The 227,078-nt window shown below is 70.3% G+C and carries 211 protein-coding genes, 5 tRNA genes, 3 pseudogenes and 1 riboswitch (1 of these 220 running past the window's edge); of the genes and pseudogenes, 101 read left to right on the top strand and 118 right to left on the bottom strand.

Annotated features, from left to right (window positions below; genetic code table 11):
- Positions 1-28 precede the first annotated feature (28 nt).
- The 3 genes from NIE111_RS16165 to NIE111_RS16175 all read left to right on the top strand — a co-directional run bounded on the left by NIE111_RS16165 (position 29) and on the right by NIE111_RS16175 (position 3,517).
- Positions 29-1,342 carry a hemolysin family protein gene (locus NIE111_RS16165; RefSeq protein WP_238685414.1) on the top strand — a complete coding sequence of 438 codons (1,314 nt, stop codon included), beginning with the start codon at positions 29-31 and terminating at the stop codon, positions 1,340-1,342.
- A complete protein-coding gene (locus NIE111_RS16170; RefSeq protein WP_112601088.1) occupies positions 1,335-2,336 on the top strand; it encodes a hemolysin family protein in 1,002 nt (333 codons plus the stop codon). The genes NIE111_RS16165 and NIE111_RS16170 overlap by 8 nt, the downstream gene beginning before the upstream one ends.
- A gap of 167 nt (positions 2,337-2,503) precedes the next feature.
- Complete coding sequence (locus NIE111_RS16175) at positions 2,504-3,517, top strand: C40 family peptidase (RefSeq protein WP_238685188.1); 1,014 nt, start codon at positions 2,504-2,506, stop codon at positions 3,515-3,517.
- 55 nt (positions 3,518-3,572) lie between these two features.
- Here NIE111_RS16175 and NIE111_RS16180 read toward each other — a convergent pair whose 3' ends face one another.
- Positions 3,573-5,555 (bottom strand): N-acetylmuramoyl-L-alanine amidase, encoded by a 1,983-nt coding sequence (locus tag NIE111_RS16180; protein ID WP_238685189.1) that lies wholly within the window; start codon positions 5,553-5,555, stop codon positions 3,573-3,575.
- Positions 5,556-5,790: 235 nt separating this feature from the next.
- Positions 5,791-5,926, top strand: a riboswitch (cyclic di-AMP (ydaO/yuaA leader).
- A 13-nt stretch (positions 5,927-5,939) separates the two neighbouring features.
- On the opposite strand from NIE111_RS16180, the gene NIE111_RS32270 reads away from it, so the two are divergent.
- Complete coding sequence (locus NIE111_RS32270) at positions 5,940-6,980, top strand: C40 family peptidase (RefSeq protein WP_238685190.1); 1,041 nt, start codon at positions 5,940-5,942, stop codon at positions 6,978-6,980.
- 74 nt (positions 6,981-7,054) lie between these two features.
- Here NIE111_RS32270 and dcd read toward each other — a convergent pair whose 3' ends face one another.
- Positions 7,055-7,633: a dCTP deaminase gene (gene dcd / locus NIE111_RS16190; protein ID WP_030332009.1), complete on the bottom strand. Its 579-nt coding sequence runs from the start codon at positions 7,631-7,633 to the stop codon at positions 7,055-7,057.
- A 99-nt stretch (positions 7,634-7,732) separates the two neighbouring features.
- Between dcd and NIE111_RS16195 the strand changes: the two genes are divergently transcribed.
- The 3 genes from NIE111_RS16195 (at position 7,733) to NIE111_RS16205 (ending at position 8,968) form a co-directional block, all read left to right on the top strand.
- On the top strand, positions 7,733-8,290 hold the full coding sequence (locus tag NIE111_RS16195) for a pyridoxamine 5'-phosphate oxidase family protein (protein WP_238685191.1): 558 nt from the start codon (positions 7,733-7,735) through the stop codon (positions 8,288-8,290).
- Positions 8,291-8,544: 254 nt separating this feature from the next.
- Positions 8,545-8,618, top strand: a tRNA-Gly gene (locus NIE111_RS16200).
- Between the two features lie 113 nt (positions 8,619-8,731).
- A complete protein-coding gene (locus NIE111_RS16205) occupies positions 8,732-8,968 on the top strand; it encodes a bacteriocin immunity protein (RefSeq protein WP_238685192.1) in 237 nt (78 codons plus the stop codon).
- 2 nt (positions 8,969-8,970) lie between these two features.
- Here the strand turns inward: NIE111_RS16205 and NIE111_RS16210 are convergent, their stop codons facing one another.
- From NIE111_RS16210 to NIE111_RS16245, 8 genes are all read right to left on the bottom strand, one after another.
- On the bottom strand, positions 8,971-10,170 hold the full coding sequence (locus tag NIE111_RS16210; protein ID WP_238685193.1) for a tyrosine-type recombinase/integrase: 1,200 nt from the start codon (positions 10,168-10,170) through the stop codon (positions 8,971-8,973).
- Complete coding sequence (locus tag NIE111_RS16215) at positions 10,170-10,340, bottom strand: helix-turn-helix domain-containing protein (RefSeq protein WP_238685194.1); 171 nt, start codon at positions 10,338-10,340, stop codon at positions 10,170-10,172. Before NIE111_RS16215 ends, NIE111_RS16210 begins: the two co-directional genes overlap by 1 nt.
- Positions 10,333-12,150 (bottom strand): replication initiator, encoded by a 1,818-nt coding sequence (locus tag NIE111_RS16220; protein ID WP_238685195.1) that lies wholly within the window; start codon positions 12,148-12,150, stop codon positions 10,333-10,335. Before NIE111_RS16220 ends, NIE111_RS16215 begins: the two co-directional genes overlap by 8 nt.
- The gene (locus NIE111_RS16225) at positions 12,147-12,689 is read right to left on the bottom strand and encodes a DUF2637 domain-containing protein (RefSeq protein WP_238685196.1); all 543 of its coding nucleotides are present in this window, start codon (positions 12,687-12,689) and stop codon (positions 12,147-12,149) included. The genes NIE111_RS16220 and NIE111_RS16225 overlap by 4 nt, the downstream gene beginning before the upstream one ends.
- Entirely contained in the window at positions 12,686-12,874 is a 189-nt protein-coding gene (locus tag NIE111_RS16230; RefSeq protein ID WP_238685197.1) for a hypothetical protein, read from the bottom strand. The genes NIE111_RS16225 and NIE111_RS16230 overlap by 4 nt, the downstream gene beginning before the upstream one ends.
- 5 nt (positions 12,875-12,879) lie before the next feature.
- On the bottom strand, positions 12,880-13,146 hold the full coding sequence (locus NIE111_RS16235; RefSeq protein WP_238685198.1) for a hypothetical protein: 267 nt from the start codon (positions 13,144-13,146) through the stop codon (positions 12,880-12,882).
- The gene (locus NIE111_RS16240) at positions 13,143-14,738 is read right to left on the bottom strand and encodes an FtsK/SpoIIIE domain-containing protein (RefSeq protein WP_238685199.1); all 1,596 of its coding nucleotides are present in this window, start codon (positions 14,736-14,738) and stop codon (positions 13,143-13,145) included. The genes NIE111_RS16235 and NIE111_RS16240 overlap by 4 nt, the downstream gene beginning before the upstream one ends.
- Before the next feature lie 302 nt (positions 14,739-15,040).
- The gene (locus NIE111_RS16245) at positions 15,041-15,436 is read right to left on the bottom strand and encodes a transcriptional regulator (protein ID WP_238685200.1); all 396 of its coding nucleotides are present in this window, start codon (positions 15,434-15,436) and stop codon (positions 15,041-15,043) included.
- A 941-nt stretch (positions 15,437-16,377) separates the two neighbouring features.
- Here NIE111_RS16245 and NIE111_RS16250 point away from each other — a divergent pair.
- Positions 16,378-16,617, top strand: a pseudogene (locus tag NIE111_RS16250) (hypothetical protein); the annotation flags it as partial.
- Here NIE111_RS16250 and NIE111_RS16255 read toward each other — a convergent pair.
- The 4 genes from NIE111_RS16255 to NIE111_RS16270 form a co-directional block, all read right to left on the bottom strand.
- Positions 16,601-17,377, bottom strand: a complete 777-nt coding sequence (locus NIE111_RS16255) for a glycosyltransferase family 2 protein (protein ID WP_238685201.1) — start codon at positions 17,375-17,377, stop codon at positions 16,601-16,603. The pseudogene NIE111_RS16250 and the gene NIE111_RS16255 overlap by 17 nt on opposite strands.
- Complete coding sequence (locus NIE111_RS16260; RefSeq protein ID WP_238685202.1) at positions 17,365-18,186, bottom strand: GntR family transcriptional regulator; 822 nt, start codon at positions 18,184-18,186, stop codon at positions 17,365-17,367. The genes NIE111_RS16255 and NIE111_RS16260 overlap by 13 nt, the downstream gene beginning before the upstream one ends.
- A gap of 149 nt (positions 18,187-18,335) precedes the next feature.
- Positions 18,336-18,581 carry a precorrin-4 C11-methyltransferase gene (locus tag NIE111_RS16265; RefSeq protein WP_238685203.1) on the bottom strand — a complete coding sequence of 82 codons (246 nt, stop codon included), beginning with the start codon at positions 18,579-18,581 and terminating at the stop codon, positions 18,336-18,338.
- 88 nt (positions 18,582-18,669) lie between these two features.
- On the bottom strand, positions 18,670-19,191 hold the full coding sequence (locus NIE111_RS16270) for a hypothetical protein (protein ID WP_238685204.1): 522 nt from the start codon (positions 19,189-19,191) through the stop codon (positions 18,670-18,672).
- A 348-nt stretch (positions 19,192-19,539) separates the two neighbouring features.
- On the opposite strand from NIE111_RS16270, the gene NIE111_RS16275 reads away from it, so the two are divergent.
- The 4 genes from NIE111_RS16275 (at position 19,540) to NIE111_RS16290 (ending at position 24,215) form a co-directional block, all read left to right on the top strand.
- Positions 19,540-19,962: a GntR family transcriptional regulator gene (locus NIE111_RS16275; protein ID WP_238685205.1), complete on the top strand. Its 423-nt coding sequence runs from the start codon at positions 19,540-19,542 to the stop codon at positions 19,960-19,962.
- A 608-nt stretch (positions 19,963-20,570) separates the two neighbouring features.
- Positions 20,571-22,481 carry an ATP-binding protein gene (locus NIE111_RS16280; RefSeq protein WP_238685206.1) on the top strand — a complete coding sequence of 637 codons (1,911 nt, stop codon included), beginning with the start codon at positions 20,571-20,573 and terminating at the stop codon, positions 22,479-22,481.
- A complete protein-coding gene (locus NIE111_RS16285; protein ID WP_238685207.1) occupies positions 22,478-23,782 on the top strand; it encodes a PP_RS20740 family protein in 1,305 nt (434 codons plus the stop codon). The genes NIE111_RS16280 and NIE111_RS16285 overlap by 4 nt, the downstream gene beginning before the upstream one ends.
- Positions 23,775-24,215: a very short patch repair endonuclease gene (locus tag NIE111_RS16290; RefSeq protein ID WP_308193687.1), complete on the top strand. Its 441-nt coding sequence runs from the start codon at positions 23,775-23,777 to the stop codon at positions 24,213-24,215. Before NIE111_RS16285 ends, NIE111_RS16290 begins: the two co-directional genes overlap by 8 nt.
- Here NIE111_RS16290 and NIE111_RS16295 read toward each other — a convergent pair.
- From NIE111_RS16295 to NIE111_RS16305, 3 genes are all read right to left on the bottom strand, one after another.
- Complete coding sequence (locus NIE111_RS16295; RefSeq protein WP_238685208.1) at positions 24,198-25,325, bottom strand: hypothetical protein; 1,128 nt, start codon at positions 25,323-25,325, stop codon at positions 24,198-24,200. The genes NIE111_RS16290 and NIE111_RS16295 overlap by 18 nt on opposite strands.
- Positions 25,288-26,640, bottom strand: a complete 1,353-nt coding sequence (locus NIE111_RS16300) for a DNA cytosine methyltransferase (protein WP_238685209.1) — start codon at positions 26,638-26,640, stop codon at positions 25,288-25,290. Before NIE111_RS16300 ends, NIE111_RS16295 begins: the two co-directional genes overlap by 38 nt.
- A 345-nt stretch (positions 26,641-26,985) precedes the next feature.
- A complete protein-coding gene (locus NIE111_RS16305; RefSeq protein WP_238685210.1) occupies positions 26,986-27,972 on the bottom strand; it encodes a protein NO VEIN domain-containing protein in 987 nt (328 codons plus the stop codon).
- Between the two features lie 538 nt (positions 27,973-28,510).
- Between NIE111_RS16305 and NIE111_RS16310 the strand changes: the two genes are divergently transcribed.
- Positions 28,511-28,894: a hypothetical protein gene (locus NIE111_RS16310; RefSeq protein WP_238685211.1), complete on the top strand. Its 384-nt coding sequence runs from the start codon at positions 28,511-28,513 to the stop codon at positions 28,892-28,894.
- A 239-nt stretch (positions 28,895-29,133) separates the two neighbouring features.
- Here NIE111_RS16310 and NIE111_RS16315 read toward each other — a convergent pair whose 3' ends face one another.
- The 4 genes from NIE111_RS16315 to NIE111_RS16330 all read right to left on the bottom strand — a co-directional run bounded on the left by NIE111_RS16315 (position 29,134) and on the right by NIE111_RS16330 (position 32,276).
- The gene (locus tag NIE111_RS16315; RefSeq protein WP_238685212.1) at positions 29,134-29,559 is read right to left on the bottom strand and encodes a DUF6924 domain-containing protein; all 426 of its coding nucleotides are present in this window, start codon (positions 29,557-29,559) and stop codon (positions 29,134-29,136) included.
- Positions 29,560-29,586: 27 nt separating this feature from the next.
- Positions 29,587-30,525 (bottom strand): LD-carboxypeptidase, encoded by a 939-nt coding sequence (locus tag NIE111_RS16320; protein ID WP_238685416.1) that lies wholly within the window; start codon positions 30,523-30,525, stop codon positions 29,587-29,589.
- Positions 30,526-31,170: 645 nt separating this feature from the next.
- On the bottom strand, positions 31,171-31,524 hold the full coding sequence (locus tag NIE111_RS16325; RefSeq protein WP_238685213.1) for a transcriptional regulator: 354 nt from the start codon (positions 31,522-31,524) through the stop codon (positions 31,171-31,173).
- On the bottom strand, positions 31,521-32,276 hold the full coding sequence (locus NIE111_RS16330) for a hypothetical protein (RefSeq protein WP_238685214.1): 756 nt from the start codon (positions 32,274-32,276) through the stop codon (positions 31,521-31,523). Before NIE111_RS16330 ends, NIE111_RS16325 begins: the two co-directional genes overlap by 4 nt.
- 185 nt (positions 32,277-32,461) lie before the next feature.
- Here NIE111_RS16330 and NIE111_RS16335 point away from each other — a divergent pair, with 185 nt between their 5' ends.
- Positions 32,462-32,803 (top strand): VOC family protein, encoded by a 342-nt coding sequence (locus NIE111_RS16335; RefSeq protein ID WP_238685215.1) that lies wholly within the window; start codon positions 32,462-32,464, stop codon positions 32,801-32,803.
- Between the two features lie 25 nt (positions 32,804-32,828).
- Here the strand turns inward: NIE111_RS16335 and NIE111_RS16340 are convergent, their stop codons facing one another.
- Both NIE111_RS16340 and NIE111_RS16345 read right to left on the bottom strand, forming a co-directional pair.
- Positions 32,829-33,473: a dihydrofolate reductase family protein gene (locus NIE111_RS16340; protein WP_238685216.1), complete on the bottom strand. Its 645-nt coding sequence runs from the start codon at positions 33,471-33,473 to the stop codon at positions 32,829-32,831.
- A 216-nt stretch (positions 33,474-33,689) separates the two neighbouring features.
- Positions 33,690-34,118, bottom strand: a complete 429-nt coding sequence (locus NIE111_RS16345) for a hypothetical protein (RefSeq protein WP_238685217.1) — start codon at positions 34,116-34,118, stop codon at positions 33,690-33,692.
- Positions 34,119-34,183: 65 nt separating this feature from the next.
- Here NIE111_RS16345 and NIE111_RS16350 point away from each other — a divergent pair, with 65 nt between their 5' ends.
- Complete coding sequence (locus tag NIE111_RS16350; RefSeq protein ID WP_238685218.1) at positions 34,184-35,092, top strand: LLM class flavin-dependent oxidoreductase; 909 nt, start codon at positions 34,184-34,186, stop codon at positions 35,090-35,092.
- A gap of 24 nt (positions 35,093-35,116) precedes the next feature.
- On the opposite strand, the gene NIE111_RS16355 is transcribed toward NIE111_RS16350, so the two are convergent.
- Genes NIE111_RS16355 through NIE111_RS16365 form a run of 3 tightly spaced genes read right to left on the bottom strand, consistent with a single transcriptional unit; the run spans position 35,117 to position 37,237 of the window.
- Positions 35,117-35,548, bottom strand: coding sequence for an ASCH domain-containing protein (locus NIE111_RS16355; RefSeq protein WP_112700111.1), 432 nt, complete (start codon positions 35,546-35,548; stop codon positions 35,117-35,119).
- A gap of 57 nt (positions 35,549-35,605) precedes the next feature.
- A complete protein-coding gene (locus NIE111_RS16360) occupies positions 35,606-36,652 on the bottom strand; it encodes a questin oxidase family protein (RefSeq protein ID WP_238685219.1) in 1,047 nt (348 codons plus the stop codon).
- A gap of 33 nt (positions 36,653-36,685) precedes the next feature.
- A complete protein-coding gene (locus tag NIE111_RS16365) occupies positions 36,686-37,237 on the bottom strand; it encodes a phosphoribosyltransferase family protein (protein ID WP_238685220.1) in 552 nt (183 codons plus the stop codon).
- A gap of 187 nt (positions 37,238-37,424) precedes the next feature.
- On the opposite strand from NIE111_RS16365, the gene NIE111_RS16370 reads away from it, so the two are divergent.
- From NIE111_RS16370 to NIE111_RS16385, 4 genes are all read left to right on the top strand, one after another.
- On the top strand, positions 37,425-38,060 hold the full coding sequence (locus NIE111_RS16370) for a septal ring lytic transglycosylase RlpA family protein (protein ID WP_238685221.1): 636 nt from the start codon (positions 37,425-37,427) through the stop codon (positions 38,058-38,060).
- Positions 38,061-38,164: 104 nt separating this feature from the next.
- Positions 38,165-39,289, top strand: a complete 1,125-nt coding sequence (locus NIE111_RS16375) for a PP2C family protein-serine/threonine phosphatase (protein WP_238685417.1) — start codon at positions 38,165-38,167, stop codon at positions 39,287-39,289.
- 129 nt (positions 39,290-39,418) lie between these two features.
- Positions 39,419-41,275, top strand: coding sequence for an acyl-CoA dehydrogenase (locus NIE111_RS16380; protein WP_238685222.1), 1,857 nt, complete (start codon positions 39,419-39,421; stop codon positions 41,273-41,275).
- Positions 41,276-41,470: 195 nt separating this feature from the next.
- A complete protein-coding gene (locus NIE111_RS16385) occupies positions 41,471-41,740 on the top strand; it encodes a DUF6458 family protein (protein WP_030487564.1) in 270 nt (89 codons plus the stop codon).
- A 49-nt stretch (positions 41,741-41,789) separates the two neighbouring features.
- On the opposite strand, the gene NIE111_RS16390 is transcribed toward NIE111_RS16385, so the two are convergent.
- Complete coding sequence (locus tag NIE111_RS16390) at positions 41,790-42,329, bottom strand: SixA phosphatase family protein (RefSeq protein ID WP_238685223.1); 540 nt, start codon at positions 42,327-42,329, stop codon at positions 41,790-41,792.
- Positions 42,330-42,432: 103 nt separating this feature from the next.
- Between NIE111_RS16390 and NIE111_RS16395 the strand changes: the two genes are divergently transcribed.
- On the top strand, positions 42,433-42,720 hold the full coding sequence (locus NIE111_RS16395; protein WP_238685224.1) for a DUF6458 family protein: 288 nt from the start codon (positions 42,433-42,435) through the stop codon (positions 42,718-42,720).
- 600 nt (positions 42,721-43,320) lie between these two features.
- On the opposite strand, the gene trhA is transcribed toward NIE111_RS16395, so the two are convergent.
- On the bottom strand, positions 43,321-43,998 hold the full coding sequence (gene trhA, locus NIE111_RS16400; RefSeq protein WP_112601190.1) for a PAQR family membrane homeostasis protein TrhA: 678 nt from the start codon (positions 43,996-43,998) through the stop codon (positions 43,321-43,323).
- Positions 43,999-44,105: 107 nt separating this feature from the next.
- Here trhA and NIE111_RS16405 point away from each other — a divergent pair, with 107 nt between their 5' ends.
- Genes NIE111_RS16405 through NIE111_RS16415 form a run of 3 tightly spaced genes read left to right on the top strand, consistent with a single transcriptional unit; the run spans position 44,106 to position 46,532 of the window.
- Positions 44,106-44,939, top strand: a complete 834-nt coding sequence (locus NIE111_RS16405; RefSeq protein ID WP_238685225.1) for a 5-oxoprolinase subunit B family protein — start codon at positions 44,106-44,108, stop codon at positions 44,937-44,939.
- The gene (locus NIE111_RS16410; protein WP_372488350.1) at positions 44,837-45,799 is read left to right on the top strand and encodes a 5-oxoprolinase subunit C family protein; all 963 of its coding nucleotides are present in this window, start codon (positions 44,837-44,839) and stop codon (positions 45,797-45,799) included. The genes NIE111_RS16405 and NIE111_RS16410 overlap by 103 nt, the downstream gene beginning before the upstream one ends.
- The gene (locus NIE111_RS16415; protein ID WP_238685227.1) at positions 45,783-46,532 is read left to right on the top strand and encodes a LamB/YcsF family protein; all 750 of its coding nucleotides are present in this window, start codon (positions 45,783-45,785) and stop codon (positions 46,530-46,532) included. Before NIE111_RS16410 ends, NIE111_RS16415 begins: the two co-directional genes overlap by 17 nt.
- Before the next feature lie 33 nt (positions 46,533-46,565).
- Here NIE111_RS16415 and NIE111_RS16420 read toward each other — a convergent pair whose 3' ends face one another.
- From NIE111_RS16420 to pdhA, 18 genes are all read right to left on the bottom strand, one after another.
- Positions 46,566-48,404, bottom strand: a complete 1,839-nt coding sequence (locus NIE111_RS16420) for an NHL domain-containing thioredoxin family protein (protein WP_238685228.1) — start codon at positions 48,402-48,404, stop codon at positions 46,566-46,568.
- Positions 48,405-48,479: 75 nt separating this feature from the next.
- Positions 48,480-48,662 (bottom strand): helix-turn-helix transcriptional regulator, encoded by a 183-nt coding sequence (locus tag NIE111_RS16425; protein ID WP_238685229.1) that lies wholly within the window; start codon positions 48,660-48,662, stop codon positions 48,480-48,482.
- Positions 48,663-50,258: 1,596 nt separating this feature from the next.
- On the bottom strand, positions 50,259-50,567 hold the full coding sequence (locus NIE111_RS16430; RefSeq protein WP_308193688.1) for an HNH endonuclease: 309 nt from the start codon (positions 50,565-50,567) through the stop codon (positions 50,259-50,261).
- A 162-nt stretch (positions 50,568-50,729) separates the two neighbouring features.
- Positions 50,730-51,197, bottom strand: a complete 468-nt coding sequence (locus NIE111_RS16435; RefSeq protein WP_238685231.1) for a hypothetical protein — start codon at positions 51,195-51,197, stop codon at positions 50,730-50,732.
- Positions 51,198-51,512: 315 nt separating this feature from the next.
- Entirely contained in the window at positions 51,513-52,376 is an 864-nt protein-coding gene (locus tag NIE111_RS16440) for a major capsid protein (protein ID WP_238685232.1), read from the bottom strand.
- Between the two features lie 455 nt (positions 52,377-52,831).
- Positions 52,832-53,425 (bottom strand): hypothetical protein, encoded by a 594-nt coding sequence (locus NIE111_RS16445; protein WP_238685233.1) that lies wholly within the window; start codon positions 53,423-53,425, stop codon positions 52,832-52,834.
- 325 nt (positions 53,426-53,750) lie between these two features.
- Positions 53,751-54,470: a hypothetical protein gene (locus NIE111_RS16450; RefSeq protein WP_238685234.1), complete on the bottom strand. Its 720-nt coding sequence runs from the start codon at positions 54,468-54,470 to the stop codon at positions 53,751-53,753.
- A gap of 1,306 nt (positions 54,471-55,776) precedes the next feature.
- Positions 55,777-56,529: a hypothetical protein gene (locus NIE111_RS16455; protein ID WP_238685235.1), complete on the bottom strand. Its 753-nt coding sequence runs from the start codon at positions 56,527-56,529 to the stop codon at positions 55,777-55,779.
- Positions 56,526-57,143 (bottom strand): helix-turn-helix domain-containing protein, encoded by a 618-nt coding sequence (locus NIE111_RS16460; RefSeq protein WP_238685236.1) that lies wholly within the window; start codon positions 57,141-57,143, stop codon positions 56,526-56,528. The genes NIE111_RS16455 and NIE111_RS16460 overlap by 4 nt, the downstream gene beginning before the upstream one ends.
- 2 nt (positions 57,144-57,145) lie before the next feature.
- Positions 57,146-57,442, bottom strand: coding sequence for a hypothetical protein (locus tag NIE111_RS16465; RefSeq protein ID WP_238685237.1), 297 nt, complete (start codon positions 57,440-57,442; stop codon positions 57,146-57,148).
- An 87-nt stretch (positions 57,443-57,529) separates the two neighbouring features.
- Positions 57,530-59,077, bottom strand: coding sequence for a recombinase family protein (locus NIE111_RS16470; RefSeq protein WP_238685238.1), 1,548 nt, complete (start codon positions 59,075-59,077; stop codon positions 57,530-57,532).
- A gap of 43 nt (positions 59,078-59,120) precedes the next feature.
- Positions 59,121-59,249, bottom strand: coding sequence for a thioredoxin domain-containing protein (locus tag NIE111_RS32040; RefSeq protein ID WP_274531213.1), 129 nt, complete (start codon positions 59,247-59,249; stop codon positions 59,121-59,123).
- A 186-nt stretch (positions 59,250-59,435) separates the two neighbouring features.
- A complete protein-coding gene (locus NIE111_RS16475) occupies positions 59,436-59,822 on the bottom strand; it encodes a hypothetical protein (protein WP_238685239.1) in 387 nt (128 codons plus the stop codon).
- 82 nt (positions 59,823-59,904) lie between these two features.
- On the bottom strand, positions 59,905-62,637 hold the full coding sequence (locus NIE111_RS16480) for an LppU/SCO3897 family protein (protein ID WP_238685240.1): 2,733 nt from the start codon (positions 62,635-62,637) through the stop codon (positions 59,905-59,907).
- Between the two features lie 343 nt (positions 62,638-62,980).
- A complete protein-coding gene (locus NIE111_RS16485; RefSeq protein WP_165435866.1) occupies positions 62,981-63,118 on the bottom strand; it encodes a hypothetical protein in 138 nt (45 codons plus the stop codon).
- 218 nt (positions 63,119-63,336) lie between these two features.
- The gene (locus NIE111_RS16490) at positions 63,337-64,791 is read right to left on the bottom strand and encodes a dihydrolipoamide acetyltransferase family protein (RefSeq protein ID WP_238685241.1); all 1,455 of its coding nucleotides are present in this window, start codon (positions 64,789-64,791) and stop codon (positions 63,337-63,339) included.
- Positions 64,788-65,777 (bottom strand): alpha-ketoacid dehydrogenase subunit beta, encoded by a 990-nt coding sequence (locus NIE111_RS16495; RefSeq protein WP_238685242.1) that lies wholly within the window; start codon positions 65,775-65,777, stop codon positions 64,788-64,790. The genes NIE111_RS16490 and NIE111_RS16495 overlap by 4 nt, the downstream gene beginning before the upstream one ends.
- Positions 65,777-66,952: a pyruvate dehydrogenase (acetyl-transferring) E1 component subunit alpha gene (gene pdhA, locus NIE111_RS16500; RefSeq protein ID WP_238685243.1), complete on the bottom strand. Its 1,176-nt coding sequence runs from the start codon at positions 66,950-66,952 to the stop codon at positions 65,777-65,779. The genes NIE111_RS16495 and pdhA overlap by 1 nt, the downstream gene beginning before the upstream one ends.
- 524 nt (positions 66,953-67,476) lie before the next feature.
- Between pdhA and NIE111_RS16505 the strand changes: the two genes are divergently transcribed.
- Together NIE111_RS16505 and NIE111_RS16510 are read left to right on the top strand one after the other, a co-directional pair.
- Complete coding sequence (locus NIE111_RS16505; protein WP_238685244.1) at positions 67,477-68,376, top strand: hypothetical protein; 900 nt, start codon at positions 67,477-67,479, stop codon at positions 68,374-68,376.
- 65 nt (positions 68,377-68,441) lie between these two features.
- The gene (locus NIE111_RS16510) at positions 68,442-69,065 is read left to right on the top strand and encodes a phosphatase PAP2 family protein (RefSeq protein WP_238685245.1); all 624 of its coding nucleotides are present in this window, start codon (positions 68,442-68,444) and stop codon (positions 69,063-69,065) included.
- A 96-nt stretch (positions 69,066-69,161) separates the two neighbouring features.
- Here NIE111_RS16510 and NIE111_RS16515 read toward each other — a convergent pair whose 3' ends face one another.
- Genes NIE111_RS16515 through NIE111_RS16525 form a run of 3 tightly spaced genes read right to left on the bottom strand, consistent with a single transcriptional unit; the run spans position 69,162 to position 73,945 of the window.
- Complete coding sequence (locus NIE111_RS16515) at positions 69,162-70,385, bottom strand: hypothetical protein (protein ID WP_238685246.1); 1,224 nt, start codon at positions 70,383-70,385, stop codon at positions 69,162-69,164.
- Between the two features lie 57 nt (positions 70,386-70,442).
- A complete protein-coding gene (locus tag NIE111_RS16520) occupies positions 70,443-72,128 on the bottom strand; it encodes a GTPase (RefSeq protein WP_238685247.1) in 1,686 nt (561 codons plus the stop codon).
- Positions 72,125-73,945: a GTPase domain-containing protein gene (locus NIE111_RS16525; RefSeq protein ID WP_238685248.1), complete on the bottom strand. Its 1,821-nt coding sequence runs from the start codon at positions 73,943-73,945 to the stop codon at positions 72,125-72,127. The genes NIE111_RS16520 and NIE111_RS16525 overlap by 4 nt, the downstream gene beginning before the upstream one ends.
- A 220-nt stretch (positions 73,946-74,165) precedes the next feature.
- On the opposite strand from NIE111_RS16525, the gene dnaK reads away from it, so the two are divergent.
- From dnaK to NIE111_RS16550, 5 genes are all read left to right on the top strand, one after another.
- The gene (gene dnaK / locus NIE111_RS16530) at positions 74,166-76,034 is read left to right on the top strand and encodes a molecular chaperone DnaK (protein ID WP_238685249.1); all 1,869 of its coding nucleotides are present in this window, start codon (positions 74,166-74,168) and stop codon (positions 76,032-76,034) included.
- Between the two features lie 48 nt (positions 76,035-76,082).
- Entirely contained in the window at positions 76,083-76,838 is a 756-nt protein-coding gene (gene grpE / locus NIE111_RS16535; protein WP_238685250.1) for a nucleotide exchange factor GrpE, read from the top strand.
- Between the two features lie 85 nt (positions 76,839-76,923).
- The gene (gene dnaJ, locus NIE111_RS16540) at positions 76,924-78,111 is read left to right on the top strand and encodes a molecular chaperone DnaJ (protein WP_238685251.1); all 1,188 of its coding nucleotides are present in this window, start codon (positions 76,924-76,926) and stop codon (positions 78,109-78,111) included.
- Between the two features lie 30 nt (positions 78,112-78,141).
- Positions 78,142-78,582, top strand: coding sequence for a heat shock protein transcriptional repressor HspR (locus NIE111_RS16545; RefSeq protein ID WP_030332087.1), 441 nt, complete (start codon positions 78,142-78,144; stop codon positions 78,580-78,582).
- Positions 78,583-78,718: 136 nt separating this feature from the next.
- Positions 78,719-78,913: a hypothetical protein gene (locus NIE111_RS16550; RefSeq protein ID WP_238685252.1), complete on the top strand. Its 195-nt coding sequence runs from the start codon at positions 78,719-78,721 to the stop codon at positions 78,911-78,913.
- A 240-nt stretch (positions 78,914-79,153) separates the two neighbouring features.
- On the opposite strand, the gene NIE111_RS16555 is transcribed toward NIE111_RS16550, so the two are convergent.
- Complete coding sequence (locus NIE111_RS16555) at positions 79,154-79,585, bottom strand: hypothetical protein (protein ID WP_238685253.1); 432 nt, start codon at positions 79,583-79,585, stop codon at positions 79,154-79,156.
- Between the two features lie 219 nt (positions 79,586-79,804).
- Here NIE111_RS16555 and NIE111_RS16560 point away from each other — a divergent pair.
- Positions 79,805-80,035 (top strand): annotated as a pseudogene (locus tag NIE111_RS16560) (GNAT family N-acetyltransferase); the annotation flags it as partial.
- Here NIE111_RS16560 and NIE111_RS16565 read toward each other — a convergent pair.
- From NIE111_RS16565 to NIE111_RS16575, 3 genes are all read right to left on the bottom strand, one after another.
- Positions 80,024-81,238: a cation:proton antiporter gene (locus NIE111_RS16565; RefSeq protein WP_238685255.1), complete on the bottom strand. Its 1,215-nt coding sequence runs from the start codon at positions 81,236-81,238 to the stop codon at positions 80,024-80,026. The pseudogene NIE111_RS16560 and the gene NIE111_RS16565 overlap by 12 nt on opposite strands.
- A gap of 5 nt (positions 81,239-81,243) precedes the next feature.
- Entirely contained in the window at positions 81,244-81,744 is a 501-nt protein-coding gene (locus NIE111_RS16570; protein ID WP_030332098.1) for a cation:proton antiporter regulatory subunit, read from the bottom strand.
- 117 nt (positions 81,745-81,861) lie between these two features.
- A complete protein-coding gene (locus NIE111_RS16575; protein WP_238685256.1) occupies positions 81,862-82,998 on the bottom strand; it encodes an epoxide hydrolase family protein in 1,137 nt (378 codons plus the stop codon).
- 85 nt (positions 82,999-83,083) lie between these two features.
- Between NIE111_RS16575 and NIE111_RS16580 the strand changes: the two genes are divergently transcribed.
- The 10 genes from NIE111_RS16580 to NIE111_RS16625 all read left to right on the top strand — a co-directional run bounded on the left by NIE111_RS16580 (position 83,084) and on the right by NIE111_RS16625 (position 92,336).
- The gene (locus tag NIE111_RS16580; RefSeq protein WP_238685257.1) at positions 83,084-83,728 is read left to right on the top strand and encodes a TetR/AcrR family transcriptional regulator; all 645 of its coding nucleotides are present in this window, start codon (positions 83,084-83,086) and stop codon (positions 83,726-83,728) included.
- 85 nt (positions 83,729-83,813) lie between these two features.
- The gene (gene clpB / locus NIE111_RS16585; protein WP_112621231.1) at positions 83,814-86,405 is read left to right on the top strand and encodes an ATP-dependent chaperone ClpB; all 2,592 of its coding nucleotides are present in this window, start codon (positions 83,814-83,816) and stop codon (positions 86,403-86,405) included.
- A gap of 177 nt (positions 86,406-86,582) precedes the next feature.
- On the top strand, positions 86,583-87,209 hold the full coding sequence (locus NIE111_RS16590) for a DUF4178 domain-containing protein (protein ID WP_238685258.1): 627 nt from the start codon (positions 86,583-86,585) through the stop codon (positions 87,207-87,209).
- A gap of 1 nt (position 87,210) precedes the next feature.
- Positions 87,211-87,723 carry a DUF2617 family protein gene (locus NIE111_RS16595; protein ID WP_238685259.1) on the top strand — a complete coding sequence of 171 codons (513 nt, stop codon included), beginning with the start codon at positions 87,211-87,213 and terminating at the stop codon, positions 87,721-87,723.
- Positions 87,720-88,145: a DUF4247 domain-containing protein gene (locus NIE111_RS16600; protein WP_238685260.1), complete on the top strand. Its 426-nt coding sequence runs from the start codon at positions 87,720-87,722 to the stop codon at positions 88,143-88,145. Before NIE111_RS16595 ends, NIE111_RS16600 begins: the two co-directional genes overlap by 4 nt.
- 33 nt (positions 88,146-88,178) lie before the next feature.
- Positions 88,179-88,601: a DUF350 domain-containing protein gene (locus NIE111_RS16605; protein ID WP_124815985.1), complete on the top strand. Its 423-nt coding sequence runs from the start codon at positions 88,179-88,181 to the stop codon at positions 88,599-88,601.
- Positions 88,602-88,653: 52 nt separating this feature from the next.
- A complete protein-coding gene (locus NIE111_RS16610) occupies positions 88,654-90,246 on the top strand; it encodes a polyamine aminopropyltransferase (RefSeq protein WP_238685261.1) in 1,593 nt (530 codons plus the stop codon).
- A gap of 121 nt (positions 90,247-90,367) precedes the next feature.
- Positions 90,368-90,739, top strand: a complete 372-nt coding sequence (locus NIE111_RS16615) for a hypothetical protein (protein ID WP_238685262.1) — start codon at positions 90,368-90,370, stop codon at positions 90,737-90,739.
- 69 nt (positions 90,740-90,808) lie between these two features.
- On the top strand, positions 90,809-91,663 hold the full coding sequence (locus tag NIE111_RS16620; RefSeq protein WP_238685263.1) for a hypothetical protein: 855 nt from the start codon (positions 90,809-90,811) through the stop codon (positions 91,661-91,663).
- 82 nt (positions 91,664-91,745) lie between these two features.
- Positions 91,746-92,336, top strand: coding sequence for a DUF4178 domain-containing protein (locus tag NIE111_RS16625; protein WP_238685264.1), 591 nt, complete (start codon positions 91,746-91,748; stop codon positions 92,334-92,336).
- A gap of 108 nt (positions 92,337-92,444) precedes the next feature.
- On the opposite strand, the gene NIE111_RS16630 is transcribed toward NIE111_RS16625, so the two are convergent.
- Positions 92,445-92,738: a hypothetical protein gene (locus NIE111_RS16630; protein ID WP_238685265.1), complete on the bottom strand. Its 294-nt coding sequence runs from the start codon at positions 92,736-92,738 to the stop codon at positions 92,445-92,447.
- Positions 92,739-93,186: 448 nt separating this feature from the next.
- Here NIE111_RS16630 and NIE111_RS16635 point away from each other — a divergent pair, with 448 nt between their 5' ends.
- The 5 genes from NIE111_RS16635 to NIE111_RS16655 all read left to right on the top strand — a co-directional run bounded on the left by NIE111_RS16635 (position 93,187) and on the right by NIE111_RS16655 (position 96,644).
- On the top strand, positions 93,187-93,951 hold the full coding sequence (locus NIE111_RS16635; RefSeq protein ID WP_238685266.1) for a hypothetical protein: 765 nt from the start codon (positions 93,187-93,189) through the stop codon (positions 93,949-93,951).
- A gap of 72 nt (positions 93,952-94,023) precedes the next feature.
- The gene (locus NIE111_RS16640) at positions 94,024-94,680 is read left to right on the top strand and encodes a hypothetical protein (protein WP_238685267.1); all 657 of its coding nucleotides are present in this window, start codon (positions 94,024-94,026) and stop codon (positions 94,678-94,680) included.
- 10 nt (positions 94,681-94,690) lie between these two features.
- Positions 94,691-95,500, top strand: coding sequence for an SDR family NAD(P)-dependent oxidoreductase (locus NIE111_RS16645; protein ID WP_091396159.1), 810 nt, complete (start codon positions 94,691-94,693; stop codon positions 95,498-95,500).
- Between the two features lie 169 nt (positions 95,501-95,669).
- Positions 95,670-96,209 carry an orotate phosphoribosyltransferase gene (gene pyrE, locus NIE111_RS16650; protein WP_112586136.1) on the top strand — a complete coding sequence of 180 codons (540 nt, stop codon included), beginning with the start codon at positions 95,670-95,672 and terminating at the stop codon, positions 96,207-96,209.
- 57 nt (positions 96,210-96,266) lie between these two features.
- Entirely contained in the window at positions 96,267-96,644 is a 378-nt protein-coding gene (locus NIE111_RS16655) for an ArsR/SmtB family transcription factor (RefSeq protein WP_030332125.1), read from the top strand.
- A 165-nt stretch (positions 96,645-96,809) separates the two neighbouring features.
- Here NIE111_RS16655 and NIE111_RS16660 read toward each other — a convergent pair whose 3' ends face one another.
- The gene (locus NIE111_RS16660; protein ID WP_238685268.1) at positions 96,810-97,631 is read right to left on the bottom strand and encodes a DedA family protein; all 822 of its coding nucleotides are present in this window, start codon (positions 97,629-97,631) and stop codon (positions 96,810-96,812) included.
- 129 nt (positions 97,632-97,760) lie between these two features.
- Positions 97,761-99,317, bottom strand: a complete 1,557-nt coding sequence (locus NIE111_RS16665) for an LPXTG cell wall anchor domain-containing protein (protein ID WP_238685269.1) — start codon at positions 99,315-99,317, stop codon at positions 97,761-97,763.
- 180 nt (positions 99,318-99,497) lie between these two features.
- Here NIE111_RS16665 and NIE111_RS16670 point away from each other — a divergent pair, with 180 nt between their 5' ends.
- Together NIE111_RS16670 and NIE111_RS16675 are read left to right on the top strand one after the other, a co-directional pair.
- Positions 99,498-99,977 carry a SigE family RNA polymerase sigma factor gene (locus NIE111_RS16670; RefSeq protein ID WP_238685270.1) on the top strand — a complete coding sequence of 160 codons (480 nt, stop codon included), beginning with the start codon at positions 99,498-99,500 and terminating at the stop codon, positions 99,975-99,977.
- Positions 99,978-99,979: 2 nt separating this feature from the next.
- Entirely contained in the window at positions 99,980-101,041 is a 1,062-nt protein-coding gene (locus tag NIE111_RS16675) for an LCP family protein (RefSeq protein ID WP_238685271.1), read from the top strand.
- 73 nt (positions 101,042-101,114) lie between these two features.
- Here the strand turns inward: NIE111_RS16675 and NIE111_RS16680 are convergent, their stop codons facing one another.
- Positions 101,115-102,698 carry an LPXTG cell wall anchor domain-containing protein gene (locus tag NIE111_RS16680; protein ID WP_238685272.1) on the bottom strand — a complete coding sequence of 528 codons (1,584 nt, stop codon included), beginning with the start codon at positions 102,696-102,698 and terminating at the stop codon, positions 101,115-101,117.
- Positions 102,699-102,844: 146 nt separating this feature from the next.
- Positions 102,845-103,057 carry a hypothetical protein gene (locus tag NIE111_RS16685; protein WP_238685273.1) on the bottom strand — a complete coding sequence of 71 codons (213 nt, stop codon included), beginning with the start codon at positions 103,055-103,057 and terminating at the stop codon, positions 102,845-102,847.
- A gap of 124 nt (positions 103,058-103,181) precedes the next feature.
- Between NIE111_RS16685 and NIE111_RS16690 the strand changes: the two genes are divergently transcribed.
- Together NIE111_RS16690 and fbaA are read left to right on the top strand one after the other, a co-directional pair.
- Positions 103,182-103,565, top strand: coding sequence for a phage holin family protein (locus NIE111_RS16690; protein WP_238677616.1), 384 nt, complete (start codon positions 103,182-103,184; stop codon positions 103,563-103,565).
- A gap of 136 nt (positions 103,566-103,701) precedes the next feature.
- Entirely contained in the window at positions 103,702-104,727 is a 1,026-nt protein-coding gene (fbaA, locus tag NIE111_RS16695; protein WP_238685274.1) for a class II fructose-bisphosphate aldolase, read from the top strand.
- Between the two features lie 51 nt (positions 104,728-104,778).
- Here fbaA and NIE111_RS16700 read toward each other — a convergent pair whose 3' ends face one another.
- Positions 104,779-105,972, bottom strand: coding sequence for an LOG family protein (locus tag NIE111_RS16700; RefSeq protein WP_238685275.1), 1,194 nt, complete (start codon positions 105,970-105,972; stop codon positions 104,779-104,781).
- Positions 105,973-106,221: 249 nt separating this feature from the next.
- Here NIE111_RS16700 and NIE111_RS16705 point away from each other — a divergent pair, with 249 nt between their 5' ends.
- The gene (locus tag NIE111_RS16705) at positions 106,222-106,650 is read left to right on the top strand and encodes a DUF3151 domain-containing protein (protein ID WP_238685276.1); all 429 of its coding nucleotides are present in this window, start codon (positions 106,222-106,224) and stop codon (positions 106,648-106,650) included.
- Between the two features lie 44 nt (positions 106,651-106,694).
- Here the strand turns inward: NIE111_RS16705 and NIE111_RS16710 are convergent, their stop codons facing one another.
- Together NIE111_RS16710 and NIE111_RS16715 are read right to left on the bottom strand one after the other, a co-directional pair.
- Positions 106,695-108,413, bottom strand: a complete 1,719-nt coding sequence (locus NIE111_RS16710) for a MinD/ParA family ATP-binding protein (protein WP_308193694.1) — start codon at positions 108,411-108,413, stop codon at positions 106,695-106,697.
- 740 nt (positions 108,414-109,153) lie between these two features.
- On the bottom strand, positions 109,154-110,248 hold the full coding sequence (locus NIE111_RS16715; protein ID WP_238685278.1) for a diacylglycerol kinase family protein: 1,095 nt from the start codon (positions 110,246-110,248) through the stop codon (positions 109,154-109,156).
- Positions 110,249-110,372: 124 nt separating this feature from the next.
- On the opposite strand from NIE111_RS16715, the gene NIE111_RS16720 reads away from it, so the two are divergent.
- The 3 genes from NIE111_RS16720 to purD all read left to right on the top strand — a co-directional run bounded on the left by NIE111_RS16720 (position 110,373) and on the right by purD (position 114,099).
- Positions 110,373-111,662 (top strand): adenylosuccinate synthase, encoded by a 1,290-nt coding sequence (locus NIE111_RS16720; protein WP_238685279.1) that lies wholly within the window; start codon positions 110,373-110,375, stop codon positions 111,660-111,662.
- A gap of 167 nt (positions 111,663-111,829) precedes the next feature.
- Positions 111,830-112,759, top strand: coding sequence for a type IV toxin-antitoxin system AbiEi family antitoxin domain-containing protein (locus NIE111_RS16725; protein WP_238685280.1), 930 nt, complete (start codon positions 111,830-111,832; stop codon positions 112,757-112,759).
- An 89-nt stretch (positions 112,760-112,848) separates the two neighbouring features.
- A complete protein-coding gene (purD, locus tag NIE111_RS16730) occupies positions 112,849-114,099 on the top strand; it encodes a phosphoribosylamine--glycine ligase (RefSeq protein ID WP_238685418.1) in 1,251 nt (416 codons plus the stop codon).
- A gap of 50 nt (positions 114,100-114,149) precedes the next feature.
- Here the strand turns inward: purD and NIE111_RS16735 are convergent, their stop codons facing one another.
- The 3 genes from NIE111_RS16735 to NIE111_RS16745 all read right to left on the bottom strand — a co-directional run bounded on the left by NIE111_RS16735 (position 114,150) and on the right by NIE111_RS16745 (position 117,577).
- Complete coding sequence (locus tag NIE111_RS16735; RefSeq protein WP_238685419.1) at positions 114,150-115,712, bottom strand: AMP-binding protein; 1,563 nt, start codon at positions 115,710-115,712, stop codon at positions 114,150-114,152.
- Positions 115,713-115,908: 196 nt separating this feature from the next.
- Positions 115,909-117,123 carry an acyl-CoA dehydrogenase family protein gene (locus NIE111_RS16740; RefSeq protein ID WP_238685281.1) on the bottom strand — a complete coding sequence of 405 codons (1,215 nt, stop codon included), beginning with the start codon at positions 117,121-117,123 and terminating at the stop codon, positions 115,909-115,911.
- Position 117,124: 1 nt separating this feature from the next.
- Positions 117,125-117,577: an SCP2 sterol-binding domain-containing protein gene (locus NIE111_RS16745; protein WP_196920508.1), complete on the bottom strand. Its 453-nt coding sequence runs from the start codon at positions 117,575-117,577 to the stop codon at positions 117,125-117,127.
- Positions 117,578-117,644: 67 nt separating this feature from the next.
- Here NIE111_RS16745 and NIE111_RS16750 point away from each other — a divergent pair, with 67 nt between their 5' ends.
- Positions 117,645-118,283 (top strand): TetR/AcrR family transcriptional regulator, encoded by a 639-nt coding sequence (locus NIE111_RS16750; RefSeq protein WP_112586169.1) that lies wholly within the window; start codon positions 117,645-117,647, stop codon positions 118,281-118,283.
- Here the strand turns inward: NIE111_RS16750 and NIE111_RS16755 are convergent.
- Positions 118,258-118,923 (bottom strand): DedA family protein, encoded by a 666-nt coding sequence (locus NIE111_RS16755; protein WP_274531214.1) that lies wholly within the window; start codon positions 118,921-118,923, stop codon positions 118,258-118,260. The two genes, NIE111_RS16750 and NIE111_RS16755, sit on opposite strands and share 26 nt — an antisense overlap.
- A gap of 170 nt (positions 118,924-119,093) precedes the next feature.
- Between NIE111_RS16755 and NIE111_RS32275 the strand changes: the two genes are divergently transcribed.
- Positions 119,094-120,245, top strand: a complete 1,152-nt coding sequence (locus tag NIE111_RS32275; protein ID WP_238685282.1) for a sensor histidine kinase — start codon at positions 119,094-119,096, stop codon at positions 120,243-120,245.
- Positions 120,242-120,883: a response regulator gene (locus NIE111_RS16765; RefSeq protein ID WP_238685283.1), complete on the top strand. Its 642-nt coding sequence runs from the start codon at positions 120,242-120,244 to the stop codon at positions 120,881-120,883. The genes NIE111_RS32275 and NIE111_RS16765 overlap by 4 nt, the downstream gene beginning before the upstream one ends.
- Before the next feature lie 6 nt (positions 120,884-120,889).
- Here NIE111_RS16765 and NIE111_RS16770 read toward each other — a convergent pair whose 3' ends face one another.
- The 7 genes from NIE111_RS16770 to NIE111_RS16800 all read right to left on the bottom strand — a co-directional run bounded on the left by NIE111_RS16770 (position 120,890) and on the right by NIE111_RS16800 (position 127,983).
- Entirely contained in the window at positions 120,890-121,525 is a 636-nt protein-coding gene (locus tag NIE111_RS16770) for a DedA family protein (RefSeq protein ID WP_238685284.1), read from the bottom strand.
- 159 nt (positions 121,526-121,684) lie between these two features.
- The gene (locus NIE111_RS16775) at positions 121,685-122,947 is read right to left on the bottom strand and encodes an adenylosuccinate synthetase (protein WP_238685285.1); all 1,263 of its coding nucleotides are present in this window, start codon (positions 122,945-122,947) and stop codon (positions 121,685-121,687) included.
- The gene (locus tag NIE111_RS16780) at positions 122,944-123,903 is read right to left on the bottom strand and encodes a hypothetical protein (protein WP_238685286.1); all 960 of its coding nucleotides are present in this window, start codon (positions 123,901-123,903) and stop codon (positions 122,944-122,946) included. The genes NIE111_RS16775 and NIE111_RS16780 overlap by 4 nt, the downstream gene beginning before the upstream one ends.
- Positions 123,904-123,912: 9 nt before the next feature.
- On the bottom strand, positions 123,913-124,881 hold the full coding sequence (locus NIE111_RS16785; protein ID WP_238685287.1) for a BUD32 family EKC/KEOPS complex subunit: 969 nt from the start codon (positions 124,879-124,881) through the stop codon (positions 123,913-123,915).
- A complete protein-coding gene (locus tag NIE111_RS16790) occupies positions 124,878-125,630 on the bottom strand; it encodes an NUDIX hydrolase (protein WP_238685288.1) in 753 nt (250 codons plus the stop codon). Before NIE111_RS16790 ends, NIE111_RS16785 begins: the two co-directional genes overlap by 4 nt.
- Positions 125,631-125,758: 128 nt before the next feature.
- A complete protein-coding gene (locus tag NIE111_RS16795; protein ID WP_238685421.1) occupies positions 125,759-126,625 on the bottom strand; it encodes a MaoC/PaaZ C-terminal domain-containing protein in 867 nt (288 codons plus the stop codon).
- Entirely contained in the window at positions 126,625-127,983 is a 1,359-nt protein-coding gene (locus tag NIE111_RS16800) for a 3-oxoacyl-ACP reductase (protein ID WP_238685289.1), read from the bottom strand. The genes NIE111_RS16795 and NIE111_RS16800 overlap by 1 nt, the downstream gene beginning before the upstream one ends.
- Before the next feature lie 55 nt (positions 127,984-128,038).
- On the opposite strand from NIE111_RS16800, the gene NIE111_RS16805 reads away from it, so the two are divergent.
- Entirely contained in the window at positions 128,039-129,331 is a 1,293-nt protein-coding gene (locus NIE111_RS16805; protein ID WP_238685290.1) for an acetyl-CoA C-acetyltransferase, read from the top strand.
- 68 nt (positions 129,332-129,399) lie between these two features.
- On the opposite strand, the gene NIE111_RS16810 is transcribed toward NIE111_RS16805, so the two are convergent.
- On the bottom strand, positions 129,400-131,724 hold the full coding sequence (locus tag NIE111_RS16810) for a PKD domain-containing protein (RefSeq protein WP_238685291.1): 2,325 nt from the start codon (positions 131,722-131,724) through the stop codon (positions 129,400-129,402).
- 279 nt (positions 131,725-132,003) lie between these two features.
- On the opposite strand from NIE111_RS16810, the gene NIE111_RS16815 reads away from it, so the two are divergent.
- From NIE111_RS16815 to purB, 3 genes are all read left to right on the top strand, one after another.
- The gene (locus NIE111_RS16815; protein ID WP_308193695.1) at positions 132,004-132,975 is read left to right on the top strand and encodes a glycosyltransferase family 2 protein; all 972 of its coding nucleotides are present in this window, start codon (positions 132,004-132,006) and stop codon (positions 132,973-132,975) included.
- Positions 132,968-135,310, top strand: coding sequence for a hypothetical protein (locus NIE111_RS16820; protein WP_238685293.1), 2,343 nt, complete (start codon positions 132,968-132,970; stop codon positions 135,308-135,310). Before NIE111_RS16815 ends, NIE111_RS16820 begins: the two co-directional genes overlap by 8 nt.
- Before the next feature lie 174 nt (positions 135,311-135,484).
- Positions 135,485-136,909 (top strand): adenylosuccinate lyase, encoded by a 1,425-nt coding sequence (purB, locus tag NIE111_RS16825; protein WP_238685294.1) that lies wholly within the window; start codon positions 135,485-135,487, stop codon positions 136,907-136,909.
- A gap of 141 nt (positions 136,910-137,050) precedes the next feature.
- Here purB and NIE111_RS16830 read toward each other — a convergent pair whose 3' ends face one another.
- Together NIE111_RS16830 and NIE111_RS16835 are read right to left on the bottom strand one after the other, a co-directional pair.
- Positions 137,051-137,614, bottom strand: a complete 564-nt coding sequence (locus NIE111_RS16830) for a YbjQ family protein (RefSeq protein ID WP_238685295.1) — start codon at positions 137,612-137,614, stop codon at positions 137,051-137,053.
- A 24-nt stretch (positions 137,615-137,638) separates the two neighbouring features.
- The gene (locus NIE111_RS16835; protein WP_238685296.1) at positions 137,639-138,322 is read right to left on the bottom strand and encodes a S1 family peptidase; all 684 of its coding nucleotides are present in this window, start codon (positions 138,320-138,322) and stop codon (positions 137,639-137,641) included.
- Between the two features lie 358 nt (positions 138,323-138,680).
- Here NIE111_RS16835 and purS point away from each other — a divergent pair, with 358 nt between their 5' ends.
- The 4 genes from purS to NIE111_RS16855 all read left to right on the top strand — a co-directional run bounded on the left by purS (position 138,681) and on the right by NIE111_RS16855 (position 143,121).
- Positions 138,681-138,944, top strand: a complete 264-nt coding sequence (gene purS, locus NIE111_RS16840; RefSeq protein WP_030491392.1) for a phosphoribosylformylglycinamidine synthase subunit PurS — start codon at positions 138,681-138,683, stop codon at positions 138,942-138,944.
- On the top strand, positions 138,941-139,624 hold the full coding sequence (gene purQ, locus NIE111_RS16845) for a phosphoribosylformylglycinamidine synthase subunit PurQ (protein WP_238685297.1): 684 nt from the start codon (positions 138,941-138,943) through the stop codon (positions 139,622-139,624). The genes purS and purQ overlap by 4 nt, the downstream gene beginning before the upstream one ends.
- A gap of 67 nt (positions 139,625-139,691) precedes the next feature.
- Positions 139,692-142,361 carry a phosphoribosylformylglycinamidine synthase subunit PurL gene (gene purL / locus NIE111_RS16850; RefSeq protein WP_238685298.1) on the top strand — a complete coding sequence of 890 codons (2,670 nt, stop codon included), beginning with the start codon at positions 139,692-139,694 and terminating at the stop codon, positions 142,359-142,361.
- A 4-nt stretch (positions 142,362-142,365) separates the two neighbouring features.
- A complete protein-coding gene (locus NIE111_RS16855) occupies positions 142,366-143,121 on the top strand; it encodes a 2-phosphosulfolactate phosphatase (protein ID WP_238685422.1) in 756 nt (251 codons plus the stop codon).
- A gap of 232 nt (positions 143,122-143,353) precedes the next feature.
- On the opposite strand, the gene NIE111_RS16860 is transcribed toward NIE111_RS16855, so the two are convergent.
- Positions 143,354-145,369 (bottom strand): hypothetical protein, encoded by a 2,016-nt coding sequence (locus tag NIE111_RS16860; protein WP_238685299.1) that lies wholly within the window; start codon positions 145,367-145,369, stop codon positions 143,354-143,356.
- A 161-nt stretch (positions 145,370-145,530) separates the two neighbouring features.
- Between NIE111_RS16860 and NIE111_RS16865 the strand changes: the two genes are divergently transcribed.
- The 5 genes from NIE111_RS16865 to amcA all read left to right on the top strand — a co-directional run bounded on the left by NIE111_RS16865 (position 145,531) and on the right by amcA (position 150,288).
- A complete protein-coding gene (locus NIE111_RS16865; RefSeq protein WP_238685300.1) occupies positions 145,531-145,884 on the top strand; it encodes a sterol carrier family protein in 354 nt (117 codons plus the stop codon).
- Positions 145,885-146,052: 168 nt separating this feature from the next.
- Entirely contained in the window at positions 146,053-147,591 is a 1,539-nt protein-coding gene (gene purF / locus NIE111_RS16870; protein WP_124853505.1) for an amidophosphoribosyltransferase, read from the top strand.
- Positions 147,592-147,648: 57 nt separating this feature from the next.
- The gene (gene purM, locus NIE111_RS16875; RefSeq protein WP_091396042.1) at positions 147,649-148,803 is read left to right on the top strand and encodes a phosphoribosylformylglycinamidine cyclo-ligase; all 1,155 of its coding nucleotides are present in this window, start codon (positions 147,649-147,651) and stop codon (positions 148,801-148,803) included.
- 185 nt (positions 148,804-148,988) lie between these two features.
- Complete coding sequence (amcB, locus tag NIE111_RS16880; RefSeq protein ID WP_308193696.1) at positions 148,989-150,092, top strand: cyclophane-forming radical SAM peptide maturase AmcB; 1,104 nt, start codon at positions 148,989-148,991, stop codon at positions 150,090-150,092.
- Entirely contained in the window at positions 150,061-150,288 is a 228-nt protein-coding gene (gene amcA / locus NIE111_RS16885; protein ID WP_238685302.1) for a multiple cyclophane-containing RiPP AmcA, read from the top strand. Before amcB ends, amcA begins: the two co-directional genes overlap by 32 nt.
- 136 nt (positions 150,289-150,424) lie before the next feature.
- Here amcA and NIE111_RS16890 read toward each other — a convergent pair whose 3' ends face one another.
- Both NIE111_RS16890 and NIE111_RS16895 read right to left on the bottom strand, forming a co-directional pair.
- A complete protein-coding gene (locus tag NIE111_RS16890) occupies positions 150,425-150,640 on the bottom strand; it encodes a DUF3073 domain-containing protein (RefSeq protein ID WP_030332207.1) in 216 nt (71 codons plus the stop codon).
- A gap of 301 nt (positions 150,641-150,941) precedes the next feature.
- On the bottom strand, positions 150,942-152,024 hold the full coding sequence (locus NIE111_RS16895) for a Glu/Leu/Phe/Val family dehydrogenase (RefSeq protein ID WP_238685303.1): 1,083 nt from the start codon (positions 152,022-152,024) through the stop codon (positions 150,942-150,944).
- A 193-nt stretch (positions 152,025-152,217) separates the two neighbouring features.
- Between NIE111_RS16895 and NIE111_RS16900 the strand changes: the two genes are divergently transcribed.
- Both NIE111_RS16900 and NIE111_RS16905 read left to right on the top strand, forming a co-directional pair.
- Entirely contained in the window at positions 152,218-153,057 is an 840-nt protein-coding gene (locus NIE111_RS16900) for a DUF8083 family protein (protein ID WP_238685423.1), read from the top strand.
- Between the two features lie 250 nt (positions 153,058-153,307).
- On the top strand, positions 153,308-153,517 hold the full coding sequence (locus NIE111_RS16905) for a BldC family transcriptional regulator (protein ID WP_007073996.1): 210 nt from the start codon (positions 153,308-153,310) through the stop codon (positions 153,515-153,517).
- A gap of 100 nt (positions 153,518-153,617) precedes the next feature.
- Here the strand turns inward: NIE111_RS16905 and NIE111_RS16910 are convergent, their stop codons facing one another.
- Positions 153,618-154,007, bottom strand: a complete 390-nt coding sequence (locus NIE111_RS16910) for a PPOX class F420-dependent oxidoreductase (RefSeq protein ID WP_238685304.1) — start codon at positions 154,005-154,007, stop codon at positions 153,618-153,620.
- 54 nt (positions 154,008-154,061) lie between these two features.
- On the opposite strand from NIE111_RS16910, the gene NIE111_RS16915 reads away from it, so the two are divergent.
- Positions 154,062-154,841 (top strand): class I SAM-dependent methyltransferase, encoded by a 780-nt coding sequence (locus NIE111_RS16915; protein ID WP_238685305.1) that lies wholly within the window; start codon positions 154,062-154,064, stop codon positions 154,839-154,841.
- 53 nt (positions 154,842-154,894) lie between these two features.
- Here NIE111_RS16915 and NIE111_RS16920 read toward each other — a convergent pair whose 3' ends face one another.
- Complete coding sequence (locus NIE111_RS16920) at positions 154,895-155,182, bottom strand: hypothetical protein (protein WP_091396025.1); 288 nt, start codon at positions 155,180-155,182, stop codon at positions 154,895-154,897.
- A 177-nt stretch (positions 155,183-155,359) separates the two neighbouring features.
- On the opposite strand from NIE111_RS16920, the gene NIE111_RS16925 reads away from it, so the two are divergent.
- Both NIE111_RS16925 and NIE111_RS16930 read left to right on the top strand, forming a co-directional pair.
- On the top strand, positions 155,360-156,217 hold the full coding sequence (locus NIE111_RS16925) for a 3-hydroxyacyl-CoA dehydrogenase family protein (RefSeq protein ID WP_238685306.1): 858 nt from the start codon (positions 155,360-155,362) through the stop codon (positions 156,215-156,217).
- The gene (locus NIE111_RS16930; protein ID WP_238685307.1) at positions 156,214-156,957 is read left to right on the top strand and encodes an enoyl-CoA hydratase/isomerase family protein; all 744 of its coding nucleotides are present in this window, start codon (positions 156,214-156,216) and stop codon (positions 156,955-156,957) included. Before NIE111_RS16925 ends, NIE111_RS16930 begins: the two co-directional genes overlap by 4 nt.
- A 67-nt stretch (positions 156,958-157,024) precedes the next feature.
- Here NIE111_RS16930 and NIE111_RS16935 read toward each other — a convergent pair whose 3' ends face one another.
- Positions 157,025-158,368, bottom strand: a complete 1,344-nt coding sequence (locus NIE111_RS16935) for an ABC transporter substrate-binding protein (RefSeq protein WP_238685308.1) — start codon at positions 158,366-158,368, stop codon at positions 157,025-157,027.
- 155 nt (positions 158,369-158,523) lie between these two features.
- On the opposite strand from NIE111_RS16935, the gene NIE111_RS16940 reads away from it, so the two are divergent.
- Positions 158,524-158,913, top strand: a complete 390-nt coding sequence (locus NIE111_RS16940; RefSeq protein WP_091396011.1) for a hypothetical protein — start codon at positions 158,524-158,526, stop codon at positions 158,911-158,913.
- 57 nt (positions 158,914-158,970) lie between these two features.
- On the opposite strand, the gene NIE111_RS16945 is transcribed toward NIE111_RS16940, so the two are convergent.
- Positions 158,971-159,411: a hypothetical protein gene (locus tag NIE111_RS16945; RefSeq protein WP_238685309.1), complete on the bottom strand. Its 441-nt coding sequence runs from the start codon at positions 159,409-159,411 to the stop codon at positions 158,971-158,973.
- Positions 159,412-159,540: 129 nt separating this feature from the next.
- On the opposite strand from NIE111_RS16945, the gene NIE111_RS16950 reads away from it, so the two are divergent.
- Positions 159,541-160,242: a DUF2786 domain-containing protein gene (locus NIE111_RS16950; RefSeq protein ID WP_238685310.1), complete on the top strand. Its 702-nt coding sequence runs from the start codon at positions 159,541-159,543 to the stop codon at positions 160,240-160,242.
- Between the two features lie 12 nt (positions 160,243-160,254).
- Here the strand turns inward: NIE111_RS16950 and NIE111_RS16955 are convergent, their stop codons facing one another.
- A complete protein-coding gene (locus NIE111_RS16955; RefSeq protein ID WP_238685311.1) occupies positions 160,255-160,782 on the bottom strand; it encodes an SRPBCC family protein in 528 nt (175 codons plus the stop codon).
- A gap of 166 nt (positions 160,783-160,948) precedes the next feature.
- Here NIE111_RS16955 and NIE111_RS16960 point away from each other — a divergent pair, with 166 nt between their 5' ends.
- Entirely contained in the window at positions 160,949-162,028 is a 1,080-nt protein-coding gene (locus NIE111_RS16960; protein ID WP_238685312.1) for a hypothetical protein, read from the top strand.
- A 416-nt stretch (positions 162,029-162,444) separates the two neighbouring features.
- On the opposite strand, the gene NIE111_RS16965 is transcribed toward NIE111_RS16960, so the two are convergent.
- From NIE111_RS16965 to NIE111_RS17000, 8 genes are all read right to left on the bottom strand, one after another.
- Positions 162,445-162,518: transfer RNA gene (locus NIE111_RS16965), tRNA-Phe, on the bottom strand.
- 99 nt (positions 162,519-162,617) lie between these two features.
- Positions 162,618-162,691, bottom strand: a tRNA-Asp gene (locus NIE111_RS16970).
- Positions 162,692-162,748: 57 nt separating this feature from the next.
- Positions 162,749-162,821 (bottom strand) — tRNA-Glu (locus NIE111_RS16975).
- Between the two features lie 154 nt (positions 162,822-162,975).
- On the bottom strand, positions 162,976-163,758 hold the full coding sequence (locus NIE111_RS16980; RefSeq protein ID WP_238685313.1) for a polysaccharide deacetylase family protein: 783 nt from the start codon (positions 163,756-163,758) through the stop codon (positions 162,976-162,978).
- 75 nt (positions 163,759-163,833) lie between these two features.
- Entirely contained in the window at positions 163,834-164,784 is a 951-nt protein-coding gene (locus NIE111_RS16985; RefSeq protein ID WP_238685424.1) for a MerR family transcriptional regulator, read from the bottom strand.
- Positions 164,774-165,394, bottom strand: coding sequence for an isopentenyl-diphosphate Delta-isomerase (gene idi, locus NIE111_RS16990; RefSeq protein WP_238685314.1), 621 nt, complete (start codon positions 165,392-165,394; stop codon positions 164,774-164,776). Before idi ends, NIE111_RS16985 begins: the two co-directional genes overlap by 11 nt.
- On the bottom strand, positions 165,391-166,872 hold the full coding sequence (gene crtI, locus NIE111_RS16995; RefSeq protein ID WP_238685315.1) for a phytoene desaturase family protein: 1,482 nt from the start codon (positions 166,870-166,872) through the stop codon (positions 165,391-165,393). Before crtI ends, idi begins: the two co-directional genes overlap by 4 nt.
- A 28-nt stretch (positions 166,873-166,900) precedes the next feature.
- Positions 166,901-168,043, bottom strand: a complete 1,143-nt coding sequence (locus tag NIE111_RS17000) for a polyprenyl synthetase family protein (protein ID WP_238685316.1) — start codon at positions 168,041-168,043, stop codon at positions 166,901-166,903.
- Between the two features lie 65 nt (positions 168,044-168,108).
- Between NIE111_RS17000 and NIE111_RS17005 the strand changes: the two genes are divergently transcribed.
- Positions 168,109-169,032, top strand: a complete 924-nt coding sequence (locus tag NIE111_RS17005; RefSeq protein ID WP_238685317.1) for a phytoene/squalene synthase family protein — start codon at positions 168,109-168,111, stop codon at positions 169,030-169,032.
- Positions 169,029-170,342 carry a cryptochrome/photolyase family protein gene (locus NIE111_RS17010; protein WP_238685318.1) on the top strand — a complete coding sequence of 438 codons (1,314 nt, stop codon included), beginning with the start codon at positions 169,029-169,031 and terminating at the stop codon, positions 170,340-170,342. The genes NIE111_RS17005 and NIE111_RS17010 overlap by 4 nt, the downstream gene beginning before the upstream one ends.
- On the opposite strand, the gene NIE111_RS17015 is transcribed toward NIE111_RS17010, so the two are convergent.
- Positions 170,343-171,419: a serine hydrolase domain-containing protein gene (locus tag NIE111_RS17015; protein ID WP_238685319.1), complete on the bottom strand. Its 1,077-nt coding sequence runs from the start codon at positions 171,417-171,419 to the stop codon at positions 170,343-170,345.
- 80 nt (positions 171,420-171,499) lie between these two features.
- Between NIE111_RS17015 and NIE111_RS17020 the strand changes: the two genes are divergently transcribed.
- From NIE111_RS17020 to NIE111_RS17055, 8 genes are all read left to right on the top strand, one after another.
- On the top strand, positions 171,500-172,987 hold the full coding sequence (locus NIE111_RS17020; RefSeq protein WP_238685320.1) for a dihydrolipoyl dehydrogenase family protein: 1,488 nt from the start codon (positions 171,500-171,502) through the stop codon (positions 172,985-172,987).
- Positions 172,988-173,079: 92 nt separating this feature from the next.
- Positions 173,080-174,084 (top strand): LacI family DNA-binding transcriptional regulator, encoded by a 1,005-nt coding sequence (locus tag NIE111_RS17025; protein ID WP_238685321.1) that lies wholly within the window; start codon positions 173,080-173,082, stop codon positions 174,082-174,084.
- Positions 174,085-174,417: 333 nt separating this feature from the next.
- Positions 174,418-175,797 (top strand): ABC transporter substrate-binding protein, encoded by a 1,380-nt coding sequence (locus NIE111_RS17030; protein ID WP_238685322.1) that lies wholly within the window; start codon positions 174,418-174,420, stop codon positions 175,795-175,797.
- An 86-nt stretch (positions 175,798-175,883) separates the two neighbouring features.
- A complete protein-coding gene (locus tag NIE111_RS17035) occupies positions 175,884-176,840 on the top strand; it encodes a carbohydrate ABC transporter permease (RefSeq protein WP_238685323.1) in 957 nt (318 codons plus the stop codon).
- Between the two features lie 11 nt (positions 176,841-176,851).
- Positions 176,852-177,739, top strand: a complete 888-nt coding sequence (locus NIE111_RS17040) for a carbohydrate ABC transporter permease (RefSeq protein ID WP_238685324.1) — start codon at positions 176,852-176,854, stop codon at positions 177,737-177,739.
- A 139-nt stretch (positions 177,740-177,878) separates the two neighbouring features.
- On the top strand, positions 177,879-179,498 hold the full coding sequence (locus NIE111_RS17045) for a glycoside hydrolase family 13 protein (RefSeq protein ID WP_238685325.1): 1,620 nt from the start codon (positions 177,879-177,881) through the stop codon (positions 179,496-179,498).
- Between the two features lie 143 nt (positions 179,499-179,641).
- Positions 179,642-182,509 (top strand): galactose-binding domain-containing protein, encoded by a 2,868-nt coding sequence (locus tag NIE111_RS17050; RefSeq protein ID WP_238685326.1) that lies wholly within the window; start codon positions 179,642-179,644, stop codon positions 182,507-182,509.
- 189 nt (positions 182,510-182,698) lie between these two features.
- Complete coding sequence (locus tag NIE111_RS17055; RefSeq protein WP_238685327.1) at positions 182,699-186,394, top strand: galactose-binding domain-containing protein; 3,696 nt, start codon at positions 182,699-182,701, stop codon at positions 186,392-186,394.
- A 70-nt stretch (positions 186,395-186,464) separates the two neighbouring features.
- Here the strand turns inward: NIE111_RS17055 and NIE111_RS17060 are convergent, their stop codons facing one another.
- Positions 186,465-187,265, bottom strand: a complete 801-nt coding sequence (locus NIE111_RS17060; protein ID WP_238685328.1) for a crotonase/enoyl-CoA hydratase family protein — start codon at positions 187,263-187,265, stop codon at positions 186,465-186,467.
- 185 nt (positions 187,266-187,450) lie between these two features.
- Here NIE111_RS17060 and NIE111_RS17065 point away from each other — a divergent pair, with 185 nt between their 5' ends.
- Positions 187,451-188,305: a Rieske (2Fe-2S) protein gene (locus NIE111_RS17065; protein WP_238678720.1), complete on the top strand. Its 855-nt coding sequence runs from the start codon at positions 187,451-187,453 to the stop codon at positions 188,303-188,305.
- Positions 188,306-189,456: 1,151 nt separating this feature from the next.
- Here the strand turns inward: NIE111_RS17065 and NIE111_RS17070 are convergent.
- From NIE111_RS17070 to NIE111_RS17125, 12 genes and pseudogenes are all read right to left on the bottom strand, one after another.
- Positions 189,457-190,557 (bottom strand): annotated as a pseudogene (locus NIE111_RS17070) (LysM peptidoglycan-binding domain-containing protein); the annotation flags it as partial.
- Positions 190,558-190,571: 14 nt separating this feature from the next.
- Complete coding sequence (locus NIE111_RS17075; RefSeq protein ID WP_238685329.1) at positions 190,572-191,021, bottom strand: pilus assembly protein TadG-related protein; 450 nt, start codon at positions 191,019-191,021, stop codon at positions 190,572-190,574.
- A complete protein-coding gene (locus tag NIE111_RS17080; protein ID WP_238685330.1) occupies positions 191,018-191,485 on the bottom strand; it encodes a TadE/TadG family type IV pilus assembly protein in 468 nt (155 codons plus the stop codon). The genes NIE111_RS17075 and NIE111_RS17080 overlap by 4 nt, the downstream gene beginning before the upstream one ends.
- On the bottom strand, positions 191,482-191,925 hold the full coding sequence (locus NIE111_RS17085) for a TadE family protein (protein WP_238685331.1): 444 nt from the start codon (positions 191,923-191,925) through the stop codon (positions 191,482-191,484). The genes NIE111_RS17080 and NIE111_RS17085 overlap by 4 nt, the downstream gene beginning before the upstream one ends.
- Before the next feature lie 5 nt (positions 191,926-191,930).
- A complete protein-coding gene (locus tag NIE111_RS17090) occupies positions 191,931-192,134 on the bottom strand; it encodes a hypothetical protein (RefSeq protein WP_210784183.1) in 204 nt (67 codons plus the stop codon).
- A 25-nt stretch (positions 192,135-192,159) separates the two neighbouring features.
- Positions 192,160-193,032, bottom strand: a complete 873-nt coding sequence (locus tag NIE111_RS17095; RefSeq protein WP_238685332.1) for a type II secretion system F family protein — start codon at positions 193,030-193,032, stop codon at positions 192,160-192,162.
- 232 nt (positions 193,033-193,264) lie between these two features.
- Positions 193,265-194,212, bottom strand: coding sequence for a type II secretion system F family protein (locus NIE111_RS17100; RefSeq protein ID WP_372488352.1), 948 nt, complete (start codon positions 194,210-194,212; stop codon positions 193,265-193,267).
- Complete coding sequence (locus NIE111_RS17105) at positions 194,167-195,714, bottom strand: TadA family conjugal transfer-associated ATPase (RefSeq protein ID WP_238685334.1); 1,548 nt, start codon at positions 195,712-195,714, stop codon at positions 194,167-194,169. The genes NIE111_RS17100 and NIE111_RS17105 overlap by 46 nt, the downstream gene beginning before the upstream one ends.
- Positions 195,704-196,504, bottom strand: coding sequence for a CpaE/TadZ family protein (locus tag NIE111_RS17110; RefSeq protein WP_238685335.1), 801 nt, complete (start codon positions 196,502-196,504; stop codon positions 195,704-195,706). The genes NIE111_RS17105 and NIE111_RS17110 overlap by 11 nt, the downstream gene beginning before the upstream one ends.
- Before the next feature lie 2 nt (positions 196,505-196,506).
- Positions 196,507-197,166: an SAF domain-containing protein gene (locus NIE111_RS17115; protein ID WP_238685336.1), complete on the bottom strand. Its 660-nt coding sequence runs from the start codon at positions 197,164-197,166 to the stop codon at positions 196,507-196,509.
- Positions 197,163-198,089, bottom strand: coding sequence for a hypothetical protein (locus tag NIE111_RS17120; protein WP_372488348.1), 927 nt, complete (start codon positions 198,087-198,089; stop codon positions 197,163-197,165). Before NIE111_RS17120 ends, NIE111_RS17115 begins: the two co-directional genes overlap by 4 nt.
- Entirely contained in the window at positions 198,083-198,592 is a 510-nt protein-coding gene (locus NIE111_RS17125) for a hypothetical protein (protein ID WP_274531218.1), read from the bottom strand. The genes NIE111_RS17120 and NIE111_RS17125 overlap by 7 nt, the downstream gene beginning before the upstream one ends.
- Positions 198,593-199,446: 854 nt before the next feature.
- Here NIE111_RS17125 and NIE111_RS17130 point away from each other — a divergent pair.
- Positions 199,447-200,124 carry a prepilin peptidase gene (locus NIE111_RS17130; RefSeq protein WP_238685426.1) on the top strand — a complete coding sequence of 226 codons (678 nt, stop codon included), beginning with the start codon at positions 199,447-199,449 and terminating at the stop codon, positions 200,122-200,124.
- Positions 200,125-200,270: 146 nt separating this feature from the next.
- Here NIE111_RS17130 and NIE111_RS17135 read toward each other — a convergent pair whose 3' ends face one another.
- Positions 200,271-200,900, bottom strand: coding sequence for a phosphatase PAP2 family protein (locus NIE111_RS17135; RefSeq protein WP_238685338.1), 630 nt, complete (start codon positions 200,898-200,900; stop codon positions 200,271-200,273).
- 170 nt (positions 200,901-201,070) lie between these two features.
- Between NIE111_RS17135 and NIE111_RS17140 the strand changes: the two genes are divergently transcribed.
- Positions 201,071-203,467 carry a glycoside hydrolase family 65 protein gene (locus tag NIE111_RS17140; protein WP_238685339.1) on the top strand — a complete coding sequence of 799 codons (2,397 nt, stop codon included), beginning with the start codon at positions 201,071-201,073 and terminating at the stop codon, positions 203,465-203,467.
- Positions 203,468-203,480: 13 nt separating this feature from the next.
- Here the strand turns inward: NIE111_RS17140 and NIE111_RS17145 are convergent, their stop codons facing one another.
- Positions 203,481-203,945, bottom strand: coding sequence for a DUF8243 domain-containing protein (locus tag NIE111_RS17145; RefSeq protein ID WP_238685340.1), 465 nt, complete (start codon positions 203,943-203,945; stop codon positions 203,481-203,483).
- A gap of 145 nt (positions 203,946-204,090) precedes the next feature.
- On the opposite strand from NIE111_RS17145, the gene NIE111_RS17150 reads away from it, so the two are divergent.
- The 4 genes from NIE111_RS17150 to NIE111_RS17165 all read left to right on the top strand — a co-directional run bounded on the left by NIE111_RS17150 (position 204,091) and on the right by NIE111_RS17165 (position 209,832).
- Positions 204,091-204,879, top strand: coding sequence for an SAM-dependent methyltransferase (locus tag NIE111_RS17150; protein WP_238685341.1), 789 nt, complete (start codon positions 204,091-204,093; stop codon positions 204,877-204,879).
- Between the two features lie 76 nt (positions 204,880-204,955).
- A complete protein-coding gene (locus NIE111_RS17155) occupies positions 204,956-206,116 on the top strand; it encodes a low temperature requirement protein A (RefSeq protein WP_238685342.1) in 1,161 nt (386 codons plus the stop codon).
- 324 nt (positions 206,117-206,440) lie between these two features.
- On the top strand, positions 206,441-208,759 hold the full coding sequence (locus NIE111_RS17160; protein WP_238685343.1) for a hypothetical protein: 2,319 nt from the start codon (positions 206,441-206,443) through the stop codon (positions 208,757-208,759).
- 176 nt (positions 208,760-208,935) lie between these two features.
- The gene (locus tag NIE111_RS17165) at positions 208,936-209,832 is read left to right on the top strand and encodes a helix-turn-helix domain-containing GNAT family N-acetyltransferase (protein WP_238685344.1); all 897 of its coding nucleotides are present in this window, start codon (positions 208,936-208,938) and stop codon (positions 209,830-209,832) included.
- Positions 209,833-209,871: 39 nt separating this feature from the next.
- Here the strand turns inward: NIE111_RS17165 and NIE111_RS17170 are convergent, their stop codons facing one another.
- The 3 genes from NIE111_RS17170 to NIE111_RS17180 are packed head-to-tail and all read right to left on the bottom strand — an operon-like array spanning position 209,872 to position 211,447.
- Positions 209,872-210,255 carry a hypothetical protein gene (locus NIE111_RS17170; RefSeq protein ID WP_238685345.1) on the bottom strand — a complete coding sequence of 128 codons (384 nt, stop codon included), beginning with the start codon at positions 210,253-210,255 and terminating at the stop codon, positions 209,872-209,874.
- Positions 210,252-211,154, bottom strand: coding sequence for a class I SAM-dependent methyltransferase (locus NIE111_RS17175; RefSeq protein ID WP_238685346.1), 903 nt, complete (start codon positions 211,152-211,154; stop codon positions 210,252-210,254). The genes NIE111_RS17170 and NIE111_RS17175 overlap by 4 nt, the downstream gene beginning before the upstream one ends.
- Positions 211,154-211,447, bottom strand: a complete 294-nt coding sequence (locus NIE111_RS17180; RefSeq protein WP_238685347.1) for a hypothetical protein — start codon at positions 211,445-211,447, stop codon at positions 211,154-211,156. The genes NIE111_RS17175 and NIE111_RS17180 overlap by 1 nt, the downstream gene beginning before the upstream one ends.
- Positions 211,448-211,503: 56 nt before the next feature.
- Here NIE111_RS17180 and NIE111_RS17185 point away from each other — a divergent pair, with 56 nt between their 5' ends.
- Positions 211,504-212,148 carry a TetR/AcrR family transcriptional regulator gene (locus NIE111_RS17185; RefSeq protein WP_238685348.1) on the top strand — a complete coding sequence of 215 codons (645 nt, stop codon included), beginning with the start codon at positions 211,504-211,506 and terminating at the stop codon, positions 212,146-212,148.
- A 9-nt stretch (positions 212,149-212,157) separates the two neighbouring features.
- On the opposite strand, the gene NIE111_RS17190 is transcribed toward NIE111_RS17185, so the two are convergent.
- On the bottom strand, positions 212,158-213,039 hold the full coding sequence (locus tag NIE111_RS17190; protein WP_238685349.1) for a LysR family transcriptional regulator: 882 nt from the start codon (positions 213,037-213,039) through the stop codon (positions 212,158-212,160).
- A 137-nt stretch (positions 213,040-213,176) separates the two neighbouring features.
- Here NIE111_RS17190 and NIE111_RS17195 point away from each other — a divergent pair, with 137 nt between their 5' ends.
- Together NIE111_RS17195 and NIE111_RS17200 are read left to right on the top strand one after the other, a co-directional pair.
- The gene (locus tag NIE111_RS17195) at positions 213,177-213,788 is read left to right on the top strand and encodes a dihydrofolate reductase family protein (RefSeq protein ID WP_238685350.1); all 612 of its coding nucleotides are present in this window, start codon (positions 213,177-213,179) and stop codon (positions 213,786-213,788) included.
- Positions 213,785-214,732: a GNAT family N-acetyltransferase gene (locus tag NIE111_RS17200; protein WP_238685351.1), complete on the top strand. Its 948-nt coding sequence runs from the start codon at positions 213,785-213,787 to the stop codon at positions 214,730-214,732. The genes NIE111_RS17195 and NIE111_RS17200 overlap by 4 nt, the downstream gene beginning before the upstream one ends.
- An 86-nt stretch (positions 214,733-214,818) precedes the next feature.
- Here the strand turns inward: NIE111_RS17200 and NIE111_RS17205 are convergent, their stop codons facing one another.
- The 4 genes from NIE111_RS17205 to NIE111_RS17220 form a co-directional block, all read right to left on the bottom strand.
- A complete protein-coding gene (locus tag NIE111_RS17205) occupies positions 214,819-216,726 on the bottom strand; it encodes an ABC transporter permease (RefSeq protein ID WP_238685352.1) in 1,908 nt (635 codons plus the stop codon).
- Between the two features lie 125 nt (positions 216,727-216,851).
- Entirely contained in the window at positions 216,852-218,282 is a 1,431-nt protein-coding gene (locus NIE111_RS17210; protein ID WP_238685353.1) for an extracellular solute-binding protein, read from the bottom strand.
- Between the two features lie 454 nt (positions 218,283-218,736).
- The gene (locus tag NIE111_RS17215) at positions 218,737-219,507 is read right to left on the bottom strand and encodes an IclR family transcriptional regulator (RefSeq protein WP_238685354.1); all 771 of its coding nucleotides are present in this window, start codon (positions 219,505-219,507) and stop codon (positions 218,737-218,739) included.
- 180 nt (positions 219,508-219,687) lie between these two features.
- Positions 219,688-220,590: an SdrD B-like domain-containing protein gene (locus tag NIE111_RS17220; protein ID WP_238685355.1), complete on the bottom strand. Its 903-nt coding sequence runs from the start codon at positions 220,588-220,590 to the stop codon at positions 219,688-219,690.
- Positions 220,591-220,776: 186 nt separating this feature from the next.
- On the opposite strand from NIE111_RS17220, the gene NIE111_RS17225 reads away from it, so the two are divergent.
- On the top strand, positions 220,777-221,502 hold the full coding sequence (locus tag NIE111_RS17225; protein WP_238685356.1) for a DUF4839 domain-containing protein: 726 nt from the start codon (positions 220,777-220,779) through the stop codon (positions 221,500-221,502).
- Between the two features lie 329 nt (positions 221,503-221,831).
- On the opposite strand, the gene NIE111_RS17230 is transcribed toward NIE111_RS17225, so the two are convergent.
- The 3 genes from NIE111_RS17230 to NIE111_RS17235 all read right to left on the bottom strand — a co-directional run bounded on the left by NIE111_RS17230 (position 221,832) and on the right by NIE111_RS17235 (position 224,234).
- Positions 221,832-222,419 carry a nucleoside monophosphate kinase gene (locus NIE111_RS17230; protein ID WP_238685357.1) on the bottom strand — a complete coding sequence of 196 codons (588 nt, stop codon included), beginning with the start codon at positions 222,417-222,419 and terminating at the stop codon, positions 221,832-221,834.
- 362 nt (positions 222,420-222,781) lie between these two features.
- Positions 222,782-223,549, bottom strand: a complete 768-nt coding sequence (locus NIE111_RS32440; protein ID WP_372488349.1) for a DUF4760 domain-containing protein — start codon at positions 223,547-223,549, stop codon at positions 222,782-222,784.
- A 307-nt stretch (positions 223,550-223,856) separates the two neighbouring features.
- Positions 223,857-224,234, bottom strand: coding sequence for a hypothetical protein (locus NIE111_RS17235; RefSeq protein ID WP_238685358.1), 378 nt, complete (start codon positions 224,232-224,234; stop codon positions 223,857-223,859).
- A 231-nt stretch (positions 224,235-224,465) separates the two neighbouring features.
- Here NIE111_RS17235 and NIE111_RS17240 point away from each other — a divergent pair.
- Both NIE111_RS17240 and NIE111_RS17245 read left to right on the top strand, forming a co-directional pair.
- Positions 224,466-224,536: transfer RNA gene (locus NIE111_RS17240), tRNA-Ala, on the top strand.
- Positions 224,537-225,750: 1,214 nt separating this feature from the next.
- Positions 225,751-227,078 carry the 5' portion of a PD-(D/E)XK nuclease family protein gene (locus NIE111_RS17245; RefSeq protein ID WP_238685359.1) on the top strand. 211 nt of this gene lie beyond the right edge of the window, so the window shows 1,328 of its 1,539 coding nt (coding positions 1-1,328); the start codon lies at positions 225,751-225,753; its stop codon lies beyond the right edge, outside the window.

Below are 227,078 nucleotides of genomic sequence, written 5' to 3' on the forward strand. Positions count from 1 at the left end.
CATCGACGGCCTACTCTTGACGACGCTGTTGCCCCTGGTCGGCTTCGTAGCCCTGACCGCGGGCAACGCGTTCTTCGTCGCGGCCGAGTTCGCCCTGGTCACCGTCGACCGGGCGGAGATCGACCGGCGGGCCGCCGCGGGCGACCAGGCCGCCCTGACGGTACGCACAGCGTTGCGCGAACTCTCCTTCCAGCTCTCCGGGGCGCAGCTCGGCATCACCATCACCGCGCTGCTCACCGGCTACCTGGCCGAGCCGGCCCTGGCCCGGCTCTTCACCCCGTTGCTGCGCCCGCTGGCCGGAGACAGCACCGAGCGGCTCACCCCGTTCATCGCGTTGGGCCTGGCCACGCTGATCTCCATGCTCTTCGGCGAGTTGGTGCCGAAGAACGCGGCGCTGGCTCGGCCCATGCCGGCGGCGCTGGCCACGGCCGGCCCGATGCACACCTTCTCCCGGACGTTCGGCTGGGTGATCCGGGGGTTGAACGGCTCGGCGAACCGACTGGTCCGCGCGCTCGGCGTGGAGCCGCAGGAGGAGTTGGCAAGTGCCCGCTCGCCGGAGGAGTTGGGCCTGCTGGCGGGCATCTCGGCGCGGGCCGGCGCGCTGCCCACCGACACCGCGATGTTGCTGCGTCGCACCATCCGCTTCGGTGACAAGCGGGCCGCCGAGGCGATGACCCCCAGGGTGGACGTGGTCGCGCTGCGCGCCACAGCCACCGTGGCGGAGCTGCTGGAGGCGTCGCGGCGGACCGGGCGGACCCGGTTTCCCGTGTACGAGGAGACCCTGGACCTGGTGACCGGCGTGGCCGGTGTGCCCGACGCGCTGGGTGTCCCGCTGGCCGACCGGGCGTCGACCCGGGTCGGCTCGGTGGCCCGCGAGCCGGTGTACGTGCCGGAGAGCCTGAACCTGGACGGTGTCCTGGCCGCGCTGAAGGAGGCCGGGGCCGACCTGGCCATCGTGGTCGACGAGTACGGCGGCACTGACGGCGTGGTGACCGTCGAGGACCTCGTCGAGGAACTGGTCGGAGAGATCGCCGACGAGTTCGACCCGGCGAGCGTGGACGACGACGGGTCGGCCGAGCTGACGGTGCCGGGCGGTGAGCGCACGGTGCTGGTCGACGGTGTGCTCCGCTCCGACGAGTTGGCCGAGCAGACCGGCTTCCGGCTGCCCGAGGGGCCGTACGAGACCCTGGCCGGGTTCCTGATGGCCCAACTCGGGCACATCCCGCTCGCTGGCGAGACGGTCGAGACGGACGGCTGGGAGTTCACAGTGGTCGAGGTGGAGCGGCACCGGATCGAGCAGGTCCGGGTGTTGCGCCCGGCGGATCCGGACGACGATGACTGAGCTGCTCGTGACGGTGCTGTTGCTGCTCGGCAACGGGTTCTTCGTGGGCAGCGAGTTCGCGCTCATCGCGTCCCGCCGGACGGTGATCGAGCCGCTGGCCGCCGGGTCGAAACGCGCCCGTTGGGCGTTGTCGGCGATGAACCAGATCCCCCTGATGATCGCTGGCGCGCAGCTCGGCATCACGGTCTGCTCGTTGGGTCTGGGCGCGATCGCCGAACCGGCGCTGGCTCACCTGCTGGAGCCGCCGTTCCACGCGGCCGGCCTGCCGGAGCGGGCGGTGCACCCGGTGGCGTTCGTGCTGGCGCTGGGCGTGGTGGTCTTTCTGCACACGGTCGTCGGTGAAATGGTGCCGAAGAACATCACGCTTGCCGGTCCGGAGGTCTCTGCGCTCTGGCTCGGCCCGGCGATGCTGGCATTCTGTGTGGCCACCAAACCGTTGTTGCTCGCGATGAAATGGGCGGCCCGGCGGGTGCTCGCGTTCTGGCGAATCGAGGCCTCCGAGGCGGTGAAGACGGTGTTCACCGCCGAGGAGTTGGCCGGGTTGGTTTCCCAGGCGCGGACCGAGGGGCTGCTCGACGCGGAGCAGCACGCGCGGATCACGGGCGCGCTGGCCCTGCACGCCCGGACGGCTGCGGACGCGCTGCAACCGTGGTCGACGGTGGTGACGGTGGCCGAGGACGTCTCGCCGGCGTCACTGGAGGTGCTGGCGACCCGGACCGGCCGGTCCCGGTTCCCCGTGGTGCAGCGGTCGACCCGTCGGGTGCTCGGTTTTGTGCACGTCAAGGACGTGCTCGGGTACGCCGGGCAGGGCCGCCGGTCGCCGGTGCCGGCCGACGTCTACCGGCCGCTGGCGGTGGTGCCGCCGGACCGTACGCTGGCCGACCTGCTGCTGGCGATGCGTCGCGAACGGCGGCACATGGTGCTGGTCAGCGACGGGCGACGGCCACTCGGTGTGGTCACCCTTGACGATGTATTGACCGCAATCGTTGGGTGATGAACCAATACCCTTGGTGTGCAAGCGGTTGCACGACAGTGATGGTGACCGCCCTCGCCTTGATTACCGCCCCGAGCTTCCCTAATGTGGGGCACCGACCGCTGTGGGTCGTCTGCCTCGGCCCTTCCCTCACGCGAGGCGCCCGGCGGTCGGTTGCAAAGGAGTCGGTGCCGGTGGCAACCATGCCCCCTCATCGTCACGACCTGAATGCGTCTGCTCGCTCTGGTGGCCTGCGTCGCGTCGCGCACCGGGTGCTGATCCTGGTCGCTGCCGCAGCGGTCGGCGCCGGTCTGCTGACCGCGCCGGCACATGCCGCGCCCACGGTCGACGAGATCGAGGCGCAGATCGACAAGAAGTGGGAGCAGTTGGAGCCCACCATCGAGCAGTACAACAAGGTCCGGGCGCAGTTGAAGGTCAACCGGCAGAAGTCGGCGAACCTGCAGAAGAAGATCGAGCCGCTGGCGCTGCAGAGCGAGTTGGCGCTCAACCGGGTCGGCGACCTCGCCTCCCGCTACTACATCTCGGGCCCGTCGCACGACATCGGCGCGCTGCTGGTCAGCGCCAAGCCGGACACACTCACCGAGCAGCTCACCATCCTCGACCGGCTCGCTTCGCAGGAGCGCAAGGAGGTCGAGGGTGTGCTGGCCGTGCGGGCCAAGTACGACGGCGAGAAGCAGAAGCTGGACGCGCTGATCGTCACCCAGACCAAGCAGCAGAACGAGCTGGCGGCCAAGAAGAAGCAGATCGACGCCGAAATCAAGCAGCTCGAGGCGTCGATGCCCAAGACCACGGTCAAGACCGCGGCCTGCCCGACCATCAACGGGGTGGTCAGCGAGGCAGCACGCACCGCGATCAAGACCGCCTGCGGCAAGGTCGGCAAGCCGTACGTCTGGGGCGCCACCGGGCCGAACTCGTTCGACTGCTCGGGGCTGACCCAGTACGCCTACAAGGCGGCCGGGATCTACCTCACCCACCACACCGGTGACCAGTGGAACGAGGGCAAGGCCATCTCGCGAGGTGACGCGCGCCCCGGTGACCTGGTCTTCTTCTTCTCCGGCCTGAGTCACGTCGGGCTCTATCTGGGCAACAACACAATGGTGCACGCGCCACGTGCCGGTAAGCCGGTGCAGGTGTCCAGCATCAACACAATGCCGGTCGCCGGGTTCCGCAGACCTGGCTGATCCACCTCACGCGACACGAAGGCCCCCGGTCACCGACCGGGGGCCTTCGTGGTTCTCAGCGGGGCGCGCCGACCGGGGACGGCAGGAGCTGCACGTCGGCGAGGTCGACGTACATGATCCGGTGACCGAACTGGATCTGCGCGTACCGGTTCTTGCCGCGAATCACCGTCCAGTCGCCGGACGAGGAGCCGTCGAACGTGCTGGCCCGGTAGTACTCGCCGGCCAGCACCGCGCCGACGGCGTACCGCTGCCCGGCGGCCAGGGTGTATTGCAGCGGCGAGATCGCCTGGTAGGGCACCCCTTCCGGGTACGCGGACTGCTCCGGGTACGCCCGTCCGTAGACCGGAACTGTGGTCCGTCCGGGCTTCGGCGTGGCCACGATGCCGACGGTCCAGCTGGCGGTCGGCGCGGACGCCGGGTTGTGGAACCAGGCCCGCTGCCCGAGGTACCAGATCGCCGTCCAGTCGCCCTGCCGTCCGGCCAGCGCGTACGTCTGCCCGGCTGACGCCCGGGCCCCGTGGTCCGACACGGCCATCGTGTTCGGGCTGCCGTCAGGGCGGAGCGCGACGTCGTTGACCAGCGGCGCGTCCGCAGACGGTGCGCTGCGCAGCACCACAGCGGAGGAGCCGCGTGGCGCGCAGGGCACGCCCGGGGTGACGCAGTCGGTGAACGCCGGCTGGTTGGTGACGTAGTCCGGATCGATCCGGACCATTCCGGTGGCCGGGGTGCCGGTGTCCAGTCGAGGCGCGTGCAGCAGGTCGAAGTAGTGCGTCCAGTCCCAGTACGGGCCCGGATCCCAGTGCATTCCCCGCACTGTCGAGGGGATGGTGCCGGGCACGTTGTCGTGACCGATGATGTGTTGCCGGTCCAGTGGGATGCCCAGCCGCAGCGCCAGGTGCCGGACCAGCTTCGCCGAGGTCCGGTACATCGCCTCGGTGTACCAGGTGCCCTGCGCCGCGAAGCCCTCGTGTTCCAACCCGATCGACTTCGCGTTGACGTACCAGTTGCCGGCGTGCCAGCCGACGTCCTTGGTCTTCACGTGCTGGGCGATGTGCCCGTCGACCGAGCGCAGCGAGTAGTGCCAGCTCACGTAGGTCGGGTCCTGGACCAGTTGCAGGGTGGTGGCCCAACTCGCCTCGGTGTCGTGGATGACTATGTACTCGATCTTCTGCCGCGTGGGCCGGTCGGAGAGGTCGTGGTTGCCGTAGTCCCCGTCGCCGAACGCCTCGTAGGGCGCCGGGATCCACTCGCAGGAGATGGTGCGCGGGCACTCCACCCCGTCCGGGCGGGCCAGGCGGCGCAGACCCAGCCGGTCCAGCCAGGAACGCTCCGGCCGTACCGCGCGGGCCAGCAGGGTGATCCGCTGGCCGTCGTCGGTCACCCGGGCCTCGCCCGCGCCGATGGTGGTGAAGACCTCGTCGGCGAAGGCCGCGGCGGCGTCGGCGCTGTCCGCGCCCGAGTAGCGGGCCACCGCGCCGTACCAGGCCGCCGGGTCGGTGTCCGCGCCGACCGGCGCGCCCAGATCCCTCTGGTACGCGCTCAGCAGCGCGGCCCCACCCCGGATGTTGAGGCCCGCGTCGGTGCGCAGTGCCTCGGGAGTGGCGCCTGTCAGCGTGGCGGCGGCGTCGACGGTCTGCAACGCGGCGGTGGACGGCGCGGGTGCCTCGACCGGTCGGGGCGCGGGCACTCGGGCGGGACGGGAGTCGTCGCCGCGTGGGTCCTCGACGCCGGCGTCGTGGTGGCCGCGCCCGGGTAGGGCGGCCACGTGCCGCGCGTCGGTCAGGTGCATCGGACCGTAGCCGCCACTGGTGCTCGGCGTGCCGGCGTTGGTGTCCCAACGGGACTGCAGGTAGGAGACGCCGAGCAGCACGACGGCCGGCACGCCGTACTCGGTGGCCGCTGCGGCGTACTGCTGCTGGCGGTCGGTGCTGGGCGCGGCGGCAGCCGGGCCGACGGAGAGTGGCACGGTGGTCGCGGCGGCAACCACTGTGGCGGCGAGCAGCGCGCGCCAGCCGGTCGACAGGGTTGGATGGTGCATCGAACCCCCTAGATTCTCGCGGAGTGAGGTCAGGTCACCATCGCGCCGTCCGGGAGGTCACGTCAATACCTTTCTATCTATCGAAGTGGATGGAAAGAATTCTTCACACACTGTCGGTGACTTCGTCCAATCCGTACGGAGTGTCACCGCCGCACGGGTTGCGGATCGGTAACAGGCGTCTCTACTCTGGTCATTTGTCGGCCCGACAGCAGCTCCGCCCAGCCTGGGCGGTAACGGACCGACACCGCCGAGTCGTTTCCGAGCGAACCGGGGACCCAGGTCCCTCGGGGTGAATCCGCAGCCATTGCGGTAGGGCGCCGACTTCCCGCCCGAACCCGTCAGCTAACCCGGTAGGCGGTCAGGAAGAAGGAGTACGGAACCCCGGTGGCACTCCATGCCCCGCGGCCGTCGTCCGAGCGGTCGGCATCAGCCGGCCCGGCGTCGATAGTGCCGCGCCCACGCTGGTCCCGCTTCACCACCGCAGTCGCCGCGCTGGCCGGCATCGCCGTCGTTCTGACCGGCAGTGCCACTGCGGCCCACGCCGACCCGTCCGTCGCCGAGATCGAGCGCCAGATCGACGCCGACTGGAACAAGCTCGAACCGATCATCGAACGGCACAACGCCACCCGCACCGACCTCGCCGCGAAGCGCAAGCAGGCAGACGCGCTGGCCGCCCGGATCACTCCGCTCGAGCGCCAGGTCGACGCCGCGATGAACAAGGTCAGCGCCCTGGCCGTACGCGCCTACAAGGGTGAGAACGTCTCGACAGTCAACGCCGTGCTGGGCAGCCGGTCGCCCAGCGAGGTGGTCGGCCAGCTCGAAATGCTCGACCGCTTCGCGCACAACCAGCAAAAGGACGTACGCCAGGTGGCCGACCTGCGCGACCAGTTGGCCGCGCAGAAGGCGCCACTGGACGAGATGGTGGCCCAGCTGACCCGCACGGAAGCTCAGCTGGCGGCGAAGAAGAAGCAGATCAACGACGAGATCGACCGCCTGCAGAAGCTGCGCCTCAAGGTGTACGGCAGCGGCGGCGGCGGTCCGCTGCGCCCGGCGCCCTGCCCGGGCAGCTACCCCGGAGGCGGCGCGGGCACCGCTGTCAAGTTCGCCTGCGCGCAGATCGGCAAGCCCTACGTCTGGGGTGCCGAGGGCCCGAACTCGTACGACTGCTCAGGGCTGATGCTGGCCGCCTGGGCGAAGGCCGGCGTGTCGCTGCCGCACAACGCCGCCGCGCAGAGCCGGGTGACCAAGAACGTCAGCAAGGGCGACCTGCGCCCCGGCGACCTGGTCTTCTACTACAGCGACATCCACCACGTCGGCATGTACGTCGGCGGCGGCTGGGTGGTGCACGCCTCGCAGGCCGGTCAGCCGGTCAAGATGAAGAAGGTCGACGACGGCCCGATCCACAGCTACGGCCGTCCAGGCTGACAGTGAGTCATCGAAGGGCCCGTCGCGATTCCGTCGCGGCGGGCCCTCGTCGTCTCGGTCCTGGCTGCTGAACCTCAGCGTGTTGGCCAGGTGCGCCAGTGCTGCCAGGCGCGGCTGGGTGTCGGCCCCCGCTGGCCCTGGTAGCGCGACCCGTAGACCACCGAGCCGTACGGGTGCTCAGCCGGCGAGGAGAGCCGGAAGATGCAGAGCTGCCCAATCTTCATGCCCGGCCAGAGGGTGATCGGCAGGTTCGCCACGTTCGAGAGTTCCAGCGTCACGTGACCGGAGAAGCCCGGGTCGATGAAGCCGGCGGTGGAGTGCGTGAGCAGGCCGAGCCGGCCCAGGGAGCTCTTGCCCTCCAGTCGGCCGGCGAGCTGGTCACCCAGCGAGATGACCTCCAGCGTCGAGGCGAGCACGAACTCCCCCGGGTGCAGCACGAACGGCTCGCCGTCGGGGACCTCGACCGCCGAGGTCAGATCGTCCTGCTGCATCGCGGGATCGATGTGGGTGTAGAGGTGGTTGTTGAAGACCCGGAACAGCCGGTCGAGTCGGACGTCGATGCTGGACGGTTGGACCAGGGTGGGCTCGAACGGCTCCAAGCCCAGCGTGCCGGCCTTGATCTCGGAGACCAGGTCGCGGTCGGAGAGCAGCATCGGACCACCATAGCCGCGTTGCCAAAAGTGGCCGGATTCGGTGCCGGTGACCAGCGCGTCGAGGTCGCTGCTCGTACATTTGTTCGATAGAATGCCCACATGGCTTCCTGGTCCGAATTCGCCGCCGACGAGCCCCGACTCGCCGACGGGATCCGCGTTCTCCTCCAGCAATACGGGCCGGGCTTCGGCTATCTGGCCACGGTCCGTGCCGACGGCGGGCCCCGCGTCCATCCGGTCTCTCCGGTCATCACCGCCGAGGGGCTGTTCTGCTTCATCATCGACTCGCCCAAGCGCCGCGACCTCGAACGTGACGGCCGTTACGCGCTGCACTCGTTCCCTGCCGAGGAGAGCGACGACGAGGCGTACGTGGCGGGGCACGCCCGTCCGGTGACCGATCCGATCCGGGTGGCGCAGTTGGCGCAGAGCGCCCGGGCCGAGCCGCAGGTCGACTGGCGGCTCTTCGAGTTCACAGTCGACGTGGCCATGCTCACCCGCCGCGAGCAGCACATCGCGGGCATTCCGGGCCTCGCACCGAGTCGGCCGGCCGTTCGGGTCTGGCTCGACCCAAACGCCCCGTTGGCGGTGGCAGCGCCCCTCGCCGTCCCGCAGGCGCGCCCGACCCGCCTCAGCCGTGACGTCCAGTGCACTGCCGCCTGACCACCGCCGGCAGATCATCGGTGCCGGCTCCGTCGTAACGGAGCCGGCGCCGGGTCGTACGCACCGGCCCGGCACCCTGCCGCCCGCGGTGATCAACTCGACTTCAAGGAAGTCGCGGTGTCCCAGCGCTCCGGATGCCCCGACTTCCGGAAAGCCGAGTGGATCAACCCGGGCGGAGCGGTACGCGGACACCTGCGGCCGGCGGGGGTACCTGGGTGCACGGGCTCGACGACTCGGGTACAGTGGTGCCGCTTGCGGGTGTAGTTCAATGGCAGAACATCAGCTTCCCAAGCTGACAGTGCGGGTTCGATTCCCGTCACCCGCTCCACCACGAAGGCCCCGACCAGGACGACAGTCCGAGTCGGGGCCTTCGATGTTTCAAGGTCAACGATCATGCGCCGTGCCATTAGCGTGCCATTAGCCCCGGTCGGAGGGGACGCTGTGCCTGCGAAGTTGACCCGAGATGAGGCCATCCATCTCGTTCAGCGGATCATGCACCTCGATTACGCCAACCATGCTGAGTTGAACGATTGGCTGGACCAGCTCGAACGTGACCTCGACTACCCGGACATCTCTGAGCTGATCTTCGCGGTCAATCCGGAGCTGACGGCGGCCGAGGTGGTCGACAAAGCGACCTGCTACCGACCGACCGAGCCAGCGCAGCCGCCGCGCGCGTAGCGTCATCTTTCGCTGTCCTTCTTGTTCTTCTTGCCGGCCTTGTCCTTGCGCTTGTCCTTGCCGTTAGACGCCTTCTTGGCCTTCTTCCGGTCCGCGCGGACAGCCTCGTGCAGCGCCTGGGCGATGGCGCGGTCGGCTTCCGCCGTCGCATGCTGGTAGATCAGCGCGGCCTGCGGCGAGTCGTGACCCATCCGGGCCATCAGGTCGCGGGTGCTGGCCCCGGTCTGGGCGGCGAGAGTGTTCCCGGTGTGCCGCAGATCGTGGAAGTGCAGGTTCGGCTGACCGATCCGGGAGACGCTGGCCTTCCAGGCGATCAACTTGTTGAGGTTGCCCCGCCATATCGGGCGCCCACTCTCCGTGGTGAACACGCAGGCATCCGGGTTGTCGTCGACCTCAGCGGTCAGGTGGTCACGGACGACCTCGACGACCGCCGGGGGCAGGGTGATCGTGCGCCGACTGGCCCGAGACTTCGGCGGACCGAGCACCAAGCCGACCCCGCGTTGCTCGGTGTACGCCTGCCGTACCCGGACCGTGCCGGCCGCGGTGTCGACGTCCTGCCGTTGCAGCGCGGCGACCTCACCCCAGCGCAGGCAGCCGAAGGTGGTGACGAGGACCAGGGCGCGGTACCGGGGCGGCACGATGTCGGCCAGCTTGAAGACCTGGGCGAGCGTCAGCACCGGTCGTTCCGCAGGCTTCTCCTGGTCCGCGCCCGGGATGCGACACGGGTTCCGGGGCAGGATCGCGTCTTCCTTGACCGCCGTCATCAGCACCGCCCGCAGCAGCCGATACGCCTTGGCCGCCATGCTCACCGAGACGCCGTTGCCGAGCAGATTCGCCCGCCAGTCGCGGACCATCGGGGTGTCCAGCCGACCCAGCTCCACCCCGCCGAGGTACGGCACGACGTGCTTGTCGAGAAGCCACCCGTACAGGTGCACGGTGCGGGGTCGTAGGTTCGGCCGTTGGTCAATCCAACGCCGGGCGTAGTCGGCAAGTTTGACCTTGGCCCGTTCCGGGTCGGTCCACTCGTGCCGGGCAATCTGCGCCTCGACCAGCGTGAGATACCGGTCCGCGTCGGACTTCCGGGCGAACGTCTCCGGCGCGTTGCGCATCTGCCCGTCCGGGCCGAGGTACCGGGCCTGATAGCGCCCCGACGGCAGCTTGCGGACGCTGCCGAACCGGCGGTGTCCATCCTTGTTCGCCATCACGCCACCCGCTGGAGGTCGCGCCACACACCCGAGGTGGTCAGGGGCTCCACCCGCCCGGACTCGACGTGCGCGGCCAGGTCGACGGCCTTGATACGGACGCTGCGGCCGAGCTTGTGAAACGGTATGCGCCGTTCGGCGACCAACCGGCGTACGTAGCGCTCACTCATGTTGATCCGGACTGCTGCCTGCTCGATGGTCAAGACCTCGTCCACTGTCGCCTTCCTCCCCGTCGTGCCGTTCGCTGTGCTGAGTTGCCGAAAGATCTGAGGACTCCTGCGCGGCCCGGTCCTTCGCGGCGAGCAGTTCGGATCGCCAGCGGGCGCGTTCACTGATGGACCGCATGAGCCGGTGGGACAGCGGTCCCACGTCGGGGTCGTCGGGTCGGGCGAGTTCCCAGGCGTGCCGGACCCGTTCGGTGGTGGCGCCCTGGTCGTCGACGAGCTGCCCGGTGTCGCCGGCCGTGGCGCTGTCGGTGGTGGTGCCGAGCAGTGCCCGGACCCAAGCCCGGACGTCGTGTTTGTGGTCGGCGAGGGTCTTGCCGGACCAGTCGCGGGAGATGAGGATGCGTCGGCCGCCGATGCCGAGGGTGTCCCGCTGGTGGACCTTGCCCTTGCACCGGCCCGGCTTGAGCTTGGCGTTCGCCTTCTTGGGCTGGACGCCGTAGAGGAGCCAGTTCGCGCAGCGGTCGGTGCACGGGGTGATCCGGAGTTGGTGCCAGAGCCGGTCGAGGTGCTTGCGTTGCCGGTCGGTGGTGGCCTTGTGGCAGTCGCCGGTGTTCTTGGTGATGTATTTCGTGACGTACCGGATGGTCCGTTCGGCGTCGGTGGTGCCGGGCATGACGCCGCGTGCGTCGACCTGGGCGCCGAAGCGGACGACGTGCACCGGCTCGGAGTCTGGGTCCTCGTCGATGGCGTCGAGTGCTTCGGCCCAGGTGTGCAACGGCTGGCCGGTGTCCGGGTCGGCCCACGCCCCCGTCTGCTCGTCCCAGACTGGTAGCCGGTCGAGGGTGTACCGCTGGACGTCGACCGAGGGCCACCACACCTGGTGGTAGGTGGCCGCCGCCACGGTGCGCAGGACGTCGCGAGGGATGGTCCCCCGGATGGCGAAGTGGGCGTGTGGGGCGAGTCGGCGTTGCGGCTCGACGCAGCCGGCGTACTGGACGTTCCAGCCTTCGCAGCGGCGGAGGTTCTGCCAGAACCGGTCGAGGAGCCGAGGGAAGTGGACGGCGTCCCAGGCTGCGCGGCGGTAGTCGTATCGGTCGGGGTTGACCGGGGTGCCGTCGGGGCGGACCGGGCCGTAGGAGTCGAGGGTGAGCGTGAGCCACATCGACGGCCGGAAGGTCGACCCGTCAGGGGCGGTGTAGGTCTTGCCGACGGTGCGCCGTTCGACCTTGCGCCGAGGTAGGTCGGGTGCGTCCTGGCGCCGTTTGGTGGAGCGCTTGCGCCGGCCGCCGGGGTCGTCGTCGGAGTCCTCGGTGACGTGCGGTGGGCCGACGCGCCCGCGCAGGCCCTCAGCGGCGATGGCTTCCTCTACCTCGCGGATGGCTTCGTCGATGTCGGTGACCTGGTCCCACTGTGCGGCGCGGATTGCTTCGTCGCGGGAGAACTCCAGGTGTGCGCGGAACAGGATCAGCGACTTCTGCGCCTCGGTCGCGGGTTCGGGGCCGGGTAGTGGCTCGTCGTCGCGGTGCCAGCCCTCGCGGATCTGTGCCTGCCGCAGCCGGCGGTTCTTCTTGGCGCACGGGCCGCACTTGTCCTCGCGGGTCGCCCCGCAAGGGAGGTCGATGATTTCGGTCAGGCCGGTGTCGAGATCAGTGCGGCGCATGGCAAGGGGACGGACGCAGACGCCGTACTCGGCGGCGATCTCTTTGAGGATGTCCACTGAGCGGGGAAGCGCCATGCGGGCCGCCCGCGACCCCGGCCGAGGAGCAACCGGGGTCGGGGCGGGTTCGAGGCCGGGCAGGGTTGGAGCGGTCATCGGATGATCCCGACGACCTGGGGCCGGTTGGGGTGGACGACGCCGGGCGGAGGCAGCACCGCAGCTGATGCCGGCGGCATCACCGGAGCCGGCGGGACGGGTTCGGCAGGCTGCGGCTCGTCGTACCAGTCGCCCTGGGGCTGATCGGGCTCCGGTGCCGTCGGGACGGCGGGGGCGCTGGAGAGGACGACCTTGACCAGGGCGAGGAACGCCAGCGACGGCACGGCGGCGACGATCCAGCCCCAGACGGAGGGTTCGGCTTCGGCGACCTGGGCGGCGAGGGAGAGCAGCGCGAACGCGACCAGGAGCACGCCGACCAGGCCGACCGGGCGATTGTCGCGGCGGCGGGCGCGGATCTCCAGGCCGAGGTAGATCGCCATCAACTCGACGGCCACGGCGTTGGCCCAGCCGATCCAGTGAGGTTGGCCGTGGGCCACGGTCAGGTCGTGGACGTGGGTGAAGGCAGCCGCGCCGGCCATGGCGCCGATGGCGAGCAGGATCACCAGGCGTACGCCGGACTCGGCCCGTTCGCGGTTCATCGATGACCGCCGGGGTTGCGGACGGTCAGGGTGATGTGGATGCGCTGCCCGTCCAGGTCGCGGCGTCGGTTGACGAAGTGCGCCAGGCCGTGCAGGGCACCGGCGAGCCGGTCCGGGGAGTCGTGAAGTTCGATGTGCAAGGGCTTGATGCGGTGGGTGCCGAGGAAGAAGCGCTTGAGGGACATGGCGGTTACCTCCGGGCCGGGGTGACGCGGGTACGGATGTGGTCGGGTGGTTCGCCGAGGGAGGCGACCGCTTCGGAGAGGCAGCGCCACAGCGCCCACGCCTCGTCGGGGGTGAGGTACATACGGCGCCGGCCGCCGCCGACGGCGAGATACACCGGGTACGGGTCAGGCCGGGCGGCGTCGACGCGCACGGACACCGCCGTGGTGGTCGCGCCGTCGGTGCCGGGGGCGCGGAGCCGGTAGAAGGTCCGGCCGTCGGTCGGGGCGGTCACCGCGGATCACCCCCGTCGGTGTCGCGGTCGAGGATGTGGCGCAGCGAGTCGGGCAGCAGCGGCCCCCGAGACTGCCGGGGCACGAACGGCCGGGCGGGCTCGGTGGCGGTCTCCCGGCCGACCTGGGCGAGGATGTCCGCCGCGTCGGCCGGGGCCGGGTACTCGGCGGCCAACTCCCTGATGTGGTCATCGGAGATGTAGGAGAACCGGACCCGAGCCGGTTCCGGGATGCCGTCCAGGATCACGTACCCGACGCCCTTGGCCCACCGGGGCATCTGGTCAGCCAGCGCTCCCCGGTTGCGGGCACCGTCGCCCAACACCAGGTCAACCTGAGCGGCCTCGGTGAGGCCGAGGGCGATGCGGGTGGGGAACAGGTCCCGGAACGGCAGCACCTCCTTGCGGGGGTCTTGCAACGCGGCCACCACCAGGACACCGACACCAGCACCCTGGGACAGCAGCAGGCCGAGCGACCCGGCGATGCGCTTGCGCAGGTCGACGTCTTGCAGGTACGCCGTCAGCGCGGCCATCTCGTCGATGACCACCACGACCAGGGGGTCAGCCTCGGTCGGGGTGTGCACCCGGACCGTGCCGGCCAGACGGGTCTGGCGCTCCCGCATCACGGCTACGGCCTCGTCGAGAAGGTCCGCCATGGCTTCGAACGACTTGCAGGCGAAACGGGCGAACAGCGGCCGTCCCATGGCGAACTCCATGCCGCCCTTGGGGTCGATCACCCAGAGCCGGACCAGGCCGGAGGTGATGCCGCCGGCCAGCGAACGCACCAGCGACCACAGCACCGAGCCCTTACCGGACCGGGTGGCCCCGCCGATCAGGACGTGCGTGGCGAGCAGGTGCAGCGACCAGATGCCCAGGTCATCACGTCGAGCCAGCGGCAGCGCGGTGAAGTCCGGGACGGCCGGGGCGTCGAACGGGGCCACGACCGGCCGCAGGGCGTCGGTGCGGACGAGGACCAGGTAGACCTGCGTTGGCCGGTCCCGGAACCGCACCCGGTCCACCCAGCCCCGCAGCAGCGCCCAATAGCCGGTACGGGTCGGCGCGTCGTCCGGGCGTTCGGAGTAGACGCGGGCGTGCCGCCGGCCGAAGGCGTACGCGAGATTCGCCGTGACCTTCTGGAAGTCGGCCGGGGTCTGCCCCCGGACCATGCGGATGGTCAGCACGTCGAGGGCTTGATCCGAGCGCACGCGCAGCAGCTCGGGCAGGACGGCCCGATGGTCGTAGGTTGCGGCCAGGCCGCACAGGGTCATGGCCTCATGCCACGCCCGCCGGTACACGAAGACCTGACGGAACCGGCCGAGCAGCGGCCCGGCGCACCACCGCCACCAGGACTCCTCATCGCGCCACCGCCACACCGCCGACACCAACGACGCCAGCACCAGCGGCACGACCACACCCGACCAGCCGTGCTCGGAGTAGAGCACGACGGCGAGCACCGTCAGGCCGACGGTGACTGGGTGGCGTAGGCACCACCAGCAGGCCTGAGCGAGCCATCGCAGCACCAGGCCGAGCACGACTAACCACATCGGCAGTTGGAACCGCTTCGGCCGGACCACCACCAGGTCCCCGGCGGAAGTCATCAACACCTCGCCACGCGGCCGGCGCATCATCGCGCACCCCGCAGCGACACGAACCGGCCCGACGCATCCCGGACCGGAGAAAACGGAAGAACGAGCTGCCCGACGCAGCCAGCACACCGACCGTCGGCACCGGTGGTCGGGTCGAACCGGGACTGACACACACCGCACCGCGGCTGGGCCGGAGCAGCCGAACGCCTACGCTTGGACACGTCACTACCTCTCTCGACAGAGCAGGGGGAAGAGACAGAGGGGCGGGGCTGCCGTCCGCCAAGACCTGACAGCCCCGCCCCCACCTGATGCGGCTACGCCGCCGCCTTCTTGGCCACGCCCGCCGGAGCGCGCATCCCGGTCGCCCGCAGCGAGTACGCCATCCGACCGTTGTTCGCCACGTACGGCGTGACCGTCATGCCGTCGAACTCCACCGCCTCGAACAGACCGCCCGTCGGCGGAACCGGCTGGTAGTCGGCGGAGATCTTCACCGTCGTCTCCCGGGAACGCTTGCCCAGCTCGGGATCGAGGTCCATCACGCGGACCTGCCACACCCGCTGGCCGGTCAGCTTGTCCTTCGCCGGGCTACGCCGCCCCGTCTTCTCGTCGTAGTCCTCGACCTCACCCAGGGACTCGGGCACCAACGCGCACCCCGCCGGGAACACGTCCTCACAACGCACGGCGAACCTCGTACCGCCACGCAGAGCCATCGCTCAACCTCCAGGTTGTTAACTTGTCTGCCAAGTTGAGACTCCAAGGTAGACGGCACTTGGCAGACAAGTCAACAAGCTTGCTCGACGGAGAGTGCGCCTAGGACTGAACGACGCCTGCTTTGGTCATGCTTGAGGGAACTTGATCAAGATCGAGTCAGCCCCGGCGAGGCCACGCCTTCGCTGCCCACCAGATGCTGCTCATTGAGCGGGCAGAGGTCGCGTTGTACGCCATCTCGGTGTGGACGGGGTGGCAGAACGATCCCAGCCGGCTCGCCCCAGACGTCATAGGTGACTGATTAAAACTGCCATAAGCGGCGCGTATGACAGTCATCGACTATGGCGATGTGTAAGTTGGACCAGGAACCGAAGGTAGAGTCAGGAACGTTAGGTGCGTTCAACGTTCAACGCACGGCGAGGCGGAAATGGCCTGCGGTGCGCGTCAGAACTGCCGTCCCAAGCGGTCGGCGAAGAAGAAGCCCCCGCCCACACGTTGCAGCGACAGGCGGAGGCAACCCCGCTGGATGAGCCCGTCTTGTTAGGCGGGCTCATTCTGGTTGAAAACTGCACCCAGTCCGACGACGAGTGTCACCAGCAGCCTGAACGCGAGAGCCATGAGCTCTAGCTGGTCCCTGAGACACACGTTGCCGGACTTCCGGTGCCTGCCGACACTGCGATACCCGCAGACCCGGCATTCCTTCTTTGGCATCACACCGGCCTTCCTTACAGGGGGACGTTTTTCGTCTCCTGAGGGGCGTGAAGACGCTTCTACCCCAAGGCAGGTCGGTGCATTGCCAGTATGATCGTACCGAGAAGTTGGGGATTGCTCGGAAGGCGCGCAGAGGCTGACAACTAGGGAGAGAAGATCAGCCCCGACGGGCGGCGTGAATGGGAGCGCAAGACCGAGGTAGGGGGCTACGCCCGCTGCTCCGCGAGGCTGGCACGACGAGATGGCCGACCGGGTCGAGCACGAGCTGTTGGGGCGCAACCTGCTACCCGGCCGGTGGACGTTCCAGAGCGTGGAGGAGTTCGACGACGGCTACTACGCGGCGTTCCAGGAGATCGAGCGGGACGCGCGGGAGAAGCTAGCCGGCGGACGGCGGCACATCTTCGAGGCGGAGATGAAGGAGCGGCGGCGCACCCACGGGATGCCGGGGCACGAGGCTACGCCGGAGGTGTGAGCGCCAGACCACGAGGCAGCATCGAGGCTAGGGCGTTGGCTCTAGCCTCGATGATCCTCATCCGGGCTCGGTACTCGGCCGGTTCCCGGTGCGCGGCCTGGCTGGTGACTTGGCCGGGCCACTTTCGGTAGAGCAAACCGTACTCGCGGGTGAAGTGGCCGGCGGTGACGGCGTTGGCGGCGAGCAGCAGGCCGGTGTCTTCGGAGGCGGGCAGCGCCATCCAGCCGCCCAGGGCGAAGACGAGATCCCGCCGCAGGCATAGGGTCGCCGGGTGCACCGATGCCCGGTAGTCGTTGGCCTGCCAGAACGACAGGACCGCACCGCGGTCGATTACCCCGCCGGCCGGGTCCTTGTCCCATCCAGCGGTCGACCCGTCGGGCAGCAGATCGAGTACCCGTGAGGTGGTCCAGCCGATCTGCGGGTGCGCGTCGAATGCGGCGATGTCCCGGGCGAGCGCGCCGGGGGTCAACTGGTCGTCGGCGTCCAGCACCTTGATGAGTTGCCCGGAAACCCGGGAAAGAGCGAGGGTACGGGCAACACCAGGCCCACCGGAACGACCGGTGCCGAGACTGATCCGAGGATCATCGGGCAGCGCGTCGACCAGGGCGCCGGTCTGCCCGTCCTCCTGGACTAGCCACTCCCAGTCCCAGCCGGCCGGCATCTCCTGCTTGGCCAACGACTTGTAAGCGCCAGCCAGGTACTCGATGCTGGGCGCGTGGACCGGGGTGATGACCGAGACGAGCTGCGTCAAGCTTTCCACCGCTGGAGTTTGTGGGAGTAGACAAGCTCAGTCCGGTCACCCGGCATCACCACGTCGGCGACCTCGACGACCCGGCCCGTGGTGTCGGTCGAGGTCTTCCGCACGGTCAGCACGGAAACGCCCGGGTCGATGTCGAGCAATTCGGCCTCGTCCGGCGACGGCGGGCGGGCGCGGATCTCGTCGTCGATCCGGTCCAACTCGATGCCGAGCGTGTAGAGCTGATGTTGCGTACCGCCCGGCCAGGGTTCCTTGCCCGCGTCGAGCAGGTCCGGGTTCGCAGCCACCAGGTCGTACGGCAGGTATGAGTACGACACGGTCAGCGGCGCGTTTTCGTGCCGCGACGATGTCCAGTAGACCCGGCGCAGCAGCGGAGTACCCGGCTCGACCTGCAAGGCCGCCGCCATCTCTACATCAGCCTGCACCTGGGAGTACTCGGCGTGGAACTTCAGGTCGTCGACGGTCAGGCCGGTGTCGTGCTCGGTGGCACCAGTCTTCAGCCGCTCGTCCTCGTGGAGGAGGACGCGATCCTTCTCCCACTGGTACCGCTCGGTGTTGCGACGGCGTACCCGCTGGCGGGGTGCCCGCACATAGGTGCCACGCCCCTGCTCCGCGCGGACCAGGCCCCATTCCCGGAGCTGCCGGATGGCGTTGCGGACGCTCGTGCGCGACAGGCCCGACGTGTCGGCTAGCTCGGTCTCGCTGGGCATCAGCGTGCCGGGGGCCATCTCCCCGCTCATGATCTTCGCCCGCAACTCTTCCGCGAGTTGCAGGTAGCGAGGGCGCCAGTCCCGACCTTGCACACCGGTCACCGTACCCCCTAGACGTTCCAACGTCTGCCAGGTGGTCCCGCCCGCCGGCCTTTCGGGAACCGGAGGCACCGCTACCGCAGGTCGCGGTGCCTGCGCCCGACGAGGGCCAGGAGTACGAGGGGCAGCGACGCCCCGACGATCGTTGGCGGTCACCGCGTCTCCCCCATCTGTCCGTGCCGACCAAGCGGTGCCACCATCACCCGTCGAGCGTGCGTCAGTTCCTCGATGAGCCGGTCAACCTGCGCCGCCGACAGGAGCACGGTTTGCGTTGCGCCGTCGCGGGTCGCGTCGAGCTTGACGGCCAGGTCCCGGCGGGCGAACCGGTCGATGAGCAGTTGCAGGCTGATCCAGCCGGTCTGCTCTCGCCCGATGGTGGCGAGAAACCCCTGGTGCATCGGGTCGTTCGGTCCACAGCCCCGACACCAATCCGGGCACACTCCCCGAGCGCCCGACGGCGGACGGCCCTCCGTCGCAGGTATGCCCTCACTCATCGTCGGTCTCCGGGTCGCCGGCCACCTGTGCCAACAGGCCGTGAAGCTGCTCGACCAGTTCGGCCGCCTGCGGCACCGACAATTCGGCCCAGGCGTTCCCGGCCCGGCACGTCAGGTGAACCCCCACCATGGGATCGAGAGCGTCAGCGCTGATGAGGTAGCTGACGATCTGTCCACCTGCTCGGCTGTCGCCGACCCGATGCATTGGGCCACGATGACGGCGAGCCATGTGGGCGAGCACCGGCGGCACCAAGTAGCCGCAGCGGTCAGGGGCGCACCAGTCCGGGTGACTCACCACCGCGGTCGGCTTGCTCGTATGCCTCATCGCGGCGACCGCCCGGCGTTGCCCCGGTACTGCTGGGCGTGCGTCATCAGCGGCGCGTACTGGATCGCGGGCAGCTTCTGCGTCGGGCCCGTCAACCACCACGCCGCGTGCCTGGGCGGACGTGACGGAGCGTTGCTGCCGGCGGCCCGGTTCGCTGGGCGTCTCGAAGACCACCAGGACGACAACCAACCACGACGACGATGAGAGCCGGACATCGCACCTCCACAGGTAGGCGAGACCGGTGGCCGACCACGAGGGAATGCGGCCGGCCACCGGCCCGGATGAAGGCACGGCGCACCGTCCGACGCAGACGGGTCGGGTATCGCCGAGCCAACTTATCCGCGCGGCTACCGCAACCGGTCCGACAGGACGCCGCGCATCAGGTGCGACCAGGGTCGGCGCGAGACCACCCCTGACACGAGCCGTCATCCTGGCCGCACACCGAGAAACGTACCTACAAGTGGACGTGTTGTCCATACGTCGAAACGTGTCGCTTGGTTGGCACTTGGTAAGACAAGTGCCAGGTACGGTGAGCGGGTGCCCACCCCGCACTACGGACAGCCCCGCTACCGCGCGATCGCCGACGAGTTGAGAGAGCGCATCGAAACCGGCGCCATCCCGCCGGGCGCACTCTTGCCGGCCGAGAGCGCCCTCACTGCCGAGTTTCGGGCAGCCCGCGGCACAATCCGCCAGGCCATTGCGGTCCTACGGGAAGAGCGGTTAGTCGCTACCGATCACGGCCGCGGCACTTACGCGAATCCGAGCTGGAACGAGAGCGGGCTGACCGAGGGTTCCGAGCCGAAGAGATCAGAGCGCCAGGTCGCCGCAGACCCGGAGCTCGCAGCCCTCTTCGATGTTGAGGTGGGCGCGGCCCTGATTGAACAACAGAGCCTCATCCGAGCAAATGGAGTCGTTGGAACAGTCATCAGAGCCTATCGAGTGCTCTGGACGAAGCAGTAGAGGACCGTCCGCACCTTCTGATAGGTCCTCAAGACCCCCTGAGCAGACTGCACCGGCACCATGCGGGTACGTGTCTGTTGCTCCGCTGGAGTTCCGACTTCCGCCATGGCACACCCCCGGTGGTTGAAGCAGCAGCGAGGAACCAAGGGAGCACCCCAGAACGACAGGTCGTTCAATAGGGGTGTGTGTTTCGGCAGTCGGTCCCGACGCGCCCAGCACCGCGCGAGGTACGAGAGGACACAGCGGCGAACTGGTGGCGGATCGCGAGTTGCCGTTGCTACGCCTCCTACCAGGCGCTCCGGCTCCGGGACGGCCGAAGATCGTCGGCAGCCACCGGTTCTGTGAGTCGTGGCGCGGCCCCATCTCACCTGGAACCAATCCGGGCAAACCACCGCCCGACCGCCGACGCTGGACACCTACCAGGGCTTGCTTGTCACGGCGACCGAACCGGGGCCCGCTTGCCAGGAGAGCGGATCGACGGCATCGCCGATGGGGTGAAAGCGTAGCGAGCATGGAACCGTAGCGAGCGTGCAAGTGAATCGTCTAGATCGACAATAGGACAGTGTCTAGCGCTCTGAAATCCTCGTTCCTGAGGGTAGTATCCCGCCATGGCCCAGGTCGTATCGGATACCAACTCCGCCCCGGCGGAGCGGTCACTAGCTGAGCGCATTGCCGATAGCCGCAGCGAGAATGAGGTGGTTCAAGCTAGGCTGACTACTGATGAGCGGGTGCTGGCACGCGTGACCGATGGGATCTACCGGGAGCCATCGAGCGCGCTTCGGGAACTCATCTCCAATGCTTACGATGCTGACGCATCTGAGGTTGTAATCCAAACCGATCGACCCCGGTTTTCATCGATAACAATCACGGACAACGGCAATGGGATGAGCCCAGAGGTGCTTGCCCACGTCATCGAGCATATCGGCGGGAGCGCCAAGCGCTCGCCCGACGGTGGCGAACTAGGCGTTACGCGAAGAGACAACAGCTTCCTTAGTCCTGGCGGGCGCCGGCTGATTGGCCGCATTGGCATTGGCCTTTTCTCCGTATCCCAGCTCACCCATTCTTTTCAAATCATTACGAAGGTTGCGGGCGACCCTTGGCGAACCGTCGCTGTAGTCCGCTTACGAACCTTCTCCGACGAAGCCTCCGATGTCGAGAAGGGGCCATATGAGGCAGGCTTAGTCTCGATATGGAGAGTCGCGGCGCGGGACGTTGAGGCAAGCGGCACGACCATAGTCCTGACCGATCTGCAAAGGCATACCGTTCGGACCCTATCGGACGCCGATAGATGGTATCGAGTGCACACCGGCGAGAAGCCGCCTCGGTATCACGTCGGACGCCTTGAGCGCGGTGAATTGGTAAGCGAGCAGGGCAAGCCCGCGGACTCCCTCCCATGGAAGGACAGCGATGATGGCTTAGCCGCCTTCACGTCCCTGGTCGACGCCGTCTGGGAGGAACTAAGTACCGGAAGCTCTCGCAATCCCTCCATTGACTTTCTATTCGACAAGTACCTCCAAACAGTCTGGGAAATAGCCTTAGCTGCCCCCTTAGCCTATGTGGGCGCGCATCCGTTGCTGGTAGGCCCGGAAGAAGCGGACCGATACGTTTTCGAGGCGAACAAACGCGAGCCGGCCAGGCCACTTAGCGAGGGATCCCTTGCATCGGCGCTAGAAGTAGCAGATGACATTGGCACCGGCAAGCAGCCCTTCAGCGTGTTCGTCGACAATTTGGAGCTTCGGCGGCCGATCAGGCTAGAAGGTCTTCCATCAACGAGTCACGCCGTCAAAAAGCCGCTCGTATTTGCGGACCGGGTGCGCGAAGAGTTTGGTGGAGCAGACAGCGCCCGTAGCGGTGGGCCGCTTGAGTTCATCGCCTACATTATGTGGGCACCGAAAATCGCGCCGATCGAGCACAGGGGTGCCCTGATACGAGTTCACGGGGCAAGCGGCACCCTTTTCGATGAGACGTTTCTAGATTATGGTATCGCAGAGACCACTAGACTGCGCCAGTTGACCTGTGAAATATTCGTTACCCAAGGCTTTGAGTCCGCACTCAATATCGATCGCGAGGGCTTCAACCAGGCACATCCGCATGCCCGCCGAATTACAAGCTGGCTGCATGCCTCAATCGGGCGTGCAATCAATACCGAGAAAACCCTAGCCAGCAGAATCCGCAAGGAAAGCCAGGCAGCGGCTGCCGTCGAACGCGAGGCAGAACTTGACCGAATAGCCAAGAGGACCTGGAGGCAACGTCAGGCCGGGTCTGGAGAGCCGCCACCGGTCACCTGGGCTTATCACGGCGGCGGCGGGAGCCAATCCAACATGGTTGACAGCATCCGACTAGAGCCAGAGACGGTTCTAGGCGAGCGCCGCGCATCGCCATCCGCGGAGCGCGAGAGACGAACCTTGGCAGCCATTGCTCAGATTCTTGCGGCCTACAACCTGCTGGAAGACCTATCGCCCGAAGAGACTAACGAGCTGATGAAAGCTCTCGCCGCGGCCTTGAGGGTGGAGCCGTGACGAACGACGACTTGGATGATGAGGACTACGTCGCGCAGGACCTTCCTGTTCCCGATGAGACACCGGACGACCTCGCGCCGGTATATCAGCAACCTGTACCAATCGGCGGTATTCCAAGGCAATTCAAGCCTTGGCATAGGCCGCGCAAGCAGTTCGTCAGACGAAAGCAGTGGGTAAATTCCTTCGGTGACCTGTTAGATCATCTCTGCGGTGTAGACAATAAGAGAACAGAGGTGAACTACATCGGCCTACCGGGTAGCGATTTGCTCGATGTGCGGCTGTTTTCGGAGGAATGCGCAAAGAGGGGACTCTTGTTGCGCTATCTTGGCTTCGATCGAACTGCTATCGGGGACAGCCCGGAGAGTTCACACCTAAACCTCAGCAGGGACGAGCTCTTCAAGAGCGGGCACATCCACCGGGAAAGCATTGTGATGCCGGATGAGTTTCTGGAACTGGCCGACGTCAACTCGATGGCCTATGCGAACGCCAACCGCTTATCGTTCGACGTAGTTAATCTAGACTTCTGCGGTAGCGCAACCAACCAGCCCGGCGGCAAAGGTAACATCTACCAAGCACTGTTAAACCTTATGAGGGTGCAGTGGAAGCGGGACGAGCCGTGGGTCCTGCTTCTGACCTCGGCATTCGACCGCGATGGACAGGGCGGGAACGGCGTCCAAAACGCCGCGAAATTCGTAGGAGCACTGGAAGAGCGCTTGGCGGCGTGCGAAAAGGCTCTAACCGAGGCGCGAAAGGCTTTCGGGGCCGGATCCGATGCCGCCCTGCCGGAACTCGAATCCTGTGGCGACGAGGTTTACTCTAGGTGGCTACTTCTGGCTTTTATCAGCTGGTTGTCAACCATCGGACGTCAGGTGCGCAGCGCTCGCTTTAAGGTAATAAGTGTCTTTAGCTATAGGCTAAGCAAGAACCACCCTGCGCCAAATATGTTCAGCCTGGCAATTCGGGTCACGCCGTATGATCTCGCCGTACACGATCCAGCCAGCCTAATACCGGCACCGGAACTGCCCGACGAGTGTGCAGAACTTGAACAGCAGGCGGCGCGTATGGGTAGCGTGAAGGACGTCGACACCGCCCTGCGCGCCGACGAAACCCTCTTTGAGGGGATGCGTAGCGAGATGGCGGATCTTCTCGCAGACCTGCGATACGATCGTCAAGCCTACTTGAATAGCGACTTCAGCAAGCGGATCGAGGATTCCGAGGTGACGGCGGCGAGGGTTGCGCCTCAGCGGGTTGCCGAAACAGTCGCGGTTCAGCAAGCCGAGACGGAGAGCCTAGGTGCCTGATCACTTGTCACCCGAAGGCAGGTCTCGGGTGATGGCAGCCATTCGGTCAAAAAACACGAAGCCCGAGTTGGCCCTAAGGGCTTCGCTACGACTGGCAGGTGCTACCGGCTATCGCCTGCACACCAAACTTCTACCAGGAAAGCCAGACTTGGCCTTTACTCGGTGGAAGGTAGCCATCTTTGTAGACGGCGCTTTTTGGCACGGCCACGAAGAGCACTTTCGCGCGGAGACCGCCTCTGAGTATTGGAGGAGCAAGGTAGCCAACACCCAGAGGCGGGACCGGATGGCCACGACTGCTCTGGTATCCGCCGGGTGGATGGTCTTCCGCTTTTGGGACTTCGAAGTGAAGGACGACATCGAGCGCGTCACGAACTTAGTGCTGGACGCGCTGACACGCGCCGGTTGGCGCGATGGGTCAATGGCCGGAGGCTAGACTTTGCAGCCAGCGTTCGAGTGAGGAAAGGCGCCCAGTCTCGATGTGACGGAGCATTTCAATGCACTTGTTCTTGGACCTCGGGCTTACATCCGCATAAGCCACTTTCGGCCCACTTGTGTTTACGTGCACGACGTCAGTGAGAAGCAGAGTGTTCTCGGCTCTCCGGTCACAGGCGCGAACTAGCCGCGCAGCATCGAACTCGTTCGTTACGAGTACGTACCGGAAGGCTTCGCCGCCGAAGTTCACCCGCGCATAGTCCCGGAAGTCGCTCATAAATTGCTCTTCGCGATCGGCTCTGACGCTCCACTTGGCGGTGATTAGCGTTCGCTGCTGGTCAGATTTTCGGACGAGCGCTAGGTCCACCTGCCGCGGCTTCTCGTTTACTGGGCCGCGGTGGAAGCCGGGCAGGTGATGAAGCATGGCCCTAGTGTGAATCGTGTACGTGTCGCTGATGCCAGGAACACGCCTCAGGATCGCCGCCAAGGTATCTTCGAAGCCTTCACCAATCAGATTCTTGCGCTTGTTCTCCTGGGTGAGATACGCCATGATGCGTTCCGAAAGCTCACGCTGGGCGGCGGCCGGCGGTGTGGATTGCATCCAAGGCGCAAGGCCGTTGAGGATTATGGACATGAGTTCCGGATCATCGCCGGGCTCCGGGAAGGCTTGTCCCTCGTATGGTCTCCGCTGTTGGCGCACCCTCTCGGAGTGCCCCGCCCGAAGGGCGAGACCCGCTAAGTCCGCGCTTGCCTTCTTGAAGAGCCAGTCGATGTCGCTTCCCAGGTCGCCCGGTTCAACGCCCATGGCGTCAGATAGCCACTTATGGAAAGCCAGAGATCGCGCATACCAGGGCCGCCCTGGCTGGCATTTGTCACTTTCGTAACAATGCGCTAGACCGATGGTCCGATCGATTGATAGGAGGAGCCGGTAGACGTGGATCCACGCCGTTTCCGGTTTTATCTCGCCGGTTCCTGAGAAGTAGTCGGTGAGGAGTCGCGCTCGGTTTTCCTCTCCGAAGGCGCGATTTACAAGTTTCGCGCTCTCCAGTGGGTTGGCTTCTATCAGGCCATGGTCATCCGAGAACAGTCCGGCGCCGTGCGGTTCTGACAAGGGTAGCGACCTCCCGTGCGATGGCTGCCGCAAGAAGAGGCGGCACCGCATTACCCACCTGACGATAACGAGAGTGGGCGGCGCCGCCATCGATGCGTCCCGGTATGTTGCCACGACGCTCGTCCGTTGTGAAGACGAAACGGTCTGGAAAGGACTGAAGGCGGGCAAACTCCCGAACGCTCAGCGCCCGGGCTGCCCGATAGTGGTATGCCGAATCAGCCTTTGTGTTTAGAGTCCAAGCCCAAACGGCGGGGTGTAGCCGGCGGTAGGCGTAGAAGTGAGAGCGCCCCAAGCGTCCACTGTCGTTGCTCGGCCCCCACTTATCTCCGCTGATGTAACGGGCGAGGAGGTCTTCTGACAGGTCTCGGTGATTGCCACCCTCGGGGATGGCCAGTAACCGTGTGACCGTGTCCCGGTTGATGCGAGGTACGCTCACGTTCCTGACCGTGGGGCCACGCCCCTCCCGCATCAACCGTTGATAGGCACCCCGCGCGCGAGGCAACTCTCCGGCGGCGATCTCGTCTTGTCGCCTGCCCGCCTCTAGGCCCTCAAGATCGGAGATGGCTTGGGCTGCTGTCACGATGCCCGCATCCATCGGATCGGCCAAACGCTCAAGGTACTTTTCCGCGTCACCGCCGCGACCATCAACCTGGTATTGGCCTTTCGCGCGCCGCACGAGACCTAGCACCTCGGTAGCGTCGGTGCCGCTCAGCTTTACAGGGGCCGTCTTTAGGTCGCGTCGAACGCCGAGGAACACGAGGCGCTTCCGTGCCTGCGGAACTCCGAAATCGGCGGCGTCAAGGACCTGCGGCTCGACGACATACGTGCCACCGAGACTGAGATCCTCGGTGACCTGTTCCAGTACACCCATTTGCGCCATGCCTGGAACGTTCTCCATCACGAATGTCGCGGGGGCTAAGTCGGCAACGGTCGCCACAAACTCTCGGTAGAGTGAGTTCCGTGGGTCGTCAATAATCCGAGAATGATTACGTACCTGTGAAAACGCCTGGCAGGGGGGCCCACCTACGACGACATCTACGCCACGGCCCACGCTCAACACCTCGCGCTTGACGTCAGCTTCACGGATGTCGCCCGGCAGGGGCGTAGCCTCTGGAAAATTCAGTTTGTAGGTAGCGATAGCGTCAGGATCAACATCCGAACCTGCTACCACCTGGAAGCCCGCTTGTCTGAAGCCCTCGGAGAGGCCGCCGGCGCCAGCAAAGAGATCGATCATCTTGAGCCGATAGCTCTCACGATCGCCCTCTCGTGGCCCAGGGATGGCAGTGGGCAAGCGGAAGAGCGGCTCGGCAGCCATAGCAGTCATCTAGCTTCCATCCCCTCAGCTGGTGCAGCGGACAGCATAGAGCCACTTGATCCGATCATGTTCGAAAGCCTGTTCGAGTGGTGGCAGGCGCGCCGTGCCGCTGCCGTGTTAAGGCAGATCCGGTCCGTACCGGCGGGGGCCGTAGTCCCTCGCGCGTCTGGGAGTGTGACGTTGGGCCCGTGGCGCCCGCGTCCAAGGACGCGGCCGAACCCCACGCGGTCGCGTACGGAGGCTGTGTACAGACTTGCAACCACGGCGTCACCCCTGCGCCAAGAGCGCAACGGGCGATCGTGGGATCAGGCCCTGGGCGCGAGCCATCAGGTGAGCCGAACGGGTTCAAACCGGGATTCCGTCCGGCAGCGGTAACTCGTTGGTGTGGGCCGGCGGGCGGTACCAATAACGGGAGGGCGTCAGGTGCTCCTCCGCGGGAGTCCACGCGGTCCAGCGGCGGGCTCGTCCTCCGCTGGTTTCAATGGTTCCGTCGGGGAGCCTGCGCCAGCGGATTTCGTCCACGACCACGAGATGAGTGTCGGTACCGCGCGCGTGGTTGACCTCGTTGGAGGTCAGTTCGACCTTGTCCGCGAGCCTTGACGAGCCCTTGACCTCAATGTGCAGCTCCTCGGTTCCGCGTGTTGCTCGGACGTCGTAGCTCTCCCTGTGGCCGACATTCTCAACCTCGTATCCCTCGACATCGCGGTAGTGGTCCATGACCGTCCGGACGGCATGCTGCTCAAGCGCGACCTTGAGTATTTGATCGTTCATGTACCCAGATCCGTCGGAGCGAGAGCTTCTATCGGGATTTGTGCCCTTATCACGGGATGTTGGCTGACGCACCGGGACTGGGAGTCGGGCAAGTTCCCCGGCTGCCGCGGGCGATGGCCCTACTGCCAGGTCGGCGGCCAGGCGGTCGGCGTCGGAAGCCCCGTAGCCGGGAACAACGAGACGTAGCCGTATTCGCTTGGTGCTGTTGCCGGGACGGCGGGCGTCAGGGGCCTGACCGATCGTCGTCTGTGCGTTGGTTAGGCGCCGTCGTAACGCGTGAAGGTCCTGAGCGTCAACCAGAGGGATGGGCTCCATGATCAGGCTGCGACTCGACTCGGGAAGCATCTGGGTTCGCCGGGAATCAACTATGGCCGCTTCGATGACAGCTCCGCGTTCCTTGAGACGCTTCAAGATCAGCTCTAGCGCGGGCCGATAGTCGGTGTTCCGTGGCGGCCTGCCGTCGGCCCGACCACTCATGCTTTCGAGGATGACGGCGACTTGGCCGCCATCGGGCTCGACGGAGTATTCGGCGTCGAGCACACGGCCGCGATCGTCAGTCATTCGCACGGCGATCACTTTGGCACAGACGTGTGACAAACGACCTCAGGTTAAGACCACGGGAACTCTGACCAGTAATGGACTTGGCGACGGCATCGCTGACATAACCAGACCGACGAGGGTCGGCAGCGCATGGAGGGGCGACCCGAGATCACGAACACGAAGGGATATCAGCGGGCGATGAGCACCCACCTGCAGACGAGCGTTCTCGCTTCCACGTTCTGCCCCCACAGTTGCCGATTTCTTCTGTTCGGGATCAAGGCGCCGCGCTCCGCGCGGCGCGGGCGCGGTGAACCCGCCCGGCGGCAAGCCGCCCCGGCCGCCTGCGGCACCGGGGCGGAGAGCCACCGACAGCCGGCGGGCCGGCCGCGCCCACACGCAAAGTCGGAACGACGAGCAGCACCAGGCCGTGACGATCGCGTTAGTGGTTGCTCCTCGTGGAGTTTCCGGCGATCGGCTGCCGCGCCGGCTACGCCGTCTTGCCCCCGAGCCAGCGACGCAGCCTGAGCGGAGTGTCGGCCCCGGCCGGCAGACTCCTGCCATGAGTTACGACTTGGCGGTCTGGGAAGGCGAGCAGCCGGCGGATGACGCCGCCGCGGGCGAGGTCTACGACCAGTTCTACGACACCTACATGGACGGCGAGGAGCAGGTACCGACACCGCGCATCCGTGCCTATGTCCTCGCGCTGCTTGCCCGATGGGCGGAGGAGTTGCCGGACGACGACGAGGATGTCAGCCCTTGGTCCGCCAGCCCACTGATGGACGAGGCGTCCGGGCCAATGGTCTACTTCACGATGCGCTACAGCATGTGCGAGGAGGTCTCGGCCGAGGCCGCGCGCATGGCAGCCGCCCACGGCCTGGTCTGTTACGACCCTCAGTGGGAACGTCTTCGGCCAACCGCTGACGAGCGGACGGCGTGCCATTAGCGTGCCATTAGGCCGGGACAACCAAGGTCAACCCAGGCCACCAGGGACCCGCCGCGACCAGGCCGCCGGCCCTACGACCTGTCGCCCATCGGCAATTCCCAAGCTGACAGTGCGGGTTCGATTCCCGTCACCCGCTCCACTGCGAAGGCCCTGCCCAGGACGTGAGTCCCGGTCAGGGCCTTCGACGTTCACGGTCAAACGATCAGGCGCGTGCCATCAGCCGCTGCTTTTCCAGGTCGTCAAGTCCCCTCGAAGCCCCGGTACGTTCCGGACTCGTCGGCGGCGTCGGCGAACTCGGCGAAGTCCATGTTGGCGATGGTGAGGTTGGCCGAGACGTCCGGATACCAGCGGGGCGGCACGTGGAAGGTGCGACCGGGCTCGCGGCTTAGGTCGACGGCGAGCAGCGGGCGTTCGACGTCGATCATCGTGGCCGCGTCGGCCACGAACAGGTAAGGGAGCCAGTCTTCATCACTGATGGGGGCGTTCGCGTCGATCAGCTGCTTGACGGTCGCCTTGCTGTAGGCGGGATCGTCGACGAAGGTCGCGCTGTAGTAGCAGTCCCACCGGCGAAACTCTTCCTTGACGGCCTCCCACGTGCTGTCGTCGGTGAAGTCGGTCCGGAGCACAAGCGATGCGAGGTCGTCGGGTTGCGGCAGAGGGGGCACGACGAAGATCCTCCACCCCGCCAGGCCCTATCGGTAGTCGGCGAAGATGCGACGTTGCACGCCGTCGACGGTGACCGGGCCGCCGTGGGGGAGAACCCACTGTGGTCTGGTGTGGCCGAACGGAACCCCGACGCAGATGACCGCCTCGGGGTTGTAGCGGGTCACCACGTCGACGACAGTGTCGCGCTGCTGCTCGCGAAGTCGCGCACGATCCTCGGCCGGGGGTCGACGGGTGTGGTCGGAGACCGGCGGACGGGCGACCAGGACCGCGTCGACGGCGCTGAGAAGACCGCGTTCACCCAGTGACCGGACGATCCAGCCAACCTCGCGGGCGGGGAGAAGCTCCTCCGACGTCTCGATGATCAACACTCCGCCGTGCAGGACCTCCGGCGGAAACGGGAAGCGTCCCGCCGTCAGGATCCACTGGATGACTTCCAGGCAGCCACCCCAGGTGGGGCCGGTGACCGCGCGGGACGGCCCGTGCCAGCTCCACGGCTCCGTCGGTTCGCGCTCGCCGAACGACTTCAACGCCTGGGGATCTGCCCAGTCGATGCCGACGTCCTCGGACTCACCCGGGTCGGTGATCTCCAGTCGTTCCCCGGTGAGCAACGCCGCTCGCAGTGACCGGACGTGGATGTCGTCGACGGCAGGCCCGGGGCCGAGGTGCACCTGGGAGGACCCGCCGTAGAAGCTGGCGATGCCGAGGCCCCAGAGCCAGTGGTGCAGGTTGGTGTTGTCGCTGGTGCCGAGGAACGGCTTCGGGTCGGCTCGGGCCAGGTCGGCGTCCAAGTGGGGGATGACGGTGATCTGGTCGTCGCCGCCGACGACGGCGAGAATGCCGCGTACCTGGGGGTCCGCGAAGGCGGCGTTGATGTCCGCCGCCCGCGCTGCCGCGCTCGCGCCCACCTGGCGGGTGGTGGGGTATTCGACCGGAACGAGGCCGGTCAGGTCGGCGAGCCGTCGCATGGCCTGCTCGTGGATCCCGGGATAGGCACCGGCCGCGGCGAAGGACGGTGAGAGGACCGCGAGGTGGTCCCCCGGGCGTGCCTTCCGAGGACTAACAAGCTCATGCTCCATGTCGAGATCCAACAGGTGCGTGAGCCCGTACGCATCTCAATTCGAGGGCTGTGGACGCGCACGCCCGAGGCGTTTCAGCACCAGCGTGTGACATGCGTAGATCGTTCTTTCGGCGGCGAAGTAGGGCTCGGCCGCCTCCAGTCGGGGCACCTCCACGCCCAGCCTGCGCCTCCGCCAGGGTGTCGCGACAGACCGCGCGCAGCTCCTCGGGGTTGGCGTGGGCCTCCATGACCAGGCGCATCGGCGGGAAGTGCCTGAACAGCCGGGCCATTGCCGGTGCTGCCAGCCAGACGGGCGCGGTGAACGGAAGTAGCTCGCCGCGGTGCCGCCGCAGATCGACGCCGCGAGCCTCGACGGGCCGCAGGAGTTCGCGGGTGGCAAGGATCGCTTCGCGTACGTTGCCGGGCGTCAGCTTGGACAACGAGCCCAGCTTCAGGCTCTGCGTGTGCGGGCCTGCGTTCTGAACGAAGTGGATCGACAGCCAGCCACGGAAGTCGGAGTTAACGTGGCCCTGTGTCGATCCAACAGCTGCGCTCAGGTGGAAGCCCGGAACTCCTGATGGCGTCGCAGGAGTTCCCGTAGTGCGTTGATCTCGGCAGCCAGTGCGGCCTGCCCCTGCTCGGTGATCCTGATCCAGGTCTTGGGCCGGCGGCCGTGGTAGCCCCGTTCGATCTGGATCAGGTCGGCCTCCTCCAGCACGGCGAGGTGTCGGGAGAGGTTGCCGGCGGTGAGTTCGAGGGCGTCGCGCAGGTAGGCGACCTCCACCCGTTCGGCCTCCGCCGCGATGGTGAGGATGCCGAGCCGGTTGCGTTGGTGGACGGTGTCGCTGAGCCCGTTCGTCGGGTGACCGCCGTTGCCGGTGCCGGCGGCCTCTGCGTTGCTGCTCACGCCGGCCTCTTGATCGTGTTGAGGAGGGCGATGCCGCCGCCGACGAGCAGGATCGGTGCGGGCAGCAGGGCCGCCAGTAGGAAGCTGTGGCGGTTCAGGTCCCCGGGCTGGAAGTTGGCGGTCTGGAAGTAGATGTTCACGAGGACGACCGCCGCGGCGTAGACCACGGCCACGACCGTCAGGCCACGACTGCGTTCCAGTCGAGCCAGGACCAGTAGCCCCACCGCGATGACCAGGTGCGGGATCATTCCGCGATCGGAGATGCCCAGCAGCGGTGTGGTCACCCAGCCGGTCGCGTTCGAGATCACCGTCGCCGTGTTGAGCAACAGGTACCGCAGCACGATCGGCAGCACGAGCCCGACGAGGGTGCCCACGATGCCGGCGATGACGTACGGCCGAGCCGGTGTCTGGACGCCCACCCGCACACCATGCCACCGGTACCACCAGAGGCTGAGCAGGTAGCCGCCGATGAGCGCCGCCAGCCAGTACCAGCCGAGGGTCGCCGAGCGTTCGAGGAAGTCCCCGCCGAGGCCGGTCAGTGCGGGGTTGTCCTGCCCGACACGCATGCCGAGCGGATCGGTCGACTCGACGTACAGGGGTGCGGCTGCCGCCATCAGGAGGCCGAACAGCAGCAGCGGCAGCCAGTAGGCGTTGCGGACGGCCCGGGTACGCCGCTGGAGGGCGGTCACCGCGGCCAGCAGCTCTCCGGGTGTGCTGCCGCTGTTCGGCGCGGTGCTCGATCGGTCCGTCACTGTGACCTCCAGGCTGCTGCGCGGATCTGCACTGCCAATAGGTTTGCATCGCAAATCATTCTGCGCAAGTGTTCCAGCGAAGTGATGACATCCGCGGGGATCGACCGTGGTAGTTCCTGCCGGGCCTCGGCAGCGGCTAGGGTCCGGCTTGGAGGTGGTCCGTGTTCACCGAAGCCTTTCCGATCGTGACGACACCTGACCTGCCACGACTGATCGCGTTCTACCGGGACGTGGTCGGCTTCGAGCTGACCTACCAGTTCCCGGACGAGGGCGCCCCGGAGTTCGTCGCCCTGCGGCTGGGCAGCAGCGAACTCGGCCTGGCCGCCAACCCGGAGGCTGGCGGGCCGGCCGACTCGCACCGCTGGGAGTTGTGCGTCTACGCCGACGACTGCGACGCGGCAGTGGGCGCGCTGCGTACGGGTGGGGCGACAGTCACCGAGGAGCCGGTCGACCAGCCCTGGGGCGAGCGGTCCGCCCGGGTCACCGACCCCGACGGCAACCGGTTGCTGGTGCTGGCCCGGCTCTAGACGACGGTGCCGGGGAGGAGGGCGGTCATCGCCTCCAGAACAGCAGATGGGTGACTCCGCTGGGGCTGGGCACCGACTCAAGGTGGAAGCGGTCGAGCAACTCGTCGGGGCTGTCCCACAGCCGCTCGCCCCGCTGGAGGTCGACGGGCGCCACGGCGATGTGCATCGTGTCGACCAGGTCGGCCTCGATGAACTCGCGAATGGTGGCCACCCCACCGCCGAGGCGTACGTCCCGACCGTCGGCTGCCTGCGTCGCCTCGGCCAGCGCCTCGGCCGGGCTGACATCACGGAAGTGGAACGTGGTGTCGGAAAGGCTGAACGACGGGCGCAGGTGGTGGGTGAGCACGAAGACCGGCGTGTGGAACGGCGGGTTGTCCCCCCACCAGCCCTGCCACTCGTGATCCTTCCAGGGGCCGCGCTGCGGGCCGAACTTGTTGCGACCCATGATCTCCGCGCCGATGTTGCACTCGGCGTCGCGGGTCAGGTAGTCGTCCAGGCCACGAGTCCCGCCCGGCTCGGTGCGATACACGAAGCTGGCGGTGGCGGCACGCCAGGAGAACAGCGGGGTGGGGTCCGCGTGACCAAAGGGCCGTTCCAGGCTCTGCCCCTCTCCGGTCCCGAACCCGTCGCGCGAAACGTTGAAGCACTGCACCCGCAACAGTTGCGGCATGGCGTGTCGTCCTTCCTTCGATGGGCCGTGATTCAGTTCGCGGTCACCGTCGGTCCACCGCCGCGGCCCCGGTCGTCGAGCACGAGCGGGGCGCGACCGCGCACCGCGTACCGGATGTGGGTCACCTGCGGGGTGACAAGGACGCGGGTCGGCGTCAGCTCGACACCCCCCGCCCCGGTGCCGCTCCCCGAGGGGTCGGAGTCGAACGCGATGTCCCTACCGGGAAGAAGTGTGACGCGTGCCACTCTCGGGCTCGGTCAGGTACCACGTCCCGGCGTGTTCCGGGTCGCGTGACCAGCGCATCCGGGCCCGTTCCTCCGGGCGAGGGCTCCAGTCCCGGTAGGGCGCGAGGGCCACCCGCCAGACGATCACCGCGAAGAAGTACAGGCCCGGGCCAACCAGCCAGAGCAGGGCGTCGCGCCGCCGATAGGAGGCGTACGGCGCGAGCCACGCGGTCGCCGCCATGGGCACCGCGACCGCGCTGAGGTCGGCCACCGGCCCGCGACCGAACCGAGACTCGATCAGCTCGCGGAGGATGAGCGACGGAATCATCACCCCGACCAGCAAAGCCCCCGTGCGGACCATGCGGAGCCGGTGGGTCCGGCCACCCGGGGATACGCGGGCAGCAGCTCCTTCGGTGGGCATCCCCGGAGAGTACGGGTTTGTCGCAACGAAGCCCGACCCTCTGCTCAGCGTGATGCCGAGGGCGGATGTTCGGCCCGACTAGGGTGGCGATCATGCGGATTGGCATCGTGATCCTGCCGGACCAGCGGTGGGCGGAGTCGCAGCGTCGCTGGCGGCAGGTCGACGAGTGGGGCTTCGACCACGCCTGGACGTACGACCACCTGGGTTGGCGTGACCTGGTCGACGGCCCGTGGTTCGACTCGATGGCCACGCTGACCGCGGCCGCCACGGTGACCTCGCGGATTCGACTGGGCACCCTCGTGGCGTCACCGAACTTCCGGCACCCGGCCGCGTTCGCCAGGCAGATCACCACTGTGGACGACGTCTCCGCCGGCCGGCTGCTGCTCGGCCTCGGCGCGGGCGGCATCGGCTTCGACTCGGCGGTGCTGGGTGGTGAGACGCTGCCGCCGCGTCAGCGGGTCGACCGGTTCGCCGAGTTCACCGAGTTGTTGGACCTGATCCTGCGGGAGGACGGCACCACCTGGCGTGGCGACTGGTTCGCCGCGGTGGATGCCCGCAACAACCCCGGCTGCGTGCAGCAGCCTCGGGTGCCGTTCGTGGTGGCCGCCAACGGGCCACGGTCGATGCGGTTGGTGGCCCGCTTCGGGCAGGGTTGGGTGACCACCGGCACCGGTGACGACAACGACCTGGCGGGTTGGTGGGCCAGTGTGTCGGCGCTGTCCGCGCGGATGGACCGGACCCTGGACGAGGCCGGCCGCGACCCGGCCAGCCTGGACCGCTACCTCTCGCTGGACGCGGCGCCGGTCTTCTCGCTCAGCAGCGCACAGTTCTTCGCCGATCAGGTCGGCCGGGCCGCCGAGTTGGGCTTCACCGACGTGGTGACGCACTGGCCGCGCGCCAGCAGTTGGTACGCCGGTGACGAGGCCATCCTGGTGGACGTGGCGACGCGGTTGCTGCCACAACTGCGCGGCTGAGGCTGACGCACCGACCCGACCGGGTCAGGTGCCGAGGTCGCCGCTGGCCACACCGCCCTCGCCGCCGGAAACCAGGCGGAAGCGCAGGCAGACGATCGGGGTGTCGCCGTCGACCGGGGTGCCGAGCCGCGCCCAGTAGGTCGAATGCCCGGCCCGCCACTCCTCGATCGAGCGGTCACCCTCGCCCTCGGCGTGGGCGAAGTCCCAGGGCACGTCGGCGAAGCGGACCACCTCGACTCCGGTGATCTCCACGACGCCGGCCAGTGCGTTGTCGTCGTCGACAAGGGCCAGACGTTCGCCGACGTGCTCCAACTCCTCGCCTTCTTCCGCGTACTCGGCGAGCCGGCCGGCCGTCGCGGTCTTCACACCCGCCAGCACCAGAGTGTTGAGGGTCGACCGCAACTCGCCGGGGGTGCCGAGGGCGAGGGCGCGTAGTTCACCGATCCGAGGCCACATCCTGCCGAGGCTAGGCCAGCGCGGGCCGGGCCGCCGCCGCAATACCCGTCGCCCCGCTCAGATCAGTTGGCCGGCGTAGCCGGGTGCGGTGAGGAGCCGCTCGTCAGCGCTCGTCGCGTACGCGTCGAGGATCGCGTCGGCGAGCTTGACCACGTGCTCGTCGCCGTGGCGGGCCGCGCGGGCGAAGACCTCCGACGGCGGCGCGGGGGTCACTGTCGGGGGCGCGATGCCGGTGGCCGGGGCGTACACGGAGGTCATGGCCGCCGTCGCGGCCCAGGCCGCGGCGAAGCTCGGCGCCCACAGACCCCGGTCGAGTGCGGGCAGGGTACGCAGCACGGCGGTCGGCGCGGTGACCGCGTGCACCAGCATGACCGGCGCTGCGTGCCCGAAGCGCAGGTAGTCCAGGCCGGCCCGGTGCACCAGCGTGGTGAGCCCACGCTCCGCCTCGGCCGGGCTCCGCGCGGGGCGCAGCGTCGCGAGTGCCGGCTCCCATCGGGGTACGCCCGGCAGCTGGTCCAGCCGATCCCGGACGCCGCCGGTCTGGTCGTCGATCCGGGGCAGCCCGGCCAGCGCGGCCGCCACGTCGATGTCGTCGGCGCCCGGCTGGTCCGGGTCGCCGGTGAACAGCCGGTCGGTGCCGGGGATCGGCTGCCAACGGGCCGCCCAGTAGCCGAGGGCCTGACCCAACTCGGTGAGCCGCTGTCGGTTCTCGTCGTCCGGGTCGAGCGCGCGTACGGCGTGCCCGACCCGGATCACACCGTGCGTGGCGCCGGCGGCGATGCCCGGCAGTAGCCGGGGCCACCAGGTGCCGAGCACCGCACGCCACTGGTGTTCGCGCAGTTGCCTGTCGAAGTAGGCCAGCCAGTCACCGGCGCGCCTCGGATCGCCCAGCGCTGACCGCCAGTCGTCGATCGGGTTCAGCCCTCGGGGCATCTCGTCGAGGCGGCCGAGGTAGTCGTCGAGCCAACGGTGCACCCGGTGCGGGTGCCCGTGTCGGACCAACGCCTCGACGGCCATCGGCCCGTGGTTGGACAGCCAGCCCTGATATTCGGGGCCGGTGCGGTGCAGCCGCTCGTACGCCTCGTCGAGAATCCCGTCACTCATCCGTCGATCGTCGGTGCTCAACCTCGCTTCAGGTCAAGCGGGCAGATCCGTGGCGTCGATCAGGCCGGTGATCCGTAGGTCGGCCGCGACCTCGGGCGGGCAGTCCACGGCCACCACCGCGGTGCCGAGCACCTCGGCGCCCCGCGCGGCGCAGATGTCGTAGAGGGCGCGTAGCTGCGCGCCGGTACGCACCCAGTCGTCCACCACCAGCACCCGGTCGTCGGGGCCGAGGTGTCGGTCCCGTACGGCGAGGTCGACCCGTCGGCCCCGGTAGTCCGGCGGGCTCTGCGCCCAGGTGAGTGGCCCTGCCGGCAGTCGCCCGTCACCGGGCTTGTGGGCGGCCACGAAGCCGACCCCGAGGGCGGTGGCGGCCAACGGCCCGAGCAGCAGCCCGGTGACGGCCGGCGCGAGCACCACGGTGGGCCGGGCGGCCCGGTACGGCGCCACCAGGGCCGGCCCCAGCTCGGCCAGCACCGTCGGGTCCCGCCACCAACCGGAGATGTCGCTGACCAGGTGACTGGTGTCCGGTCCGGGGTCGATCCACTGGAACAGGGCGGCCAGGCGTTCGGTCAGATCGGCGGGCATCCGCCCATCCTGCGGCACGGGGAGTGGGCGTGGCGGCACCCGGGCCACCCGGCCCATCCCGGGTCGGATGATCGGCTACACGTACCTGTGCAAATACGGGCATAGCACCATGATCACGTTGACTTCGGAAGTGCTTCTCTCGTTACGGTCCGACCCGGTTTGTTCAGACGACGAAAGGACCGGGCCGGTGGCAGGCAAGCACTCCCGTACCCGCATCTTCTCCTCCCCGGCGGGCATCGTGGCCACCGCGGCGGTCGGCGTCGCCCTCGCCGTCGGAGGCACTGTAGGTGCCGTTCAGTTGGTCTCCGGCCCCGACCAGTCGGGGCAGGTGGCCCTCGACCTCACCCCGACCACCGCCGCGAGCAGCCTCACCCCCACCAGCGCCCCGGCCGTCACCCCGAGTGTCAGCGCCTCGCCCAGCGTGACCGCCAGCCCGTCGGCGACCCGGTCGCAGCAGGCCGCCTCTCGGAACAAGGAGCGCACCGCGTCGCCGAAGCCGAAGCCGACGGCCAAGAAGACCACGGCTGCGGCGAAGGTGCTGGACAGCGGCTCGTGCGGCGCCTCGTTCTACTCCGACGGGCAGCTCACCGCCAACGGCGAGTCGTTCAACCCCGACGCGCTGACCGCCGCGCACAAGACACTGCCGTTCAACACCAAGGTCCGGGTGACCAACCCGGCCAACGGCAAGTCGGTGACGGTGCGGATCAACGACCGCGGCCCGTTCATCGACGGCCGCTGCCTGGACCTCTCCCGGGCCGCCTTCGCCAGCATCGCCTCGGTCGACGTGGGCGCGCTCACCGTCCGCTATGAGGTCCTCGGCTGAGTGGGATCGGCGACGCCGATTCGGCCGGCCGACTGGGCCGGCCGGACAGAACCTCCTCGGACGACGGGTCAGGTTCATTCACCGGTTCACGTGGATCAGGCAAACTGTCCCTCGTACCCACGCGACTCCTCCAGTCGGGCCGTCGCCCGCTGAGCCCCGGATCCCGCGCCGGCCTCGGCGCGGCCCTCGTTCTGCTCGCGATCGTCTCGGCGGTGGAGGCGGCGGACGGCCGCAAGGTGCACTACGTCGCGCTCCTGGCGGCCGCGCCGGTTCTCGCCGCCGCCCTGGCGTCCTGGCTGGTGGTCCTGGGAGTGGGCGTCGCGGCGACGCTGATCGGCGCCGGCTTCGCGCTGATCGCGCCGAAGGTCTCGTTGGCCACCTCGGTCAGCGTTGTCGCGGTCGCGCTCGTCACCGGGATGGCCGTGGCGGTGGCCTGGGTTCGCCAGCGGCAGGCCGAGCGGATCGTGGAGCTGACCAAACTCGCCTCGGTGGCCCAGCAGGCGGTGTTGCGCCCGCTCGGGCCGCAGGTCGGCACGCTCTCGGTCGCGGGACGCTACATCTCCTCCACCGCGACGGCCGAGATCGGCGGCGACCTGTACGAGGCGATCGACACGCCCTACGGCGTCCGCATGATCATCGGTGACGTGCGGGGCAAGGGCCTGGACGCGGTCCGGCTGGCCAGCATCGTCCTCGGTTCCTACCGGCACGTGGCGTACGAGCGGGCCGACCTGCGGGCCGTCGTCGCCGACCTGGACCGCGCGGTGGCCCGCAACGTCGGCGACGAGGACTTCGTCACGGCAGCTCTGGTCGAGGAGCGCGGCGGCACCCTCACGATCGTCAACTGCGGGCATCCGCCACCGCTGCTGCTACGCCGGGGTGCGGTGATCCCACTGGAACCACCGGCCCCGGCGCCTCCGCTCGGGTTCATGCCAGTGGTCCGCCCCCGGGTCGAACGCCTGGAGCCCGGGGACCGGCTGCTGCTGTTCACCGACGGTCTCGGCGAGGCGCGGCGGGACGGCGAGTTCTTCCCGACCGCCGACCGGGCCTGGCGACTGCTCGGCCATGGCACTGTCGCCGACGGGCTGGCATCGCTGGAGACCGCCCTGGTCGAGTGGGTGCACGGTCGGCTCGACGACGACATCGCGCTGGTCCTGATCGAGTACGTGGGAGCCCGTACCGGCGCGGCCGTAGCCGTCCCGAGCTGGGAGGTCGGCGCCGCCGAGAGCTGAGCCGGCCGACAGCGCCCGCAGGTGTGTAATCGCCGTCACTTGGGTGATCCGCTTGTCGCTGCCTACCCGCGAGTAATACAGTCGGGGTTACTGATCGGTAACACCTGTCCGGAAGCGGGGCCAGCGAGCATGACCCACTACAAGAGCAACCTCCGGGATCTCGAGTTCAACCTGTTCGAGGTCTTCGGGGCGGACCGGGCGTTCGGCCAGGAGCCGTACTCGGATCTCGACACCGACACCGCCCGCAGCTTCCTCGCTGAGGTCGACCGCCTCGCCCGCGAGGATCTGGCCGCCAGCTACACGGACAGTGACCGCAATCCGCCGGTCTTCGACCCGGCGACGCACACCGCGCCGCTGCCGGAGTCGTTCAAGAAGTCCTACCAGGCATTCATGGACTCCGAGTTCTGGCGCCTGGACCTGCCGCCGGCGCTGGGCGGCACCAACGCGCCGCGCGCCCTCTGGTGGGCGCTCGCCGAGCTGGTGCTCGGCTCGAACGCGCCGGTCTGGATGTACGCCTCCGGCCCGTCCTTCGCGCACGTGCTGCACGTCGAGGGTAACGAGCGGCAGAAGAAGTGGGCCAGGCTCTTCATCGACAAGCAGTGGGGCTCCACGATGGTCCTCACCGAGCCGGATGCCGGCTCGGACGTGGGTGCGGGGCGCACCCGGGCGATCCAGCAGCCCGACGGCACCTGGCACATCGAGGGCGTGAAGCGCTTCATCACCTCGGGTGAGCACGACCTGAGCGACAACATCGTGCACTACGTGCTGGCGCGTCCGGTCGGCGTGGAGGGTGCCGGTGGCCCCGGCACGAAGGGCCTGTCGCTCTTCGTGGTGCCGAAGTTCCACTTCGACGAGACCACCGGCGAGCTTGGCGAGCGCAACGGCGTCTACGCCACGAACGTCGAGCACAAGATGGGCCTGAAGGTTTCCAACACCTGCGAGGTGACCTTCGGCGAGCACGGCGTACCGGCCAAGGGCTGGCTGCTGGGCGACAAGCACGACGGCATCCGGCAGATGTTCATGATCATCGAGTACGCCCGGATGATGGTCGGTACCAAGGCCATCGCCACCCTCTCCACGGGCTACCTCAACGCCCTCGAGTACGCGAAGAACCGCGTGCAGGGTGCCGACCTGATCCAGCAGGCGGACAAGACCGCCCCCCGGGTCACCATCACCCACCACCCGGACGTGCGCCGCTCGCTGCTGCTGCAGAAGTCGTACGCCGAGGGTCTTCGCGCTCTGGTCCTCTACACCGCCACCTGGCAGGACAAGGTCGCGCTGGCCGAGGCTGCCGGGGACGAGAAGGCCACCAAGCTGGCCAAGCGGGTCAACGACCTGCTGCTGCCGCTGGTCAAGGGCGTCGGTTCGGAGCGGGCGTACGAGATGCTCGGGCACGAGGCCCTGCAGACCTTTGGCGGCTCCGGGTTCCTTCAGGACTACCCGCTGGAGCAGTACGTCCGCGACGCCAAGATCGACACGCTGTACGAGGGCACCACCGCCATCCAGAGCCTCGACCTGATCTTCCGCAAGATCGTTCGGGACAACGGCAAGGCGCTGCTCGCGGTCTCCGGCGAGATCCAGGAGTTCATCTCCTCCGAGGCGGGCAACGGCCAGCTCAAGGAGGAGCGGCAGGCGCTGGGCAAGGCGCTGGCCGAGATCCAGAACATCCTCGGCGTGCTGACCGGCTGGCTGGGCGAGGCGCAGGGCGGCGACACCCGCGCGCTCTACAAGGTCGGGCTGAGCAGCCGGCGGTTCCTGCTGGCGATCGGCGACCTGGTGGTCGGCTGGCTGCTCCAGCGGCAGGCCGAGGTGGCACTGAAGGCCCTCGCGGGCGAGGTCTCCGCCAGCGACAAGGCGTTCTACACCGGCAAGGTGGCCGCTGCCCGCTTCTTCGCCCGTGAGGTGCTGCCCCGCATCGGCGCCGACCGGCGGATCATCGAGGGTGCCGACCTCGACATCATGGACCTCCCGGAGGAGGCCTTCTAGGTCTTGTGCTGGGTCGCACCACCCGGCACCTGCCACGGCCGGTGGGGCTTCTGCCCCGCCGGCCGTCGCCGTCTCCGCCCGGCGGCGGCACGTATTGGCCTAGCCCGGTCGGGTATGCCGCTGGCGTGGCGGGTAACCGTCGCGTGACCTCGAAAGGGAACGCCCAGAGCCACCGCACGGGGGAGTGCAGCGCACATGGGTGTAGGAAGCGGCATTTTTCTCATCGCCATCGGCGCGATCCTGACCTTCGCGCTGAGGGCCAACGTCTGGTGGATCGACGTACGCGCGGTCGGCTGGGTGTTCATCCTGGCCGGGCTGGCCGTACTACTGACCACTGTCTGGTTCTGGCAGGACCGGCGCAAGCGGGCTCGAACCCTCATCGTGGAGGAGAACCGGCTGTCTCATCCGACGGCGATGATGCCGCCACCGCCGGACCCGCCGCCACCAACGGCGCCGCCGTCCTGATCCCCGCACAAGGCGTACCCCTGAGCCACCCGTCGGATCGGCGGGTGGCTCAGTCGCGCGCGGTGTGGCGAGCCGTGAGCGGCGCTCCCGCCCTACTCACTTCCGCCCAAGCGGCTGGGACCCGGTGCACAGCCAGCTCGGCGGTGCGCAAACCCCCGTCGTCCACTCCCTCGGGATCCAGGAGCGCCGAAAGCAGCGAGATGCCCGGATTATGGGCAATGATCAGCGCCGTGCGGGCCGCCGGGTCCACAGTGCGGACCAGCGACAACAACTCCTCGGGGTGCGCATCGTACGCACCCGGCTCATAGCGGACGGTTGGCCGAGGACCGGTCGGGCCGCCCTCCGGCGGTGAACCGGTCATCCCCATCGCCACCCCATGCCAGGTCTGCCGGGTGCGTCGGGCCGTCGAGCAGATCACCACGTCGGGCAGCAGCCCCTGATGCGCCAACCAGGCCCCAGCCGCAGCCGCGTCGGCGTTCCCGCGTGCACTCAGCGGCCGCTCCGCGTCGTCCGCCGCGTCGCTGCCCTGCTCGGCCTTCGCGTGCCGCAGCAACACCAGAGTCCGTGTGTCGGGGTCGACGTCCGTCATGCCCCCAGCTTGCCCGATTGGCGATCTCCGTGCCTGGGTAAGTCGATGGATGCCGCACCCCTACCGACGGCCGCGGCGCGACGTTAGAGCCGAGGAGCGAGACATGGGCATTGGTGGCAGCATCTTCTTGATCGCATTAGGCGCGATCTTCGCATTCGCAGTGGAGGCCGACCTGGGCTGGCTGGACCTGGCCGTGGTCGGCTGGGTGCTGATGCTCGCCGGCGTCGCCGGCCTGCTCACCACCCTCTACTTCTGGAACAGCCGCCGCCGCCCGGTGGTGGCCGCTCCGGTTCGCGAGGAGCGCGTGGTGGCCGACCGGGTCGTGCCGGTCCAGGACAACCAGGTCATGCAGGAGTACCGCGAGGTGCGTCGGCCGGGCCGACCGGTCTGATCCTCGCCCACACACTCCGGGGTCCCGCAGCGTCGCGGGGCCCCGGCTCGCGTCTGCGCCCGGTTCGCGTCTGCGCCCGGTTCGCGTCTGCGCTCGGCTCGCGTCTGCGCCGGGACCGCCGGCGTCCCGCCACCCCCTGCCAAGATCCGCACACTTTCAGGGAAGTTGCTGCCTGAGGGTGCGGCGAGGCAGCAGTTTCCCCGATGTTGCGCGGATCTTGAGGGCGGGCCCGATGCCGGGGCCCGCCCGGGAGCGGTGATCGGCCGAAGATCGCGCTCGATCCAGGAAATAGGGCTCTCGGGTGCCAGGGAGGCCACTACATCCTTGATCGAGCACGATCATCGCGGCTGCCGCCGTTGCGTTCGCGCCGAGCGGCGTTGCCGGGACCAGGAGGCCGGGCTGCGTTCGCGCCAGGGTGCGTTCACGCCGGGCTGCGTTCGCTGGGCCGCCTGTGCACCGGCCGTTTGGGCCGCGCCTGCGTCGTGGCCGTTCGGGTCGCGCCTGCGTCGTGGCCGTTCGGGTCGCGCCTGCGTCGTGGCCGTTCGGGTCGCGCCTGCGTCGTGGCCGTTCGGGTCGCGCCCTGCGTCCTGGCCGTTCGGGTCAGGCGAACAGCGCGAAGTAGATCGCGATGTGGTGACAGAGCGCCGCCAGCAGCGTGCAGGCGTGGAAGAACTCATGGTGGCCGAAGACGGTCGGCCACGGGTTGGGTCGGCGCAACGCGTAGAAGACCGCGCCGACGCTGTAGATCGCGCCTCCGACGATCAGCAGCACCAGCGCTGCGACGCCGCCCCCGTGCAGGATCTCCGGCAGCATGGCGACCGCCACCCAGCCCAGCGCCAGGTAGAGCGGCGCGGACACCCAGCGCGGCGCATGCGGCCAGATCACCTTGACCGCCACGCCGGCCAGCGCGCCGCCCCAGACCAGGGCCAGCATCACGGTGGCCGGCCGGGGGGCGAGCAGCATCGCGCAGAGCGGTGTGTACGTGCCGGCGATGAACACGAAGATCATCGAGTGGTCCATCCGGCGCATCACCTGGTAGCCGCGCTCTGACCACACACGACGGTGGTACAGCGCGCTCGTGCCGAAGAGCCCGCAGACCGTCAGGCTGTAGATGAGGCAGCTCACCAGGGGTGCCCACCCCGGCCGGGTCGCGGCGATCGAGCAGAGCACGATGCCGCAGACCACGGCGACGAAGAAGGCGTACGTGTGTAGCCAGCCGCGCATCCGGGGCTTACCGATGTCGACCGGCTTCAGGCGAAGCGGGGCGGAGGTGGTCACCCAGTCAGGTTACGGCACCGTAGGTTACTTGTAAGTAGTGGCGTTGGTGACACCTGGCACCGTCAACGTGAACACCGGATCGACTCGACATCGGCGAGGATGAGCGAATGCGGATCCGGCCCGTCGGGGCGCACGCCCTGCTACTCGACTGCACCACCCCCGCCGACACCCCCGAAGCCGCGGCCGACATCCCGGAAGCCGTGTTTGTCGAAGCGTGGCGGGCCGAGCTGTGGCGGCGTCGGGAGCGGGGCGACCTGATCGCCGTGGAGATCGTGCCGGCGGCCCGGACAGTCCTGCTCGACGGCCTGCCCGACCCGACCACCACGGCCGAGCAGCTGACCCGATGGGCGCCCGCCGTCACCACCGCGACCATCCGCCCCAATCAGGCCGACGCCGACACCGACGGCAACACCGACGCCGACGCCGACGCCGACGCCCACGGCAAAGCCCACGCCAAAGCCCACGCCAAAGCCGAAGACCACGCCAAAGCCGAAGCCCACGCCAGAGCCGACGCCCACGCCCACGCCCACAGCGCCACGACCGGAGACGGAGCCGACGGCGCGGCGGACGTGGACGTACCGGTCATCTTCGACGGGCCGGACCTGCCAGCGGTGGCGGAGCACTGGGGCGTGGACGTGCCGGCAGTGCGGCACCGGTTGACCATCACCCGGTTCCGGGTGGCCTTCTGCGGATTCGCCCCCGGATTCCCCTACCTGACCGGGCTGCCCACCGAGTTGGCGCTGCCCCGGCTGGCCACGCCCCGTCCCCGGGTGCCGGCCGGCTCGGTCGCGTTGGCCGGCCCGTACGCCGGCATCTACCCGGGCGCTTCCCCGGGCGGCTGGCTGCTGGTCGGTCGGACCGACCTGGTGCTGTTCGACGTGGCCGCCGACCCGCCGGCCCGACTCGGTCCGGGCACAACGGTCCGGATGGTGGCGGCGTGACCCACGCGGCCGCCATCGAGGTGCTCCGCGCCGGTGCGCTCACCACGGTGCAGGACCTGGGCCGGCCGGGTTGGGCGCACCTGGGCGTACCGCGGTCCGGTGCCCTCGACCCGGGTGCCCTGCGGTTGGCCAACCGACTGGTAGGCAATCCGGAGCAGGCGGCCGGCCTGGAGATCACCCTGACCGGTTGCACAGTGCGGCTGACCCGGGCGGCGACGGTGGCTGTGACCGGCGCCGAGGTCGCCGTCCAGGCGGGTGTCCGACCCGGTGACACCGGACGCCCGCTCACAGTGCCGGCGGGGACGGTGCTGCGGATCGGTCCCGCCCTGCGGGGTGTACGAAGTTGGCTGGCGGTGGCGGGCGGCATCGACGTGTCGCCAGTGCTCGGTAGCCGGGCCACCGACACCCTCTCCGGGCTGGGCCCGCCCCGGCTACGGGACGGTGACCTGCTGCCGCTCGGTGACCCGGTCGGCACCCCCGCACCGGTGGACCTGACCGTGTGCCCCACGCCGCCTGAGGAGCTGCACCTGACGTTGGTCCCCGGTCCTCGCGAGGACTGGTTCACGCCGACCGCGTTCGACAGGCTCTTCGGCAGCGCGTACACCATCAGCCCGGTGAGCAACCGGGTCGGCGCGCGGCTCGCCGGCGCGGCGCTCCCCCGCGCGGTGGTCGGCGAACTCCCCAGCGAGGGCCTCGTGCTCGGTGCGGTGCAGGTGCCGGCGGACGGACAACCCCTGATCTTCCTCGCGGACCACCCGACCACCGGTGGATACCCAGTCATCGGGGTGGTCACCGACGTGACCCCGCTCGCGCAGGCCCGGCCAGGTACTACCGTCAGATTCCATGGACCTCAACGCTGACCTGGGCGAGGGATTCGGCATCTGGCGACTCGGCGACGACGAGGCGCTGCTGAGCCTCGTCACCTCCGCAAACGTCGCCTGCGGTTTCCACGGCGGCGACCCGTCCACCATGCGGCGGGTCTGCGAGGGCGCCGCGCGGCGCGGGGTCGCGGTGGGCGCGCAGGTCGGCTACCGGGATCTGGCCGGCTTCGGCCGGCGGCACATCGCGTACGACTTCGCCGAGCTACGCGACGAGGTGACCTACCAGTTGGGGGCGCTGGACGCGTTCTGCCGGTTGTTCCGCACCCGGGTCCGCTACCTCAAGCCGCACGGGGCGCTCTACCACGCGGCCAGCACCGACGAGTCCCAGGCGGCGGCGGTGGTCGCCGCCGTCAGCGGCTACGACCCCGAGCTGCCAGTACTCTGCCTTCCCGGCTCGACGCTCGCCCAACTCGCCGTGGGCGCGGGCCTGCCGGTGGTTGCCGAGGCGTTCGCCGACCGCGCCTACCTGCCCAACGGGGCGCTGGTGCCGCGCGGCACCCCCGGCGCGGTGATCACCGATCCCGAGCAGATCGCCGAACGGGCGGCGCGGATGGCCACCGAACGCAGCGTGGTGGCGGTCGACGGCACAGTCATCCCGTGTTCGGTCGACTCGATCTGCGTGCACGGTGACACCCCGGGCGCGGTTTCCGCAGCCGAACTCGTCCGCGCCACCCTGATCGACGCCGACATCACGCTGGCCCCGTTCGCCTGACCGGAGGGGCCCAGTTGGGCCCCTCCGATCGCGTCAGGCGTCCAGGCCGCGAAGCACCAGCGGCAGCCGGGTCACCGCGCCGTCGACCACCCGGACCGGTACGCCCCAGTCCTGCCGGGTCAGGTGGCACGCCGCGTGCTCGACGTCCGCGTCACAGGTCGCCGCCTGCGCGGTCACCTGAAGCACCCCTGCGGTGACCTCGCCGTTGAGCACCAACCGGCGGGAGAGTTCGGTGCCAGTGCCGGCACCGTCCACCAGCAGTTCCGGCGGGGACGCGGAGACCACCAGCCGGGTCGACGGCCCGTACGTCTCGTCCAGCTTCTGCCCCGGCGCCGGCGTGAAGACGATGTCCAGGGTGACCTCGCCGGCGGCGACGTCGGTCGGCTTGCGCTCCGTGCGGCGCCGGGGCCCGTCCACAGTGCTGGCACCCGCCGCCGACAGGGCACCGGGGGCGAGCCGGGTCAACCGGTGCGCGGCGGACTCCACCACCAGCACCTCACCGGACGGGGTGAGCACCAGGTCGCTCGGCTCTGCCAACCCGTCGGCGACTGTGGAGACCTGGTTGCTGGCCGGGTCGAAGCGACGCACCGCGCCGTTGTACGTGTCCGCGATCAGCACCGAGCCGTCCGGCAGCGCGCACACGCCCAGCGGGTGCTGGAGCAGCGCCGACTCCGCCGGGCCGTCCACGTGCCCGAAGTCGAACAGGCCCTGCCCGACGGCGGTGCCCAGCACACCGTTCTCGACGTACCGGACGGCGCTGGACTCGCTGTCGGCCACCCAGAGCCGGGTGCCGTCCGCGGAGACGGAGAGCCCCGACGGTTGGGCCATCCACGCCTCGGCCAGCGGGCCGTCGCGCAACGCCTCGACAGTGGTGCCGGCGTACATGCCGGCGGTCCGCTTGATCGGGTCGAACCACCAGAGCTGGTGGATGCCGGCCATCGCGATGATCAGCTTGTCGTCGTACCAGGCCAGGTCCCACGGCGACGAGAGGTCGACGGCGAACGCGTCGTGGGCGTGGTCGTCGACCTCGGCGCGCCACTGCCGCCCACTGCCGGCCACGGTGACCACCTCGCCGGACTCCAGCCGTACGCCGCGCAGCAGGTGGTTGACAGTGTCGGCCACCACCAGGTCGTAGCCGGCCACCTCGGCGACGTGCGTGGGCAGCAGGCACACCCCCTGCGGCTCGGAGAACGTCGCCGCGGTGGCCGGCCCGTCCGCCCGGCCGCGCTCGCCCGAGCCGATCCGACGCACCGGCGTCTCGCCGTCCGGGTCGATCTCGACCAGGGAGTGCCGGGCCGAGTCCGAGACCAGCAGGTTGCCGTTGGGCAGCAGCACCGCCTTACCCGGGAAGCGCAGCGCGGTCTCCGGTGCCGGCGGCGGGACGTACGGGCCGTTCCCCCGGTGCAGGGTGCCCTTCGCCTCGTGGGTGGCGACCAACTCGTCGATCAGTCGGGCCAGCCCCTCGGCGTGCCCCTCGCCGGCCATGGTGGCCACCACGTAACCCTCGGGGTCGATCACCGACAGGGTCGGCCAGGCCCGGGCCGCGTACTGCTGCCACATGTCCAGCTCAGGATCGTCGAGTACGGGGTGGTGCACCCCGTACCGCTCCACTGCGGCGGCGAGGGCGTCGGCGTCCTTCTCGTGCTCGAACTTCGGCGAGTGCACGCCGATCACGACGAGCAGGTCGCCGTACTTCTCCTCCAGCGGGCGCAGCTCGTCGAGCACGTGCAGGCAGTTGATACAGCAGAACGTCCAGAAATCTAACAAGACGCAGCGACCTCGAAGATCCTGCAATGTCAGGTTTTGCCCACCTGTGTTGAGCCACTGCCGGCCCCGAAGTTCCGGCGCACGCACACGCGCTGTCGTTCCCATGTCTGCCAGCCTGCCACGACGAGGCTTTTCCGTATCGGTCGTCGTGACCCGGGCGACAGAAAGCGTCGAGGCGTCTTAGCCCCCGCCGCCTTCGTTGCGTTCCCGGCGCGTCGCGGCGTACGCGCGGACCTCGACCGCGTCCCAGATGCGGCCGACGGTCAACGTCTCGATCGGGGCCGGGAAGTCTGGGCGATCAACCAAGATCGCGGCGCGTTGGCGGGAGACGCCGAGGTAGTCGGCGACCTCCGAAAGGGCCATTACGCGCACGGTCGGACCATCCGGTGACACGGGTAGGCAACTTGTCACCGAGGGGGTTGACGACCTGCCTACGGGTCCGCCATGGTCGAGCGTATGCGTCTACGCCGTGCGACGAAGCCGATACCGTCCGATCTCCTTCACCGCCGACGGCGCTGGTCTCGCCGCTGCGTGTGTGGCCTGCCCTGGCGGTCGTGCCCGGACCGCCGTCGAGTGCCGGCCCCAGCCGAACCAGAGCCGCACCCGTTCCGGGCCAACGCGGGCGGGCACTGGTGAGCGCCCACAGGCCGGAGCGCCCCGCGTGGGACTGCGAGGCATGTAAACAGCCGTACCCGTGCCCCGACGCGCGGACCACGCTCGCGGCCGGGGACCCCTGGGCGGCGGCGACCTACCTCGCGGGCCAGTTCGTGACCGCCGTGAACGACCTTCCGATGGTGCCGGTGGTCGACCTGTACGCGCGGTTCCTGTTGTCGGTGCCCGTGAGGGGGTCGAGACGTGGCGGCACTCGACCGAGCGGCCCGCCGAAAGGGCGTCCTAGTGACGCGGTGTGAGGCATCGACGGGTTTGCGGCCGGGAGCTGGTCGCGCACGCACCCCGCCAGGCCGTTTCCCTTACGGGCTGCGTCGGTCGGCGTCGCGGCGCGGCTGTTCAATGTTGACGGCCGGTGCAACCATGTGTCAGTGGCGAAGTTCCTCGCGTGGTATGGGCCGGTGATATCAACCGCGTCAATGATCGTTGCTTTTATGGCTTGGCGTAGTGCGGGACCACGCACAAAGGCGAGGGCCCTCATCATGGAAGGCGCAGAGGGGCGGCGTCTACATATCGCGGTGTTTAATTCAGGGCGAGCGGACGTAACAATCGACGAATTGTGCGTCTCAGTCGGGATCACTTCGGACAATCCGATACGGGACGGCCTTGGTACGCATCTGGGAGCGCAGATACTGGAGGGCCCAGAGCTTCCCCACCGACTATTATCCGGCTCTTCGTCTCGCTGGTGCTTGTCCGCGCAGCCGCTGGATAGCGCACTTGGCCACGAGTTCAGCCGGAAAGACCAGGCTTCGGTTAGAGCGCACACCGCCCACGGCACAGTAAGGGCGCGATTGAGAGCCCCACGGCCAGGCGGACCAATGTTATTGCGTTTTGTGGACTGGTGCATGCGTACAGACAAGCGTTTGAACCGGTGGCTAGAAAGTTGCGATGATTGGCTAGACCGCTTTTTACCGCGTCGCTGAGGCGAGCACTGGGCCTGAAGGAGCCGCGACGCGGGTTGCTAACGCCAGAAACGCAAAAACGCCCCCGCTGTCCGGCGGGGAAGCCAGCTAAGCGAGGGCGTTCGTCAGCGCTGCGAGGGCGGCCTTCCTACCCCCTCACGGGCGACCGTAGGCGGCCGATCTAGACGGGCAGCAACTCGGGCCAGGGCGCGAACTCCTCGACGCTCCGAGGGGCACTCTCGGCAGCGGTTACGGAGCGTGCACCCCGCGCGGCCGTTGTGCCTCCTGTTACGACCTCTATGCCCGTACAGACAGGGAGGCGCTATGCCGCCCGGTGATGGGACGTGGGGTCAAAGGGGCCATCCCCCAGGGTCTATGTATCGTCACGCTAGGTGAGGTCGCCGGGGTGACGCTCGGATGGTCGACGTCGGACCGACTTCGATGCGTTGCCTTCGCGGCTGCTCTTCAGGGCGTGGCACCGACGGCACGCGGCGCGAAGATTCTCGGGCCGGTGGTCGTCGCCGGGGGCGATGTGGTCGACCTCGTTCGCGGGCTCCCCGCACCGGACGCCAGACGGGCCGGGAATCTGGCAGCGGCGGCCGTCACGCCGAAGGACGCGGGCCCTGATCCGGGACCAGTCGCGCGGGAGCCGGGCCCCTCGGTCTGACCCCTCCCAGCTCATCGTGACCCCCGGCATTGCGCGCAGACGGCCCGGGTTGCGTCAGCACCCCCGGGGTCAGTCTCGACGTACCGCGTCAGCCGGCGGCAGCGGCGGCCGGCGCGTCGCCGTTCGCAGCGCCAGTGCGCGCTGACGAGGGCGCGGCGGGCGGTGAGGAAATCCATCGTCGTCTTCCTGAATTCAGTTCGACGAGGCGATGCGCCGGGCAACTTCGCGCGGGTCGTAGACGTTCCCGGCGTCGTTCGCCGCGCGGCCCGGGGTGAGGGCGGGGCGGGGCAGACCGGGCATCGCCTCCGGGGCGGTAGCGACGAAAGCGCTCGCGACCTTCGCGGCGTTGGCCTCGATGTCCTCGGCGGTCTCGCCAGTCACGAACTCGGCGGCGGCCTCGGGGATCTGGTGACGGCGGATCACGTCGGCGCGGACCTGGGCCAGGTCTCGCGTTCGGATCTCACCTTCAAGTTCGGCGACGCGGCCGGCGCTCGCGCCCAACTCGGCATCCTTCGCGGCGAGCCGGTCCTTAAGCTCGGCGACGTCGCTGCGGAGGGCGGCGACCAGGCGACCGGCTCGCTCGGGGTCGAACTCGCCGTGCCAGTCGACGTGTGCGGCGGGCTGGCCGGCGGTCTCGGCGGCGGGGGCGGTCTCAGGCATTGAGGTTCTCCAAGTCTTGAGGGTCGGTGAGGGCGTTCCACGCCGCGATCTGGTCGGCTGTACCGACCTCGGCGAAGAACGCGGCGAAGCGCGCGAAGTCCTGGTCAGTGGCGAGTCGGCGGCGAGCTTGGCTTGCCTGTGCTCGGTGTGAGTCCGTACAGAAGCGTCGGTCTAGGCGGCTGTCGTCAGGTAGCTGGTCGCCGCACCATTCGCATCGGCCCATGCGTCTCTCCCGAAAGTTTCGGTTAATGGGTAAAAGGGGGGCCGCCCGGACGCCGGTAGCGGGGGCGGCTACTGGCGTCCGGACGGTGTCGGTCAGGCGGCGGTCAGGACCCGCACGGCCCCGGCGTTCGCGGTCAGGGTCACGGCCCCGGTCGTCTCGTTCACGATCGGCAGCGGCATCGCCTTCGCGCCAACGAACGTCGCGAGAAGCGACCGGTCGGCGGCCTGGGTCGAGAGGTAATCGGCAATCCAGCGGAGCGCGAAGCCGTTCTCCGCGAAGCTGCGGCCGGTGGTCGCGCCCTGCGGCATGACCGGGGCACGGACCGCGAGGGTGAAGGCGTTCGGGACGAACGCGATCACCTCGTCAGCCGCGAGCCGGTTGGACTCGTAGATCGAGATACCCCGGACCCGGCCCATCGCCTTACCGGCCTCGGCGGTCGCCGATCCGTCGGCGTCCCAGGTGCCAGCCGGGCCGTCGAGGAGGGCGGCGGCGACGTCGGTACCGACCACGGCGCGGATCGGCATCGACGCCGGGACGCCCGCGTTCCGCAGGGTGGTGCGGATCTTCGTGAACATCTTCGCCGGGGCGGTGGCGTCCAGGCTGATCCCGACGGTGTCGGGGGTCGTTTGCATCGCGGCGAGAATGGTCCGCTCGCAGTACGAGACAATGGCGGTCGTCTGCGGGAGGAGAACCTGACGCCCGAAGTCTTCGAGGTTCAGGCTCATGTCCGACTCGGACATCAGGACCGAGGAGTAAGCGAGGGTATTCAGCGTGACGGGAATCGACTGCTCGGCGATCTCATCGTCAACGAGCGCGGTCGTCTTGTCCGACCCGGCGCGGGTCCGCGCGGGAAGTGCACCCGGCACTCGGACGCGGATGGTCTCGCCGGTCCCGCCTCCGAATTCGGCCGCGTAATCGCGGTGGACCAGCTCGCCGAGGACGAGATCCTTCTTCACCAACTCGACCGCGAGGGCCGCGATGTGATCGGCGTTGAGAAAAGCGTTAGGCATGAAAGTTCGCTTTCAGGTTGAGGTAAACGGGTCGCCCAACCTGGGATCAGCCGTCGCGGGGCGCTCTGCGCAGCACGCGGGAGGATCGAAAGGGCGTGAGGGGTGCTCGGTGCTGGGCGCTGCCTCGGCAGTGAGCGGCTGGGAGGGAGTGGCCGTCCCGGCTCGCGGTTGACTAGGCCGGTCGTCGCCGGGGCGGCCGTGACCTCCCTGAAGGCCCTCCCGCCGAAGCGGGAAGTCGTTGAGGGCCACGGGCGGGCGCGGACCGGGACCGACGAACCGTCAGCCCCGACCAATCGCGACCACAGCACCCGATGACCCTTCCGCCCGTCACAGGCGGAAGTTGTCGCGGGAGACCGGCCCAGACCGAGAAAGCCCCTGGGGAGTCTCGGCCGGTCACCCCGCTATCTGTAGACGAACTCGGACGCGCCGGCCCGGTCACCGATCACGCGACCGACGCCAGGCGACGTGTCGCCCTCGTCGCGGCGGGTCAGCCGGCGCGGGTCAAAGGTGCCGACTGCGTCGCCTTCGATCCCGTAGCCCGCACCGTGAAACGCCCCGCCGGGAAGCTGGGAGATCGCACGCTCGATCGGCGACCGGCGCACGCCCCGGCGGCCGGGCACGATGCCGAGGGGCCATTCTTCGACCAGCGCGGCCAGGCCGGCGGGACCGTTGCGGACGGCGTCGGCCTCGGCGGCCAGGGCGCGGAACTCTTCGAGCAGCGCCGGGGCGAACTCGTCCAGCGCGCCCGATAGCGGCGTCCAGTCGTCCGGCTGCGGCGCGTCCGGCTCGCCGTACAGGTAACCCATGACGTCGGCGAGGCTTGCGGCCCCGGCCGCTTGTAATGCCTGTCGCCCCCGCTTCTCGATGCGCTCCGAACGCTTCCGGCAGGCGTCCGAGCACGCCCGGCCGATCGGCCCTGACGGGCCAGGGCTGAAGGTGTTCGTACAGCCCGGCGCTTGGCACAGGCGCGGGCTTGAGCGGTCAAGGGAAGTCATAGCGGGTCCAATCCAGGGAGAGCGGTCGCCGTGGTCAGCGGCGGCCGGGGCGGGGAACGCGAACGCCCCCAGGTCGCCGAGGTCGGCGGGCCCGAGGGCGTGCGGGTAGCGCGGGGTTAGGCGGCGGCGTGCTTCCGAATCCTGTAGGCGTTCAGACTCACGACGGACGCGCCGGACGGGCCGGCGGCCGGGGCAGGACGTCCCGCGGATTTGCGCCGCTGGCGTTCGGCGGCGGTCGCGTCGACTTGCGGGCGCATTTCCGCGTACAGCAATTCGGCGCAGCGCTGTAGGACTGCGGCGGCGAATATGTCCGCGTGGTCTGGACTCATGCGGCTCTCAACCTCTCCCGTGCGGCGTGCATCTCGTCGGCCAGGTCGTAAAGCTCGGCGGCGACCGCCGGGGCCAGGTAGTACCGGACGTTCCTCGTCCCGGTCCTGCGGCCCCCGAGGGCGGCGTCAGCGACCCTGTAGAACGTGCGCGGGCCCGGCACCGCCGGGTTAGCCGGGTAATCGCCGTCCTCGGCGTCCTCGGCCCAGGCTTCCGGGTCGGCTTCGTAGTCGGCGACCCAGCCGGCAACGTCGGCGGCGGCCTGGCCGTACAGGTCTGGGGCGGTGATGCGTTCGCCGGGTTCGGCTTCCTCTCGCCAGATCACAAGCCACGCGCGGGACGACTCGACCTCGGCGGCGCGTCGGCGATCGCGGGAAACGCGCTGGCGTTCGGTCGCGGTCAGCGGGGCTGGACGGTCGCGGCGTTCGACTCTCGGACGCCAGCGCTGAGCCGCGATGCGGACGGCGCGGACGGTCTCGCGGATGTACGCGGCTAACTCGCGCGGGTCGCCGTCGTCGAGGTATTTCCGGAGGTCCACGTAGGGGCGGCCGGCGTCGTCTCGGTCGGGGAGGACATCCAGCGCGGCTCGCAACTCCTCGGCCAGGACGGCGAAGTCCTCGGGGCCCGGGTCGCGGGTCTCGCCAGCGCGACGGCGGAGGATCGCGCCTCCGTCGGCGTAAAGGTCGTGACCGTCGGCCAGGACCAAGCCGGCGAACACACGCGCCAGGACGCGGGGTGCGGGGATCTCGACCGTGTAGCCGGCGGCCAGGCGGCGTCGCCAGGGCGCGTCAGCGCGGGACGGGGCCCGGCCCCCGTCGCGTAAGGCGGCCAGGGCGTCAGCGGGAGCTAATAAGGGGCCATCGGCGTTAGCCACGGCTATTCCTTCCGTCGGTTCGCCACGGCGGCGGGCGCCGCGCAGCGGGCACGTTGGAGTGACACCTAAGTAGTGGGCCAGCGGGCCGGCAGGTGTTCATGGATGCCGTCACAGGATTAGTCGGCCAGGTGCCCCCGGACTGTTCACGGCGGCGATGGCCTGGGCACGGCTGAGGGCACGGCATGGGGAGTTACGGAAGGCGTCACGCGTGACGTTCTGACGTCATCCCTTATTACTGCTACTAGAGGAGGAGAAGAAGCTCAAAAGAAGTAATAGAGAGTGACGTTCGAACGTCACGCGTGACGCCTTCCGTAACTCCCGCCCTCCTCGGCGTCGTCCAGGGCGACGCCCGCTCCGGCCGGCGGCTCGCTGCCGCGCCGATGGCTGGGCGGGTGACGACGCGCCGGGGACGCCGCTCAACTTGACCCGGGTTCGCGAAACCACTGCAATGTGAGAAGCACATGTAGTAGCCACACGGGCGTAAGTTGCCTACAGGTTGGGTTCGGCCAACAGTCCAGCGCCTGTATCGTCTCCATTGAGGAGGATGAAGGAGGTACATCGAGGGGTGTTGCTCAGATCGCGCCGTACCTGCCGGCTAGATTTTAAGTATGCCCACCACCTCTTACGGCACGTCCCCAGCGCGCGCGGGGACGACGGAAGGTCCGTAGTCCCTGGACCTTGGGAGGTGGTAAGTGGGAAAACATCGGGCCCGCTTGTCGGGCCGTGGTCCGCGATTCAACGCCGACTGGTTGAGAAAAGCGGGCGACGCAGCAGCAACCGCACTGAAGATCATCTACTACATGGTGATGTTGGTCGTGATCCTGACCGACTCATCCGGGGGTGGGCCCACCTGAACCAACAGGTAGGCAGACCCACTCCACCAGCGTCAAGCCGTCGCCGTGAGTTCTCAGGCCCTAGGCGACTGGCCTGCAACAAGGTGTAACGCTCTTTTTTTGCGTCGCGTTACACCCCAACTGTAGCGGCCCTTAGGAATGAGTCAACGCAGAGCCGGAGACTTCTACCTGTCGGCGTTTCACCGGCTCGGGGGGTGGCAAGTGCCACCCCCCGGGCCTCTATCTGATCAACTACGGTCTCTGGCCCAAGCGCACAGGCGGCAGCGTCGCTGGGTGCGGCGGCCCAGGCGGGCGGGTCAGGCGGGCAGAAGTGCCTTCGGGTGTGCCGCCTGTCGGCGTCGTGTCGGCGTCGTGTCGGCGGGCATGTACCGGCGGGCGGTGCGTTCGGACACGCCCAGGCGTGCCGCCACCTGAGCTGGCGTCGCGCCCGGCGTCTCGGCGAGCACCGCCGACACTCTGGCGGCGGTCGTGGGCGGTGCCGCCATCGGGCCGGGCGTCGTCGGCGTCGTGCCGACACGGGCGACGACCGGCAGCGTCCGAACGCCAGGCGGAATGACGGGCGGGCGCGGGCGAGGCCGGGGCGACGGCGGGGCGGACGCCGGGACGGTGACCAGCACCGGGGCGGGTGCCGGTACTGGCACCGAGGCGAGCGGCTGGGCGGGTGCCGCTGGCGTCCGGGCGAACACAAGCTTCACAAGGGCCATGAAGGCGAGCGCCGGCACCGCCGACAGCAGCCAGCCAGATACGCCCGGCTTTGCCACGGCGAGCTGAGCGGCGAGCGACAGGCACGCCGCCCCGACCAGCAGGGCGAGCGGGTACCCCGTCGGCGAGCCCGCCCGACGCCGTCGCCGGATTTCCAGCAGCGACGCCACCGGGACCAACTCGCTTACGCACGCGTTGACCCAGCCGAAGGCTTCTGGCGTCCCGCTGGGACTGTTCGCCATCGTCCAGGCGTGTACGTGGCTAAAGCTCGCCCAGCCGGCCGCCGCGCCGACAACGAGCAGTATCAGGACCAGCAACGCGCCCTCGGCGCGCTCAGCGCGGTTCATGCGATACCCCCGAGGGCTTCAGCGCGGCACGGGCCGGGGCTGCCCCGGTGCTTCGGACATTGCCCGGCGCGGAGGTCGGTCGGGAGCGCGACGCCGCCCCGAAGGGAGCGGGCGCGTGGGGATGGTTCTTTAAGGGTTAAGGACGGTTCGTACGTCGTGGACGACGTGTCGTTGCGTCGTGGGCGACGCGTCGTGACGTCCTCGGCGACGTGCCGTCGGACCGGGGCGACGCTGACGACGCCTCGGTTATCCACAGGCTCGATCAGCTCGACGGGGCGGCCGGATTGCGGTTCGGCGAGGTTGCTCAGCTCGGCCGGGGTCTCGCGGCGGCGCTCGATCGCGAGGTCCCACACGACGGGCCGGCGGTCTGCCGGCATGTGCTGAACGTGGCGTTGGTTGCCTCGCCGGATCAGGCCCCGACTCTCTAGCTCGGCGAGGTCACGTTGAACGGCGCGGACACCCTTCCGGCCATAGTGGGCGAGCCGGGTTTGAGACGGCCACGCGGCGCGGCCGTCGGGGTGAGCATGGTTTGCCAGGCCGAGCAGGGTTACGAGCGCGGTTGGCGGGACGTCCGGGGCGTCGTTCAGCGCCCAGGCGACGGCTTCGATGGACACGCTCAGATCCCCGCGAGCACGTCGCCCAGGGCGACGACCGGCACGCCGTGGAGCGCGGCGTAGACGACCTCGGGGAAGTCTTCGGCCCCAGGCAGGACCACGACGAAGTCAGCGGCGCGGGCGGTGTCCATGTCGTCGGCGACCAGGGCGACGAGGTCGTCGGCGTTGGCCGGGTCGTCTGCGGTCGCGGTGGCTACCAGGTAGCCAGCGTCCAGCAGGGCGGACACGGCGGCGGCGAGGGCGTCGGCGGCCCCGGCGGGAGCAGCGACGTAAGCGCGGGGGTCAGTAGGGTTGAACACAGCGAACCTCCCGGGGTTCGTTAGGGCCCTGGTCGGCGGCGGAATCGCTCGGCCGGGGCCTGTCTTATGCGGTTGTGGTGGCTGGTCTCAGGCGTCGGCGGGCACAGGCTCGGGCTCGTCGGCCCAGGTGAAGCGCAGACGCGCGGCGGGGTCGAACCTGTAGCCCCGGCGGCCCCCGGCGGGCGTGATCGTTACGGCGTTCAGGGCCAGGCCGAGAAGGTCGCGCCGGTCGGCGAGAGTGGCGGCGTCCCAAGCTTCGCGAGCTAGCACCGGATCAAGTAGCGGGCTAATGTCCGCCTCGGGCAACGGGAACTCGGCGAGGTTGCGACGCAGCCCGGCGACGCGGACGGTCAGCCGTTCGTGCAACCGGGTCCAGCGCTGGACCGCCTCGGGGCCGACGAACTCGCCGCGCAGGTATCGGGCGTCTTCGAGGTCGACCAGGGCGGCGTTAGCGTCGTCCAGGGCGGCCGTGATGGTGGCGCGTTCGCGGATCACGGCGGGGTCGTGGCGGGCTACCCATCGTTCGGCGACGGTGTCTAGCAACGGGTCGCCAGGTTCGGTCGCGGCGAGTCGGTTGATGAAGGCGTCGACTACCGCGCGGTCGACGGCGGGGATCATCGCCGTGGTGTGTGCCGGACACGGGCGGCCGAGGCGGCGGGCCTGGCAGACGTACGACTGACCGGCGGCGGACATGCGGCCGGCGCAGCCCCCGCAGCGTAGGTACCCGGTTAGGAGGTGGGCGACCTGCGCGCGGACGCCCCGGGGGCGGCCCGACTTGTCGGCGGCGGTCCGCTGTTCGAGGAGGCGAACGGCCTGTAGTTGCTCGGCCGGTGTGACGATCCCTCGGCCGACCTCGACGGCCTCGCCGGTCTCCGGGTCGCGCCACGGGACGACCTTCGCCGTGTACTTCCCGTCGCGCTTGATGGTCTCCGGGAGTAGTCCGGCGAACGCGGGGGACTTGAGCAGAGTCGACAGCGTCCCGACGGCCCAACTACCGCCGCGCGGAGCGGGGATCTCCCGAGCGTTGAGGTCGCGCGCGATCCTCACCAGCGGTTCGCCGGACAGGGCCCGGTCGGCGATCTCGCGGGCGGTCGGCGCGGTGCGTGGGTCGTGGTCTAGCCGGCCGTCGTCGCCGACGGCCAGGCCGTACGGCGGCTGTCCCCCGATCCATCGGCCGAGAGTGCGAAGGTGAGCCTTCGCGCTGGCGACGCGAAGGCCGATGTTCGCGGATTCGCTGCGGGCGACCTCGGACAGGAGGGCCAGCACCAGCCGGGCCTGAGAGTGCGACGTGTCGAGGCCGTCCTGTACGAAGACGATCCGTCCGCCGACCTTCTCGACGTCGTCAAGGACCTGACCGACCTGGCCCATGCCACGCCGGGACAGGCGATCGACCTTCCACACGACCAGCGTCCCGACGGTGCCGGTCGTGAGGGCAGATACGGCGGCGTCGAACCCAGCGCGGTCGACGGCCTTATAGCCGGACCGGCCCCGGTCGATGTGGACGGTACGGACCTCTAACCCGGCGCGCGTCGCCCAAGCCCGGCAGTCGGCCTCTTGGCGCTCGATTGCGGTCTTTCCCTCACGGTCGAGGGACAGGCGTAGGTATAGATCGGCGAGGTGTTCATGGTGGGACATGGCGAGGACGCTAGGCCCTCGGCGGGTGAGTTACAAGCTTCTTCTAGGACATCCAAAAATCGGCAATGACGATCTTGCCGCGGAGGTCGGCGAGCTTCAGTTCGCGCCCACCGGTGTTCAGCCAGCCCCGACCGCGCAGTTCGGGGGCGCGTACACGCGCTGTCGTTCCCATGCCTGTCAGCCTGCCACGCCCCGTGGGCCCAGCCGCCGTGACCCGTACGACAAGCGTCCTAGCCTGCGCCGCCTTCGCTGCGGTGACCTACGCGATCTTGCACTTTCTGTCCCGACCTAGGGCGCATTTGGTGCAAAAGAACGACCGAAGCTGCAAGATCGACGGGCCGAGCTGCGAATAGCTTGCTCAGTGGCCGAGCTTCCCGATCTCGCTGATCTCGGTCCCAAGAGTGGGACAGGCCCAGACCGCTCGGTCGGCGCGTACCACCGCTGTCAGGGGGTGGCTCTCGGGATGCTGGGGACAGGGCGGCCAGTTGGTGGCACGACCCAGTGACCACAGTGCCTCCACCGCCCAGTCCTGAACCTGGTCGGCGAGCGCGACGATCTGTGTAGCTGTGGGTAGGCCGAGGTCGATCGAGATCCCTCGGCCGGAACCGTCGGAAGCGTAGAGGAAGGCGCTGGCGGTCTGTGGGTCGTCTCGCCACGGTTCATCGCGGAGATCGGGCTGCACCCCGTCAGGCTTCCCAAGATCGGACAAGATCGGCTCCAGCGCCGCCGCCAACTCGCGTTGCACGACCGGATTGTGCCTGAAGCAAGAGGCTCCGGGTACGACGACGGCGGAGCCACGGTTGCCCGTGACCCCGCCGTCGGTGGAGCTACTTCGTGGCCGGCTTCAGGCAGAGCACCCGGTTGGTGCCCTCACCCGGCAGCACCACGTGGGGCTGCGTCGTGTCGGTGCACTTCTCCTTGGCGTCCACCTTCGAGACGATCGTGAACGCGCCCGCCTCGCCGCAGTCCGCCGCCGAGGCGCCGCCCTGCCCGGACTGCTTCACGCAGGTGCCGACCGCCGGGTCGAAGGACGGCGTGTCGTCCCCGCCGACCTTGCCGAGCAGCAGCAGCAGGCCGAGCGGCACCGCCAGGATGAGCATCGCGGCGATCAGCACCGCGGCCAGCACCCGGCCGTTGCGCACCTTCGGCGTCGGTGGCTCCACCTTCGGCTCGTCGGCGGCGTCCGGCTTGAACGCGTCGAATCGGCCCTGGTCCGACTGGCCGGTCTCCTGGCCCCAGGACGGCGCGGGCTGTGGCGGTGGCGGGAACGACGGCGGGAAGCCGCCGCCCTGCGCCGGTTCGGCCCCCGGCCCGCCGAAGCCCGGCGCGCCGGAGCCCGGGCCACCGAAGTTCGGCGCACCGAAGGTCGCCGTGCCGTTCGCGGTGCCGGCGGCGGGCGACCCGGGGCCGCCGAACTGGTCCGCCGGCGGCTCGGCACCGGAGTGCGGGCGGGTGCCGTTCACCGGCCTGTTGTTGCCCGGGGCGTCGACGAAGGACGGCACACCGGGCGGGAACGCCGGCGGTGCCGGCGGGGCCTCGTTGAATGAGTTCGCTGCGGCCTGCCGGTCGTCGAAGCGCGGATCGGCTGGGGACTCGCCGCCCCAGCCGGGCCCAGCCTGCCGCTGCGCGTCGTTCTGCCAGTCGGGTGGGGACTGCTGCCGCTGCGCGTCGTTCTGCCAGTCGGGAGCGATCTGTCGCTGCCCCTCGTGCTGCCAGTCGGGCGTGGCCTGCCGTGGCGCGTCGTTCTGCCACTCCGGAGCACCCTGGCGGTCGGCGCCCGAGTCGCCCTGGAACGCCTCCGGCTCCGGCTCGGCCTCCGGCTCCGGTCGCGCCGGACGGCCGTACACCCGGGGTTGCGGGTTGGCCGTGCCGGTCGGTCGGATGGCCTGGTCGGTCGGGGGCATCACCCGGCTGGCCAGCGGCACCGAAGCGCTCGCCGTGGCGCGGGCGGCTGCCCCGGCTGCCGATTCGGCGTCCGACACCGGTACGACCGCGCGGCCCGCTCCGGACTCCGGAGAGGTACGTGGGGCGGGCACCACGGCGCCGCTCGCAGAGGCGTCCTCGGTGCGGCCACCGTACTGCGCGGCGGCGTCCGGGGTCTCCCGCTCGGCGTAGGCGGGCTGCTCGGGGATCGGAGCGAACTGGGCCTGGGGCGCGTAGTCGGCCGGCGGGGCGGCAGCCAGGCTGGCACCCGGGACGCGCTGCTCCTGCGGAGGCAGCGGCACCGCGTTCGCCGGCGAGATGCCCGGCGCCGGCCCAGGCTGATAGGCCGGTGCCTCGTCGCCCCGGTCCGCCTCCCAGCCTCCACGGGACTGGGCGGAAGCCTCGGCCTCCGCGCGACCCCACACCTCACCGGGTGCCCACGGCTCGACCTCCGACACGCCGCCGGAGTTGCCCTGGGCGGCGTTGTCCGGGCCGGTGGCCCAGTTGGGCGCGCCGCCGCTGGTGGGCACGCTGGCGCTGGCACGGGCGGGGAGGTTGGTCGGCTCCGCCGGGGTCCACGCCGCCTGCTCCGGCCGCTCGGTCGGCTGCTCCGGTTGGGAGAGCACCCAGTCGGGCTGCTGCGGACGGCCTTCGGCCTCGCCCCAGGCGGCCGGCTGCGCGGACTGGTCCTGCCGTGCGTCGCTGCCGTCGTTCCACCCGGCGGGCTGCGCCTGCTGCTGCTGCGCGGCCCACCCGCCGGAGTTGGCCGGATCGTCCTGCGCGGGCCAGTTCGTTGTCGGAGCCGGGACCTGGGCGGCGCCACGGGCCGGGCTCGGCTGGGCGGCCTGACCCCAGCCGGGGGCGGGCTGCTCGGTCGCTTCGGCGGGCTGGCCCCAGGTCGGTGGCGACTGCTCCGCCGGCGTCCACACCGGCTGGTCGTCGCGGGCGGCACCGGCGGCGGGCCAGCCGCCGTTGCCAGTGGCCTGGTCCTGCTGGGCGCCGCCGGACCAGCCGGCGGCCTGCGGTGCCTCGGATTGCGGAGACTCGGCCGCTCGCCAGTCTGCTGCGGGCGGGTTGGCCTGCGCCGCGCCGCCCCAGCCGCTGGCCGGGTCCTCCTGGGCGGGCCAGGCCGCGGTGGCCGGGGGAACCTGCGCGGCGCCCCGTGCGGCAGGCTGGGCCTGAGCCCAGTCCGGCTGCTCAGCGGGGGCGTTCGGGGTCCAGGTCGGTGCGGGAGCGCTCTGCTCGGCCGGCGTCCAGCCCTGCTGTTGCGCGGCCCAGGGGTCGGGCTGTGCCGGCGCTGGCGCACCGTCGTTGCCGGGCCACGTGCCGGGCTGCTGCTGCGGCGGCTCGCTCGCGCCACCACCGGCGGCCCAGGCGGGCTGCGCCGGGTCGTTGGGTTGCGGAGCGGCTGCGGCACCCCAGGCGGGGGCCGCCGGCTGCTCGGGCTGGGCCGCCCATGCCGGCACCGACGGGTGGGGCCGTGTCGGGGGCGGGGGTGCCCAGCCCAGGTCGGGGCCGGCGGCGTTCTGGCCGTTGTCCGGCTGCGCCGGGCGGTCGCCGTACGGCGCCGGTCCGCCGGCGCCCGGCGACACCTCGTCCGGCTCTTGGCCGGGTCGGTGCGGGCCCTCGGACGTCATGGGTGCGCCTCCTCCATCACATGTCGGCTCGCCGGTGCCGATCGGTCTCCTCGGCGTGGCTGCCGGCGTCACCGGCGTACCGCTGTGCCGGCTCCCCGCACGGTATCGGGTGGTGGCACGACACGTCCAAGGAGCACTGGTCGTCACTCACCGTCGCCGGTTGATGTCGAGCAGTTTCTGTCGGCTCGGCCTCTGCCGGGTCGGCGGGCGGCGACCGAAGCCCACCGTACCGGGCGCTGCGGCAGGGCGGAATCCCGGTGGTGGTGGTTCGGAAACGCCGATGGCCCACCCGGTGGGCCGGGTGGGCCATCGATCTGGAGGAGGTGAGGAATGTCGTGGAGCGTCAGCTCATGTGACGCTGGGCGATGACGAGGATCTCCTCGCGAACCGCCGGCGAGTTCGCCGAGCGCAGCGCGTGCTCGATGGCACGGGCGCGGCGGGTCGCGTCGCGGTGGTTGCGGATTCGCTCGATCATGCTCATTGGTGGGTCCCCCTAGCTATTCGGTTGTCAGCCCCTGATGCCTCTATTCAACAGCAGAAGCCGGCGAACTTCCATCGATTATTAGGTGAGCTGAGACACCTGCCTAACAATCAAAGGTCAACAGGCCATCTGGCCGACGGTTCCGTTGCCCAACGGACACGGCCGGTGTGCCGGGCGTTAACCCGTGGCACACCGGCCGTGGCTGGCGTTCGAAGCGATCAGGTCCAGGCGAGCAGGGCCGCCTCCGGATCCGTGAGGAAGTCGCCGACGTCCCGCAGGAACTTCGAGCCCAGCTCACCGTCGACGATCCGGTGGTCGAAGCTCAGCCCCAGCGTGGTGACCTGGCGAACCTTGACCTTGCCCTTGTGCACCCAGGGCATCTCCCGCACCGCGCCGAAGGCCAGGATCGCGGACTCACCCGGCGGCAGGATCGGTGTTCCGGTGTCCACCCCGAACACGCCGACGTTGGTGATGGTCAGCGTGCCGCCGGACATGGCCGCCGGCGAGGTGCGGCCGGACTTCGCCGTCTGCACCAGGTCGGTCAGCGCGTCCGCCAACTCCCGCAGCGAGAGTCGGCCGGCGTCCTTGACATTGGGCACGATCAGGCCGCGTTCGGTGGCCGCCGCGATGCCGAGGTTGACGTACTCCTTGACCACGATCTCGTCGCCCGCCCAGGTCGAGTTGACCATCGGGTGCCGTTGCACCGCCAGCAGCACCGCCTTCGCCACCAGCAGCAGCGGCGAGACCCGTACGTCGCGCCACTCCCGTCGGCCGCGCAGCCGGTCCAGGGCCTTCATCGCCCGGGTCACGTCGACGCTCAGGAACTCCGTCACGTGCGGGGCGGTGAACGCCGAGCGGGACATGTTCTCGGCGGTCAGCTTGCGGACGCCCTTGACCGGGATGCGCTGCTCCCGGTCCGCGCCGAAGCTGGGCGCGGTCGTCGCCGCGATCGGCTCGGCAACCACCACACTCGCGCCGCTCGCCGCCTGCTGCACGTCCTCCCGGGTGATCGAGCCGAGCGGCCCCGACCCGGTCAACGTGCCGAGGTTGACCCCGAGATCCTTCGCGAGCTTGCGCACCGGCGGCTTGGCCAGCACCCCGCCGGTCGCCGTCGCGGCCCGCCCGTTCTGGGCCGGCGCGACCACCGGTGGCGGAGTCGGCGCCGCCGGTGCGGGAGCCGCCACGGCCTGCGCGGGGACCGCGCCCTTGCGGGGGCGGCGCTTCGCGGCGGTGGTACGCGGGCCGTAGCCGACCAGCACCGCCGTCCGCCCGCCCGGGGCCGCACCACCGATCAGGCCGGGCTCGACCATGCCCTCGGCCGGTGCCACCTCGACCGCCGCCAGCGAGGCCGCCGACGGGGTGGGCAGGTCAGCGCTGGGCGTGGCAGTGGTCGACGGCGCGTCCAGCGGCCCGGCACCCGGGTCGGTGTCGATCGCGATGATCGGCGTACCGACCTCGACAGTGGTGCCCTCCGGGTGGTGGATCGCCTGGACCTGACCGGCCCACTTCGCCGGGATCTCCACGGCCGCCTTCGCCGTCTCCACCTCGACGATCGGCTGGTTCAGCTCGATGGTGTCGCCTACCTTGACCAGCCAGGCCAGGATCTCGCCCTCGGTCAGCCCCTCGCCCAGGTCAGGCAGGTTGAACGTCTTGATCCGGGACATGTCGCTCACCAGCCGAAGGTGCGGTCGACGGCGTCGAGCACCCGGTCGAGGTCGGGCAGGTACTCCTCCTCCACCCGGGCGGCCGGGTAGGGGGTGTCGAAGCCGGTCACCCGTAGTACTGGCGACTCCAGGGAGTAGAAGCACTCCTCGGTGATCCGGGCGGCCAACTCGGCGCCGAGGCCGATGTTGGACGGCGCCTCGTGCACCACCACCGCACGGCCAGTGCGCTTCACCGACTCGTACGCCGCGGTCAGGTCCAGCGGCGAGAGCGAGCGCAGGTCGATGACCTCCAACTCCCGGCCGTCCTCGGCGGCGGCGGTCGCCGCCTCCAGGCAGGTCCGCACCATCGGGCCGTAGGCCAGCACGGTGACGTCGGTGCCGGGCCGCACGACCCGCGCCGAGTGCAGGGGGTACGCGGCGGACAGCGGCGCGTCCAGGTCGACCTGGCCCTTCTCCCAGTAGCGCCGCTTGGGCTCCAGGAAGACGATCGGGTCGTCCGAGGCGATGGCCTGCTGGATCATCACGTACGCGTCCTGCGGGTTGGAGCAGGTCACCACCTTCAGGCCGGCGGTGTGCGCGAAGTACGCCTCCGGCGACTCGGAGTGGTGCTCGACAGCGCCGATGCCGCCGCCGAACGGGATCCGGATCACCATGGGGATGCTGAGCCTGCCGCCCGAGCGGTAGTGCATCTTCGCCACCTGCGACACGATCTGGTCGTACGCGGGGTAGACGAAGCCGTCGAACTGGATCTCGCAGACCGGCCGGTAGCCGCGGATGGCCAGACCGACAGCGGTGCCGATGATGCCGGACTCGGCCAATGGGGTGTCGATCACCCGCTGGTCGCCGAAGTCCTTCTGAAGACCGTCGGTGATCCGGAAGACGCCGCCGAGCTTGCCGACGTCCTCGCCCATGATGATGACCTTGGGGTCGTTCTCCAGGGCGCGGCGCAGACCGGTGTTGAGGGCCTTGCCGATGGTGAGCGTCTCCGTGGCCATCAGTGGGCGCTCCCCTCGAACGACTCCATGTAGCGGCTGAACTTCGCGCGCTGCTCGTCGAGCAGCGGCGACCCGTTGGGGTAGACGTGGTCGAACATCGTCACCGGCTCCGGGTCCGGCATCTCCAGGACCCGCTCGCGCAGGTGCACCGACTCGCGGCGGGCCTGCTCGTCGACCTCGGCGAAGAAGCCCGCGTCGGCGATCTGCTGCTTCTCGAGGAAGGCCTTGACCCGGGCGATCGGGTCCTTGGCCTGCCACGCCTCGACCTCGCTGGCGATGCGGTAGCGGGTCGGGTCGTCGGAGGTGGTGTGCGCGCCCATCCGGTAGGTGTACGCCTCGATCAGGCTCGGGCCCTGTCCGAGGCGGGCGTTGTCCAGCGCGGTGCGGGTGACCGCGTACGTGGCGAGCACGTCGTTGCCGTCCACCCGTACGCCGGGGAAGCCGAAGCCGGCGGCCCGCTGGTAGAGCGGGACACGGGTCTGCCGCTCCAGCGGCTCGGAGATCGCGTACTGGTTGTTCTGGCAGAAGAAGACCAGCGGCGCGTTGAACACGCTGGCCCAGACGAACGCCTCGTTCACGTCGCCCTGGCTGGTGGCGCCGTCGCCGAAGTAGGCGATCGCCGCCTCGCCGTCGTCGGTGCCGGTCTTGCCGTCGATGGTGATCCCCATCGCGTAGCCGGTCGCGTGCAGGGTCTGCGCGCCGATGACGATCGTGTACATGTTGAACTTGAACTCGTTCGGGTCCCAGCCGCCCTGGTCGACGCCACGGAACAGGCCGAGCGGCATGATCGGGTCGATGCCCCGGCAGTAGAGGACGCCGTGCTCCCGGTAGGTCGGGAAGGCCATGTCCTGGGTGCGCAGCGCCCGCCCGGAGCCGACCTGCGCGGCTTCCTGGCCGAGCAGGCTGGCCCACAGGCCCAGCTCGCCCTGGCGCTGAAGAGCGGTCGCCTCGGCGTCCAGCTTCCGGACCAGCACCAGATCGCGGTAGAGACCGCGGTATTCCTCGTCGGTGAAGTCGACGCGGTACTCGGTGCCGTCCGGCCCGGTGGCGCTGTCGATCCGCTCGCCTTCGGGGGTGAGTAGCTGCACCAGCGCGGGGTCGCCGGTCGCGCCCTTCCTGGAGCGGGGTGCAGCCCGCTTGCTGCGGGTGGTGCCCCCGGGGTCGCCCTTTGCCATCGGTCTCTCCCTGTCGTGTCTGCGTCGGCACCGGGGGGTCACCCGGCCGCGCAACTCGTGCGCCTGCCCGGCTGCTGCCGGACCGGTTCCTGGCGGCCGCGCCTAGCCCCGGTGGGGGTTGCCGCACGGCGTGATCCGGGTTCTGGCCGAACCCGGATCGGGAGCGCCGGCGCTCAACCGCGCCTGCCGCGAGGGTGCGCGGAGGTCACGGCTGCGTTGCCGTCGTGCTCCATATTCGCAGAGCAGGTGAGCGCGCCCACAGTACGCCTGCCTCCGCAATCCGACCGCCCATGATTTGACGCCGTTTGTCGTCATCATGCCGGCCCGCGTTTCCCATGCGTTGCGGCACGATTCGTCACCGTTCGGGCAGCACCGCGTGTCGACACGCGGTGGAGGTTGGCTGACCCACTGTGACTGCGCGAGGCTGATTACCGCAGGATCGCGCCTATCGGGTTATTTGTCGGGTTTTTACCCACGACGGCGTCCATTCATGTCCACCGACGGCCGACGACTAGGGGTGTGCGGTGTTCGAGCCAGGTGACGGTCCCGGCATACCAGCGCTTGGCCGGCATCGGTCGGCCGGCGGCTACCGCCGGATGGTCGGTGTCCACCGGGCCCCCGGCGCCGGTGGCCCCTCCCGCGGTTACCTGCTCACCGTCGCGCTGCTGGCCGGCACAGCGTCGATGCCCATCCTCGCCGCGATCAGCGCGGGCTCGGCCACCCCGGGCAGCACCGCCCTACCGGACAGCAGCACCCCGTTCATGCCGACCCCGTCCGTCGGGCCGGTGGTGATTCCCATGCCGATGACCAGCCAACCACCGCTTCCCCCGCTCGGCACGCCCAGCGTCGACCCGACCAGCGGATGGCTGCCGGCCGCCCCGTCACGTCCACGGGAAGGGCCCGCCGCCGATCCCGGGCCCGCCCGCTGGACGACAGCCCCGCCGGTGGCACCGAGACCCACGCGGAGCACCTCGCCGCCGGCACCCCCACCCGTCGTTCCGCCGCCGTCGACCGGCCCCGACCCGACCGATCCGCCGGACCCGGACCCGACCGACCCCGACCCGACCGACTCGCCGGACCCGGACCCCACCGACTCGCCGGACCCCGACCCCACCGACTCGCCGGACCCGGACCCGACCGGCTCGGCCGACCCCGATCCGACCCCGACCCTGACGGTGGACCCGACGCCCACACTGGACCCGACGCTGGGGCCGACACCCACGCCTACCGACGACGCGACAGCGACCGCCGTGCCGACCAGCACCCGGTCCGTACCGGCCCCCACACCCACGCCGCCCGCGGTACCGACCCGCCGACCCAGCCCGGCGATCCCGTCGCCGTCGGCCGTCGCCTCGACGCAAAGCGTCAGCCCGGCGCCACTGGCCGGACCGACCTACGGTGCGGTGTCGCCGACGGTACGGTGACGATCAGGCGCGGCCCGTCCGGCGACGGCGGCGCTCGGCGGTAGGCGCGTACCGGAGGGGGTGGCGTGGGCGGCGGTGCGGAACCCCGCCCGGTCACCATCCGGCCCGGCCCGGGGCTGCGGATCGCCCGGCTGGTCACCGAGGTGACCGCCCCGGCGGTGCTCGTGTCGCTGCTGATCATCACGGTGAGTTGGCACAGCGCCAGCCGCCCCGGTCAGGGCCTCGTCTGGGGTCTGCTCGCCACTCTGTTCGTCACCGGCATCCCGTTCGCCTACATCGTCGGCGGGGTACGCCGTGGCCGGCTCACCGACCACCACGTCGGCCGCCGGGAGCAGCGCCGGGCGCCGCTGCTGGTCGGCCTCGGCTCGGTAGCGGCGGGGCTCGCCCTGCTCGCCGTGCTCGGCGCGCCCCGCCCGGTGTTGGCACTGGCGGTGTCCGGCCTCGTCGGCCTCGTCGTCGCCGTGTCGGTCAGCCACTGGTGGAAGATGTCGATCCACTCGGCGGTGGCCGCCGGCACGCTGGTCATCCTGATGCTGACCTTCGGGACCCGGCTGATCGTCGCCGCACCGCTGCTGGCGGTGGTCGGCTGGTCCCGGGTACGGCTGAGAGACCACACTGTGGCGCAGGTGCTGACCGGAGGTGCCCTCGGTGCCCTGATCGCCGCGGTGATCTTCGGCCCGCTGCGCTAGCCCGACCAGGGGCCGGCGGCGTGCCGGTCGGCCCTGGCGGACGATGCCGGCCGGGCCCAGGGCGGGCGGCATGGAGCCGCCCACCCTCAGGCGCCGTCAGGCGCCGTCGTCGGCGAGGCGGTGGCGGTTCGCCTCGATCCACGCGTCCAGCGCGGCCGGGTCGTCCGGGTCCACCCCGTCGGCCATCAGCTGCGCCACCGCGGCGGTGGCAGCGCTGCGCCGCTCACCTGTCGAGTAGAGGCGGGCAAACTCCGGCACCATCTCCTCGATCGCCTCGTCGGTGCGCGTCGCCGCCGCCTCGGGCAGCCCGCGCTGGCGCGACGCGTACCGCGCCCAGGCCCGCAGCACCCGGGGGAGCATCGCCGCGTCGTCCATGTCCAGCACGGCCCGGCGGTGCACCCAGTCGAGGAGGAAGAGCCCGGACACCGCGGGACTCCAGCGCATCGGATCGGCGTCCGGGAAGCTCGCCGAGTGGTCCAGCAGCAGGCTCAGGCAGAAGTGCAGGGAGGCCAGCTCCGGGCCGTCCACGGCGTCCAGCCCGAAGCGGGCGGCCTCCGGCGCGGCGAGGAACCGCCGGACCAGGTCGGTGCGCTCGGCAGCGGAGAGCGGCTCGACCTCCGCCGGACCGGTCGGGTCGGCCGCGGTGGGCAGCATCGCCAGCCGGGCCCCGACCAACGCTCGGTCGGTGGCGAGTGACCCCTCGCCGGGCAACTCGCCCAGGTCATCGGTGACCGCCAGATGGCGGGCCACCTCGCCCCGGAACCGGGCTGGATCTTCGGTACGGAACCAGGTCAGCTCGTCGTCGGCGCACATCTGCCGGACCTGGTCCAGGATCCGTTCGGCCGGCCCGCCCACGAAGATGTCCTTGGTGATCCCGATGTTGTGGTCCACCAGGGCCACCAGCGCGTGCTCCGAGCCGCCGGACTCGTCGTCGTAGGCGAAGGTCGCGAGGTAGGAGGTCTGGTCGCCGTACACGTCGCCGTACGCCCAGGTGCCGGTGAGGTGCACCCGGCCGAGCTGGGCCGTCCAGGTGGGCGCCTGGCTGCCCGGGCGCACCCGATCGGTGCCCTCGGCGGTCGGGACGAGCGTGGCGAAGACCTGCCGGATGGTGGTCGCCGCCGCGATCCTGCGGCGGGCGGTGGCGGCGAGAAAGCCGGTGACGAACTCCCGTACGGCTGCGTCGCGGTCGGACTCCGCGATCGCGTAGACACTGCCCAGCAGGGCGCTGCCGAGCATTTCGGCGTCGAGGGCGGACTCCAGCTTGGTCACGTCGCGTGCGGCGTGCAGCACCGCGTCGTAGGGGGTCTGAGGCGTGGCCATGCTCCGACCCTACGCCGCCCGGGGCGTACGCAGAGCGGTAGCGAGCCGTGCGGAGCGTCAGCGGCGTGCGGCGTCCCGCAGCGCGTCGCGTGCCTGCGCGTACGAGCCGAGCACGATCCGTACCGGTGTCAGCACGTACTCGTCGCCCACCTGGGCGACCCGCGCCGTCAGCCGCTGGTCGGCGCGGGCCCTGGCGCGCCGGGCGGCCCAGCGCACCACCGGGCGGGTCAGCGCCGCCACCAGCAGTCCGGCCAGCAGGCCGCCGAGCAGCAGGACGGTCGGCAGCGGCACCTGGCCGACCATCGGGTTGTCCAGCGCGGGCAGGCCGAGCGCCCGCAGCGCGTAGCCGAGCACCAGCCAGCCCAGCCCGACCACGGCGGCGAGGGTGACCAACCACTGCACACCGCCGACGACCCGCCACCACAGCGGGCGACGGTCGAGGCCGAGATCCGTGCCGGCGATCGTGCGATCCAGGGCGTCCGGCAGGTCGCCGAGGCGGGACCGGGCGGCGGAGGTCACCGCGCCGGGCCAGGCGGCGGGCAGGTCGGCTGCGGCCCGGTCGGCCACCGCGCGGATGGCGAGGCCGAGCGCCGAGCGCTGGGCGGCCGTCGGGTCCGGTACCGAGGTGGCCGCCACCAGGCTCTCCGCCGGGTCGGCCTGGTCACCGGTCGGGCCGGGCAGGTGCAGCCGACGTAGCGGGTCGGGGCGTAACCGTCGCCAGCCCCGGACCACGGGCCAGCCGGTGGCCGCGCCGGCCCGGTGTCGGTACGCCCGCTCCACGGCCTCGGTCACCGCTGGCACCCCGGCCGCCCCGGCCAGCGCCCGGTTCAGCCCCTTGACGGCGGTGTCGTCCGGCCCGTCCGCGGGCCGGGCCGAACCGACCAGCTCGTCCAAGCCGGCGACGACCGTGTCGACGTCACCCGCGAGCCGGCGCAACGCCGCCTGCCGCTCGGCGACGGTGCGCTCCAGCGCGTCGCGCAGCCCGACCATCCCGGCCGGATCGAGGGCGGTGGTGGCCAGCAGGGGCACCCCGGTCAGCCCGTCGGTGTCGAGCAGCCGACGCAGGTCGTCCAGGACCCGGGGCACCTCGGCCGGGGGCAGCCGGTCGGCCTGGTTGAGCACGACCACTGTGACGTCGCGGTGCCTGTGGAACTCGCGCAGGTAGCTGTCGTGGATGACCCGGTCGGCGTACTTCTGCGGGTCGACCACCCAGACCACCTGGTCGACCAGGCCGAGCAGTCGGTCCACCTCGAGGCGGTGAGATCGCTGCACCGAGTCGAAGTCGGGCAGGTCGAGCAGGATCAGCCCGTGCAGGGCAGTCTCGTCGTCCGCGTCCAGGGCGCTCTCCCGGACGAATCGGTGTCGGGGCAGTACGCCGATCCAGTCGAGCAGATGGTTGGCGCCCTCCAGGGCCCCCCACACGCAGGCGTGGGTGACGCCGGTGGTCGGCCGGCGGACCCCGACCGGCGAGAGTTCCAGTTGGGCCAACGCGTTGAAGAGGCTGGACTTGCCGCTGCCCGTGGCGCCGGCCAGGGCGACCACCGTGTGGTCCCGGGACAGCGCGAGCCGGGTGCCGGCCCGCTCGACAAGCGTGTGCGCGGGCACCAGGTCGGAGTCCGGCAGCAGACCGTCCACGGCGGTCAGGAACCGGCGTACCGCGTCCAGGCGGGCGATCAGCGCGTCGGCGTCGACCCGCTGGTCCCCGCGGAACACCTCGCGTACCCGGCCGGCGATGTTGCTCACCGGGAACCCTCCTCGTCGGCGGCGGACAGGCCACTGCGGTGCCGGGCCAGCTCGACCCGGCCGGCGGCCCGGCGCAGCCCGTCGCCGGCGTCCTCGGCGGGGCGGGCGTCGGCGGTGCGACTCAGGAAGCGGTCGGCCTCCGCGTCGAGCAGCGTCCGCACCCGGTCCAGCAGGTCGGCGCGGGCCTTGGCGGCAAGGGTACGCACCGCCTGGTCGCCGAAGATCGCCTGGAGGACGGCCTGTGCGGCGACAGTGGTGCCAGCCCCGGTGGCCAGCTCCAGCCCGGTCGGGATGAACGCGGTGGAGGCGAAGACGGCGATCATCACGGCCAGCCCGGTGGCGTTCACCGCGTACGCGGCGGTGCGGGCCACGAACCGCTTGTCGCCGCCCTCGACCCGGACCAGTTCCAGCACTCCGCGCTGCCAGTCCCGGACCATGCGCTCGGCGCGCTCGGGTAGGTCCGCGCTCGGGTGGGCGAGCGCCGGGTCGAGCAGCCCGGCGCCGGCCGGGTGTGCCTTCCACCCGGTGTACGCGGACTCGGCGGCCTCCGAGGCCACCCCGCGTAGCAGCGTCACCAGTTGGGACTCGATGGCGTTGCGCAGCTCGGCGGCGGGCGCGGGTCGGCCGGTGACGGCGGCCACGACCCGGTCCCGGAGGCGGCCGATCCGTGCCTCCAGCGTGCGGAACAGCTCGCCGGTGCCGACGAACTCCTGCCAGCGGGCGAGCACCTCACCCCGGAGCAGCCGGCCGTCCTGGAGCCCCTGCTCGACGGTGCGCTCGGCCCCCCGGTACGCGGCCCGGACCCGTTCGTCCAGCCCGTCGGCGGCGGCGAGCTGCTCGTCGGCGGCGTCGGCCAGATCCTCCACTGCGGGGTGGAGTGCGGCCAGCGCCCCGTCGAGGGTCTGGCGAACCACCGCCGCCCGCGCGTCCACGTCGGCGGCCAACCGGGCGAACCAGTCGGCCAGTGGGGCGGTGACTCCCTCGGGCAGCAGCCCCTGACCGTCGACCCAGGTCTCGGGCAACACGAACAGCGGTGCCCGGCCGAGGTCCTGCTCGGCGAGCATCTCGGTCAGGTGCGCGGCGATCTCGTCGGTGGCCTCGGCGGGCACCCGGTCCAGCACCATGGCGATCACCGCGCCGCGCGCCCGGGCACTGCGCAGCAGCTCCCAGGGCACCGCGTCGGCGTACCGGGCGGCGGTGGTGACGAAGAGCCACAGGTCGGCGGCGGCCAGCAGTTGGGTGGCGAGCGCCCGGTTGGCGTCGACGACCGAGTCGATGTCGGGCGCGTCGAGGAAGGCCAGCCCGGCGGGCAGGGCCGGGGCGGTGACGAGGTGCAGGGCGCGTGGATCGTCGCTCGGCTCGGTGGTGCGGGTCAGCCCGGGCAGGAGGTCACCCTGCCGGAACCAGGCCGCGTCGGACGGGTTGCAGACCAGCACCGGGGAGCGGGTGGTCGGCCGGAGCACGCCGGCGGCGCTGACCCGGGCCTTGACCAGGCTGTTGACCAGGGTCGACTTACCCGCGCCGGTGGAGCCGCCGACCACCACGAGCAGTGGGGCGTCCAACCGGGCGAGCCGGGGCAGCAGGTAGTCGTCGAGTTGGTCGGTGAGTGCTGTGGCGCTGTGCCGGGCGGAGTTGGCGGAGGGCAGCGCGAGGGGATACCGGGTCGCGCCGATCGCCTCCCGGAGGCCCGACAGTGCGCCGGGGAGGCTGTCGTCCCCGGTGGTGGCGGGCGGCTCCTCCGCGGCGTCCGGCGGGTCGGTACGGGCTGCGACGGCGGGCGCACCGGAACGGGTGGCGGGATCGCCGTGCGTCGTCACCGCTAAAGCGTGCCCGACCGATGCAAGGGAAGACAACCGGACGGTAATAACGGCTGGGTTGCGTCGGGTTGACTCAAGTCAACTTGACGATTGGCCAACGCGTGGCACTATTGAGTCAAGTTCACTCAACTTGTGGTGGGGCCCGCTGCGAGCGGTGCTCGCCAGCAGCCCACGGGCGATGCCCGTCACCTGCACAACCTTATGAAGCGAGGAAGCGAAGATGGCACGTGCGGTCGGTATCGACCTCGGCACGACGAACTCCTGCGTCAGCGTTCTCGAGGGCGGTGAGCCCACCGTCATCGCCAACGCTGAGGGGTCGCGGACGACTCCTTCGATCGTCGCGTTCGCCCGTAACGGCGAGGTGCTCGTCGGTGAGGTCGCCAAGCGCCAAGCGGTGACCAACCCGGACCGGACGATCCGGTCGGTCAAGCGCGAGGTCGGCACGAACTGGTCCGTCGACATCGACGGCAAGAAGTACACCCCGCAGGAGATCTCGGCCCGGACGCTGATGAAGCTCAAGCGGGACGCCGAGGCGTACCTGGGTGAGCAGATCACCGACGCGGTGATCACCGTTCCGGCCTACTTCAACGACAGCCAGCGCCAGGCCACCAAGGAGGCCGGCGAGATCGCCGGCTTCAACGTGCTGCGGATCGTCAACGAGCCGACCGCCGCCGCCCTGGCGTACGGGCTGGACAAGGGCTCCAAGGAGCAGACCGTCCTGGTCTTCGACCTCGGCGGTGGCACCTTCGACGTGTCGCTGCTGGAGTTGGCCGAGGGCGTCGTCGAGGTCAAGTCGACCAGCGGTGACAACCAGCTCGGTGGCGACGACTGGGACCAGCGGATCATCGACCACCTGGTCAAGACGTTCCGCGGTGAGCACGGCATCGACCTGGCTCAGGACAAGATGGCCCTCCAGCGGCTCCGCGAGGCAGCCGAGAAGGCCAAGATCGAGCTGTCCGCCGCCACCACCACCAACATCAACCTGCCGTACATCACCGCTGGCGCGGCCGGCCCGCTGCACCTCGACGTGACGCTCAGCCGCGCCGAGTTCCAGCGGATGACGCAGGACCTGCTGGACCGTTGCAAGGGCCCGTTCGAGCAGGCCGTGAAGGACGCGGGGATCAAGATCTCCGACGTCGAGCACGTCATCCTGGTCGGCGGTTCGACCCGGATGCCCGCCGTGACCGACCTGGTCAAGCAGCTCACCGGTCGCGACCCCAACAAGGGCGTCAACCCGGACGAGGTGGTCGCCGTCGGCGCCGCCCTCCAGGCCGGTGTGCTCAAGGGTGAGGTCAAGGACGTCCTGCTGCTCGACGTGACCCCGCTCAGCCTGGGCATCGAGACCAAGGGCGGCATCTTCACCAAGCTGATCGAGCGCAACACCACCATCCCGACCAAGCGTTCCGAGGTCTTCACCACGGCTGACGACAACCAGCCGTCGGTGCTGATCCAGGTGTTCCAGGGTGAGCGGGAGATCGCGGCGTACAACAAGAAGCTCGGCACCTTCGAGCTGACCGGCCTTCCGCCGGCGCCGCGCGGTGTGCCGCAGATCGAGGTCGCCTTCGACATCGACGCCAACGGCATCGTCAACGTGCACGCCAAGGACCTGGGCACCGGCAAGGAACAGAAGATGACGATCACCGGCGGCTCCTCGCTGCCGAAGGACGACATCGAGCGGATGCGCCGGGACGCCGAGGAGCACGCGGAGGAGGACAAGCGCCGCCGCGACGACGCCGAGACCCGCAACGTGGCCGAGGCGCTCCAGTGGCAGACCGAGAAGTTCCTCGCCGAGAGCGGCGACAAGCTGCCCGGTGAGAACCGCGAGCAGCTCAACGAGGCGCTCGGCGAGCTGCGTGGCGCCCTCGGCGGCCAGGACATCGAGAAGATCAAGTCGGCGCACGAGAAGCTGGCTCAGGTCTCCCAGCAGGCCGGTTCGCTGCTCTACTCGCAGCAGGCCGAGCAGGGTCAGCAGCCGGGTGGCGAGCCCGGACCGGGTGCGACCGGTGCGACCGGTGCGACCGGCACGCAGGCCGGCGGCGCCGACGACGTGGTCGACGCGGAAATCGTGGACGAGGACGGCAAGAAGTGACCATCGGCCTCCGACACGTTTGCACGGCGAAGGGGATGAGGTAGCCGCATGACGCAGAAGCCACGAGCCGCCGACCCGGGCGACACCGGGTCGACGCCGGGTGGCTCCGCGACCACGGAGCCGACCGGCGACGGGGAGCGGGTCGTCATCCGCAACAACCGCAAGCTCGTCGACACCGCCGAGCCGGAGGGGACCGCCGCCGACGCGGAGACCGGTGTTCCGGCCGAGGGTCTGGTCGAGGACGCCGAGGTAGTGGTCGACGAGATCGAGGTCGAGGTCAACTCCACCGACGGGCCGGAGCCGTCCGGTCCGCCGGTGGTGGACGCCCCGGCGCAGCCGGTGGACGGCGGCGGCACGGGCACCTCGCTCGGCGCCGAGCTGGAGGCGCTCCGGGCCGAGCTCGACGAGCGGACCAAGGACCTGCAGCGGGTGTCGGCGGAGTACGCCAACTACCGCAAGCGGGTCGACCGCGACCGCAGCCTCGTCCAGGAGCAGGCGACCGGTTCGGTGCTGGCCGCGCTGCTGCCGATCCTGGACGACCTGGACCGGGCCCGGGAACACGGCGACCTGGTCGGGCCGTTCGGCACTGTGGCGGAACAACTCACCACAGCGCTGGGCAAGTTCGGCCTGAACGCCTTCGGCGAGCAGGGCGACCCGTTCGATCCGACCCGGCACGAGGCGGTCGCGCACCAGACCTCGGCCGACGTCAGCGAGCCGACCTGCGTACAGGTCATGCGACGCGGCTACCAGCTCGGTGAGCGGCTGTTGCGCCCCGCGCTGGTCGCGGTCGCGGATCCGAAATAGTGCCAGACAGTGACCGAGCTGTCCCGCCCACCGCTCAGCGGTGGGCGGGACGGCCGGGCCACCAGGGTCGGAAGGAGGTGGACCGGTGAGTTCGAAGGACTGGATCGAGAAGGACTTCTACGCCGTGCTCGGCGTGGACAAGGCCGCCTCCGCGGATGACATCAAGAAGGCGTACCGCAAGGTGGCCCGGGAGTCGCACCCGGACCACAACCCGGGCGACCCGAAGGCCGAGGAGCGGTTCAAGGCCGCGTCCGAGGCGTACAACGTGCTGTCGGACAGCGGCCGCCGTCGCGAGTACGACGAGATGCGTTCGCTCTTCGGCTCGGGCGCGTTCCGGCGCAACGCCCGGGGTGGGGGTCAGCCGGGCGGCATGCCGTTCGACGTCTCCGACATGTTCGGCGGCGGCGGAGGCGGAGGCGGCGATCGTCGCTTCGGCGGCGCCGGCTTCCAGGACCTCTTCAGCTCGATCTTCAGTGGTGGTCAGGCCGGTGGGCAGGCCGCACCACACGGTCCGGCCCGTGGCCGGGACGTGGAGACCGAGGTGGCGCTGGACTTCGGCGACGCGGTGCGCGGGGTGACGCTGCCCCTGACGCTGCGCGCGCCGGGAGTCTGCGACACCTGCCACGGCAACGGGGCCAAGCCCGGCACCCAGCCGCGTACCTGCCCGGTCTGTCACGGTGCCGGCGTGACCACCCGCAACCAGGGGTCGTTCAGCTTCTCCGAGCCGTGCCGCAACTGCCAGGGCGTCGGCACAGTGGTCGAGGAGAAGTGCCCGGAGTGCCACGGCAGCGGCGGTGTCACCAAGACCCGCACCATGAACGTGCGCTTCCCGGCCGGTGTGGCCGACGGTCAACGCATCCGGCTGGCCGGGCGTGGCGAGCCGGGCGAGCGCGGTGGCCCGGCTGGTGACCTCTTCGTGCACGTCAAGGTCCGGCCGGACGAGCTGTTCGGGCGTACCGGGGACGACCTGACGCTGACCGTGCCGGTCACCTTCGCGGAGGCCGTGCTCGGCACGGACCTGCGGGTGCCCACGCTCGACGGTGCGATGACCTTGCGGGTGCCGCCGGGAACGCCGAGCGGGCGGGTGCTGCGGGCTCGCGGCAAGGGCGTGGTCCGTCGCGACGGCCAGGCCGGTGACCTGCTGGTCACGCTGGACGTGGTGGTGCCGGCCCGGTTGTCGGACGAGGCGCGTACGGCGCTGGAGTCGTTCGCCGAGCAGACCCCGCCGGCGGCCCGGGAACATCTCGACGCACGGGTGCGTCGAGTCAGTTAGTCCGGTGGAATGGACGCGGAGGTGAGCGGGATGTCGGGCGAGTTCCTCGGTTCGGGCGACCCTGCCTACGAGGCCAAGGTGCTGATGATCTCGGTAGCGGCACGGATGGCGGGGATGCACCCGCAGACCCTGCGCCAGTACGACCGACTGGGGCTGGTGCAGCCCGGCCGGGCCGCTGGTGGCGGGCGTCGCTACAGCGTCCGCGACGTGGTGCTGCTGCGCGAGGTGCAGCGGCTCAGCCAGGACGACGGGATCAACCTGGCCGGCGTCAAGCGGATCATCGGGCTGGAGCGGCTGCTGGAGCAGGCGCAGCAGCGGGTGGCTCGGCTGGAGGCGGAGCTGGACGCCGCGTACCGCCGGGTGGCGGAGCTGGAGTCGTTGGCCCGCTTCCCGGGCCGGGATCTGGTGCCGACCAACCGCACGTCCACAGCGCTGGTGGTGTGGCGCCCCCGCCGGACGCCCGATCGCTGACCTGCCGCTCACCCGGATCTGTCTTCTCGGCCCGGACCGCGCTGGATTCCCGGCGCGGTCCGGGCCGCTTCAGTTAGCCTGTCGATAAGGGTCCAATCGGCTTAATCTGGACCTACCGGCATGGCGAGGGGGAGCGATGGCGGAATCGGCGAAGAAGGTGGCCCAGCAGACCGAGGACCGGTTGGAGAACCTGGCCGAGACCGTCCGCAAGAAGTTCGACAAGGTGACCGAGGGGACCTACCGGGACCGGATCATCGCGGGCCGGTTCGCCGAAGACGGCGACCACGCCGGCGAACGGGGCCGAGCCGAGACGGAACGCAAGCAGGACTGACCGGTGACCGACGTGCGGGCCGGGACCCACGGGGGGTCCCGGCCCGTTCGCCGCGTCGGGGTCGGGGCCCGTTCGCCGTCGGAGTGCGGGCCGGACGTCGGGACGCCGCCCTCGGCCCGGGGTGGGTGGCCAGCCGACGCGTAGGTCCTTTCGAGCTGAATCGTTTGCGACATCAGCTCCAAAGGGCCGCGAACAGCACAGCACCCAGCCACCGCGGGCGAGGGAGCCACCTGAGTCGTCTCAGCCGAGGCGGCGGTTTTCGCGGACCAGGCCGCCCTCGCACCAGTCCCGGTAGACGAAGAGGTCCGGTCGGGCCAACAGCACCCGGCCGTTGTGCGCCCAGACCTTCATCAGTTCGTCGCCGTCACGCTCGGCCTGTTCGACGAGCTTGCGGAAGCGGCGCTTCGGGTGGGCGCGGAAGTTCGTCCGGATGCCGTCGGCCGCGTAGATGTAGAGGCAGTGCAGCGCGAACCGCCGGGCCGGGCAGCTTGGATCCATCGCCAACTCGAAGAGCGTCAACACCAGCCGGTCGCCGGAGACCAGCAGGTCCCAGTCGGGTGGCATCGAGGCCAACGGCACCGAATCGGGCTTGTACGCCCAGGCTCGCAACTCCGCCGGAGTCGGATCGACGGGGTTGGCGAAGCCGTGGAACGTCGACTCCTGCACGCTCACCGGCCAACCTTCCGCTCTCGCCCGCGTTTGGCAACGCTGCCTGCGGACCCTGGCTGCTGGGGCGAAACGGTAACCCGCCGTCGGGTGCTGCGGTAGTACCCGCGAGGAGCAATTCCGCAACCGTTGGCACGGGCGGGTCCGTTGCATCGACAGCGCAGCCGATGACGCTCCTATGACAATCCACGTTAGACGGTTACGGCGGGGTGCCGAGGCCGACTTCGTCGAGGGGCTGGAGTGGCTTTTCGCGAGGATCTCGCCGTGCACCCCGAGTGGCGCTCCCGGGGTGTCGGCTCCCGCCTCCTGGCGGCGGCCAGGGCGTGGGCGCACGACAAGGGTGCCGACTATGTCTTCCTGGAGTCCGGCCTCGCCCGGACCGAGGCGCACCGCTTCTACCTCCGCGAGGGTGCGACGCACGCCGCCGCGGCGTTCAGGTGGATCTCAGTGCAGTGAGTCGGCGACCGGGATCGGCTCCCGCCGTTGGGCCGCCGCGCGGTTGCGCAGCCACCGCTTGAACCACGGGTAGTCCGGCAGCCGGGCCAGGATCGGCCCGGTCACCACGGTGATCAGGACGTACGTCGCGGCCAGCGCCGCCAACCGCGGCTCGACACTCCCAGCGGCCACCGCGAGCCCGGCGATGACGATGGAGAACTCACCTCGGGGTACGAGTGCCAGGCCGGTCCGCCATCGACCGGGTTCCGCGATGCCGACCCGGCGGGCGGCCAGGTAGCCGGTGAGCGTCTTCGTCGCCATGGTGACCACTGCCAACGCGAGCGCCGGCAGCAGCACCGGGGGGATGTCCTGCGGGTCGGTGGTCAGGCCGAAGAAGACGAAGAACACAGCGGCGAACAGGTCCCGCAGCGGCGAGAGCAATTCGGTGGCGTGGTGCGCCACCGGGCCGGAGAGCGCGATGCCGACCAGGAACGCGCCGACCGCCGCCGACACCTTGAGCGACGCGGCGAGGCCCGCGATCAGCAATGTCAGACCGAGTACGCCGAGCAGCAGCGCCTCCGGGTCCTTCACCGACAGGGCGGACGAGATCAGGTGGCCGTACCGGATGGCGACCACCAGCACGATCAGCACAGTGCCCACCGCGATGGTGAGCGCGATTCCGCCGCCGAGCAGGCCGGTGCCGGCCAGTACGGCGGTGACGAGCGGCAGGTAGAGGGCCATTGCCAGGTCCTCGATGACCAGCACCGAGAGGATCACCGGGGTTTCCCGGTTACCGAGCCGGCCCAGGTCGGCGAGGACCTTGGCGATCACCCCGGAGGAGGACACCCAGGTGATGCCGCCGAGTACCAGGGCGGCGACCCAGTCCCAGCCGAGCAGCAGGGCGAACCCCGCGCCGGGTAGCGCGTTGAGGACGCCGTCGATCAGCCCGGCCGGTGCCGCCGAGCGCAGGTTGCCGACGAGTTCGTTGGCTGAATACTCCAGCCCGAGCATCACCAGCAGAAGGATGACGCCGATCTCGGCGCCGACCGCGAAGAACTCCTCGCTGGCGTCCAGCGGCAGCAGCCCGCCGTGCCCGAACGCGAGCCCGGCGAGCAGGTAGAGGGGAATGGGAGAGAGGCCGAATCGCCGGCTGAGCCGGCTGAGAAGCCCAAGCAGCAGCAGCAGCGCACCGACTTCGATGAGCAGCGTGGTGAAATCGTGCATCCGCCTCAGCCGTCCGGGTCACTGTCGGCGAGGATGGCGGAAACGCCGTCGAGACCTCTACGGGTCCCGACAACGACCACCACGTCGCCGGCCGCGAAGCGGAAGGAGGGGAGTGGCGAAACGATCACTTCGCCTTCACGCAGTACAGCCACGATGGAGGCGCTGGTGCGGGTACGCGCCTTGGTGTCGCCGAGCTTCCGGTTGACGTACGGGGAGCCGGCCGTGATGGCGATCTGCTCGGTGAGCAGACCGGCGGCCTGCTCCCGGAGCCCGGAGAGCTGGCCGAGCATCAGCGACGCGCCGAGGATGTCGGCGAGAGCCTCAGCCTCGTCGTCGGTCAGCGGGATGTCCGACTGGCAGGCGTCCGGGTCGTCGGGATCGTAGAGAACGAGATCACGGCGGCCATTGCGGTGGGAAACGACGCCCAGGCGGCGTCCGGACTCCGTCACCAGATCGTGACGTACCCCGATCCCGGGTAAGGCGGTCTGCTCGACACGTACTCGCACAGTCCAAGGCTACCGCTTCGTGAACAGAACGCAGATCTTGGAGGGACAGCCCTCCTCGGATCAAGCGGTCGGTGCCCGCGCCGGCAGAGCGGGCGCGGGCACCTGGGCACGTCGGGGTCAGCGGAGGCTGGCGAAGAACTCGCGGATGTCGGTGACCAGCACCTCGGGGGCCTGGTGGGCCGCGTAGTGACCGCCGACGTCGCCCCGGCCGTCGACGTCGGTCTCGTACGCCGTCCACCGGACGATGTTCGAGTGGTCCCGTTCGGCGAAGCGGCGGATGGACTGGAAGTCGCCGGGGAACATGGCCAGCGCGGTCGGAGCGGTGGTCGGCTCGGTCGGCGGCTCGCCGGCGTGCGCGTCCTCCCAGTAGAGCCGGATCGCCGAGGCGGCAGTGCCGGTGAACCAGTAGAGCGCGATGTTGGCCAGCACGAAGTCGGCGTCCAGGCTCTCGTCGAAGAGCTGGGCGTTCCAGGCGAGCAGCCCCACCGGCGAGTCGGCCAGCGCGAACGCCAGGGTCTGCGGCTGCTGACTGTGCACCTGGTTGAAGGAGAACTTGTTCTCGTAGAACCACTGGAGGTGCCCGAGCGCCGCCTGGTCCGCCTCGGAGAGCCCGGCGAACTCGGCCGGGTCGCCGGAGGGGAACGAGAAGAGTTGGGTGACGTGTACGCCGAGCACCCGCTCCGGGGCGATCCGGCCCAACTCCGGCGCGATCATCGAGCCGGCGTCGTTGCCGACCGCGCCGTAGCTGTCGTACCCCAGGCGGTCCATCAGCTCGGCCCAGGCGCGGGCGATGCGGAACCGGTTCCAGCCGGCGCCGTGGGTCGGGCCGGAGAACCCGAAGCCGGGCAGCGACGGGACGACCACGTGGAAGGCCGGCGCGTCCCTGTCGGTCGGCTCGGTGAGCGGGGCGATCACGTCCAGGTACTCCAGCACCGAGCCGGGCCAGCCGTGGGTGAGCACCAGCGCTGTGGCGTCCGGCCGGGACGATCGGACGTGCAGGAAGTGGATCCGCTCGCCGTCGATCTCGGTGACGAACTGCGGGTGAGCGTTCAGGCGGGCCTCGACGGCGCGCCAGTCGAACCCGCCCCGCCACCGGTCGACGAGGGCGCGTACCCGGTCGGTGCTCATCCCGTACGAGTCGCCGGCACCGGGCAGTTCGGCGGGCCAGAGGGTGCGGCCCAGCCGGGTGGCCAGGTCGTCGAGGGCGGTCTGCGGGATCTCGACGCGGAACGGACTGATCGCGGTGGCGCTCATGCGGGAACTCCTTCGGAACGGAATGTTTCGTTCTGCAATCACCATAGCAGAGCGGAACGATCCGTTCCACTGTTAGGCTGGGGGCATGTCAACGACTTCCGGCAAGACGCTGGGCGGTCGCCGTGCCCAGGCCGCCCGCAACGACGAGGTCATCCTCGAAGCCGCCCGCGCCGTCTTCCTCGACGACCCGAAGGCCCCGATCGCCGCCGTCGCGGAGCGCGCGGGCGTCGGCATCAGCGCCCTCTACCGGCGGTACGCGGGAAAGGAAGACCTGCTGCGCCAGCTCTGCCACGACGGGCTGCGCCGGTACGTCGCGGAGGCCGAGACCGCCCTCGACGAGCCGGACGACTGGGCCGCGTTCACCGGATTCCTGGCCCGGGTGGTCGACGCCGACGTGCACTCGCTCACCGTCCACCTGGCCGGCACCTTCACCCCGACCGAGGAGATGGGCCGGGACGCGATGCGCGCCGGTGAGTTGGCGACAGCTCTGGTCGACCGAGCCCACGCCAGCGGGCGGCTGCGCCCGGACGCTGTCGTACACGATCTGGGGTTGTTGTTGGAGGCGTGCGCGGCGGTCCGCGTACCCGATCCGGAGCGGACCCGCCAACTGCGCCGCCGGCAGCTCGCGGTCCTGCTGGCCGGTTTGTCGTCGGCACCGGGAGCGGACCCGCTGCCCGGCCCGCCGCCGGCGGCCGGCGAGTTCGACTGGCGGTGGCGGCGCCGGGAGTGATGGCCGTCACGCGCTAAGGTTGAGCGGAATACGCTCAACTCTGGTTGTGTCCAACCCAATGGACAACGCCGATCCGGGGGAGCCCATGAACACCGAAAGACTCACCACCAAGAGCCGCGAAACCATCACGGGCGCTGTCGCCCTGGCCAACCAGCGTGGTCACGCCACGGTGGAGCCCTGGCACCTGCTCCTGTCACTCCTGGACACCGACGGCTCGACCGCCACCGGCCTGCTGCGCGCCGTCGGGGCAGACCCGACCGAGCTGCGCCAGGCCGCCCAGCGCGCCGTCGACAACCTGCCGGCCGCGCGCGGCTCCAGCATCGCCGAGCCGACGTTGGCTCGGGAGTTCGTCAACGCCATCGGCGCCGCCGAGCAGATCGCCCGGCCGCTGGGCGACGAGTACACCTCCACCGAGCACCTGCTCGCCGGCCTGGCCCGGGTGGGCGGGGCGGTGTCCGGCGCGCTGAAGACCGCCGGTGCCACCGAGGAGGCCCTGGTCGCCGCCTTCCCGACCGTTCGCGGTGGGGACCGTCGGGTCACCACCGCCGACCCGGAGCAGACCTACCAGGCCCTCACCAAGTACGGCGTCGACCTGACCGCCAGTGCCCGGGACGGCAAGATCGACCCGGTCATCGGCCGGGACTCCGAGATCCGTCGGGTCATCCAGGTGCTCTCCCGGCGTACCAAGAACAACCCGGTGCTGATCGGCGAGCCCGGCGTCGGCAAGACCGCGATCGTCGAGGGTCTGGCCCAGCGGATCGTCACCGGCGACGTGCCCGAGTCGCTGCGCGACAAGAAGCTGATCTCGCTGGACCTCGGCGCGATGGTCGCCGGCGCCCAGTACCGCGGCCAGTTCGAGGAACGGCTGAAGTCCGTCCTGGAGGAGATCAAGAACTCCAACGGGCAGGTCATCACGTTCCTCGACGAACTGCACACGGTCGTCGGCGCCGGCAAGGGCGAAGGCTCGATGGACGCCGGCAACATGCTCAAGCCGATGCTGGCCCGTGGCGAGCTGCGGATGGTGGGCGCCACCACGCTGGACGAGTACCGCGAGCACATCGAGAAGGACCCGGCGCTGGAGCGCCGCTTCCAGCCGGTGCTCGTCGGTGAGCCGACCATCGAGGACACCATCGGCATCCTGCGTGGGCTCAAGGAGCGCTACGAGGTGCACCACGGCGTACGGATCACCGACGCCGCGCTGGTGGCCGCCGCGACGCTGTCCGACCGTTACATCACCGACCGGTTCCTGCCCGACAAGGCGATCGACCTGGTCGACGAGTCCGCGTCCCGGCTCCGGATGGAGATCGATTCGCGTCCGGTCGAGGTGGACGAGATCGAGCGGGCGGTCCGCCGGCTGGAGATCGAGGAGATGGCCCTGGCCAAGGAGCCGGACGCCGCCTCGGCCGAGCGGTTGGAGCGGCTCCGCAAGGAGTTGGCCGACAAGCGCGAGCAGCTCACAGTGCTCTCCGAGCGCTGGCAGACGGAGAAGAGCCACATCACCAAGCTCTCCACCGCCAAGGAGGAGTTGGAACGCCTCGGCGGCGAGGCCGAGCGGGCCGAGCGGGACGGCGAGCTGGAACGCGCCGCCGAGCTGCGCTACGGCCGGATCCCCGCCCTGAAGGTCGAGCTGAAGCAGGCCGCGGAGGAACTGGCCCAGCTCCAGGCCGACGGCGCGATGCTCAAGGAGGAGGTCGGCGCGGACGACATCGCCGCGGTGGTCGCCTCCTGGACCGGCATCCCCGCCGGCCGCCTGCTGGAGGGTGAGACGGCCAAGCTGCTGCGGATGGAAGAGTCGCTGGGCGGCCGGGTGGTCGGCCAGACCGAGGCGGTCGGCGCGGTCTCCGACGCGGTACGCCGCGCCCGGGCCGGTATCGCCGACCCGGATCGCCCGACCGGCAGCTTCCTCTTCCTCGGCCCCACCGGCGTCGGCAAGACCGAGCTGGCCAAGGCCCTCGCCGAGTTCCTCTTCGACGACGAGCGGGCCATGGTCCGCATCGACATGAGCGAGTACGGCGAGAAGCACTCGGTCGCTCGCCTGGTCGGTGCCCCGCCCGGCTACGTCGGTTACAACGAGGGTGGTCAGCTCACCGAGGCGGTGCGCCGACGGCCGTACTCGGTGGTGCTGCTGGACGAGGTGGAGAAGGCCCACCCGGACGTCTTCGACGTGCTGCTCCAGGTGCTCGACGACGGCCGGCTCACCGACGGCCAGGGCCGCACCGTGGACTTCCGTAACGCGATCCTGATCCTCACGTCCAACCTCGGGTCGTCGGTGATCAGCGACCTGACGCTCGCCGACGAGCAGCGCCGGGAGGGCGTGCTGGCCGTGGTCCGGTCGCACTTCAAGCCGGAGTTCCTCAACCGGCTGGACGACATAGTGGTCTTCGCCTCGCTGCGCGGGGACGACCTGCGCTCCATCGTCGACATCCAGTTGAACCGAATGCGGCGGCGGTTGGCCGATCGCCGGCTGGGTCTGGAGATCACCGATGCCGCCCGGGACTGGCTGGCCGAGCACGGCTACGACCCGATCTACGGTGCGCGACCGCTCCGTCGCCTGGTCCAGACCGCAATCGGAGACCAACTGGCGAAGGCCCTCCTGTCCGGCCAGATCCGCGACGGCGAAACGGTGAAGGTGGACCGCGCCACCGAAACCAACACCCTCTCCGTCACCGCCGCCTGATCCGTCGCACCCGGGCCGACCCCGCCTCGCGGGCGGGGTCGGCCCGACCCGTCTCTCCGCCCCGACGGCACCCCACCGGAACGCTCCGTAGCTGCCGTATCACCAGACGACGATGAGTTTCTCCAGGTGCGCGGGGTTGTTACCGTTCCCGCCGACGCACTTGGGGAGGTGGTCGGCATGAACGGTCCCGTGGCGTACCTGGTGACGACGCTGGGGTGTCTGATCGGAGTCGCCGGGGTCGTGGTGGCGGTGGTGGCGGTGCGCAAGGGCCGCAAGGCCGCCCGACCGGCGGCACCCGCAGACCCGTTCCGGGACACCGACAGCGACGCGCTCCGCGGCGACCCGCGCCGGCTCAAGCCCGGCGACATCGTCGAGATCCGCCGGGTGTCGTACGCGGTCCGAGGCTCGGTGCATCTGAACGAGGGCGGCTGGAGCTGGGCGGAGCACCTGCTGGACACCGTCGAGGGCGACAAGCGCTGGCTCTCCGTGGAGGAGGACCCGGACCTGGAGCTGGTGCTCTGGACCGCCGAGCCGGCCGCGACGATCACCCCCGGTGGGTCCACCCTCGACTTCGCCGGCCGCCGCTACGCCTTGGAAGAGTCCGGTCAGGCCCGCTTCACCGCCACCGGCAGCACCGGCCTCGACCCCAGTGGCACCCTTCGATACCACGACTACCGGGCACAGGGCGGCGAACGGCTCTCCTTCGAGGCGTACGGCCAGGCCGGCTGGGAGGTCTCCCTGGGCGAGCAGCTGCACCGCGCCGACGTGATGGTGTACCCACAGGCCGGGCCGGAGGCCAGCTGACGTGTTGGTGAGCCTCCACACCCCGTACGTCGACACCTGCGCCGCCGACTTGAGCCTGGCACTCGGCGGACCGGAGCGGCCCGCGCTGCACGTCCGCGACCTCACGCTGCCCGGGGGCGTCCGGCTGCGGCTGCGCCTGCTGGGCGCGTCCCACCAGGTCGTGCTGGCCGAACCCGGCGGTGCGGCCGAACTCACCGAGACGGTCGCCTGCCTGCCCGGTCGGCCGCCGCACCTGCCCGACGCCCTGCACGACGAGGCGGGCGGCTACCGCTTCACCGCCAGCGTGCTGCGCCCCGCCGACGGTGAGTTGCACACCCGGATCGCCGGGCTCCGCGCCGACCTGGCCGACGACCCGTACGCCCTGGTCGGAGTCTTTCCCGGTGACCCGGACGCGGTCACCGCGCTGGCCGTGCGCACCGACCTGCCGCACCTGTCGGTCGGCTGGCGTACCTGGCACGCGTACCCCCAGACCAACGAGCTGGTCCTGACCGAGACGGTGGTGGCACTGCGATGACGTACCGACGCTGGTTCGTGGTGGGCGCGGCGACGGCAGTGGTCGGTGTGCTGGTCGCGGCCTTCGCGCTCGTCAACGGCACCTTCTCCCCGCGTGCCTATGTGCAGGACAGGTACTCGCGAGCGGCCAGCCGGGACATCGGCCGGGAAGCGACCGCGTACACCTCGTCCACGTCACCGACCACTGTCGCCAAGGAACTGACCGACGCGTGGAAGCCGTCCGACAGGTACGCCGACGGCAGTGGCGTCTACCTGCGCTACGACGACGACTCGGTGGTGATCCTGCCGATCGCCGCCGGCTCGGTGATCCTGCTCGAAGACATGGACACCGCTCAACCCCGTTACCACTCGACCGTCGGGTCGTACTGGGGCTGGGGACGCGGCAGCAGCGTGCGGGGCGGCGGCCCCGGCGCCGGCAAGTAGCCCGACGCCCGACCCCTTGACCTGGAGCCCTCCGTGCAGAACCTCGTCACCGATCTACTGGCCACCCTCGCCTTCGGCGCGGTCGGCGTCGTCCTCATGGGCGTCGGCTACGGGCTGGTCGACCTGACCACTCCCGGCAAGCTCCACGAACTGATCTGGACCGAGCGCAACCGCAACGCGGCGCTACTGCTCGCGTCCAACCTGCTCGGCGTCGGCACCATCGTGGTCGCGGCGATCGTCGCCAGCGACGACGACCTCGCCCTGGGGCTGGTCGGCGCGGCGGCGTACGGGATCGTCGGCCTGGTGATCATGGCCGCGGCGTTCCTGCTGCTCGACGCGGTGACCCCGGGCCGGCTCGGCGAACTGCTGGTCGACCCCGAGCCGCACCCCGCCGTGTGGGTGTCGGCAGTGGTGCACCTGGCCACCGGCGCGATCATCGCCGCCGCGATCCTCTGATGACCGGGGGACCGCGACCGGGCGGTGCCGGTCGGCCGTACCCGAGGCGGTCATGAGCACCGGGGCGCCGCCGGTGGTCGACGGCGGCACAGAGGCCCGGCCGCACTGGCGGCTGGCCCGCGCGGCGGTGCTGGTCGCGGTCTTCGTCTGCGCCGCCTGCGGGCTGGTCTACGAGCTGGCCCTGGTCGCGCTCGGCAGCTACCTGATCGGCGACACCGTCGGGCAGGCGTCGATCGTGCTCGGCGTGATGGTTTTCGCGATGGGGGTCGGCGCGCTGGTCGCGAAGCCGTTGCAGCCCCGGGCCGCCGCAGCGTTCGCGGTGATCGAACTGACCCTGGCCCTGCTCGGTGGTCTGTCCGTGCTCGGCCTCTACGCCGCCTTCGCCTGGCTCGACCTGTACGGTCCGGCGCTGGTCGGCACCGCCTTCGTGCTGGGCCTGCTGATCGGCGCGGAGATTCCGTTGTTGATGGTGATGCTGCAGCGCATCCGCGAGCAGGCCGCCGGCAGTGCGGTGGCCGACCTGTTCGCCGCCGACTACGTCGGGGCACTGCTCGGCGGGCTCGCCTTCCCGTTCCTGTTGATCCCCGTCTTCGGCCAGCTCAAGGGTGCCCTGGTGGTCGGCGCGGTGAACGCGGTGGCCGGTCTCGCCCTGGTCTGCACTGTGTTCCGGAGGGAGCTGAGCCGCCGCGCCCGGCTCGTCCTCGGCGCCGGCTCTGTCGTGGTCGCGCTCTGCCTGGGGTACGCCTGGGTGACCGCCGCCGACTTCGAGGTGACCGCCCGGCAGCAGCTCTACCGGGACCCCGTGGTGTACGCCGAACGCTCCCGTTACCAGGAGATCGTGCTGACCCGGTCGGTGCGGGAGGTCGGCCACGCCGACACCGACCTGCGGTTGTTCCTCAACGGTGATCTTCAGTTCAGCTCGGTCGACGAGTACCGCTACCACGAGGCGCTGGTGCATCCGGCGATGCGCGGCCCGCGCGGCGACGTCCTGGTTCTCGGCGCCGGCGACGGCCTCGCCGTCCGGGAGATCCTGCGGTACCCGGACGTGCGCAGGGTGACAGTGGTCGACCTCGACCCGGCGGTGGTGGCGCTGGCCAGCACAGTGCCGCAGTTGCGGGAACTCAACGACGGTTCGCTCGACGACCCCCGGGTACGGGTGCTGAACACCGATGCGTTCGGCTGGTTGCGTACCGCCGCCGAGCGTTTCGACGTGGTGGTCGCCGACCTGCCCGACCCGGACGAGACGGCCACTGCCAAGCTCTACACAGTCGAGTTCTACGCGCTGATCAGGTCGGTGCTCGCCGAGCAGGGACGGCTGGTGGTGCAGTCCGGATCGCCGTACTTCGCGCCCCGCTCCTACTGGTCGATCGATGCGTCGGTGCGGGAAGCGGGCTTCGCCACTGTGCCGTACCACGTCGACGTGCCGTCCTTCGGAGACTGGGGTTTCCTGCTCGCCACGGCGGGAACCGTTCCGCCGGTGCTCGAACTGCCGGCCGACGCGCCCCGGCTGCGTTTCCTCGACCCGGGCGTGCTGCGGGCGGCGGCGGCCTTTCCCCCCGACCGCGCCCGCCTGAACGTGCCCCCCAGCACCCTCCTCCAACCGAGGGTCCTCGACTACGCCCGCACGGAGTGGCGCGGCTACTGACCCCCACCACCGGGCGTCTGCACCAGGCGCTGTGTCGGGAGAGTGTCCGCGCATGGCGCAAACCTCGTGATTAACGGGGTGGAGTGGGGGCGGACGGGGAAAGGGTGGAGGCATGTTTGGGATGCGGAAGGCTTGGGAGCGCGAATTGGGCGCCGCCGTCGACGAGTTGGTGGCGGCTGACACGCTCGCCTTCGGTGGGGTCGGGATCGCGGGCACGCTGTTGCCGGTGACCGAGGCGTACCACCGGGTCGAGGCCGCCCTCAGCGACCACCCCGAGGAGGTACGCCGCCAGCTCGACCGGGTGCTGGCCGACGGCACACCCGCCGGTCGGGCGTACGCGGCCACGCTGCTGGAGCGCGTCGACCCGGAGGCGGCCCGAGCGGCCTGGACGTCGCTGCGGGACGATCCGAGCGAGTTCACCACCTTCGTCGGCTGCGTGATGGACCGCGAAACCCTTGGCACGTACGCCAGTCGGCGGCTCGCCGCAGCATGATCCATTCGCCGGCCGGTGCTGCCCGATTGGTTCTGCCGGTCGCCGACGCCGCGCCGTACGTTGCGAGCCATGAGCCCGCCCGTCGCCGCGCCGCGTCCGCCCCGCCCGGTCACCGTGACCATCGCCTTCTGGCTGCAACTGGCATCGGTGCTGGTGCTGCTCGGCCTGGCCGCGCTGACGGTGGCCGAGGCGGTGCACTTCGACGGCCAGATCGACCGCGCGGCACGACTGGTGCCGGACGCCGACCCGGACGAGGTGGCTGGCGAGCGGCAGGGCAACGTCGCGATGACGCTGATCCTCGGCGTGCCGGCGGTGCTGCTCGCGGTCTGGCTGGCGGCCACCGCCGGCCGGGTCCGGCGGGGCGCCAACGTCGCGCGGATCCTGGTCTTCGTGGCCAGTGGCGCGCAGCTGCTGGTCTGCTTCGCGCAGTGCTGTTCCGGTGGGTTCCTCGTGCCGCTGCTGACCATGCCGGAAATGGGGGACGAGCCGCCACCGGACTGGGACGAAGAGTGGGAGACCTCGACGTTCTACGACACGCTCTACTCCGGCACCGATCCCTGGGACGACCTGTTCTTCCCCGCGGCGGGGCTGGGGGTGCTCACCGTCCTGGCCCTTTCCGCCGCCGTGGTCCTGCTGCTGGCGCTGCCGCCGGCGAACCGCTGGTTCGTGCCGCGTACCGCGAACGAGGCGCTGCCCGGCCCAGCCTGGGTGATGCCCGTCCCCACCTACGCCCCGACCGGTTACGGATACCCGACAGCTCCGCTCGTGCCGGGCTTCCTGCCGCCGAACCAGCCGCTCCCACCCGGCTACCTGATCTGCCCCGACCCGGCCGCGCACCTGACGGCGGGCGCGCCGGGCACCCCACCAGGGCCGACGGGACCGCCGGCGGCGCCTCCGGAGGACGCACCCGGGCACCTTCGCTAGCTGAGCTGTCGGCCACAGCGCGGGCCTTCCTGGTGCCGAGGGTTGTTACCGTCTGCGCCGACGTACCTGGGGAGGTGGTCGGGTGGACGCGCTGGTGACGTGCCTGGTGGCGGCTGTTGTCGTACTCGCGGTGGTAGTGGTCGTCGTGCGGGCCCGCCGACGGCCGACGGGCCGGCCCGACGGCCAGCCGGCGGAGCCGCCGCGCGACGGCCCACTCCGGCTGACCCCGGGCGACCGCGTGCGGATCCGGGAGCGGGAGTACGCGGTGAGTGCCACTATCCGTCTGGTCGAGGGCGACTGGAGTTGGGTGCAGCACCTCCTCGACGACGACTCCGGCACCCGCCACCGGCTCTCCGTGGAGAACGGCCCCGAACTCGAGTTGGTGTTCTGGACCGCCGAACCGGGCGCCACCGTCACCCCGGGCGCACCGACCATCGAACTGGGCGGGCGGCGCTACACCTGGGCCGAGACCGGGCAGGCGCGTTACACCGCCACCGGAGAGACCGAGCTGCCGTCGACCGGGACGATGCGCTACCACGACTACCAGTCCGGTGGCGGCGCGCGGCTCTCCTTCGAGGCGTACGGCGAAGAGGGCTGGCGAGTCGCCCGCGGTAATCTGCTTGACCCCGCCGATCTGGTAATTCGCACAGGCGGCGGCTCTCAAGCGAGTTGAATGGTGGGAGAATTGGACGGACGCTCGGTCGTCGTCCAATTGCTGCTCCGCGGCCGGGTCGGCTACTTAAATGTGAACCGACCCGGCTGCGGTGCAACCATCTAGAAATTAAGCCAACAGCCCGAGGAGGGTGTGCGGCATACTTTGAACGTTGAAGAAATTGGGAACACACGCGAAGTCGCTGAGGATTCCGGCGTTCTGGAGCCTCACGCCTTCGGAGATGCAGGTGGCGAGATTTCGGTAGACGCCCCACGCCGGCCAGCCCATGGCCTGGTAATCCCCTGCGGCGCTGGCCACGGGAGCTGCTGAAACGGTCGGGGCAGCCTGCGCTGGTGCGGCCAAGGTGAGCGAACCGACAGCGAGCGCGCCGGACAGGACCGCAGCGCGAACAATCTTTTGCATCCTTGCTCCTTCTGAGCGTTTGGCATTTCCTGTCCAAGACAGGCCGGCTGTCCAAGACAGCTTGCAAACCCCCCGTGGGCCCACGAAGCCTCGTTGACTACCAATTGCTGGCCGTCAACGCCCATCTATGGGAACATGCTCTGGCCTGGCTGGCAACCCCGGTCACCGTGTCCACTCAGGTCTTTGCAGTTCAAGGCTTCTCTAATGTTTGCGATCTAGCCTTATGGCGCAGACAACCGTCGAAGTTGACGGCTCTTCCGCCCAAGGCCCCGGTCGACGACGACGAGAGACCGTCACGAGCAGGCGCGCCAGTCGACCGTCCGACGCGCTGCCCACAGTGGCCCGGCGCTGCGGATCGCACCCACATCTCCGCCTGGGCCTTTGTCCCTGAACTGTCGCTCGTAGGGCGGTGTCGATACGGTGTCATCCTGATCACATAAGGAGAGCCATGGCCAATCCTCTCAGCAAGCCGACTCCAGTGCGCCCGGGTGTCGTGACGATCTCGACGTATCTGTTGCTGCTGTTCGCGTTCACCCAGCTGCTCAGCCTGATCATGGTCATCAGCGTGAGTGGCAGCATCAAGCAGGGCTTCCAGGACGCGTACGAGGGCACCGAGGATGTCGAGACCATTGGAACGGTCGCCGTCGCCTTCGCGGTTGCCTCCGTCGCGGTGGTCCTGGTGCTCGCGCTCGTCCTGGTCGTGCTGGCGATGTTCAACAACCGTGGACGCAACGGAACCCGGATCGCCACCTGGGTGGTCGGCGGCATCCTGGTCTGTTGTGTCGGTGGCTCGGTCGTCAGCGGTGCGTCCGGATTTTCGCAGGGCGCGTCGGGCGGCGGCGGCGATGCGCCGAGCGGCGCAGAGGTCGAGCGCAGCATGTCGGATGCCCTCCCATCCTGGTATGGCCCGACCAGCACGGCGGTGAACATCCTGGGGCTCGCGGCGCTGCTCGCGGCGCTGATCCTGCTGGCGCTTCCGAAGGCGCACCCGTTCTTCCGCAAGGCCACCGCGGAATGGGAGCCGCCGGCCCCAGGCGCCAACTACCCGGGCAACCCGCAGGCGCCCGGTCAGCCGGGCTACCCGCAGGCATCGGGTGAGCCGGGTTATCCGTCGAGTGGGGAGCCGAGCTACCCGCCGCCACCGGCCGCGAACCGACCGGAAGACACGCCGCCCACGGACCGGCCCGGGTCAACCCCGCCGCCGACCAACTGACGGCTCGATAAGCACGACGCCGACGATCCCTCCGAGTAGGTTGCAACCCGACGCCTACCGGAGGGATTCGTCGTGTCGTACCCGGAATCGGCACCGGCCCGCCGGCCCGCCGCCGTCCTGTCGGCCGCGGCCGTGCTGTTGGTGATGGCTGTCGCCGCGCTCGCGTACGCGGTGGTCGACCTGGTGGTGCTGGGCGGGACGGTCGACGCGTTCCGCTCCGCCGCCCGCGACACCGCGGCGAGCCCAGAGCAGATCGACGACGTGGTGACTCTGCTCCGCGCATCCGCGGTGCTGTCGGCGGTGGTGGCGGTGCTCTCCACGCCGCTGCTCGCCGGCCTGGCCCTCGGGCTGCTGGCCGGTCGCAACGGTGTCCGGGTGGCGACCTGGGTGGTCAGCGGGCTCGGCCTGCTCGCCGGCTGCTGCAGCGTGGCGGTGGTCGTCGGCGAACGGGCCGCGCCACTGCAACTGGGCTCCGGCGAGCAGTCTCTCGCCGAGTTGCTGGGTCTACTCGGCGACGCGTACCCGTCCTGGTGGATCCCGCTCAACGCCGGGCTTTCCGTCGCCCAGGGGCTCGGTTACCTTGTAGTAGCTACGCTGCTGGCGCTGCCGGCGGCGAACAGCTGGTTCGGTCGCCACCGCCCGACGGCGCCAACCGCGCCGCCCATGTTCCCGCCCGCCCCGCACCAGCCCCCGTCGGCGCCGCACACGCCCCCGTACCCGCCCAGGTGAGGACCACTCCGTGACGCTCGACCCCACGACTGCCGAGCGCCGAGCCCTGATCACCGGGGCCACCGCCGGCATCGGCGCGGCGTTCACGCGACGGCTGGCCGCCGACGGCTGGCACCTGGTGCTCGTTGCCCGCGACGCGGCGCGGCTGACCGAGCTGGCCACCGAGCTTGGTTCCACGTACGGACGCGAGGTGGAGACGATCCCTGCGGATCTGTCCACCGACGACGGCTGCGCAACGGTGGAGCAGCGGCTCGCCGACGGCAGCCCGGTGCACCTGCTGGTCAACAATGCGGGGATCAGCTTGAACAAACCGTTCCTGCGCTCGACGGCGGAGGACGAGGCGCGACTGTTGCGACTCAACGTGCACGCGGTCATGCGGCTGACCCTGGCGGCGCTTCGACCGATGACTGAACGGCGAAATGGGGCAGTGATAAATGTCTCTTCGGTCGCCGGTTTCGGTACGGCCATGCCCGGATCGACGTACTCGGCCAGCAAGGCGTGGGTCACCAACTTCAGTGAGTCCGTCGGGCAGTCGGCGCGGCCGTTCGGCGTTCAGGTGATGGCCCTCTGCCCCGGCTACACCCGCACCGAATTCCATCAGCGAGCCGGCATCAACATGTCCAAGACGCCGGAGTGGCTGTGGCTGCGGGCCGAGGATGTGGTCGACGAAGCCCTGCGTGACCTGCGCAAAGGCAAGATGGTCAGCATCCCGGCGTGGAAGTACAAGGTGGTCGTCGCCGGCATGCGACACGCGCCGCGGCGGCTGCTCCAGGCGGTCGCGCGGGACACCCGCGGCCGGATCGGTCGCGACGAGCGCTGAGCTTCGACCGGCACGCCGACCCCGAGCGAGTGGTGGGACGGCGTTGGCACGCCGCTGTCGGGCCAGTTGCTGAGCGTAGTCGAACATCGCCAGTCATCGGTTCCCCTCGGGGCTGATCAGGGTGGACCCCGCACACGGCGTTCAGAGTTGCGCAGTAACCTCTATCGCCATGGGGGACCACGACGACCTGCGTAAATTCATTACCGACCTGGCTGTGGTCCACGGCCGGGTCGTGCTCTCGTCGGGGCGCGAGGCAGACTGGTACGTGGATCTGCGGCGCGTCACGCTCCATCACCGGGCCGCTCCTCTGGTCGGCCGGGTGTTGCTCGACCTCACCGCCGACTGGGAGTTCGACGCCGTTGGGGGCCTCACCCTGGGCGCGGATCCTGTCGCGCTCTCGATGCTGCACGCCGCCGCTCCGACCGGCCGGGCCCTGGACGCCTTTGTGGTGCGCAAGGCGGGCAAGGCCCACGGTCTTCAACGGCGGATCGAGGGACCGGAGGTGGCTGGCCGTCGAGTGTTGGCGGTGGAGGACACATCCACGACGGGCGGAAGTGTTTTGACCGCTGTCGAGGCGCTTCGCGAGGCCGGGGCGGAAGTCGTGGGCGTGGTGGTTATTGTTGATCGAGGCGCCGGCGACGCGGTGCGAGCCGCCGGATTGCCGTACCGGGCGGCCTATACGTTGGCTGACCTCGGCCTTGTGGCGTAAAAGTCTGCCGATTCGGATCTGCTGATATGCAGGCGGATCGATGCTGCTGGTGGAAGGATGGAATACGTGGGAACTGCGTTGGCCGAAATGACTATGCCTCAGATCTCGCCGCTAAACGGCGAGCCGATCGAACGTGCCGATGCCGAGCGTCTCGCCGGGGTCCTCAAGGCCCTTGCTGATCCTGCTCGGTTGCGGCTGCTCAGCCTGATCCAGTCGGCCCCCGAGGGCGAGGCGTGCGTCTGTGACCTGACGGCGCCGCTCGGCCTCTCTCAGCCGACGGTCAGTCATCACCTGCGTATCCTCACCGAGGCTGGCTTGTTGCAGCGGGAGAAGCGCGGTGTCTGGGCGTACTACAGCCTGGTCCCGAGTGCGATCGCGACGATCGCCGACCTGCTGACCCCGCCGCGTAAGCGGGCCACCAAGAAGGCCCGCTGACGTAGGCACTACACGCCGTCCCGAGCCGGGGCGGCGTCCGGTGGCGAGCCAGGGGTGGCGCCACCGGTGGTTGACACCTGCTCGTCCCCGGTCGCACCACCGGAGGCCGGGTTCGACATGCCGACGGCCGACCCCCTCACCGGGGGCCGGCCGTCGTCGTACCGCTCAACGGTCCTGACCGTGCTCCGGGCGCTGACGGCCGTGCTCGTGCCGGTCGTGGTCGAACGCCTCACGGGCCGCCTCCACCGCGCCAGCGGCACTGGCCGCCGCGACCACTGCGACCGCCTCGCCGCGCTTACGAGCCCGCCGGTCGCGAAGGAACTCGAAGAAGATCGGCAGCACCGAGATCACAATGATCAGGGCCACCACCGGCAGGATGTAGTGGTCGATCTTGTCCCCGATGGCCTGGTAGATCTGCTCGGCCAGCAGGTAGCCGATCAGCAGGATGCCGTCCACCCAGAGCACCGCGCCGACGACGTTCCAGAGCAGGAACTTCTTGGCCGGCATGCCGAGCGCGCCCGCGACCGGGTTGAGGAACGTCCGGACGATCGGAATGAAGCGCGCCAGCACGACGGCCTTCGCCGGGCCGAACTTCTGGAAGTAGTACTCGGCCTTCTCCACGTACTCCTTCTTGAAGAGGCGGGAGTTCGGCCGCTCGAACATCGGCCGGCCGTACCGCGCGCCGAGCCAGTGCCCCAGCTGCGCGCCGACGATCGCGCAGATCGGCCCACCGATCAGCAGACCGGTGAGGGAGAGGCGGGTGCCGTCACCGAAGATCGCGTCCGCCACCGGTGACGAGGCGACTCCGGCGAGGAACAGCAGCGAGTCACCGGGGAAGAAGAAGCCCACCAGCAGGCCGGTCTCGGCGAAGAGGATCACCCACACGCCGATCAGGCCGAAGGTCTGCAACAGATCCTTGGGATCGAGCGGGTTCAGGGCGACGCTCTCCAGGAGAGCGCGGGTCTTCTCAGCTGTGTCCACGGCCACAAAGGGTACCGAAGCCCAGGGCCCCGGCCGCGCCGGACCGGCCCGTCACCACCCGCCCGCGTCGTGGGGTCCAACGACGGCGCCCCGCCGACCGTGGTGGTCGACGGGGCGCCGGTGGTGCGGGGTGGGTCAGGCGACGAAGCGGGTCCGGCGGCGCTTGGCCACCAGGTAGCCGCCGACGCCCGCCGCGAGCAGCAGCGCGCCGAGGCCGACGATCAGGCCGGTGGACTGACCGGTGACCGGCAGCGAGCCGCCGTCGTCACCGCCGCCCTGGCCGCCGTCTCCGCCGCCGTTCACCAGGATCTGCGCGGTGTCGTTGGCCGGGTTCAGATCCTTGATCTCGGTCTCCTCGCGCCCGGTACGCAGCGTGACCTCGCCGGCCTGGTCGCCGGCCTGGTCGATCCGCACCTGGAACTCGTAGTCGACCTTCTCGCCCTTCTTGATCGAGCCGTCCACGAAGCACCGGTAGACCCGCGCGCCGGGCTTGCCCGGCTCCCACCCGTCGTCCTCGGAGTCGAAGCAGTTCTCCGAAGCGCGGAGGGCGGTGACGCCCTTCGGCAGCGTGACGGTGGTGCCGACGTATGGCGACTCGCCGCCACCCGCGTTGACGGCCGCCGGCCCGTTGTTGACGTAGCCGACCGTGAGCGCGACGGTGGCGCCGACGTCACCGGTCACCGTCGCGCCGCGTGCTGCCACATCGGCCCGCTGGTCGCCGGTCACCTGAAGGTCGACCCAGGTCGAGTTGTCCAACGGGTTGACGTCGGTCTGCCGGGAGCGCAGGTTCATGACCGGCTCGAGCTTCAGCTCACCCTCGGTCCCGTTCGGCCCGATCTTGGCCGGGAGTTCGGCCTCGGACCTGTACTCGTCCCAGTCGGCGGGCGTGAACCAGGTGGAGAACCCGCCGAAGGTGTTCGGCGCCCAGGTGTCGGCGGGCACGGTGAACCCGAAGCTGTCGTCGAGGCGGAAGCTGCTGTTCTCGCCGATGGTCGTGTCGAAGCGGCAGGCGAACGCGAAGTCGTGCAGCGGGCCATCGGTGTACTCGCAGTTCTCGTAGCGCTTCGACGGCTGAAGACCGTCCGCGCCGACGACGTAGAGAACCGCGTCCTTCGCCGGCACCTCGCCCCGGTTGGTCACCTGGAACGGGGCCTTCAGCGTGGCGCCGGGCGCCCCCTTGAGCTCCAGGGACTCGTTGGTGGTGAGGTCGACGCCCTCGCCGATTTCCACAGTCGAGCTGTAGGAGGCGGATTCGGACTTGCCGTCCGGCGTGACGGTGAACCTCAGCTCGCCCTTCTGATCGGGCTTGGCGTCGGCCTTCGCGCGAACGACGAGGGAGACGAGGTTCAGGTACGAGCCGTCGTCGTCCTGGTCCTCGACCTTGCACGTCAGGATCGCACCGGACTCGGTGCAGTTGTCCCCGCTGCTCTCGACGTCGGCGAAACCGTAGACCTTGCTCCGGTCCACCTTGATCGTGTAGTCGTCGGGCTGCCGCTCCGTGGTGAGCGAGAAGAGGGTGAGCCACTTGTCGGTGCCGCCGGGCGCGACGATCACGTTGTTGGCGTACAGGTCGAGATTCTCTACCGGTGCGGCGAGGGCTGCCGGTGCGGCGGCGGCGGGGGCGGCGGCGGCGACGAACGCGCCTGCTACGCCCAGTCCGGCGAGCCAACGCCGGGTGGAGTGGGTGAGCATGAGGGGGGTTCCTCCAGTTGGGGGATCAGGTGGAGCCTGCGGATCTTAAGGAATCGCTAAGGCTGACTGCAGCCCTCAAATCCGCCCGCTGAGCAAGACGAACCAAAAGGTTGATCAGAGTCACCGCAATGTTCGGTCGGTCCGCCTCCGTCATCTGAGGCAGGAGCCCCGGGAGGTGCAGTGACGTACGAGGAGTTCGCGGACACGCGGCTGGCCCCGCTACTGCGGTACGCGGTGATGCTGACCGGCGAACCACACCAGGCCCAGGATCTGGTCCAGGAGACCATGGTCCGGGTCCAGCTCAACTGGCGTCGGGTCGCCCGCGCGGACTCGCCCGAGCGTTACGTACGCCGGATGCTCACCAACCAGTACGTCGACTGGCGGCGCGGATCGTGGGTGCGCCGGGTGCTGTTGCGCGGGGAGCCCGACGCGACGGTGCCGGTGCCCACCGACCACGCACAGTCCGCCGTGGACCGGGACCAGATCTGGTCGTGGCTGTCCCGGCTGCCGCGTCGGCAGCGGGCTGCTCTGGTGCTGCGCTACTACGAGGACCTGCCCGACGTCGAGATCGCCGAGATTCTCGGCTGTGCCGTCGGGACCGTCCGTTCGTCCATCTCCCGGGCCCTGGCCACGCTCCGGGCCGAGTACGTGGAGGCGTGAACATGATCGAGGATGACCTGCGTGCCGCGTTCGCCCGGCACGAGACGTTGACCCCGTCGACCGGCCCGCTGCGGGTCGCTATCGACCGGCTCGCCGCTGTCCGCCGTCGCCGCCGGCAGCGGTTCCAGGCCGCTGGCGTCACGCTCGCCCTGCTCGCCGCGCTCGGAGTCGGGGTGCCGCAGCTGCGCCCCGATCCGCCGGTCGTTGGCTCGTTGTTGTCCGATCGACCGGCTGGCGTGCAGTCCGGGGCGCTGAACGTCCTGCTGCTCGGGGTGGACGGCTTCGGCGAGCAACCGTCGTACCGGTTGGCGGACTCCGTCCTGCTGGTGCACATCCCGGCCGACCGGAGCCGGCCGTACCTCATCTCGTTGCCGCGCGACCTGGAGGTGTCGATCCCTGGCCGGGGGATCGAGAAGCTCAACAGCGCGTTCCACAGCGGTGCCGCCGAGCCCCGGCCCGACCTGGACGCCGGCTACGACCTGACCCGCCGGGTGGTCGCCGACCTGACCGGCGTACGCGTCGACGCTGGCGCGGTGCTGACCTTCGCCGGTCTACGCCGGATCACCGAGGCGGTCGACGGGGTGGAGGTGTGCCTGCCGACGGAGGTGCGGTCCTGGCACACCCGCCGGACCTTCCCGGCCGGCTGTCAGGTGCTCGACGGGGCTGCCTCCGTCGACCTGCTGCGGCAACGGCGCTACCTGCCCGACGGCACGTTGGACCGGGACCGCAACGCCCAGCGCTACGTCGCCGGGCTGGTCCGGCGGGCGGTCGCCCAGGACGTGCTGACCAATCCGGTACGGCTCACCGCGCTGCTGTCGGCCGCCGGCAAGAATCTGGCGGTCGACGACGACGGCCTGCCGCTGACCAGGCTGGTGGCGGTGCTGCCCGAGCTGAAGAGCGTCGACCCGGTGGGGCTCAGCCTGCCGGTCAGCCCTCCGGCAGGCAACGCTTCGCGGCTGCCGCTGGACCCGAAGCGGGGCCCGGAGTTCCTCGCCGCGCTGCGCGAGGATCGGTTGGCGCAGTGGGCGGCGCAGCACCCGGAGCAGGTAAATCCCGTCCGCTGACGGACGAGGACAGCACGACGACGCCCCGCCAGCCCGGTACGGGCCGGCGGGGCGTCGGTCGGGTCGGGGTGGGTCAGGCGGGGAAACGGCCGCTGTGGCGTCGGGCGAGCAGGTAGCAGCCGGCGCCGGTGACGAGCAGCAAAGCGCCGATGCCGGCGATCAGGCTGGTGGGGGCGCCGGTGATGGGCAGCGAACCACCGCCACCGCCACCGCCACCGCCGTCGCCGTCGCCGTCACCATCGCCCGGGCCACCGCCGCCCTGGGCCGCGTTGACCACGATGGTGGCCCTGTCGTTGGCCGGTTTGATGTCGTCCTGGAAACCGCCGCCGGCCGGGCACTCGCACGGCGCGTTTACCCGCACCGCTCCCCGGGCGTTCGGGATCACCTTGTCGATCCGTAGCCGGAACTTCACGGTATAGGTCTGCCCGGCCACCAGGAGCATCTCCGAGGCGCACAGGTACGTGCGGGTGCTGTCCTGGCGCAACCGGCAGTTGTCGGGGACCTCGACGGCGGTGGTGCCCGGCGGTAGTTCGACGTTCGTGTGGGTGGCGGCCTCGAAGTCTCCGTTGGTCCGGTCGAGCGTCGCCGGGCCGTTGTTCCGGAAGCCGACGGTCGCCGTGACGACGGCGCCGGCCGTGCCCCTGAGCGTGGCCCCGATCGCCGCGAGGTCGGTGCCGTTGGTGCCGGTCGCCTTGATGGTCCACCCGGTGTAGTCGTTGCCCGGGCCGACGTCGGTCTGGGCGGCCTTCCGCATCCTGCCGGGCGCCCCGGTCAGAGTCAGCTTCGGACCGCTACCGGGGGTGGCCGCCCGGGCGCCGACGGCCGTCCGCACCCGGGTCAGGTCCTCGAAGTCGGCAGTGGTCATGAACTGGGCGTAGCCGGACTGGTTGGTCGGCGCGTAGGTGTCCTTGGCGAGTTCGAGGTTCAGCGTGGCGACGAGCCCGGTGCCCACTGGGATGTCCTCGTCGAACTGGCAGGAGAGCAGGTGGTCGTCGGCGTAGCGGCAGTTGCTGAACCGGTCCTTGGTGCGGATCGAGTAGGGGAGGTCGAAGACCGCGACGAATCCGTTGACGACCTTGCCGCCGGCATTGGAGACGGCCAGCGGAACAGTGAACTTTCCACCCGGCTTCGCGGAGAGGCTGGTGAACGGGCCGCCGGCCAAATCGACCCCCTCGCCGACCCGGACGTGCGAGGTGTAGCTGCCGCTCCGCCCGCCCGCCGCCTCGAAGCTGACCGCGACGTCGCCGGAGTCGCCGAGCTGCGCACCTGCGGTGACGCCGAGGTGCACCCGCTTGACCCCGTTGCGGTAGATCCCGCTGCCGATCGGCGGCATCTCGTACAGGACGACATCGGAGGGTTCCGTGCAGACGAGAACGCCAGGCTCCGGCGCGGCGCACTCCTGGCCGTCGGCAGGAGTCACAGTGACCTTGTCGGCCAGGGAGCGGTAGTCGTACCGCACGGAGACGTCGGTGAGGACCGTCGGCTCGTCGGCGTACAGCAACAGGCCGCGGATGGTCGGCTCCGAGCCGACGGCCACTGTGGCGTCCTGGAAGTAGGGCTCGATCGTGGGTGCGGCGACGGCGGGGGTGGCGGAGGCGGCGATCAACGCGCCTGCGGCGCCGAGCCCGGTCAGCCAGCGGAGCGAGTGCTTGAGCATGGGTCCTCCCGTGGGGGTACAGGTGGCGCTCGTCCAACCTAGGGACGCCTCGGCTCCTCCGGTAACCCCCTTCGGATCGATATCTATCTTAATGACCCGAACGGCTGAACACCCCTGTCGCAACGGGCAGCCGACCCCGCGACGGATCAGCGGTAGTCGTCCTCGTCCCCGGTGACCACCCGGGCCTGCTCCATCGCGTCCCAGTCGCCGACCTCCAGGCCGCGGTGCGGCTCACTGTCGACGTCGGCCGGGCCGGCGACTGTGGCCTGCTCGACCGCGTCGGCCGGGTCCGCCTCAGGGTCGCGTTCGTTGGGCGCTAGGTGGTCGCCGGGGGTGAAGTCCTCGTCGGGCTGACCCATCATCCCTCCCGGGGGTCTCGGGGCACGGTTCCCACCCACCGTACGGGTTGGGCCGGCGCACCGCCCGGAAGCGGAGTAGGCGGAATCAGCCCTCGGCGACGCGACCCGGTGCCAGGATGGTGCAGTGGGCTTCCTCATCAGACTGGCGATCACCGCTGTCGCGTTGTGGATAACCACGCTGATCGTGCCCGGGGTCGACGTGCACGGTCGTTCGGGTGGCAACACAGTCCTCACCCTGATCGTGGTGGCGCTGATCTTCGGCGTGATCAACGCGGTGCTCAAGCCGGTGATCCGGGTCGTCGGTTGTGTGTTCTACCTGCTGACCCTGGGCCTGTTCGCGCTGGTGGTCAACGCGTTGCTGTTCCTGCTCACCGACCGGATCGCCAGTGGGCTCGACCTGCCGTTCCAGGTGGACGGATTCTGGCCGGCGTTCTGGGGAGCCATCGTGATGACAGTGGTGACCTGGTTGATCAGCGTCATCGTGCCGGACAACCTGGACCGCCGGTGAACGGCTAGGACCCGGGTCGGTTGTTCCGGCGCACCTCACCTACGGGATACTTCCGGGCGGAGGACAGCGCGGTCCGGCGCACAAATGAAGAACAGCGGCCAGCACGGCCGAGAGTGGTAAGTAAGGAGCGCATCACATGCCCATCGCTTCCCCCGAGGCTTACGCGGAGATGCTGGACCGCGCCAAGGCTGGCCGGTACGCGTACCCCGCGATCAACGTGACCTCCTCCCAGACGCTGAACGCGGCGCTCAAGGGCTTCGCCGACGCGGAGAGCGACGGCATCATCCAGGTTTCCACCGGTGGCGCCGAATACCTCTCCGGCCCCTCGATCAAGGACATGGTCACCGGCGCGGTGGCGTTCGCCGCGTACGCGCACGAGGTCGCCAAGAAGTACTCGGTGAACATCGCCCTGCACACCGACCACTGCCCGAAGGACAAGCTGGACGGGTTCGTGCGTCCGCTGATGGGCATCTCGCAGGAGCGGGTGAAGCGCGGCGAGGAGCCGCTGTACCAGTCGCACATGTGGGACGGCTCGGCCGTGCCGGTCGCGGAGAACCTGCAGATCGCCGCGCAGCTGCTCGACGAGGCCGCCAAGGCCAAGATCGTCCTTGAGATCGAGGTCGGTGTCGTCGGTGGCGAGGAGGACGGCGTCGAGAACGCCATCAACGACAAGCTCTACACCACCACCGATGACGGCCTGGCCATGGTCGAGGCGCTCGGCCTCGGCGAGAAGGGCCGCTACATGGCGGCGCTGACCTTCGGCAACGTGCACGGCGTCTACAAGCCGGGCAACGTCAAGCTGCGTCCGGAGATCCTCAAGCAGATCCAGGACGCCGTCGGCGCCAAGTACGGCAAGGACAAGCCGCTCAGCCTGGTCTTCCACGGCGGCTCGGGCTCCCTGCTGAGCGAGATCCGCGAGGCTCTGGACTACGGCGTGGTGAAGATGAACATCGACACCGACACCCAGTACGCCTTCACCCGCCCCGTCGCGGACCACATGCTCCGCAACTACGACGGCGTGCTGAAGATCGACGGCGAGGTCGGCAACAAGAAGCTGTACGACCCGCGTGCCTGGGGCAAGGCCGCCGAGGCCGGCCTGGCCGCCCGGGTCGTCGAGGCCTGCGAGCACCTGCGCTCGACCGGCACCACGATGACCAAGTAACGACGCCCCACCCGACGGCCGGCTCCCCGCACGGGGAGTCGGCCGTCGTCGTCAGGTCGTCAGCAGGCGTACCGCCTCGCGGACGTCGTCGGTGAGGTGGATCGTCGACGACAGGTCGCCGAACGGGGACGCGGCCAGCAGCGGACGCAACAGCGCCTCCACCGGCAGCTCCACGGTCCAGTAGGCGCGGTCCAGGAAGATGTACGCCCCGCTGGCGCCGTCGGTGCCGTAGTAGGTCTTGGTGGCCGCCTGGAACACCTCCTGCACAGTGCCCGCCCGCCCCGGCGCGAAGACGATGCCGCCCCGGGCGAGGCGCAGGATGGTGTCCTCCCGGATCGCGTTCGAGAAGTACTTCGCGATCCGCCCGGCGAACAGGTTCGCCGGCTCGTGTCCGTACAACCAGGTCGGAATGGCCAGGCCACCCGCACGCGCCCAGCCCAGGTCGTCGCCACGCTGCCGGGGCACCCCCGCGTACCGCTGCCGGACCGTCAGCGCGGTAGCCGTGTAGCGGTGGTGGTCGGTGAAGTCGGGGGCGGTGGCCAGCAGGTCGATCGCCGCCGTCACGTCGGTCGCCGGCCGGTCCGCCAGGTAGGCGCCGAGGTTCGCGGCCTCCATCACACCCGGGCCGCCGCCGGTCACCACCAGCCGATCGGCCCGCGCCAGCTCCCAACCCAGCACGGCCGCCATCCGGTACGCCGGACTGCCGCGCCGCACCGCGTGCCCGCCCATGATGCCCACCACCGACTGCGGCCCGTACGCGGTCAGCCAGACCCGGGTGGCGTCGGCCAGCGCGTTGTCCACGCCGTGGTCGTGCAGCCGCTGACCCAACGCCTCCTTGACGTCCGGCAACGCGCCGCCGTGCGCCCGGTAGTGGTCGTACACCCGGGTGTCGTACATCCCGGTGAACCCGCCCTCGGCGAACCCGGCGGCCAGGTCGTCCGGGGTGTAGAGGTGCGTCGGCTGGGTCGGGTACGGCAACCCGGAGAACGGCGGCACCACGTTCGCGCCACGCCGGACCAGGTCGGCGCCCACGTCCCGGGACGCGAACCGGCAACCGACGAAGAGGGTGCCGGCGACGTCGACGCCGGTCAGGTCAGGCACCGGCGCGAGGTCGAGCCGTAGGCCCTGCACGGTCAGCCCGGTCAGCCGACCGGTGGCCAACTGATTGTCGAACTCGGCACGGGTCTGGATCTCACCGGCGTGCAGGTGCGGCTCGATGACGTCCGCGGGAGGTGGGGTCGGCACCGGGCCATCCTGCCCCTCCACCAGGCCCGGTCAAACCTCGGGCCAGGGGTGGAACCGACAGGAGCCCGGTGGTCGTGGCCACCGGGCTCCTGCATAACCGGTTCCTGGGGAGGCTCCGGACCATTAGTTGTAGTGGAAAACACCAGGCAGCGGCATAGGCCGCAGGCGTGACCAACTCCTCAGCCGTTCAGCGGGACACGTCGGCCGACCCGCTCGCGTGTCGCACTGTCCAGCGGGTTGAATGGGGCGATGCAGAACCTTTTGCCAGAGCCACCGGCCACCCGCCTGCCCGTGAACGACGAGGCCGACGCCGCCCTGGCCGCCGCCGCCGAGGCCGGCACCGATGAGGCGTACGCCAATGTGGCGGCCGGCTTCCCGACCTACAGCGCGGCCTGGGCGGAGCTCGCGGCGCGGGCGTTCGCGCAGGGCCAGGTGGTGACGGCGTACGCGTACGCCCGCACCGGATACCACCGGGGCCTCGATCAACTGCGCCGCAGTGGTTGGAAGGGGCACGGCCCGGTGCCGTGGTCACACGAGCCCAATCGGGGCTTCCTCCGCTGCCTCTACGTGCTGTCCCGCGCCGCCGACGAGATCGGCGAGGCCGACGAGGCGGCCCGCTGTGCCCAGTTCCTGCGCGACTGCGACCCGGAAGCGGCGGACGCGCTGGCGAGCAACTGACCCCGCCCCGACGGCCGGCCCGACATTGGGCCGGCCGTCGGCGGTTACAACCCTTCGGCGACCGCCGCGGCGATCTTCAGCCAGGCGTCCCGGGTGGCCGAGGAGAGCCCGCCGTACCGGATCGGCTCGCCGCTGTCGATGAGTCGCTCGTACGGGGCCAGCAGCACCGCCCGGGTGCGGGCCGCGAAGTGCTCCTGGATGGCCGGCAGGTCGATCTCCTTGCGGGACGGTGGCATCGACACCACAGTCACGGCCTGACGGACCAGCCGTTGCCGGCCGCTCTGCTCCAGGTGGTCGAGCATCCGGGCGGCGGTCTCGGCGGAGTCGTTACGGGCCGACATGGTGACCACCAACTGGTCGGTGGCGTCCATCGACGCCTGCCAGTTCTGCGCTCGGACGTTGTTCCCGGTGTCCACGAAGATCAACTTGTAGAACCGGCTGACCACCTCACGGATCTCGGCGAACGCGGCAGCCGTCAACATCTCGCCACCGGTGGCCGACTCGTCCGAGGCCAGGACGTCGAACATCCCCTCGCCCTGCGAGCGGACGTACTGCGACAGGTCGCCGACCCGCCCGTGCGCGCCCTGGAACTGCCCGAGGTCACGCAACATGTCCCGCACGGTGCGGGAGTGGAAGTCCTGTTGGGCCCGCATCCCGAGGGTGCCCTGGGTTTCGTTGTTGTCCCAGGCCAGCACGTAGCCGCCGCGCTTCTGACCGAACGTCATCGCGAGCAGCAGGATGGCCACCGTCTTGCCGGCGCCGCCCTTCGGGTTAACGACTGTCACCTGCCGCAGACCGCCGAAGTTGCGGCGCACCATCTCGATGTCCCGCTTGAGCTCCTGCTCGTGCCGCCCCGGAGAGAGCCGGAGCAGGCCCATCTTGTTGACCACCGCGCGTACACCCATTGTCGCCACCGGGTCGGCGGGTCGTACCTGGCGGCGTCGGGCGAAGTCCTCGGCGGTCGGTGCGGCTGTGGTGTCCGGTGTCCAACTCGCGTCCGGGTACGCGGTCGCGTCCGGGTACGCGGGGGCCGGCACCCGGGTCACCCCGTCGGCCTCCTGGTACGGCTGCCCGGGCGCGCCGCCGGGCGAGCCCTGCTGCCAGGGCGGTGGATACCAACCCGGCGAGGGCGGGAACGGCCCGGGCGGTGGGGTCCCCGGCCCGGCCTGCCCAGGAGCGTGCTGCGGTGCGGCAAGGCCGTGCGGCGGGTTGCTGAACTGCGTCACGTCGGGCGGCGGCGGAATCTGTGCCGGGCCGGCCTGGCCGGGGATGAACGGCTGCCCGGGGTGTGCCTGCGCGGGACCGGCGTGCGGAACGATCGGCGGCGGCGGAATCGGAGGCGTCGCGCCGGCCTCGTCGTGGGCGGGCGCGGCCGTTCCGGCCGCGCGTTGCGGCGGGTATGCCCACGGCGACTCGGCAATCGGCCGCGCCGGCCCGTCAGCGGACCCGTCCGCACCGGGCCCACCAGCCTGTGGTGCTGATCCGCCGGCCTGTGGTGCTGATCCGCCGGCCTGCGGTGCTGACCCGCCGGGCTGTGCTTCCGGACTACCAGGCTGCGGTGCCGGACCGGCCACCGCAGGGCCTGCGGCCGAGGGGTCTGTCGGCGCGGGGCCGGCGGCCGTCGGGCTGTCGGTGGCGTGCGGGCCGTCGGTGGCGTTCGGGCTGGCGGTGGCGTTCGGGCTGGCGGCGGACGCGGTGGGACGGTCGGTGGGTGCCGATGCGGCGGCGCGGGTCGGCTGGTCCAGGGTGAACGGCAGGTTCAGGTCGACGCCGCCCGGGGCGACCGGCGCGGCGGTCGGACCCCGGTCGCCGGGCTGTACCTGCGCCGCTTCGCTGGCCTGGCTGGCCGCGTCGGGCGCGGCACTGCCCGCGTCGCTCGTGGCGGGACGGCCGTCCCTCGGCGCGGAGGCGGTGGTCGGTGTGGCGGCGGAACCCGGGATGCCGGGGACGGCTGGCCCGCCGTTGCTCCCCGAGCCGGTCGACGGAGGCGTCGGCTGGGCACCGGTCGCCGGCGGAACGGGCGGCGGTGACGCAGCGGCCGGGGCGGTCGGTGGCGGCCAACTCGGCTGCGCCGGTGCCCAACCCGACCCGGCGCCGGACGGGCCGCTGACCCCCCACCCCCCGGGCGCCGGAACGACACCGGTGAGCGACGGGTAATCCGACGGCGAGGGAGGCGACTGGGCCGCGGCGCCGGGCTGGCCGGGCACCGGCGGTCGCCCGGTCGGCGGCGCGGCCACCGGTGGCGTGACCGGTGGCGTGACCGACGACGGCCCACCCCGCTGCTCGGCGACCGCAGCCCACGGCGGCACCGCGCCCCGGTCACCCGGATCCGGTGGCCAGAGTGGTTCGACGTCCCGCTCCGGCACCGGCTGCTGGCCGGGCACCTGCGCCCGGTCGGCGTTCTCGTCCATTACGGCCCTCCCCAGTCCTCCTGCGAGGATAGGCCCAATCACCCAACAGGGCCGATCGGTGCAGGCAGGTCGGCCGGTCGGTGCGGTCGAGGTCAGTTCGACCAGACGGCCCAGGCGCCCGGCTCGACCCACCAGGAACGCTTACGGGTCAGCTCGCCCTCGACACCATCGTCGAGGTACGGCACCTTGCCCTCCCTGGGCAGCACCGACACCGCCCGCCCACGGGCCCGCCGAACTTCGAGGCGTACCCGCTTGCGTCCCCACGCCGAGCGGACGACCACCGGCACGGCCACCGCGACCTCGACCTGGCCGTCGGCCGGGTCCGGCGCGGTCAGCAGCGTCACGTCGTTGAGCGTCGCGTACCCGCCGGCGTTGCCGACCGCACAGGCCAGCAACGGTTCCGCACCGTCGGTGAGGATGGTGTCGTCGACCTCCACCCGGGCGCGCCAGTGCAGCGGCCGGCCGGCGTCGTCGGCAGCGCCGAGGAGCGCGCCGTCCAGGGTCACCGAGCCGCCGTCGTTGCGCAGCAGGTCCAGTCGCCGCGGTGAGCCGTCCAGCACCGCGGCGGCCACCGCCGCCGGATCACGGGGCAGCCCGAGCTGCGCGGCCAGGTCCCGGTGGGTGCCACCACGGGCCGGGTCGAGCGGGAGTACGGCCACCGGCGGCAGGTCGGGCAGGGTCCGGTTGCCGGGCAGATCCGCCGGGCGCTTGCTCGGCGCCGGGGCGTACCGCTTGACCAGCCGGCGCAGCACGGCGCGCAACTGCCCGTCGCTGGCGGTGGCGATGACCAGCCGGGTCTTGCTGTCCGGGTCCGGCCAGGTGAGGCCGTCCGGGCGGGGCGGGCCGTCGAGCCGGGCCAACACCGCGTCGATCTCGGCGTCGGAGCGGGCGGTGACCGTCTCCACCCGGGCGCCCCGGGCGTTCAGCGCGTCGGCGCATGCCAGCACCGGCACCCGTGGCCGCTCCGTCGCGCACTGCTCGGTGTCGGTGCTGGCCTGGCCGGTGTCGGTCTGGTCGGTGTTCGCTCGGCCGGAGTCGGTCTGGTCACTGTTGGCGTGGCCGGTGTCGGTCTGGCTCGTCGGGGCGGTGTCGGCCCCGGTCGCGCCGCCGCAGCAGGCCCCGCCGCTGCCACAGCCCCCGGGAGCGTCCCGCTCCGAACCGAGGGTGAGCAGCACCACGTCGTACACGGAAGGAGCCTCCTGCCTCTCGACGCGACCCCTGCCGGCCACGCCGTCACTACTTGTTAACCTGACACCCCGGGCTCGCCGAGCGGTCGCCACCTGGCACCCGAGCCTTCTGGAGGCGGAAAAGATGCCAGCGATCGTGCTCATCGGCGCTCAGTGGGGCGACGAGGGCAAGGGCAAGGTTACCGACCTGCTGGGTGAGCGGGTCGACTACGTCGTGCGCTACTCCGGCGGCAACAACGCCGGGCACACGGTGATCACCCCGGACGGCCAGAAGTACGCGCTGCACCTGATGCCGTCCGGCGCGCTCTCGCCGAACGCGATGATCGTCATCGGCAACGGTGTGGTGGTCGACCCGAAGGTGCTGCTCGCCGAGATCGACGGCCTGGCGGAGCGCGGCGTCGACGTGTCCCGGCTGCGGATCTCCGGTGACGCGCACCTGATCATGCCGCACCACCGGGCGCTGGACCGGGTCATCGAGCGCTACCTCGGCTCGTCCCGGATCGGCACCACCGGCCGCGGCATCGGCCCGGCGTACGGCGACAAGGTCGCCCGGATCGGTATCCGCCTCCAGGACCTGCTCGACCCGGGCATCCTGCGCAAGAAGCTGGAACTCGCGCTGCGCGAGAAGAACCAGATCCTGTTCAAGGTCTACAACCGCAAGGCGATCGACCTCGAGGCGACCGTCGAGGAGTACCTGGCGTACGCGGAGCGGCTCAAGCCGTACATCGCGGAGACCCGGGCGATGCTCTGGGACGCCCTGGACCGGGGCGAGACGGTGCTACTGGAAGGCGCCCAGGCCACCATGCTCGACATGGACCACGGCACCTACCCCTTCGTGACCTCGTCCAACCCGACCGCCGGTGGCGCCTGCGTGGGCGCTGGCATCCCGCCGACCGCGATCAACAAGGTCATCGCGGTGAGCAAGGCGTACACCACCCGGGTGGGTGCCGGGCCGTTCCCCACCGAGCTGTTCGACGCCAACGGTGACCACCTGCGCAAGGTCGGCGCGGAGTACGGCACCACCACCGGGCGGGAGCGCCGGTGCGGGTGGTTCGACGCGGTCGTCGCCCGGTACGCCTGCCGCCTCAACGGCGTCACCGACCTGGTCATCACCAAGCTGGACGTGCTCACCGGCCTGCCGAAGGTGCCGATCTGCGTCGGCTACGAGATCAACGGCGTCCGGGTCGACGACATGCCGATGAGCCAGACGGACTTCCACCACGCCAAGCCCGTCTTCGAGGAACTCGACGGCTGGTGGGAGGACATCACCAAGGCCCGCACCATCGACGACCTCCCGGAGAACGCCCGCCGCTACATCGCGAGGGTCGAAGAACTCTGCAACACGAAGGTCAGCGTCGTAGGCGTAGGCCCAGGCCGAGAAGAAAACGTAGTCCTCCACCCCCTCCTCCCCTAACCCCCATCCCCTGAATGGGTTGATCATGAAGTTATTGCCAGCTACGCCGGCGTGTCTTGGCAATAACTTCATGATCAACCCGTGTTGATTGCCGGGTTATCCACAGGCGTTCGGGTGGTTGTCCACAGGGGGGTGTTTCGGATTTCGGGTTGAGCCAGGGTGGCGGGGTGGATGCCTTGGATGTGGTGCGGCGGGTTGCAGCCGTGCGGGACGGAGTCGTGACGCTCGGGCAAGCGCGCGCAGCCGGCTTGACCACGCATGAGGTGCAGCGGCTGTGTCGGGCTGGCCGCTGGCGGGTCGTAGCGCGTGGCACCTACCTGGTGGACGCCGACCTGTATGACGGAGTCCCTCGAGCGGCGCGGATCAGGGCTGCTGTGGCCTCCTTCGGGCCGGCCGCAGCCGCCGTGCTCGCGACGGCTGCCGAACTGCACGGGCTGGCCGGTCTACGGGCCACTGACGTGATCGACCTGTCGGTGCCGGGTCCGATCGCCAGGCCGGCCCGGCTCGCCCACCCGGAAGTGGTGGTCCATCAGTTGGTCATCCAGCCCGAGCAGCTTGTCCGGGTGAACGGAGTCACCGCTACCGAACCGCTGCGGACCCTTGCTGACGTGAGTCTCCGGGTTGATCGTTTTCCGGCGGTGAGCCTGCTGGATTCGGCGCTGAATCGGCGGCTCGTGACCACCGATGACCTGCTCTCCATTCCGCGCCTCATTCGCGGCCGACGCGGTGCGGTCGCGGCGCGCGGCTATCTCAGCGAGGCCGATGGGCGTTCCCAGTCCCCGCTCGAGACGCGGACTCGGCTGCGGTGCGTGGACGGGAAGGTGCCGCCGGACGCACTGCAACTTGAGGTCCGCGATGAGGACGGCTACCTGTTGGGGATCGGCGATCTCGGCTGGCGTGGTCCCCGGATCATCGCCGAGGCCGACGGCCGCGGCCCACATGGCGCACCGGATGCCGCCTATGCCGACCGTCGCCGCCAGAACCGCCTGGTCAATGCCGGCTGGACCGTCCTCCGATTCACCTGGCAGGACACCCTCCGCCCCGACTACATCCCCTGGACGATCCGCCAAGCAATCGCTGCCCACCGCCACCGTTGATCATGAAGTTGTTGTCACAACACGCCGTGGTGGAGGGCAACAACTTCATGATCAACGGCGAGGTGGAGGGGGACAGTAGGATCTCGGGCGTGCGCGTTCTTTTGGTGGGTGGTGGCGGGCGGGAGCACGCGCTTGCGCTTGGCCTGGTGGCGGATTCGGGTGTCTCCGCGCTGATCGCGGCGCCGGGTAATCCGGGGATCGCCAGCGTGGCTGAGCTGCGAGCGGTCACTCCGACAGATCCGGCCGCGGTGGCGGCGCTGGCCGTGGAGGTGGCGGCTGACCTGGTCGTGGTCGGGCCCGAGGCCCCACTGGTCGCCGGGGTCGCCGATGCGGTACGCGCCAAGGGCATCGCCGTGTTCGGTCCGTCCGGTGCGGCCGCGCAACTGGAGGGCTCCAAGGCGTTCGCCAAGGACGTGATGACCGCCGCCGGCGTGCCGACCGCTCGGGCGTACGTCTGCACGGACGAGGTGAGCACCGCTCGGGCGCTGGACGAGTTCGGCGCGCCGTACGTGGTGAAGGACGACGGGCTCGCCGCCGGCAAGGGCGTGGTGGTGACCGACGACCGGGCCGCCGCGTTGGCGCACGCGGACGAGTGTGGACGTGTCGTGGTCGAGGAGTTCCTCGACGGCCCGGAGGTCAGCCTCTTCGTGGTCACCGACGGCGAGGCGGCCGTGCCGCTGGTGCCGGCACAGGACTTCAAGCGTCTCGGCGACGGCGACACCGGGCCGAACACCGGTGGCATGGGGGCGTACGCGCCGTTGGCCTGGACCCCGCCCGGCCTGGTTGACGATGTCATGCGCGATGTGGTGCACCCGACGCTCGCGGAGATGCGTCGCCGGGGCACCCCGTTCGCCGGCCTGCTCTACGTCGGTCTCGCGATCACCGCCGCCGGCCCGCGGGTGATCGAGTTCAACGCGCGCTTCGGTGACCCGGAGACCCAGGTGGTGCTCGCGCTGCTGGAGACCCCGCTGGGTGGGCTGCTGCACGCGGCGGCCACCGGTTCGTTGGCCGAGCACCCGCCGCTGCGGTGGCGGGACGGGAGCGCCGTGACAGTGGTGCTCGCCTCGGCGGGTTATCCGGCCGCGCCACGCACCGGCGATGTGATCACCGGTGCGGACCGTCCGGGCATCATCCACGCGGGCACCGCCCGCCGGGCCAGCGACGGCGCGTTGCTCTCCGCCGGCGGCCGGGTCCTCTGCGGTACGGCCACCGGCGCCGACCTTACCGCCGCGCGGGACGCCGCGTACGCGCTGGTGGACGGGGTGGAGTTGGCCGGCTCGCAGCATCGCACCGACATCGCCGCCGCCGCGATCGAGGATCGGATCACGATTCCCGGCTGAACACCGACGTCGACCCGGCGGCACGCACCAGTCGCCGTGCCTCGCCACCGTCAGCCGTAGTAGCGGCGCAGTTCTCGGGTGAGCACCTTGCCGGTGGCGTTGCGGGGCAGGTACTTCACGAAGATCACGTCCCGGGGGACGCTGAACCGGGCCAGGAAGTGCCGGACGTATTCGCGGACCGCCTCGGGGTCGAGGGTCTCGCCGGGGTGCAGGGCGAGGAACGCGGAGAGGCGCTGGCCGTACTCGGGGTCGGGCACGCCGATCACGGCGGCCTCGCGGACCTGTGGCAGTTGCGCGAGCAGGTCCTCCACCTCGGACGGGAAGACGTTCTCACCGCCAGAGACGATCATGTCGTCGGCTCGGCCGTCGACGAAGAGCAGCCCGTCGGCGTTGAGCCGGCCGAGGTCGCCGGTGTCGAGCAGGCCGTCGTGGGTTTCCCGGTCGGCACCGGAGGTGTAGCCCTCGAAGAGCATCTCGTTGCCGACGAAGATCCGCCCGACCCGTCCGTCCGGTACGGGCTGGCCGTCGTCGTCGAGCAGCTTCAGCCGGGTGCCGTGCGGCGGACGGCCAGCGGTGGTGGGTGCCTGACGCAGGTCCTGCGGGCCGGCGATGGAGGCCCAGGAGACCTCGGTGGACCCGTAGAGGTTGTAGAGGACGTCTCCGTAGACGTCCATGAACTTCGGGGCCAGCCCGCCGGGCAGGGCGGAGCCGCTGACCGCGACGACGGTGAGCTGGGGGCGCGGGTCCGGCGGGGGCACCTCCAGCAGCCGTTGCATCATCACCGGTACGGCGAAGAGCGCGTCGCACCGGTGCGTGCTCAGGGCGGCGAGAGTGGCGGCCGGGTCGAAGCGGCGGTGCAGCACGATGGTGGCCCGTAGTGCCAGGCAGACCTGGAGGGCGGCGAATCCCCAGGTGTGGAAGATCGGTGCGGCGATCATCACGCGATTCCGGGCGTGCAGGGGGATGCGGTCGATGATGGACACCAGTGGGCCGAAGCCGCTGGGCGTCGGCCGGCGAGCGCCCTTGGGCGTACCGGTGGTGCCGGAGGTGAGCACGATGATCCGACCGTCGCGCTCGGGCGGGTGCAGGTCACCCGGTAGCGCCCCGGCCACCAACTCCTCGCGGGCGCGTTCGTCGAGCCGGGGCAGCTCGGCGGGGAGGCCGAGGACCCGCTCGGCGAACTCGTCGTCGTGCACGAGGAGCCGCAGTCGCTGTTCCTCGGCGACGGTGCCCAGTTGGGCGGCGCTGAGCCCGGTGTTGACCAGTACCGCGTCGACGCCGAGCAGGGTGGCGGCGACGATCGTCTCGATCAGCCCGTGGTGGTTGCGGCAGAGCACGCCGATCCGGTCGCCGGCCTGTACGCCGAGCCCGGCCCGCATCGAGCGGGCCATCCGTTCGGCCCGGTCGAGCAGGTCGTGGTAGGTCAGTTCGACGCCGTTCTCGTCGATGACGGCGGGACGGCCCGGGTCCCGGGCGGCTGCTTGGCGTAGCTCGCCGGCCAGGCTCCACCCCCACGTGCGCAACGCGTTGAGCTGCGAGGCGACTCGGACCGGGCTGCCGGGGGTGAGCAGCCCGCGACGGGTCAACGTGGCAACGATGAACGGCAGGTCCATGCCGCAGACCTCCTCGGGGTGGTGCGCGGGCGGGGCGGTGGCCCGCCCGTCCATCAGGGCTTCTTTCCTTGATCATGCACTGGGCGCGGCTGAAGGCCCAGTTGGCGTCGGCGTGGGGTGACAAAGACGGCACAGATCGTGGAATTCGGCCGCCGTCGGCCCGACCCCGCTCAAGGAGGGGCTGGGCCGACGGCGGTCAGCGAATCTGCATCCCGGAGATCGCCCGGGAGATGACCAGTCGTTGGATTTCCGAGGTGCCCTCGAAGATGGTGTAGATCTTGGCGTCCCGGTACCAGCGCTCGACCGGGTGGTCACGCAGGAAGCCGGCTCCGCCGAGCAGTTGCACTGCCTTCTCGGTGACCGACACGGCCACCTCGCCGGCCTTGAGCTTGGACATCGATCCTTCGCCGGCGGTGAATGGGCGGTTGTTGCGGCCCATCCACGAGGCTCGCCAGACCAGCAGCCGCGCCGCGTCGATTTCCATCCGCATGTCGGCCAGCGCGAACGCGACCGCCTGGTTCTCGATGATCGGGCGTCCGAACTGGACCCGGTCCTTCGCGTAGTCGAGGGCGTACTCGTAGGCGGCCCGGGCCACGCCGAGCGCCTGGGCGCCGACGGTGGGTCGGGACAGCTCGAAGGTGCGCATCGCGGCCTGTCCGGTGGCCCGCTGACCGGAGCGGGCCCGGTCCAGGCGTGCCAGCAGGGCGTCTCGTCCGCCGAGCAGACAGCGGCCGGGTACGCGTACCCCGTCGAGGAAGACGTCGGCGGTGTGTGACGCGCGGAGGCCGAGTTTGCGCAGCTTGCGGGTGGCGGCCAGGCCGGGGGTGCCCGGCGGTACGACGAACGCCGCCTGGCCCCGGGAGCCGAGCGCGGGGTCGACGGAGGCGGTGACCACGTGCACTCCGGCGATTCCGCCGTTGGTGGCGTACGCCTTCTGGCCGGTGAGCACCCATTCGTCGGTGGCCTCGTCGTAGACGGCCCGGGTGCGCATCGCGCCGACGTCGGAACCGGCTTCCGGCTCGCTGGTGCAGAAGGCGGCGACGGATGGCGAGTCGACGTCGCCGAAGCACTGCGGCACCCACTCGACCATCTGATCGGGGGTGCCGGCGCCGTAGATGGCGGCGACGGCGAGCGAGGTGCCGAAGATGCTCATGCCGATGCCGGCGTCACCCCAGAAGAGTTCCTCGCTGGCGATCGGCAGGGAGAGCCCGGTGGGGTCGGCCCAGCAGGTGGCGAGGAACTCGAAGCCGTAGAGGCCGACCTTGGCGGCTTCCTGGATCACCGGCCACGGGGTGTCCTCGCGCTCGTCCCACTCGGCTGCGGCTGGGCGCACGACCTCGGCGGCGAAGCCGTGCACCCAGTCGCGTAGATCCCGCTGTTCCTCGTTCAGGTCGAGCGAGAACTCAGCCATGTCAGGCCTTGGGGATGTCGAACAGGTTGGCGATGTTGGCGGCGAGGCCGAGGTCGCCCTTCGCCTTCAACTTGCCGGTCATGAACATCATCACCGGGTTGGCGCCACCGGAGACGATCTTCAGGAACTCGACAGGGCCCATGGTGAGGCTCAGCTTCGGGTCGTGCTGCGGGGTCTCGTTGACGACGCAGGTGCCGTCGGCGATGACCACCTCGTAGGTGTCGCTGCCGCCGTCGGGGCGACCGGTGATGATCCAGTGGATGACCGCGTTGGTGGAACCGGCCCGGTCCGCGCGGAACAGCGACGGCATCCGGCCGAACACCTCGCCCAGGACCTTGTCGCGCAGGTCGCCGGACATCACCTGGGCGATCTTGTCGTCCGGGGTGGACTTGACCAGCTGGGCGAACTCCTTGGGGCCCACGTTGGCGAAGGTGGCCGGGTCGAAGTCAGTCATCAGGTGCGCCTTCCGGAAGATTGGCTACTCGCGCGTAACCCTACGCACGAGTAGGTATGCTCGCAAGGTGTCCAGCGTCCCCGCCTTCAAGCGCCTGCCTCGCGCCGTCCGCGAGCAGCAGATGCTCGACGCGGCCGTCAAGGTCTTCTCTCGACGTGGCTTCCACGCCGCCAGCATGGACGAGATCGCCGAGGACGCCGGCATCTCCAAACCCATGGTGTACGCGTACCTCGGCACCAAGGAGGAACTCTTCGTCGCCTGCCTGCACCGGGAGGGCACCCGGATGATGCAGGCCATCGCCGGGGCGGCGGCTCCCGACCTGCCGGCCGACGAGCGGCTCTGGCGCGGGCTGAGGGCGTTCTTCGGCTTCGTGGGCGCCCACCGGGACGGCTGGGCGGTGCTCTACCGGCAGGCCCGGGGCGAGCAGCCGTTCGCCGGAGAGCTGGCCACCATGCGGGCTCGGCTGGTCGAGGTGGTAGCCGGGATGCTCGACCACGCGTTGCGCGCCGAGGGCCGTGAGATCGCCGCCATCGACCTGGAGGTCGTCGCGTACGCCCTGGTCGGCGCGACCGAGTCGTTGGCCGACTGGCTCGCGGACCACCCGGACGCGGACCCGGAGAAGACTGCCACCCGGATGATGAACGTGGCCTGGTTGGGTGCCGCCCAACTGCTGCACGGCGTCACCTGGCGTCCGCCGGCCGACTGACGGCCCCGGCGGGAAGGGCCTCGGTGTCCGGCTCGCCGGCCCGCGCCGTACGGCGGCGGTTGCGGAGCCAGCGGACCACCTCGACGACCACCGTCACCGTCAGGGCGAGGCCCAGACCGAGCAGGAGACCGCGCAGCGGGTCCTGCTCGAAGGCCAACCCGCCGACGTAGCCGACCAGCGCCGAGTAGAGCCCCCACGAGCCGGCGGCCAGCGCGTCGAAGGCCAGGAACCGTCGCCGTGGATAGCGCACGGCACCCATGGTGAGCGTGACAGCGGTTCGGCCGCCCGGAATGTAGCGGGCCACTGTGAGGATCAGACCGCCCCGGGTGGCGATCCCCCGACGGGCCCGGTCGATGGCGGCTCGACGTCGACCGTGGGGCGGCAGCCGGTCGAGCAGCCGGGTGCCGCCACCCCGCCCGATGGCGTACGAGATGTGGTCGCCGACCAGCGCCCCGGCGGCGGCTACCAGGATCACCGCCGGCAGGTACGGCGCTCCGGAGGCCGCGAACACCCCGGCGGTGATCACCGCCGTCTCGCTCGGCACCACCGGGAAGAAGCCGTCGAGCACCGCGATCGCGAAGATCGCCAGGTACACCCAGGGCGAGGACATCGTGTCGTGCAGCAGGTCGAGCAGATCCATGATTTCGATGCTGGTCGGGACGGCGGCTACCGACATCGGCCAGTGGTCAGGTGGACGGCACTACTTAGGTAGCGGCCGGCCCGGACTGTGCCTCGGGGTCATCCCCCACCTCACCCGGGTCCCGGGGCGCGGGGCGGCCCCTTGCGCCCAAAGGGCCCTAGGCTCGCTGCGTGGCCTCCAGCGCCGTCGCCCTCCGGCGGGTCGTCCATCGGTACGCCCCGCCGCTGCTCGCCGTCCTGGTCGCCGCGGCCGTGTGGGCCAGCGCGACCGGTGACATCGGGGTCCGCTCGCCGCTGCCGAGCGCGGTCGTGCTGCTGATCGCACTGGGCTCGGCGTGGGCCGCCGGCACGCTCCGGAGCCGCCGCTGGCCGTTGTTCCTGGCCGCGGCGGTCGGCTGGTTGGTGCTCGCCGCGGCGGCGGCCGGGGTGCTGGCCTCGTACCAGGCGGGTCTGCGGTTGCGCGGTCGCCAACTCGCCGGCTACCTCGCCGGGGCGGCCCTGGTGTTGACCGGCGGGGTGCTGGTCGGGCTGGCGGTCGGCGGCGTACGCCGGATCACCACCGCCAGCACCGGCAACGTGCTGCTGCTCGCCGCCTGCCTGGTGGGGCTTCCGTTGGTCTTCGGCCTCTGGGTGCGGGCCCGTCAGGACACGCTCGCCGCCCTGCGGGACCGGGCCGAGCGGCTGGAACGCGAGCAGGAGGCCCGCGCCGACCGGGTCCGCGCCGAGGAGCGGACCCGGATCGCCCGGGAGATGCACGACGTGGTGGCACACCGGGTCTCGTTGATGGTGGTGCATGCCGGTGCGCTGGAGGTGACCGCCGTGGACCCGGCGACCGTCGAGGCCGCCGTGCTGATCCGGACGACCGGCCGGCAGGCGCTCACCGACCTGCGCGAGGTGCTGGGTGTGCTGCGCCAGGCAGGCCCGGCCGTGACGCCGGAGCGGGGGCTCGACACGTTGGACGAGTTGATCGGGGAGTCCCGTGCCGCCGGGCTGCGGGTGTCCCGGCAGGACGAGGGTGTGCCGACGGCACTGCCGGAGACGCTGGGGCGTACCGCGTACCGGGTGGTCCGTGAGGCGCTGACCAACGTGCGCAAGCACGCGGCCGACGCCGAGACGACCGTCTGCCTGCGCTACCTGCCCGACGGGCTGGAGGTGCTGGTCCGCAACGGCCCTTCCGAGGGCGGGTCGGCGCTGCCGGGTGCCGGGCAGGGGCTGCTCGGGTTGCGTGAGCGGGTGGAGCTGCTCGGCGGCCGGCTGGAGGCAGCTCCCGTGGACGGCGGTTTCCTGGTCCGGGCCCTGATCCCGCTGGCGGGTGCGGCGTGATCCGGGTCGTGGTGGTCGACGACGAGCAGCTGGTTCGGGCCGGGCTGCGGCTGATCCTTGAGGCGGCGGAGGACATCACTGTCGTCGGTGAGGCGGCTGACGGCGTCGGCGCGCTGGAGCAGGCCCAGCGGTTACGCCCCGACGTGGTGTTGCTCGACGTGCGGATGCCGGGCGTCGACGGGCTGACCGTGGCGCCCGACGTGGTCGCCGTCGGCCCGAAGGTGATCATGCTGACCACCTTCGACCTCGACGAGTACGTGCACCGGGCGCTGCGGGCCGGCGCTGTCGGCTTCCTGCTCAAGGACACCCCGCCCCGGGAGTTGGCCGCCGCCGTCCGGACGGTGGCCGCCGGTAACGCGATGCTCGCACCGACGGTGACCCGGCGCCTGATCAGCTCGTTCGCCGAGCGTGGCCCGGCCCGCCGGGACGCGGCCCGCGAGCGGCTCGCACCGCTGACCGAACGGGAGTTGGCGATCGTCCGGGAGGTGGCACGCGGGCACGGCAACGCGGAGATCGCCCGGCGGCTGACGATGAGCGAGGCCACCGTCAAGGCGCACGTCAGCCGGGCGCTGGCGAAACTGCACGCGGGCAATCGGGTGCAGCTGGCCATCCTGGTGCACGATGCCGACCTGCTGTGACGCATGTCAGGTCGGTCCGGCCCGATCGGTGGTGGCGGCGGCGCGGCGGCGCGCCCGGTGGCGCAGCCAACGGATGCCCTCGATGCCCAGTGTGACGATCACCGACAGGCCGATCCCGGCGAGGATGCCCTTGACGGGGTGCCGTTCGAAGGCCAGCCCACCGAAGTAGCCGAGCAGCCCGCAGTACAGGGCCCAGGTGACCGTCGCGATCGCGTCGTACAGCAGGAACGACCGGCGAGGATAGCGCACCGCGCCCATGGTGAGGGTGACGGCGGTCCGCCCACCCGGCAGATACCGGGAGGTGGTCAGGATCAGCCCGCCACGCCGGTTCAGTGCGCGCCGGGCCCACTCCGAGCTGGCTCGTCGGCGGCTGCCGTCGGGAAACCCGGCGAAGCGTCTCGCGCCGCCACCGCGCCCGATGGCGTACGAGACGTGGTCGCCGGCGCAGGCGCCCAGCGCGGCGGCGACGATCACCGCCGCCAGCTTGGGATTTCCGCTGGTGGAGAGCACGGCGGCGGTGATGACGGCCGCCTCGCCGGGTACGGCCGGAAAGAACGCGTCGACCGCCGTGAGCCCGAAGATCAGCAGGTACACCCACGGTGAGGTGACCAGCTGCCGGAGCAGGTCGAGCGCGGAGTCCATGCCCCCATGCTCGCCGGGTGCGACCCGCCCGGTGGCCGAAGCTGCCGGATAACCCCCACCTCTCCCCGCGCCGATCTTGCACTTTGTGTCCGGACCAATACCTGCAAAAGCCGCAGAACAACGACCGAAAGTGCAAGATCGGCGGGGTTGGGGTTGGGGTCAGGCCGTGTGGGCCAGGGTTGGTGGGGCTAGCAGTGGACCTTGTGGGGTTTTGTTGTCGGCGGTGGGGCCGTGTGAGGTGAGCACCACAGGGGTGTCCAGCTCCGCGCTCACCGCTGCCGGCCAGTCCTGCGGCGCTTCGTCGTACAGCGGGCGGGAGCGCAGCAGGCGGGCGGTGAGCGCGGCCTGCCGGTCGAGGTCACCGGGCGGGCCCGGGGTGAGCCGGTCGGTGGTGTCGTAGCGGCGGCAGATCCGCAGGTCGGGGCCGGTCAGGTCGAGGTGGGTCAGGGCCAGGCCGTCGACGCCGCCGGCTGCGGCGAGGGCGTACCGGTGGGCGACCGCGTCGAAGTGGCCGAACCGGAACCGGCCCTGCCACGGGTTCGTGGCGTTGTGCGCGTCGGCGAACGGCAGGCTCCGGTCCTCGGTCACCAGCGGGCCGTGCCCGTGCCGGGTGGTGACCACGCGGAGCACCCCGATCCGGGTCACGTCGCCGGGCCGGCCCGCCTCGGCGAGCAGGCCGTCGACGTTGGCGAACGTCGTGGTGCTCCAGGTGGTGTACGGGTGGAAGCCGTGCCACTCGTCGAGCAGCACCCCCTGCGCGCCCTCGAAGACGCAGGTCCCGGAGCGGAGCGCCCCGGCGAGCCAACCGCCGTCGACGATGGCGACCCGCCCGGCGAACCCGGTGAACGCGGGCAGGCAGTCCTCGATCGGTGGCGCGTCCAGGGGGCCCAGCTCGGCCGTCAGCCGATCCCGCAGTGTGGTCAGCCGGCGGCGCAGCAGCGCTGGGTGGTGGCAGTCGGCGACCCGCGGCGCGTCGTCGGGGTGGGCGAGACCGTACGCGACGGCCTCGCCCACTCCCAGCCCGCAGGAGCCGTGCCGGTCGGCTCCCCGGGCGATCTCGCGGGCCCGGTTGGCGGCCCGGTGGTACGGGGTGGCGAGCAGCGCGTCCCCGTCGACGGTCAGCCGGTCGAGCGCGTCGGGCACCCCCACCGTCCCGAGGTGGTCCGCCTCGGCGGCCAACGCCAGCGGGTCCACCACCACGTGCCGGGACAGGTGCGTACGCACACCGGGATGGAACGTGCCGGCGCCGAACTGTGCGAACGTGTGGTGCCGCCCGTCGGGCAGCACGACGTTGTGTGCCGCCTGCGCGCCCCCGTTGAAGCGGACCACAGTGTGCACGGGACGGGTGGCGCAGAGCCAGTCCACCACGGTGCCCTTGCCGGCGTCGCCGTAGCCGAGGTCGACCACCGCCACGTGGTTCACAGCCGGGTCACCCCGCTGGCCGTGTCGGTGAATGTCGGCAGCGTCGACACCTGGGCGCGCCGTTCCCGGCCGAGGCGGGCCAGCGCCTTCGACACGGTCCCGGTGGCGCCGGAGCCGGCGCGGTCCAGGTCGCGCAGGCCCTCGTCCAGGTCGATGGCCTGTTCGCCGAGGCCGATGGTCAGTGCGATGGTCTCGCAGACCGCGTCGAGGTCGTCGAGCACTACGGTGTTCTGCCCGAGCAGGTCTCGCCAGAAGTCGAGCACCTTGGCGTTGCCGGCGTAGTGGCTGCCGGCGGGGAGCAGGTAGTAGGTATCCCAGCGGCGGGTCACCTCGTCGACCACCTGCCGCAGCGGCACGTCCTCGGAGAGGCCGTCCCCGATCAGGCCGGCCACCTCCCGGGCCTTCACCCGCTGGTACGCCAGTTCGTCGCCGATGATGAACAGGTAGCCGCGCCGGCCGCGCTTCTCCCAGTTGTCGGTGACTGTGTGCCGGGCCATGAAGTACATGGCCAGCTCGTACGACTCGCTCATCTGTCCGCCGCCACCGCCCTCCAGCACGATCCGGCCGAGGTCGTCGTCCATCCGGTTGTCCGACTCGAACTGGCCCACCTGCAACGGCACCCGGTCGCAGGTGGCGTCGCCGATGGCGCCGAACATGATCTGCGGGTCGCTGGCGTAGCCCTGCCGTTGCAGCAGCCCGAGCAGTTGCGGCAGCTTGGTCTGCAGGACCCGCGGCACCGTGCGCATCGAGCCGGTCACGTCGAAGAGCACCGCGACGGGCGTCGACCGGGGGTGCTCGTCGGAGTCGCGGCTCTCGCGGGTCGCGTCCCTGGGGTCGAGCGCGGGGTGCACGGTGCGCGCCCCGCTGTCGCTGTAGGAGAAGGCGCTCTTGCCGGTGGACCGGCGGTAGCGGTCGGCGGCGTCGTACACGTCGGTGGACCAGATTCCACTGCCCATGACAGCTCCTTAGGGGGTGAGGGTGAAGGGTCGGAAGGTGCGTGGCCCGTAGAGCCGGTCCAGCACCTGGTCGAGTTCGCGCAGGAGGCGCCAGGCGTCGTCGGGCCGGGCGTGCAGGGACCGTTGCCGGCAGCCCTGCGCGAAGGTGTGCAGCTCGCGGGGGACACGCGGCCCCATCAGCCAGCTCATGCAGTGGCTGGCCATCGCGATGTCGGTGCCCGGCCCGCACTGCTGTTTCTTGAGGACTTCCTCCGGGTCCCAGCCGTGGCCGGGCACGACCGCCGGGATCGTGCTCCCGACGGCTGCGGAGAAGCACCAGTCGATCAGCACCACGCCGTGGGCGTCCGGCTCGATCAGCACGTGTCGGGGCAGGACCGCGCCGTGCACCACGCCCGCCCGGTGGGCCAGGCCGAGCACCACCAGCAGCCGCCGCCACATCCAGGCCACGTCCCGGGCGTCCAGCCCGTCGGGGTACGCGCGCCGCACCTCCTCGAGGTCGTGCAGGCCGGGTGCGGTGGCGAGGACGTTGATCCGCCGTTCCGCTCCGGTGGCGGCGTCGCGGTGCCGGAACTCGTCGACCAGCCGGGGCACGTACGGCAGGTAGCGCGGGTCGCCGCGCTCGGCGATGGTGCGCAGGGCGTGCGCCTCGCGGGCCATCAGGTCGTTGTCGGTGGGCCGTCGGGGGAGCTTCAGCAGCCTGTCGTCGCCGACGTCGTAGAGGTCGGCCAGGTCACCCGAGTGGGCCAGCACGCCGAGCCGGTAGTCGCCGAGAACTGTGGTCTGCCGGGCCTGCCACCGGGTGGTGACGTGGATGAACGCGTCGATGGCTTCGGCGCGTACCGCCGGGTCGGTCGGCAGGCGGTCGGGGTGCAGGGCCGCGACCAGCTCGCGGTAGCGGTGAGCCGGCTGGTCGGCGCCGAACAGGTCCGCGTCGGTCCGGGCGGCCGCCACAAGGCGGATCGCCTCCGTGGCCCTCACCGCACCGTCTCCTCGCGGGCGGGGCGCAGCAGCGCCGGGTGCAGCAGGCGGGCGTCGCCGGCCCGGTAGAGCCGGGCGCGCGGGCCGCCTCGGGCGCCACCGCGCTCGGTGCTGGCGCCGGTGCTCTCCACGAAGCCCGGCACGGAGAGGACCTTGCGGTGGAAGTTGCCGGCGTGCAGAGGGTGCCCCCAGACCGTCTCGTAGACGGCCCGCAGGTCGCTGATCGTGAACTCGGCGGCGAGGAAGCGGGTGGCGAGCGGGGTGTACTCCAGCTTGGAGCGGGCCCGTTCCAACGCGTCGTCGATGATCCGGCTGTGGTCGAAGGCGAGCTGTCGGCTGGTCAACGCGGTCACCGGCAGCCAGATCGCGTCGTCGGCGTCGCTGCCGGCGGCCGGGTCCGGCAGGTCGGGGGCGAACGCGAGGTGGGCGATCGAGACGACCCGCATCCGCGGGTCACGGTCGGGGGCGCCATAGCTGCCCAACTGCTCCAGGTGTACGCGGCGCAGCGCCTCGCCGCCGAGCCCGGTCTCCTCGGCCAGCTCCCGTCCGGCGCCAGCGGTCAGGTCCTCGTCGGGGCGGACGAAGCCCCCGGGCAGCGCCCAGTGCCCGGCGAAGGGCGCCTCGCCGCGCCGGATCAGCAGCAGGTGCAGTGCGCTGTCGCGGATGGTCAGCGCCACCACGTCGACGGTCACGGCGACCGACGGGTAGGCCCGGGGGTCGTACGCGGCAAGGAACTCCTGCTCGTTCATCACGTCTCTCTCACTCTGAGAACATCTCGCTGTGAGAACAACTTAGCGTAGAAGTGCGCGCCTGCCAAGGGTCGAGTCAGCGCACGAAGCAGCTCGGTGCGCTCAGCGCACGAAGCAGTCAGGTGCGGTCAGCGCACGAGACCGGTCAGGTGCGGTCGGCCACGGGAGTCGTGCAGGGCGAACCCGCCGTCCGGCAGAAGCGCGAAGTTCACAGTGCTCGGCAGCGGCACGGGCAGCTTGAAGGCGACCTCGACTGCGTACGCGTCCGGCAGTCGGGCCTCCAACGCGGCCAGGCAGCGCGCCTTGCTCCACATGCCGTGCGCGATCGGCCGGCGGAAGCCGAACAGTCGCGCCCCCAGTCGGGAGGTGTGGATCGGGTTGTGGTCACCGGAGACCCGCGCGTACTCCGTACCGATGCGCGGCTCCACCCTCCAGCGGGCGGTGGCCGTCGGCGCCTCGGGACGTTCGCCGGGCTCGCGTCGGCCCGGCTTGCGCTCCCGACCGAGGTACGTCGAGACGCCGCGCCACACCTCCGCCCCGTCGACCGAGCCGACAAGCACGACGTCCACCTGCCGCCCCCGGTCGTGGGGGCGCAGGTTCTCCGCGTACGTGGTGAAGTCGAGGGTCTCGTCGGCGGTGATCGGGCGGTGCGTGGTGATCCGGTTGCCGACGTGCACCAGCCCGATCAGCGGGAGGGGGAAAGTCGGCGCGGTCATCAGGCGCAGGGCCAGCGGAAAGCCCATGACGTGCGGGAACGTCGCGGGCAGCCGATCGGTGAGCCGGAACCCGCAGACCCGGTCGTAGTCGGCCAGTTGCGCCCGGTCGACGCTCACCCCGCCCACCGTCAACTCGACCGCCGGCAGGTCGGGCCCGCGCCGCCCACCGCCGAGGCCCGGCAACGCGCCGAGCAACGCCCGTCGGTGCAGCGCCCCGACCGCCGGCATCCGAGACAGCTCGACAGGGGTGCGGCTGCCCGACTCCGGCCCCGCGTCCATCACGCCCCCAGCAGGCTCTGGCCGCAGACCCGGACCACGTTTCCGCTGACCGCGCCGCTGGCCGGCCAGGCCAGCCAGCCGATCGTCTCGGCGACGTCCACCGGCAACCCGCCCTGGGCCAGGCTGTTCATCCGCCGGCCCGCCTCGCGGACCACCAGCGGGATACGCGCGGTCAGTCGGGTCTCGATGAAGCCGGGAGCCACCGCGTTGACGCTGATCCCGCGCTCCCGCAGGGCCGGCGCGAGTGAGTCGACCAGCCCGATCACGCCGGCCTTGCTGGTGGCGTAGTTGGTCTGCCCCCGGTTGCCGGCGATCCCGGCGATCGAGGAGACCGAGATGATCCGTCCGCCGGCCGGGATCAGCTCCCGCTCCAGCAGTACGTCGTTGATCCGCTCCTGGCTGGAGAGGTTGACGTCGATCACCTGGTCCCACCGGTCGGCGTCCATCCGGCCGAGCGTCTTGTCCCGGGTGATGCCGGCGTTGTGCACCACCACGTCGACCCGGCCGTGCCGGCTGGCCAGGTGCTCCGCGAGTCGGGTCGGAGCGTCCGGCGCGGTCAGGTCGAGTTGGACGGCGGTGCCGCCGATGTCGTTCGCCACCGCGGCGAGTGCGTCGCCGGCGGCCGGGATGTCCAGGGCCACCACCTTCGCGCCGTCGCGGGCGAGCACCTTCGCCAGCGCCGCACCGATGCCCCGCGCGGCACCGGTGACCAGCACGACCTGCCCGTCCAGCGGGCGGTCCCAGTCGGCCGGGATGCTCGCCGCGCCGCCGCTGACCCGAATGACCTGCCCCGACACGTACGCGGACCGGCCGGACAGTAGGAACCGGAGTGTCGATTCGAGGCCGATGCTGGGATCGCCCTGGGCGCGGGCCACCTGGACGAGTTGCGCGGTGATGCCCCGGCCGAACTCCTTGCCGATGCTGCGGACGAGTCCTTCGAGGGCGCGTTGGGCGGTCGCCTCGCGGGTCGTCGCGCACTCCTGCGGCGGGGTGCCCAGCACGATTACCCGGCCGCTGGGCAGCACGGCCCGGGCCTGCGGGTGGAAGAAGTCATAGAGCTGGCGCAGGTCGGTCGAGTCGGTGATCCCGGTGGCGTCGAACAGCAGTGCCCCGTACCGCCGCGGGGTGGCGGTGGCCGGATCGGCCGGACCGGCCAACTCGACCCCTGCGGCGGTCAGTCGCATGGTCACCGGAGCCGCGTACCGGCCGCCGGTGGCCGCCCCGAGCAGGGCCGGGCCGGGCAGCAGTGGGTCGCCGGGGTGGTGCCGGCGCAGTCGGGGCGGGTCGGGCAGCCCGAGGCGCTTGACCAGCGCGCGGCCGGCGGCCGATTGGACGAAGCTCGCGTACCTGTCGGTCATGGGCGTAGCCTACTGGCCAGTAGGGTTCGAGCAACATATGTCGAGGAGGCGGATCGTGCAGAGCATCCGGCGGGTCGCGGTCATCGGGGGCAACCGCATCCCCTTCGCCCGTTCCAACGCCCGCTACGCGGACGCGTCGAACGCGGACCTGCTCGGCGCGGCGCTCGACGGCCTGATCGCCCGATACGGGCTGGCCGGGCAGCGCATCGGCGAGGTGGTCACCGGGGCGGTGCTCAAGCACTCCCGCGACTTCAACCTCACCCGCGAGGTGGTCCTCGGTTCCCGGCTCGACCCACACACCCCGGCGTACGACATCCAGCAGGCCTGTGGCACCGGCCTGGAGGCGACCATCCTGGTCGCCAACAAGATCGCCCTCGGTCAGCTCGACGTGGGCATCGCCGGCGGTGTCGACACCACCTCCGACGCCCCGCTCGCCGTCAACGAGGAGATGCGCCGCACGCTGCTCAAGCTCAACTCGGCCCGCACGCTGGGCGAACGGCTCAAGATCGCGGCGAAGCTGCGCCCACTCCAGCCGTTCAAGCCGGAGATCCCGCGCAACGCAGAGCCGCGTACCGGCCTGTCCATGGGCGACCACGCCGCCCGCACGGCCCTGCGCTGGCAGATCGACAGGCGCTCCCAGGACGAGCTGGCGCTGCGCTCACACCAGCGCCTCGCGGCCGCGTACGACAGGGGTTTCTTCGACGACCTGATGACGCCGTACCTGGGGCTCACCCGCGACCAGAATCTGCGCCCGGACAGCAGCCTGGAGAAGCTCTCCTCGCTGAAGCCAGTCTTCGGCACCCGCGGCCCGGACGCCGAGCAGGCCACCATGACCGCCGGCAACTCGTCACCGCTCACCGACGGCGCGTCCACGGTGCTGCTGGCCAGCGAGGAGTGGGCGGCGGCGCACCACCTGCCCGTGCTGGCCTGGTTCAGCTGGTCGGAGACGGCGGCGGTGGACTTCGTGCACGGCGACGAGGGACTGCTGATGGCACCCGCGTACGCGGTGCCCCGGATGCTGGCCCGTGCCGGGCTGACGTTGCAGGACTTCGACTACTACGAGATCCACGAGGCGTTCGCGTCGCAGGTGCTGGCCACGCTCGCCGCCTGGGAGTCGCCGGAGTTCGCCAAGGACCGGCTCGGGCTGGACGCACCGCTGGGCGCGATCGACACCGACCGGCTCAACGTCAACGGCTCGTCGCTGGCGGCCGGGCATCCATTCGCCGCCACCGGCGGACGAATCGTGGCGACCCTGGCCAAGCTGCTGGCCGAGCGGGGCAGCGGGCGCGGGCTGATCTCCATCTGCGCCGCCGGTGGTCAGGGCGTGACCGCCATCCTGGAGCGCTGAGCGGAGTGTGCAGGGCGACGCCCGCCGGACCCGAGGGTCCCGGCGGGCGTCGGACGCTGCGGTAGGGCTCAGCCGATGGTGAACCTCTCCCAGGTGCTGACGACCGGGCCCTTGGCGATCAGTGGCTTGCTGCCCGCGCCGTCGGCGCTGACGTACTTGTTGTTGACGGCGGCCTTGAAACTGACCGTGCCGTCGCTGCTGCGGACCATGGTGAACCGCTCCCAGGTGCTGGCCGTCGGTGCGTTCGCGATCAGCGGCTTGGCGCCCGCGCCGTCGGCGGACACGAAGCGGTTGTTGACGCGGGCGAGGAGGCCAACCTGCCCGTTGCCGAGATCCACCACGTCGAACCGCTCCCAACTGCTGGCGGTCGCCGCGCTCGCGATCAACGGCTTGGTCCCCGCGCCGTCGGCGCTGACGAAGCGACCGTTGACCCGGGCCTTCAAGGATCGGTTCGCATCCGGTACGACGACCTGGAGGAACTTCTCCCAGGTGCCGATGGTGGGCCTGCTGGCGCTCATGGCGAGCGTGCCGCTGGGGTCGGCAGTCACGAACTGGGTGGTGATGGGGGCCTGGAGGCTGATGGTGCCGTCGCCGTTGCGCACCAGCGTGAACATTTCGCGTACGTCCACGAGAACGCTGTCCGCGGTCAACGTGACGTGGTCGAACTGGGAGATGGCGACGTAGCGCCCGACCACCCGGGAGAAGAGGGCGACCTTGCCGTCGCCGGCGTCCGCCAGGTCGAACTGCGCAATGGTGCTCGGCTCGGCCTGGTTCGGTCGAAGCCCGAAGCCGGTCTGGTAACTCACGTAGCGGCGGTTGGACAGGGCGCGCAGACCAACGGTCCCGGTCGGCCGCAGCATGCTGATCTGAGTATGGCGAGTATCCGATCGGCCGTCGGTGCCAGTGACCGTGACGGTGACCTGGTAGCTACCCGGGTTCGCGTACGTGTGCGAGGCGATCGGGCTCGACTGGGTGACGACGCTGTCGTCACCGAACGAGAACCGGTAGGACGCGATCGGATTGAGGCCGGGGGTGGAGGCGGACGCGTTCACGCTCACCGAGCGCGCCTGGATGTTGAGGGCGACGTCGAACGACACCACAGGGCTTCGGACAGTCTCCACGGTTCCACGGTCGGCGTACGTGACCGGGCCGGCGCCGGTGTTCGGCACGGTCAGGTCGTCGACGCGCGGCGAGCCGGCGTGGTCGAGGGTCGGGTAACCGGGGGCCGCCGAGTTCGCCGAGTCGATGTCGTCCCGGGCCTGTCCCGTCTCGCGGTCGTGCGCGGCCTGGCCGGAGGCGGCCCGGAACGCGGCGAGACCCATCCGGGTGTTCCAGGCGTAGATCTGCGGTGAGTCGTTGTAGTAGTGGTGGGCGTTGTTGTAGTCGACCACCGTCTTCCCGACGGCCCCACCGTAGACGCCGATCTCGACACCGTCGAGGAACGCCGGCTCGCAGTAGCCCTGGTTGAAGTAGCCGTTCGTGACCAGCACGTTGTTCTGCACGGAAACGCCGGACGAGGCTCCGTCGACGCGGATGCCGTCGCGGCAGCGGTCCCTGATGGTGTTGTTGGTGATCGCCGTGCCGGTGGCCCCGTTGTTGTGCACGCCGTGGCCGCCGCCCCCGGAAATCACGTTGTTGGCCACCACGGTGCCGGCCGCGGCGGGCCCGAGCGCGAGCGCCGCGCCGGTGAAGCCGTCGATGCGGCCACCGACGTACGAGTTTCCCGGCCCGTCGATCCGGACACCGACCGTGTCGTCGGCAAGGAAGTAGTTGGCATAGCCCTGCAGTGTCGTTCCCTGGATGTCCACGTCACTGCTTGCGGCGTCCACTGTGATGCCGGCGGTGGAGGTCAACCCGGTGACGCTTGTCTTCGACACGCTCGAGCCGGTTACACCGGCGAACCGGATCACCGGCGACGTCGCGGGAGTGTGCAGGGCGTAGGTGCCGCCCCGGATGGTGATGCCCGAGGAGTTGCGCACATCCGCGGCCGGCACGTCACCCGACCCGACGACGCGGATGTTCTGAAGCACCACATCATGCTGGCCGTCGACGACGAACCCAGCCGATGCGCCGCCCAAGGAGGCGTTGATGGAGCTGCCCACGAACACGATCGGCTGTTGCGGAGTGCCGGACGAGGTGACGCTGACTCGCTCCATGTAGACACCGCCGCCGATGTCGACGGTCTGCCCGCCGGTGACGATCGCTGCCGCGGCGCTGATGGTGCAGAACGGCTGCGCCAAGGTCCCCGGGAACTGGTCGGAGCAGCCGGTGGCGAGGTTCTGCCGGACGTAGAGGGTCGTCGGAGCATCCGCCTGGGCGGGCAGCGCGGTGCCCACCAGGGCGCCGCCGGTCACCACGACGGTCGCGAAGGCGGCGAAGCAGGATTTACGCATGCGGGCCTCGAAGATGAGGAGGACCCGGCGACGCCGGGAGTCAGATAAGGCGATCCTGCATGATCAACAGGCGAGGCGCTGACCCGGGTGACAAAACGGCCACCCACCTCGTGATCGTCCTGGTCGCAGCGGATCGGAGCGGCCGGCAGGTAGACGTTCACGTCCTGTTCAGCGGGTGGCTGACCGCCCGTGAGGTTGTCGGGTAACGGTGACCGTCCGCACCCCCGAACGAGGTGCGTTCGATGCCACCTGCGTCCGGAACGGGGCCGGTAAGTGTTGGTGCTGTCTGTCGTCATTCCGATGTACAACGAGGCCGCTGTCATCCCGGCCCTCATCGCCCGGTTGCGTCCGGTGCTCGACGCGCTCAGCGTCGAGTACGAGGTGGTGGCCGTCGACGACGGCAGCCGGGACGACACCGTCACTGTGCTCTTCACCCACGCGCGGAGCTGGCCGCAACTGCGCCTGGTCCAGTTGCGCCGCAACAGCGGACACCAGGCGGCGTTGACCGCCGGGCTGTACCGCGCCCGTGGACAGTGGGTGGTCAGCCTGGACGCCGACCTGCAGGACCCGCCGGAGACGGTCGCGGAGATGCTGCGGGTGGCCCGTGAGCAGGGCGTCGACGTGGTGTACGGCGTACGAGCCGACCGCAGCTCGGACACCGTGTTCAAACGGCGTACCGCGCAGCTCTACTACCGACTGATGCGCCGGCTCGTCGGCGCCGAGGTGCCCGCCCAGGCCGGCGACTTCCGGCTGGTCAGCCGGGAGGTGATCGAGGCGCTGCGTGAGCTGCCCGAACGCACCCCGGTCTACCGGCTGCTGGTACCCGCGCTCGGCTTCGCCAGTGCGGAGGTGCGCTACTCCCGGGCAGTTCGGGCGGCCGGCGAGACGAAATATCCACTGCCCCGGATGATCGCGCTCGCCTGGGACAGCGTCGCCAACTTCTCCGCGGCGCCGCTGCGTCTCGCCACCTGGCTCGGTGCGATCAGCTTCCTGGCCTGTCTCGGCCTCATCGGCTTCGGCGTCGTGGCGTACCTGCGTGGTCTGACCATCCCGGGCTGGACGTCGACCTTCGTGGCGGTCCTACTCCTCGGTGGCGTGCAACTGGTCTGTCTCGGCCTGCTCGGTGAGTACGTCGGACGGATCTACGCGACAGTGCAGGGTCGACCGACGTACCACGTCGGAGCCGACTCGGCGGATACCGAGCTGTCCTCCCCGTTTCCCGCCGCACCGGTGGGTAGCGCCCGTGGCTGACTCGCTCGGACTGGTGGAACGACAGGCCCCAGCACCCGCGCCGCACCCGGCCCGACGACCCGCCCGGTCGCTGGGGTCCGCAGTGGTCGCGACCCTGCCCTGGTCGGTGCTCCTCGCCGCATTGCCGGCCGCCTGGTCGTACACCGACGTGCCCGCCGTCGACGTGCTCCGCTACGTGGCCTACTGGTCGTTGGCTGTGGTGTTACCCGGCACCCTGGTGCACCGGGCGGTACGCGGTGGCCGCGGCAACCTGCCGGAGGACCTGGGCTTCGGCGCGGCCACCGGTCTGCTCCTCGAACTCGGCGCCTGGGTCGCCGCGGCGGCCACCGGTCAGCAGCACCTGCTGCGGTGGTGGCCGGTGCCCCTGGTGCTGGCCTTCCTGGCCGTTCCCCGGCTACGTCGGCACTGGCGGGTCGGGACCCGCCGGCCGCTTCCACTCGCCTGGCACTGGTCAGTCGTCGCGGTGCTGCTACTCGTGCTGCTGTGGGCCGTCGCGCAGTGGCGTCTGGTGCCGCTCCCGCCGGTGAACCACGGCTACTACCAGGATCTGCTCTACCACCTGTCGCTGGTCCAGGAGCTGACCCGGGACCTGCCCTTTCAACTGCCGCAGATGGCCGGCGAGCCGCTGCGCTACCACTACCTGTCCGACGCGCACATGGCCGCCGGCAGCATGATCACCGGCATTCCACCCGCGACGGTACTGCTCCGGCTGTGGCTGGCGCCGGTTGCCGTCGTCAGCGTGCTGGTCACCGCCGGCCTGGCCCGGGACCTGACCGGCCGCTGGTGGGCGGGCCCGGTGGCGGGCGCGGCGGCTGGCCTCGGCATGCCGGTGGCCGTCAACTCGGCCATCGCGGACGGCGCATTCGCGTTCTCCTTCTCCAGCCCGTCACAGACGTACGTCCTGCCACTGCTGGTGCTGCTCGCCGGCATCTGCGTCGACGCCGTACGCGGGCGGCCGCTGGGCGTGGCCTGGGCGCTGCTGCCGGTACTCGGGCTGGCCTGCGCCGGCGCCAAGTCCAGCGCGCTGCCGCCGCTGATCGCCGGCGTGGCAGTGGCTGTCGCCGCCACCTGGTGGCAGCAGCGACGACGAGTGCCCTGGCCGGCGCTCGCGACCCTGCTCTGCCTCGTGGTGCCGATGGGCGTCGGCTATTTCCTCTTCGCCGGAGGCGGAGCGGGCACCCTGGCCCCACAGGCGTTCGCGTTCCTGCACGCGATGCCGCAGTACCGGGAGACCATCGGCGCGGGCGACGGGGTGCGCGGCGGCGGGCTGCTGCCGTTCGGTCTGAGCAGGGCTGGGGCGTCCGGTTGGCTGCTGACGTTCGTCCTGCTCGGCTGGTGGCTGCTGGTGCAGTTACCCCGGCTGATCGGCATGCTGGTCCTCGCCGGGCCACGCCGTGCCGATCCGGCACCCTGGCTGCTGTCGGGCGCGGTGCTCGCCGGCGCGGGCGGCATCTGGACCCTGCACCATCCGTCGCTGAGCCAGGTCTACTTCTGGCTGGACGTGCTCCCGTTCGGCGCCGTGCTCACCGTGTGGCTGCTCACCCTCGCCCGGCCGCCCTGGCCGGTGGCGGTGTCCGCCGCGGTGCTCGGTGTGGCGTCGTATCTCCTTGTGCCAATGATGCCCAGACCGGCCGCGACCATGACTGGATGGATGGGCGTCCTCGGCCGCTCGTACCTGCGGCTCGCGGTCCTTCTCCTGCTGGCCGCGCTCGTCGCGGTCGGAGTCCGTGCGCTGCTGGGTCGCCGGGACGGCGGCGGGCGGCGGCGGACAGTGGCGGTGGCGCTGGCTGGCGTCACGGCGGCGCTGCTGGGCGCGAGCGTCGCCCGGGGCGTCGACGGTGCCGTCCGGTACGTCCAGGTCGCACCGGGGTTGCCCGCGTCGGTCGCGCAGCCTTCCACAGTGACGGCAGCGGAGATGCGGGCCGCGTTGTGGCTGGACGAGCACGCCGCGGACGACGACGTGGTGGCCACCAACGTGCACTGCCGGCCGGTTCAAACCACCGCGCACTGCGACGCCCGCGCCTACTGGGTGACCGGACTGGGTGGGCACCGGACGGTGGTGGAGAGCTGGGGTTACACCGATGCCGCCCTTGCCGCCAACGGACGGCGGGGTCTCGGATACGTACGACAGGATCCGCCGGACCCGGCCCGGTTCGCGCTGAACGAGAGGGTGTTCCAGGCCCCCACCGCGGCCGACCTGGACCAGTTGCGCGTCGACTACCGGGTCCGTTGGCTGTTCGCCGACACCCGGGCCGGCGAGGTGTCGCCCGCGTTGGCCGGGTTGGCTGAGGTACGCCTCGTCTCCGGCAGCGTCACGGTCTACGAGCTGCGCTGACTGTGCCCTCGCACGACGGCGCCCGGTGGCCGGCAGGGTGCCGCCGGTCATCGCGATCGCGCCGAGGCCGGCTGGTAGCACACCGCCCGGCCGACAAACCGGCCAGCGTGTCCCACCGGCTCCGGTAGTGGCCTCGCGGCTGGGCGACCCACCGGGTAGGAGAGAATGAGGCACGTGACGACGATCCCCAACGTGCTGGCCAACCGGTACGCCTCGCCCGAACTGGTCGCCCTCTGGTCCCCGGAGGAGAAGGTACGGATGGAGCGGAGGCTCTGGCTCGCCGTTCTCCGCGCTCAGCGCGACCTGGGCGTGTCCGTGCCGGACGGCGTTGTCGAGGCGTACGAGCGGGTGCTCGACCAGGTCGACCTCGCCTCGATCGCCGAGCGGGAGCGGGTCACCCGGCACGACGTGAAGGCCCGGATCGAGGAGTTCAGCGCGCTCGCCGGGCACGAGCACGTGCACAAGGGGATGACCTCCCGGGACCTCACCGAGAACGTCGAGCAGCTCCAGGTGCGCGCCTCGCTGGAGCTGATCCGCGATCGGGTGGTGGCCACCCTGGCTCGGTTGGCCTGGCTGGCCCACGAGCACTCCGAGCTGGTCATGACCGGTCGTTCGCACAACGTGGCGGCGCAGGCCACCACGCTGGGCAAGCGCTTCGCGTCGGCGGCGGAGGAGCTGCTGATCGCGTACGAGCGGCTGGAGGACCTGATCGCCCGCTACCCGCTGCGGGGGATCAAGGGGCCGGTCGGCACTGCCGCCGACCAGCTCGACCTCTTCGACGGCGACGCCGACAAGGTGGCCGAGTTGGAGCGACGGGTCGCCCAGCACCTGGGCTTCTCCCGGGTGCTGGACAGCGTCGGGCAGGTCTACCCGCGCTCGCTCGACTTCGACGTGCTGGCCGCGCTGGCCCAGACGGCCGCCGCGCCGTCGTCGCTGGCCACCACGATCCGGTTGATGGTCGGCCAGGAGTTGGCGACCGAGGGCTTCAAGCCGGGTCAGGTCGGCTCCAGCGCGATGCCGCACAAGATGAACACCCGCTCGTCGGAGCGGGTGAACGGCTTCGCCGTGATCATCCGGGGTTACCTGTCGATGGTCGGCGAGCTGGCCGGTGACCAGTGGAACGAGGGGGACGTGTCCTGCTCGGTGGTCCGCCGGGTGGCGCTGCCGGACGCGTTCTTCGCCGCCGACGGGCTGTTCCAGACGTTCCTCACAGTGCTCGACGAGTTCGGCTCGTACCCGGCGGTGATCAACCGGGAGTTGGAGCGCTTCCTGCCGTTCCTGGCCACCACGAAGATCCTGGTCGCGGCGGTCCGGCGGGGCGTCGGCCGGGAGGTCGCCCACGAGGTGATCAAGGAGCACGCGGTGGCGGTGGCCCTGGCGATGCGCGAGAAGGGCTCACCGGAGAACGACCTCTTCGACCGCCTGGCGGCGGATGGCCGACTCGGGCTGTCCCGCGCCGACATCGACACCCTGGTCGCCGACCGCAACGCCTTCGTGGGCGCCGCCCAAGCCCAGGTGGCAGCGGTGACAAGCCGCATCACCACAGTGGTAACCGCCCACCCAGAAGCCGCCACCTACAGCCCACCCCCCATCCTCTAACCCCCCACCCCCACCCCACCCCACCCCCCTCCCGGGTGATCAAGAGGTTTGCGTCATCTTCGATATCCCTGATGACCGAAACCTCTTGATCAACAGGGGAAGGGCGGGGCGACGGGCTGGGCTGGGCGGTGAGGTCGGGCGTTACTCGCCGGTTGGAGTTTCGGCGGCGGTTCTCAGGTTGGGGGCGCTGGCGGGTTCGGCGATGCCGCCGGGCGACTCCGTGATGCCCGCGACCTCCGCGGTTCCCGCTGCGACCGCCGGCTGGTCGGCCGGCATGACCTCGGGCATCTTCTGTACGGCGACAACTGCCGTCCCGTACGCGCAGATCTCCATCCACATCTCGCCACAGTCCCGGCTGTCGAACCGCATGCCGATCACCGCGTTCGCGCCGAGCCGCAGGGCCTCCTCGCCGAGGCGGGCCACCGAGTCGGTGCGCCACCGGGTCAGGTTGTCCGGGGCCATCGGGTCGTACGCGCCACCGCGCAGGTTCTTCACACCCTCGCGGTACGGGTTGCGCGTCCTGGCCATCGATGACACCACCTCACCGAGAATCTGGCGGATCTCGTAGCCGGGCAGTTGCTCTGTCGTCACGACCAGCACGTTTCCGATGCTGTCAGGAGTGGCCCGACCCGATCGTGTGCATTGTTCACCTGATCGGATGCTGCAAAACGACGCGGCGCGGACGGCCGGCACGTGGCCGACCATCCGCGCCGAGCGGGGCGCTAACCGTCAGACACCGGCCACCGAGGTGATCCAGGCCCGGTTGTACGCAACGCTGCCGTAGTTCTGGATGCTCGACCCGTCGGCGGTGGAGGCGACGCCGACCTGCTGACCGTTGTAGAACTGCGGGCCGCCGGAGTCACCGCGCCAGGCGTTGCCGTTGACCCGGGTGCTGCGGATCGCCTGGCCGCCGTACGCGTCGGTGGCGCTGTTGCTGGTCACCCGGACGGTGGCGGTCTTCAGTTGGGTCGACGCCGAGCAGCCGCTGTAGCAGGTCATGCCCCAGCCGTAGATCGAGTTCGTCGAGTTGATCGGCGGGTTGCTGCTGGCCAGGCTCACCGCGGAGGTGCTGACGGTGCTGGAGAGCCGCATGAGGGCGAGGTCGTTGCGGGTGTAGGTGGCGCTGACCGTGCGGGTGACCCCGCCGGAGGTGCGGTTCACGCTTCCGACGCGCACCGACATGGTGCCGCTGATGCAGTGCCGGGCGGTGAGCACCCACTGCGCGGCGATGACGCTGCCGGAGCAGGTGAACGAGCCGTTGCTGAGCACCGCGGCGGCCCACGGCGCGGACGAGACGGTGCCGCCGCCGATGATGGGCTGCGGGCCGGCGGGGGCGGCGGAGGCGGCGGACGTGACGCCGAGGGCGCCGATAAGCGCGGTGCTGAGTACGGCGAGCAGGGGGCGGATGCGCATCGGGTGGACTCCTTGGACGGGGCGCGCCCGGGGTCGCCGGGTGCGGATGGTGCCGGGCCGCGGGGATTCCCGGAGCCAGCGAAATCGACTTACGTCGATGTAGAGTAGGGCGCGACGCGATCGTTATCAAGGAGGTGATCGAGGTTGCCCAATGTAACGATTCGGCCACCCGCTGCGCCGTATATGTCCTGCTAGGGCCACCTGTCGCGCCTGACAGGTCAGACTGAGCGTCAGTAATGTCGATCACTGCCTGAACTGCACCCGGCCGGTGCGTCCGCGGCGATATCTGCCAGGTACGCTGGCTGCGCTCGCCCATTGTGGGTCGGCACCCAACTGCGTACACAGTCAGGAGTGCCCAGTGCCTCGCGTCGTCGTCGACGTCATGCTCAAGCCCGAGATCCTTGATCCGCAGGGCCAGGCCGTCGCAAACGCGCTGCCCCGACTCGGCGTCGGTGACGTCGCCTCGGTTCGGATCGGCAGGCGGATCGAGATCGAGTTCACCGGTGAACCGGACCTGGACCGCGCTCGGGAGATTGCCGACAAACTGCTCGCCAACCCGGTCATCGAGGACTTCACCGTCCGCCTGGTCGAGGCCGACGAGACTGCGGACGCCCGCTCGTGACCGCCCGGGTCGGTGTGGTCACCTTCCCCGGCTCGCTCGACGACGGGGACGCGGCCCGGGCCGTCCGGATCGCCGGCGCCGAGCCGGTCCGGCTCTGGCACGGCGACCCGGATCTGCACGGTGTCGACGCTGTCGTCCTGCCCGGCGGGTTCTCCTACGGTGACTACCTGCGGTGCGGTGCCATCGCCCGGTTCGCCCCGGTGATGGAGACGATCGTGGACGCCGCCCAGGGTGGTCTGCCCGTGCTCGGCATCTGCAACGGCTTCCAGATCCTCTGCGAGGCGCACCTGCTGCCGGGTGCGCTCACCCGTAACCAGCACCTGCACTTCCGCAACCGGGACCAGGTCCTGCGCATCGAGTCGGCCGGGACGGCGTGGACCAACGCTTTCCAGCCCGGCCAGGAGGTGCTCATCCCGGTCAAGAACGGCGAGGGCTGCTACGTCGCTGACACCGCGACGCTGGACCAGCTCGAAGCCGAGGGTCGGGTGGTCGCCCGCTACGTCGGCGGCAACCCCAACGGGTCCCAGCGCGACATCGCCGCGATCACCAACGCCGCGGGCAACGTGGTCGGCATCATGCCGCACCCCGAGCACGCGGTGGAGGCGCTCACCGGCCCCTCGCTGGACGGCCTCGGCTTCTTCACGTCGGTCCTCAAGCACCTGGTGGGGGCGCCGGCATGACCGGCGGCACGATCATCGGTCAGCTCAACCGCCGGCCTGGCGGGCACGAGCGCAGCGAGGAGAGGTCATGACCACCCATCCGGACCCGGTACGCGACACGCCGGAGGCGTACTCCGCCCCGGCGCAGCCGGCCGAGCCGAACGCGGCGCAGCCGGTCGCACCGGCGACCGCTCCCGCCCAGCCGGCCGCCGCCGTCTGGACCGAGGGCGTGGACACCGTGCCGCGCGCCGGTGGCACCCCGGGCGAGCTTCAGCCGTACACCGAGCTTGGCCTGCGCGACGACGAGTACGACCGGATCCGGCAGATCCTCGGCCGCCGGCCCACGCAGTCCGAGCTGGCGATGTATTCGATCATGTGGAGCGAGCACTGCTCCTACAAGTCGAGCAAGGTGCACCTGCGTCAGTTCGGCGAAAAGGCCCCGCACAGCGACCGGATGCTCGCCGGCATCGGTGAGAACGCCGGTGTCGTGCAGATCTCCGACGAGCTGGCGGTGACCTTCAAGGTCGAGTCTCACAACCACCCGAGCTTCGTCGAGCCGTACCAGGGCGCGGCGACCGGCGTCGGCGGCATCGTCCGGGACATCCTCGCCATGGGTGCCCGCCCGGTCGCGGTGATGGACCCGCTGCGCTTCGGTGCCGCTGACCACCCGGACACCGCCCGGGTGCTCACCGGTGTGGTCGCCGGCGTGGGCGGCTACGGCAACTGCCTGGGCCTGCCCAACATCGGTGGCGAGCTGGTCTTCGACCCCTCGTACCAGGGCAACCCGCTGCTCAACGCGCTCTGCCTGGGCGTGCTGCCGGTCAGTCGGCTGCAGAACAAGGCCGCCGCCGGCCCGGGCAACGTTGTCGTCCTGATGGGTGCCAAGACCGGCCGCGACGGCATCGGCGGTGTCTCGGTGCTGGCCAGCGCCACCTTCGACGAGGGCAGCGAGGCGCGTCGCCCGGCCGTGCAGGTCGGCGACCCGTTCACCGAGAAGCTGCTGATCGAGGCCTGCCTCGAGCTGTACGACGCCGAGCTGGTCGTCGGCATCCAGGACCTCGGTGGCGCTGGCCTGACCTGCGCGCTCACCGAGACCGCCGCCGCCGCCGGCACCGGCATGCGGGTCTGGCTGGAGCGGGTGCCGCTGCGCGAGCCCTCGATGGACCCGCACGAGATCCTGGCCAGCGAGTCGCAGGAGCGGATGCTGCTGGTCGTCGCGCCGGACAAGCTCGACGCGGTGCTCAAGACCTGCGAGAAGTGGGGCGTCCTCGCCACCGCGATCGGTGAGGTCACCGCACCGGAGCCGGACGGCAGCCCGGGTCGACTGCTGATCACCTGGCAGGACCACCTGGTCGTCGACGTGCCGCCGGGTTCGCTTGTCGACGACGGCCCGGTCTACGCCCGGCCGATGCGCGAGCCGGCCGACCTGATCCTGCTCCAGGCCGACCGGGCCGAGACGCTGCCCCGCCCGGCCGACCCGGAGGCGCTGCGGGAGACCGTGCTGCGCATGATCGCGTCGCCCAACCTGGCCGACAAGAGCTGGGTCACCGAGCAGTACGACCGCTACGTGCTGGGCAACACAGTGCTCGCCCAGCCGGAGGACGGCGGCGTGATCCGGATCGACGAGCGCACCGGCCTCGGTGTGGCGCTGTCGGTCGACGGCAACGGCCGGTACGCCCGACTGGACCCGTACAACGGCACCAAGCTGGCCCTGGCCGAGGCGTACCGGAACGTGGCGGTGACCGGCGCGAAGCCGATCGCCGTGACCGACTGCCTCAACTTCGGCTCGCCGGAGGACCCGGGCGTGATGTGGCAGTTCGCCGAGGCCGTGCGCGGCCTGGCGGACGGCTGCCTGGAGCTGGGCATCCCGGTGACCGGCGGAAACGTCAGCTTCTACAACCAGACCGGCGCGGCGGCCATCCACCCGACCCCGGTGGTCGGCGTGCTGGGCGTGCTGGACAACGTCGCCGACCGGGTGCCGATGGGCTTCGTGCCGCGCGCCGGTGGCGACCACGACCAGCTCTACCTGCTCGGCGAGACGAACGTGGAGCTGTCCGGCTCGGAGTGGGCCTGGGTGACGCACGAGCACCTCGGCGGGATTCCGCCGCAGGTCGACCTTCTCCGCGAGAAGGCGCTCGCCGAGTTGCTGGCCGAGGCGGCCCGCGTCGGTCACCTCAGCTCGGCACACGACCTCTCCGACGGTGGCCTGGCCCAGAGCCTGGTCGAGTCCTGCCTGCGTCGCGGCGTCGGTGCCCGGGTCGCGGTGCCGGAGCAGTTCGCCGAGGGCTCGATGCCGTTCGTCTACCTGTTCAGCGAGTCCGCCACGCGGGCGCTGGTCTCGGTGCCGCGCGGCCACGACAAGGCGTTCGCGGCGCTCTGCGCCGAGCGGGGCGTGCCGTTCGAGCTGATCGGCGTCACCGACCCGTCCGGTGGTGCGCTCGAGGTGCACGGCCAGTTCCGGATCGGCCTGGACGAGCTGCGCACGGCGCACACCGAGACGTTGCCGCGCCTCTTCGGGGGCTCGGCGGCCGTCGAGGTGCCAGCGCCGGCCGCCGGTGTGGCGGGTGCGGTCGAGGCCGTTCCGCTGCCTGTCGCGCAGGCCGAGCCGGTCGACGCGGCGGCTGTGGTTTCCGAGCCGATCGCTTCCTCGGGTCCGTCCCCGGAGACCGGCGCGGTCGAGCCGATCGGGTCGGAGCAGCCGGGCGGGGCGTCCGAGTCTGACTCCGGTGTCGCCGAGCCGTCGCCTGACGAGCGCTGAGGCGTTGACGGCCGCCGTCTACGGCCAACCCGGATCGGGTGCCCGGTTCGACTGGGGGCTGACCGGGGCGGCCGAACTCGGCCGGGTCTGCGCGGCGCTGGTGGTGGTGGACGTTCTCTCGTTCACCACCGCCGTGGAGGTGGCGGTCGCCAGGGGCATGCGGGTGCACCCGTTCCCCTGGGGTGAGCAGGCCGCCGAGTACGCCCTCCGGGTCGGTGCGACCGCTGCGGTCGGGCGGCGGCAGACGACCACTGAACATCCGTGGTCGCTCTCGCCCGCCGCGCTGAGCACCGCGCCCGTGGTGGCCGACCTCGTGCTGCCCTCCCCGAACGGCTCCGCCATCAGCGCCGCCGCCAGCGCCACCGGCCTGCCGGTGGTAGCGGCGTGCCTGCGCAACGCACGCGCCGTCGGGCATTGGCTGCGCCGCCAGGGGTACGGCACGCTCGACTCCCCGATCGGCGTGATCGCCTCGGGGGAGCGGTGGCCGGACGGGTCGCTGCGCCCGTCGGTGGAGGACCAACTCGGCGCCGCGTCGGTGCTGGACGCCCTGTCCGGCGTGCCGGGTGGGCTCTCGGTGGAGGCCGCCATGGCGCTAGCCGCGCTGGCGAGCACCCCGGATCTACCCGCCGCGGTGCGCGGCAGCGTCTCCGGACGGGAGTTGACCGAGAGCGGCTTCGCCGCGGACGTGGACATCGCCGTCCGGATCGGCGTGTCGGACGTCGTGCCGGTGCTCCACCAGGGCGTCTTCTCCGCCGCCTGACCGCGCCCCGACCCCGCGCCCCGACCCCGCGCCCCGACCCCGCGCCCCGACCCCGCGCCCCGACCCCGCGCCCCGACCCCGCAGCGATCTTGCACTTTCTGTCCCGACGTAAAGGGCATTCCGCCCGTAAAGGCGACCGAAACTGCAAGATCGGCGCGGGGTCGGGTTTTTCTTGGGACAGCGAAACGGCCACCCGGATCTCCGGGTGGCCGTTTCCATGTGCTGTGGTGGGTCAGTCGTCCAGCCAGTCGAGGCGGCGACCGCCGCGCTCGGTCGGTGGCGGCGGCGGGGTGTCCGGTCGGTTCCGCCCAGCGGGCTGGCCGTAGCCGCCCTGGTCGTAGCCCCGGTCGTCGTAGCCGCCGCGCTGCTGCGGAGGCTCCTGGCCGTAGTTGCCGCCCTGGTCGTATCCGCCGGCGGGCTGGCCGTAGCCGCCCTGGTCGTAGCCCCGGTCGTCGTAGCCGCCGCGCTGCTGCGGAGGCTCCTGGCCGTAGTTGCCGCCCTGGTCGTATCCGCCGGCCGGTTGACCGTAGCCGCCCTGGTCGTACCCGCCAGCCTCCGGAGCGCCGTACCCTGCGGTCGGCTCGGCGGCGCGACCGCCGTACGGGGCGGCATCGGGCTGGCCGTACCCCTGCCCCTGCTCCGGCTGGTAGACGCCTGTGGCGTACGGGTCGGCCGGGGCCGGGTACTGGGTGCTGTCACCGGTGTACCGGCCGGTCGGCTCGTCGAACCGCTCGCCGTACGCCGGTCCGCCAGCGGGAGCCGGCGGGTAGGCGGCGGTGCCACCCGGGGCGTCGTAGTCACGACCGCCGTAGCCGCCACCGGAGGCTGGGGCGTTCCCGTAGCCGGCACCGGAGGCCGGAGCATTGCCGTAACCGGCACCGGGCGCGGCACCGTAACCGTCACCGGCCGCACCGGCGCCGTACCCGCCCTCCGGGCCGGCCGGAGCGCCGTAGCCGCCACCGGAAGCGGGGGCGTTGCCGTAGCCGCCGGCACCGTACCCGGCGGACGCGGGCTCCTCGCCGTATCCGGCGCCGCCCCAGCCCTGCTGACCCGCGCCGCCGTACGCCTGGGCAGGCGCGCCGTACGGGTCCGGCGGAACGTCGTCGACCACCGGGCGGTGCATCATCGTCGGCGCCTCGCTCAGCGCCGCGCCGCCGACCATGGTCGGGTCCGCTCCGCCGCCGGGACGACCGCCGACCACCCGGGTCTGGTCGTCGGGGCCACGGAACCCGCCGCGCGAGGGCGGCACCACACCGCCGCCACCGGCAGCCGCCGGGGCGTCGTCGTCGTCGCCGTTCTCCCTGCGCTTCATCCAGAGCAGCACGATCGTGCCGACACCGGCGGCGACCAGGAGACCACCGAGCAGGATGATCAGGTACGAGCCGATGCCGCCGCTGTCCTCGTTGTTCGCGGCGTTCGCCGGAGCGCCCTGGCTGGCCTCCTCGGTGGGCTCCTCCTCGGTGCCCTCCTCGGTCGCCTCTTCGGTGGCGGTGGCCTCGGGGGTGGGGGACGGGGTGGCGCTGGGCGTCACCTCGACCTTGATCGCGAGGCTGATCCGTTGCCCGGTGACGGCCTGTCCGGCGGCAGCGTTGATGGTCTTGGTGGCCACCACGTTGTCGAAGCTCGCGCCCAGGTCGATCCGACCGGGTGCGATCGGCTTGTCGGTGGTGCCGGTGAAGCGGAAGTCGCCGCTTCCGTTGCTTGTGGTGTCGAGCTGCCGGCCGGTGCTGTCGCGCAGCATGACCACCGCGTTCGCGACCGCCTTGCTGTTGGCCTGCGAGATCACCTTGCCGGAGATCGACCGCACGGTCTGGTTCTGCGGCGGCGGCGGAGCGGCCTTGCCCTTGACGGTCAGCGAGACGGTGGCGGTGTCCGGGCCGGACTCGGCCTCGACGGCCACCGTGACGGTCGCTGTCGCGTCGCCAGCGTTGTCGTTGGCAGCGATCCGGACCAGCTGCGACCTCGCCTGATTGCCCAGGCCGGGGAAGTCAACCTCGCCGCAACCGCTGGCGCATCGAACACCCGAGGGCAGGCCGGCCAGGCTGATCGTCGCCTTGTCGTCACCGTTACCCGGGGTGACACTTACGGTGATCGTGGCGTCGCTGCCGGCGTTTACTGTGATCGAGCCGGGGGAAACGCTGACATCTGCGGCCATTGCTGGTGTGGCGGGGACGGCGAGCAGAGCGCCGGCAACCAGCGCTACGACCACACCGGCCCGCTGCTTCCAGGCACGTCGGTGTGTTGACACGTCCACCGCCTTCCGGGCTGACTTCCCTCTGACCGGCGGGGCGCCGGGCCGGGGATCATCACGGTACGAATACGCCGTCGGCAACTATGCCTTGTCCGACTGCATGAGCGCGACCCAGGGCCAGCGTCGCGTGTCTGGCCTGAGGGTCGTATCGTCCCGTCGTGTCCTCTCCGCACAGTAAGTCCGCTGCCGTTGCAGCCGCGTTGTCGGCGCTCGACGAGGGGCGTACACCCGAACGGCCGGTGTTCCGGGAGGCGGTCCGGTCGTTGTTGGCCGTCCTCGCGGAGCGCGCCCCCGGCCGATCGGTGGAGGTGCGCGTTCCACCATACGGGGCGATCCAGTGCGTACCGGGGCCTCGACACACCAGGGGAAATCCACCAAACGTGGTCGAGATGGCCCCGAACACCTGGTTGGAGCTGGCCACCGGCAGGCTCGACTGGGCGTCGGCGGTCACCGACGGTCGCGTCCAGATGAGTGGCAACCGCGCGGACCTCTCGGCGTATCTGCCCCTCTAGTCGTCCCGATGTCCCACTGGCCGTGACGCTGAGCAGGGGAATCGTGACTTTCTGTATTGACGTCGATTCGCGTACACTGTCAGGCGATGACAGTGGTCCCGGCAGAGGAGAGTGGATCCGCCCGTGATCCCCGCCCGGCCGGTCCAGACCAGCATGAGGGAGCGGTAGGTGCCCCGAGGCGACGGCCGGCTGAGCCACGACCTTGACCCCCAACGACCTGGCCCCCAGGACGCCTGTGGCGTCTTCGGTGTCTGGGCCCCCGGCGAAGAGGTTGCCAATCTGACCTACTTCGGCCTCTACGCCCTGCAGCACCGTGGCCAGGAGGCGGCGGGCATCGCGGTGAGCGATGGCTCCGGCGTGGTGGTCTACAAGGACCTCGGCCTGGTGGCGCAGGTCTTCGACGAGCCCACCCTGGCCAGCCTGCGTGGTCACCTGGCGATCGGGCACGCCCGATACTCCACCACCGGCGCGTCCAACTGGGAGAACGCCCAGCCGACGATCCGGTCGACCACCTCAGGCACGACCATTGCGCTGGCCCACAACGGCAACCTGGTCAACACGGCCGAGCTGGAGAAGGAGGTCGCCGAGCGCGGCCTCATCGCCGATGGTTCGACAAACGACACCTCCCTGGTGACGATGCTGCTCGCCAGTCGACCGGATCTGTCGGTCGAGGCGGCCGCGCTGGAGGTGCTGCCGCAGCTGCGCGGCGCGTTCAGCTTCGTCTTCATGGACGAGGCGACCCTCTACGCGGCCCGCGATCCGCACGGTGTCCGCCCGCTGGTGCTCGGCCGCCTGGAGCGCGGCTGGGTAGTCGCCAGCGAGACGGCCGCCCTGGACATCGTCGGCGCCAGCGTGGTGCGCGAGGTCGAGCCGGGCGAGCTGATCGCGATCGACGAGAACGGGCTGCGCTCCACCCGGTTCGCCGCGCCGGAGCCGAAGGGCTGCCTCTTCGAGTACGTCTACATCGCCCGCCCGGACGCCACGATCGCCGGGCGCAACGTCCACTCGGCGCGGGTGCAGATCGGCCGGCAGTTGGCCAAGGAGCACCCGGTCGAGGCAGACCTGGTGATCCCGGTGCCCGAGTCGGGCACTCCGGCCGCCATCGGGTACGCGGAGGCGTCCGGCATCACGTACGGCGCCGGCCTGATGAAGAACCCGTACGTGGGTCGCACCTTCATCCAGCCGTCGCAGACCCTGCGTCAGCTCGGCATCCGGCTCAAGCTCAACCCGCTGCGGGAGAACGTCCGCGGCAAGCGGTTGGTGGTGGTGGACGACTCGATCGTGCGCGGCAACACCCAGCGCGCCATCGTGCGGATGCTGCGTGAGGCGGGGGCGCTGGAGGTGCACGTCCGAATCTCCTCCCCGCCGGTCAGCTGGCCGTGCTTCTACGGCATCGACTTCGCCACCCGGGCGGAGCTGCTGGCCAACGGGTTGGACAACGACGGCATCCGGCGCTCCATCGGCGCCGACACGCTGGGCTTCGTATCCCTTCCCGGCCTGATCGCCGCGACCGAGCAGCCGAAGACCAGGTTGTGTCGGGCGTGTTTCGATGGGGAGTACCCGATCGAGTTGCCAGCCGGCAACCTGATCGGCAAGCACGTGCTCGAAGGGGTGGGTCGACGCGTCGCCAACTCGGCGCCGGAGGCCCCGCACACCAACGGCTCGTCCGTCGCCACTCCGGGTGGCGTTACCGCAAACCGCCCGTAGCACCAACCGGCGCGGCCCGGCTACCGCCGGCGGCACCGAGAACCAAAGGGGAGAACCGTGACGCACGTGTCCGAGCGCAGCGGCGCAGGAAGCAGCCCGACCGGCGCCGGCGGCGACCGCCAGCCGTGGACGGGCGGTGCTGGCCGCCAGGCGCGCAAACGCTCGGTCTCGTACGCCGACGCCGGTGTCTCCATCGACGCGGGTGACCGCGCCGTGGAGCTGCTCAAGTCGAAGGTGCGGCAGACCCGCCGTCCCGAGGTGCTCGGTGACCTCGGTGGCTTCGCCGGCCTGTTCCGGCTGGACACGAAGAAGTACAAGAGCCCGATCCTGGCGTCCTCCACCGACGGGGTGGGCACCAAGCTGGTGATCGCCCAGCAGATGGACATTCACGACACGGTCGGCATCGACCTCGTCGCCATGGTCGTCGACGACCTGGTGGCCTGCGGCGCCGAGCCGCTGTTCCTGCTCGACTACATCGCCACCGGCGAGGTCGTGCCGGACAAGGTCGCCGAGATCGGCGCGGGCATTGCCGACGGCTGCCGCTACGCCGGCTGCGCCCTGCTGGGCGGCGAGACCGCCGAGCACCCCGGTGTCCTGCGTCCGGACGAGTACGACATCTCCGCGACCGGCGTGGGCGTGGTCGAGGAAGCCGACATCCTGAGCCCTGACCGGGTCGAGGTGGGCGACGTGGTGATCGCCATGCGTTCCTCCGGCCTGCACTCCAACGGATACTCGCTGGTCCGCCACGTTCTGTTGGGCGCGGCCCGGATGCGTCTGGACATCGTGATCGACGACTTCGGTCGGCAGCGGACCCTCGGCGAGGAGCTGCTCACGCCGACCAAGATCTACGCCAAGGACTGCCTCAAGCTGATCGCCGAGGCCGAGGTGCGGGCGCTGTCCCACATCACCGGCGGCGGCATCCCCGGCAACCTGGTCCGGGTGCTGCCCGAGCACGTCGACGCGGTGGTCAACCGGTCCACCTGGAAGCCGCAGCCGATCTTCGACCTGATCCAGACGAAGGGTCGGATCGACGACCACGACATGGAGTCGACCTTCAACATGGGCGTCGGCATGTTCGCGATCGTCTCGGCCGAGGACGCCGACCGGGCGCTGGCCACCCTGACCGGCCGTGGCGTCGAGGCGTGGCAGGCCGGCGAGATCATCGAGGGCACCGGCAACGTGCAGATGGTCGGTCAGCACACCCGAGGATGATCACCCTCCGGTGATCGTACGGGCACCTGATCAGGGCTTCACCCGAGTGGCCAATGCCGCCTAGCCTGAAGGGCACCCTTCAGAGACGGTCGGGAACTCCGCCTCGCTCGCTCCGAGGCTTCCCGACCGCCCCTCAGGCTAGGCGAAGGAGGGCGATGGCTGCTCGGGGACAGTCGTTCAGCGGGATGCGCGGTCTGGCCGCCGTCCCGTCGTACGTCGTCATGCAGCCCACCACCCTCTGCAACCTCGACTGCGCGTACTGCTATCTGCCGTTTCGCGCCGCCGACCGCCGGATGCCGGTGGCGGTGGCCGAGGCGGTCGCGGCCGCCGTCAATCCCTGGGCGGCGAACGGTCGGTTCTCCGTCGTGTGGCATGGCGGCGAGCCCCTGGCCGCTGGTCGAGAGCACCTGGCCGCTCTGATCGCCCCGTTCGGGCCAGAGGTCGAGCACCATGTGCAGACAAACGCCACCCTCATCGACGACGACTGGTGCGATTTCTTCGCCCGGCACGAGATGCGGGTGAGTGTCAGCGTCGACGGGCCCCGGGCGCGCAACGGCGACCGGGTCAACCGGGGCGGTCAGCCGGCGTACGACCGGATCCTGCACGGCATCTCGGTGCTGCGGCGGCGCGGTCTGCCCTTCTCCGCGCTGGCCGTGGTGTCCCGGCCCGAGCCGGGGCTCGCCACCGAGCTGTACGACTACTTCCTCGAGCTGGGCTGCGACGTGCTGGGCATCAACATCGAGGAGACCGAGGGAGTCAACACCCGCGACAACCGCCACGACCCGTCGAAGGTCTCCGCGTTCTGGGCGGAGTTGGTCGGGGCGTGGCGCCGGGAGCCCCGGATCCACCTCCGGGAGATCGAGTGGTCGTTGCGCTACGCCGCGGCGGTGCTCGACAACTCGGCGGACGGTGTGCTGCCCCGCCACCTGGACCCGATCCCGACCATCGGTCACGACGGCTCGGTGATCGTGCTCTCCCCGGAGTTGGCCGGTTTCACCGACCCCCACTACGGCGACTTCAGCAGCGGCAATGTGCTGACGACGCCGTTGGCGCAGATCCTCGGCAACGCGGCGACGACGCCGTGGGTGAGGGAGTTCCTGGCCGGGGTGGAGGCGTGTCGGGCGTCCTGCCCGTACTTCGGCTTCTGCGGTGGCGGCCATGCCGCCAACCGTTACTTCGAACTGGGGCGTTTTGACGGTACGGAGACCGAGCACTGCCGCAACAGCAAGATCCGCCTATTGGAGGGAGTGTTGGAGCATGCCCGAGACCACCAGTCACCGGCGGCCTGAGCGCGAAGCGGACGACGGAGTCACCGAACGGGTGCGGGACGCGGGTCCCGCGCTCGTCGTGCTGCTCCAGGAGGCCGAGGACGCACGGCGGCTGCGTTCGGAGGTGTCGGGCGCGGAGGATTCCAGCGCGGTCTGCGCCTGGAACCACTTCGAGAACATCCCGACGTTCTACAACTGGAACAATCGCCCGCGCTGAGGGAGCCGTTGTCAGGGGCCTGTCGAGCGACCGGAGTGGATCCGGTCGGGCCAGGCCCCTGATCGTCGGCTACTGCACCTGCACGGGACGTGCGTGAGCACGCGGGGGTTACCGCGTGCTCAGCTGCGCCGATAGGTCAGCGGGTCGGACGGACCCAGGGATCCGGATCGTCGTCCGCGTGATCCTCATCATCGTCGTCGACGAACTCTTTAGAGTCGTCGTCGAAGTGGTGCTCAGACTTACCAGCACCCGCCAGTTCGCGCTGCAAAGCGGTGAGGTCGGTGTTCGGGGAGTGGTACTTCAACTCCCGCGCCACCTTAGTCTGCTTGGCCTTAGCACGGCCGCGCCCCATGGCTCGACCCCCTCGCACAGAATGCGGGGCAGCCCGAAGGCGGGCCCCGATGACGTCAGGCATCTCTCGTGGCTCTTACGGTACATGGGGATGCCATCGTTCGGCACCTCGGGTTACCGTCAGCCGGCTCTGCGCGTCGCGTCGATCCGGCCGTCACCCAGTGTACCGGGTAAGGAGCGGAACGGTTAGCACCCGTGACACCGGACAAACCGCATCAAATTTGACCCCGGCTCAGCTTACCCAGCGACGCCCGGCACCGGGGCCCGGAGGCGGATCTCGTCGATCCGCCTCCGGGGAAAGCTCAGCGCAGGTGGATCGCGCGCAGCCGGCCGACGTCCGCCATCCGCCGCTCCGCCAGACGGTCGGCGGCCACCGCCGGCGGCACGCCCTCAGCGTCAGCCAGGTGCAGGATCTCGCGGGTGGTGTCGTAGATCCGCGTCGCCCGCAGCTTCGCCCGGTCGAAGTTGAAGCCCTCGATCTCGTCGGCCACCTGGATCACGCCGCCGGCGTTGACCACGTAGTCCGGCGTGTAGAGGATGCCCCGGTCGGCCAGCAGCTTCTCGATGCCCGGGTGGGCGAGCTGGTTGTTCGCCGCCCCGGTGACCACCTTGGCGCGCAGCGCCGGCACGGTGTCGTCGTTCAGGGCGCCGCCCAGCGCGCACGGCGCGTACACGTCGATGTCCGCGGCGACCAGCGCGCTGGCGTCGTCGACGAGGGTGACCTGCGGGTGGTTGCTGCGCACCCACGCCAGCGCCTTCGGGTTGACGTCGGTGGCGACCACCTCGGCGCCATCGTCCAGCAGGTGCCCGGTGAGGTACTTGCCGACCTTGCCCAGCCCGGCCACGCCAACCCGCCGGCCCCGCAGGCTCGGGGTGCCCCACACGTGCTCGGCTGCGGCCCGCATCCCCTGGAAGACACCCCAGGCGGTGAGGATCGACGAGTCGCCGGCGCCACCGTGCTCGACGCTGCGCCCGGTCACGTAGCGGGTCTCCCGGGCCACGACGTCCATGTCCGCCACGTACGTGCCGACGTCACAGGCGGTGTAGTAGCGGCCGCTCAGCGACTCCACGAAGCGGCCGTACGCACGCAGCAGCGCCTCGCTCTTGATCTGCTCCGGGTCGCCCCAGATGACGGCCTTGCCGCCGCCCAGGTCCAGCCCGGCGAGCGCGTTCTTGTACGCCATCCCGCGGGACAGGTCCAGCACGTCGGCGAGGGCGTCGTCCTCGCTCGCGTACGGGTAGAAGCGGGTGCCGCCGAGCGCCGGGCCCAGCGCTGTGGAGTAGATCCCGATGATCGCCTTCAGGCCGCTCTGCTTGTCCTGGCAGAACACGACCTGTTCGTGACCGGTCGATACCGGGTCGTCGGTGCTCGCGAATACGCCCATTGTTGGCTCCTACTGTGGTGTGCGTCCTTGTGGGACGCGGACCTGGTGGACCCCGGCGGGGATGCTGCCGGTGTGATCGAGCCTAGTATCGGCCGCCGGGCGGGCGCTCGACGCGCCGCCGCCGTCCCACGGTGCGGCGCGCGTGCTCCGGCCGCTGACCGCGTACGGGCGTGGTTCGTGGGAGGATCGCGCGGTGCCGTCGCTCTTCGCTTCTTACCTGCGCGTGTACGAACCGCTGGCCGCCTTCGATCGAGACCGGCAGAGCTACTGGCGCCGCTACGTCTCGGAGGGGCGCGCGATCGCCCCGGTCGAGGGGCCCGGTCGGCAGCGGACGGCGGTGATCGAGGCGCTGGGTGCTGGCTGGACCCGGCTGCCGGACCTGCCGGAGGAGGCGTACGTCCTGGAGACGGACGAAGGCCTGCTGGTCTGCCCCTGGAACCTGCGCATCCGGGTCGCTGAGGCGGCGCTCAGCGCCCGGGACGGGGTGCCCTCGGTGCTCGCCGACGCCTTCGTGCCACCGGTGCTCGCCGGGCAGGCCAGGGCGGTGGTGGACGACTGGCGCAGTGGCGCCCGGGTGCTGGAGCACGGGGTGCCCCGGGTGCACGAGCAGATCGCCACCTGGGGCGTACCGCTGCGGTGGTTCGTGCTGTTCGACCCAGAGGAGCGGGACCTGGTCAGCCAGCCGGGCCGGAGGGCGTTGCGCTACCGCACCGAGATCTCCAAGGCGCGACGCCGCTCGTCGCGGGCGCTGTCGGTGCTGCGCAAGTCGGTGGGCGAGGCGCCGATCACCGAGGCGGTGGAGGAGGCGGCCCGCTGGCTGGAGGAGTTCCATCCGCGGTCCGTGGTCGAGCTGGACTACGGCGGCCTGGTCGATCTGCTCTCCGACGAGACGCTCGCCGCTGACGACTCGCCCGAACTGGTCGCCAGCGGCCTCGCGGGGCTGTCGCGCGGCGAGGCCGAGGAGGCGTCGGCCGCGTACGACAAGTTGGTGGCTCGGTGGCGTGCGGTGCAGCTTTTGGAGCGGTGCAACTAGGGCATATCACCCTAGGAGCGCTCCCAAGGTGAGTTGTGCTCGTAGTTGACGCATCACGAACCGTGATCATGAGTCCGAATAAGGTAGTTTCTGCCGTGTAAAAGTCGTAAAAATCGGGCATGGTTCATCCGTCCGTCTAGGGACCTTCATCCGTTCGGCCCATGTCGGACATCGGGGACTAGCCGGACCATGGGAGACGCGTCGGCCGGCGGGACCCCGGCCGATGTCTATACATGTGGAGGAGTGACCGATGGCATCGCGAACGCACGAACCAGAGCCGCTACTCACGCCGGCCGAGGTGGCGTCGATGTTCCGGGTCGACCCGAAGACGGTGACCCGGTGGGCCAAGGCTGGCAAGCTCAGTGCCATCCGCACCCTGGGTGGCCACCGTCGGTACCGTGAGTCGGAGGTCAGGGCGCTCTTGCAGGGCCAGATCCCGCAGCAGCGGCAGGGCGACTGAGCAGGCAACAGTTCTACGTCAGGGGCGGTGGATCTCGATCCGCCGCCCCTTTCGTGTGCCCAGCCGAGCACGACCCCGGGCCGCGGGTCAGCGACGCGGGTCAGCGCTGTGGCTCGGCCAATGTCACCCGGATGCCGACAGTGCCGCCCTCGCCGCGGCGCAACCGGCTGCCCAGCAGGCTCAGCCGACCGATCAGGCGGTACTTGTGCTTTAGCAGGTCGCGGACCCGACCGGTGTCACCGCCCCCGTAGATCGTGGCGTGAGCTGACACCTCCGCCCCGTGTGGCCGACCCCGCACGTCGCACGGCGCCACCGTCACCTCGCCGTTGCGGCGGATCCGCTTCACCTTGCCCGAGTCGGCCCGGGTCCAGACCGCCAGCGCCTCCCCGTCGCGTACCGCCCAGACCGGGGTCGGCACCGCCCGACCGTCAGTGCGGAAGGTCGTGAGCAGGATGTACTTCTCGGCCGACAGCCGGTCCAGCATGGTCACGCCGCCAGGATACGGCCGGCGCGGGCCACTGAGTGGCCGGATAGCGTGAACGCCGTGACGGTCGAACCTCGAATCGGTGACGTGATCGGCGAACTGCTGCGAGACACGCTCGCCGTGGCCACAGGGGTGGGCCCCCGGCCCCTGGTCGGTGGTCGACTGCCGCGACCGGTCATCGAGATCATCGAACGGGACGACGGTCTGATCAACGGCGCCCCGTCCGCGCACTACCTGGACGGGCCGGCGGAGTGGCAGCCGTACGACCACCGCGCGGTGGACCGGGCGCACGGCGAGACGCTGGACATCGGTACCGGCGCCGGCCGGATCGCGCTGCTGCTCCAGGAGCGCGGCGTACCCGTCACCGGGCTGGACACCTCGGCGGGGGCGCTGGAGGTGAGCCGGCGTCGCGGGGTCCGGCGGCTGGTGCACGGCACCGTCGACACGCACGTCGCCGACGGGTCGCGGTACGACACATTCCTGCTGCTCGGCAACAACCTCGGGCTGTTCGAGGGGCGGGAGCGTGCTCCCGAGTTCCTGGCCGCGCTCGCCGCGCTGGCCCGGCCTGGGGCGCAGATCATCGCGCAGGGCACCAACCCGTACGGCACCCGTGACCCGCTGCACACCGGCTACCACGAGCGCAACCGTCGACGCGGCCGGCTCGGTGGCCAGCTGCGGCTGCGGCTGCGCTACCGCGAGTTGAGCACCGAGTGGTTCGACTACCTGGTCTGCTCGGCGGACGAGTTCGCCAACCTGGTGCACGGCACCGGATGGCAGCTCACCGATGTGGACGACCGCGACGCCCCCTACTACCTGGCCACCCTGCGCCTCGTCGACTGAGCAGAACGGCCCCCGCTCTCCGCCGGACGGAGAGCGGGGGCCGTCCGTACGTCTCAGACCTGGACGGTCGGGGGGAGCTGCTCGGGCGGAAGGCCGCCGTCGCCGTCGACCACCTCGTCCGGTTGGCCGTCCTCGTCGATGTCGACCATGGTGATGTCCACCTTGCCGTCACCGTCGGTGTCGAACTGGAACAGGTCCGCCTTGCCGTCGCCGTCGGTGTCCACCACCCACACGTCGGTCTTGCCGTCGTTGTTGGTGTCGGCGCGCAGCAGTTCGACCCGCTCGTCGCCTCGGGTCTCCACGATCTCCCCGTCGGTGACGCTCTCCGGTGCCTGGCTCATGTCGATGCGGTCCTTCCCTCGGTTGACGGGCCGTCATTACCCGATCCGGCGCTCCCCCACGCATGGGCCGGGTCGTCGCGCTGTCTAGGGTCGCACCATGAGCGAGCGGAGCGGGCGGGACACCCGGGCCGGCGCAGCGGGGACCCCGCGCGTCGGCGGGCGGGACAGGGAGGCGTGATGAGCGATCGTTTCGTGGTCGTCGGTGCCGGCACGATGGGGCTTGGCATCGCGTACGTGGCGGCCGGCGCAGGGCACGCCGTCGAGTTGGTCGAGGTGGACCCCGAGCGGGGTGCGGCAGCGCTGAACCGGCTCGCCGAGCTGTGGGAGCGGGCGGTGCAGCGCGGGAAGCTGAGCGCCGACGAGGCCGCCACGAACCGCCAGCGGGTGACGCTGCGCCCGACCCTCGCCGCCGTCGCTCCCGCCCCCCAGGTGATCGTGGAGGCGGTGCCGGAGCGTCTCGCCCTGAAGCGTGCGGTGCTCCGGGACTCCGCCGCGCTGCGCCCGGCGCTGCTGGGCAGCAACACCTCCAGCATCGCCATCGGGGCGCTGGCCGCCGAGTTGGACGCGCCCGAGCGCTTCGTCGGCCTGCACTTCTTCAACCCGGTCTGGGCGATGGCGCTGCTGGAGATCGTGGTCGGCCCGGCCACCGCCGACGAGACCACCGCCGCGGCCGTCGCGCTCGCCGGCCGGCTCGGCAAGGACCCCGTCGTCGTACGCGACATGCCCGGCTTCGCCACCTCCCGGCTCGGGGTCACCCTCGGGCTGGAGGCGATCCGGATGGTCGCCGACGAGGTGGCCAGCCCGGCGGACATCGACAAGGCCATGGTGCTCGGCTACCGGCACCCGATCGGGCCGTTGGAGCTCACCGACCTGGTCGGCCTCGACGTGCGGCTGGACATCGCCCGCACCCTTCAGGCCGCGTACGGGGACCGCTTCGCGCCGCCGCCGCTGCTGGTGGAGATGGTGGCCGCGGGGCGGCTGGGTAAGAAGTCCGGGCAGGGCTTCTACCGCTGGGAAGGCGGTGTCAAGCAGTGAGCGGGTTGCGGATCGAGGAGCGGCCGGACCGGCTGGTGGTCACCCTGGACCGGCCGGAGAAGCGCAACGCCATCGACGCCGACCTGATCGCCGAGCTGCACCAGGTCTGCGCCGAGTTGGAGGCGCGCCCGCGCCTGCTGCTGCTCACCGGCGGCGCGTCGGGCATCTTCGCCGGTGGCGCCGACATCGGCCAGCTCCGCGAACGGGGTCGCACGGACGCCCTCGCCGCGATCAACTCGGCCGCCTTCGCCCGCATCCGGGCGCTGCCGATGCCGACCGTGGCGGCCGTCGACGGCCCGGCGTTGGGCGGTGGCGCGGAGCTGGCGTACGCCTGCGATCTGCGGGTCTGCACGGAGCGGGCGGTCTTCGGGCAACCGGAGGTGCGGTTGGGCATCCTGGCTGGCGCCGGCGCGACCCACCGGCTGCCCGCGTTGATCGGTGAGGGCCGGGCCAAGGAGCTGCTCTTCACCGGCCGGCGGGTGGACGCCGCGGAGGCCCTGCGGATCGGCCTGGTGAACCGGGTGGTGGACGAGCCCGGCGAACTGCTGACGGTGGCGCACGCGTTGCTGGACGAGATCGCCCTGGGCTCACCGCTGGCGGTGCGGCTGACCAAGCTGGCGGTGGACGCGCCGGCCGCCGCGCACCCGCATCTCGACCTGGTCAGCCAGGCGGTGCTGTTCGAGGACGACGAGAAGCACCGCCGGATGACCGAGTTCCTGGAGCGCCGCCGGCCGCGCTGATCCCGCGTACCAAAAACGGCCGCACCGGCGGGAAGCCGGTGCGGCCGTAGTGGTTCTCGGGTCTCGCCTACTGCCGGATCTGCACCCCGGCGTCGGCCAGGCCGCGGATCACCTGGGCGGACTCACCGAAACCGATGATCAGTACAGCGTCCGCGCCGAATTCCTTGATCTCCTTCGCGCCGCCGCTGAAGTCGACCGGAGCGGCCTTCGCGTCGGCCGGCGGCTCGTACGTCAACAGCTTGAGCCGGTCGTTGGCGATACCGGCCTTCTCCAGCTCCTCGCGGACGGTGCCCTGGAGGCCCTCACCGTAGGAGTCCTTGCGGGCGACGATGACGATCTTCTGTGACCCGTCGCGGAGGATCACGTCGGCCAGCGCCCGGCCCTGGAGGCTGTCCGGCGGGGCGGTGCGGAAGTAGAGGCCCTGGTCGTCGACGTCGGTCAGGCTGGCGTCGGTGTTGGACGGGGAGAAGAGGATCTTCCCGGCCTGCACCACGTCCGGCAGCACCGCCCGGGAGATGCCCGAACCGCCGGCACCGATGATCACGCTGACGCCGTCCGTCACGTGCTTGGCCACCGTCGCCTTGGCCACTGCCGGGTTGGTGCCGTCGTCGCCGTCGAGCCACGTCACCGGCTTGCCCAGTGCGCCGCCAGCGGCGTTGATCTCCTTGATCGCCAGCGCGGCGCCGGCGGCCATCGGCGGGTAGGCGATCGAGAGGTCACCGGTCTTCGGCAGCAGGCCGCCCAGGATCAGCGGCTCCTGGTCGGCGGCGCCACCCGGGCGCTGCTTCTTCGGCTTCGGCGGCGTCTTGGTGCTTGCCGCCGACTCGATGCCCGCGCCGACGAACTCGGTCTTGCCGTCGTTGATCTGCTGCCCGTCGAAGGTCAGCGTGGCGTAGCTCGCGGTGGCCGGCTCACCCTTGTCGGTGAAGCCCGCCCGGGTCAGCGACACGCCGCGGTACTCGATGTCCTGCCCGTTGCGGGCCAGCGTGAGACAACTGGCCGGGTCTTCGCAGCGCTGCCCGTCGTTGGTCACGGCGACGATCTGCTTGGTGATGGCGGCCGGGTCGGTGCTCCCGGCCAACTGGGAGGCGAGCACGGCGATCACCACCGCGTCGTACGTCTCGGCGGAGTACACGTAGTCCGTCAGCGCCGGATTGACGGCCCGTAGCCGGCCCTTGAAGTCGTCTGGCAGCGGAACGAGGGGCGTGGTGCCCTTCATCCCGTCGACGAGACTCGCTCGTTCCTTCAACTCCGCAGGGTAGGAGTTGAGCATGTTGCCGTCCGTGCCGTAGAGGCGCACCTGTTGGGCGCTGGCCTCTTCGGGCTTGTCATCCCCGCAAGCGCTTGTGGCGAGCAGGATCGTCGCGCAGGCAGCCAGTGTGGCTACCCGCGAGCGGCGTGATACGAACATGGTCGTCCTTCCTCCGGCGAAGGTCCGCTGCGCACATTAGCGTGCCGAGGCCGGCGGCGGGACCGTGGAGGTGGCGTAATGCGCAGGTAGCTCGCGTTGAACACGGACAGTGACGGTTGCGGGGACGCTTGACCACCCGTCCTACTGTGCGCTGCGTGACCGACCTACCACAGCAGACGTTCGATGACGCGGCCGCCGTGCTCCGTTCGGCGCTGACCGGCGATGGAGACGCGGTGGTGGGAGCGTTCGACGCGGTCGTCGACCGGGCCGGCCTGGACGGCGCGTACGGCGTCGCCTGGTGTCTGGCCGCGACCATGCTCGGTGACGCGCCGGCGGCCAGCGGTGCGGCGCTCGACTTTCCGGGGATCGATCAGGCCGGGTACGACACCCGCTGGGTGGCCCGCTTCGTCAGCGCGTACGCGAATCGGGACGAGCCGACCGGGGAGGCGCTGTTCGGCGCCGCGGCAGCCGACGGGCTGCTCCCCGACTGCCTGCTCACGCTCGCCGGCTCGACGATCGCCACCCTGCGCAGCCGCGCCGGGTGAACCGCCGCCGGGTCGCGGCGTCCGTCGGGGGGCGGACGCCGCGACCGTGCGGATCGGTCAGAACGCGTGGTACGCGATCAGCGGTTCGTACTCGTACCGCAGGTTCTCGAAGCGGACCCGGAAGTTGACGCCGTCCCGGACGTTTGTCGCCACCGTGATCCAACCCGAGTTGGCCGGCAGGTAGGTCCAGTAGTTGCAGGCACTCGTCTTGTCGACGAAGATCACGCACGCGTCTGTGGCGTACACGCTCGCGTTGCGCACGTTGATGTCACGACAGCGCGTCGTGGTGCGGTACTGGCCGGCCGAGCCGCCGTAGCGGCCGGTCTCGAAGTACGAGCGGACCGCTCCGCCGTAACAGGTGGCGAGCGGGGCGAACGCGTTCGGCCCGGAGCTGACCGGCGTGGTCGGCGTGGTGGGCTCCGCCTGCGCGGGCGTGCCGACGGAGAGCAGTGCGGTGGCCGTGGCGACGGCGAGCAGACGAGCGGTCGGGGATGGCATCCGTTCGTTCCTCCAAACAGTTGGTTGACCGTCCGTATCGGACTGATCATCTGGCCGTGACGATGATACGTATCGATCGATCACCGTGCGGCCCCGATGATGTCCGGCCCGTGTGGTAGCTCTGTAGGCATGTCCGAGGCGATGCTCAGCAAGGTGCGCAAGCTGCTGGCCCAGGCCGAGGACCCGGCCTGCACGCCGGCCGAGGCCGCCGCGTTCACCGCCAAGGCGACCGAGCTGATCGCCCGCTACGGCGTCGACCGGGCGCTGCTCGCCGCCCGGGACCCGACCACCGACCCGGTCGGCGATCGAGTGCTCGACGTCGTCGCCCCGTACGCCCGCGACAAGGTCGGCCTGCTCGCCGCGGTGGCTGAGCCGCTGCGCTGCCGCTGCGTACGCCGTCGGCAGGGCAACGGCTTCGCCCTGCACCTCTTCGGCTTCGCCAGTGACCTGGAACGGGTCGACCTGCTCTTCACCTCACTGCTCGTACAGGCGGCGCACGGCCTGGCCGCCACCGAGGTGCCCGCTGACGACCACCCCGCCGCCTTCCGCCGCTCCTGGCTGGCCGGCTTCGCGGAGGTGGTCGGAGGTCGACTCTGGGCGGCCGAGTCGGCCGCGGCCAGCGAGACGGGCGCACCGTCGATGGCACTGGTGCTGGCCGACCGGTCCGACCGGGTGCAGCGCCGGCTCACCGAGGAGTACCCACGGCTGCGTACCGCACCGCCACGTCGCCTGGGCGGCACCGGCTTCGGTTCGGGGGCGGAGGCAGGCCAACGCGCGAACCTTGGTGGTCGTGACCTTGGCGCCGCCGCCGGTCGACGGCTCGGCCGGTGACCCGATGGGTCGTCAGGCCGTCGTGCTGGGGCGGTGGCGCGACAACGTGGCGACGTAGCGGGTGAGCAACTCGTGCCAGCCGGCCGTGAGCGCCCTGCGGTAACCCTCGGCAGCCTCGCCGTGCCGGTCGAAGTGCCGGTGCTCCAGCTCGACCCGGGTGTGTTCCGGCCCCTCGGCATGGAACAGCACCTCGACCTCGCTCGCGCGGGCCGGGTCCGGCACCGGCGCCCGGTCGGGGCCGATCTGCCAGACGAAGACCAGTCGGCGAGGCGGATCCCAGGTGAGCACCCGGCCCCAGTCGGCGCGGAAACCGTACGGGCCGATCTCGTAGAGCATGCCGCCGGCCCGGGGCTCCATGCCCAGCTCGGCCAGCGCGTCCGGGCCGGACCAGGTGTATTCGGTGACCCACCAGTCGGTCAGCTCGTCGGTGAAGACCGCGAACGCGTGCTCGGGGGAGCCCGGGACGAGAAGGCTGCACCGGAGAGAGAACTGGCCGACGTCCTGCCGGATGTCGGCCGGATCAGTCAATTCCTGTCCCATAGGCCCGGACCATACCGGCTGATGCCTCGGTGTGCAGCTTCGCGCGGTGCCCGGTTCCAGACAGAGGGTCGTCGAGTCGTCACGGACGGGATGGCCCGCCGGAAAGCGGGTAACCGCGCCCAACGGCTCGGACGACCGAGCCGGTGTGCAGGTGGGGCGGGAGAGCATGAGCGAGAGCGGTCAGCAGCGGGAGCCGGACCGGAACGTCGACAGCGGGGACCCGGACGTCCTGCTCGACATTCCGAAGGTCTCCGTCGACTCCATCCGACTGGCGGTCGACGGCCTGGAGGCCGACCTGTCGCTGCGGGCCCGAGTGGCCAACCTGCTCCAGGTCGACGCCGGCGTACGGGTGCACCTCAACGGCGGCGAGTTGAACATCGATGGGGTGAACGCCGAGGCACAACTGCGGGTGCGGTTGGAGCAGCTGACCAGAATCCTGGGCCGCGCACTCGACACGCTCGACCACAACCCGCACATCATCGAGGCGCTCGCCCGTACGGCCGGCACCGCCGTCGACGACGTGAACCGCAGCGCCCAGCAGTTGGCCGCGGGCGCAGCGGAGATCAAGGCATCACGTCGACGCTCGGACGACGGACGCGACGAGCCGGGCCGGCAGGTCGGCGCGGCCAGCCCGGTGGCCGACCGCGACCGACTGGGTTTCGACAGGCCGGGCTCAGGTCGACCGAGTTCTGGCCGGCCGGGCTCTGATCGGGCGGATGCCGGTCGATCCGGGGCGGGTCCGGTCGGGTCGGCACCGGACGCCGGAGGACCCGGGCCGCGAGCTGGCGGCCCGGGGTCAGCCGACCAGTCGCATCCGCAGGGCCCGCAGCCGGAGGGCCCGCAGCCGGAGGGCCCGCATCCGCACGGCCCGCATCCGCACGGCCCGCATCCGCACGGCCCGCATCCGCAGGGCCCGCAGCCGGAGGGCCCGCAGCCGGAGGGGCGGCGTCCTGAGGGCCAGCAGCCACAGGGCCGGCAGCAGCGGCGCCCCGAGGGATCGGTGGGTTCGGCGGGTTCGGCGGCCGGGCAGACCCGCAACCAGCCAGGCCGGTCGACTGCATCCGGTCCGAGCCCGTCCGGGGATGGAGACGGTGGTCTGCCGGGTGCCGCGCAGGCCGCAGCCCAGGGCGCGGCGCAGCTGGCCGAGCAGGCGGGGGAGACGCTGCGACAGGCCGGACGGAGCGTGTGGGAGGCGATCCAGGGCAGCGTGACGCAGCACCGCCCGCAGGGTCGCCGCGACCACTGACGCCGCGCCGTTCCTCGTTGTGCGGGGGCGGTCTCACCTGGGTGGCCGTGCACAGGGCGCCAAGATCTGAGCATCTTCAGGGAAACTGCTGCCTCAGCCGGTCGGGAGGCAGCAGTTTCGGTGATAGTGCATGGACGCCGCTCGCGGTTGTCGTCCGAGCGTCGCCGGCAGCGGTGCCAGGGCATCCTTCTCGCATGATCACGCTCGATCCTTGATGTAGTGGCCTCGCACGCGGGTGGAGGGCCCTGTTTCCTGGATCGAGCACGATCTTGGAGGTCGTCGCTTCGGCGCCATGCCGCTGATGTCGCGGGGTCGCGGCGCTCTGCTCGCGCGTGCCGGCAGTGGCGCCGGAAAAAGCAAGATCCCCACCTGCGTTTCCGCTGGCGGGGACCTCTGTAGCCCGGCGAAAGGCTATGTGGCCAGGGGCGGGGTCGAACCGCCGACCTTCCGATTTTCAGTCGGACGCTCGTACCAACTGAGCTACCTGGCCGTGTCGCTCGGCTCATGTTACCCGGCAACCGGACGAACCGGCGGCAAGGCGACCTGCTCCGATACGCAGAACGCCGCGCGGGGCGCGGCGTCAGCGCTGCGGTCCTGACGGGACTTGAACCCGCGACCTCCGCCTTGACAGGGCGGCGAGCACTCCAACTGCTCCACAGGACCTAGCTTGTGTTGCTCCGGCTTACGCCGGTCTTGCCTTGCTCCGGCTTACGCCGGTCGTGCCCCCAACGGGATTCGAACCCGTGCTACCGCCTTGAAAGGGCGGCGTCCTGGGCCGCTAGACGATGAGGGCGGCCCCGCCATCATTGCACATTCGCAACTTCAAGCGGACTTGCTCCCATCCGGCCCCGCCGGAGGCTTGGAAAGCATACGTGATGCTCCGTCGGTCGACAAAATCGGTGTCGGCAAGGGCTTGGGACGGGCCATAACTGCAGGACAGACCGGTTCTAGCGGAGTCGGGTGATGCCGAAGCGCTGCTTCAGGTCGGCGATCAACTTCGGGCATGCGGCCAGTGTCGCGGCCCGATTACCGCCCCCGTCGTGCAGAAGAACGATCGCACCGGCCCGGGTGGCGGTGTGGACACGCTTGCCGATCGTGGCCGCTGTCGGCTTGTCCCAGTCCTGCGGGTCGACCGACCAGTGCAGCGGACGCATGCCGAGGTCCTTGGCCACCCCGATCACCTCCGACGTCCACCGGCCGCCGGGCTGCCGGTAGAACGACACCTTCGCGCCGGGAACGGCCTTCCGGATGGCCTTGTTGGTGCGGTCCAGGTCGGCCCGGATCTCGCCGGCAGGTCGACGGGCGAGATCGAGGTCGTGACGCCAGCTGTGGTTGCAGAGCTGGTGTCCCTCCCGGACGATCCGCCGGACCAACTCCGGGTGACGCTGCACCTCGCGACCGACGACGCAGAAGGTCGCCGTCACCTTGGCGGCCTTCAGTTGGTCGAGCACCTTGGGTGTCCAGGCCGGGCTGGGCCCGTCGTCGAACGTCAGGGCCACCGGGCGTACGCCGGTGTTGCGCCCCAGACCGGAGGGCAGCTTGGCCGGCAGCGGCCGCAGTGGCGGCTTGGCCGGCTTGGTGACGCTGGGGTGCGGTTTCGGGGTGGGCGGCGTGGTCGATTCCACAGGCTGTGGAACTGCGGCGGGTGTGATGGAGCGGGTCGGCTGGGCGCAGCCGGACAGGAGCAGCGCCACGGCGAGGACGGACGCCAGGACTGCGCGGGCTTGCATCTGCTCGCTCCCGGAGGGTCGGGGTAGGCGGACCCGCCCGACGGTAGTTCACGCCGCGATCCGGCGACAGTGCGATCAATCACGCCTCGACTGGTCCAGGGAGTCGCGGACGGCGGCGGAGAGCGAGACCGCCTCGGCCAGGTCGACCGGCCGCACCACCCCGGCGGGCAGCGTGTCGGCTCGCCAGCCGGGGCCGGCGGCGAGCACCAGCAACGGGCGTCGGGGCGCGGCGAGTAGCGCGCTGAGTTGGGTCGGGTCGGCGGTGGCCCGGGTGTGCGACCAGAGCACCACGGCGGCCGGTCCGGTCCGGTTGACCGCCTCGACGAGAGCGGCCACCGGCACCCGGGCACCGAGCATCCGGTAGCTGACACCGGCCTCCGCGAGAGCCGCCGCCAACGCCTCCAGCGGCAGGGTGTGCTGTTCCTCGTCGGCGCAGGAGAGCAGGATCCGGGCCGGCCCGGTGGGAACGTTGGCCCGACTGGCCGCGGCGAGCGCCTCCGAGACGCAGCGGGACACCAGGTGTTCCACCTCGATCAGGCCGGCGGTGGCGGCGTGCCGTTCGCCGATGCCGGCGAGCACCGGGCGCAGCAGGCCCTCCCAGGTGGCGACGACGCCGCTGGCGGCCAGTGCGTGCGCGATCGTCTCGCTGATCGCCGCCGCGTCCAGTCGCATGGCGGCCCGGGCCAACCCGCGGGCCGCCGGACCGGCGCGGCCGACCGGGATGGAGCCGCCGCCGTCACGGCCGGTCGGGTGGATCCGGGCGGGGGCGACGGTGCCGGCGCCGTTGGGCGTCGGGTCCGGTGCCTGGCGGGCCCACCGGGCCGCCTCGGCGGGGCTCACCCCCTCGGCGGTGAGCCGTCGCATGATCTCGAGACGGGCCAGATCGGTGGGTGTGTACCGGCGGTGGTGACCGGGGATGTGTTCACTGGGCCCGAGCCCGTAGCGCTGGTGCCAGGTGCGGAGGGTCGTCACCGCGACCCCCAACCGACGTGCGACAGCGCCCGCGCTCAGCGCCTCATCGACCACCCGACCGCTCCGCCGTGTCATTCGCCGACGATCCGGGCGGCGTCAGGGCCGGGCCGGTTGCGCCGGACCGGGACTCCGCGGGGCGTAGCAAGCGGTTCACCACCCCGCCCAGCCAGGGCGCGTACGACCGGGGGTCGAGTTTCAACTCGGCCTCCAGCGCGGCGGGGTCGGCCCACCGCAGCTCGGCCACCTCGTCCGGGTCGGGCAGTAGTGGAGCGCTGGGCAGGAACTCGCCTCGCAGTACGTGGTCGTACTCGAACTCGACCCGACCGGTTGCCGGGTCCTCGGCGTAGTAGACGTAGACGCCGACCTCGGTCAGCTCGACCGGGCCCGCGCCCAACTCCTCGCTCAGCCGTCTGTTGGCCGCCTCGGCGAGCGACTCGCCCGGCTGGGGGTGGCCGCAGCAGGAGTTGGCCCAGCGCAGCGGGAACCGGGTCTTCACCGCGGCTCGCCGCTGGAGCAGCACCTGGCCGTCCGGGTCCACCAGCAACACCGAGAAGGCCCGGTGCAGCTGGCCCGGTGGTTGGTGCGCCGCCGCGACTGTCGTCTCGCCGTGGGCCTTGCCGGACTCGTCGACGAGTTCGACGAGGTGCTTCTCGCGACTGATCATCGGCCTTCCCCGGTGATCCGGCCGGCGGCGAGCTTGCCGGAGATGAGCACCATCGGTACGCCGACACCGGGCTGGGTCCCGGAGCCGACGAAGACCACGTTCGGCAGGTCGCGGTGCAGGTTTGACGGGCGGAACGGGCCGGTCTGGAAGAGGGTGTGCGCGGCGGCGAACGGAGTGCCGGCGGCCATCCCCTGCTCCTCCCACTCGGCGGGGGTGATCGCCCGAAGCACCTCTACCCCGGCGCCGAAGCCGACGTAGCCGCGCTCCTCCAGGGTGCCGATCAGCTGGTCGGTGTAGCGCTGGGTCAGGTCGCCGCGCCATTCGAACGGCGCCCGGTGCAGGTTGGGCACCGGGGCGAGCACGTAGTAGGTGTGTCGGTCCGGTGGTGCCACCGCGGGGTCGGTCCGGCTGGGGTTGGTCACCAGCAGCGACGGATCGGTCATCAGCTCACCCCGTCGGATGACCTCATCGAAGGTGCCCTTCCACGCGCGTCCGAAATGGATGTTGTGATGGGCGATCTTCGCATAGGCCTGTCGGGAGCCGACGTGCAGAACGACGCAGGACGGCGAGTAGGTGAGTCGGCGCCGCGGCGCGGCGGGGAGCAGATCCCGGTAGGCGACCGGCAGGTCGGGGTTGAGCACCACCACGTCCGCCGGCACCAGGTCGCCGTCGGCGGTGAGCACGCCGGTGGCGCGGCCGTTCACGGTCTCCACCCTGGTCACGGTGGTGTCGTACCGGATCTGCACGCCGTGCTTCTCGGCCGCGCCGGCCATCGCCCTGGAGACCGCGTGGATGCCGCCGCGTGGGAAGTAGACCCCGGCCACCGAGTCGAGGTACGCGATGACCGCGTAGATGGCCAGCGCGTCGTGCGGCGCGAGGCCGGCGTACATCGCTTGGAAGGAGAAGATCCGCTGGGTACGCGGGTCCCGGAAGAACTGGTTGATCTTCGTCTGGAGGCGCCGGAAGGCCCCGCCGCTGAGCAACTTGAGCAGGTTGCCGGTGATCAGGTCGGTCGGCGCGTCCAGGTTGCGCTCGATGAAGTCGGTGCGCTCCAGCCGCCACAGCTCCCGCGCGTACTCGACGAACCGTAGGTAGCCGTCGGCCTCCCGGGGCCCGCAGACCCGGGAAATCTCGGCCGCCATCCGGGTGGTGTCGGTGAGCACGTCGAGGGTCGAGCCGTCCGGGTAGTACGCCCGGTAGGCGGGGTCGAGCGGGGTCAGGTCCAGCCAGTCGTGCAACTCCTCGCCGACCGCGCCGAGTGCCTCGGCGATCAGGTCGGGCATGGTGAGCACTGTCGGGCCGGTGTCGAACTCGTAGCCGTCCACGCCGAGGCGCCCGGCTCGCCCGCCGGGCACCGGCTCGCGCTCCAGCACCGTCACCTGTCGACCGCTGCCGGCCAGGTGCAGCGCGCAGGCGAGCCCGCCCAGCCCGGCCCCGACGACCACCACCCGGTCCGTCCGTCCTGTCACCGTCCGCACGTGACCACCTCCTCGCTCAAGTCGCTCATCAGGCTCGCCGGTTGGCGGCGGCGGTGGCCAGCCCGGTCAACGCGGTCCGCGCCGTCTGGTCCACGGGTGCGGCGTCGAGCGCGGCCAGCGCGTCGCTGACCCGCTCGGCGATCATCTGCTCCACCCGGGTCACCGCACCGGTCTCGGCGACCAGCGCGGCGAGCGTGTCGACCGATCCGTCGGCGGCTCGCTCCAACGCCGTGAGCTGGGCGGGCGTGGCCAGCTCACGGGCCAGCATGAGCAGCGTGGTCGGCTTGCCGGTGCGGAGGTCGTCCCCGGCCGGCTTGCCGGTGGCCGCCGGGTCGCCGTAGACGCCGAGCAGGTCGTCGCGGAGCTGGAACGCTTCGCCGACAGCCAGGCCATAGCGGGTGTACGCGGAGACCAGCGGGTCGTCAGCGGGCACCCCGGCCAGGCAGGCACCGAAGAGCAGTGGCCGCTGGACGGTGTAGCTGGCGGTCTTGTATCGGGCCACCCGTAGTGCCCGGTCGACCGACCAGTTGCCCGGGTCGTTCTCGCCGAGCACGTCAAGATACTGCCCGGCGACCGTCTCGACCCGCATCTGGTCGTAGCAGCGGCGCACCTCGAAGAGGCGCGTCGACGGCACCGAGGCGTGGGCCAGCAACTGGTCGGCCCAGACCATGCAGAGGTCGCCGATGAGCACGGCGACGGCCTCACCGAACCGGCCGGGATCACCTCGGTGGCCGGCGGCGACGTGCTGTTCGGCGAGCGCGATGTGCGCGGTGGGCCGGCCGCGGCGGGTGGTGGACGCGTCCATCACGTCGTCGTGCACCAGCGCGAAGGTGTGCAGCAGCTCCAGCGCGGCCAGCGCGGGCAGCACGGGTGGCAGAGGCGCGGTGCCACCGACGGCTCCGCGCCAACCCCAGTAGGCGAACGTGGAGCGGATCCGCTTGCCGCCGGTCAGGACGGCCTCCCGGGCGGTGGCGGCGAAGCTGCCCATCGACGCGTCGATGTCGTTGAGGGTGTCGACCTCGGCGGTGAGGAAGGCGTCCAGGGTCTCGTCGACAGCCGTGACCAGATCGTGGGTATAGGCAGCCAGAACGGCGCGGACCGGATCGTCCCCGTCCCCCGGCCCTGTCGGCGCCACGCGGGTCGCGTTGCCCGCAACTGCGTCGTTGGCCATGCGACCGAGCGTACCCTAGGCTACGAGTTGCGTCGATTGGTGCGTCGATAAATGGAGGAGGGCCGGTGGAAACTGATCTCACCGCTGCCTATGACCGGTGCCGTGAGCTGCACAAACGCCATGGCCGCACCTACTATCTCGCCACCCGTCTGCTTCCCGCTTGGAAACGACGACATGTGCACGCCCTCTACGGGTTCACGCGGTATGCGGACGAGATCGTCGACCGCACCGAGGACCTGCCGCCGGCCGAGCGGGCCGCCCTGCTGGACCACTGGGCCAGCCAGTTCGTGGCCGGTCTGCACGGTGCGCCGGTCGACGACCCCCTGTTGCCGGCAGTGCTGCACACGATCGCCGTCTTCGATCTCGACCGGGACGACTTTGCGTCGTTTCTGAAGAGCATGGCGATGGACCTGACCGTCACCGCGTACCCGACCTACGACCACCTGCTCGACTACATGGAGGGCTCGGCGGCGGTCATCGGCACCATGATGCTGCCGATCCTGGGCACCTCCGACCCGGTGGCGGCCCGGGAGCCGGCCCGGCAACTCGGCTTCGCCTTCCAGCTCACCAACTTCATCCGGGACGTCGCCGAGGACCTCGACCGGGGCCGCACCTACCTGCCGGACGAGGACATGGCGAAGTTCGGGGTCACCCGCGAGGAGTTGGCCGAGGCCCGCGCCCGGGGCCGCGTCACCCCCCGGATCCGCGAGCTGATCGAGTACGAGGTGACCCGCGCCCAGGCGCACTACGCCGCCGCCGCACCGGGCATCACCATGCTGGCGCCCGCCTCGCAGGCCTGCATGCGCACCGCGTACGCGCTCTACGGCGGCATCCTCGACGAGGTGGCCGCGCAGGACTACGACGTCTTCGTCCGGCGGGCCCTGGTGCCGCAGCGGCGACGGATGGCGGTGGCCGCGCGGGCCCTGCTCAGCTCGACCGGTACGCCGGTCGTCATCCCCGGGCCGACGATCCAACCGGAGAGCCGGTGACAGCGAGCACGGCGATCGTGCTCCTCACCCGCGACCTGCGAGTGCACGACCACCCGGCGCTGGCAACCACCTGTGCCGCCTTCGACCAGGTGGTGCCGCTGTACGTGCTCGACCCGGCGCTGGCCGACCTCTCCGCCAACCGCACCCGCTTCCTGCACCAGGCCCTCGCCGACCTGCGCGACCAGCTCCGTGAGCGTGGCGGCGACCTGGTGGTCCGGCACGGCGACCCGGTGGCCGAGACGATCCGGCTTGCCGACGAGGTCGGGGCCACCGCCGTCGCGCTCTCGGCCGACGTCAGCCACTACGCCGTCCGTCGGGAGCGGCGACTACGCACCGAGTGCGAGCGGCACCGGCTGCACCTGCGACTGTTTCCCGGTTTGACAGTGGTCGAGCCGGGCGCGTTGCGGCCCGGTGGCGGCGGCGACCACTACCGGGTGTTCAGCCCGTTCCACAGGGCCTGGGCGGCCAACCGGTGGCGCGAGGAGTTGGCCGCGCCGCGCCGGATCGCGCTGCCCGACCGGGTACGCGTGGGCCGGTTGCCGGCGCTGCCAGCCGGAGACTCACCGGACGCGGCCATCGGTGGCGAGCGGATCGCCCGGCAGCGGCTCACCGACTGGCTGCCCGACCTCACCCGGTACGGCGATCAGCATGACGACATGGCCGGCGACGACACGTCCCGGCTCAGCCCGTACCTGCGCTTCGGCTGCGTGTCGCCGCTGGCGGTGGCGAACCGCGCCGGCGACCGATCGGGCCCGTTCGTCAGGCAGGTCTGCTGGCGGGACTTCTACTACCAGGTCACCGCAGCCTTCCCGGAGATCTCGACAGCGGCGTACCGGCGGGGTGCCACCGAGCAGTGGCGCTACGACGACGACGCGTTGGCGGCCTGGACCGAGGGACGCACCGGGATGCCGATCGTCGACGCCGGGATGCGGCAGATGCTGGCACAGGGCTGGATGCACAACCGGGCCCGGCTGATCACCGCCGGCTACCTGACCAAGCACCTCGGGCAGGACTGGCGGTCCGGGGTGGCGGTGTTCTCTCGGTGGCTGCTCGACGGGGACGTGGCGAACAACTCCGGCAACTGGCAGTGGGTCGCCGGCACCGGCAACGACACGAAGCCCTACCGGGGGTTCAACCCGGTCCGGCAGGCAGAACGGTACGACCCGGACGGCGACTACGTGCGCCGGTGGGTGCCGGAGCTGGCGGGGGTGCGGGGCAAGGCCATCCACCAACCGTGGCGGCTGCCCGAGGCGTTCGACTACCCACCGCCGCTCTCGGTACCGGGCACCGACCCCGTCTGGCTGCGCTGATCAGAGCACCGAGTGCAACGCCTCGACCAGCTCGTCCACCCGGTCGTGCTCGGCGAGGTGCGCCGTGGCGTACGCGAAGGTGTAGCCCCGCTCGGGGTCGGCCCACGCGCTGCTGCCGCCGATGCCACCCATGCCCCAACTGCCGTCCGGCTCCCACTGCATGCCCAGGGTCCAGTGGGCGTCGCGGTCCAGCACCAGGTCCGGCCCGTCGTACTGGACCCCTGTCGCCTCCGCTACCAGCTCCTTGCTGAACAGCCGAACCCCGTCCAGGACACCACCGGCCAGCAGGCCGGCGTAGAGCCGGGCCAGGCTGGCCGCGGTGGCGTGCAGGTTGACCGCGGGCACCTCCGCGCCCCGCCACATCGGGCTGTTCAGCACGGCCAGGTCCAGCCCGCCGGCCGGGTTGCCGATCGCCCGAGCCCGCAGCGAGCCGGGCTCACCGAGCATTCGGGTCGGCCACTGCGGGTCGCCGTACCGCAGGTCCGCGCTGCGCAGTTGGTCCGCCTCGATCAACCCGAAGCCGAGGTCGAGCTGCCACCGGTTGGCGATCTCCTCGGCCAGGAACCGGCCCACCGACCGTCCGTCGACGCGGCGGACCAGCTCGCCCACCAGATGCCCGTACGTCCAGGCGTGTTCCCCGGCGACCGAGCCCGGCGACCACTCGGGGTCGGCGGCGGCCAGGTCGCCGGTGAGCACCGTCCAGTCGGCGATCGCGGTGGCCGGTCGGGGCACCGGAAAGGCCGGCAGCCCGGCGGTGTGCGACAACACCTGACGGACCGTGGCGGGTGTGCGGAACTCCGGCCAGTACCGGTCCACTGGCGTGTCGAGATCGACGGTTCCCCGGTCGACGAGCAGCAACAGGCAGAGCGCGGCCACCGGCTTGCCGACCGAGTAGACGTTCACCAGCGTGTCCGGCAGCCACGGCTCGCCGCCCGGCCCGTGGCCGCGGCGGGAGCCGCCGACCAGGTCCACTACCGGCTGCCCGTCGTACCAGATGGTCACTGCGGCGCCGGTTTCCCGGCCGGAGGCGAACAGGTCGTGGAAGCAGTCCCGGACCGGAGCGAAGCGTGCGTGCATCCGGCCACGGTAGGCGTCCGGGCCGGTGCACGCTCCGACTTTTCCGCCGACCCCGGTGGTTGGTGTGGTGTCGCTGGGGGATGCTGTTCGGTGTGGCGGAGCCGGAGCTGGTGGATGTGGTCGTGGTCGGGCTCGGGGTCGGGGGCGAGGAGGTGGCCGAGCGACTTGCCGAGGCCGGCCTGAACGTCGTCGGCGTCGAACGGGATCTCGTCGGCGGGGAGTGCCCGTACTGGGGCTGCATCCCGAGCAAGATGATGATCAGAGCCGCCAACGCGCTCGCCGAGGCTCGCCGGGTCGACGGGCTCGCCGGCACCGCCCAGGTCCAGCCGGACTGGGCGCCGGTGGCGAAGCGGATCCGCGAGGAAGCCACCGACACCTGGGACGACACGGTCGCGGCGGAGCGGTTCGTCGGCAAGGGTGGCCGACTCGTGCGGGGCAGCGGTCGGCTCGACGGTGCGCGCCGGGTCCGCGTCGGTGATCAGGTGTTCGAGGCCCGACACGGGGTGGTCCTGGGCACCGGCACCCGCCCGTCGGTGCCGCCGATCGACGGCCTGGCCGACACCCCGTACTGGACCAACCATCAGGCGATCGAGGTCGAGGAGCTGCCGCAGTCGCTGCTCGTGCTGGGTGGCGGCGCGATCGGCCTGGAGTTGGCGCAGGTCTTCGCCCGCTTCGGGGTCCGGGTCACAGTGGTCGAGGCTCTCGACCGGGTGCTGGCCATCGAGGAACCCGAGGCGTCCGAGGTTGCCGCCGCGGCGCTGCGCGCCGACGGCGTGGAGATCCACACCGGGGTACGCGCCGAACGGGTCGAGCACGACGGAGCCAGGTTCACTCTGCGCGGTGGCGGCGGCGCGAAGTTCACCGCCGACCGGCTGCTGGTGGTGACCGGGCGCAAGGCCCACCTCGCCGAGCTAGGCCTGGACACGATCGGCCTGGACGCCAGCCAGCGTTACCTCCCGGTCGACGACCGTCTGCACGTCACCGACCACGTCTGGGCGGTCGGCGACATCACCGGCGAGGGCGCCTTCACGCACATCGCCATGTACCAGGCGGGGATCGTGATCGCCGACATCCTGGCCCGCGCCCGGCAGGCGAAGGCGGGGGCGGACGCCAGCGGCACCTCCAGCGTGGTCGGCGGGGCGATGGGCGCGTCCAGTTCGCTGGCCGCCAGCGGATCGAGCGGATCGGCCGGCACCGTCCCGCGAGCTGACTACCGGGCGCTGCCCCGGGTGACCTTCACCGATCCCGAGATCGGCGCTGTCGGGCTCACCGAGCAGCAGGCCCGCGAGCGCGGCATCAACGTGCAGGTGGGTTTCACCAAACTCGGCAGCTCGACCCGAGGCTGGATCCACCGGGTCGGCGACGACGGTTTCATCAAGCTCGTGGCCGACGCCGACCAGGGCGTGCTGATCGGCGCGACCTCGGCCGGCCCGGCCGGCGGCGAGGTGCTGTCCGCGCTGGTGGTGGCGGTGCACGCGGCGGTGCCGCTGAGTCAGCTCCGGCACATGATCTACGCGTACCCGACCTTCCACCGGGCCATCGAAACCGCCCTACGCGACCTGTCCTGACCCCGTCTCCGCGCGGCGATCAAGCAGTGCGCTGGCAAACGCCGGCAATTTGCTGTTCATTTCTTTCATTCAGGTGACGTACGATTGCGAACGTGACCAAGCGGTTGACTGAAGTTGCCAAGAAGGCGGGCGTCAGCGAGGCCACCGTCAGCCGGGTGCTCAACGGCCGCGACGGGGTCTCCGAGGCGACCCGCACCGCAGTGCTCACGGCGCTGGACGTGCTCGGTTACGAGCGGCCGACCAAGCTGCGCGGCGAACGCGCCCGGCTGGTCGGGCTGGTGCTGCCCGAGTTGCAGAACCCGATCTTCCCGGCGCTGGCCGAGGTGGTCACCGGCACTCTCGCCCAGCGCGGCTACACCCCGGCGCTCTGTGCCCGGACCATCGGCGGGGTCTCCGAGATGGACTACGTGGAGATGCTCCTCGACCACCAGGTCTCCGGCGTGATCTTCGCCGGCGGGTCGTACGCGCTCGCCGACGCCAAACACGACCACTACCGTCGGCTGACCGACCGAGGGCTTCCGGTCGTGCTGGTCAACGCTGGTGTGGAGGAGTTGGGCTTCCCCCGGGTCTCCACCGACGACGCGGTGGCGGTGGAGCAGGCGTACGGGCACCTGCGCTCGCTCGGGCACGAACGGATCGGGATGGTGCTCGGCCCGGAGGGGCACGTGCCGTCCCGGCGCAAACTCGACGCGATGATGAAGGCCGCCGGCTGGGACGAGGGCGACGCCGAGTGCGTGGAGCGCTCCAGCTTCTCCATGGAGGGGGCGCGGGTCGCCGCGACGAAACTGGTCGAGCGGGGCGTGACCGGCATCATCTGCGCCAGCGACGTGCTCGCGCTGGGCACGATCCGCGCGGCCCGGCGGCTCGGTCGCTCGGTGCCGGCCGACGTGTCGGTGGTGGGCTACGACGACTCCGCGTTCATGACGTGCACCGACCCGCCGTTGACCACTGTGCGGCAGCCGATCGAGACGATGGGGCAGGCCGCAGTGGATCTGCTGGTCACCCAGATCGAGGGCGCCGGCGTCCTTCAGGACGAGCTGCTGTTCGAGCCGGAGTTGGTGGTGCGGGGTTCCACCGCTCCCGCCCCCGGCCGCTAGGCACCACACCGAACGACGCTTCGGCCGTCGACCGCCTCTCGCGGTCGGCGGCCGTTTTCGTCGTTGCCCGCCACGGTCGCCATCGACCAAGCCGAATGATCGGCCATAAGGCATCAATAGTCGGCAAACCGGTCTGCTTTCAAGGGCTTGCCAACATCTGTCGTGATCGCGTCGTGTCCTTTCGGAACAGGGTCGATACCTTGCCGAAATGAGTCGGCCTCGCTACAGTGACTCCACTCACACCTGGCTCCGACGCAGCTACTGGGCGTCAGGTCGTATCACCGCAGATCAGCAAAGGTCATTGGAGTCACCCGTTCCCGAAGGGATGGACAGATGTCCGTACCGCAATACCGAAAGGCTGCGGCGGTTGCGCTCGTGGCCGGCCTGGGGCTCAGCCTCACGGCATGCTCCACGAAGAGCGACGACAAGGGCTCGACCGCCGGCGGCAAGGTCACCATCACTGTCGACTGCCAGCCGGTCGGCGCCCAGAAAGAGCTGTTGAAGAACTGGAACGACGACGTCGCCGAGTTCCAGAAGCAGAACCCGGACATCACCATCAAGAGCGTCAGCGTCGGCGAGCAGTGCAACAACCCGCCGGACTTCACCGCCCGCCTCGCTGGCGGCACCGTGACCGACGTCTTCTACGGGTACATGACCGATCTCCAGCAGGTGCTCGACTCCGGTCAGGCGATGGACATCAGCCCCCATGTCAACAAGGACGCGATCGCGACCTGGGACAGCGTCGACCCGGCGCTCAAGGAGGTCTTCACCGACGGCGGCAAGCTCTACGCCGTGCCGGTGAAGAACTACTCGATGGGCCTGGTCTACAACAAGGCCCTGTTCCAGCAGGCCGGGCTGGACGTGAACAACCCGCCCAAGACCTGGGCCGAGGTCCGTACCGCCGCCAAGAAGATCTCCGCGCTCGGCAACGGCATCGCCGGCTACTCGGAGTACAGCGCCGGCAACACCGGCGGCTGGCACTTCACCTCCCTGCTCTACTCGCAGGGCGGCAAGGTGCTGACCGAGGACGGCAAGAAGGCCGACTTCAACAACACCATGGGCAAGCAGGTCCTGCAGAACCTCAAGGACATGCGGTACGGCGACAACAGCATGGGCGCCCGTCAGCTCCTCCAGTGGGGCGACCTGTTGACGAACGCCGGCGCGGGCAAGGTCGGCATGTTCATCGGCGCGCCGGACGCCACCCAGGCGATCGTCAGCCAGTTCCAGGGCAAGTTCCAGGACTGGGCGATGGCTCCGCTGCCCGGCCAGGACGGCGCGGCGAAGGGGACGCTCGGTGGTGGCGAGGGCTACTTCTTCAAGAAGGACCTCACTCCCGAGCAGGTCAAGGCCGGTCTGAAGTGGATCGCGTACCAGAAGCTCACCCCGGGCAAGGGCCAGTTCGACTACGTGCGGGCCAAGCCGCAGAACTACCCGGTGGGTCTGCCCCAGCCGCTGCTCTTCGCCAACGGCAGCGACGCGCAGAAGCAGGAGCTGGAGCTGCGGAAGGCGAACGCGAACGTCGACACGACGAACTTCGCGCTCTTCGAGGCGACCCCGGTCCCGATCAAGGGTGAGCCGCGCAACGCCCAGGCCGTCTACGCGGTGCTCGACGGCGCGATGTCAGGTGTGCTGACCAACCCGAACTCGAACATCGACGCACTGCTCAAGACCGCCGAGGAAAAGGTCAACCAGCTCCTCGCCGCCGAGAGCTGACCGATCGTGTGGGGGTCGGGACGCCGACCCGACCCCCACGCCACTCGCACCGCATCTCGACGTCACCGACTCACCCAGGAGTTGCCTTGGCGATCACCACCGTCCCGGAGACCCCCAGGAAACCGGGCCGCCCGCCGTCGCCGTACTCGGCCAGGCCGCAGCGCACGAGTCTCGGCCGCAAGGTACGGGACAACCTCAGCGGTCACGCGTTCCTGATCGGGGCGGTGCTCTGCTTCGTCGTCTTCTCCTGGTACCCGATGGTCCGCGGGATCGTCATGAGCTTCCAGCGGACCCGGCGCGGCGAGACCACCTGGGTGGGCTGGGACAACTACTCCCGCATCATCGCCGACCCCAGCTTCTGGACGGCCTGGCAGAACACCTTCTACTTCACAGTCCTGGCGCTGGCCCTCGGGTACGTGGTGCCGTTCTTCGTGGCGATCCTGCTCAACGAGTTCCGCCACGCCAAGGGGTACCTGCGGATCCTGGTCTACCTGCCGGTGATGCTGCCGCCGGCCTCCGCGCTGTTCCTCTTCAAGTTCTACGCGTACGACCCGAGCGAGGCCGGGCTCTTCAACGCGATCCTCAAGGCGCTGCACCTGCCCACCTCGCAGTGGATGCAGTCGCCGGAGATGACGATGCCGGCGATGGTGGTCGCGTCGACCTGGATGAACATGGGCGGCGCGGTGCTGATCTACCTGGCGTCGTTGCAGAACATTCCCGGGGAGCTGTACGAGGCGGCCGAGCTGGACGGCGCCGGAATCTGGAAGCGAATCGTCCACGTCACGATCCCGCAGACCCGGCTGATCCTCGCGCTCCTGGCGATGCTGCAGATCGTCGCCACCATGCAGCTCTTCATCGAGCCACTGATCCTCGCCAACGGCGCGGGTGCGGAGGACTCGGCGACCTCGGTGGCGTACCTCATCTACCAGCACGGGTTCTTCCAGAACGACCTCAACGGCGCCGCCGCCCTGGGCGTGATCATGCTCGTGGTGCTGGCCGGCTTCTCCGCCGTGTACGTGCGGCTGACCGCGAAACAGGACTAGGACGGCGAGGAATGGCACAGGATTCCGGAACCCGGACCCTCATCTCCCAATCCCAGCTCAGCCGGGGGCGCGGCCGGGTCATCTACTGGACACTGCTGGTAGTGGTCGTGGCGGGGTTCACGCTCGTCTTCCTCGGACCGCTCTACTGGATGGTCACCGGCGCGCTCAAGTCCGGCCAGGAGATCGCCCAGACCCCACCGTCGCTGTGGCCGAGGGACCCGCAGCCGCAGAACTACGTCGACGCGTGGAACAACCTGGCCCTCGCCAAGCTGCTGTTCAACACCTTCTACTACGCGATCGGCGCGGTGCTGTTCCAACTGGTCTTCGACACCGCCGCCGCGTACTCGCTGTCCAAGCTTCGACCGATCTTCGGCAACGTGATCCTCGCCCTGATGCTGGGGACCCTGATGATCCCGGCCATGGTCCTCATCGTCCCGCAGTACGTGACGGTGATCGACCTGCCGATCGTGCACATCAACCTGCTGGACTCACCGTTCGCGATCTGGTTGCCCCTGGTCGCGAACGCGTTCAACATCTTCCTGCTGAAGCGGTTCTTCGACTCGATCCCCGAGGAGCTGATGGCGGCGGCTCTGATGGACGGGGCGTCGTCGCTGCGCACGCTGTGGTCGATCATCCTGCCGCTGTCGCGTCCCATCCTCGGCGTCGTCTCGATCTTCGCCGTGACGGCGGTCTGGAAGGACTTCCTCTGGCCGAAGCTGGTCATGCCGTCGCCCGAGACCCGGACGGTCAGCGTCGGCATCTACGCCTTTGCCGGTGGCACGCCGATGAACGTGGTGATCGCCGCGTCGGTCATCGCCGCGATCCCGACTGTCATCATCTTCTTGATCTTCCAGCGGAACATCATGTCCGGTCTGACCACGGGCAGCATCAAGGGATAGCGACCACCGGTCCTCCCGCGCGGCGAACAACGACCGTTCGCCCGACACATAACCAGGTCCGGCGAACCCGCCGACGTACTGACGCAGAAAGCAGGTGCTCGTGTCCACAGCTGACAGAAGTCCGTGGTGGCGTGGAGCCGTGATCTACCAGGTGTATCCCCGGAGCTTCGCCGACGGCAACGGCGACGGCATCGGCGACATCGCCGGCATCCGGTCCCGGCTGAACCACCTGTCCGCGCTCGGCGTCGACGCGATCTGGTTCAGCCCCTGGTACCCGTCCCCGATGGCGGACGCCGGCTACGACGTCTCCGACTACCGCGACATCGACCCGGTCTTCGGCACCCTGGCCGAGGTGGAGGCGCTGATCGCGGAGGCGCACGCGCTGGGCATCCGGACCATCGTCGACGTGGTGCCCAACCACTGCTCCGACGCGCACCCCTGGTTCCAGGCAGCGCTCGCCGGCGGCCCCGGAGCGCCCGAACGGGACCTGTTCTGGTTCCGACCCGGCCGGGGGCCGAACGGCGACGAGCGACCCACCGACTGGGTCGGCGAGTTCGGCGGCGAGACCTGGACCCGCACCACAAACCCGGACGGCACCCCCGGCGACTGGTACCTGCACCTGTTCGCCCCCCAGCAGCCGGACTTCAACTGGGACCACCCCCGGGTGCGGGAGGAGTTCGAGGACATCCTGCGGTTCTGGTTCGACAGGGGCGTGGACGGCATCCGGATCGACTCGGCCGGGCTCCTGGTCAAGGACGGGACACTGCCCGAGGTCCAGCCCGACCAGCCGCACCCGTTCCACGACCTCGACGGCGTGCACGACATCTACCGGGGCTGGCGTCGGGTCGCCGACGAGTACGCCGACCGGGCGCTGATCGGTGAGGTGTGGCTACCGGACCGGCAGCGGTTCGCCAACTACCTGCGCCCGGACGAGCTGCACGCCGCGTTCAACTTCGACTTCCTCGGCTGCGCCTGGGACGCCGCGGCCCTGCGGGAGAGCATCGACGGGACGCTGAGCGCGCACGCGCCGGTCAACGCGCCGGCCACCTGGGTGCTCTCGAACCACGACGTCACCCGGCACGTCACCCGCTACGGTCGCGCGGACACCCGGTTCAGCTTCGCCGCCAAACGCGAGGGCACCCCCACCGACCTGGAGTTGGGCACCCGCCGGGCCCGCGCCGCAGCGCTGCTCTCGCTGTCGCTGCCCGGCGCCGCCTACGTCTACCAGGGCGAGGAGCTGGGCCTCTACGAGGTCGAGGACATCCCGTACGCGCTGCGGCAGGACCCGATGTGGGAGCGGTCCGGTCGGGTCGACCCCGGTCGGGACGGCTGCCGCGTGCCGCTGCCCTGGGGCGGGGACGAGCCGCCGTTCGAGTTCAGCCCGGAGGGCGCCGCGGCGCCGTGGCTGCCGCAGCCGGCCGATTGGAAGGACCGGACAGCCAGCGCGCAGACCGGCGACTCGGCCTCGATGCTGGAGCTGTACCGGGCGGCGATCCAGGCCCGAAAGGCCGACCCGGCGCTCGGTGACGGCGAGCTGACCTGGTTGCCCGCCCCGGACGGGGTGCTGGCGTTCCACCGCGGCGGTGGCTTCACCTGCCTTGTCAACCTGTCCGCCGCGCCGGTCCCGATGCCAGCTCAGGGGGAGTTGCTGCTGGCCAGCGGGCCGCTCGACGACGGGTTGCTGCCGTCCGACACGGCGGTCTGGCTGCGTACCGCCGAGTCCACCGACGGGCCGCGCGGGGCGGACGGCCCGGCCTGACCTGACTCTGCTCGCCGTGGTGCCGGCGGCCCGTCCCGGTCGCCGGCACCACGCCACCAAGAAGGGAGAACCGAGGGGGGACGCGCGACACCGCACCGACACGGGGGGATCTGGCCTGCCTGACGAAAGGGAGAGCGCAGCTCATGGCCAACCACACCACCGGCACCCCGCACCACCTTCGACACCCGGCCCGCGCACTGTTGGCCGCCATCGCCGCCACAGTGCTCGCCGCCACCTCGGTCACCGTCCTCGCGGTCACCGGCACCGCTACCCCGGCCTCGGCGGCGGGGTTGTCCCCCTTCGACATCCCCAACCGGGGCGCCACAGTTCCGTTCGTCGAGCAGGAGGCGGAGGAGACCGCCCACAACGGCACGAAGATCGGCCCGGACCGGCGGTACGGCACGCTGCCGTCCGAGGCGTCCGGTCGGGAGGCGGTCACCCTCGACGCCGTCGGCGAGTACGTCGAGTTCACCCTCACCGCCCCGGCCAACGCTGTCACCTTCCGGTACAGCCTGCCGGACAGCCCGGCCGGCACCGGCCGGGACGCCGCCATCGACCTGCGGGCCAACGGGTCGCTGCTGAAGTCGGTAGCGGTCACGTCGAGGTACGGCTGGTACTACGGCGGATACCCGTTCAACAACAACCCGGGTGACACCAACCCGCACCACTTCTACGACGAGACCCGGGCCATGTTCGGCAGCACCCAGCCGGCCGGCACGAAGATCCGTTTCCAGGTCTCCTCGACCGCGCAGTCGCCCACGTTCACCATCGACCTGGCCGACTTCGAGCTGGTCGCCCCGGCGATCACCAAGCCTTCCGGTGTGCTCGACGTGGTCACCGACTTCGGCGCCGACCCGAGCGGCGCTACCGACTCGACGGCGAAGTTCCAGGCGGCTGTCGACGCCGGGAAGGCCCAGGGCCGGGCGGTCTGGATCCCGACCGGAACCTTCACCCTCTGGGATCACGTGGTGGTCGACGGGGTGACACTGCGCGGCGCGGGCCCCTGGTACTCGGTGCTCGGCGGCCGGCACCCCACCGAGCGGAACAGGTCCGTCGGCATCTACGGCAAGTACGTCCCCGGTGGCGGCTACACCGGCCCGGTCCGCGCACACGAGGCGAACGGGCCGAGCCGCAACGTCACGCTGCGGGACTTCGCCATCATCGGCGACATCCGCGAGCGGATCGACGACGACCAGGTCAACGCCCTGGGCGGGGCGATGACCAACTCGGTGGTGGACAACCTCTGGCTGGAGAACACCAAGGTCGGGGCGTGGATGGACGGCCCGATGGACAACTTCACCATCCGCAACAGCCGGATCCTGGACCAGACCGCTGACGGGGTGAACTTCCACACCGGCGTGACCAACTCGACGGTGACGAACACGTTCGTCCGCAACACCGGCGACGACGCGTTGGCGATGTGGGCGCAGAGCGTGCCGAACGTCAACAACTCCTTCACCCGCAACACCATCGGGGTGACCCTGCTGGCGAACCACCTGGTCAGCTACGGCGGTCGGGACATCAAGATCACCGACAACGTGACGGCCGACTCGCTGACCAACGGCGGTGGCATCCACGTCGCGAACCGCTACCCCGGCGTGCAGGGCGCCACCGGAGTCCAGGGCACCTGGACGATCGCCCGCAACACGTTGATCCGTAACGGCAACTCGGACTACAACTGGAACTTCGGTGTCGGGGCGATCTGGTTCTCCGCGCTCAACGAGGCGTTCCAGAACCCCACCATCAACATCACCGACACCGACATCCTGGACAGCTCGTACGCGGCGCTGCACTGGATCGAGGGCCAGACCAACGGGATCAACCTCAACAACGTACGGATCGACGGCGCCGGCACGTACGCGCTCCAGGTGCAGGCGAACAGTCAGGTGTCGTTCACCAACGTGCGGGCCACCAACATCGCGCAGAGCAACCCGATGCACAACTGCGTGGGTGCCGGCTTCCAGATCACCCAGGGCTCCGGCAACTCCGGCTGGTACACCCCGACCCCGTACTGCGGCCCGTGGCCGAACCCCCAGTGGGGTGGCGGACCGACCTCGCCACCGCCGACCAGTCCGCCGCCGACCACCCCGCCCCCGACCACCCCGCCCCCCACCAGTGGAAACCTCGCCCTGAACCGGCCGGCGACAGCGACCAGCACCAACCAGAGCTACACGGCCGCCAACGTGGTCGACGGCAACGCGTCGACGTACTGGGAGAGCGCCAACAACGCCTTCCCCCAGTCGGTCACCATCGACCTGGGCGCGTCCCGGTCGGTCGACCGGGTGGCGCTCAAGCTGCCCAGCGGCTGGGAGCAACGCACCCAGACCCTGTCGGTGCTCGGTTCCACCGACGGCTCGTCGTACACCACACTGGCGTCGTCCGCCGGTCGGGTCTTCGCCCCCGGCGCGGGCAACACCGTGTCGATCGGGCTGCCCTCCGGTGACCGCCGCTACGTCCGGGTCACCGTCACCGGTAACTCCGGCTGGCCGGCCGCGCAACTCTCCGAGGTCGAGGTGTACGGCGGCACCCAGACCACGCCGCCCCCGACCACGCCGCCCCCGACCACGCCGCCCCCGACCACGCCGCCGCCCAGCGGCAACCTGGCGGCCGGACGGTCGATCACCGAGACCAGCCACTCCGACGTGTACGCCGCCCCCAACGCGGTGGACGGCAACGCGAACACCTACTGGGAGAGCGCCAACAACGCGTTCCCGCAGTCGTTGACAGTGGACCTGGGCGCCGACCGCTCGGTGTCCCGGGTCGTGCTGAAGCTCCCACCCTCATCAGCCTGGCAGACGCGCACGCAGACGCTGGCGGTGCTCGGCTCCACGAACGGCTCGACGTTCAGCACGCTGAAGGCGTCCGCCGGTTACAGCTTCAACCCCGCCAGCGGCAACACGGTCACCGTGACCTTCACGGCGACCACCCAGCGGTACGTGCGGCTGACCGTCACCGGCAACAGCGGCTGGCCAGCCGGCCAGCTCAGCGAGTTCGAGATCTACTCCAGCTAGGTCGGGTGCCCCCGCCCGGACCGGGCGGGGGCACCCGGTCCGGGCGCCCCGGCGCAACGCCGCGCCAGCCGCCCGATCCCGTCCCCAACCCGCACCGTCCCCCACCTGTCGCGGAACGACGGGCGTACCCCTGCACCCGTCACCGGGCAACGCACCCACACCCACCCCCGAAAGAGGTGTAGCGACCCCATGTCCAGGACCGGCACCAGACGAGGCACGCCGCCAACCGGCGCGCCCACCACCGTCCCCCGTACCGCCCGCACGGGCCGCCGTCGGATGCTCGCCGGCGCGCTCGCCGGGATGCTCCTCGCCACCGCCCCGGTCGTCACCCCCATGGCGAGCGCGGCGCCGGCGGCCGACCCGTCAGCGGCCGCCGCCCGCGTGGCAATGCTCGCCGGGCTCTCCGCCACCATGACCGCCAGCAGCTACAACCAGAACTACGTGGCGGGCAACGCCAACGACGGCAACGCGTCGACCTACTGGGAGAGCGCCAACAACGCGTTCCCGCAGTGGATCCAGGCGGACCTCGGCGCCACCGTCAGCGTCGACCGGGTGGTGCTCAAGCTGCCGCCCGCGTCGGACTGGCAGACCCGTACGCAGACGCTGTCGGTGTTGGGTTCGACGAACGGCTCGTCCTTCACCACCCTGAAGGCGTCCGCCGGCTACACCTTCAACCCGAGCAGCGGCAACACGGCGACCGTCAGCTTCACCGCCGCCAGCACCCGTTACGTACGCGTGCAGGTCACCGGCAACACCGGTTGGCCGGCCGCCCAGCTGTCCGAGGTCGAGGTGTACGGCGCCACCGGCAGCAACGACACCCAGGCACCCAGCGTGCCGGGCAACCTGGCCTACACCCAGCCGGCCAGCGGACAGATCCGGCTCGCCTGGTCGGCGTCCACCGACAACGTCGGGGTGACCGGCTACGACGTCTACGCCAACGGCGCGCTGCGTGGCAGCGTCAGCGGCTCGACCCTCACGTACACCGACAGCCAGCCGACCACTGCCACGGTGTCGTACTACGTGCGGGCCAAGGACGCGGCCGGCAACCAGTCGGCCAACAGCAACACGGTGACCCGGACCGGCACCGGCAACCCGCCGACCGGTTCCAACCTGGCGATCGGCAAGCCGATCACCGCCTCCGGGTTCGTGCACACGTTCGTGGCCACAAACGCCAACGACAACAACGTGGCCACCTACTGGGAGGGCAACGGCAACCCGAGCACGCTGACAGTGCAGCTCGGCGCGAACGCCAGCCTCAGCCAGGTCGTCGTGAAGCTCAACCCGGACTCGGCGTGGGGCGCGCGTACCCAGAACATCACAGTGCTGGGCCGCGACCAGGGCTCGTCGAGCTTCACCACCCTGGTCGGCGCGGCGAACTACGCCTTCAACCCGGGCAGCGGCAACACGGTGACCATCCCGGTCTCCGGCGCGGCGGCCGACGTACGGCTCTCGATCGCCTCGAACACCGGTGCTCCGGCCGGTCAGGTGGCCGAGTTCCAGGTCTTCGGCACCCCCGCGCCGAACCCGGACCTGACCGTTACCGGCATGTCGTTCAGCCCGTCCGCACCGGTGGAGACCAGCACCATCACGCTCTCCGCTACGGTGCGTAACGCGGGCTCGGCGGCCTCCGGCGCGACCAACGTCAACTTCTACCTGGGCTCCACCCGGGTGGGCACGGCCTCGGTCGGCGGTCTCGCGGCCGGCGCCTCGACCACCGTCAGCGCCAGCATCGGCACCCGGGACTCGGGCAGCTACCCGCTCAGCGCCAAGGTCGACGAGTCGAACACAGTCGTCGAGCAGGACGACACCAACAACAGCTACACCAACCCCAGCCCGTTGGTCGTCGCCGCGGTCGCCAGCTCCGACCTGGTCGCCTCGGCGGTCGCCTGGTCGCCGGGCAACCCGTCGGCGGGCAACACGGTGACCTTCTCCGTGTCCATCCGCAACGCCGGTAACCAGGCGTCCGCCTCCGGTGCGCACGGCATCACCCTGACCGTGCTCAACGAGTCCGGCACCGTGGTCCGTACCCTGACCGGCTCGCACTCCGGCGTGATCAACGCCGGAGCCACTGTCGGCCCGATCAACCTGGGCACCTGGACCGCCGCGAACGGCAAGTACACCGTCCGGGTGGTGCTCGCCGTGGACGGCAACGAGCTGCCGGTGAAGCAGGCCAACAACACCAGTGACCGGCCGCTCTTCGTCGGTCGCGGCGCCAACATGCCGTACGACATGTACGAGGCCGAGGACGGTGCGATCGGCGGCGGCGCCAGCGTCGTCGGACCGAACCGGGAGATCGGCGACCTGGCCGGTGAGGCGTCCGGTCGGCGGGCGGTGACCCTGAACTCGACCGGCAGCTACGTCGAGTTCACCACCCGGGCCAGCACCAACACGCTGGTCACCCGCTTCTCCATCCCGGACGCACCGGGCGGCGGTGGGATCAACTCGACGCTGAACGTCTACGTCAACGGCACGTTCCACAAGGCCATCGACCTGACGTCCCGGTACGCCTGGCTCTACGGCAACGAGGCCAGCCCGGGCAACTCGCCGAGCGCGGGCGGACCCCGGCACATCTACGACGAAGCCAACGTCATGCTCAACTCCACAGTCCCGGCCGGCAGCAAGATCCGCCTCCAGAAGGACCCGGCCAACACCACCACGTACGCCATCGACTTCATCAACACGGAGCAGGTGGCGCCGATCGCCAACCCGGACCCGGCCCGCTACACCACGCCGACCGGCTTCACCCACCAGGACGTGCAGAACGCCCTGGACCGGGTGCGGATGGACACCACCGGCAACCTGGTCGGCGTGTACCTGCCGGCCGGTAACTACTCCACCTCGTCGAAGTTCCAGGTGTACGGCAAGGCCGTCCAGGTGACCGGCGCCGGCCCCTGGTACACCCGGTTCAACGCTCCGTCGGGCCAGGACAACACCGACATCGGCTTCCGGGCGGAGAACTCGGCGGCGAACTCGTCCTTCAAGAACTTCGCCTACTTCGGCAACTACACCTCGCGGATCGACGGTCCGGGCAAGGTCTTCGACTTCGCCAACGTGTCGAACATCGTGATCGACAACATCTGGAACGAGCACATGGTGTGCCTCTACTGGGGCGCGAACACCGACTACATGACGATCAAGAACTCCCGGATCCGGAACATGTTCGCCGACGGCATCAACATGACCAACGGCAGCACCAACAATCTGGTCAGCAACAACGACGCCCGGGCCACCGGCGACGACAGCTTCGCGCTGTTCTCGGCGATCGACGCGGGCGGCGCCGACATGAAGGACAACATCTACGAGAACCTGACCTCGACCCTGACCTGGCGGGCCGCCGGTGTCGCCGTGTACGGCGGTTACGGCAACACGTTCCGCAACATCTACATCGCGGACACCCTGGTCTACTCGGGCATCACCATCAGCTCGCTCGACTTCGGCTACCCGATGAACGGGTTCGGTGCCAACCCGCCGACCCGGTTCGAGAACATCTCGATCGTGCGGGCCGGTGGGCACTTCTGGGGCGGGCAGACCTTCCCGGCGATCTGGGTCTTCTCCGCCTCGAAGGTGTTCCAGGGCATCCGGGTCAGCGATGTCGACATCATCGATCCGACCTACAGCGGCATCATGTTCCAGACCAACTACGTCGGCGGGCAGCCGCAGAACCCGATCACCGACACGGTCTTCACCAACGTCTCGATCAGCGGCGCTCGGAAGAGCGGGGACGCCTACGACGCGAAGTCTGGCTTCGCCATCTGGGCGAACCCGATGCCGGAGGTCGGGCAGGGGCCGGCCGTCGGGTCGGTGACCTTCAACAACCTCCGGTTGAGCAACAACGCGGTGGACATCCAGAACCCCACGACAACCTTCACCATCAACCGCAACTGAGCTCGGGCCTGTTTCATAAGGGCGGTCGAGCCGGGCCCGCCGCAGGCCGGCCAGTTCTCAGGAAACAGGCCTAACCGGTAGCCGACGCCGCCGGGGGGTGTACCCCTCCCGGCGGCGTCGCGCCGTGTCGGCCCTCGCCCGCGGCGAACCGGGCCGCGCCGGCCGCCGCGTCCGTCGCCAGTGAGTCCATCCCGTACGCCAACTCGGTCGCCAGCGCCTCCGGCTCGGGCCGCCCCGCGCCGGCCAGCAGAGCCGCCCGGTCGTTGCGCAGGCAGGTCTGCGGATGCCTGGCGATCGCCGCCGCCAACTCCTCGGCCGCGGCCCGCGCCTGGCCGGGCGGCACCAACCGATTGACCAACCCCATCGTGTACGCCTCGTCGGCCGGCACCGGGCGGCCGGTGAGGATCAGGTCCATGGCCCGACTCTCGCCGATCAACCGGGGCAGCCGGACGGTGCCCCCGTCGATCAGCGGCACTCCCCAGCGGCGGCAGAACACCCCGAGCGTCGCGTCGGACTCGGCGACCCGCAGGTCACACCAGAGCGCCAGTTCGAGCCCGCCCGCCACCGCGTACCCGGAGATCGCCGCGATCACCGGTTTGCTGAGCGTCATCCGGGTCGGACCCATCGGACCGTCCCCCTCCGGCTCGACCCGGTTGCCGCTCGGTGTGCCGATCGCCTTGAGGTCGGCGCCGGCGCAGAACGTTCCACCTGCGCCCCAGAGCACCGCCACCGCCGCGTCCGGATCGGCGTCAAAGGCCCGAAACGCGTCAGCCAGCGCCCGAGCGGTAGGACCGTCCACGGCGTTTCGCGCGTCCGCCCGATCCAGCACGACGGTGGTGACCGCCCCGACCCGCTCCACCCGCACACCCATCCCGCCAGCATGCCGGCCCGCCCCCACCCCCACAATCCCCGTCGATCTTGCAGTTCCTGTTGCCGTTTCGCGGCTTGTGCCCCGGATTATGTGAGCAGAAACTGCAAGATCGGCGGTGTGGGTGGTGCGACAGGTTTGTCGCCGCCGACCGGTTTGCGACGGCGATCGCCGGGAAGTCGGTACTCGTGCGAGCACTTTTGACGAAAGTTGAGCAGGACTCCCGGCTGGACCGCGCGGGTGACCGGTTGCAGAAGGTCGTCCTGGGAACGCTGCGTCCGCGCCGGCTGCGCGACCTGCTGCACGGGGTGACCCTCGGGCATCCGCTGCACCCGGCGATGGTGCAGGTGCCGGTCGGCGCGTGGATCAGCGCCGCGGTGCTGGACCTCATGCCCGGGCAGCGCCGGCCCGCCACCGTGCTGGTCGGTCTGGGCACCGTCAGCGCGCTGCCGGCGGCGGTCGCCGGTCTGAACGACTGGGCGGCACTCGCCCGGGACCAGCGCCGGGTCGGCCTGGTGCACGCCGCCGCCAACACCGTCGGTATGACGCTCTACGCCGGCTCGTTGGCCGCCCGGCTGTCCGGCCGCCACGGAATGGGTCGTGCCCTCGGCTTCCTCGGGCTCTCCACTGTGAGCCTTGGCGCGTACATCGGGGGTCACCTGGCGTACAAGCAGGGGGCGCAGGTCAACCAGAGCGTCTCCGAACTGCACCGGATGACCGATGGCTGGCACTCGCTGGCCGACATGGCGACGCTGCCGCAACGCACCCTGATCACCCGAGAGGTGGACGACGACATCTCGGTGATCCTCTACCGGCACGGCGACGAGGTGACCGTGATGTTGGAGCGCTGCCCGCACCAGAGCGGGCCGCTCGGCGAGGGTGAGGTGCAGGAGATCGACGGCCACGCCTGCGTGGTCTGCCCGTGGCACGGCAGCGCCTTCCGGCTCAACGGCGGTGAGGTCGTGCAGGGACCGTCCGGCAACGACCAGCAGATCCTGCCCACCCGGATCCAGGACGGCGTGCTCCAGACCCGCCTGCCCTGACTGGCCTGCCTGGACCGCCTGCCTGACTGCCTGCCTTGACCGCCTGCGCTGACTGCCTGCTTTGACCGTCTGCGCTGGCCGCCCTGCGCTGGCCGCCCTGCCCTTACCCAGGTGCCTCCGGCGTTGGGTATGTCGCCCCGCGCCGGTGCTCCTCGCCGCGCGGCAGTAACGCCTACGACGCATATGCCTGTGAGTCATCTCTATGACTCACAGGCATATCGCTCTCGGAGACATTGCCCCGGCCACTCCCGCCAGGCGGCGGGCCTCGACCGTCGCGGGCGCGACCGGCGCGACCTGGAGACACCAACTCCGGCATCGGTGGTCAGCCGGATCGTCGGTCGGGTGTGCGGGTGGTCAGCCGGATCGCCGGTCGGGTGTGCGGGTGGTCAGCCAGGTCGTGGGCCCGGTATGCGATGGCCGACTGAGTCGCTGGCCTGGGGCACCCGGCACCTCCCTGCCTGGGTTCGCGAGCCTCCGCCGGACGGCGGAGACACCAGATCGTGCGGGCCCGCTCAGGTGCGTCGGTGTCGGCCCACCGGCGGACCGTCGGGCACGGAGTCCAGGCCGTGCCCGCCGTCGAACAGCCCGCCCTCGCCACCAGCACCGGCCCAGCCCTCGTCACCGCTCCAGCCGCCAGGGCCGGCGGCCGTCATCCCGCCGCCGTGGGGCGCCGTGCCGCCGGAGAGAGCCATCCCGCTGCCCGGGAACGCGGTGCTGCCGGGGTAGGCCATTCCGCTTCCGGCGGGCGCCACTTCGCTTCCGGCGGGCGTCACCCCAGTGTGGGCAGGTGCGACCCCCCTGCCGGTGGGCGTCATCCCGCCGCCGCGAGGTCCGAAGTCGCTCCCGCCCGGTGCCGCGCTGCCGTGCGGTGTCGCCGGTGCTTCGATGGCCGCCGCCGCCCGGCTGGCAGCCCAGGCGGCACCGCTCCCGGCCGCCCCACCACTGCCCCGCCGGCCCGCGCCGCTGCTACTTTGGCCCACGCCACCGCTTTGGTCCACGCCACTTCTGCTTTGGCCCGCGCCACTGCTTCGGCCCGGGTCGCTGTTTCGGCCCGCGCCACCGCTTCCCCCCGCGCCACCGCTTCCCCCAGCGACACCGCTTCCCCCCGCGACACCGCTTCCCCCCGCGCCACCGCTTCCCCCCGCGCCACCGCGGCTTCGGCCCGCGCCGCGGCGGGATGTGCGGGAGGAGGCGGCCAGTCGGGGAGCCGCCCCGGCGGTGGCTGGACGGCGGCGCAGTCCCAGGACCGCGCCGATCTGGGCGCCGACGATGCTCGCCACCGCCAGTACGGCGGAGACCGCCAGCGGGCGGTTCACCCGATCGGCGGCACCGACCCGGGCTGCGCCGACCGTCATCGCTGGCGGTTGGCCCGCTGACTCCGTACCGCTGGGTGGTGCCGGGGCCACCCGCGGCGGTGCGGCCCGCTCGGGCGCCGGCCGGGGCGCGGGCGGCTTCGGCGCTGCGGGCCGGTCGACGACCCGGCCGGTGGCGTGCTGCCGGGCCCCCTGGTCGGCGGCCTCCGTTGGCAGGCGGAGCAGTTGGCCGGGGCGGATCCGGTCCGGGTTGTCGAGCTTGTTCAGCTTGGCGAGCTGTCGGTAGTCCCCGAACTCGTCCAGGTATCGCTCGGCCACTCCCCCGAGGTAGTCGCCGCGTGCCACCCGGTACACCGGCGCGGCCTCGTCGTTCGCCGTCGGCGCACCGCCTGCCGCCAGCCCTGTCCCGGCCATGCCGAGCAGGCCGCCCCGGGCCACCGGCGCGGCCGTGTCCGGTGTCGTCGCGGCGCGGGTCGGCGCGGCCAGGGTGGTGACGGACGTTGCGCTCGGGCTCGCGTACACCGGAGTTCCGTAGATCGCCGCGGCGCTGGCGGCGGCGGGGCTGGCGACCAGGATCAGCGCGACCGAGCCGACCAGCGCGGCGGCGGCCTTCTGCTGGCGGCCCATCCCGGGCAGCTTCGGCGCCGGCCGGCGCAGGGTCTGTGCGCCCAACTCGACGAGGACGGAGAAGGCGAACGTGGCCCAGCCGAACCAACCGGCCACTGCCAACGCCCGCAGGAAGAGCTGACCGTCGTCCCGGCTGGTCAGCGCGGTGCCCACCTCGCTGATCGTGGGGAGGTGATCGGGCAGCGGGTTACCGGCGAAGGCGAGCAGCGCGATCGGCGCGCCGACCAGCAGCACCAGGAGCACGGCCAGCGCGCCGATGCCGGTGAGGATCCGTCCGGTCCGCCGTACGACGGACCCACCCGATACGGGCATGGCTGCCTTCCTTCCTACGGTGTTGCGGTGATGGCACGCGCGGTCGCCTCGCCGGTGACGGTGACCGTCTTCTGCTGGATGAACGGTCCGACCATCGAGCGGTGGTAGGTGATGGAGACGGTCACTCGGATCAGGGATTCCCCGTCGACCTGGGGGAAGTTCACCGTGTGGCCGGCGGTGTTCACGGTGGCCAGGTAGCTGGCGACCGCATCGCGCGCCTCCGGCTCGTTGATTCGCTTCGGTCCGCCCTCGATGGCGGTGGCCCGGTCGATGGCCTGACCGCCGGCCCGGGCCGCCTCGGCGGCCAGGTTCTGGGCGCGTTGCAGGGTGCGGAGCTGCCCGGCGCCGTCGAAGGAGAGGCCGATGATGGCCAGTACGCCGACCATCGTCACCGCGAGGAAGATGCTCACCCGGCCGTGCTCACCTGCCCGCGAGGGACTGGCAGCCGACGTGGTGGCCGTCATTGCCGACTCCGGTAGCGGTCGAGTGGGGAGGTGAACTGCGCGGAGATCAGCCGTTCACTCTTCATCCCGGGCAGGATGTCGAGGGTGATGTCCTTGAAGGACACGCGGCAGCTGATCGTCACCGTCACCGTGGCGTTCGTACCGACTGTGCTGCTGAAGGCTCTGTCGAAGCTGGACTCATTGCCGGGCGACTTGCCGCTGAATGCCGGGTCCAGGCCGTTGGCGCAGGCCAGGCCGTGCCAGTCCAGCTGTTTCTGGGCGGCCTCCCGCGCCTCTTCTTTGGCGACGTCGGCATTCCGGGAGATCGACGCGGCCCGAGCGGCGTCGTGCGCGGCTGCTTCGAGCGCCTCCGCGGCAACCGCGCTGCGCCCGACCACACCGGCCAGCACCATCAGCGCGATGAACGCGGGCGCGAGCACCGCCACCTCGATGGAGACCGAGCCCCGCTCGGCGGTACGGGTCATGGCGGGGTCACCCTCTCCACCGTTCCGTGGGCAGTCTGCTGTATTGCGAAGTCCACGCCCGGCACCACGGACAGGGACCGGCCGCTCACCGTGCAGGTCACGTCGGTCGTGGTGGTCACGCAGGTCGGGCCGGCCTTGTCCCAGCCCACCAGCCAACCGCCGGCGGCCCTCAGGAAGCGGGAGGCGCTGTCCACCCCGGCGCCGCTGCTCGCCTCGTAGGTCCGCTGCGCGTTGACGCCACTCTGCGCGGCGTTCAACGCTGTGGAGCGGGCGAGGAAGACGGTCGCGACCTGGATCGAGGCGAAGAGCAGCACCAGGATCAGCGGCATCATCACGGCCAGTTCCACCGGGTTGGCGCCCCGCTCCCGGTCGCCGGCCGCGAGGCGGCGCCGGGTGGCGTTGACCACCCGGCTCCACCTCGGGTACGCGGCTCGACGCATCCCGGCTACTTCGGGACCGTGTAGTCCGGGATGCCGTCCATCCAACCCTTGGCCTTGGTCAGGGCCAGGGCGGTGATGGCCATGGCGACGGCGACCAGGCCGGCGATGATCACCGCGGTGGGCACCGGGCTGTCGCCCCGTTCACCGTCCCGGCGCAGCTCGGCCAGGCGCGTCGTCACCACGACGTGCAGATAGCTGAGGATGGACATGGCGTTCTCCTTCGAGGGGGAGGGGTCAGACACGGGCGATGAACGGATAGAGGACGAACCCGAGCAGCACGAAGACGAGCAGCGCGCCCGGGATGTCGAGCTTGCTGGTCACCCCTTCGGCGCGCGTCAGGTTGTCGGTGCGGATCTGGTCGCGCAGCGAGTCGGCCCGGCTGCGCAGCGTCTCGTGCACCTGAGCGCCCTCGCTGCCGGAGGAGCGCATGATCGCGCCGACGTCGCCCAACTCCGGAATGCCGATCTTGTCGGCCAGGTCGCGCAGTTCGTCCCAGGGCGCGTGCATCTGCATCTGGGCGATCCGCAGCGACTCCTGGAGGCGGTCGAACACCCAACCGTCGCAGACCGCCGCCGCCCGCTCCAGCGACTGCACCGGCCCGTGCGCGGCGGAGAGCTGCAACGCCACCAGGTCGAGGTAGGTGCAGACGGCCTGGCGGAACTCGTCGCGGGCGGCGTTGGCCCTGGTCAGCACGGCGCGGTGCGCCAGCAGGCCGGCCAGCAGCGCCAAGCCGAGGCTGCCCAGCACCGGCACGACCAGCGGGAACGGGATGCCGAGCACCCACAGCACCACCCCGAGCAGTGTCGGTGTGGCCAATCCGATCAGCGCGGAGAGCAGCACCGACAACGCGTACTGCTCGGAGGTCTGACCGATCAGGGCGAGCTGCATCTGCGGTGGCCGCAACCAGCGGGACATCCCGGTCAGCCAGTCGAGCCGCCGGGACGCGGGCGTGGCCACCCGACCGGTGCCCGGCGGCTGGTGCAGTCGGCGCAGCGCAGGCCCGAGCGCCGGTGTCGCCGGCACCAACTCCCGGACCACCAGGAACACACCCAGGCCGATCCCGGCGCCACCGCAGACCGCGAGGACAAAATGCCAGTTCACGATCATGGGAGCCGCCTTTCGTTCGCGACTGCGGGGCTCCGCTGCGCTGCACTCCTCGCGCTCACCGGGCTGGCCTTTCGTTCGCGACTGCGGGGCTCCGCTGCGCTGCACTCCTCGCGCTCACCGGGCTGGCCTTTCGTTCGCGACTGCGGGGCTCCGCTGCGCTGCACTCCTCGCGCTCACCGGGCTGGCCTTTCGTTCGCGACTGCGGGGCTCCGCTGCGCTGCACTCCTCGCGCTCACGCGATCACCTCGGCCGGGTTGGGCGCGGGCAGGAACCGGGCCGGCCGTTGCGGCTGGCTCATCGACCGCACCCAGGCCAGCAGGCCGATGAAGGCGGCGCCGAGGGCGGCCATCACCAGCTGACCCACCGGTGTGCCGTACGGCCTGATGTACTCGGTGTTGACCAGCCCGTACGCCAGGGTCGCCAGCGTCATCCCGGTGAGGAAGCGGACCGCGAACCGGGGCTGGGTGCGCTTGGCCTCGATCTCCCGACGGGTCGCCACCTCCGCGGACGCCGCACCCGCGATCGAACCGAGCACGTCACCCAGCCGCTCACCCCGGTCCGACAGGTGCAGGATCAGCGCCGCGACCACCTGGTCGCAGACCGGGTCGGCGATCTCGTCGGCGAACGCCAGCAGCGCGGAGCGGGCCATCCAGCCGGCCTGGAGGCGGGCGGCGAGCAGCCGTACCTCGTCCTCGACGCCGGGTGGGACGCTGCCGATCGTGCCGATGATCGACTGCTGGAGGCCCTGCCCGGTGCCGGAGACGTCCTTGAGTCGGCGGGTCCACTCGCCGACCGCCTCGATCCGGGCGATCGCCCGCTGCTCGGCCTTTCCCACTCCGAACAGCCACGGGGCGCCGGGCACCGCCACCGCCACCAGCAGGCCCACCACCGGCAACCCGGTCAGCAGGAACGCCAACGCGCCGGCGACCAGTGCGGCCACCAGCAGCGCCTGGTAACCCCGCTGTTCGGCCGGGGTGCTGCCCGGCCCACGCCACAGTCGGCTCAGCCCCGGCCCGCTGCCCGGCCGCGGCCCGGGGGGTCGGCGGGTGCCGACCAGCGCGACCACGGCCAGCAGCAGCCCGGCCACACAGGCGGCGCCGGACACCACCGCGATCAACTCCAGGCTGCCGAGCATCAGGTCACCCGCCGGGCCAGTTGGGTCTGCCGTGGCCGCCGCCAGGCACCGGCACCGGCCTCGACCCACCGGGTCAGCAGCCGCGCGTCGTAACCCACCCGCAGCAACTGGTCGCGGACCCGCTCCGGCAGGTGCCGGGGGACCGCACGACCGTCCGGGCCGGGCCCGAAGACAGTGGTGGTGGTGATCCGACCGGCTTCGCCGGCGCCGATCACCTCCTCCACATGCGAGACGAACCGGTGCTTCCGCCCACCGATCGCGGTCTCGTCCTCGATGGTGACGTAGACGATCAGGTCGAGCGCGTTGCCGGCCATTCGGCGGGCCTGGTCGACTGTCATCTCGCGGCCGTGCGCTAGGGCCAGCTCGACGATCCGTTCACCCACCCCGGCGGCGGTACGGGCGTGGATGGTGCACATCGACCCCCGGCTGGTGGTCATCGCCTGGAGCATCGGCACGATCTCCCGGGATCGCACCTCGCCCACGATGATCCGCAGGACGCCCATCCGCAGCGACAGCGGGATCAGGTCGGCGATTGTCACCTCACCGGCTGGGCGCCCGTCGAAGCCGCGCTCGCCGTGGCCCTCCCGAGCCTCGAAGCTCATCACCGCCCGGTGCCGCTCCCGACGGCGGGCCGGGAGCAGCTCCCGACTCTCCTCCAGCAGCACGTACGGCTCGTCCTGCGGGATCTCGTTCATCAGCGCCCGGATGACAGTGGTCTTCCCGGCGCCGGCCAATCCGGCGACCATGATGTTCAGACCGGCGCGCATCGCCGCGCGGAGGAAGTCGCGCAGCAGCGGATCGATCATCTCGTCCAGGTCACCCCGGGCGCCCGCGAGGTCGTCGAGGCTCACGTCCAGGGTGTTGTGCTTACGGATCACCGCGTACGGGCGGTGGCTGACCAGGAACACCGCGGCCAGCCGGCTGCCGTCGGGCAGTTGCAGGTCGAGGGTGGGCTTCACTGTGGAGAGGGACCGCTCGGTCGCTCCCGCCCGACGGGCCGCCGCCTGGAGGATCTCCACCAGTTCGGCGTCGCTGTCGGCGATCGGCTCGGCCCAGTCCACCCCGCCGCCGTGCCGGGTGATGCGCACCTGGTCGCAGCCGAGGATGTGCACCTCCTCGATGGTGTCGTCGACCAGCAGCGTCTGGAGCCGGCCGAGCCCGACCAACTCGGCGGTCACCTGGTCGAGCAGCAGGCGTTCATCGCCGGCGGCCATCGGCGTGCCGGCCCGGCGCACCGAGTCCGCGTACGCGGCGACCACTGTGACGGCGAGTCGGGCCCGCTCGGTGTCCTCCTCGTCGACAGTGAACTCCCGGCCGCGCTGCCAGAGGGTGAGCCGCTCGGTGAGTTCCCGGCGCAGCTCCCGGACCACCTGGAAGTCCATCCGGGCCCGGGGTGGCGCCTCCGGTGGCGGGCTGGCCGCGGGCGTCGGCTGCGGCTGCGGCCCGGACTGGTGGTGCCGGCCATTCGGCACGGCCAGGGGCGGCGCGGTGGAGGTCACTGCCGGTGGCTGCTGGCGCGGATCGGTGGAGACCGGCTCAAACCGCATCCGGCACCCCCTGCTGCACGGGCCACGCCAACCGGGCCCGCCGCCGTTCCAGGAGCGCCCCGATCGGGACCTCCAGCGCGGCCGCCGCGCGCATCAGCGGCCGACCGGCCCGCACTGTTCCGCCCAGGGCGAGCACCCCGGCGGTACGCGGATCGTGCGGCAGCCGTGCGATGACCGGCAGTTTCAGGGCGCGGCTGATCTCGGACCGCCCGTGCCCGTCGCCGACCAGCAGCAGCCGCAGGGTGCCCGGGGGCACCCGATGCTCGGCGAAGTCCCGTTCCATAGTGGTGACCACCGCGCGGGTGCCGGAGAGGTCCGGCAGGTTCGCCCGGGTCACCAACAGCACCACCGAGGCGGCCCGCAGCACCGGCCACGGGGGCCCGGTCACGTGCAGCCGGCCACAGTCGACAAGGACGTCGTAACCGGGGGTGCCGCGGTCGAGGGCGTCGAAGTAGTCGGCGAAGCGCTGCCAGAGGGGGGTGACGCTGCCGCCCTGGGCCGGGTCGACGAGGCCGGGCAGCAGCAGCCGTTCCCGGCGGGGCGCGTCCAGGTCGACCAGCTGGGACCAGAACGCGGTTTCCAGGTTGCCGTCGCGCAACTCGCCGACTGCCAGCTCTCCGATGCCGCGCGGGCCGTCCAGTTGGCCGCCGAGGTATCCGGCGAGGATCGAGCCGCCGGCCGGGTCACATTCGGCGACCACCAGCCGCCGGTGCCAGGCCAGCGCGCAGGCCAGCGCCGAGGTGGTGACGCCGGGCGAACCCTTAGCGGACACCAGCGCGATGATCGCCATGCTCAGGCCGCCTCGGTCAGCACGACGGCGAGCCGTTCCTGTGCGGCGAGCGCCACCACCGCCGGCACGTCACGGATGATCAGCGCCAGGTACAGGACCTTGTCGTCGGTGGCCGGGCTGACCATGTCGATGACGGTGGCCGCGAACCGGGTGCCGGCGGCGGCCGTGTCTTTGTCGGCATTGGTGTCCGGAGTGCTGACCAGCAGCACCTTGTCGCCGGGGTGCAGTTCGCGGGCCGGCACCTGGGCGGTCTTCAGGCCGAGCGCGATCTGCTGCTGGCCGGGGCCGAGCAGCGGGTCGTCGGTGACCTGTCCCAGTGTGAGCAGCGTGCCCGGTAGCAGCGCGACGGCGGCCCGTTTGCCGACCACCTCGTCGAGCCGTGCGGCGGGCACCGGGCGCAACCCCTGGCCGCCGGCGACCTGCACGGTGACCAGGTCGGCGGCGCTGATCTCCCGGCCCACCTCCACCGGTCGGGCTACCGCCAGATAGCTGCCGGTGGCCCGGACCGAGGTGACAGCGAAGGCCGCGCCCAGCCCGCCCAGCGCGATCAGGAGGACGGCGAGACCGAGCAGCCCGGGACGGACCCGGCGCTGGCGGACCACTGTGGGCGGATTGACGGGTGCGTCCACCGACGGGGTCCCGTTGCGCGTCGCGAGGCTCATCTGGTGACCACCTGGAGTTCGTTGATCTGGATCTGCACGATGCCGCTGTTTCGGGTCACCAGGATTTCTCCGCTCTCGCCACCGCCGCGCCAGGTCACCTTCCAGTGGGTGGTGGCGGTGACGTCGTAGGTGTCGGCCTCCGAGTAGCCCTCGTCGTAGCCGCAGTCGGGGGACGTGAGGCCGGCGCGACTGCCCTTCGGGTCGTACGGGGTGCCGGGACCGTCGCAGGTGACGTACTCGTCGTCGCCCATGTCCCAGACGATCCGGTCGACCTTCGCCTCGATGGAGACGGTCACGCCCCGGTCTGACGCGGACGCGGTCAGCGGGCCGAAGTAGCTGGGGGTCGGGGTCGCCCACATCCACACCGGCAGACCGACCAGGCCCGGACCGATGTCCTTGCGGGGTGCCACCTTCAGGCGCGCCGGCAGCAGGCTGATCGACGCCAGGGCGCGACGGGCCAGTTCCTCCGGGTCTGGCGGCGCGCCGAAGCCGGCCGGCGGGTCGGCCAGCGACACCACGACCTGGGCACCCAGGTCGCCGCCGTTGCAGGTCTGCAGATACCACTGCTCACCCTCGGGCGGCTCGACCGGCCCCTCGGTCAGCTTGTAGTAGCACCCGTCGCCGTTGTTGAACCAGCCCAGGTCCTCGTCGTAGCAGGGGATGGTCCGCCCGTTCCACTGGCAGCCGCCGCCGCCACCGCCGCCGTCGTCCCCACCCCCGCCGTCGTCCCCGCCGCCCCCGGGACCACCGGGATTGCCGGGCTCGTCGTCCCAGACGCTGCAGTCGGGTTGGTCGGGTGGGCAGCCCGCTCCCGGGTCGGCCCGTAGGGCGGCGGCGGTCGGCGGGGCCGCACCGGCCACCAGCAGGAGTGTGAGGCCGAGCCCGGCGAGCACCCGTCGGGTTGTCGCGGCCCCGCTCAGCACGGCTGGTCCCGGTGCGTCGCACCGTAGTTGATCAGCCAACGGCCGTCGGGATAGCGGGTCGCGGTGGCGGTGGAGAGGTGCCTGCCGCCACCGCTGCCCGGGACCGAGCGCTTGTCCTTGGCGTAGACCAGCCGGTAGCCGGTCGTGTCCAGGCAGTCCTGGATCTCCACGGTGGCCGGCTTCGCGTCCAGGCTGACGGCGGTAACGGTCGGCTCGGACTTGAACGTCCCGGTACGCATAGCGCCGTGCTCCTTAGCCTCGCGAATGGACACCCGAACCCGAGTCAAAAGTGGATCACCGAGGAACCGGGACAGTTCCGGCGAACGCGGATCACTGCGCAGGCCCGCCGCGCGCGAGGCCGCGAGATACCCGGAGTACGCGTCAAGAGCCGCCTTTTCGGCAGCGCGTCGTTCGACGTCGGAATCGGTCCGGGGTCCGTTGTCGCGGACTTCCGTCGGCCGTTCGACCGCTTCCCGTCCGCTGGCGCAGGCGGTGACCGGCATCGCCGCCACGCCCAGCAGCAGGCAGATTGCCGCTCTTCTGAGCTGCCGTCCGCGCACCGTCGAGCCTCCTCGTGGTCGCCCGGGGCGGTGACGGTTCACCGCCGTCGGGCATGCGGAAGCGCGCCCGGATCAGCACATCCGGAGCCGTTCATTGCGCTTCTGCATTCACCGTTACGGATCTTTTACAAATTCGGGGTCCTGTGTCGTCCGATGGTGAAGGTGAGGCTTGCGTCACACCCAAGGGGCGAGCATAGGCTGACGATCGCCGATGCAACAGAGGCAATTCAAGCGAACACTCTGCGTGATGACAGGTGGTGGTAGTGGGTGTCCGCACTGCTCCGGGGGCAATGGGCGAGAAAACTGTCGTTATTGGTGGGGCGTCGCCGCTCCGGATGGGTTGACCGGAGTCACGCCACCGGTCGCGGGAGTGGGACATCGTGGTCTCATCCCGGCATTCGAGCGGCGTCGGCACCCTGTCGGCGGGCTGCCGCGTCCAACGGCACCCCTGACGTGGAAGCGGTCGAAAGCGCGCTCACAGGCTCCGGTCGGCACGTCGCTTTCCGCGCCATCCGCTACACCGCTGCGAGCGTTCAATCACGATCCGTGTTCAGCATCGCGGGGGAGCAGTTGGCCGCAATGGAGGCGACATGGCGCTGACCGGCCCCCCGGCGGCCATCCCCGGTCGGGAGGACCCACCCGATCGGAGCCCGGCACCCCCGCCGTCCGGTGCTACGACGGAACCCCCAAGCCAGGCAACGCCCGGTTCGCCGAGCCAACGACCGGCGGGCCTCGCCTCGGCGGTGGCACGCAGCCACGTTCCGACGGTATTCGCGATCCTCGCGATCAGTCCGCTGATGCGGCTGGCCGCGCTGCGCTACGCCGTACCCCCGGGTCTGCCCAGCCGGACCGGCTGCGACGCCTGCGGTGCGCCGGTCGGCCTGACCCGCTCCTGGCCGGCGCTGGGCCCGGCGGCCCGGTGCGGTCAGTGCCGCGCCCGGGTCGGCCCACCGCCGGCCACCGTCGAGCTGGCCGTGCTCGCGGCGGCGGTGCTGCTGGCGTTCGCCGGTCCGCCGGGCGGGGCGCTGCCGGCGCTGATCTGGTGGCTCGGCTGGACCATCCCGGCGATCCTCGTCGACCTGGCCGTGCACCGGTTGCCGGACCGGCTCACACTGCCCGCGGCGGCCGGGACCTGGCTGCTGCTCGGCGTGGCCGCGCTCGACGCCGACCCGGGCCACTGGCTGCGAGCCGTCATCGGCGGCGCAGGGCTGGCGCTCTTCTTCGCCAGTACCGCCCTGCTGCTCGGCCGCCGCGGCTTCGGGCTGGGCGACGCCAAGCTGGCGCTCAGCGTCGGCGCGCTGCTCGGCTGGTACGGCTGGCCGGTGCTGCTGTTCGGGCTGATGCTCACCTTCGGGCTCTCCGCCCTGGTGAGTGTGGCCCTGCTGGCCACCCGCCGCGTCAACTGGAGCACCCACCTGCCCTTCGGCCCGTTCCTGCTGCTCGGCACAACGGCCGCCCTCCTACTAGCGACCTGACCCCGCCCCCGCCCCCGCCCCCGCCCCCGCCCCCGCGATCTTGCAATTCCTGTCCCGGCATAAGGGGCGTCCCGCTCATATCGACAACCGAAAGTGCAAGATCGGCGTGGCGAGGGGGCGCGCTCTCACTCCAGGTCGCGCTGCCGCTAGGGGCGGGAGCGGCTGGCCAGTTTGGCGACCGGGCTGTCGGGACGGTTGGCGCGTCGGCGGAGCACCTCGCTGGTCGGGCGGGCCAGCAACGGCGTGACCACCACGGCGACCAGGGCGCCGAACAGCACACCAGCGATCACGTCGTGCGGGTAGTGCACGCCCACGAAGACCCGGGAGAAGGCGCCGAGTGCGGCCAGAGGCAGCGCGACCAGGCCGAGTCGGCGGGAGAGCAGCAACGTGGTGACCGCCAGCGCACCGGCGATGGTGGCGTGGTTGCTGGGGAACGACCAGTCGCCCGGCGGTGGGCAGGCACCCGCAATGATCTCCCGACCGATCGTCCGGCAGGGCCGATCCTGGTCCACCACCGTCTTGAAGAACTCGCTGCCCACGTACGCCAGGAGGGCCGGCACCGGCGCGATCAGGGCGAGTGCCCGATCGTGCGGGCCGCCGGACCGGCGGCTGAGCGCGGCCATCACCAGCAGCGCGCCGAGTAGCAGGATCACCCCCTCGGTGGCGTGTCCGACGAACCACTGCACCGGCTCTGGGCTGCCGGCGGCGGCGTCGACGACGTCGTCGTACCACTCAGCGCTGATCTCCGGAACGTCCATGCTGCCGTTGTCGACCATGCATCACCTCACTTCACGTTCATACCCTGTTCACCTTGGGCACACCCTAGGAACGCGCCAGAGGGCATCGCTGCTGTCGAAGGTCGGGTGGTCCCTCAGACCTTCGTCCAGGATTCGCACAGCCGGCTCTGGTTGGCTGTTGCAGGACGTCGACATCGACAGGAGGCCTCGTGCAGACCGGTTCGGCCACCGATCAACAGCAGTCCACCGCTGCGGCGGACGACGAGACCTGGCGGATCCGGCGTACGGAGGCCGACGTGGACCGGCTCGGCGAAACCGAGTCGATTTTCGCGTTGGGCAACGGGTGGATCGGCTGGCGCGGGGTGCTCGACGAGGGTGCCCCGTGCGGGATGCCGGGCAGTTACGTCAGTGGCTTCCACGAGCGGCGCGAGCTGAGCTATCCCGAGGAGGGGTACGGGTTCCCGCAAGCCAGTGACACCGTCATCAGCGCACCGAACGCCGCGCTGATCCGACTCTGGGTCGACGACGAGCCGTTGGACCTCCGGACCGGGACGCTGCGCAGCCACGAACGGGTGCTCGACCTGCGTACCGGCGTGCTGCGCCGGGAGACCGAGTGGATCTCGCCGGCCGGGCGGGGCGTACGCATCCGCAGCACCCGGCTGGTGTCCCTGCCGCGTCGCCCGGTGGCCGCCGTCCGGTACGAGGTCGAGCCGTTGGACACCGCCGTCGAGCTGCGGGTCTGTTCGGATCTGCTGGCCAACGAGAAGGTGCCGGAGCGTTCGGACGACCCTCGGGCCGCCTCGGTGCCCACCGACCCGCTGACCGCCGAGACGTACCGTGCGACAGGCCTCGACGGCGTGTTGGTGCACCGCACCGAGCGCAGCGGCCAGCGCGTCGCGGTCGCTGTCAGTCATGTGCTGGAGTGCCCGGGCACTGTGACGACCAGCGGTGACTGCACCCCGGACCGGGTACGACTGACAGTGACGGGTCGCCTGCACCCGGGGGAGCGGTTGCGGCTGACGAAGTTCGCCGCCTACGAGTGGGCGGCGCTCGACGCGACGCCCGCCGACGAGTTGGCCGCCCTGGTCGCCGCCGAGGCGGACGCGGCGCGCGCGGACGGCTTCGCCGCCCTGCTCACCGACCAGCGCGCCGCCCTGGACGCGGCGTGGCAGGTCGCCGACGTGCAGCTCGACGGCGATCCGGAGCTTCAGCAGGCCGTTCGGTTCGCGATGTTCCACCTGATCCAGGCCGGTCGCCCGGACTCCGACCGGACCATCTCGGCCAAGGGGTTGACCGGCAACGGCTACGACGGGCACGTCCTCTGGGACACCGAGAGTTACGTCCTGCCGGTGCTGACCTACCTGGCTCCGACGGTGGCCCGCTCGGCGTTGAGGTGGCGGCACGCCCACCTGCCCGAGGCGCGGGAGCGGGCCGCCGAGCTGCGGTTGACCGGCGCGACCTTCCCGTGGCGCACCATCGGCGGCCGGGAATGCTCCGGCTACTGGCCGGCGGGCACCGCCGCGCTGCACGTCAACGCCGACATCGCCGACGCGGTGCTGCGCTACCTGGCGGCCACCGACGACAAGCGGTTCCTGGCGGAGGCGGGGCTGGAACTGCTGGTGGAAACCGCCCGGCTCTGGCACGGCTTCGGCCACTGGTCCGACGAGGGCGACTTCCACCTGCACGGGGTTACCGGCCCGGACGAGTACGCGGCACTGGTCGACGACAACGTGTTCACCAACCTGATGGCGAAGCGCAATCTGCGCGGCGCGGCGGACGCCGCCGAGGCGCATCCCGAGCTGGCCGGCCGGCTCGGCGTGGGCCGTGACGAGGTGGCCGGCTGGCGGGCCGCCGCCGACGCGATGGCCGTCCCGTACGACAGCGAGCGCGGGGTGCACCAGCAGGCCGCCGGCTTCACCGACCAGCCCGAATGGGACTTCGCGAACACCGGCGGCGACGACTATCCACTGCTGCTGCACTTCCCGTACCTGGAGCTGTACCGCAAGCAGGTGGTGAAGCAGGCCGATCTGGTGCTGGCCATGCAGCTCTGCCCCGGTGAGTTCACCGCCGACGAGAAGGCCCGCAACCTGGCCTACTACCAGGCCCGAACGGTCCGCGACTCGTCGCTGTCGGCGGCACCGCAGGCCGTGCTGGCCGCCGAGGTCGGGCACCTGGATCTGGCGTACGACCTGTTCGCCGAGTCTGTCCTGCAGGACCTGGCCGACCTGGGTGACAAGACCGCCGACGGGCTGCACCTGGCCTCGCTGGCCGGCGCGTGGCTGGCGCTGGTGCAGGGCTTCGGTGGGCTGCGCGACGATCGGAGGGTGCTCTCCTTCGACCCCCGGCTGCCGCGCCGGATCGACCGGCTGGCGTTCAGCCTGCGCTGGCGCGGCCACCGGCTGCGGGTCACGTTGACTCCAGCCGAGGCCCGCTACGAGCTGCCCGACGCCGCCGCGGATGCCGAGGTCGAGCTGTGGCACCACGGCGAGTCGTTGCGGGTCACCGGTGCCGCGCCGGTCACCCGGCAGATGCCACCGGTGCCCGACCCCGGGCCGGAGCCGCCCTCCCCGCCCGGCCGCCGCCCCACCCGCCGCTCGGCCGACTGAGCCCGCTGCCGCCTCAGATCGACGCGGGACCGCCGGCCATCCGCTCGCGGACGGCCTCCAGCGCCTCGAAGGCGTACGCCCAGTTGTGGCACTTGAAGCTGCGCAGACCGTCGATAGCTGTGTGACAGTCGGAGCAGCGCACCCCGGCGATGGCATCCGGGATCTCGGTGTTGACGTACTTGCGCTCGCCCAGGATGACCGTGGCGATCATGGCCTTGTCGTGCAGGCCGGAGAGCGCCGACGAGACGATGTCGTACCAGGTGACCCGCCGGCGGCACTTCGGGCAGTCGGGTTCGTCGCCGCTGACCCAGAGCGGGGCGCCGATGCTGCGCGCCGGCATGCCGAGCAGTTTCTCCAGCCGCCGGACGTCCGACTCGGGGGTGGTCCAGCGGTGTCGGCCGGGCAGTGATGCGGGCGAGTCGTACACGGCGCGGAACAGGTCGTTGTCGACCTGCACTGTCTCGCGCTGAGCGGTCATCGGCGTCCCTCCTCGTTGAGTCGGTGCCCCCACCGTGGTCAGCGGTGACCATGGGCGCAGCCGGATCAACGACACGAGGGGTCAGCGGGTCGTCGCCGCGGGTGCTAGACATCGAGATTCGCGCTCGCCGCCGAAGGGATCCCGCATGACCGATCAGCCGGCACCTGACGTCACCACCAGACCCAACGTCGCCCGGATGTACGACTACTTCCTCGGGGGCAGCCACAACTTCCCGGCCGACCGGGCCGCCGCCGACCGGGTGCTGGAGATCTTCCCGGAGACCGGGGTCGCCGCTCAGACGAACCGGCACTTCCTGCGCCGAGCCGTCCGGTACGCCGCCGAGCAGGGCGTACGCCAGTTCCTGGACATTGGCGCCGGGCTGCCCACCCAGGATGCCGTGCACGAGGTGGTGCGGGCCGTGGCGCCCGACGCGCGGGTGGTCTACGTCGACTACGACGAGGTGGCCGTCGGGTACGCCCGGCAGTTGCTGACCGGTGTACCCGCCACCGCTGTCGTTCAGGGCGACCTGCGGCGGCCGGACGAGCTGCTGGCCCACCCGGACGTGCGGGCCACCCTCGACCTGGACCAACCGGTGGCGGTGCTGCTCCTCGCGGTGCTGCACTTCGTGCCGGACCAGGACGACCCGTGGGCGGCGATCGCCCGGCTACGCGACGCCACAGTGCCCGGCAGTCACCTGGTGCTGTCCCACCTGACGTTGGACGGCATCTCGCCGGAACTGGCCGAGCGCGGCCAGGCCGTCTACCGCAACAGCAGCGCACCGCTGGTGCCCCGGACGCGCGCCGAGACGGCACGCTTCTTCGCCGGGTACGACCTGGTGGAACCCGGCCTGGTCGCCACCACCCGGTGGCGACCGGACGGCGAGCCGGAGACCGTGGACGCCCACGGGTACGCGGGGGTCGGCGTCCGCCGCTGACAGCGCTTTCGCCGTCAGCGGCGGGCTTCGGGTGGTACGACGGACGCAGCGCGTGCCACCGGAGGAGGAAGCGCCGATGGCGAGCAGACCCGAACGGCTGCTGCGGGGAAGTGACTCGCCGCTGAGCGCCTCGTTCCTGGAGTTGTTCTTCGACCTGGCGTTCGTGCTCGCCCTCAGTCAGCTGGCCGCCCACCTGTTGCACGACCTCAGCGTGGTCGGCGCGTTGCACGCCGCAGTGCTGTTGACCGGCGTCTGGTGGATCTGGGTGACCACCACCTGGTTCGCCGACTGGTACGACCCGGAAAGCCCTGCCGTCCGGTGGCTGCTGGTCGGTGCCGCGCTGGGCAGTCTGCTGACCGGGGCGGCGATCCCGCAGGCGTTCGACGGGCGGGGCCTGCTCTTCGCCGGCGCGTACGTCTCGGTGCACATCGCCCGGGGCGTGGTCACCGCCCTGGCGCTACGCGGCCACCCGAGGCAGAGCCGGGCGCTGCGCATCCTCTGCTGGTTCAGCGTGTCGGCCGTACCGTGGTTGGTCGGTGGGTTTCTGCCGGAGTGGCGGGTGCCGCTTTGGCTGCTCGCCCTCGCCATCGATCTCACCGGCCCGCGCCTCGGCTGGCCCACTCCACTGATGGGTCGGACCGGTCCGCAGGAGTTGCATCTCGCCGGTGAGCACTTCGCCGAGCGGTACCAACAAATCATGATCATCGCGCTCGGTGAGCTCGTCCTGGTGGCCGGCCTGTCGTACGCCGACAGCGACCTCGCCCTCCCGCAGACCGCCGCGTTCCTGCTGGTCTTCGCCGCCGCGGTGCTGATCGGTCTGCTCTACGTCACGCCTGCCGGTCAGCGCCTCGGCCCGGCCATCGAGCACGCCGACCCGTCCCGACTCGGTGTCACCACCGGATACCTGCACCTCGTGATGATCGCCGGGCTGGTGGTCACCGCCGTCGGCGCCGAGCTGAGCATCGCCCACCCTCTGCGCACCGGTGACACCGTCGCGGTCGTGGTCATCCTGAGCGGCCCGTTGCTGTTTCTCGTCGGGCGGATTCTGTTCTCGGCGGCGATCCACCGGCGACTCTCCTGGCCCCGGGTCGCCGCCCTGGTCGTGCTGGCGGGTGCGGCAGCCGTCGTGCGGCTGCCGCTGGTGGCGGTCAGCGCGGTCGCCACCGGGGTGGTGCTCGTGGTGGTGGTCCTGGATCACGCCGGCATCCGGTCCTACCGCCACGAGCGAACCCGCTGACGACCGAAATCAGCTCCGACCACCCATCCACCGGATGGCCTGATTCAGCTCACCGCTTCATCTCTTGTTTCGCCATCCGTGCTGCCCCAGGTGCTGCTCACGCCCGTAAAGCGCGATTCCACCGCCGAATGTGAGAAGACGCGGACAGGGGGTCTCCTGCCATGATCTTGCCGCCGCCTTAGTGCAGGGCGACAACGAGGAGGAGCCTTGACCCACCATCACCGACGCCGGTGGCTCCGGACGTCGGGCCCGAGAAGCCTGAGCGGGGCCCGGGTCACGCGGGCCGCGCTCAGCGTGGCGATTGTCGGCAGCCTGTCTGTGGGGATGTCGGTCCCGGCCGGCGCAGCCCAGGCCGCCGAGGAGAACACGTACCAACCGACGGCAACCATCGAGCCACAGTTGCGCGGCTACGTCGACCGCGCCACCCCGGACCAGACCTTCCCGAACCCGTCCGGTGACCTACCGGTCGGCGCCACCGTCGATCCGAGCGGGAAGCACGTGACCCGCTCCTACTTCACCTTCGACGTCGCCGCCCTTCGAGGCAAGCAGATCATCAGCGCCACTCTCGCGGCCAACGAAACGCACGCGAACGACTGCGGACACCGTGCGGTCGAGGTGTGGGTCACCGACCCCTACAGCGAGGACTCGCGGTGGGACTATCAGCCGGCCCAGAAGTTCCGGGTGGCGAGCGCTGGCGTGCCCGAGTCGGGTTGCGCGGTGGCGGAGGCGAAGTTCGACGTCGGCAAGGCGCTCACCTGGGCGGCGAAGAACGACCAGGAGACGCTCACCCTCGCCGTTCGGGTGGCCGGTAACAAGGAGACCGACGAGCGGTACGGCCGGCGGTACGCCAGCAGTGCGACCCTGACCGTGCACCACAACACGCCACCGCCCCGGCCGACCGACCTCGCTCTGGGTGGCCGCCCCTGCGCGACCTCGGCGCCGGGCCTCTGGTTACCGGCGACAAGCACCGACATCTACGCCGTGCTGCCGGACGACGCCGATGGCGTGGAAGAGGACAAGCTCGGACGACTGGCAGTCTGGCCGGTCGACGATGAGAGCCAGCGTCAGGAGCGGGTCAGCCGGACCTACTCACACTGGCCCAACGTCAGCTTCTCCACCTACTACCTCGACCTGAGCTTCGAGCAGGGCCGGACCTACGCCTGGCAGCTCCAGGCCGACGACGGTGACGCCACGTCGCCATGGACGCGGACGTGCTACTTCACCGTCGACACCACGGCACCCAGCACGCCCACCGTGACCTCGCCGGAGTATCCCAACGCCGACCAGCCGACCGGTGACGTCGGCCTCGCGGGGAAGTTCACCTTCACCGCCAACGACGACGATGTGGTCGCCTTCCGGTGGGGCCGGCACTGGCCGGAGACCGACGTCAAGGCCGACCGTCCGGGTGGAACGGCGACGATCACCCTGCGACCGGAGGATGCGGGCCAGCAGTACCTGACGGTGCAGAGCGTCGACCGGGCCGGTAACACCTCCGACGTCAATTACTACAACTACTGGGTGCGGGACACCCGGCCCACGGTCGAGTCCTGGCTCTACACGCCCTGGGGCCCCGCCGGCGGGATCGGGGTGCCCGGTGAGTTCCGGTTCACCAGCAGTCAGGAGGGCGCGACCCGGTTCATCTACCAGGTCAACGAGGGAGCGAATCAGACCGCTCAGGTCGCCTCGGACGGGCCGACCACGGTGACCATCACGCCCAGCGTGGGTGGGCTGAACACGCTACGGGTGCGTACCCGCGACGCGAGTGGCGCGCTCAGTGCGTGGCGTACCTACACCTTCACCGTCGACACCGCACCCACTGTGCAGTTCGACGGGGATCTGATGATGGGGAAGGTCAGCACCGTCTCGCTGAGCCCGGGCATGCCCGACGTGATCGAGTACGAGTACTGGTTCAACGACGAGCCGGAGAAGACGACAGTGCCCGCGGCGGCCGACGGAACGGCGAGCTTCACCTGGGTGCCCTCGATGGCGATGTGGCCACTGGAACTCAAGGTACGCAGCCGCACTGCGGGCGGCGTCTTGTCGGCCGTCGCGGAGCCGTACGCCCGACCCGATGAGGTGAGCCCGGAGATCACCGGCCCCGAGCAGGGAAAGCCCGGGCAGGCGATGACCTTCACCTTCACCTCCCGGATGCCAGGTGTGACGGAGTACGTCTGGTCGCTGGCGCCGGATGAGGAGAAGCATGTCCTGCAAGCCGGGCCGGACGGAGTCGGTCGGCTCACCTGGACCCCGACCGAGGACGGCAGCTACTACCTCGGGGTGCAGGCCCGCAACGCCACTGGCGCTCTCTCCGGCGGTTCGGGAACCAGCTTTTACGTCTCAAGCGCACCGCAGGTAAATTCCACTGTCTACCCCGCGTGGAGAACCGGCGGCGGTGTCGGCGTAGAGGGCACCTTCGACGTTCAGCCGCAGATGCCGAACGTCACCGAGTTCGTCTACCAGTTCCAGGTTAATTTCCGGAGCGGACCGGAGACCACGGTCCCCGCCGGGGCGGACGGGAAGATCTCTCTCAGCTACACCCCGACCCAATCCGGCTACCACACTCTGAAGATCCGTAGTCGGAGCGCCGACGGCACCCTGTCGGGCTGGAACGAGCACACCTTCATCGTCGACTGGGACAACTGACCAGGTCCGCTGCGTGCCGCTGGCCTACGGCGGCACGCAGCGGTGGTTCCCAAGCGTGGAGGAGGGGATTGCCCGCCATCGCCGTGTCGGTGGGTGAAGGGCCGCCCGCCGGTCAACGCCCCCGGCCCGGCCACCGAGCTGGCGCGTAGGCTAGAAGCCTGACTAAAGTCAGGCATATGGACTCGGCTCTTCTCGCCGCCGTGCGGCGGTTCAACCGGACTGTCACCCAACGGGTGGGTGCGCTCGACGACGAGTACATGGCCCAGGGGCGCCCGCTGGGGCAGGCCCGGCTGCTCTGGGAGATCGGCCCCGCCGGTGCTGAGGTGGCCGCGTTGCGGGCCCGGCTCGGCCTGGACTCCGGACATCTCAGCCGACTCCTGCGCACCCTGGAGAACGACGGCCTCATCACCGTCGGACCAGGCGACCAGACCGGCGGCGACGGCCGGGTCCGCGTCGCCACGCTCACCGACGCCGGCCGGACCCAGTGGGCCGACCTCGACCGGCGGTCGGACGATCTCGCCGCCTCGATCCTCGAACCGCTCACCGAACACCGCCGCGAACGACTCGTCACCGCCATGGCCGAGGTCGAACGGCTGCTCATCGGCTCGATGGTCGTCATCGAGCCATGCCCGCCGAGCGACCCGCGTGCCCGCGCGTGTCTGCGGGCCTACGCCCGCGACATCGCGCGACGATTCGACGACGGGTTCGACCCCGCACTGAGCAACCCGGTCCACGACGAAGCGCTCGTCCCGCCCAACGGGGTGCTCCTGCTCGCCACCCTCAACAGCGAACCGATCGGCTGCGGCGCTGTCAAACTCCACACCGACGCGCCCGCCGAGATCAAACGCGTGTGGGTGGCCGACACCGTCCGCGGGCTCGGCGTCGGGCGGCGGCTGCTGGGCGAGTTGGAACGGTACGCCGCCGAGCGCGGTGCGACAGCGGTCCGGCTGGACACCAACCGCAACCTCACCGAGGCGATCGCCCTGTACCGGGCGACCGGTTACCGGGAGATCGAGGCGTACAACACCGAGCGCTACGCCCACCACTGGTTCGAGAAGCGGCTCAGGCAGTGACGGCCACCGTCCGGTGATCGGGCGTCGCGTTCGCGGCGGCTACAGCCGCTCGAAGCTCTCCATGCCGGCGAGTTTCAGCACCTCGGTCCGGGTCGCCGGGCATTCCTTGCGGGTCTGGTCGTCGATGTCACGGCCGTTGGGTACGGGGCCCTGCTTCTCGTACCAGGAATAGAGGTTCACTGTGAGGTTGGCCATCGCGCCGGTCTCGGACCCGATCCCCTTGAGCGTCGGCACCTGGCCGTCCAGGTAGGCGCACACGTCCTTCGCCGACACCGCAGAGCCGTCGGCCGGAGTGGAGCCGGCCGCGCTGGTCGACCGTGTCGTGTCTGGCGCCGCAGCGGGCTCGGGCGCGTCGGCCTCGGTGCACGCCGTCAGGGCGAACATGAGGCAGAGGGCTGGTGCGAGCGGTCGGAACGTACTCATTGGATGTTGTCCTCACGGGCTTCGTGGTGGGTAGGGGTTTCGGCGGCGTTCGCGGTGACGTGCCAGAGGCCGGTGGGCAGCCGGTAGCCGACGCCAGGCTCACGGAACCGGCCGAGCAGCCGGGCGCACCCCGCCCGGGCCGAAGCCTGACCAGCCGGCGGAGCCGCCCGGTACGCGGCACCGGCCGGGCCGACCTCGATGAGCCATTCGGCCACCGCGTCGGCGTCGTCCGGTGTTTCCAGGGCGACATCGCACTGTGTGACTGTGACGGCGGTGAAGCCGGCGGTGGTGAGGATCCGGACGAGCCGCGCCGGGTCGGCGAACGCGAACGGACCGGGCTCGTCACCGACCGGGAGCGGTGGCAACGGTCCGAGATGCGGTGCGGCGCCGAGCATCGCCGCGGACAGCCACGGGTTGACGCCGCTGTCGCGGAAGACGGTCGCGGCGAGGCGCCCTCCCGGGAGCAGTGATCGCCGGATCGTGCGGCAGCCGGCAACCGGGTCCGCCAACAGCATCAGGGTCATTCGTGAGAACGCCGCGTCGAACGGGGCACCCGGCACGACATCGAGAGTCTCGATGTCGGCCACGTGGAACTGGAGGCCCGGGTGCCCGTCGGTGGGGAACCGGCGTCGCGCGGCGGTCACCATCGCCTCGTCGATGTCGACACCGATCGCCGCGCCGGTCCCGCCGACTGCGGCGGCGATCTCGGCTGTGGTGCCGCCGCAGCCGCAGCCCACATCGAGGATTCGTTCGGCGGGTCGTGCGGCCAGTCGATCCATGGCCGCCGCTCCCAGCGGCCGACCGGTCTCGTCCTGCCGATCGGCGTGGCGAATCCAGCCAGCTGCCGCGCCCGCCCAGAAAGCGGCGCCGCGGGCCCGCAGGCTGGCGGTGTCGGCCATCAGAACGGCATCTCGGCGCCGTCGACGCTCACCGAGCGGAAGTGAGCCGCCTTCGTCGGGTCGAAGCCATCCTCCTGTGCCGCCAGGCCAGCAGCCCGGACCAGCCGTTCGGACTGGAACCGGCGGAATGCCGCCTCGTCCTGCCAGATGTTGATGATCCGCCAGCCGTCCTCCGTCGGCCCGGCGACATGGGCGAGGAGACCCGGCGGTCGGTCCGGTCCGAGGTGGCGTTCCACCTGCCGGTACTCCGCCTCGCTGACGCCGGGCATCTCCTGCAACACACCGAACGGCATGACCGTCACCTCTCGATAGAGTGAGCCTCTATCCAATAGAGCACTACACTTGGGAGGTGGTTGTCAAGCGACGTTATGACTCTTCGCGCCGACAGGAGCAGGCCCGACAGACGCGGCGAACGATCCTCGAAGCGGCTGGCCGGCTGTTCGTCGACCCGGGCTACGCGGCCACACCGCTGACCGCTGTCGCCGTGGAAGCCGGCGTCGCGGTCCAGACCCTGTACGCGGTGTTCGGCAGCAAGCGGCAACTGCTCTCCCAACTGGTCGACGTCACACTGGCCGGCGACGACGAACCGGTGGCCCTGCCGGACCGGCCCTTCGTCGCCGAGATCCGCGCCCTCGCCGACCCCCGGGCCAAGCTCGTCCGCTACGCCCGTCACCTGGCCGAGGTCAACGCCCGGCAGGCCCAGGTGATGCTGGCGCTGGCCGGCGCGGCCACTGCCGATCCAGACGTCGCCGAGATCTGGCGCAAGAACGTCGACGACCGCCGCCGCGGCATGGGCATGTTCGCCGCCGAACTCGTCGGCACCGGAGGCGTACGCCCCGACCTGAGCGTCGATCAGGTGGCCGACATCCTCTGGTTGGCCCAGGACGTGCGCAACTTCGACTGGTTCGTCAGGCAACGCGGATGGACGATCGAGCAGTACCAGCGGTGGTATGTGGACACCGTCAGCGGCGCGATCATCGCCAGCGCCGGGTAACGCGGCGGGCTATTCGACGGACTGGAGACCCTGCGCGATGCCGGCGAAGGATCGAATGAGCTCGGTCTCGCTGCCGGTACGCCAGATCAGCCCCCACCGACCCGGCGGGGCGTCGTGGATGGGCACGTAGGCGATGTCCGGCCGCGCGTAGTAGCGGGCGGCCTGGGCGTGCACCGGCGAGACGGCTTCGCCGGTGACGAGGATCGGGATCATCTCCTGGAAGTTGGAGACCGACGGGCCGATCGGTATCAACCGTCCGCTGGGTGTGCGTACGGGCACCAGGATCTCCCGCCAGTAGTCCGGCCGGGCCCCGCCCATGACCGTCTCGTCCGCCAGGTCCTCGTAGGAGACCGATTTCCGGCCGGCCAGCCGGTGGGTCACCCCGACGGCCAGCACGATGGGTTCGGTGTAGATCACCGGGCCGACGGTGAGGTCCGGTTCCTTGACGGGCAGCCACACGATCTGCACGTCGATGTCGCCGGCGCGCAGCCGACCGAAGGGATCGCCGAAGTCGACATGGCGCAGCTGCACCTCGCAGTCAGGGTGGTCCTTCGCGAACCCGTCGAACAACTCGCGGAGATCGTGGAGGTTGACGGCGATCGACCCGACCCGCAGCACCCCGGTCTTGCCGCGAGCCGCGAGCCTGGCCCGGTCCATGCCCTCGTGCAGACCTCGGTACATGGGCTGAATGTCATCGAAGAGCCGTTGGCCGATCGGCGTGAGTGTGACCTGCCTGTTGTTCCGCTCGAACAGCGCGGCGCCGATCCGACGTTCCTGCTTCTTGATCGCCTGGCTGACCCGGGCCTGGGTCACGTGCAGCCGCTCGGCGGTGCGGGTGAAGTGCAGTTCCTCCGCCAGGGTCAGAAAGATCTCGATGTCGCGGAGTTCCATGCACTGTTCCCGATCCACGCATTAGCGAAGGGTTATGGCACGTTACCAGTTCTGATCTTGTAGCCCGGTGCCTCGCCCGGCAGGCTGATGGACGTCGCCGCTGAACAGCATCCGGCAGCCTGAACGAGGAGATCGTCGTGCGCAAGCTCGTGTATTACATCGCCGCCACACTGGACGGCTTCATCGCCGGTCCTGACGGCGCCGACCCCACCGGCCCCGACGGCTTCTGGCCCATCCCGGACGACTACCTGCACCACCTCATCAGCGAATATCCGGAGACCCTCCCCGGTCCGGCCCGGCAGGCGTTCGGCATCACCGACCAGGGCAGCCGGTTCGACACAGTGCTGGAAGGGCGCTACTCCTACGAGGTGGGCCTGAAGGCCGGCGTGACCGACGCGTACCCGCACCTGCGCCACCTGGTGTTCTCCCGCACGCTGGGCAGCAGCCCGGACCCGGCCGTCGAGGTCATCGGCCAGGACCCGATTGCCACGGTACGAGAGCTGAAGCGGCACGACGGCAAGGACGTCTGGGTGATCGGCGGCGGCGCGCTGGCCGGTGCCCTCTACCCCGAGATCGACCAGCTGATCATCAAGCTTGCCCCGTTGACAATTGGCGCCGGTATCCCGCTCTTCGGCCGGGACGCCGTCTTCGCACCGCGCACCTGGCGCCTGACCGACCACACCGTTCTGGACAGTGGCGCCCTCTTCCTCACCTACACGCGCACACAGACCGGAAACACGTCCGCATGACCATGTCCCGGGAGGACGTCACGATCCGTCCCATCACCGGGCCGGACGAGATCGCCCTGTTCAACCGCCTGCCGTACACCATCAATCACGAGCTCGACGACGACCTTGCCGACAAGCGCCGCCGACCGGAGTGGATGTGGGTGGCAGTGCGCGGCGACCGACTGCTGGCCAGGGTCGCCTGGTGGGGCCGTGGCGACGACACCGCTCCGCTGCTGCTGGACATCCTCGACGTCGACGACACCGCCGAGGATCTGACCGAGGTGGCACAGGCGTTGTACGAGACCGCCGCGAAGCAGGTCCTGGCACCCGGCACGGTCCCTCCCGGATACGGCCGATTCATCCCGGCGGACTGGCGGGAGAACCCGGACACCTACCGGGCCGTGCGTACCAGGATGGGCGTTCTCGAGAGCACCGGCGCCCGCCTGACTGTCGAACGCCTACGCCTGGAGTGGCACCCCGCGGCCGGCCTGCCCACGCCGGATCAGCGACTGGCCTTCCGCCCGGCCCTGGACACCGACGAACTGCTCGCGCTGATGACCCGCGCACTCGACGGGACCCTGGACGCGCACAGCCGTACCGACCTGGCGCAGATGTCGCCGCACGAGGCCGCGCTCAAGCACTACGAGCAGGAACTCGCCACGTACTCCAGCCCTCGCGAGTGGTGGCGCATCGGCACGTTGGGCGAGAGCGGCGAGCCCGTCGGGTTCGTCGTCCCGGTCCGCAACGCCTACCACCCGGTGATCGCCTACCTCGGCGTCGTCCCCGAACACCGGGGCCACGGGTACGTCGACGGCCTTCTCGCCGAAGGCACCCGAGCCCTTGCCGCCGAGGGCGTCCCACGCATCCGCGCGGCCACCGACGTGGGCAACGCACCCATGGCACAGGCCTTCGCCCGCGCCGGTTACGTCAACTTCGAGCGGGCCATCAACATGGCCTGGCGGTGACCGGCGGAGTGCCGTAGGGGAGCGTTTCGTGCGGGGCCGCTGGTGCGCGATCGGCACCAGCGGCCCGTCCGGTTCACAGCACGAACTCAGCCCTTGACCGCGCCCGCGGTGAGCCCTTCGGTCAGGAAGCGCTGCCCGAGGGCGTACATGATCACCACGGGGATGCTGACCAGCAGCGACGCCGCGGCGAGTTGTCCCTGCGGCACGACGTCCCCGGCGATCATCGATTGCATCCCCACCGGGAGCGTCTTGTACTCGTCCTTCGTGATGAACACGAAGGCGAAGAGGAACTCGTTCCAGGCGTTGGTCAGGGTGAAGAGCGCGACCGCCAGCAGCCCTGGCTTGGCCAGCGGCAGCACCACCTTGCCGAACGCCTGGATGCGGCTGCAGCCGTCGACCAACGCGGCCTCCTCCAGCTCGATGGGGATCGACGAGAAGTACCCCACGAGCAGCCAGGTGGCGAACGGCAGCGTGAAGGTCGGGTACGTCACCACCAGAGACCACAACGAGTCGGTGAGCCGGGCGCCGATGAGCATCTGGTACAGCGGGATGAACAGCAGCGCGCCCGGCATCACGTAGGTGAGCAGCACAGTGACGGTGAAGCCCTGCGCCCCGCGGAACCGCAGCCGGGCCAGCGCGTAGCCCGCCAGCGCTGCGCAGACCAGTGCCACGGCTGTCGACGCCGCGGACACCAGCAGGGTGTTGAGATACCAGCGGCCGAACGGCTGGTTGTCGAACAGGGCGCCGAACTGCTCAAGGGTCCACGGGGTCGGCCACAGGTCGTCGGTACGCATGACGACCTGACCCTCGGACTTGAAGGCCGTGACGGCGATCCAGTACAGCGGGCCCAGCACGAAGAACAGCAAGCCGGCCAGCGCCGCCCAGGAACCCAGGCCCGACACCGCCGACGACGAACGGCGACCACCTCGGGACTGGAGGGTCGAGACCACCCGGCCGACCCCCGCCGCGATCAGCAGCATCACACCGAGGACCACCGCCGCCTTCCAGAAGATCTGCGGTGACGCCCAGGCCAGCAGACCGGTGACCAGCGCGGCGACGACCCACGGCAGCGCCTTCCGTGCCTTCAGAGCCCACTGCCCTGTCCCGGTCCACCGCGCTGTCCGGCGTCGCCGGGGCAGTTTGATGTTGGTGTCCTGGCGCAACAACCGGACCAGGACGAACACCAGCCCGCCGATGATCGGCAGCATGACGAGCGTGACCGCCGCGCCCGCGCCGTACTGGAGCTGCAGGATGGCCTTCGAGTAGGCGATGAGCACGTACGGCGCTGTCACGTCGCCGGGGCCGCCCTGCGTCAGCAACCAGACCAGGTCGAAGTTGTTGAACGTCCAGATCGACGACAGGGTCACCGTCACGGTGATCACATGGCGCAGTCCGGGCAGCGTCACGCTTCTGAATCGCTGCCACGCCGAGGCGCCGTCGATGGTTGCCGCCTCGTAGAGGTCTGCCGGGATGGCCTTCAACCCCGCGAGGAAACACACTGTGAAGAACGGCACCCCCTTCCAGACGTTGACGAGGATCACCGACGGCATAGCCAGCGACGGGTCGGACAACCAGCCGGCGGGCCAACTGTCGACCAGGTGCGCGCTGGCCAGCAGCGGCCCGATCCCGGTCGCGGTGAGCAGCGTGTTGACGCTGCCGAAGATCGGGTCGAGCAGCGCGCGCCAGCTGAACGCCGTCACCACCGTCGGCACCACCCAGGGCACCAGGAGCAGCCCGGCCAGCACGGCCCGCCCACGGCGGCGATGGTGCAGCAGCAGGGCCGCGGCCAACCCCAACACGACCTTGAAAACCTCGGCGTACGCGGTGAAGACGAACGAGTTCACCACGCCGGTGTGGAACTGGTCGTCGCCGACGAGCGCGAGGTAGTTGTCCAGGCCGACGAAGACGCTGTCCTGCCCGTGCCGTTCCGTGGTGCTGGTGATGATCGAACGGGCGATCGGCACGAGAACGAGCCCGCCGACCAGCACGGCCATCGGTGCCAGGAACAGTGCCGCGAGTCGCCAGTCACGACCCAGCCGCCGCTGGACCGCGGTGAGGGAGCCGGGCCCCGACGGCGGGGATTTCCTCGCCGTCGGGACCCGCGCAGGACGGACCGACCTCACTGCCGCAGCCCCTGCTGGTTGAAGATCTGCACCATCTTGGCGTGGGCGGCCGTCACGGCCTGCGCGGGCGCCGTGCCCTGCACGACCTGCTGCATCATGTCGGTGAGGACGTAGGCAGACCCCACCGCCTGCTGGCCCGCGCTGGCCTTCTGCGGGAAGGCCAGGCCGTTCTTCGTGTTCAGCGGCAGCTTCAGTTCAGTGATCTTGCGCAGCATGGGGAACGCGGGGTCGCCGCTGGTGAAGAACGGGTCGGCGTCCCAGACCTTCTCCCAGGCGGGCATCACCAGGCCGGGTGCCTCCTTCGCCACCCCGAGCAGCGCGGGCGCGCTGACCAGGTACTGCGCCAGGAGCTTGGCGAGCGCCGGGTTCTTGGCGCCCTTGAAGACGACGAAGCCCTGCGACTGGCCGAGCAGCAGCGGATTGTCGGTCGCCGGCCCGATGCAGTCGGAGAACACGTGGGTGTTCGCGTGCACCGGGTTCTTCTTGGTCCTGGAGTCCGCGTAGACGCTGAACTGGTTGCGGGTGTAGCCGAGGATCCCGGCGAGCCAGTTCTCGTTGTTGCTGGTGTCGGTCCAGCTCGCGATCCCCGGCGGCAACATCGGCTTGTACTTGGGGTTGGTGTAGATGTCACCGAGGAAGGTCACCGCCTGCACCGTCTCGGGTGAGTTGAAGGTGACCTTCCGGCCGTCGTTGGCGGCGATCGACCCGCCGTAGGCGTTGATCAGCGCCTCGATCATTCCGTTGCCGTCACCGGACCGGTTCACCGTCATGCCCCAGCCGAACCGGCGCTTGGTCGGATCGGAGATCTCCAGGCACAGGTCCCGCAGTTCCTCCCAGCTGTAGATGTCCTTGGGAGAGATGCCCTTGTCCTGCATCCAGTCCTTGCGCAGGAACGACCCGATCCCGATGAAGTGGTACGGGATGGCGAACCACTTGCCGTCGAAGACGCAGAAGTTCTTGGCCTCGGCGCAGGGCTCGCCGTACTTGGCGGTCAGCGCCTTGACGACGTCAGTCACGTCCTCCAGGTCGCCCAGCGCCTGGAACTGCGCGACGAACCGCGAGTCGGTCATGAACGCCAGGTCACGGGCCACCCCGCCCTTGACCTCGGCGTCGATCTTGGCCACCACGTCACCGGCGTCGGCCTGGACCAGACTGTTCTCGATCTTCGTTCCGGTGCTGTCGGCGAACTTCTTGATCGAGCTGTCGAGGGCTTCGTTCGCCGCCGTCGAGTACAGCTTCTGCGACAGCATGCCCATCGAGGAGCCCTTCATCGCCGCCGCGGCGTCGATCAGCTCCTGCGGAACCTCCGGCTGCACCCTGGTGGGTGATTCGGAGCCGTCCCCACACGCGGCCAGACCGGCCGCGCCGAGTACCCCCACTCCCATTCCCAGAAAGCCGCGCCGGGACCACCCCGAGTTGTCCTCCATGGACGTTCGCCTCCTCTGTTTCCCGCGTGATTGCACGCCGAAGGCGTGCCTGTGCTCCAGGTGTCCCTATGACGGCGACCACGCACGCGTCGCCCGCATCGATCAGTGCGCTCGCGTACCCGTTGTTGCGGTCGACGGGGTAGCGACGGGCCTGCCTTTGCCGCCGCCCACCGTCGGTTGTCCGCTGACGCACGCGTCGTCTTGGCCGCCCAGCGCGCCGCGCGAGAGATTCCGCGTGCCGCGCGCCGGGAAGCGCGACGAGGTTGAGGCGATCGGCGACCGGGCCGAGAAAGCTGCGCTGACGTTGCAGTTCGGTCGGGCCACGAGACCACCACCGTTCGAGATTTCGAACTGAGTTCGAGATACCGTATCGAGTGGTCGCGACGCTAGAGCAGCGTCAAGAAGAATGTCAATGTTTCGATGGGGTTTCGAACCGAAAACGGGAGGCGGCCAGCTATCGAGGCTGGGCCCGGTAACCCATGCGAGCCGACAGCGCCGCCGCGCCCTCGCGAACCAGCCCGGTCCACTCCACGTGCGCCTCCGGCGTCCAGCGGATGATCGGCGCGGACAGGCTCATCGCGGCGATGGTGGTGCCGGAATGGTCCCGGATCGCCGCAGCCACGCAGCGCATGGCGGTGTCGGACTCGCCGATGTCCACAGCGACGTTCTCCGCCCGGACCCGATCAAGATGCTCGCGGAGCCGGGCCGGGTCGGTGATGCTGTCCGGCGTCATGCCCGGCAGGGCGTTCTTCATCAGGACGGCGTCCAGGCCCGCCCGATCGAGGCCCGACAGCAGAACCTTGCCGACAGCCGTGCAGTGCGCCGGCAGCCGCCGCCCGACAGCGGAGACCATCCGGACGGGGTGCGTGCTGTCGAACTTCACCAGGTAGATGACATCGGCGCCGTCGAGCACCGCCACATGGACCGCCTCGTCGCACGCGGCAGCCACGTCCCGCGCCACACACTGCGCCTCGCGGACCAGATCAAGTCGGCCGGCGAACGCCGCACCGAGCTGGAACAGCGGCATGCCGAGCCGATACTGCACCGGCTGCCCCGGTACGGAGATCAGGTACGAGCGAGCCTCAAGCGTGACGAGCAGTTCATGGACCGTGGTGCGGGGCAGGCCGAGCCGCTCCATCACCTGACGGGCCGACAACTGGGGGCAGTCCAGGAACAGTTCGAGGACGTCGAGCGCACGGTTGACCGCCGGTACCACACGGGGCATGTCGATAGTCCCTTCGCAGCGCCGGACCCATGTCAACGATCTCCACACGGGCCAGCACCTGAAGAGGATATCTACGTCAGCCTCCGGCGCCAGGTGTCATCACCACCCCCACCGGCGGAGCCGCTGCTGTCTGTCCGGATCACCGCCCGCCCGAAACATCTCGGGCGGGCGGCGAGGGGCTCAGCTCTGGCTGACCAGGCCGGCGTCGACCACGTACTCTGCGCCATGCACGGCCTGGAATTCGGCGCTGGCGACGAGCAGGGTCGGCTCGAACTGGTACGACCTCACGATGTCCGAGTCCGTGGCGTCGTCACCCACGTCTGCGACAGTCCGGCCGTACGTGGCGGCTGCCTCCAGCCGGACCTCGTACAGCAGCTCGGTGCGGGCGGTGATCGACCAGGTTCCGTCCGGGTTGACGGTGGCCGAGCCACCGCCAATCGCCTGTCGCTGCGGACTCGACAGACTCACCTTCAACACGCCGTCCGGGCCACCGGCGATGGCAGGCTCATCCGCCTCGCGCTGCCCACCCCGGTCAAGGTCGTGCCACACACTGCCGCGGATGACGCACGTGCCCGAGATCGCCACCGTGACGGATGCGGTGTTGTTGTCGGTGTTCGCCTCGCGGCGTTGCGGGGTGATGCTCGTGGTGATGGGCACCCTGCTGCCCGGTGTCGCGCCGGCCACGACGAACGGCACGAACAGCCGGCTCGCCCGACCACCGGCCGCCAATTGCGGATACGAGCACGTGTAGCTCGTCGTGCTCACTGCCGTGCAGGTCCAGGCAGGGTCAACGACCGACGGGGTCGTGGTCCTGAGCCCGGCGGGCACCGCGACAGTGACGCTGATCGGGTCCGACGCTCCGGTGCCGTAGTTCCGGATGTCGATCTCGCCGGAGAAGGTCTCGCCCTCCGCCGGATTCAGCACGTCGGTCATCATCAGATCGACGACCAGATCGGGCTGGAGTCGCCCGGCCGCCGCCGCGTCGGCCGGAGCGAGTGCCGCCGTGCCCCCGACGAGGGCGAGGGTGGCCAGCGAGGTGGAAAAGGTACGTCGGATCGAGCGGGAAAGGGAACGAGGGCGCATAGGTTCCTCACGTCGCGGGTGACGGCCCTCCCAGGACGGTGAAGGCCGGACTGGAGATCAAGATCTCCACTCATCCGGCGTCGTCGATCAGCCCGGCGTTACACAGAGCCGGTGTCAGCTGTGCCTGTCCCCTATGCTGCGCCAGGCAGTTGGTGTGAGCAGTCCATTTAGGGGGCGCGGAGCCGGATGGCCGACGAGATCAAGTACGAGTACAAGACCGTACGGCCAGTTCGCGGCACCGACGGCTGGGTCATCTCGAAGATGCAGAAGGATGGCTGGGAGCTCGTGCAACAAGCACCAGGCACGCTTCGCTCCACCGTCAACTTCCGTCGGCCAAAGAAGCCGCAGCCGTGGCTCCTGATCGGCGCGGCGGCCGCCGTCCTCGTGATCCTGGCCGTCGTCATCGGCGCCGCCTCGGCACTCAGCGGCGGAGACGAAAAGAAGGACGAGTCAGACAAGTCGACGGCTGCTGTGAGCGAGAAACCGTCTGCTACGCCGGCTCCGACCGCTGTCGAGTCGGCTGCCACTGAGGTGATCACGCCGCAGAACAATCCGGAGTTCGCCGCGCTGCTGAAGGCGGACAGTTGCGACGACGCGAACCTGGCCTTCGCGACCAGGCACGAGGGCAAGACGGTCGCGTTCAACGGCTCGATCGTGAACATGGTGCCCCACGGTGACTACGACACCCGCTACGACTTCCTTCTGGGCCCAGGCGACAAAGGCCCGAACACGGCAGTCGGCCCGGCCTTCAAGTACGAGGACGTCAACATCCTCGACCTGAAACTGACCGGCAAGCAGATCCCCGCCACCGTCGGCGAAGGCGACAAGTTCCGCTTCGTCGCCGAGGTAGGCGAGTTCAAACCCGCCCAGTGCCTCTTCTTCCTCGACCCGGTCTCGACGGAAGTCCGGTAGTCAAGATGGGCGGCGGCGTCATCACCGACCGGCTTGCCCGGTGATCACCTAGGCGGACACGTCACGGCCGGGCCGTGACCCGCCGACGGACCCCCGACCATCCTGGAGCCCGAGCGCCCCGCCGGAGGCGAAGTAACCGCAACCCCCTACCCGCCACCAGCTCGCCGACGCAGCCGGTGTGCTGCACTATGCCGCGCGGGCTCGTGACCGCGCGGCCCGGCCGGCTGCCGGCCCCATGGGCTGACCGCTTCCGCGCCAGCCGTCGGGCGTGTTGCGTGGCCGGAGTCGGGGCGACGGACGCGCGCCCAAACGGCGGCGCGTGCGGCCCGTCAGGAGTGGCGTTTACTGGCAGAGGCGATTGGGATCAGCCTGGCTGCTACGTCCTCGAAGTGGCCGAAGCCACTGACGGTTTGCCACAGGCAATGGGCCCGGTAATAGGCGCGCAACGGCTCGACCTGCTCTCGGTAGGTCTCCTGTGAATGCGAGTACATCAGCAAGAGTTCCTGGCGTCGCTCGGCTTGCTGAGAGTCCAGGTCTATCTGACGTTCCACCCAGCGCTGCGCGGCGAGGCGGAGTTGGTCCTCCGTAAGGACAACTTCGATCACTGCGTCGGGGACATGGCCGCTCTGCGTCTGCAACTCAGCTTGGCGGATGTTGCGAGGGAAGTTGTACAGCACCCAGCCACCGTCGGCGTTGGTTAGGGCGTCAGCGATGGCTTTGACCATCAGCTCATCCGGGACAAGATGTCCGGCCTGCATATACCGGCTCGCCTCTTTGCCCAGCGAAGTCTGCTGCTGCACGTGACCGCGGAAGACGTTACCTGCGCTGACAACCTGTAGGCCGATGGCGTCTGCCAGAGCCCACGCAGCGGAAGCCAGGTCGACTACCGGCCCGGCGATGAGGACCACGTTGGGCATGTGTACTCCATGTGGATGACGCCGAAGCGCCAAGCTAGCCACCCGCAACGCGCTCAAGCGGCTCGGCAGAGCACTGGACCGGTAGAGCGCTACTGCTGTACTTCGCTGTTGTACGAGTCGTGCTGACAAAGACAGCAGCCCTGCAAAGGGCCGCTGAGCTGGAACGGAGTGGGCCGCCAGGGACTCGAACCCTGAACCCTTCCAGCGGTCTGCGGATCACTTCAGAACGGACGGACCGGCTTCCTGCGCTGGGTGAGCTCTCTCGTCGCCTTGCACCGGTTGACGGCGCTTGTCGGCGTCACCTTTGCCCCTCATGTGCCCGACGATCTTGCTGGCCATCGTTCACCGCCTATGCCCTCGCGTCAACCGTGACCCCGCCGGGGGTCCTGGTCGGCGTGGTTGGCTCGACGGGTGTCACTCTCGTCGGTGCTGCCCTCGGCGTCCTGGGGGCCACCAACGTCGCTCAGGTATCCCGGCGTTCGCTGACTTGGGGGCGCTGCGTCTGGCTTCGCAGTTGGCGGCTGGCTGGCCCCAACAGGCGGTGGTGCGAAGAGAGCCGCAACCTCCTCCGGCGGGAGCCCTTCCCATCCAGCAAAAAACCACTGCCTTGGCATGCGCTTGAGCCGCATACGCCGCTTAAGCCTGGCAGGAGGATTTCGCAGGGCTCGATATGCAAGATTTTCGAAGAAGACGCCATAGTGCGGGTCGTTGCGCCTTTCTCGTTCCTCGTAGATGTATGGGGACAAGCGTGCCCAAGAACGAAGGACAGACCCACCCATAGAACTAGCCGGAATTAATTCATCGATTACCCCGTGAGCAACCAGGAGGCCGACCGTGGTAAAGAGTCCCATTACAGGGGCGACGTGAGACCTGGCCTCCGGAGTTAAGCCGGTCATCCCGGTCTCTGAGGGAGGGCACTCACCCCATAGGCTGAACTGGATGTAACTCATGTGCTCTTTGAAGGAAGGGTCTCTGAATTCCTTGAAGAGATCGGTCAGGACAGGCACCAAGTTACTGTCTCTCATGATCTTGGATTGCCTGAGTGCAAATACGGCTGATAGGGCCAGTGCCAACAGTGAGAACAGAAGAGAAGCCGCATTGGCAAGGCTGGTTTCGCCCACTTGGCCCATCCAATCCGCCGATCATTCCTGAAACGTCCAACGCCTCCCGTCAGTCTCGCAGGGCCATGCCAGCCGGCTGCGCGATCGCTTGTCTGCCCGCCAGGTTGGCTGCTCGGCAGCCGATGCCTCGCTTACAAGCTCTGTGCGTCGCGTCTGCACGCGTCCGGGAACGGCCGCACGCTCGGACCATCGTCCATGCCAGCGCTCGTCAGCGTGCTGCTGTCCGGCGGCGTTGCTGTCGAGAGCCGTTCCGCCCACAACCGTCGTTAGCTGGCTACGGTCTCAATGCCGCCTGCGCTTGCTATCAGGGAGCCCGCTAGGGATTTCCTGACGACTGCTGTCCGACCCCACCGGATACTCGCGCCCGCGGTTCCTCTGAGGACTCGCCCGCCAGGAGCCTGACGGCGGCGTTGGGACGGCAGTTGGAGGCTGGAGGCGCTTCCCCTCTTTCTTCCTTTGCATACTCCAGGAGCCTCGGCACGGCTTCCTCGTCGCTCGTGGCGCCCGTGAGGGCTCGCGCAGCCTTCATTACGGCGGTGTGCAACGCGACTAGTCGGTCGGCCTGATGCGGAAGCTCTAAGCTCTCCTTCTGAGAGTCAGGCGACCGGTCAAACGAAACGACTACCTTGCCCTGCTCATCGACGAGCACAAAGACGCTCGCATGGGGCCACAGCGGCTTCTTCGACTCGGTCATGCGCCGACCCTAGACCGAGCCCATCGATGTTGGTAGACGCAGTCGACGAACCGCTGAAACCCGGGGCAGACGGCAGACGGTTTAAGAAGGGTGTAGCGCCTGCTGGGGCATGGAGTGTCCTACACGACATACGCCCGACGGTCCCCAGCCCTGTGCGCTTGATCGTTCCGCGTATGTTCCGGGTCTTGTCGGCCCTAGCTATCGGGGCCTACGCACGCGTACTCTTACGCTGCTGGTAGCTCAACGGACAGAGCGCCCCTTTCGCAAGGGGGATGTTGCGGGTTCGATTCCCGTTCAGCCCACGAGGACCGGGTCCGGAAACGGGTCCGGTCCTTCTGTTGTTCATGATCCTGCCGCAAGTTTAGAGTCGGCTGAATGCTAAGGCCATGTCGCTGGTGCCCGACGAGGATGTCGTCGGTACACGTCACCGTCCGGCACGAACCCGGCCGCAAGCAAACGCGGGACCGCCTCCGGCATGGCATCCGGCGAGTGCAGGACCAGCCCCCGCTCGTCCGCCCAGTCACAGGCCTTCGCTAGGACGGCAAGCAGCGTGAATCTTTCGCTGGCCAAGATCCGATCTGAGTTGTGCCCTGGTTGTGCCGGATGATCTTTCGTCAGGGTTCTTGCAGCTCAGAAGGGGTCTGTGGTGGGCCGCCAGGGACTCGAACCCTGAACCTATGGATTAAAAGTGCGCAGACCATGACGAAGTGGATCCAAAGTCTTGCGGTGCTCGACCGTCCGGATTCCAGGTGCGCCGTCCGGGCCCGTTTGCGCTGGTCCACGTCGTGCGCGCGTGGCGATGTGTCGTGGTGGGCGTCCGGCGGGTACGCGAATCCCGCGATCCCACCGCGCATCCGTGCGGCACCGGTGCGTCCGAGCACCCGGAGAGCACCCACGGTCCTGGTGCAATCCCGGTGTTGGTGACCCATCTTGTGGGCCGGATAGCCGGGCATCTGCCTCACGGCGAGATCCGCAACTCGGCACTCGGGCCAGCTACTGCTGTTGGTACTCCGGTCGGATCGCAGAGGTAGGTGTGGCTACAAGTGCATACCGGGCCCGGCTCGGTCTACGACCGGCAACTGGCCGTATGGGCTAGCGGCGGTCTAAGCCACTGACGTTGCGTGACAAGTGCTGCTTCGCCGAGTCGATCCTGCGGCGTGCGGATCTGTCGGGTTAAGTACATCGATCGTGCTGATGTGGACGCGACAAGTCAGTATTGCTGGTCGGTTGACCCGGCCTGCTAGCGTTCCAACGCGCCGTTATCAACGAATCACGCTTTGCGGTCAAGCTCCAAGGTTCTGAACTGTGCGGACACCCTCGTCATGGGAGTGCGATGCAAGACAGGAAGCCGTTACCCCCGGAACAACGCGGCACCCTTCCTCTCGTTCCTGGTCAGAGAGCACCCGAGGACGCGCCGCCTGTAGGAGCCTGGACCGCGCCGCCTGAACTCGTCGGCAGCGCGTCGCCCATCCGTGTGGCATTGAGCGTCATGGCCGGGGGAGACCATAGGTGCGCGATGCACCTTGCGGTGAAGTCGAGACCAGGACTTAAGCCCGCCGCCTGGCCGCGTCGAGACAAGCCGCCGGTGCCGGTGCGGCTGGTCATGGATGTATTGGACGCTGTGGAGTTCGACCGCCGACCGGTTGACGAGGCGCTGAACTCGGTGCTGGCGAAGCAGCCGCTTCACGACGGTCTCGCAGCCTTCATCACGCATGCCGCACGCAGTTACCTGTCGATCTGTGAGGCGGAACCATCGATGCTGCCGGTCGCCCGCTGGTGGGTGGTCCAGCATGTCGATGAAGGTGTACGCGAGCTATGGGCTTGGGGTCGGCGCTACCGGTCGGCCGACGGCACGGTGCGTGAACTAAGGCTAATTCGTCTCGCGAACATGCTAGAGCGACAGCGCAGCGAGGCCGAGGTGGCGGTCGCGGCCTACACAGCCGCGTACGGCCGTCCCGCGACGTGGCCGGTTGACTGGGAGAAGAAGTTTTTTGTCCGGGCACGCGAAGAGGTGTCTCGCGTAGTGGTCGCCGACATCGACCTCACCGAAGGCTTGAGAAGGGTCCTGTTCGACGGAGCCATCGAGGATGCCGCCGCTCTGTACGAGAAGCATGGACGTCGAGCAGCGATTCAGGTCCTCCATGGCCAGACGCGCCGCCCCGGCGGCGATTGTCTCAAATGCCGCCTCGTGCTGGCCTGCGACGAGGTGACGCGAGCGCCGGGACTACTGGGGCTGCGGTCGTACCGGCGAGCGAAGCTACGCCAGGTGTCGATCAGCGACCTACGCTATTACGACAAATGCCCGGCCCAGCACCACCTGCAGACGTTGCATCTGCCAAAGGTCAACGAGTACGCCACTCCGGCCCGGATCGGTCAGGCAGTCCATCGCTATCTGGAGACGCTGCACGCGAAAGCAAGCGGGCCGTGCCAGCATGCGGACATGCCAGCTGATATCAGCTGGCCTGACCTGCGTTGGGAGCTCGACGCTGATGCAGCCGAGGTCGGCATGCGGATGCTCGCGCATCATCCGTCCGTGTGTCCTGTTCAGGAAGACACCTCAGACCTGAGGATCGAAGAGACCTTCGTCTTTCATGACACCGCTGCCCAGACGTTGGTGATCGCCAAGCCCGACCTCGTCTACCGCGACGACGGCGCCTGGGTGTGGCGCGAGACCAAGACCACCCGACGCCGCCAGCGCGGTGGCGGTGACGTGGTCACAGAGTTCCCGCAGGTCGCGCTCGCAACGGCCATCCTCGGGCGAGGACTGCTGGGCGGACCCGTCGACGGTACCCGGGTCGAACTGGAGATCCTCCGGCCGACCGGAGCGGATCTCATCATGGTCGA

Source organism: Micromonospora hortensis (assembly GCF_022230935.1).
GTDB classification, from domain to species: domain Bacteria; phylum Actinomycetota; class Actinomycetes; order Mycobacteriales; family Micromonosporaceae; genus Micromonospora; species Micromonospora hortensis.

What these genes read in the sequence shown, in the direction of transcription:
- NIE111_RS16170 (WP_112601088.1), top strand. Translation starts at nt 1,335, where the DNA reads ATGACTGAGCTGCTCGTGACGGTGCTGTTGCTGCTCGGCAACGGGTTC.
- NIE111_RS16180 (WP_238685189.1), bottom strand. Translation starts at nt 5,555, where the DNA reads ATGCACCATCCAACCCTGTCGACCGGCTGGCGCGCGCTGCTCGCCGCC.
- dcd (WP_030332009.1), bottom strand. Translation starts at nt 7,633, where the DNA reads ATGCTGCTCTCCGACCGCGACCTGGTCTCCGAGATCAAGGCCGGCACG.
- NIE111_RS16195 (WP_238685191.1), top strand. Translation starts at nt 7,733, where the DNA reads ATGGCTTCCTGGTCCGAATTCGCCGCCGACGAGCCCCGACTCGCCGAC.
- NIE111_RS16210 (WP_238685193.1), bottom strand. Translation starts at nt 10,170, where the DNA reads ATGGCGAACAAGGATGGACACCGCCGGTTCGGCAGCGTCCGCAAGCTG.
- NIE111_RS16215 (WP_238685194.1), bottom strand. Translation starts at nt 10,340, where the DNA reads ATGAGTGAGCGCTACGTACGCCGGTTGGTCGCCGAACGGCGCATACCG.
- NIE111_RS16220 (WP_238685195.1), bottom strand. Translation starts at nt 12,150, where the DNA reads ATGACCGCTCCAACCCTGCCCGGCCTCGAACCCGCCCCGACCCCGGTT.
- NIE111_RS16225 (WP_238685196.1), bottom strand. Translation starts at nt 12,689, where the DNA reads ATGAACCGCGAACGGGCCGAGTCCGGCGTACGCCTGGTGATCCTGCTC.
- NIE111_RS16230 (WP_238685197.1), bottom strand. Translation starts at nt 12,874, where the DNA reads ATGTCCCTCAAGCGCTTCTTCCTCGGCACCCACCGCATCAAGCCCTTG.
- NIE111_RS16240 (WP_238685199.1), bottom strand. Translation starts at nt 14,738, where the DNA reads ATGACTTCCGCCGGGGACCTGGTGGTGGTCCGGCCGAAGCGGTTCCAA.
- NIE111_RS16245 (WP_238685200.1), bottom strand. Translation starts at nt 15,436, where the DNA reads ATGGCTCTGCGTGGCGGTACGAGGTTCGCCGTGCGTTGTGAGGACGTG.
- NIE111_RS16265 (WP_238685203.1), bottom strand. Translation starts at nt 18,581, where the DNA reads ATGCACCAGGGGTTTCTCGCCACCATCGGGCGAGAGCAGACCGGCTGG.
- NIE111_RS16280 (WP_238685206.1), top strand. Translation starts at nt 20,571, where the DNA reads ATGGCCCAGGTCGTATCGGATACCAACTCCGCCCCGGCGGAGCGGTCA.
- NIE111_RS16300 (WP_238685209.1), bottom strand. Translation starts at nt 26,640, where the DNA reads ATGGCTGCCGAGCCGCTCTTCCGCTTGCCCACTGCCATCCCTGGGCCA.
- NIE111_RS16305 (WP_238685210.1), bottom strand. Translation starts at nt 27,972, where the DNA reads ATGACTGACGATCGCGGCCGTGTGCTCGACGCCGAATACTCCGTCGAG.
- NIE111_RS16310 (WP_238685211.1), top strand. Translation starts at nt 28,511, where the DNA reads ATGAGTTACGACTTGGCGGTCTGGGAAGGCGAGCAGCCGGCGGATGAC.
- NIE111_RS16320 (WP_238685416.1), bottom strand. Translation starts at nt 30,525, where the DNA reads ATGCGACGGCTCGCCGACCTGACCGGCCTCGTTCCGGTCGAATACCCC.
- NIE111_RS16340 (WP_238685216.1), bottom strand. Translation starts at nt 33,473, where the DNA reads ATGCCGCAACTGTTGCGGGTGCAGTGCTTCAACGTTTCGCGCGACGGG.
- NIE111_RS16345 (WP_238685217.1), bottom strand. Translation starts at nt 34,118, where the DNA reads ATGCCCACCGAAGGAGCTGCTGCCCGCGTATCCCCGGGTGGCCGGACC.
- NIE111_RS16350 (WP_238685218.1), top strand. Translation starts at nt 34,184, where the DNA reads ATGTTCGGCCCGACTAGGGTGGCGATCATGCGGATTGGCATCGTGATC.
- NIE111_RS16355 (WP_112700111.1), bottom strand. Translation starts at nt 35,548, where the DNA reads ATGTGGCCTCGGATCGGTGAACTACGCGCCCTCGCCCTCGGCACCCCC.
- NIE111_RS16360 (WP_238685219.1), bottom strand. Translation starts at nt 36,652, where the DNA reads ATGAGTGACGGGATTCTCGACGAGGCGTACGAGCGGCTGCACCGCACC.
- NIE111_RS16365 (WP_238685220.1), bottom strand. Translation starts at nt 37,237, where the DNA reads ATGCCCGCCGATCTGACCGAACGCCTGGCCGCCCTGTTCCAGTGGATC.
- NIE111_RS16380 (WP_238685222.1), top strand. Translation starts at nt 39,419, where the DNA reads ATGACCCACTACAAGAGCAACCTCCGGGATCTCGAGTTCAACCTGTTC.
- NIE111_RS16385 (WP_030487564.1), top strand. Translation starts at nt 41,471, where the DNA reads ATGGGTGTAGGAAGCGGCATTTTTCTCATCGCCATCGGCGCGATCCTG.
- NIE111_RS16390 (WP_238685223.1), bottom strand. Translation starts at nt 42,329, where the DNA reads ATGACGGACGTCGACCCCGACACACGGACTCTGGTGTTGCTGCGGCAC.
- NIE111_RS16395 (WP_238685224.1), top strand. Translation starts at nt 42,433, where the DNA reads ATGGGCATTGGTGGCAGCATCTTCTTGATCGCATTAGGCGCGATCTTC.
- NIE111_RS16405 (WP_238685225.1), top strand. Translation starts at nt 44,106, where the DNA reads ATGCGGATCCGGCCCGTCGGGGCGCACGCCCTGCTACTCGACTGCACC.
- NIE111_RS16415 (WP_238685227.1), top strand. Translation starts at nt 45,783, where the DNA reads ATGGACCTCAACGCTGACCTGGGCGAGGGATTCGGCATCTGGCGACTC.
- NIE111_RS16420 (WP_238685228.1), bottom strand. Translation starts at nt 48,404, where the DNA reads ATGGGAACGACAGCGCGTGTGCGTGCGCCGGAACTTCGGGGCCGGCAG.
- NIE111_RS16425 (WP_238685229.1), bottom strand. Translation starts at nt 48,662, where the DNA reads ATGGCCCTTTCGGAGGTCGCCGACTACCTCGGCGTCTCCCGCCAACGC.
- NIE111_RS16430 (WP_308193688.1), bottom strand. Translation starts at nt 50,567, where the DNA reads ATGCCGGGGGTCACGATGAGCTGGGAGGGGTCAGACCGAGGGGCCCGG.
- NIE111_RS16435 (WP_238685231.1), bottom strand. Translation starts at nt 51,197, where the DNA reads ATGCCTGAGACCGCCCCCGCCGCCGAGACCGCCGGCCAGCCCGCCGCA.
- NIE111_RS16445 (WP_238685233.1), bottom strand. Translation starts at nt 53,425, where the DNA reads ATGACTTCCCTTGACCGCTCAAGCCCGCGCCTGTGCCAAGCGCCGGGC.
- NIE111_RS16455 (WP_238685235.1), bottom strand. Translation starts at nt 56,529, where the DNA reads ATGAACCGCGCTGAGCGCGCCGAGGGCGCGTTGCTGGTCCTGATACTG.
- NIE111_RS16470 (WP_238685238.1), bottom strand. Translation starts at nt 59,077, where the DNA reads ATGTCCCACCATGAACACCTCGCCGATCTATACCTACGCCTGTCCCTC.
- NIE111_RS32040 (WP_274531213.1), bottom strand. Translation starts at nt 59,249, where the DNA reads ATGGGAACGACAGCGCGTGTACGCGCCCCCGAACTGCGCGGTCGGGGC.
- NIE111_RS16480 (WP_238685240.1), bottom strand. Translation starts at nt 62,637, where the DNA reads ATGACGTCCGAGGGCCCGCACCGACCCGGCCAAGAGCCGGACGAGGTG.
- NIE111_RS16485 (WP_165435866.1), bottom strand. Translation starts at nt 63,118, where the DNA reads ATGAGCATGATCGAGCGAATCCGCAACCACCGCGACGCGACCCGCCGC.
- NIE111_RS16495 (WP_238685242.1), bottom strand. Translation starts at nt 65,777, where the DNA reads ATGGCCACGGAGACGCTCACCATCGGCAAGGCCCTCAACACCGGTCTG.
- pdhA (WP_238685243.1), bottom strand. Translation starts at nt 66,952, where the DNA reads ATGGCAAAGGGCGACCCCGGGGGCACCACCCGCAGCAAGCGGGCTGCA.
- NIE111_RS16515 (WP_238685246.1), bottom strand. Translation starts at nt 70,385, where the DNA reads ATGGCCACGCCTCAGACCCCCTACGACGCGGTGCTGCACGCCGCACGC.
- dnaK (WP_238685249.1), top strand. Translation starts at nt 74,166, where the DNA reads ATGGCACGTGCGGTCGGTATCGACCTCGGCACGACGAACTCCTGCGTC.
- grpE (WP_238685250.1), top strand. Translation starts at nt 76,083, where the DNA reads ATGACGCAGAAGCCACGAGCCGCCGACCCGGGCGACACCGGGTCGACG.
- NIE111_RS16545 (WP_030332087.1), top strand. Translation starts at nt 78,142, where the DNA reads ATGTCGGGCGAGTTCCTCGGTTCGGGCGACCCTGCCTACGAGGCCAAG.
- NIE111_RS16550 (WP_238685252.1), top strand. Translation starts at nt 78,719, where the DNA reads ATGGCGGAATCGGCGAAGAAGGTGGCCCAGCAGACCGAGGACCGGTTG.
- NIE111_RS16565 (WP_238685255.1), bottom strand. Translation starts at nt 81,238, where the DNA reads ATGCACGATTTCACCACGCTGCTCATCGAAGTCGGTGCGCTGCTGCTG.
- NIE111_RS16575 (WP_238685256.1), bottom strand. Translation starts at nt 82,998, where the DNA reads ATGAGCGCCACCGCGATCAGTCCGTTCCGCGTCGAGATCCCGCAGACC.
- NIE111_RS16580 (WP_238685257.1), top strand. Translation starts at nt 83,084, where the DNA reads ATGTCAACGACTTCCGGCAAGACGCTGGGCGGTCGCCGTGCCCAGGCC.
- clpB (WP_112621231.1), top strand. Translation starts at nt 83,814, where the DNA reads ATGAACACCGAAAGACTCACCACCAAGAGCCGCGAAACCATCACGGGC.
- NIE111_RS16590 (WP_238685258.1), top strand. Translation starts at nt 86,583, where the DNA reads ATGAACGGTCCCGTGGCGTACCTGGTGACGACGCTGGGGTGTCTGATC.
- NIE111_RS16600 (WP_238685260.1), top strand. Translation starts at nt 87,720, where the DNA reads ATGACGTACCGACGCTGGTTCGTGGTGGGCGCGGCGACGGCAGTGGTC.
- NIE111_RS16610 (WP_238685261.1), top strand. Translation starts at nt 88,654, where the DNA reads ATGAGCACCGGGGCGCCGCCGGTGGTCGACGGCGGCACAGAGGCCCGG.
- NIE111_RS16615 (WP_238685262.1), top strand. Translation starts at nt 90,368, where the DNA reads ATGCGGAAGGCTTGGGAGCGCGAATTGGGCGCCGCCGTCGACGAGTTG.
- NIE111_RS16620 (WP_238685263.1), top strand. Translation starts at nt 90,809, where the DNA reads ATGAGCCCGCCCGTCGCCGCGCCGCGTCCGCCCCGCCCGGTCACCGTG.
- NIE111_RS16630 (WP_238685265.1), bottom strand. Translation starts at nt 92,738, where the DNA reads ATGCAAAAGATTGTTCGCGCTGCGGTCCTGTCCGGCGCGCTCGCTGTC.
- NIE111_RS16635 (WP_238685266.1), top strand. Translation starts at nt 93,187, where the DNA reads ATGGCCAATCCTCTCAGCAAGCCGACTCCAGTGCGCCCGGGTGTCGTG.
- pyrE (WP_112586136.1), top strand. Translation starts at nt 95,670, where the DNA reads ATGGGGGACCACGACGACCTGCGTAAATTCATTACCGACCTGGCTGTG.
- NIE111_RS16655 (WP_030332125.1), top strand. Translation starts at nt 96,267, where the DNA reads ATGGAATACGTGGGAACTGCGTTGGCCGAAATGACTATGCCTCAGATC.
- NIE111_RS16665 (WP_238685269.1), bottom strand. Translation starts at nt 99,317, where the DNA reads ATGCTCACCCACTCCACCCGGCGTTGGCTCGCCGGACTGGGCGTAGCA.
- NIE111_RS16675 (WP_238685271.1), top strand. Translation starts at nt 99,980, where the DNA reads ATGATCGAGGATGACCTGCGTGCCGCGTTCGCCCGGCACGAGACGTTG.
- NIE111_RS16680 (WP_238685272.1), bottom strand. Translation starts at nt 102,698, where the DNA reads ATGCTCAAGCACTCGCTCCGCTGGCTGACCGGGCTCGGCGCCGCAGGC.
- NIE111_RS16685 (WP_238685273.1), bottom strand. Translation starts at nt 103,057, where the DNA reads ATGGGTCAGCCCGACGAGGACTTCACCCCCGGCGACCACCTAGCGCCC.
- fbaA (WP_238685274.1), top strand. Translation starts at nt 103,702, where the DNA reads ATGCCCATCGCTTCCCCCGAGGCTTACGCGGAGATGCTGGACCGCGCC.
- NIE111_RS16705 (WP_238685276.1), top strand. Translation starts at nt 106,222, where the DNA reads ATGCAGAACCTTTTGCCAGAGCCACCGGCCACCCGCCTGCCCGTGAAC.
- NIE111_RS16720 (WP_238685279.1), top strand. Translation starts at nt 110,373, where the DNA reads ATGCCAGCGATCGTGCTCATCGGCGCTCAGTGGGGCGACGAGGGCAAG.
- NIE111_RS16735 (WP_238685419.1), bottom strand. Translation starts at nt 115,712, where the DNA reads ATGGACCTGCCGTTCATCGTTGCCACGTTGACCCGTCGCGGGCTGCTC.
- NIE111_RS16740 (WP_238685281.1), bottom strand. Translation starts at nt 117,123, where the DNA reads ATGGCTGAGTTCTCGCTCGACCTGAACGAGGAACAGCGGGATCTACGC.
- NIE111_RS16745 (WP_196920508.1), bottom strand. Translation starts at nt 117,577, where the DNA reads ATGACTGACTTCGACCCGGCCACCTTCGCCAACGTGGGCCCCAAGGAG.
- NIE111_RS16755 (WP_274531214.1), bottom strand. Translation starts at nt 118,923, where the DNA reads ATGGATCTGCTCGACCTGCTGCACGACACGATGTCCTCGCCCTGGGTG.
- NIE111_RS16770 (WP_238685284.1), bottom strand. Translation starts at nt 121,525, where the DNA reads ATGGACTCCGCGCTCGACCTGCTCCGGCAGCTGGTCACCTCACCGTGG.
- NIE111_RS16780 (WP_238685286.1), bottom strand. Translation starts at nt 123,903, where the DNA reads ATGGGCAGTGGAATCTGGTCCACCGACGTGTACGACGCCGCCGACCGC.
- NIE111_RS16790 (WP_238685288.1), bottom strand. Translation starts at nt 125,630, where the DNA reads ATGAACGAGCAGGAGTTCCTTGCCGCGTACGACCCCCGGGCCTACCCG.
- NIE111_RS16795 (WP_238685421.1), bottom strand. Translation starts at nt 126,625, where the DNA reads ATGGACGCGGGGCCGGAGTCGGGCAGCCGCACCCCTGTCGAGCTGTCT.
- NIE111_RS16800 (WP_238685289.1), bottom strand. Translation starts at nt 127,983, where the DNA reads ATGACCGACAGGTACGCGAGCTTCGTCCAATCGGCCGCCGGCCGCGCG.
- NIE111_RS16810 (WP_238685291.1), bottom strand. Translation starts at nt 131,724, where the DNA reads ATGCGTAAATCCTGCTTCGCCGCCTTCGCGACCGTCGTGGTGACCGGC.
- NIE111_RS16830 (WP_238685295.1), bottom strand. Translation starts at nt 137,614, where the DNA reads ATGGTCGGCCACGTGCCGGCCGTCCGCGCCGCGTCGTTTTGCAGCATC.
- NIE111_RS16835 (WP_238685296.1), bottom strand. Translation starts at nt 138,322, where the DNA reads ATGCGCATCCGCCCCCTGCTCGCCGTACTCAGCACCGCGCTTATCGGC.
- purL (WP_238685298.1), top strand. Translation starts at nt 139,692, where the DNA reads ATGACCACCCATCCGGACCCGGTACGCGACACGCCGGAGGCGTACTCC.
- amcB (WP_308193696.1), top strand. Translation starts at nt 148,989, where the DNA reads ATGCGCGGTCTGGCCGCCGTCCCGTCGTACGTCGTCATGCAGCCCACC.
- amcA (WP_238685302.1), top strand. Translation starts at nt 150,061, where the DNA reads ATGCCCGAGACCACCAGTCACCGGCGGCCTGAGCGCGAAGCGGACGAC.
- NIE111_RS16890 (WP_030332207.1), bottom strand. Translation starts at nt 150,640, where the DNA reads ATGGGGCGCGGCCGTGCTAAGGCCAAGCAGACTAAGGTGGCGCGGGAG.
- NIE111_RS16895 (WP_238685303.1), bottom strand. Translation starts at nt 152,024, where the DNA reads ATGGGCGTATTCGCGAGCACCGACGACCCGGTATCGACCGGTCACGAA.
- NIE111_RS16905 (WP_007073996.1), top strand. Translation starts at nt 153,308, where the DNA reads ATGGCATCGCGAACGCACGAACCAGAGCCGCTACTCACGCCGGCCGAG.
- NIE111_RS16920 (WP_091396025.1), bottom strand. Translation starts at nt 155,182, where the DNA reads ATGAGCCAGGCACCGGAGAGCGTCACCGACGGGGAGATCGTGGAGACC.
- NIE111_RS16925 (WP_238685306.1), top strand. Translation starts at nt 155,360, where the DNA reads ATGAGCGATCGTTTCGTGGTCGTCGGTGCCGGCACGATGGGGCTTGGC.
- NIE111_RS16935 (WP_238685308.1), bottom strand. Translation starts at nt 158,368, where the DNA reads ATGTTCGTATCACGCCGCTCGCGGGTAGCCACACTGGCTGCCTGCGCG.
- NIE111_RS16945 (WP_238685309.1), bottom strand. Translation starts at nt 159,411, where the DNA reads ATGCCATCCCCGACCGCTCGTCTGCTCGCCGTCGCCACGGCCACCGCA.
- NIE111_RS16950 (WP_238685310.1), top strand. Translation starts at nt 159,541, where the DNA reads ATGTCCGAGGCGATGCTCAGCAAGGTGCGCAAGCTGCTGGCCCAGGCC.
- NIE111_RS16955 (WP_238685311.1), bottom strand. Translation starts at nt 160,782, where the DNA reads ATGGGACAGGAATTGACTGATCCGGCCGACATCCGGCAGGACGTCGGC.
- NIE111_RS16960 (WP_238685312.1), top strand. Translation starts at nt 160,949, where the DNA reads ATGAGCGAGAGCGGTCAGCAGCGGGAGCCGGACCGGAACGTCGACAGC.
- NIE111_RS16980 (WP_238685313.1), bottom strand. Translation starts at nt 163,758, where the DNA reads ATGCAAGCCCGCGCAGTCCTGGCGTCCGTCCTCGCCGTGGCGCTGCTC.
- idi (WP_238685314.1), bottom strand. Translation starts at nt 165,394, where the DNA reads ATGATCAGTCGCGAGAAGCACCTCGTCGAACTCGTCGACGAGTCCGGC.
- NIE111_RS17000 (WP_238685316.1), bottom strand. Translation starts at nt 168,043, where the DNA reads ATGGCCAACGACGCAGTTGCGGGCAACGCGACCCGCGTGGCGCCGACA.
- NIE111_RS17015 (WP_238685319.1), bottom strand. Translation starts at nt 171,419, where the DNA reads ATGCACGCACGCTTCGCTCCGGTCCGGGACTGCTTCCACGACCTGTTC.
- NIE111_RS17020 (WP_238685320.1), top strand. Translation starts at nt 171,500, where the DNA reads ATGCTGTTCGGTGTGGCGGAGCCGGAGCTGGTGGATGTGGTCGTGGTC.
- NIE111_RS17030 (WP_238685322.1), top strand. Translation starts at nt 174,418, where the DNA reads ATGTCCGTACCGCAATACCGAAAGGCTGCGGCGGTTGCGCTCGTGGCC.
- NIE111_RS17040 (WP_238685324.1), top strand. Translation starts at nt 176,852, where the DNA reads ATGGCACAGGATTCCGGAACCCGGACCCTCATCTCCCAATCCCAGCTC.
- NIE111_RS17050 (WP_238685326.1), top strand. Translation starts at nt 179,642, where the DNA reads ATGGCCAACCACACCACCGGCACCCCGCACCACCTTCGACACCCGGCC.
- NIE111_RS17055 (WP_238685327.1), top strand. Translation starts at nt 182,699, where the DNA reads ATGTCCAGGACCGGCACCAGACGAGGCACGCCGCCAACCGGCGCGCCC.
- NIE111_RS17060 (WP_238685328.1), bottom strand. Translation starts at nt 187,265, where the DNA reads ATGGGTGTGCGGGTGGAGCGGGTCGGGGCGGTCACCACCGTCGTGCTG.
- NIE111_RS17075 (WP_238685329.1), bottom strand. Translation starts at nt 191,021, where the DNA reads ATGACGGCCACCACGTCGGCTGCCAGTCCCTCGCGGGCAGGTGAGCAC.
- NIE111_RS17080 (WP_238685330.1), bottom strand. Translation starts at nt 191,485, where the DNA reads ATGACCCGTACCGCCGAGCGGGGCTCGGTCTCCATCGAGGTGGCGGTG.
- NIE111_RS17085 (WP_238685331.1), bottom strand. Translation starts at nt 191,925, where the DNA reads ATGCGTCGAGCCGCGTACCCGAGGTGGAGCCGGGTGGTCAACGCCACC.
- NIE111_RS17090 (WP_210784183.1), bottom strand. Translation starts at nt 192,134, where the DNA reads ATGTCCATCCTCAGCTATCTGCACGTCGTGGTGACGACGCGCCTGGCC.
- NIE111_RS17095 (WP_238685332.1), bottom strand. Translation starts at nt 193,032, where the DNA reads ATGATCGTGAACTGGCATTTTGTCCTCGCGGTCTGCGGTGGCGCCGGG.
- NIE111_RS17105 (WP_238685334.1), bottom strand. Translation starts at nt 195,714, where the DNA reads ATGCGGTTTGAGCCGGTCTCCACCGATCCGCGCCAGCAGCCACCGGCA.
- NIE111_RS17110 (WP_238685335.1), bottom strand. Translation starts at nt 196,504, where the DNA reads ATGGCGATCATCGCGCTGGTGTCCGCTAAGGGTTCGCCCGGCGTCACC.
- NIE111_RS17115 (WP_238685336.1), bottom strand. Translation starts at nt 197,166, where the DNA reads ATGAGCCTCGCGACGCGCAACGGGACCCCGTCGGTGGACGCACCCGTC.
- NIE111_RS17125 (WP_274531218.1), bottom strand. Translation starts at nt 198,592, where the DNA reads ATGCCGGTCACCGCCTGCGCCAGCGGACGGGAAGCGGTCGAACGGCCG.
- NIE111_RS17130 (WP_238685426.1), top strand. Translation starts at nt 199,447, where the DNA reads ATGCGGCTGGCCGCGCTGCGCTACGCCGTACCCCCGGGTCTGCCCAGC.
- NIE111_RS17135 (WP_238685338.1), bottom strand. Translation starts at nt 200,900, where the DNA reads ATGGTCGACAACGGCAGCATGGACGTTCCGGAGATCAGCGCTGAGTGG.
- NIE111_RS17145 (WP_238685340.1), bottom strand. Translation starts at nt 203,945, where the DNA reads ATGACCGCTCAGCGCGAGACAGTGCAGGTCGACAACGACCTGTTCCGC.
- NIE111_RS17150 (WP_238685341.1), top strand. Translation starts at nt 204,091, where the DNA reads ATGACCGATCAGCCGGCACCTGACGTCACCACCAGACCCAACGTCGCC.
- NIE111_RS17155 (WP_238685342.1), top strand. Translation starts at nt 204,956, where the DNA reads ATGGCGAGCAGACCCGAACGGCTGCTGCGGGGAAGTGACTCGCCGCTG.
- NIE111_RS17160 (WP_238685343.1), top strand. Translation starts at nt 206,441, where the DNA reads ATGTCGGTCCCGGCCGGCGCAGCCCAGGCCGCCGAGGAGAACACGTAC.
- NIE111_RS17165 (WP_238685344.1), top strand. Translation starts at nt 208,936, where the DNA reads ATGGACTCGGCTCTTCTCGCCGCCGTGCGGCGGTTCAACCGGACTGTC.
- NIE111_RS17170 (WP_238685345.1), bottom strand. Translation starts at nt 210,255, where the DNA reads ATGAGTACGTTCCGACCGCTCGCACCAGCCCTCTGCCTCATGTTCGCC.
- NIE111_RS17175 (WP_238685346.1), bottom strand. Translation starts at nt 211,154, where the DNA reads ATGGCCGACACCGCCAGCCTGCGGGCCCGCGGCGCCGCTTTCTGGGCG.
- NIE111_RS17180 (WP_238685347.1), bottom strand. Translation starts at nt 211,447, where the DNA reads ATGCCGTTCGGTGTGTTGCAGGAGATGCCCGGCGTCAGCGAGGCGGAG.
- NIE111_RS17190 (WP_238685349.1), bottom strand. Translation starts at nt 213,039, where the DNA reads ATGGAACTCCGCGACATCGAGATCTTTCTGACCCTGGCGGAGGAACTG.
- NIE111_RS17200 (WP_238685351.1), top strand. Translation starts at nt 213,785, where the DNA reads ATGACCATGTCCCGGGAGGACGTCACGATCCGTCCCATCACCGGGCCG.
- NIE111_RS17205 (WP_238685352.1), bottom strand. Translation starts at nt 216,726, where the DNA reads ATGGCCGTGCTGGTCGGCGGGCTCGTTCTCGTGCCGATCGCCCGTTCG.
- NIE111_RS17210 (WP_238685353.1), bottom strand. Translation starts at nt 218,282, where the DNA reads ATGGAGGACAACTCGGGGTGGTCCCGGCGCGGCTTTCTGGGAATGGGA.
- NIE111_RS17215 (WP_238685354.1), bottom strand. Translation starts at nt 219,507, where the DNA reads ATGCCCCGTGTGGTACCGGCGGTCAACCGTGCGCTCGACGTCCTCGAA.
- NIE111_RS17220 (WP_238685355.1), bottom strand. Translation starts at nt 220,590, where the DNA reads ATGCGCCCTCGTTCCCTTTCCCGCTCGATCCGACGTACCTTTTCCACC.
- NIE111_RS17225 (WP_238685356.1), top strand. Translation starts at nt 220,777, where the DNA reads ATGGCCGACGAGATCAAGTACGAGTACAAGACCGTACGGCCAGTTCGC.
- NIE111_RS17230 (WP_238685357.1), bottom strand. Translation starts at nt 222,419, where the DNA reads ATGCCCAACGTGGTCCTCATCGCCGGGCCGGTAGTCGACCTGGCTTCC.
- NIE111_RS32440 (WP_372488349.1), bottom strand. Translation starts at nt 223,549, where the DNA reads ATGGGCCAAGTGGGCGAAACCAGCCTTGCCAATGCGGCTTCTCTTCTG.
- NIE111_RS17235 (WP_238685358.1), bottom strand. Translation starts at nt 224,234, where the DNA reads ATGACCGAGTCGAAGAAGCCGCTGTGGCCCCATGCGAGCGTCTTTGTG.